Here is a 185,942-nt window from a genome sequence, read left to right on the forward strand (position 1 = left end):
CTATATCCAAAATGTTAAAAAAGTAGAATATTTCTTCCTGTATCAACATATAAAATTATTGTCCATATAAACCTTCACTTTTACTGCATTAATAACAGTTAAGCCGCAGCAGGATTATCAGAAGAGCCTGAGGGAATCTATATAAAACCGTAAAGCAGAGGCGAAAAAAATCAGAATAGGATTCCTTAGTGGTTCATGGTTTCTTTTCCCTTAGCGCCCTCTCCAAGTCAGAGTTTTCATAAAAAAACTGCACCCGGAACACAATCCGGCTGCAGTTTTTGATAATTTGGATTTTGAACAGAAAGATAGTCATGAAGCTCCAGGGTCTATGTAGCACGAACTACTATCACGCAGCGATTATCTCAAGCTGTAGACACCCTCCCCATCCTACACAAGAGAATCCTTATCATACTATCCGCCATAACTTAATCTTTTCATACTCTATATACTCAGGACTACATACCCATCTCGATCGTAGCAGTTGACTTCTCTACCTTTGCAACTTCCTTTATATACTCCTCAGCACCATTGGTGAGGATCCTTCGTAAATCATAGTCGCAAGGCCGGATATAACTCTCATATAGTTCATCTGCGCTTGCATCGTGGTTAAGCTGGATAAATGTCTCCAGCCCGACATCACCATTTTTCACCCTCATAATATGAAAATATCTGGCACTTCCTTCACCCGCTTCAAGCAATGCCTTATTGGTTGTCCTGAGTTCATAATCATAGGACTTTCTTTTGGCAATCCTGTCGAGGTATTTGGAAAACTCCGCAAGAGTATTAACATTAACGAAAGGTGATCTGTGTTCGTTATTCATTTGCCACAAAAAAGCTGCAATGATGTTTTGTTCAGCTATCTTCATCACCATGCCCTCCGAGCATGCAAAAACTCATCCCTGTTCAAATCCAAATCCACTTAGTTGACCAGCCGGTGTATCCTTGAAATACTCCGCTCATCATCTTTTCTATAGTAAATGATACTCAGATACACATCACAGAACTGTCACACAGAAGTATTTTTTTTATTACATTTTTTGACAAAAATCGTACATCCATATCTCACAACATACCCTTCCTTTAATATGTTTTTCAGGTCATGAATCCGATATGGGATTCACCGATAAACCGGTTTTTTCATATATAGTTCCCGTTCCACGTCTATTCTCCTCTATAAACGCATGTTTTTTGTTGTTTATTTCTGACATGCATATGCAGATTTGATTGGTTCCATTGATACATCTCTACACATTTTTCCCGAGTTCAAAACTTTAGTGCACGAAAATACCCTCCTTTCCGGATGTCCGGTAAAGAGGGTACATATCAAACTCAGCGCTTCCTGCATTCTTATCCTATATGAAGTATATGCGTCGCCAGCATGAAATAGATAACCAGCGCCAGTGTATCGATAATAGTAGTAAGCATAGGTGATGCCATAACCGCAGGGTCAAAATTGAACTTCTTTGCAGTCATAGGCAGAACAGCACCTACGATATTGGCAGCGATAACAACCGCTATCATGGTAAGGCATATCACAGATGCAACCAAAGGATCGATCTTGTCCACTACAAGAAGCTTCACAAAATTGGCTGCAGCAAGGGTAACTCCACATACCATAGCCGCTCCGAACTCCTTTCGAAGCACCTTAAATATATCCTTAAACTCGATATCCTTTAGTGAAAGTGCACGGATGATCATGGTAGATGACTGGGATCCTGTATTTCCGCCTGTATCCATGAGCTGCGGGATATATGCGGCAAGAACTATATAAGCCCCCAAAGCATCCTGATAGCTGTTAATGATTCTTCCTGTAAATGTGGCTGAAACCATGAGGAGAAGCAGCCATCCAACTCTCTTTTTCCAGAGATCCATAATGGACATCTTCATGTACGGCACATCTGACGGCACGATAGCTGCCATCTTCTGGATATCCTCAGTTGCCTCTTCCTGAATGATGTCCACGATATCATCCACTGTTATGATACCGACCAGAAGATTCTCCGAGTCAACTACCGGAATCGAGTTGAAATCGTACTTGGATATCACTCTCGCAACATCCTCCTGGTCCATCATTGTATCCACGGAGATAACATTATCCTCCATGATATCTTCGATGAGTTTGTCTTTGGATGAGAGAATAAGTGCTCTCAGTGTCACGATACCTATGAGTCGGCGGCCGTTATCCAGAACATAGCAGGTGTTGATGGTCTCCTTGTCGATACCGGTGCTTCTGATCCTGTCTATAGCTTCCTGCACCGTGAGATTCTTCTTGAGATCAACAAACTCCACGGTCATGATGGATCCTGCAGAATCCTCCGGAAACTTGAGAAGCAGGTTAATGTCTCTTCGTGCATCAGCGCTGACATTGGACAAAAGCTTCTTGACAACCGATGCCGGCATCTCTTCCATCAGATCTGCTGCATCATCGGACATCATGTTGTTGATAATGTTTGTGGCCTCAATGTCAGTCAGCGCGGTAATAATCTCCTGCTCCACATCTCTCGGCAGATATGCAAATACATCCGCCGCCATATCCTTTGGTAAAATCCTGAACACTCTGATACGTGTCTCAGAATCAATCTCTTCAAGAATCGAAGCGATATCAGCCTCATTGAGCTCAGAAAGTCTGTCCCGAAGCTCAAGATACTTCTTCTCCTCGATCAACTCCTTTATATCCATAAGGTTCATAATCAGTCCTCCTTAAGAAATATGCTGTGGTTTTCGAGTTACAATATAAAATTTGATCAATACTTATATCACACCTTTGTCCCGGTATGTCAGACACAAAAACCACCACCTTTCTTAAAAATCATTCAACATATGAACCATCTGCAACTCACGTATGTTAACAGAAAACAAAACATCTTTCAAGTAAGTGCCTACCAAAAAGGCAGAAACCCGTTTTTATAAAAAAATGAGTTAGACCCCATAAAAGAATCTAACTCATGATGTTAACTATAATAGGCAAAATAAAACGGCTAAATACCTAGTGTTTTCTAAGGAACTAAGGTATTTAGCCGTTTCTTTTATTTATGGGGTCGAAGGGACTTGAACCCTCACGTCATGGACACAGGAACCTAAATCCTGCGCGTCTGCCAATTCCGCCACAACCCCTTATGTGGAAAATCCGACACCACTATATGATAGCAAATGCCGGTACAATAATCCACTCAAAATTTCACAATATAAGAAGCAAATACTTTTGATACTTACATTGTCGTATAAGAAAACACTGATTAAAGCATTTCCCTGGCCTGATTTCCAAGGAGAAACACCTATTTTCTTTGATACTCCGTACACCGGCTCCAAGACTAATGAACCTCTGATTTAATCGGTGTTTCACTATAATCCATTATGTACTTCTAAGGATAAAACAGTTCCTTCAATGAATAACCTTTACATTCAATGAAGGAACTGTCTTTTTCAGATGATCTCAACACTCTTATATATATCGCAGTACTTCTTCTCAAAATCCATAACAGGTAACGGTTTTGAGAACAGATATCCCTGATATACATCGCAGCCCATAGAACTGAGTACTTCAAGCTGTTTCATCGTCTCTACACCTTCTGTCACAGTTCCCATACCGAGACGCTTGGCCATGTAGATGACAGAATCAAGTATGATCCTGCTGCGATCCTCATTGGCCGACTTACGAAGGAATCCCATATCTATCTTCACTACGTCAGCCTTTATGTCTTTAAGCATATTGAGGGATGAATAGCCGCTTCCGAAGTCATCGATCTCTACAATGAATCCGGCTTCCTTTAATCTCATGATAAGATCGCTTACTGTAGCCGGATTACGCATTATAACCGTCTCTGTTATCTCCAGATGAAGTTTTGTAGGGTCAATCTCATACTTAGTCACAAGACCGGTTATGACCTCATAAACATCCATAAACTCCATATCTCTCGGAGAGATATTAACAGATATATACAGGTCACGGAATTCGGTATGCCTCCACTCTCTAAGCTTTATGGCTGCAAGTTCCCAGACATACACATCGAGTCTGCTGATGAGATTGGACTTCTCAAGCACAGGAATAAATGCATTGGGCGGAATGACTGTATTGTCATCCTTCTTCCATCTGACAAGTGCTTCACACCCTATAAGCTCCTCACGCTGATTCATCTGAGGCTGAAGATATATCCTGAACTCTCCGTTCTTAAGTGCCTTGTCAAACTGTGTTACTACAGTTTTTTCCATCATGGCCTTTTCCATCATGACCGGATCATAAAATGTATATGCCACAGGTTCCTCGGATATGATGGACTTAAGTGCGATCATAGCCTTGTCACACATAGTATTGACATCATCCGACAGGGAATTCATCTTATAAATTCCTGCCTGAAGTCTAAGTGAATGCTTATCCGATGTGATCTGACTTCTCACAAGGGCTACCATATTGCGATACATGGTCTTGTCAAAATTCTTCTCAGAAACGAAAATGGCAAACTTATCGGCATAAAGACGTCCGTAAATGTCATCAGCATACATAAGAGATCTGATGATACGGCCTGACGTCTTAAGAATAGAATCTCCCACTTTATCTCCCATCATCTGATTAACAAGCTTAAAATCACGAATATTGGTTATGATGAGATAATGGGGTTCGGTATCGTTCTTATGAAGCTTACGGTACTCTTCAACCACATGATAGAAGCCTTCCCTGTTGAGAAGACCGGTCAGCGGGTCATGCATCTGTCTGTATCTGATACCCGCCTTGTTCTTGGAACTAGGAATACAGTCATCTATGATGTATATGGAATTTCTCAATTTATGTTCAGATGTATACAGTTTCTGGCAGATAATGTCATAAACTCTTTCGCCCTCAAGTGATTCATGTGCCTGGCACCAGTTTGAATACTCAAGCTTCTGAGAATATGGATCGATCCAGGCGAGAAACTCCTTTTCAAGTTCCTCACTGCTGGTGACATTAAACATCTCAAAAGCCTTGGAGTTTGCATATGTCAGCCTGTCCTTATCATCGAAACATACAAGGATGAGATTGATAGATCTCATGGCCTGCTGTAATAATGTAACAAGTTTTTCATTTGTTAATGCAGTATCCGTAAATGAATCTCTATATCCTATTAGATTTCCAAAGCGAAAATAAGCATCATCGTTGAACATATATTTCTTCCTTAGTTTAAAAGTTACGGCTTATTAATATAACATAGGTGCGTAATTCTATCCATTATTAATAAAACCGAACTTTAAGTAATTAACGTGTAATTGTATAGATAAATATACTACATAAATGAAAAAAATTAAATCTCTGCTATTTGTTTAATAATTTAATTTTTTTATTACTATCATAACTAATTATTTATCAAATAATTAAAAGCAGATATGCAGCACCAATTATTTCAAAAAAGTTAAGGGATTCGGCAAATCAGAATAATCGCCGTTTGAGTATAAAAAAACACACAATGTGTAATCACATCATGTGTAAAATTCAAATCAAAAGATGAGGCTGACGGGATTCGAACTCGCGACAACTTGATTAAAAGTCAAGTGCTCTACCGACTGAGCTACAGCCTCATGTCCAGGGCCAGTTGGATTCGAACCAACGAATGCAGGCGTCAAAGGCCTGTGCCTTACCGCTTGGCGATAGCCCCACTTTAGCCTGCTGGCTAAGGGTGGGTACCGGAACTCGAATCCGGGATCTCCAGAACCACAATCTGGCGCGATAACCAACTACGCTATACCCACCATATTACGGCCGCTCTCGCGAACCTTTATTGTTGTCTCTCTTAAGAGAGAAATGAGCCAGAAGGGATTCGAACCCCCGACCCACGGCTTAGAAGGCCGTTGCTCTATCCAGCTGAGCTACTGACTCATTCGCTTTTTGTGTGTTGCTCTCTTCAAGCGACTCAGTTATTCTAGCGAATACCCAAGGGAATGTCAACAACAAATTTGAAATTTTTGATTTATTTTTTCAAAAGACTCAGAAACCGCATAAAACCGTGGTTTTTGCCATATAAAAAATAGCTTCCTCCTGAAATAATCTTATTCAACGACACCGAAAGTCATCTGTAACACACAATGTGTAAAAACCCCGATGTTAAATATCTTATTATCTATCCTGGTTTCTACTGAAGTATAACACTGCCAACACTTTCTACTTCGACAATAAGATAAAAATAATAAGTGGAAGCCATACTGACTTCCACTTAATTATACGAAAACTGTTATTCAGTGACTCCATAGTCATACTGACATAGGAAATAATCGCATTTATGAATAAAACTTCTATATCAGTGTGTAAGATCGTATGCTTCCTGGCAAAGCTTTGTGATGCCATCCCAATCCTTGGCAGCAACCATATCCTTCTTACATACCCATGTTCCGCCAACGCTGATGATCTTGTCAAATCCAAGATACTCGTTAACATTGTCGACATTTACTCCACCTGTAGGCATGAACTTAATCTGTGGGAATACGCTTGCAAGAGACTTGATAGTCTTCAGTCCACCGTAGTTTCCTGCAGGGAAGAACTTAACCATTGGAAGGTTATATCTTAATGCATTGGTGATATCTGTTGGTGTACATGTTCCCGGGCAATATGCTACTCCATGTCCGATAGCGCACTGTGCTACTTCATCTGAGAATGATGGTGCTACGATAAACTGCGCGCCTGCCTTGATGGCACGTGTGCACTGCTCACGGTCGATAACTGTTCCTGCACCTACAACTACATTAGGGCACTCCTTAGCGATACGTGCAATAGCATCAGCTGCTGCAGGTGTTCTGAATGTAACCTCAGCCATAGGAAGCTTACCTGCCTCGAGAGCTCTTGCAAGAGGAACCGCATCCTCAACATCATCGATAACTACTACAGGACAAACCTTTACTTCAGCGAGCTTCGCCATAAATTCTTCTTGTGTCATAACATATCTCCTTTATAAATGTTGTGCCGTAAGTTACGGCAACAAAGTCTGTATAAATCATACAAGTGGCAGAAATCCCCACTTACATGTGGCACACAACAATACAGATATTAAGTGCGTCACATACCGCAAACGCTTTTGTGTAACCGCTTACAGAAATCAATTATATATGATTATCATTGTTGTTACAAGAGCAAATTAGCTTTGTATTGTATTTTATTTAACCGGTTTACATATTCTAAAAACAGCCCTTCCGTTTTTCGAAGAAGGGCTAAACCATAAACATTATATAACGTGAGTGTCAACAGTATTTGCCACTCACCGATTAGCGCCAACGTACACATTCGTTTGCTACGTGCAAGCACGTGATTTGGTACTTTTGACCCTTAAATCATTAAATCAATGCATCATCTTTCCAGATATACCTGATGATAGGTGAATTCACCATCCTCACTTATATCTATCACCATATATGAAGGGCGGCGATCCATCTGTCTCGGATAGCTGATAGACCCCGGATTCAGGCATGTGACGCCATTCACAATCTTAAGGAAAGGCCTGTGAGTATGTCCGAACATGGCAATATCACAGCCCCTTGACTTTGCTTCCTCAGAAAGATTGTTGAGATCCATATTCACGCCATAGTAGTGACCGTGAGTCATGAAGCACTTGTGCTTTCCAAACTCCGCCACTATATCCCTCGGCAGTTCCGTAAAGAAGTCATTATTACCCTGAACAAAGTAGCACTTCACTCCATCTCCGGCATACTGCTGTATCATACCCTCTGTTCCCTCGGAATCTCCAAGGTGAATAAGATAATCTATCATCCCGAGACGACTGAGGACCTTTTTCAGATTTTTGTCGTCACGATGAGAATCACTTACGACGAGGATGGTCTGAAAGGGGCGGACAAGTCCGCTTACCTCCTCATTCTCGGGGAATGCTGCCTGATTTATTCCCCTTTTCTTATCATCTGCAAAGACTTTTTTGAGAAGATCTCTCATGGCTCTGAGAGCCTTGCCTCTATGGGACATGCTGTTCTTCTCCTCCGGAGTTAGTTCTGCCGATGTTCTGCCAAGCTCCGGCAGATAAAGGATAGGATCATATCCGAATCCGTTCTCACCCTTTGGCTCATCCGCAATAAGCCCCTCGAATATGCCTTCCGTATGGAAAACACGTCCGTCTGCAAAAACAGCGCAGATATTGCATGTAAAATGCGCCGCTCTCTCATCTCCCTCAGCGAATCTGAGTTCATGGATGATACGGGCATTCTTGACATCATAGGAAGTATCTTCTCCCAGATATCTCGCACTGTAGATGCCGGGAAGTCCAAACATATAGTTTACGCAGAGTCCCGAGTCATCAGACATGATAATGTCATCATCCCTTAGCATACCGTGTGCCAGCATATAGCTTCTGATCCCGGCCGCCTTAAGCTCAGCATTGTCTGCAAATGTCTTGCCCGTTTCCACAGGTTCAAAATCTATGCCCAGTTCACTCTTCGCAACTATATCGTTAGCGACTTCTCCGAGGATCTGTCTTACCTCGATGATCTTGTTTTTATTATGTGTGGCAAAAATAATTCGCATAATTTTGTCTCTTTCTGAATGTATATTCGGGGCATGTATTCTTACATTCCGGTGCTTTTCTTCAGCTGTAATACATATGTACTAATGCAAGTCTCTTCGGCCGAACGACATAAGCGTTCAATCATACTATACCCCCGCATCATTTAATGATACCGCAGAAACAGCAATTCATAAAAGACAAAATCAGAAATTTTTTCAAATATTGATAGGTGAGTGTCAAAACATTTACCACTCACCTATCAGCGCCAATGCACACATTCGTGTGTGATGTGCCGCTGACATCATATCGTGCTCTTTACATCAGCCGAGATACTTTACAAGTGTGGCTCTCACTGCGCCGGCACCTGCGATTTCTTCCTTGAAAAGCTCTTCTATTCTCTCACCGAGACCGACCTGATAGAGATCTGATCCGAAAATGTTTGCATTGGAAAGAACAGGTTTTAACTTATCACCAACAGTCTCAGGTTTTCCAAATTCGATGCCGCTGAGAGCCTCTGTAAGCGAATCAAGCATAGGATCTGATGAGCGCTCAAATGCTTCGCCATTGTCATTTATGCCAAGAAGGTATCTGAGCCAGCCTGCGATGGCAAGAGGGATAGCCTCAAGCTTCTTTGCATCGCCGTACTTTGCAACATAGCTCTTGATGGTCTCGCCGTAACGGATTCCAACCTTCTGCGATGTGTCTGTTGCAATACGCTGAGGTGTATCCGGCATAAACGGGTTAGGAATACGCTCGTTGATGACTTCATTAACGAAAGCCTCAGGTGAGAGGATGCCCGGATCTGTAACTACCGGCATGCCCTCTACAGGTCCGATACGGTGTACCAGTTCCTTTAACTCCTTGTCCTTCATCTCGTCAGCGATAAGGTCATAGCCGAGTACACATCCGTAAACAGCAAGCGCTGTGTGAAGAGGGTTAAGGCAGGTTGTTACCTTCATTCTCTCTACCTTATTGACAGTGTCACGATCTGTCATGTAAACGCCGGCCTTCTCAAGTGCAGGACGTCCGTTAGGGAACTTGTCCTCGATAACGAGATACTGAGGGCCTTCTGCATTAACGAAAGGTGCAATGTAGGTGCGCTTTGATGTGATAACCGGAGCCATATCCTCGATTCCAAGCTTCTCAAGCTCTGCTTCAACGGACTCAGCCGGTCTCGGTGTGATCTTGTCAATCATTGACCATGGGAATGCCACAAACTTCTCATCCTTAAGATATGAAATGAAATCAGCCGGAACAAAGCCCTTTTTCTCCCATTCCTCTGCCATGGTAACGATAGAACTCATAAGCTTCTCGCCGTTATGTGAGCAGTTATCGCAGCTTACGATGGCAACAGGATACTTTCCTGCCTTGAAACGTTCGAAAAGAAGTGCTGTTACGATAGCCATGGCAGCCCCCGGTTTCTCGGGACCGTTGTCGATATCTGCCTGAACGAATGGAAAATACTCGCCGGAAGCATTCTTAAGCGCATAGCCCTTTTCTGTAATGGTAAAGCTTGCCATCTGGAAGTCAGGGTTTGTGAAGATTTCCTTGAGACGGTTCCAGTCAGCCGGAACCTGAGACTGAGCCTTGATGGCTTCAGTAAGGGAACCGATAACCTGCTTCTCTGTTGAACCGTCTGCTTTTAATGTTACGCCCAGTACGAGATTGTCATATGGAGTATATATCTTGTCCACTACATCGAAGTCAAATGTCTCTACACATGTGATTCCCTTATCAAGAGCACCTTCCTCGATAAGTCTGTCAGCAATTCCGCCGATAAAGATACGGAAAATGTTTCCGATTCCGAAGTGTACCCATACAGGTGATTTCTTTGTATTCTCAGCTACCTTTTCAATGTCGTAGGCAGGAAGCTTTACTCCTGCCTTCTGCCATGCTTCTTTGTCCTTTAATCCATCAAGAGTTAAATGCATTTTAGTTTCCTCCAAGTCTCTTCTCACTCTTCTCGATTGCTTCCCAGAGTCCCTGAATGTATGTAGCACCGAGGGCTCTGTCATAGAGGCCGTATCCCGGCATAACACCCGGCTTGCCAACCTCATCCCAGATGTTTCTTCCGTGGTCAGGTCTGATAGGACCATCGAAGCCTGTCTCGTAAAGTGCACGAACGATTTCATACATGTCGAAGTTTCCGTCGCTTGAGATATGGCATGCCTCCTGGAAGTCGTAGTTCTCACGTGATGTATCATTGAATCTTAAGTTTCTTACATGAGCAAAATGTATACGTCCCTTAAGTACACGGATCATGTGAGGAAGATCATTCTCAAGGTTGGTACCGTATGAGCCCGAGCAGAATGTAACACCGTTATGAACATCATCAACTGCCTTCATGAGACGAAGGATGTTTTCCTCAGAGTTAATGATTCTTGTAAGACCGAATACTGACCATGCAGGATCATCAGGATGAATAGCCATCTTGATATCGTACTTGTTACATACAGGCATGATTGCTTTAAGGAAGTATACAAGGTTCTCAAAAAGCTTTTCGCCGTCAACATCCTTGTACATATCGAAGAGGTCCTTGAGCTTGGCCATACGCTCAGGCTCCCATCCGGGAAGAACTGTGCCCTGAGACATCTTCTCCATCGATGAAGCAAGGTCTGAAGGGTCGATGGCATCGATAGCCTTCTGGCTGTATGCAAGAACTGTAGACCCGTCAGGATTCTTACGGGCAAGTTCTGTTCTTGTCCAGTCAAATACAGGCATGAAGTTGTAGCATACAAGATGAATGTCTTCCTTACCAAGATTCTCAAGAGTCTCGATGTAGTTTGCGATGTACATGTCACGATCCTTATCGCCAACTTTTATGGAATCACAAACGTTAACTGACTCGATACCGCTGATGTGAAGACCTGCAGCCTCAACCTCTTCCTTTAAAGCGTGGATTCTCTCCTGTGACCAGACCTCACCGGGAGTTGTATCATAAAGTGTTGTGATAACACCGGTCACTCCGGGAATCTGTCTGATCTGCTGTAAGCTGATGGAATCAAACTTTGAACCATACCAACGAAATGTCATTTCCATAACGAAAATCTCCTTTTTGTATAATGCTTTTTCATTTGAGGGCAGTCGGCGTTGTATTCATCTTCTGTACTTAATTCACATATAAGAAATACCTGCATTGCATTCGCAAAAAACGGTCTTTCATACATGACACAATGCAGAATCAGCTCAATTCATATAGAGCGGATAATACAATGATGTAATACAGGGAAACTTATATCCCGCAGTTCACCGGGGTACATCTCGTAATGAATGACGATATCCTCTGCCTCTCAAAGTGTATACCAGTTTTTACTGTTTCATGGTAATTCGATTTCAGAACATTGTCAACATTGTTTTAATATTTCCACCATATATTTTTTGCTATTCCTGATTTACAATAGCATTGTTTTTATGTATACCACATCGGCTCATTGGAGAAGTCACTTGATTTCAGCTCTTTTTTACTTTATTTTAGATATATATTTGTATACCAGATCGTGAGGTTTCTTATGGACAAGTTGAGCACAAATAAAAGTGATACCAGAAATGATTCCATCGAAGCGCCAAAGCTTCCGGATGAGATTCATTACTATCTATGGAATAAAATCGCAACACTGGAATTAAAACCCGGTGTGAAGCTTAGCGAGTTAGGTCTTGCCGAACAGTTCAAATGCAGCCGTATCCCTGTTCGCGAAGCAGTTCGTCGTCTGAATGTGGAAGGAGCACTTGACTCTCAGCCCCAGAGAGGAAGCTTTGTCAGCAAGATTAACTTTGAGGAAGTCAGAAAGGTTCGTTATCTCAGAGAAGTCCTGGAAACAAGAGTGGTTCTGGACGCCTACGATGCCGGACTTTTAACTCCTCTCATCCCTCTGCTCCGCGGTATGGTGAGGGATCAGAAAAATCTGATTTCCTTTAATGAGCTTGAAAAGCTTACGGAACTTGATACACAGTTCCATGATTTCTTCTATCATTTACAGAATAAGGAATTTGTTCAGTCCCATACGGGAAGACACGACATCCATTACATCAGAGCAAGACGTTTTGCACTGGGAATAGAGCGAAGCGACAAACAGCGCTATGATGACAGCATTAACATAGTTCTTCAGCACGAACGGATGATAGATGCCATAGAGAAGAAAGACAGAACCGCCCTTTCGGATGAGCTGATACTCCACTTCAGGAACATTAACCATACATTGGAAAATATTGTGAATAACGAAGAGTTCAGCGAGTATTTCGAGTGATATGATGGTATGAGTGTCCAAAAGACCGCGGCAAAACAAAATATTGCACATATGTATGCGTGCAACAGCCCTCATGTATTGGTACTTTTTTCTTAGTTAAACGTTTTCGTGACTATAATGTTCACTAATTGACGTTTTCAAATGTTAAAGAATTAATAAATTTGACTAAATTTACAAAAAAGGTATAATTGTATACATCGAATAAAAACTAGATCATTGACAGATGTTGTGTCAGGTTTTCAGCAGCCTGGCATGCAAAGTCAGCCCATTCGCGAAGCGAAAATCCAATGGACTGATGTTCCGGAAAGAGGTACGAAGATGAAGGAGTATTTTGACTTAAAAGGTCAGGTAGCAATTGTTACAGGATGTTCTACAGGTCTTGGTGTTCAGATGGCCAAAGCACTTGCAAATCAGGGTGCATCCATTGTCCCTGTAGCCCGTCGCCAGGATAAGATCGAGGAAGTTGCCCAGGAACTCACCAAAGAATTCGGCGTTGAGACATTACCTATACGTTGTGATATTACAAGCACAGAGATGGTTGAAGAGCTTATAGACAAGGTTCTTGAGAAGTTCGGAAAGATAGATATTCTCATCAACAATGCAGGTACCGGCGCAGTTGCTCCGGCTGAAGATATCACTGACGATCAGTTCTATAACGAAATCAATATCGACCTTTTCGGTTCATTCAGAGTTGCCCGTGCAGTTGCCAAGAAAGCTATGATTCCTGCAGGATACGGTCGTATCATCAACATAGCTTCCATGTACGGTCTTGTCGGAAACAAGATTGCTCCTGCAAGTCCATATCACGCAGCAAAGGGCGGTGTTGTAAACCTTACAAGAGCACTTGCTGCTGAATGGGGCAAGAACGGTATCACTGTAAATGCTATCTGTCCCGGTTATTTCTGGACTCCGCTCACAAAGGAAACTCTTGATTCAGAGTGGTTCAAAGAGTATGCAAAGGGCGCCATCCCTATGGAGCGTTACGGCAAGGAAGGCGAGCTTGATACTACTGCCATCTTCCTTTCATCAAAGGCATCAGCTTATGTAAATGGTGTTATGATTCCGGTTGACGGCGGATACACAGCTATTTAAGAGAATTTTTCATTATTCAAAGGCGGTTCTTCTCGACGAGATGAACCGTCTTTTTAGTTCGAGAAAAGCTTTAATTGCGTTCCCTTAGTATTTTACATAAAACCCTTTCAGATCCGGATATGGTGACACATAAGTCCGGACCAGCATATAATTTTGTGTATTTTCATTGTCTTAAATTATTCAAATAGTATAATAAAGTTGATAAATAATGGCATGATTGTTAACTAATTATGGAGATTTGATCAGAAATGAATAAACCGCGAGGACCATACATTTCTATACAGACAAAGTTTGCTGTTCTGATTCTGGCATGCACTTTGTTCACAACAACGATCATTGGAAGCGTTGGATTAAATGCTTCTGTCAAGCTTGTTGACTCTTCTTCCGTAAAAATCCTGAATCTTACAGCTTCGGATTCTGCCAATTATCTCAATAACAAGATGCACAACATGGAGCAGTTTGTCCAAAGAAATTCAAGATATGCGGCAGCACGGATAGACCAGTGGCAAAGCCTGAAAAAGCCTCTATACAGAAGAAAGTACCTTTCCGATATGGAGGTTGCTTTGGCCTACATGACCAGCTATGATGACAGTATTTTTTCATATTATTTTCAGCTTGATCCTGATATTTCTTCCGGTGTTTCCGGCTTCAGCTATTTCCGTACGGCCAATGAAGACGATTTTATCAAATATCATACTGTCGACTTTACCAATTACGACGAAGAATCTCCGGAAGTCAGTTGGTTCTATCAGGCAAAGTATGCAGGAACCGACCTTTGGATCAGGCCCCACTATGATGAGAACTACGATAATTTCATGATTTCCTACGTTAAACCGGTATACAAAGACGGTGTGTTCATAGGTGTTATGGGAATGGATCTTAATTTCACAAGCATCATTGACTATCTTGACAGTATTGAACCTTATACCGGAAGTGTAGCCGGTCTTGTCGATACAAAAGGGCATGTAGTTCATCACAGATATCTCAAAACAGGAATGAATCTCGGTTCTGTCTCTCCTGAAACCACCAGGATCACCCAGCGTATCAGGACTGAGAATAAGAGTGAAGAGCCGGTTGATTTTCAGTATACCGGAACATCATACAAGGTTATCTGGAGAACTCTTGAAAACAATATGAAGCTGGTGATAACCGCTCCCTCAGATTCCATTAATGCCGAAAAAAGCGCTTTTATAACAAGAATGATATCCGCATCGATCATGATAACACTTGCCTTCTTTCTTCTAACCATGGTCATGGTGCAGCATATCATCAATCCAATAAAGAAGCTCAGGGCTTTCGCCTCCGGAATCTCAGAGGGCAAGCTTGATCTTCAGATGACACCGGAGTCCAACGATGAGATAGGTGATCTCACCGCAAGTGTTTCAAAGAATGCGAAGGAACTTAAGCAATATATCGAACAGGTCAAGGTTCTTGCCTACAGAGATGCTCTTACAGGAGCAAAGAGCAAAATCGCCTATCAGGAGTATGTGAATAATGCTTCCATAATGATGAAAAGTCGCACAAAGCCTTTCTCCATCATTGTTTTCGATATCAACAATCTCAAGAAGGTTAATGATCTTTACGGGCACACTTTGGGTGACCGGTATATCATTAACTGCTGTTACTGTTTCAGGAAGAATTTTATTCACAGTCCGTTTTTCAGAATCGGCGGCGATGAGTTTGTGGTTTTTCTGTACGATACCAATGATTATGATGAGCGTTACGCTATTTTGGAAAATATAGAGCAGGAGATGTTTGCAAAGGATGATCCTGATAATCCGATTGAGAACAGAATCTCTGCGGCTTATGGTATCGCGGATTTTGATCCGGAGACTTCGCCGATGAATATGACTTTTGATGAGCTGTTCGATATCGCGGATGAAAGGATGTACGAAAAGAAGCGTGCGATGAAGGGCGAACTGTAAACCTTGTTCAAGTTTATTTTGAAATGGTACGAAAAATGCAAGTGGCGCGCACCGGCCCACTCGATTGAAAGAACAAACTTTCTTCCATAGTTCGTACTGTTCGCACTAAAGTGCGTACTGTACGAACATGTCAGTCAGTCTGTTCTTTCAACTCGCAAGCCTTGGCGCACATCCCCTTGCTTTTTTCTCACATATATTCCGATGATGCATAACACGCACACCTTCACCGGAGATGAAGAATAAAGTAGGATAACGCCGATGGCATCCTTTTATAAAACGTTAGCTGAGGACACGAAAAATCATAATAGAACCCCTTAGATAAATTTAGTGAATTTTCCTTGACACCCTCGTCAATGCCGGAGTTTTCATCAGGAAAACCCGGCAATTGGCGAGGGCTTAATTTATCTTAGGGGTTCTGTTATAGATTTTTCTTCCGCAAGCTTCCCGTTTTTTAAAGGATGCCTCTGGCGCTATCCTCACAAACAGTTCAACTGCTTAATTTCAATATTTATCAGAAAACAGAATTTCCTTTACGCTTTTGTGACAGTGATCACAATCTTGCCTGTGTAGGTTCCTGCCTTGATGTCTGTCTTCTTACCGTCTACTGTCATCTCCAGCTTATATCCTGAAGGTGCTGTTATGGAAGCATTGTCCTCAATGGTGAGACTTCCAAGGTATGAATCGTGTGTCACTGTCCATACTGAGTCTCCCGAGAATGTTGCACTGATGCCGAAGTTTCCTTCTGCTCCATAATAGTTTCCGTTAAGGCTTGTGGTCTCGCCCTTTGAATTTGTGTAGCTGAGGCCATCAACATCCCAAAGACCGTTTGAACCGTCTGCGAATGAACCTGTAAAGTCAGAGTTCTTAAATGTTACTGTAAGTGATGATGAACGGCTGCCGCTCATGCCTTCAACTACTCTTTCGATGTCACCTTCGTTCCAGATGATGCCTGATGCGTCAGAATCCTCGAAGGTGATTACAGGTGCCGAACCCGCTTCCGATGCTATAAGGTAGTTGTAATCATCGCCGTTTGTATTTTCAAACTTTGAATTTGTAAAAAGAAGGTTTTCACCTGCTGCCTCAAATTCCATCACAGAACTTACAGTTCCGCCGTATGCGCTGCCCACAACAAGGTACGGAACATCTGAATAGTCTGTGGTTCCTGTATAAGCCCCGGCTGAGTAGTTATAATAGGTGTTATCAAGTACAGAGCTTCTTAACTTTGTATCCTCTGTGTATGTCTCACCTGCAATTTCGCTTAATGTCTCAAGAAGTTCCTTCTTTGCAGAATCCGATACATCGTAATTCTCACAAAGCTGTCCGATGGTCATGTCTGCATCACTCATCATATAGTGCATGAGTTCTGTGCTTCCGGATGCCTTCTCCCAGGCGTCTGCAGCGGCCCTGGCCTTTGCACCTGTGATGTAGTTTGACATGCTCTTTGCTGCGCGGACTGTAACATTATCAAAGATTGAAGTTGAATCGGTGTTGATACCTCCGCGGTTCTTGATACCCATGACACCTTCAAGTATCGTGTTCTTCATCTTATAGGTTCCGCCTGATGCGATAACCGCTGCGGCATCAGCCTTTGAAATGAAGCTTGAGTCCTCTGCTGTTATTACGCCGCCTCCGATAACATAAGCGCCGGCTGAACGATTACCGTAAACTGTTGCAGAGAAGTTCTTTACGTCTACAACACCGTTACCGAAGTCATTGGCAAGAGCTGAGGCCTGGCCTACCGAATAGCTGCCGTCGATACCTGTTGTACCGGTAACATCCTCCAGGTAAGCGTATCCGCCGTAAACAACGTCTGCCACGTGATTGTTCCAGCCTTCGAGAGTAAAGTCAGCATTATATACATAAACCGATGCTGTGTCTGACTTCGCATCACTTTCGCCGGTCTTTGTGCCGGAGCCGCCTGCGATGACACCGTTTGCTCCGTCTCCGTTGGCATAGAATGTGCTGGTTTCGCCGTCAGTGCTGCCTACTGTCACGATACCACCGTTTGTTGCATAAAGAAGTGCATTCATGCCCCACTCCATGGCGATCTCAACATTGTAGCTTGAGAGGCCTGTAAGGTAAGACATCTTCGCCCAGTTGGCACTTGCTGTTGAAGTTCCGTTAATGTGTGAAACCGTAATGCTTGCGTAGTCGTCGGCCCAGACAAGAGAACGCTCTTCGTTAGCTTCTGCTCCGATGGCATCGCCGTCCTTTGATGTATCTATGGTAAGGTCATCCTCTTTCACATCCTCGGACTCTCCGCTTGCCTTCACAACACTGTCTGCAAAGCTCAGATATATCGGATTCAGAGTGTCTCTTGCAGTGAGACCGTCAAGATTCTCATTGTCACTCTTTATGACTGTGGAATCATATGAGTAGTTTACTGAGTATGGAGAGTAGTAGATAATGTCTACGTCGCCGTCATTATCAGTATCCTCATAGCTCATGTAACGGTAATTTCCGGAGCCTGTTGCCGGAAATGCTCCGGTTATGGCATCCTTTTCAACCTCTTCACCGGTCTTTACATCGTATGCCTTGACATTCTTGTCAAGAGTCACCTTATCACCGTTAATATAGTAGCCTTCCTCGAACTTGAGCACTGACTTAAGTTTACTGTAGGACTCATCTGACTCAATCTTCTCTTTCAGTTCCTTTGCGTCATCATTTGACAGATACCAGAGAGTCTTTGTAAGGTCTGCCGCCTTAACTTTGTCCTTGAAATCATCAAAGATCTCCACCTTCTCCTCTTCCGCAACATATGCGTCTCCGGAGAATGTTACAGTTGAGCCGGAAACATTAACATCAGTTGCTTCACCGCTGGCACTTACTGCAATTGCAGTGATGTCGTCTGTGCCGATCGAGTAATTCTTGTCAGATGAAACATTAAGGTAGGTTCCACCGGCAATGGCTGCCGATTCTGAATTCTCAAGCTCCACAGTGATAAGCTCTGTACCGCTTGTGACTACGTCCTTGCCACCTGCACGAGTCTTCGTGGTGCTTTCAGGGAGATAAAGGACAGCATTACCGCTTGACTGGAAAGCCGCGTCATCAATGTTTACATCAGGGTTAGCAAATGAAATGATGGTTGCTGTGTTAAGGTCATAGAATGCCCACTCGGAAACCGTTTCCACCGTATCCGGAACGTAAACCGCCATGATCTCACTGTGGTGGCCGAATGCCTGGGCCGAAATCTCTGTCACGGGCGCACCGCCGAGAACTGACGGGATGATGACAACGGCCGAATCCTTACCTGCATAGTAGGTGATGGTACTTGTCACCTTTTTGTTCTCACCCTCTCCCGTTGTGATGACATCAAAGGACCAGTCGCCCTCGGTTACGGAAACCTTTGTACTTGTCTCCTGTGCTCCCGGCATTCCTCCTGGGCCTCCAGGACCGCCCGGGCCTCCGCCAGGCATTCCGTCAGGGGCCTCCCCCGGTGCTCCATCAGGGGCATTTGAGTTTTCCTCCTGTATGCCCGTTCCGGCTTCAGAAGATGTATTATCTTCAGCGGAAGCTGTTGTCGCCTCAGGGATAGAAGTCACGCCGCAGGCAGTAAGACCGGAAGTGCTTAATGCCACAGCCATTACATATGGAAGTACCTTGATATTTTTTCTCTTCATATATGATGTCCTTTCCGAACGCTTTAAAATCATGTGGGTGTCAAAAGCAGTTGCACTCACTGATCATACCTCAGTGCACAGATTAGTGTGAAATGAGCTGCACCGATTAATGTTTTGCAACAAGTTCTCACGTAATCTAACAATTCAATCTGAAAGGAAACTGAAAAAACAATTAAAATAATGAACACATGACGTGAATGTCAAAAGCATTTGCCACTCACCGATTAGCGCCGGTGCACACAAAGTATCATATTCCCAGCCAATAACTTCATGTTATAGCCAGAAGTGCAAAACGCATACAGGCATATCATAAATTTATATCATAACTTATTTTATATGGATTACTTGACGCTTTAAAGTGTTAATGTTACGATAATCGGGCAATCAAATATACGTAGAAGTTATTAGAAAAGTGGTTTCTATTACCGTAGGTTTCATACGGAACCTGCAAAACAGCAAACCTGCCGAAGGAGTAAAACTCTCAGGAGTCTGTAAAGACGGAGACTAATAACGGAGTGAACTCTGGAGAAACTCTTTAAAGAGTGCCGAAGGTGCAAAGGCACAGGACTTGTTCCTGCCCCAATCTCTCAGGCAAAAGGACAGAGATATTCAATGATGTAAAAACTGATCGTATTTGAATTTTATGATACAGCATATCAAGCGCGATAGTACACATAGCGCAGATTAGTGAGTGACCTGACTGTTGACACTCTTATCATTTTATTCTTAATCGACATAGCATTTCGCTCATTATCATTACACCATGATCAATCCCCATAACACTTGTTTTGTGAGGATTCAGTTTCAGGAAAAGCTTTTACAGATCCTTGAGACCATGTTTTCCTGACAGGAGCTGCCGTCATTTTACATCTCAGAAGTGGCAGGTTTATAGTTCAGAACCGGTCATACATATCACCCGCTTATGCGGTATCTCAACACTTTCTCATTTTTCTGTTTATTCCGTATTTTATCATTACTCCTTATATTCTTTTAGCTTCATCATTTTAAAGGGGAGTATGTAATGATGGACGCACTTAACAACATCGTATCGATTCTGGATGACAAAGTATGGTTTATCCTTCTTTTTCTGCTTGTAGGAAGCGGAGTTTATTTTTCCATCCGTACTAATTTCGTTCAGATTCGCAGATTTCCGCATGCGTGGAACAGAGTATTCGGAAATTTTTCCATGAAGGGTGAAGCTTCCGGAAATGACGGAATGAGTTCTTTCCAGGCACTTGCTACAGCAATCGCCGCTCAGGTAGGTACCGGTAATATCGCAGGTTGCGCAACAGCACTTGTTGGCGGTGGTCCGGGCGCAATCTTCTGGATGTGGGTTGCAGCATTCTTCGGCATGGCTACAATTTACGGCGAGGCTGTTCTTGCTCAGAAAACCAAAACCAAGGACGAGCACGGTGAAGTTATCGGCGGTCCGGTCTACTACATTACCAAAGCATTCACAGGCGGGTTCGGAAAGTTCCTTGCAGGATTCTTTGCCGTTATGATCATTCTTTCACTCGGCATCATGGGAAACATGGTTCAGTCAAACTCCATCAGTGATGCATTTTTCAATGCTTTCGGCGCGCCAAAGTGGATCATCGGTGTGTTTGTGGCTATCGTTTCTGCATTTATCTTCGTTGGCGGAATCGGTCGTATCGCTTCTTTCACTGAGAAGGTTGTTCCATTCATGGCAGGTCTTTACATTATTGCAGCAATCGTGATCATTGCCATCAATCATGCCAATATCATCCCCGCTGTGGTTTCTATCTTCACCGGAGCATTTACTCCACAGGCTGTTGCAGGTGCAGGCACAGGTATCACAGTACGTCAGGCACTCCGTCTCGGTGTTGCCCGTGGTCTTTTCTCCAACGAAGCAGGTATGGGTTCAACTCCTCACGCACATGCTCTCGCCAAAGTAAAGAATCCTCAGGAGCAGGGTGAGGTCGCTATGGTAGGTGTATTCGTAGATACTTTCATCGTACTTACACTTACAGCTCTTGTAATCCTCTCATCAGGCGTTCTCGGTTCATCAGTACCTTATGCAGGTGAGATCACCGGTACTCCAGTCGCACAGCTTGCATTCTCAACAGGTTTCGGCGGTTTCGGACCTATGTTCGTAGCCATCTGTCTTCTGTTCTTTGCATTCTCAACCATCATTGGATGGTTCCTTTTTGCAAGACAGAATGTGACATATCTCTTCGGAAAGAAAGCTGTTATTCCTTTCGCTGTTGTTGATGTGGTTTTCATTTTCATCGGATCACTTTTAAAGGTTGAATTCGTTTGGAACCTTCAGGATCTTTTCAACGGAGTCATGGTTATCCCTAACCTTCTCGCACTTATCGTTCTTTCAGGTGCGGTTGCGACACTGTCTCACGGAAAAGACGTGGATCTTGATTCAAAGGAAGAGCGTAAAAGCGCTTAATAAGAAATGATGAAGAACCTGTGGGGCATCCCCTCGCAGGTTCTGTTTTTTTATGTTCAGATATGAAATATGCTTTTTACTTTAATCATTGCAAAAGCCGGTGTCCATCCGTTAAAAAGCGGGGCGCTTGTGGCGGAAAAATTAAAAATTGAACCCTAAGAGGCAGTAGGCCCTCGCCAATATTTGAGTTTTCCCGATGAAAACTCAAACTTGTCGAGGGTGTCAAGGTAAATTACACCAACTGCCTCTAAGGGTTCGATTTATATTTTTCACGTCCTCAGCTTAACGCTTTTAAACAGACGGACACCGGCTTTGTTCTGCCTGTCCCAAACAAAAGAGTCATCTAAGTTACTACGATATGATTATTTTCCATTAGAGCTGTCAACGTCAGGGTACGAATTTTCATATTGATTGATGCTTCACATGGAAAATTCGATACGAGAAATGCCACAATCAGTACCTTTTAAATTCTCATTTTATTCCGGCGTGCCACTCCTGAAGTGACTTTATCTTGTTCTCTCCGTGCTCCTTCACATACTTTATTCCCTCAGCCGCAGCCTTTGCTGCCGCAACTGTAGTGATATAAGGGATCTTCGCCTTGATGGCAGATTTACGAAGATAACTGTCATCATGGATACTATCCTTTCCTATCGGCGAGTTGATGACGAGATCGATCTTTCCGTTGGTTATCAGATCCATGATATTTGGACGTCCTTCATAAAGCTTCTTTACTTTCTCAGCAGGTACTCCGGCTTCTGTAATAAGCTTATGAGTATTATCCGTAGCTACGATGCTGAAACCTGCCGCATGGTACATTTCCGCAACCTCTGCTGCATACTTATGATCTCTTGTATTCAATGAGATAAGGACTGTTCCTTCAAGCGGAAGCTCAGCTCTTGCACCCTCTTCTGCCTTGAAGAAAGCTTCACCTGTGGTTTCCGCAAGTCCCAGAACCTCTCCTGTAGAACGCATCTCAGGTCCAAGTATCGGGTCAACCTCCGGGAACATATTGAACGGGAATACCGCTTCCTTCACACCGTAATACGGTATATTCTTATCTGCAAGTGTCGGAACAGGAGATGGCCTTCCGGTAAGTTCCCCTGTGATAATGTCTACTGCAAGAGGCACCATGCTGATACCGCAAACCTTTGAAACCAGAGGTACGGTACGTGAAGCCCTCGGGTTTGCTTCGATGACATAAACCTTTCCGTCTTCTATCGCATACTGCATGTTCATAAGTCCCACAACATGCATTTCCTCAGCTATCTTTCTTGTGTACTCCTTGATGGTCTCAAGGTTCTCCTTCGGAATATGCCTTGAAGGAATGATGCAGGCAGAGTCGCCTGAGTGTATACCCGCAAGCTCAATATGCTCCATAACTGCCGGCACGTAAGCATGGGTTCCGTCGCTGATGGCATCAGCCTCACACTCCATTGCATTGTTGAGGAAACGATCAATAAGTATAGGTCTGTCAGGTGTTACTCCGATGGCAGCATTCATATAGTCTGTGAGAGTATCGTCATCATAAACCACTTCCATACCTCGACCGCCAAGGACGAAGGATGGACGAACCATAACAGGATATCCAATCTTATGAGCCACATCCAGTGCTTCCGATACCGTGGTTGCCATACCGGCTTCAGGCATAGGGATTCCCAGCTTATCCATCATCTTACGGAAGAGATCACGATCTTCTGCCAATGCTATAACCTCCGGACTGGTGCCGAGAATCTTTACACCGTTCTTCTCGAGACTTTCTGCAAGATTAAGCGGAGTCTGACCACCAAACTGAGCGATGACACCAACGGGCTTTTCCTTCTTATAAATACTCAAAACATCTTCAAGAGTGAGTGGTTCAAAATAAAGTTTATCTGATGTATCGTAATCTGTAGAAACTGTCTCAGGATTACAGTTAACGATTATTGTCTCGAAACCAAGCTTCTTAAGAGACTGAGCGGCATGTACACAACAGTAGTCGAATTCGATACCCTGACCGATACGGTTAGGACCTCCGCCAAGAATCATTACCTTCGGACGGGCAGCACTGGTATCGGTCTCACAATATCCTATCTTGGAGACGTCCTTTGAGCATCCACATCCCGTTGATTCAGCGCTTATAGAAACTGTATCACTGTCATCATTCAGCGAAATCACAGCATTATCATATGTGCTGTAATAATATGAGCTGTCTTCGGTTCCGCTGACATGCACGCTGTCCCAGCTTTCGGTAATTCCCAGAGTTTCGCGTCTGTTTCTGATATCATCCTCAGAAACCTCAAGTATCTTTGCAAGGTACTTGTCTGAGAAGCCATCCTGCTTTGCCTGAATGAGCATTTCATCCGAAGGAACCGCACCTTTGTTTTTGAGGAGTTCTTCCTCTTCCTCCACCAGTTCTTTCATTTCTTCAAGGAAATACTTCTTCACCTTTGTAAGTTCAAAGATCTCATCAACGGTTGCTCCCTTTCTGAGTGCTTCGTACATGATGAAATGTCTTTCACTTGATGGTGTGATAAGAAGTTTCAAAAGCTCTTCCTTTGAAAGTTCATTGAAATGCTTAACAAACCCCAGACCGAAACGATCCTTTTCAAGGGATCTGACAGCCTTCTGAAATGCTTCCTTATAGCTCTTTCCGATACTCATGACTTCGCCGACTGCACGCATCTGTGTGCCAAGCTTATCCTCGACACCCTTAAACTTCTCGAACGCCCAGCGTGCAAACTTGACTACCACATAATCTCCGTCCGGAACGTATTTATCAAGTGTTCCGTATTTACCACATGGCAGATCCTTTAATGTAAGTCCTGTCGCAAGCTTTGCTGATACAAGGGCAATAGGGAAACCGGTAGCCTTTGATGCAAGAGCCGAAGATCTCGATGTACGAGGATTTATTTCGATAACAACTATACGGTCTGAAACCGGATCATGGGCGAACTGAACATTGGTGCCTCCGATAACTCCGATATGCTCAACGATCTTGTACGCCTGTCTCTGAAGCTCATCCTGAAGTTCCTTTGAGATGGTAAGGAATGGCGCGGTACAGAAGGAATCCCCTGTGTGTATACCTACGGGATCAACATTTTCGATGAAACAGATGGTGATCATGTTGTTGTCCTTGTCGCGGACAACCTCAAGCTCCAGCTCTTCCCATCCGAGGATTGATTCTTCAACAAGTACCTGATGGATGAGGCTTGCCTGCAGGCCTCTGGCACATACAGTCTTAAGCTCATCTCTGTTGTAAACAAGACCGCCGCCGGCACCGCCCATTGTGTAGGCAGGACGGAGCACTACAGGATAAGAAAGCTGGTCCGCTATCGCCAATGCTTCGTCCACACTGTAGGCAACTTCACTTCTCGCCATCTGAACACCAAGGCTGTTCATTGTCTCCTTGAACTCGATACGGTCTTCTCCACGCTCGATGGCATCAACCTGAACGCCGATGACCTTGACACCGTACTTATCAAGAATGCCTTCCTTATAAAGTTCTGAGCAAAGATTGAGACCTGACTGACCACCAAGGTTCGGCAGCAATGCATCAGGGCGTTCCTTTGCGATAATCTGCTCCAAACGCCTTACATTCAGAGGCTCTATGTATGTGATATCCGCCATCTCGGGATCCGTCATGATGGTAGCAGGATTGGAATTAACCAGAACTATCTCATAGCCCAGGCTTCTCAGCGCCTTACAGGCCTGTGTTCCGGAATAGTCAAACTCACAGGCCTGGCCGATAACTATCGGGCCGGAACCTATGATTAGTATCTTATGAATATCTGTTCTCTGTGACATGCATAGTCCTCCGTATAAATAAACATTTATAAATGATTATAACATCATTTTGCATAAATATACTATTAATTTGAATTTTTATCAAAAAAGCATCGATGATAGGCCTCGCTCCTTATCATCGATGCTTACACTATTTCTTGTTTTCAATTCAGAAGACATTGTATACACCTTCCATACGATTGATAAACATATCAGTCAACTACAGGATATACTTTAATCCCAAAACATATCTGTTTCTGCTGTCACTTTTCCGCCACACTTTGGACATATAAGTTTTGTGAGATTCTCATCCTGCGGCACAACCTCCATTTTACAATCAGGGCATGGTTCATAAAATTGTATTTCCCCTCTTACTATGGAGGGAACACTTACAAATTTTTCACAGGAATTACATTTGCAAACGCGATATGCGAAACCATAGGGCGGAACAGGTGCGTCCTTAATCAAAGATTTGACCTTAGATGTGTATTGGGACTTGAAGCTTTTAATGACAACTTTTCGGTCAGAGGCCATCATCCCATACCCCTGATCCACTGTCCACTTCTCTCCACACTCATTGCATTTCAACGTATATCTGACGCCCATTTAGATTTATCATCTCCTTTATTGAAATATGTAGCAAGTGTCATAAAACCCGCCACTTTCTTTTTATGTTCTAACCAATTCTCTAATATGCTGCAATACAGGAATTCTGACGAACTCCAAGTATATTTTCTTCTATTTACCCGGGTTAATGAATTCACAGTGTATTAGAGTCACTGAGCCATAATAAAGTCCGGCTAATTAGCGACCATTTCCTCGGCCAAACCATCAAGTACAGACATTTAAACTGACTTCACATCATCCGAGTAATGACAAAACTCCCTGTGGTGACTGATTTGCCTGTGCAAGCATTGACTGTGCTGCCTGCATCATAATGTTGGACTTTGTATGTTTTGAAATGGACTTCGCCATGTCTGTATCACGGATCCTTGACTCAGCTGAAACCGTATTTTCATTTGAAACTTCAAGGTTATTCAAAGTATGCTCCAGGCGATTCTGCTTTGCGCCAAAATAGGCTCTTGTAAGAGATGTACTGTTTACGGCCTCCTGGAGTTTACCCATAGCATCATTGGCTCCCTGACGACTCAGGACATCCACATCCGACAGCCCAAGACCTTCACTTGACATATCAAACTTGAATATCTCTATGGTTTCCTCCGCCGAAGGCCCTATCTGCAATGTAACACTACTGTTTACATTTCCAAAAGCTGATGCATCCACACCAAGGACATTGAACGTAGAACCTGAATAATTGTTATAATAACTGTTGTTGCTAAGTGAAGAATTTAATCCTGATACAACACTTCCGCATCCGGTGCTGCCTGCTTCCTTCGAAACATTAACAAGGAAATTCACCAGATTATCACTTGAATTCCTGCCCGAAAAGTCGCTCATTATATCCGATTCGGTTCTACCGGTTGTGTCATAGATAGCCTGTTCCAATGTTTTTCCATTGTTAATGATCTCACCGAGAATATTGTTTATACCTGTTGCAATTTTCGAGGCATTTCCGGTGACACCAAGCGCTATGGAGCCATCCGATGCCGCGGAACCACTGGCAAGATAGCCGATATAGGCAGTCATCAATGCTCCGGTTCCGTAAACTTCACTTGTGGGTCCTCCATGGTTTCCCAAGGCATTCTTCACAGAGGCAACACGGGCTTCATCTGTTGATGCACTGTTCGCAGCAGATCTTACATCCAGATTCCATCCGGCGCTAAAAATTCCTCCTACCGCTTGAGCTGTGCCTTCTACAAACCACTGGTTATCGCCTTCTTTTAATTGAGCCATTCCACTTCCTGCATTTCTCAATGCAACACCCATGACTCCATGCATCATCTCATGAGCAAGAGTTGATTCATAGGTCGCGGTACTGTAGGAATCAATTTTTTGAAGATCCGCATTAACAACTATGTATCCCTTGCCGCCGGACATAGTTCCCCCGGCATTGGCGAGAGTAGTACCCGGCAGACTTTTTAATGTGATATTCACATCAGTATTTGGATATCCATTCCTTAGGGAACTGAATGTATTTAATATCGACTGACCTGTGTTACAAACTATATTTTTTACATCTTTCTTGGCCTGTTCGATTTCTTCATCACTTAGCACGGATGCCGTACTGTCAATATTGCCGGCTGCATGAAGTCCTTTCAGCATATGTACGCCGTTAAATTCCGTGGTTTCAGATATTCGGTCAATTTCTTTTTTCAGCTCCTGAAACTCCGCATCTATGTTCTTCCTGACATCATCTGTATAAGTATCATTAGCTGCCTGAGTGGCCAATGTTGTCCCTCGTTCAAGCATGGCATGAACTTCAGTTAGAGCACCATCTGCGATTTGAATCATGGAAATGCCGTCCTGTGCATTATTTTTGGCCTGATCAAGTCCATTGATCTTGTTTCTCATTGACTCAGAGATAGCAAGCCCTGCCGCATCATCTGCTGCACGGTTTATCTTATATCCGGATGAAAGTTCTCTTAGACTTTTGTCTAAGTCACTCTGATTCCGTCCGAAATTCCTGTATGCGTTTAAAGCCGATATGTTGTGCTGTATAATCATTACTACTCCTTGTAATCTGTAAATAGAACTTCCCTGTTCTATCGATACCGGTTAACCGATATCAAAAAAGTGCAAAATACCCCCTATTCTGTTTAGAGTGTTTATCGGCAAAGAATCTGAAATCCATAAGAGGTTTTTATTTTTTTCATTCCGAACGTTCTGCTTTCATTTCCTTCTTTCTCTGATACATAGCCTCATCTGCACGACGGAACACATCTTCTACGCTTTTATCTTTTTTCCTGTCAAAGTATGCTACACCGAATGCTGCAGAAAGTGCTTCCCACGGTTCAGCATTGTCTCCGGCCGCACATTCACTTAATGCCTTTTCAAAATTTTTAATGAGACAATCGGCATTAGCCAGATCTTTTTTCTGAAGGATGATGACGAACTCATCACCGCCTATCCTGTAAACCGGGGAATGAACAAATATATCACATACTACAGAACAGAAATTTTGTATGAGAATGTCCCCATATCTGTGACCATAGGTATCGTTAATCTTCTTAAGAAAATTAACATCCATCATGATAATTCCGAATTCATTGATAAGCTGTCCTTCTATCAGTTTATTTATCTGTTTTACTTTCTCATCGTAAGCGCGCTTATTTCTTAAACCTGTTAGAGAATCTGTGCTTGCCACTTCTTTCATATGGACAGTTTCTTTCTCTGCAGAGATAATCCTGAACATGTAGTCCTTCATATCTTCTGTCATCTGATTAATGGTATTGCTCAGGGATTCGACCTCATTGTGTATATTAAGGTCAGGTTTCTCAAATATAAGCTTGTCCGGAGAACTTACCTCCCTGCTTTTTTTAATATATCCGATAGCACTCTTTTCCAGCATCTCTATAGGATCCGTAATGTTTTTGGATGCCCAGGTGATGAAACCGACTATAAAGACAGCACCGGTAAGAATGATAAGGATAAGGTTGGTTAAAGTCCTATACAATATATCCTGAGACATCTGCGTCAGATCTATATCAACACCAAGAAGTGCATACAGCACCCCTGAGGAATCCCTAAGCGCATAATATCCGCAATAGGAATGCCCCCAGTATGTTTTACTTTCCATGAATACAATTTCTTTTTCGCCCATTATTCTATGGAGATCATCCACTTCCTCTTTAGTGTATTCGTCCTCTGTTATATCTCCAAGATATATATTTCCTTCTGTATCCTCATAACGGTCATAGTTGTTTTCCGCTGACACAACAATCAGAACATGGTTTCCACCATTCTCTCTTAAAGGTTTTATGACATAGAGATACTGCGGATCCAGATCTTCTTTGACATCATCCAGAAATACCATCATATCTTTATACTTTTGGCTTTCTGTTTTTGTTTCCATACATCTTTTCAAGTCATCATTATCAATATACCCGATGACATAATTGATGATTTGTCTTATATGATCCTGACTTTCTTTAATGAACAGATTTTTATAATTGAAATATATATTGATACCCAGTAAAAGGCAAAGTACAACCACAAAAGATATACATCCATACTGGATACTCCTTTTTAAAGGCCTGTTAATCCTTTTCTTTTCCATAAACATTCCCTTTTGCACAGAAATATTTATACGTCTAAAAGAATACCGTCATAAAATATCATTAATATAAATTTTCACGTTCCCTTTATCATAAAATTCGTTAGTGCATAACCTGTGGTCATAAGTTTAGAAACAATAAAAGAGACCGGCAAAATGTCGATCTCTCTGCTAAACAGGTATTTAAATCGTATTCATCACCACTTCATCGCATCAACAGCAGCTTTTTCAACCGCGATACCGTCTCTGTAATGCTTTGTAAATGTCTCAAAACCTTCCACATCCTCAGGATCCGGAGCCACTGTTGTTCCGGACTGGTCGGCAAATATCTCCTTTGCAAGGAAATCTCCCAATGTTCCTGCATCCTTTCCACGATGCATATAAAGAGCAAGAAGTGCCTCGCCCCATGGTCCGCCTTCGCTTGCAGTATCCATCACAGTAACAGGAGCATTAACCGCTGCTGCAAGATACTTCTGGGCAACGCCCTTTGTCTTGAAGAGTCCGCCATGACCGGTAATACTCTTAACCTCTACCTTCTCATCCTTCAGAAGGATATCGAGTCCAAGCTTTACAGCTCCAAGTGAAGTGTAGAGATGGGCTTTCATGAAGTTTGCAAGATTAAACTTACTGTCCGGTGTACGCGCAAACAGCGGTCTTCCTTCATTGAGATGTGTGATACCCTCTCCCGAGTAATATCCGTATGGCAGAAGTCCGCCGCAGTCCTTATCTCCATTTAAGGAATTGGTGTAAAGCTTTCCGTAAAGTTCACCCATGTCTACCGGATGACCCATAAGCTCAGAAAATTCCTTAAAGAGATTCACCCATGCATTAAGATCTGATGTTCCGTTATTGGCATGAGACATGGCAACAGGGTAACCGTCCGGTGTTGTAACCATGTCAATCTCGCGATAAAGTTTTGACAGCTTCTTATCCTGAGAAAGCACAAGCATGGCAAAGGTACTTGTTCCGGCTGAGACATTACCGGTACCGGGAGCTACTGAATTGGTAGCAACCATACCGGTTCCCGCATCGCCTTCAGGCGGACACAGAGGTACTCCAGCCTTTAAAGTTCCGGTTTTGTCAAGAAGCTTTGCGCCTTCTTCTGTTAATGTTCCAGCCTTTTCACCTGCCACAAGAACCTTTGGAAGAATATCCCGAAGTGTCCATGGATATCCCTTGTCCCTGATGAGAGCATCAAACTTCTCTGCCATCTCTTCATCGTAGTCAAGTTTCTCTGAATCTATAGGGAAGATTCCCGCTGCATCACCTATGCCGGTAACCTTCTCTCCTGTCAGCTCCCAATGTATAAAAGAATCAAGTGTTGTCACAAAAGAAAAATCCTTAACGAAATCTCTGTCTTCCAAAACCATCTGATAAATGTGAGCTATGGTCCAGCGTAGAGGGATGTTAAACTGAAATTCCTTTGTTAGCACATCTGCAGCCTTTTCGGTATTGCTGTTTCTCCAGGTCTCAAACGGGCTAAGAAGCCTGCCATCCTTATCAAAAGCAAGGATTCCGTGCATCATGGCACTGATACCAAGCGCACCATAGGTTTCGGGGACTATACCATACTGCTCTTTTACGCTCTTTACCAGGGAACTGTAGCATCCCCTTAGTCCTCCATGAATATCTTCCATTGTATAGGTCCAGATATCATTCACCAGCCGGTTCTCCCAATCATGGAAACCTGTGGCAAGTACATGTCCCTTATCATCTGTAAGAACCGCTTTAATTCTGGTGGAGCCAAACTCGATTCCCAGGGCGGTCTTACCCTCCTGTATATTTTCTTTTGCACCCATACTGTTGCCTTTCTTATGTCTCTTTTACTTGAATTGATCTGATCACAAAACAAAACTGTCCTTCATCAATATGAGTCTTTCCTCAGCTCTTCTGTCCGTAGTAGGCATTGGGTCCGTGCTTTCTCAGGAAATGTTTGTCGAGTATGTTCTGCGGTCCTCGCTGTACATTTGGATCAACGATTCTCGTGTATAAATCCATCTTGGCTACTTCTTCAAGAACCTTTGCATGGTAAACAGCTTCATTTACATCCTTACCAAATGCAAAAGGACCATGATTTCTGCACACAACTCCCGGTACATATACAGGATTCAGGTGACGCTCCGTAAAAGTCTCAATGATGACCTTTCCGGTATTGCCTTCATAGTCTTCCTGAATCTCTTCTGTGGTGAGAGCTCTTGTACACGGAACATCGCCATAGAAATAATCCGCATGTGTTGTTCCATAGAATGGTACATCCTGTCCTGCCTGTGCAAATGCAACAGCGTGTGGTGAATGTGTATGAACCACTCCACCGATCTCCGGAAATGCCTTATAAAGTTCAAGATGAGTTTTTGTATCTGAAGAAGGACTCAGCTCTCCCTCGATTTTATTGCCCTCAAGGTCCATGACAACCATGTCCTCCGGGCGAAGCTTTTCATAGGATACTCCGGATGGTTTGATGACAAAGAGCCCCTTCTCTCTGTCAATTCCGGAAACATTGCCCCAGGTGAATATCACAAGGCCAAGTTCCGGAAGCCTCATATTGGCCTGATATACTGATTCTTTTAATTCCTCTAACATTATCTCCCCTTCTCTCTATATCCCGGTTACCTGTTGACGAATGGCACGGATTTTCAAAGAAAGTTGATGCTTCGCTCGAAAATCCGGCCAGAGAAATGCTATCATCAGCGTTTCCCTATGATTAATTCCTTTCCCCCGCCGCATCAACACTGTTCCGCATCAGATCTTATTAATATCAGTGCTGTCGCACCGGAAAAACTGACGGTACGCGGATTAATCTTTGTTTCTTTTATCTTCTGTCTCCCAAATAAAGAAGATCTGCCTCGGTTGTATCTTCTCCGATAGTCACAAGCTCTGTTCCTGTGAGCTTTGCAAAAAGGGCAATGTCTTCTCTTGTAAGTGCTGTTGAGATAACGCTGTGATGTGCTCCTCCTGCATAGCACCATCCTTCGGTTCCTATACGGAAGTTTGGCTTATGACGGAACATAATTCGGGCAACAGGAAGCTTCGGCATAGGCTCTGCCTGCTTGACAAGCTCGATATCCGCACAAATGATACGGAAACGGTCTCCCATATCAACCATTGTCACCTGAATAGCATCTCCGGTAACTCCGTCAAATACAAGACGAGCCGGATCCTCCTTACCGCCTATACCAAGAGGATGTACCTGAATCTCCGGCTTTGTTGCTGCAAATGCAGGCGGTACCTCAAGCATATGAGATGCCAGTTCTACTTCCTGTCCCTCTGTAAGATCATAGGTGTAGTCCTCGATGAAGCCTGTTGCGCCTTTTCTGCTTTCCGACATCTTCATTAGAACAGCGGATAATGCCGAGATCTTGTAATCTCCCTCCGGTCCGAAACCAACACCCTTAGCCATGAGATTCTGTGCCGCGATACCAGGAAGCTGCTTAAGATTATGAAGATCCTGGAAGGTGTCTGCAAAAGCTCCGATTCCATTCTTATCAAGGAACTTATCGAGAGCCACTTCCATCTTTGCCTGCTCACGAACGGCCGAAACATTGTCTGTCTTCATGGTGTAGAGTTTTTCGTACTCTGCCATCTTCTCATCTACTTCACCGTCAGAAACATTTGCCATGATATCCACCAGGTCACCGATACCAAAGTAGTTACACTCCCAGCCGTAACGGATCTGTGACTCTACACGATCACCGTCTGTAACCGCTACTTCACGCATGTTGTTACCAAAGGAGGCAACACGGAGATGATGTGAATAGTCGATAGCCTTAGCAACCTCTGCAAACTGACGAATCTTTTTGAGTACGCTCTCATTCTTATAGTAGCCGGCCACAACCTCATGTGCGATTCCGAGACGGGCTACGATGAAACCATATTCACGATCGCCGTGAGCAGACTGGTTGAGGTTCATGAAGTCCATGTCGATACTGTCATAAGGAAGCTTTTCATTGTATTGTGTATGAAGATGCAACAGCGGCTTGCGAAGCTCCTGAAGTCCCTTGATCCACATCTTTGCAGGCGAAAAAGTATGCATCCATGTGATGACACCGATACAGTCATCGTCAGTTGAAGCTTTTCTCAAATCTTTGATACAGGTTTCTGAATCCACAACTGTGGGAAGAAGTTCAACCGAAACAAGCTCCTGTAATTTATCATCTAAAAATGCCGCCATCTCTGCTGCGTCCGCTGCAACCTGACGGAGACACTCCTCTCCGTAAAGGTCCTGGCTTCCTACTACAAAATATAATTTCTTCATAATTATTCCTTTCTTTCATTGATTACTTACTGCGGTTCTTTAGATAAGCAAACACACTCTGCAGGATGATAAAGAAGCAAAGAAGTGCTGCTGTTGCGATATTGGCCCAGCTTGAAAGAAGCTTACCGTTGGTATTTACAAGTGTTGTGATTGTTCCTGTGATCATCACACCAAAGAAGGATCCGATGACATTACCGACACCACCTGTGAGAAGGGTTCCACCGATAACCGATGAAGCGATGGCATCCATCTCAAATCCTGTAGCCTGCTGTACTGACCCTGACATTGTGTTCAGACAGTAGCAGATACCACCGATGGAGCAAAGGAATGATGAAAGAATATAAGCCTTCATCTTGATCTTACGTGTATCCAGTCCCATCATGGCTGCGGAAGTCTGGTTACCGCCAACTGCGTAGAGGGAACGTCCGAACTTGGTATACTTCAGCAGGAAGAATGTTGCTGCAACAACAAGAAGGGCTATGACTACTGAAATACGGATAAAAGGAACCTGAAGCTTTCCTTTTTTATTGATATATCCGAGAAATGCCGGAAGCTGTATCTTGAAATTTGCCCAGGTATAAAAAAGCTTATTTGTAGTTTCTGTAATAGAAATCTGATCAGTACAGATAACTGCGGTCATACCTCTCGCAAAGAACATTCCCGCCATGGTAATGATAAACGGCTGAATCTTCATATAACCGATGAGATATCCCTGAATCGCGCCGAATACAAGACCAATGATAAGAATCAGAATGATGAGCGGAATACACGGAAGATTCAGCTTCCCCATTCCGTATGCAAGGATCATACAGTCCATAGCCACAAGTGAACCTACGGAAATGTCAATGCCTCCACACAGCATGACACAGGTCATTCCGCTTGCCACACATATAAGTCCGGCATTTGTGATAAGCAGATTCAAAAATGTCTGAAGATGAGTAAATCCTTTGGCGCTGTAAACCATACAGCCGATGAGATACATTACGAAGAACAGGCAGATAGTGATCACCAAAAGCAGGGTATTGCCGTTCAGTCTGTCCAGTATTTTCTTATTCATTATGCGGCCTCCTTATTCTGAGTGATCTTTTCCTGTACGAGTTTTTTCGCTCTGCGTTCTGAAATGTATGCCTTAAATGCCGGTGCCTGAGCTGTTACGATGAGAATAACTATGACAGCTTTAACTACCGGTGCCTGATCAGTGGATACACCCATTGCCAGAAGTGTTACGGTGATTGCCTGAATTGTATAGGCGCCGATGATTGAACCTGCCATGTTGAAGCGTCCGCCGCCAAGTGAATTTCCACCGAGGGCAACTGCAAGAATAGAATCAAGTTCGTAGTTGAGACCGATGTTGTTGGAATCGGCTGAATAGATACGTGATGAAGCGACTATTCCCGCGATACCTGCACAGAGTCCGCAGATCAGGTAGCAGAAAAAGCAGATTCGGCTTGAACTGAGACCGGAGATTCTTGCAGCTCTCTTATTGATTCCGACTGACTGAATGTAAAGTCCCATCGCAGTTTTCTTCAGAAACAGCATTACGATGGAAACCACTATGACTGTAATGAATATCGCGGTAGGAACCGGACATCCCGGGATGAAATTACCGAAATACTTGTACGGCTCATAACGGATGTATGTGATCTGATTGTTGCAGAGAAGAAGTCCGATGGCTCTTGCTGCCGTAAAAAGAATCAGCGTTGCAACCATTGGCTGGATATTCAGCTTTGATACGAGGAAACCATTGAAAGCTCCGCAGCACATTGAAAGAGCAAGGCCAAAGAGGATACCGACTGCAAGCGGTACTGCAAGGGTTGTGGTACTGTTTACACCATATCCCGCAAGCATCATACAGGTTCCGCAGGCCGTAAGACTCATTACTGATCCGACAGAAATATCTGTTCCTGCCGATACCGCAACAACCAGTGTCTGTCCAACCGCAAGTATTGCGATCTCAGAACCACGGTTCAGGATGTCTATGATACGTCCATAAAGGACTCCATTCTGAATATTTATCGCAAAGAAATCCGGGCTCTTGACCAGATTGATCAAGAGTACCAGCATCATCATTGCAAACGGAAGGAAAAGCTGATTTTTTGTTAATGTCTTTGCTTTACCCATCATGATTTTTCACCTCCTGCAATCGCTCCCATGACAGCCTGCTGGGTCATTGCACCCTCTTCCGAAGAGATCTCTCCAACCTTCTGACCGTCACGCATTACGCACATTCTTGTACATGTACGGATCATTTCTTCGATTTCCGAGGAAATAAATACTACACTCATTCCCTGCTTCGCAAACTCAAGCACAAGTTTCTGGAATTCGGTTTTTGTTCCGATATCGATTCCTCTTGTAGGCTCATCAAGTATCAGGAAATCAGGATGTGTACACAGCCACCGTGCGAGGATCACCTTCTGCTGATTTCCACCGGACAGCTGATTGATCGGTGTCTCTCTCGAAGCAGTCTTGATCTGAAGCATCTTTATATATTCGTCAGCTATTCGAATCTGTTCCTTCAAAGGAATCGCCTTGAATACACCATATCTCGCCTGCAATGCAAGTATGATATTTTCACGTACACTGAGTTCTCCTATACATCCGTCAGCCTTTCTGTCGTCAGGAAGATATCCCATGCCTGCGCGGATAGAATCAATCGGGGATTTAGCCTTGAGTTCCTTTCCATGCATACTGAGCTTTCCACCTGTCGGCTTATCTGCTCCGTAAATGCAGCGAACCATTTCTGAACGTCCGGAACCGAGAAGTCCGGTAATACCTACAACCTCTCCCTTATGGATTTCAAAGTTAAATGGTTTGATGGTTCCCTTATGGCTGAGATTTTCTGCCTTTACCACAACCTCATCAGAGAAGTTGCTGTGACCTTCTGCCTTGATGGCGGCAAGATCGTCGAAATCCTTACCAAGCATGGCAGCTACAAGCTTTACACGAGGAAGTTCCTGTACGGAATAATCACCTACAAAAGTACCGTTTCTCATTACAGTTATACGGTCACAGACCGCATATACCTGCTCCAGGAAATGTGTTACAAAAAGGATTCCGACGCCTTTTTTCTTGAGATCTGTCATAAGCTTAAACAGCTTCTCAACTTCATTATCATCAAGAGAACTTGTAGGCTCATCAAGAATCAGAACCCGGCAATCCATATCTACAGCACGGGCAATTGCTATCATCTGCTGAATTGCCAGTGAATAATTTTCAAGTGTTTTGGTTACATCGATAGGAATCTGAAGATCATCCATGATCTTCTTCGCTTTCCTGTTCATTGTCTTCCAGTCTACTGTCCCAAGCTTTGTTTTCGGTTCACGACCTATGAAAAGATTTTCGGCAACGCTCAGATTCGGACAAAGGTTAACTTCCTGATATACAGTTGCAATGCCTATCTCCTGAGCATCCAGAGTTGAATGGTTGTAGATATTCCCCTCTACACCCTCCATATAAACTTCACCGGAATCACGCTCATAGACACCGGTAAGACATTTGATGATCGTTGATTTACCGGCACCGTTTTCTCCCATGAGTGCGTGAATTTCTCCCTTACGAAGAGTAAGCTGAGCATGATCCAGAGCCACAACACCCGGGAAGGTCTTGGTGATATTCCGCATTTCTATCAGTACGTTCTTATCCATTTTCCCATCCTCATTAACTTCATATTTAGCGAAATCTTTGTCTTATCTATAAAAGGGATGGCTCTTTCGAACCACCCCCGTCTGGCTTTCCCCGCACTTATGTGCGCAGCCTGTGAGCCGCACTGAGGCTGAAGTATTTAGATTGTATGATTTGAAAAATGCTTTGTAGAGCATTTTCTCACCCGAAGGTATTTGGAAACGCTGAGTTAATCAATGTTTCTTCAGATCCGATCAGTAAGCTGCATCAACTACTGCCTGATCAACTACTACAAGCGGCTCTGTAACTTCCTTACCGGAGTTGTTTGTATATGTGATATCTGTAAGCTTATCCTCAGCTACATACCAAGGCTCTGCCATGAATGTCTTCTGGTCTACAGTCTCACCTGCTTCAAGCTTCTTGATGATGTTGAGACAGTCAGGTCCCTGAAGAGGATTGCACTGGAAGTCTGCATTGATCTCACCTGCAAGAACCTTCTGAAGTCCTGCTGTACAAGCATCAAATGAAATAACGATTACATCACCGTCTACGCCGTAGGAAACGCCTGCTGCCTTCATTGCATCGATGGCACCGAATGCCTCATTATCGTTCTGGCATACAACTACGTTGAACTGTCCGTTGTAAGACTTAAGGTAAGACTCCATAACCTTCTGGCCGCCTTCCTGTGTGAAGTCACCGGTCTGCTCATCGATCTTGTTCCACTTCTCAGCTTCAACATACTTGTCAAATCCATCTGAACGTCCGATCTGTGCTGAAGAACCTGTTGTTCCCGAAATAACAAGAGCATTAACCTCTGAGATACCCTTATCAGCTACATAAGCCTTAAGCCATGCACCTGCTGCAAGTCCTTCGTTTGTAAACTCGGAACCAACCCATGATACATACTTGTCTGAATCATCGATGGTACGATCGATAACGATAACAGGGATACCTGCATCATCAGCTTCTGTAAGAACTGTGTCCCAACCTGTAGATACGATAGGATCGATAACGATGTAATCAACACCCTGCTGTATGAAGTTACGTACTGCTTCAAGCTGTGCGGCAGAATCATTGTCACAATCCACAAACTGAAGATCGATTCCGTTTTCCTTGCTGAGTGCGCTCTGTACGGAATTTGTTGATGCTGTACGCCAGTCTGACTCATGTCCAACCTGAGCGAATCCGACTGTTATTGTTTCTCCGTCGGCTGCTGCATCCTTTGCTGCCTCTGTAACCTCAGCTACTGCCTCAGCAGCTGTTGTCGCCTGTGTTTCTGCTGCCTTTGTCTCAGCAGGAGCCTGAGTTGCGGTAGGTGTTGATGATCCACATGCTGCAAGCATGGATGTTGCCATAGCGGCTGTTAACAGAATAGATAATGCTTTTCTCATAAAATCCTCCTAAAAATGTTTTCGTTCTCTCGGAACTCTCAGTTCCTTTTGTTGTATTTATTATCCTATTTTAAGATTGCATTATCAATTTTATTGGTGCATAGTGCATAACTTTCATCATTATCACAGTACATATTTATGTTTTTGATGTATAATTAAAATACAAATTGTGATTGATTTCATATAAACAGGGTGAAATTTTAAGATGATCCTGCGTAAACGGTTAAAAATTTTCGATTTTCTCTTCGGATTTGCATTAATTTTCACTTGAAAAATGCATAATTTTATTTTTTAGCGAATGTTTTTTAAGCAGGTTTAAAGCTCATTTTGAAAAAAACGACTGAAATTTTTCACTTTTTTTGTTTTATTTAAGGAGTCTTCCATGATCAATGAAAATACTCATCCAAAAAAAATCGAAAAAATTCCGGGTATCAGTAAATCCGAACAATTAAAAAAGCATTTGCTCATGGAGATAGAGCAAATGCTTCTTAAAAAAGAACAAACTCTTGATACAGAACAGGAACTGATGCTTCGTTATAGTGTAAGTCGTCAGACAGTTCGTAAAGTTCTGAAAGAACTGATATCCGAGGGATATCTTTACTCCCGTCAGGGAAGTGGTACATATCTTACAGGGAAATCGCCTGATGAGGGTAAAAATGTGGTTGAGATTCTGATGGCCACCCCTGACGATTACATTTTCCCTGAACTCATCGCTACTCTTCGTCAAAAGCTTGGGACCATGGGTTTCCGGATCTCACTTACAGAAACCGGAGGAGACTTCTATTCAGAAAGAAAATGCCTGGAGAGTTTCATCAAAAACCCACCTCGTGCGATTATTTCAGAATGTTTCTCATCTTTTAGAAGCCCGAATCTTGATCTCTATTCAAAACTTCAGCGAAGCGGGACTTCACTGCTTTTTCTGTATGGAATCTACCCAAACTTTCCGGCATGGTCTACCGTTAAGGATGATAATTACAGTGGCGCATACAGTCTTGTTCAGAATCTTGTCCGGCGGGGACACAGCTCATTCGCCGGAATTTTTGTTTCTGACAGTATCCAGGGGCAGGAACGTTTCGCAGGATATATTGACGCCCTCCGGGATCTTGATCTGAACTTTTCAAGGTCACACATTCTGATGCTCAACAAAAAAGACTTTAATGATCTGCTTAACCCGTCTCTTAAGATCAGACTTATGGACTTCACAAAGGATGTACTGTATGAGTCTTCTGCCCTGGTGTGCTTCAATGATGAGGTCGCTTACCGCCTGCTTCCTATCCTGACAAAACTGCAAATACGTGTTCCGGACGATCTCAGCATCGTAAGCTTCGACGACAGCTATCTCAGTCAGATTGAACATATCCGCATCACTTCACTGTCCCACGAAAAGCACAGTTTCTCTGATGCAGTTGCAGCTTCTTTGACCGGACTTTTATCAGATACAAGAGCAGAAACAGTGGTAGTGCCCTGGACATTGACAGAAGGCAACAGTGTTGAGGAGAAGTATTGAAATGTGTGTCAACACATGTATAACAATTCATCCGGGTTTTGAATTTTGATGATAACCAAAGAGCATCCCGTTTTCCAATGGATGCTCTTTGGCTCGAACTAATTCAATACCCGGCTAAACTGTTACAAACATATTTCTATGACTACTCATATACTAAGCAGTTGTCCTGGTACGGTATTCCTTCGGCGACATGCCCTGAGTCTTTCGGAAGACAAAACTGAAATAATGCGCATCCTTATATCCAATGGCCTGCGCCACCTCCGCAGTATGAAGCTTCTTTGTACTCAAAAGTTCCTTCGCCTTATTCATACGCAGCTCTGTCAGATACTCAGTAAAGGTCCTGCCCATTTCCTGCGAGAACATTGAACTGAAATATGTGCTGGAGATGCCAGCCACAGTAGCCACAGAATTCAGCGATATGTCTTCATCCATATAGTGCTTCCCGATATATGGCAATGCCTCCTGCACCACAGTATGACTCTTGTTTTCAGATTCCTGATCCCTGAGAGAGAATGCAAGTCTGAGCATGCTGATAACATAATCCGGAATCTTATCACTGCCTCCTTCCAGTTCATGAATATCAAAAGGAAGCTTCTTTAAAAACTCATCCTGATCCATGCCATAGTTCTCTACAAAACGGATAACCGTAAAACGAATACTGAGTATAAGATAGCTTCGGAAGATCTTCGATTTAAGTACATCCTTAAGGCTCTCAAGATAACCGTTCACAAATTCTGCAACATCACTCACATCCCCGTCTCTGAGGAAACCGGTAATGATGGAAGGATCCACATTCTCAGCATTAACACTATCAATACTTCGTTTTTCATCAGAAGGCAAAAGAGCTGCATCTTCCGGCAATAGAATATTTCGTTCAGGCCGCCAGAAACGTTCGGCAAATCTATGATTGGTCTTTTCAAAGCATTCCGCCAGCTGACTAAATCGATCTACAGGTTCACCTGCGGCAACGTACCATTGCATGGGAATACGCTGATCGGAAGCAAGGCGTTTTATTTCAGAAACTCCTCTCTCCGTATAATCACGAACAGTGTCAGCATCTCCTCGAACTATCACGCAATAGGAATTGAGACTCCATTTTGAAAGAATATATGCCGGAAAGCGGAGAAAAAATGCAAGAATGGAATTCTGTCTGATGCGAAAATCTTCACTTTCGTCCTTTTTCTTATCACTCAGGCTGAAAAGCAGAATATTGTAGCAGGCTGAGTTCACACTGAACTGAAGTCTCGCTGCCTCTTCATACATCTTTTCAACAGTCAGTCTGCCCTCAAACAGTGCTTCAAGAAATGCCCTTCTCTGATACTGCTCATACTCCCTTGACTCCAGCTGATACTTCTCCTGATAGTCCTTCTGCTCTCTTTCATAATCTATCTTATGCTTTACTTCATCCAATGCATTCTTTATGGTTCGACGTGTGATCGGCTTACTGAGATACTGATCGACACCTTCCTGAATGGCACGTCTGGCGTATTCAAAATCATCGAAACCACTCATTATGATCATTTTCATTTTTGGAAATTCCTGACCTACTATATGACAAAGAGTCAGTCCATCCATAAATGGCATACGTATATCCGTGATAAGCACATCCGGAACTATCCTCCTTATCATCGGAAGCGCCATCTCTCCGTCAGACGCCTCTCCGGCAAACTGAAAACCATATTCCTCCCAGGGGATATTGTCACGGAGTCCCTCCCTTACTGTCACTTCATCCTCTACCAAGAAAAGCTTTAACATGTTATCTCCTCGATTTAAAACTATGGCAATGCACATTGCACACGAATATTTGTGCCTTGTTATCACCTGTGAGTGCCTGAGCCATTGCCACTCACAGATTAATATGATCTCTCGTCTACATACTTGAGAGCATTATCTATCGTAAATACTTCTTCATCCATGTAGTATTCCTTAGCCACCTGATTCCCGCGTTCCAGTTCATGAATCACTTCCGCAAGTTTCTCTCCGCTTGAAGGTTTACACTCCACGTCCACATCAATGATCCCCTGCATTACCATCTCAAGTCCCTGCCGGCTTGCATCAAATGAAACAATGATCGGTTTTTCATCCCCGTAAAGATCCATTCCCGCATCCTTCATCGCCTGTAAAGCACCGATAGCCATATCATCATTCTGGCACACCACAACATCTATATCATCGTACTTCTGAAGAAAACCGGACATAACCTCCTGTCCTTTTGCCGTGGTAAACTCCCCGTCCTCTCTGTCAAGCATCACCCAGTTCTTATGTTTCTCACAAACAGTGTCAAATCCCATGCTTCTGCCAAGCTGACTGGATGATCCACGGGTGCCGATGAGCTCGATAATGTTTATCTTGTCATGATTTTTTCCACGTTCTTCAAGTATCTTTTCAAGCCACAGTCCTGCATTCTCACCTTCCTTACGCATATTCTCTCCGATCCATGTGGTATATAAAGATGAGTCGGCGGAAACCTGACGATCCACGAGAATCACCGGAATATTCGCATCTTTAGCCTCTTTCAGCACTGTATCCCACCCGTCCTCCGTTACCGGACAAAAAGCAATATAGTCCACCTGCTGCGAGATAAATCCGCGGATCGCCTTGATCTGATTCTCCTGTTTCTGCCGGGCATTATTGAACTGAAGAAAGAAGCCATCGTCCACCGTCAGTGCGTCCCGGATGCTAATGCTGTTGGCGCGGCGCCATTTAGACTCTGATCCAAGCTGTGAAAATCCGACTCTTATGAGATTTTCCGCCGGTTCGGTTTCTGCAGGCCTCACATTCTGACTTGTTTCATCAACATTAAATGGTGAACAGGATGAAACCGAAACAGCAAACAATAATAAAAGTAATGAAAACACTACTTTATGAGTAATCTTATAACCGTTATATATCATGAGTATCTATCATCCATATACGCTTTGACAAAATGTCTTTTAGCGTAAATAAACCTTATTGTACCAATTCTTCTACTTTACTTTTTTCTGCAGTTTCCCTGGGAATACGTACCGTGACTTTCGTTCCGCCACCCGGTTCAGAATCGAGAGTTAACCCGTATTCCGGACCAAAGTTCATACGTATGCGCTCATTTACATTGGCCATACCGAAACCGGAATCCGTATCCTTACAAGGCTTTGTGATGGCAACGCGAAGCTTTTCAAGTGTTTCGCTATCCATGCCTATGCCATCGTCTGAAACTGTGAATACTATATCTTTATCCCCAAGCTCCCCTGTGATGCGAATCATACCCTTGTCACGTTTATTCTTAATTCCATGATACAAAGCATTTTCCACAAGGGGCTGCAAAGTCATCTTAAGGATCCTGTACTCATAGAGCAGCGGATCCATACTGATCTCATACTCGAGAATGTCATGATATCTGAACTGCTGGATTTCAAGATAACTCCTGATGTGCTGTTCCTCCTCACGAATACTTATATACTCGTGACCGTGGCTCAGTACGAGACGGAAGAAATTACTTAGAGATACCAGCATATCTTCAGCCTCATCAAGCTTACGCCCTTCTATGAGCCATATAATGGTATCCATAGTATTATAGAGAAAATGCGGATTGATCTGTTCCTGCAGAAGTCTTAGTTCTGCATTCCTCATCTTCTTTTCATCATCACGGATCTGCTGCATCATCTTTTCCAGACTTTCAGCCATATCGTTGATTCGCTCACCAAGTTGAGAGATTTCATCTCCGGACGTACAGTCTGCCCTTGCCTGAAGATTTCCATGGGAAATCTCCTGGGCAACATACCCAAGCCGCTCCACAGGGACAGTAATGCTTCTTGAAATATGAATAACAATCAGGAGAAGTACTCCTACTATAAAAACCAGAAGTAAAGCTATAAATACAACAAAATATCTGACCCGCACACGAAGTTCTGTCTTCATATGCTGCATGATCATCGTCTGATAATAAAGATAATACTGGATATCGTCCTGAATCAGTTCAGTGAGAATATAGACATTGTCATTTAACATCTGAATATTCGCATCATAATGACTTCCATCTGACAGATTTCTCTCGATGTCTCCGATACGCAGTTCCAGTGTATTGACATTTCTGAGCAGATTGTTTAACCAGTTACGACTTTCGATGTCCTGGGTTTTTTCCTCCAATGCAGAGAAGCTTTCCCTGATTTCCCGAAGAGAATCATAAGGATCACTTAGTTCCGGATCATCACCTATGGTTTCAAATGAAGCTCCACTGACTACGATCTTATAGAGATTCTCATCCACTGCTTCTTTAAACTTAAGATTGTACTGATTTGCTACTTCCATGTTACTTACGATCGCATCATAGTCATTGCTATAGCTTCGCAATGCAAATATCAGATATGCAGCTACAAGAACCAGGGGTATCATGGAGACAGAAGCCAAAAGAGCCAGTCTCTTACGCAGCGACAGATTATCCAAGACAAAAACCATCCTTTGTGCAAAATGTACATAATTCCGCAAAGATGAACTAATTTTAGCACAAATGATAAAAAAAAGACAGGCAAAAGCCCGCCGGTATCCATTGAAAATGTCTGATTTGTACAGTTCAGCAGATGATTGGTTAAATACAAACCAGATCTAATCATTTTAAAACGGGTCGCTTCGACGGAATAAGCTAAAACATATCCCCCTCTGATTCTGATTAAACTCATATTATCTGAATGAACTGTTATTATGATTATAAATATTTCAGATGGATAAAAAACTTGAGCAGAGCCGGAGGGTATCTGTTGAAATGCGTAGAGGCGAGGTGTGAAAAAATCAAAATCGGACCTCTTAGTGGCAGTTGGTTTTCTTTTCCTTAGCCCCCTCGCCAAGTTTTAGTTTTCATCAGGAAAACTAAAACATTGGCGAGGGCCTACTGCCACTTAGAGGTCCGATTATAGATTTTTCCGCCGAGGCGACCCGTATTTCAACAGATACCCTCCGGCTCTGACCAAACGCCACACCACCGAATTGTCACCTTATATCTTTCACGGAATTACCGGAATTGAACGTAACCGGAAAACGGTATGCGTAATTATGATGTGGCCATTCACGGTCATTCATCATACGAAGAAGATTATGAGCCGCCAGCTTTCCCAGTTCAAATTTCGGATGCACCACCGATAAGATATTGATATCCCCGGTTTCCTGCATTTTCGCATCATCAAAGGAAACAAGAGAGACATCATCAGGAACTTTCACACCACGTTCTGTCAGAAAATCCATATATCGATATGCGATCTCATCATTGTACAAAACAAGTGCTGTACACTCCTTTGTCCTTCGATAGAACTCCATCAGACTTTTCCTGCTGAATTTTTCCTCCATATCCTTTGTGGTATACCATCGCACCCAATCATCATCATAACGAAGTCCAAAATCCGACAGACACTCCGTAAATCCGCGATACCGCTCCATACCCTGCATATCATCAGACTTAAACATGGCACCGATCTTTCTGTGACCGTTTTCTATCAGATGTTTAGTCAGCTCATAACTGCTCTTCGAATCAGACATTTCAACACTGTCAAAAGAAATGTTTGAATAATGATTATGAATAAATATAGTAGGGATATTTTTTCGTCTGATTTCTTTATACAGACGAAGATTCGGATTGGGAAAACTGGTACGTGTACCCTCTATGATAAGTCCGGATACACCTGCCTTGAGAAAATTCTCAAGGTACATGGTTTCCTCATTCAAATGATTTCTCGTAATTGCGACATCGATTTGAAATCCCTGTTCCTTCATAACCGATTCGATACCGGCATATACTTCCGGAAACAAATAATCGGCAAAATAGCTCAGGATCAAACCTATATGCGGCTTGTTATCACCATCATCTCCTGCCTCTGTATGGTAGGAGACATAAGTCCCGCTGCCACGGACTCTCCGGATCATCCCTTCCTGTTCCAGTTTTTCAAGGGCAGCACGCACCGTTTGTCTGGAGTAACCAAACTTCTTTTCCAGTACATGCTCGGACATGAACTTGTCACCGTCCTTCAACACTCCACTCATGATAAGTGTCCGGCCCCATTTATACAGTTTCTGATATTTCAAACTTTCATTAATATGTTTGTGGATTTCCTTTGCCATATCACTCACTCTTTTTTTCGGGCAAGAGGCATTTACATGCGATTTACATCATCATATCTTACTTGATAACCTGTAATGACTTCCGATCGGCAAAAACCGCCACAAATACCAGGAATACTATTCCCTGAATAAGCTGCATCATCTGTGTTGAAAATCCCATCATAGTCAAACCACTGTTCAGAACGATATACAGAAGTGAACCTACGATAATATTTTCAAAACGCACTTTGGCACCACCCGAAATAGGCATTCCTCCAAGTACCAGAGCGATCAGAATCTGCGTCTCCAGCTGGCTGCCGCCCGATGATGTAACCGATCCTACCTTGATTACATTGATGAATGCAGCAAAACCCGTGATGGCTCCGGACAATACATAAACAAAGAACTTCATCTTATCCGTACGGATACCTGAAAACATAGCGGCTTTTTCCCCTGCCCCTATTGCCTTAAGATAGGTTCCGAATTTTGTAAATCTGAAAAGCACGAAACCAACAACAAGTATAAGTAATGTAAGAAACACTTTCAATCCTGTACTGTCATAGTTGATGAGAGCCGCAGATCCTGCAACCGGAGCATTGGTTGTCATATACTTTATAAATCCACGAAACAAAAACATGGTACAGATAGTAACGATAAATGATTTGATCTTACGGTATACATAGAAATATCCGTTAAATGCTCCTATCAGAGCACCTGTCAGAATTCCACATATTATACTTAACGGAATGTTGATTTTCGATACCATACACACCACTATGGATGCAATTCCAAGTATGGATCCCTGTGAAAAATCAAGGCCTCCCATGGTCATGATGAAAAACACACCTGTGGTGGCGATCATAGTCACATAGATCTGTGAAAGAACCAGAGACATATTTTTGATCATTCTGAAATTTGTCAGTATATTAAAAATCAAAAATACTATGATCAAACCAACGATGGGCAGAAATGTTTTCACCATGGATATCATGGATACATTACTCTTTTCCTTCATTTCTTTAGCTGTTGTTATCTCAGTTTTACCTACTGCAACCATAATCCCTCCTTAAACCATCATCGTGATCAGATTGTTTTCATCGAGAGTTTCATGTCTTTCAATCTCTCCGCTGATCATTCCGTCTTTCATAATGATGATACGATCACACATTCCGATGAGTTCCATCAGCTCTTCAGATATCATGATGATAGACTTCCCTGCCTTTCTCATTCTGTCCATAAGCTGATATATATCCTGCTTTACCTTAATGTCGATACCTCTTGTGGGACTGTCCAGAACGACTATATCAGAGTCCTTTCCGATCCATCTTGCCAGAACAACCTTTTGCTTGTTTCCACCCGAAAGATCCGATACAAACTGATCAACATTAACCATTTTTACAGACATTTCCTTCGCGAATTTATCAGCAAAACTTCGAAGTTTTTTGTCACTCAGCATATGTCTCTTATCTGAAAGTTCGTCCAATGAAGGAAGGCATATATTATCCATGATACTTTGATTCAATACGACAGATTCATTGTCTCTGTCCTTTGATGTATATGCGATACTGTGCTGTATAGCTGTGGGGATATCGTTGATCTCTGTTCCATCCTGAAGTGTAACTGAACCCTTTCTGTCATAGGATGCACCGAAAATAGCCTTTCCTACTTCATGCATACCTGATTCTGATAATCCGCCAAAACCTAAAATCTCACCCTTATGTAGTTCAAAGTCAAGATTGCTGATAAGTCCGGGAACCGAAACATCCTTAACCGAAAGAACGACTTCCGGAGATACGACGCTGCCGTAATCAGATCGATAGTAGTCTCCTGTTACTTCACGACCAACCATAAGACGTTTCAGGTCCTCTTCTCTGACATCCCTGCTCTTTACGGTGTCAATGTAAACTCCGTCACGTAATATGGTTATGGTATCAGAATGATCCAGTACTTCCTGAAGATCGTGGGATATGAAGATGATCGTATTCCCCTTGTCCCTTATCCTGTCCATCACCTTATAAAGCTCATTTCTTCCCTCCTGGGAAAGAGCCGTTGTCGTTTCATCAACAACCACAATCTTAGGATCAAAATAAGTTGCCTTTACGATCTCTACAAGCTTACGGTCCTCAAAATTATAATCATCAATCATTCGCTGTGCTTTGATACGGTCAAAACCATAGTTATGAAGAAGCTCATTAGCCTCTTTGATCATCTGTTTTGTATTTTTGATTCCATACTTTACAAAGCGATCTTCATGCCCCAAAAATATATTTTCAGCTACAGTAAGACCGGATAATGTTCCAAGCTCCTGCACTATGATGGAAACTCCGTGATCATTGGCATCAACCTGATTTTTGGGATGTATCTCCTCCCCATCCAGCACAAAGATACCGCTGTCGATACTGTATATACCCGTCAGCATATTGGTAAGTGTGGATTTCCCGGATCCGTTTTCTCCGATAAGAGCATGAACTTCTCCCTTATTGACTGAAAATGAAACATCCTTAACTGCCTTCGTAATACCGAAGGACTTGCAAAGATTTTTTACCTGTAAACGAACTTCACTCATTGCCCCCTCCTTCGTCACTTTACAATTTCACCCTTATTGATCTTTGTGGTTACCGTGATAATGATCAGGAGTGCAAAACCTGTGATTACATCCTGAATGGCAGTCGGGGCACCCAAAGCAATAAATCCGAAAAATATGATGTTGATGATGAACTCACCGATGATGATAGCCTGTAAAGGTATGCCGTATTTTTTGAAAGCAACTCCAAAGAAACATCCCATCGTAGGGATAAAGTTACGGCTCATGGATGCCATACCGGTAACAGCCACCATTGAGGAACCGTAACTGATAGTCAGAACTGCCATGATGCCTAAAAAGCCGCCGCTTAAAATAAATGCGAGAACTTTATATTTGTTGACATTGATTCCCATATTCTTTGCTACAAATTCATTGCTTCCGATGGCGTACGTATATGTACCGATCTTTGTATAATTCAGGAATACATAAGCCACTAAAAAGGCAGCAATCGCAAGAACTATATCTCCCGGCATCTGACCGAACATACGAAGTCCTGCAGGTAATGTCTGCTCCACACCTCCTGCGATGTAGTTTGCAACAGCTTCATAAATAAGAGCGAGACCCGTGGTAACTATCATAGACGGGATACGGAGTTTTACATAAAAGCTTCCGTTAAATAATCCTACAAGACATCCGCAGCATAAAGCTCCAAGAACAAGACCGATATATCCAAGTCCGAATTTTGTTGCAAAAACACAACCTACTATTGCTGAAAGCATTATGTTTGCGCCGATTGAAAAGTCAAACATGCCCATGACCATGACAAAATAAAATCCTACAGCGCCTACGCTGGCGATCAGACTGGCCTGAAAATAACTGAGCATATTGTTTAATGATCCGAAATTATGTGGTGTGAGTATCTTAAAAATACTCCATGAAAGCACAACCAGGAAAAGTAAAATCAAATACCCTCGAAGGCTTCCTTCGATCTTTTTTTGATCCATTGTCACAGTGGCAGAATTCATTTCATTACCTCTTCTTTATTTTTAAAAACCGAGCCGGTATCTGTGCCTATGCTCGATACCGGCTCATTTTCTGTTTCGTAACAGATTTATAATTTATTTTCCTGCACGAGAGGCTGCATCCTCGATAGAGATCTTTGCAGCTGCCTCCTTCAATCCTTCAAAATCAAGCTTTGACATCTCAACAAGCTCATCATCAGTGTATGGAAGCTGATCTACGAAATACTTCTCATATGCCTTGTAGTCATCTGCGGATGAAACAAAAAGATAAGGGAACGGAACATCATTGAACTTTCCTTCGAATCCTGTGTAGTTGCCCTTGATTGCATTGTAAACCATCATAAATGCGATCAAAGGATCACAGTAATGTCCACCGGATTCACCTGCCATGGAACCGTTTGCAAGTCTCTCTCCAAGATCCGGAAGGAAGTCTGTTGACACGATATCGATATCATTTGTCTTTCCTGCACGCTCAACTGCTGCGATAGCACCCTGAAGAGGATCTCCGCCACCGCCGGCCGGAATCAATGCATCGAGAGACGGATCAGCGGACATCAAAGCTTCAGCAGCCTTGGAACCGCCTTCAGAAGTAGTTCCTGCGTACTGCGGCTCAGAAAGCTTTGCCTGATCATCAGGATGCTCACTGTTCCACTTCTCTACTCCTGCCTTATAGCCTTCCCATCTGCCGAGCCATGTAGCATCACCCTGCTCCCATCCGATGAGACCGATGTTTCTATCTCCCTTTTCAAGGAGAATGTTTACAAGCTTCTCACCATTCTCAGGCTCGTTCTCATGAACAGCGCCTACGAAATACGGAGAATCTGTAGCGGCTTTATAGATATCTGCGCTATTGTCCTTTGAGATAACACGGAAGAACTGCGCGAGATAAACCTTATTGTCATTACATGTCTTAATCGCAGAAGTCATCTCCGTATCTGAAGAGTTACAAATAACAATGCCCTGACATCCTGCTGCAGCAAGCTGCTCAACAGAAGCAGTTACCTTCTCGGAAACATGTCCCTGGTCAACATACTGAACCTGAACTCCCAATGACTTTGCAGCTTCATCCAGAATCTGCTTACACTGGGATCCGAGAACATCTGTTGAAGACCAGATGGATACACCGATCTTTATGTCCTTATTGTCAATTGTCTGTCCTCCACCTGCTGCAGATGCAGATGCTGAAGAACCACCACAAGCTACAAGTCCGGTAACCATAGCTACGGACGCTGCAACGGCCGCAACCTTTTTGAGAATTTTTCTCATCACAAAACCTCCGTTATTCAATTAATCACGATCCTGGTTGTTTTCCACAACGCTTTAACCGTAGTTTAACAGCGGCCTTGTGCAATCGCAATACAATACAAGACATTAGATATAAATAGTTGTATTGTTATTACATCATTTTCACCATCGAATAAGTGCTGTTTTTATTAAAGATATATATATTGCACAAACCATCGCCTTTTTACGTCACTTTTGATAGACATAAAATAGTGGTGTTTTATAAATTAATTAATTTTCGCTATCTTTCTATAGAAATACAATACAACTTCGTATTTGTATTATTTGCTAAATCTGTTTACCTCAACTGATAGGATACACAGTTAACAACTCCCTTATCCTAGACTATTCATTTGCATTATCCTAAAACAGATATTTCATAGAATTAATACACCACAAAATTTTTTGATTATTTCTTGTGACCTCTCCACTTTGAATTCTGTGTATATAGTTAGAACTATTAAAAACCAAAGAAAAGGAGACAATCATGAGAAATATCAAAAAAACAACTCTTGGCATAGGAATCACAGTATTAATCTTATCTTCAGCCATTTTAACCGCCTGCGGAACCAATGAGATTCCTACTATTTCGCCACAGACGCAGAGCATCGCATCAGATCCGGCAGCATCCAACACCATAACCGTATCGTCATCAGGTAAAGTCACTGCAATCCCCGATATGGCGGAGATAACATTTTCCATAAATACAGAGGACAAGGATGCAAAGTCAGCTCAGGAAAAGAACAGCCGTGAATCGCAGCAGGTAGTTGATAAACTTAAAGAACTTGGTGTTGATGAAAAAAGCATTAAGACTTCAAATTATGACATCTATCCTCAGTATGACTATGATGCCGAAGGCGGAAACCGCATCGCAGGATATACCGTGGATACCACCCTTACTGTTAGTGATCTCAAGATCGAAGAGGCCGGTAATGTCATATCTCAATGCGTAGATGCCGGAATCAACAGCATGAATAACATCACCTATTCCTGCTCGGGATATGATGACGCCTATAATGAAGCTTTGAAGGAGGCCGTCGCAAATGCTGATATAAAGGCCAGGGCTCTGGCTGAAGCTTCAGGAAATAAAATCATTGAACTAAAGAACATCACAGAAGGATATCAGGATTATTCCCTTCAGTATCGATCTCAATCAGTCGTGAAGAACTCTCCGGAAGCCGCTTCCGATGCTGTCATCATGCCGGGAGAATCAGACATTGAAGCAAATGTAACCGTAACCTACAGTATCGGCTGATAAAAAGCAGTGATTCCTTAAACCATAATAAGCGGTTGGCTACAATGCCAACCGCTTATAACATTAATCCCACCAGTAACTTCCGTAATATGATGTGATTTTGCCGCCTTCCAGACTCACCTCAAATACTCCCGACAATGCAGGCCCGTACCTGAGATACTGATCCGTATCTTCACTCATAAGCTTATAGTTTCTTATGATCCATTCATAAGGCGTGTCACCCTTTTCATAGTTTCCAAAGCTTCCGGTTTCGGCAGATCCGTCAAATACCGCGTCACCAAAAACGAGAAGATTGCATGTAACCGGATCACCATCAGCAGGATATGGTATCGAAAGCATTACATCCTGAAGCAACACACCATCCTTCAGTACTGAAATATTTTCACCGTTATACATGGTATACCAGTATTTATCTCCCATGTATGTTCCGGCATGTTTCACGTAGGCATCCGAAAAGCCGGTCGCCTTAAGCTTAGAAAGTACCTCTTTGGCATCACCTTCCGTTGTGTACAATCCGGTTGTGGCAGCATAGTAAGGTTCCTTGTTAAGGCCTGAAAAATCAGGCGTATATACAACGAAGCTTCCTGCAAAACCAGCCTCTTCAAGTTTCTCTACAGCACCCGCGCACTCATCCTTATCTTTTGACGCCGATACAAATACACCGTAATAATCCTGTGATTTTAGTTCATCGTAATTCTGATAACCACCATACATACCGAACGATGATGAGTCAAATTCAAGCTCATCCATGGTAGTCACATGAACATTACCATCACTTACCCGCTTGTATTTTCCGGCCGCCGGGATTTCCAAAGCCTCATCAGCATTTGAAGTATTCAAACTAAGGTCATCACCGCTCACTTTATAATCGCACGACATTTCCAGAGGCATTCCTCCATATCCCAGGCGGTTTGCCGTGTATGTAAATGTCCCATTCCTTAAATCACATCCTCCCGCAATATAGAATACTTCTTTGGAGGAATCCTTCCTGTACATATAAAGATCCGAGCCTGTAAATTCAAGATAAAGGTTCGAACCTTTACTATCATCAAGAAGCCATAGTCCCTGTAACTCTTTATCTCCTGCCTTATCATCCCGATTCAGATATACGAATGCATCCTCTACCCTGTCATCCTTCAGAAAAAGTCTGCTGTCATCATATTCCGGCACAAGGAAATCATCATTTTTAAATCCCTCAAAAACAATCCCGTCGTCCGTTACAGTGATAGTACCTTTATGCCCCGGATCCCAGTACTTTCCGGCATTTGACATCACTGAGAATCTGAGTTCATTTACATTCACCGCATCTCCATCTTCGCTTGTCATCTCATCCGGATCATAAGGAATAAACTCACAGCCCCAAAAGCTGTATGCTTCAAGACGTTCATAATCCCCCGGCATTGCCCGTCCGCAATAAGCATACAGATTATTGCCAAATGGAATAACTTCCATGATATAGAATTCTTCATTACCATTTTCATCGCTGCTGTGATAGCTGTATTTACCGGCCAAACGCTTAGCCAGCGATTTCTTTCCGGAATCTGCAGCAGCTTTCATACTCTTTGTCTTCTGTACAGATTTTTTGTCTTCAGTCCCGTTTCCGGACCCGTTTTCCTTAACAACATCTCCTGTCCAGTCGATGATGCCGCCAAATTCATAGACATTTTTATATCCCATGTCTGCAAGTTTCTGCGCAGCTTCCTTACTTCTCCTGCCGCTGCGACAGTATACAAGGATGATCTGGTCAGAATCGGATAATTCTTCCGGAGGGTCATTTTCTATGCTTTCGTTTGGTATAAGTATGGCTCCGGGTATATGTCCTTCGTCATACTCATCCTGTCTCCGCACGTCCACTATCACATGCCCGTCATCCTGTTCCATCATGCGTTTTGCTTCATCCTGAGATATCTGGTTATACGGAAAAGTCTGAAACATGCCGTCTCCGTCCATCACCTGATCTTTTGCTTCACATCCCGAAAGTAATATCACTGCAGTTCCCGCAACAGCTATAAAGTATTTACTGAGTATTCTGTTCATAACAAATTCTCCATCCACATAACACTTCACGCACCATTCTTATAGAAATATTATAACCCATTTTATGAAAAGAAGTTTTGAATAAAATCATGTTTATAGTAAAGGTCCTACTGTCCGATGTTTCAAATAGGTAATCCGGGAGTCGGTGTTAAGTCATGTCGGGGAGGATACATAAATGAAGAAGAAAAGAAATGGCTCTTCAGCAGTAGTTAAGATGAAAAACGGATGGTTCAGGAGGATTGCGGTGTTGCTCTGCACTGTCCTGATTTTGGATGCATCGCCCGTAGATTCCATGGCAGCTCTCCGGGCATGGCAGCCTGAAAACAACGGTCCGTCGTTCGGCATTCAGAATGAAAATGAAAGTGAAACCGGAATGGACACGACCGGAACTTCAGTTGTGAAGGAATTCGGGCCTACCGGCGCAGATGAGGAACCGACCAAAACAAGTGAGCCCTGTAAGCTGACACTGATAGCAGCCGGCGATAATCTGATTCACAAAACCATAGTAGACAAGGCATGGCGTCCTGCATTAGGAACACATGATTTTCATTTCCTGTATACGCCTATTCTCGACACTATACAGTCCCGGGATCTGGCTGTCATAAACCAGGAAACCATATTCATTTCCGACAATTCTCTGATCAGTGATTATCCCACTTTCGGAACCCCACAGATCATGGGTGAGGCGCTTGTGGACAGTGGATTTGACATTGTACTTTCGGCCACGAATCACACTTGGGATAAGGGAGTCCGGGGTGTGACCGACACTCTGAATTACTGGAAGATATTCCATCCGGAGATAACACTTCTGGGAATCCATGACTCACCGCAAGCCTTCAACACCATCGACTACGTGGAAAAGAACGGCATACGTCTCGCGATGTTCAACTACACCTATGGGCTCAACGGTTTCAGAGTGCCCGGTTCCCTATACTACATGGTGAACCTGCTGGGACAGTCAGACAAGTTCCTGAATGACGTAAGGATCGCAGAAAATGAAGCAGACTTGACAGTCTGTTTCCTTCATATAGGAGAAGAATACCGGTATCAGCCCACGGCCTTTCAACAGGCTTACGTTCAATCCCTTATAGATGCTGGAGCAGACCTGATCATCTGCTCGCATCCCCATGTGGTTGAACCGGCAGCTTACATTAATACAATGTCAGGAAACAACGGTCTGGTATTCTGGTCCTGCGGAAATCTGATTTCAGCGCAGTCAAAGATTCCGCGAATTCTCGGCGGGCTTGCGGATGTAACAATCGAAAAAGATGATTCCGGCACCAAAATCACTTCCTGGAGTTTCATCCCAACGGTCACTCATTTCTCCGGAATGGACGTGCGGGTCTTTCTCCTTAAGGACTATAACGATGCGTTGGCCTCAGTTAATCACGCAAACTTCAACGACGGCCCGCTCACCACGGATAAACTGTGGAATCTGTGGACTTCCATTACGGGCTTCAGCAGAGAATCGTACACTCCCTGACCTTTTAAGTACTTTCGGAAAGCCTGTCAGCGGCTCCACCTGTTTGCTTTTTTCCTTTAGTTAATATACAAAAAAGCTGCTGATACAAATATCCGTATCAGCAGCTTTTTCACATATTCTATTATACAGCTTCTTTAGCAGCTGTCTCAGGCTGTTTTGAAATCGATCTTACAACAAATCCAAAAATATTTCTCACAAGCGGACCTGCAAAAAAGATCTGCCAGCAGAGTGCCATAGGGAAATTCATGGCTGTAGTCTGAAGCCACACTGCTACAAACTGTGTACCTGCATTCTTGAAAAGAATTGTGGCAGCAAGGCTCATCAATGGACACATCAGACACACTGACATTGCAGATATTGCAAGAATGATCATTATCATCGGATCCTTACCCGGTGTAACAAATCTGAAGGCAAGAATCTGTGCAAGCTTTCCTACAAACAAAAGCTCAAGTACGACGGCTATCGGCCACATGATGATCATTTCTTTAAATGCAGCAATAAATACGAAATTCTGCATTCCGCCGACATTAAGAGAAATGTTATAGCAGATCATCGCATAAACCATGACAAAAGCCATAAAAACAGTAAAAACAACATCCTGAAACTTATTCTGTGGTAACACGCTAAGGTTCTCCTTTCGAAAAACAGAAGACTTCAGTGTGTTGTTCGTTATCACCCTGTCATGGGTGTGCGTTTCCAATGATACCTGACCTGCATCTTCATTTACTTTAATCAACGAGTTGGCATTATATCAGAAAAAAATCCGGTATGTAATACCTGTTTTTAATTTTTTATTTTAGACCATTCCAAATAGCAACAACTCAATCGGGATAGGAGTTTAGAAATAGTCAGAGGGGAGGCCATGCAAGACCAGCCCCTCTGACTATTCCGGGTTCATGTCCCGGATGAACTGTTACACCTGAAAAGCAATCTTTTGAATCATCAAAAGAGGTCAAGTGAACTGTCAAGATATATCTCTTCCCTGACTTTAAGCTGATACTCCGGTTTTGTCATGTAGTAAAGCAAAAATTCAAGAATAATGGCACTGCCAAGGCTGCGCCCTTCTATTTTGAATTCAGAGAAGCCCATCGGTATATAAACACTCCTGATATCCTCTATACCTATGAATCCGGGATTTTTCATTGCCTCTGAAAATCTGTATCCATACCTTGCATCCGGCGAAACACAGATATGATCATCACAATCTTCACCCAGACTCTTTCTGCTGACATTTTCATAACAGTTTTTTCTGTCGAAACATCCAAACCAACAACATTCATTGCACAGGAACTCTATCTTTTGTTTCTGTGGAACAGTAAGTGTATTCAGCTTATCGAACTCTTTGTTAAGTCTGAAATCAGGAACGACATAACGAAATTCCTTTCTGTCCAGTTCATTCCTGAAATCCTCAAAATCAGTCAGGACTTTGGTGGTTGATGAAACAAAATAGAATCCCGGATGATTCCTTTTTATATGATCAAGAAGCAGATCAGAATGAATGATTATTCCATTCATAACACCGCTTGTATCCTCAAACATGTCGCACAAACGATTACATTTCCTGTCATAGAGATGCTTTTCACTTATCAATGAATTGCTGAAAGTCAACCGGGCCGATATTTCATATTCCTTCATCAGTGAAAGAACATTATCAGGATTTTCTTCACCGAACCCGACTCTTCCGCCGCCCCAGAGACAATCCCCCGGAGCTCCGTATATTGATCCTATTTCACACCAGTCATAGAAGTATTCCCGATGCTCTCTGAAAAGAGGAAGGAAAACTTTGTATAATTCATAAAACTCAAAAAGCCCGGGCAAATGATAATGAATAGTATTTTCCATATTTTTCTAAACTCTCCTTTGAATAGCACCGAAAAAATCTGCATGTGATTATACATTTAGAACACATCACTGACAAACCTCTTTTTACATTCATATTTGTATCCATCATCAAAAGCAAATACTTAACTTTAATGTGATAAAACGCTATTTGAATGATAAAATAATGTAAGGGTGAATATTATCAAAGAACGGGTTTGCACAATGCTTGTTACTTTAATAACCAATCCGAGTACGAATACCATAGTCGTTTTTCATAGCAAAAGAATGGGATTTATGATTGTTAATCAGTATCAGTGAGCGGCAGGTCTTTTTGACACTCTCGTTATGAAATGAATAATCGGAACGCAGTATAGAGGGAGGATATATGAAATCAACGAAGTTTTCCGCAAAAGTTCTTGCGACTTTTATTCTGACAGGAGCATTGGCTGTTCCGGCTTTTGCCGGAGCCACACTCAGGGGCGTGGATTATATCAATAATCCATCAGGTGCCTCGCCATCCATCGACGCAAAGAATCTCCGAAACGAACAGGATGCGGATTCTCAGAGTCAAACAGCAGAGACAATAAATGATGACGTCGAAAAAACAGAAACAGGAAAAGTAACAATAATAGACGGTATTCGTGTGCCAACAAACATAAAGTCGGATGAAGCCATTCTTGCAGACTTTGCACAGCTTTCCGGAGGCGGCGCAAACATGGACTGGGGAAATTATTATCCTTCTGCAAATTCAATACCTGTCGGCAATGCGGATGAAACCTGGTTGAGGAATTTTGGCGCATATTCAAGAGAAAACACTACCGATAAGGTATGCTACCTGACATTTGATCTCGGGTACGAGAATGGTCATACTATATCCATCATGGAGACACTAAAGAAGCACAATGCTCCGGCAACTTTCTTTGTCACAGGTGCCTGCATTAAGTCAAATCCGGAAATCGTGCTTGCCATAGCGAAGAATGGTTTTACAGTCGGAAATCACACATTGAACCATAAGAATATGTCCAATGTCACCACAAAAGAACTGTTTTATACAGAAGTAAATACTGTTGAAGAACAATACGAAACACTTACCGGTCATCCGATGAACCGATACTATCGTCCGCCTGAGGGAAAGAGCTCGCAGGCCCAGCTGCTGCTTGCGAGAGCCATGGGATACAAAACCATGCTCTGGTCTGTTGCCTACAAGGATTATGACGAAAAGGCACAACCCGGCAGAAGCAGCGCATTGGCAACACTTAATAAACGAATCCATCCGGGCGCAATCGTACTTTTGCATGCCACATCCAGCACCAATGCATCGATTCTGGATGAACTTCTTACAGGATGGGAAAGCGCAGGATATACTTTCAAGTCTTTGGATGAACTTCCGGAAAATGAGTTTTCAGGAGTGTGAGTGATATATTTATTTGACACTCACTGATTAGCGCCAACGCACACATTCGTGTACGTGCTGCATATCATCATAATTTTATAAAGCCTTTTGATTCAAATCAGGCAGTATCTTTCTTCGCTTCTTGAGCATTCCGAGAATCAGGGCAGTAAACATGGCTCCGGTCCCGATGGCTGCACAATACAGCAAAGGATGTCCCACTACAGGAAGTACAAATATACCCCCATGCGGAGCAGGCAGGGTACATCCAAATACAGAAGACAGCAATCCCGCCAATGCTGAACCCGCGATACAGGACGGAATAACTCTCGTGACATCAATTATCACATAGGGGAGTGCCCCTTCAGTGATAAACGAGAGTCCCATAAAAAGGGAAAATACTCCGTTATTTTTTTCCTCTTTACTGAACCTGTCTTTAAATATAAATCCGGATATAGCTATACCTATAGGCGGTACCATACCACCGGCCATGACTGCTGCCATGATCACTGTGTCTTTAGCAGCAATTGAAGCCAAACCATAATTATATGCTATCTTGTTAATGATTCCTCCCATGTCAACAGACATCATCCCTGCTGCCAGAGTACAAACCAAAGCCGGGCTCTGACCCCTGGCACTGTTCAATATCATATTAAACAAGGAACCAAGAGCTGATGCCGCAGGGGTTATGAGGAAAAACGATATAGCCTGCACGATAGTCAGATTGAAAACGGGATATATAACTATAGGCGCCGCTCCTCTGATGAATCTTGGAAGTCTTTCCGTAAACAGACTTATCTCTCTGCTTATGATGCCTGCAGCAAGTCCCGCTATGGTGGCTCCTATGAATCCCGAATTGGAATCAATCACCATATATCCCCCTACAAAGCCAGCCATGAAGGCCGACTCTCCTGCCAGGCTATATGCCATAAATGCCGAAAAAACAGGCAGCATAAAATTGAAAGTGGTATCTCCCAGAAACTTAAGGTACGTTGCCACCGATGTAATGGATCCAAGTTCGGAGCGTTCGTCTACAGACAATGTAGAGAGATCAATGCTGGCGGCATCAAAGAGAAATGCCGTTGCTATAAGTATTCCTCCTGCCGCCACAAAGGGTGTCATCCACTTTACCGCAAATACTATACTTATCAGAAACCTTTCGCGAAGCATGCGTATGAGATCTCTGTCCTGATTTCTCAAATCAGTCTTTTCTGACTTTTCGGAATTCAATGACATACCTTCTGTTGTTTTAAACTCTTTAAGGATTTTTTCTCTGCGACTGCCGCTCTCTTCAACCACGGAAAGGAGGGATTCAGTAAACACCGTTACAGTATTACGTCCCTTCTTTTTAGAATCATAGAGGGCAACATCCGCATATTCGCACACCTCTGCCAATGTCTTTTCTCCATCCACAGGAGTAAGGCCCACACTAATAGTAAAAGCCGGCTCATCTTTTTGTGAATCCTCACGGATTGTTTTGCACAGTTCAAAAAGACCGGTTCTTGCATCCTCCACCGAAAGATTAATGAGACCTATAAATTCATCTCCGCCCCATCTGCCAGCTATTCCGCCGGTTTCTTCCACAAACTTCTTTATATGATCCGCCAGAAGAACAAGGGCTGCATCACCCACAGAATGACCGTTCTGATCATTTATCTGTTTAAAATAGTCTATATCAAGCAGAAACAGGGATTTATCTGTTCTTTCATCATAAGCTCTCAGAACTCTTCTTTTATATTCGGCAGTGAAGGATTTTCTGTTTGCAAGCCCCGTCAGTTCATCCATGGTAGCCAGTCGTATGATCTTAACCTTATATCTCGAAATGATGTTTGATATAAGAACTATAAGAATGATGGCAAGAATCACGCCTATGGAAAAAAACACCACATACTGCATTCGCTGAATCTGTCTTTCTTTGGAACCGTCATTTGCTACCACAAGACGGTATTCTCCATCAGAAAAGCTACGTATGATACAGATTTCCATATCCGCAAGAAACAGAGGTGTCTTACCGTTCTGTATCTTAAAGACAGATTTGCCGTCCTTCAACCCCTCAAGATAAGAAGCTTTAAATTCAGAGGCATTGTCAACTCCCTCTGCCAGAACATTGCCTTCAGCATCTGTAAGCCACATAGAGATACCTTCATCTGCATAATCCGCAGCATGGACGGTAAAGTACTCTGAAAGAATCTCCCCTCTGTTCTCACCGGTCGTATTCTTTGCTTCCTCATCCATCAGATAGAACAGTTCAACAGACAGCATCTTTGTTTCAGATTCCTGATACCTTAATGTGAGGCTGGTACTGAGATAGGCAAACGAAAGCAAAATAAGTGCAAAAGCCCCTGCTATAAACAGGAAAATGATGCTAAGTTGTCTCTCATTTGTTTTATCCTTCACGGCTTTCTCCTTTTCAAAAAGCTATGTCAGGTGATAAATGTCAAAAGTCAGAATTGAATCGTTACTCGCCGGGCGCTTAAGCACACTTACCCACTCTTCACTGCATGGGATTCGGATACTTACCTGCGACTCATTATCTTAGTATATATCGACAACTAAGCAGTTTTTCATCAGTGTTTCCTCAATGCCCACATAGGATATTCCTTTGCATTTCAGGTTTTAGGTTATCTCACTTGGAACAATAACGTTAACTATAAAACCATTTTGCAGGAGTACAAACAGTATCTTGACGAGTATGTTTACGAGAAAATATGGTCTGAGCTATCTCCGACTGATAAGCGGTCAAGAAAGCTATATTCAAATCCCTAAATAAAAAAAATGCCCTCGGGGTAGAGAGGGCACAGTTGTGGGTATATATCTTAAAGAGAGGAGAGATTCTCTTTAAAACCGGATTTAATTATGATGCGGAAGAAATAGCTGAATTGCATGCAGCGTAATTTTTACATGCTTCGCGTACCCAGTTAAAACGATCCTCATCTATATCATTGGGAACGGTGCAGTCGGCACCAAGAATGATACCGGTCTGTCCGCATTCTGAAAGAAGTGCATATGTAGCCTTTTCAAGCTCTTCTCTGGAGCCTTTATATATGATGCCATCCTGTGAGAAGCCTCCAATGATGCATCTACCTTTAAACAGCTTCTTGGCTTCCTTGAGACTTGTACCTTCTGCGACAACTGCTACACTGTATGCCGCAGCATCATAGCCTTTGTAAAGCTTTAAATCATTTCCATGACCATGATATCCGCAAATATGTAAAATATTTGTATTTCTTATTTTTTTTGCTTCATCAAGTATCTTCTTCTCAGTAGGTGCAACATATTTCTTATGGAAAACTTCATTGAAGAAACCGCCCTGATTGTTGCAGCTTAAATAGATACCGTCAGCACCACATTCTTCAAGTAGAACTCTGTTAAGATCGATGATACCTTCAGTTAAAATATCCAAAGCATATTTTACAGCAACAGGATCTTCTATGATAAACTGCTGCATGATATCTTCCTGTGCTCCAAATACAGGAAGTCCCTGAGTAAAAGCATTTCTAAGAACCCAGGCAGCAGAGAAACAGGTCACGTATACAGGAGAGTCAACTCCCTCATAAATCTGCATAACCCTTTTCGTCAGCTCTATCTGAGCCTTCGCATAAGGTGTATCAAGCATCGGCTTTTTGATTTTGTATAAATCAGAAGCCTTTTCTATTCCGCTGACATCCAGGGGCATCATCATGAGAGTATCATTCATTATCTTGATGATATCAGGAACAAACTTTTCCAAAGATGGCTTATGAAGGTTAATATTGGCTTCAAATGCATCCGGGTTAGACAAACCCATATTCCATACATTTGGTGAAGTAAAATGATGAAAAAAAGCTACCGGAACTCTGTCTACCGGCTGATTTGAAAATGCCCTCTTGATTCTTTCCCTGTTTGTCATGATTTTCTATTCCTCCTTGATAAGAACAGATCTCATGATCATATACCGAAAATGTATCGCAAGGATTTGCGGCAGGATTTTGTCGAAAGCTTGTGATTTATCGTCTGCAAAGTATATGATTCATACACTTTGGGATGCTGATATCATCATGAACTGTTTGTTCCTTCAAAATTTTTAAACTCTACATGTTAAATAATATACTCTCAGTATAATTCCTTGTATAATATATAAAAATCTTTAACATATGAAAAAAAGCTATAACATATTACTGTCAGGTAATAAATATATTTACTAAATTGGTCGACATAGTTTAGTAGTTGATAAATATAGAATGACTTGAGTGTCAATGAACCGATGTTTACAAACCCGGGAGAATGCCATGAAGATAAGTTCTCTTAAATATTTTATCGCAATAGCCGAAACAGGTTCCATTAATAAAGCCGCCAAAAAACTGTTTGTTGCTCAACCCAGTTTGACAAAATCCATCAAACTGATGGAAAGCGAACTTGGTGTTACCCTTTTCGAAAGAAACAAATCAGGAATACAACTGACCAGTGAAGGCGAAAAAATATACAAAGAAGCACAAATTGTGCTGGATTACTATAACGGATGGAAGCAGCTTTCCAAGGAAAATGATCCCATGACTATCTATGCATACACCCATATTTCACTTGTAGGTTTCCTTATTCCAAAACTGCATATTCCTTTCCAGAGGAATCACACTAATGTGCTTTTGAAATATCAGGGAGATGCGGCTCCTGAAAAAATGGTATCTTTGAAAAATACGAATCCTGCTTTGGCAATCTGTCTCAACCGTATAGGTGACCATGAAGATTCATTCAATACAAACGGGATAAAAAGAGTAACTCTGATGGAGGGATATTACGGATGCCTTGTCAGTACAGACAGTCCGCTTTCCAGGTTCAAAACCGTACATTTCTCCGATCTCAAAGGCTATTGTCTGGCATTTCCCAGTCATTCATCTACTCTTGATGAAAATGTTTCAGAGGTACGGGCATATTCCATGCTTTCAGGTTTTGTTCCTGATCTGGTCAAGGAAATCACTATCGGTAATGTTATCACCGTTGATTCTGTCCAGACAGTTATTAAAATGGCCAGCGAACAGCCGGAAGTTTTCGCGGTCAGCTTCTTTCCTGCCAACACACGTTATGCCGATTATCAAAATGGCCATATGGTATGTATACCTTTCTACGAAAAGGAAACCAAAGGTGAAATCAGTCTGGTTTATTCGGACAAACATTATAAGAGCATTTCCGCATACAGGGATTTGGTAGAACTGATAAAATCCGAGGCGGAATCATTCATAAAAAAATCAATTGAAGCTTGATGGTATTCATTGTTCAGGATAGGGTTTAATCCATTTCCCCGGTACGGTTTATCCAAAAACATTCAGGGATCAGACGTTCATGTCTGACCCCTTTTTTATCTTCTTATCGCTGATGAATTAAGTTCATCCACATATTTACTATATAACCAAGGCATGCTATGAAGACTCAAATCTGCATAACCGTGCATAATTTGAATTATCATAACCTCACATCATCTTCTTATATTTTTCCACAGTATCTTTTATCCTTAGGGCGGGTTTAGTCAGATTATGTAAGGATTCACCCTTGTTCATGGTATCAATGATAGCTGCTATATATCTATCCATATTGATGCTGAAATAGTATTCCTTCGAAAGCATCTCCTCTTTCTGATAGATAAGATTGGTTGTGAATATCTTGGTGAAATCCCCATTTTCGTATGCTCTATCGAACTTTTCAAATCCCCTTGAGAACAGCCCGAATGTGGCAAATACAAAGATCCTTTTGGCTCCCCGGTCTTTGAGCTTAAGTGCTGCATCCAGAATGCTTCCGCCGGAATCTATCATATCGTCTATGACGATAACATCCATGCCTTCGACATTTCCACCGCAAAAATCATGTGCAATTATAGGATTGCTGCCATTCACTATAGTCGTATAATCACGTCTTTTATAAAACATTCCGATGTTTACCCCGAAAAGAGAGGCTAAAAAAACCACTCTTTCCGTTGCACCTTCATCCGGAGCTACAAACATGAGATGTTCCCCGTCTATAATTAAATCTTCGTACTCGGTCAGCAGTCCCTGTGTGAACTGAAGTGCAGGTGAAACATTTTCGATTCCCTTTAACGGTACCACGTTCTGCATTCTCGGGTCATGAGCATCAAATGTCACAATATCATGTACTCCCATGGCTTCCAGTTCCTGGAGCATAACTGCACAGTCAAGAGATTCGCGCATAGTCTTCCTATGCTGCCTGCTTTCATACAAAAACGGCATAATAACGGTTATCCTGGACGCCTTTCCGTTACAGGCCGCAATGATACGTTTCAGATCCTGATAATTATCGTCCGGAGACATTCTGTTAAGACTGCCATCCATCTTATAAGTCAAAGAATTGTTACATACATCTACCATAATGTATATATCTTTATCTCTGACAGACTCTCTTATTATTCCCTTGGCTTCGCCACTGTTAAATCTTGGACATTCACAGGGAATAAAAAAACTTTCTCCACGCCAGCTCTCCAGAATCTTATCAACTTTCTTTCCTGATTTTATAGCTGATTCAAGGGCTATGATACCCAGTTTCCCTGTATTTCTCACCATTTCCAACCCTCCTCGCAGGATTTCAATACAAATTCAAAAGCTTCTCTATATCCTTATTTCGTCAGATTTATTTTAAGAAATAAGGATATAGAGAAGCTATCATGTTGAAGGATATGGTATAGCTTATGGTCCATGTCCACAGAAATACGCAAATACAGGCTGTCAGGAGTCCCTTGTTTTTGCGCCCATAGCTTTTAGCTCCTGCTTGCGCACATACATCATTTTATCGGCTCTTTCAAATATATCCCGAACATGGTGGTCTCCCTCTTCCAGCACGGCATAACCAATCGATACAACGACACCGTTTTCGTGAATATTGGCTTCTACCTTCCTGTTCATGGTACTTATGGTCTCATTCATGGAATCATAGCCTTTATCCTGAAGTAATACCACAAACTCATCTCCACCTACTCTGAAGACTGCGCCATGTATGAATATTTCGCATATCAATGCACAGGCATCTTTGATAAGCTTATCCCCCGCAGCATGTCCTAATGTATCATTGATATGTTTAAGACCGTTTATATCACAAACAACAACTGCCAGATGTTTGAGTTCATTATTATGAATTTTCCGGTTCAAATCATTTTCATACTCTAAATACGCGTGCTTATTTCTTACACCGGTCATAGAGTCTTTGGTTGCCATATTCTGAAAAGCTATTCTCGTTTCTTTCTCTGCGTTGAGCTTCTCTTTGGATAATTCCCTTAATTCCAGAAAAAGAATAGCAGCCAGAATCAGTTCTGCAAAAAACGTGAAAGTAATCTGTTTCCTGTTGGCTAAAAGATTGTTCTCGCTAATGTCACGAATCTGATCCAAAATAACGTTTTCATGGATCAAAACAGTAAACTCCCATCCTGTATTCAGAAGAGGAACGTAACACAACGTTTCAGTGACACCGCCATATATAAACGTCATGCTTCCCCCTACATCGTTAGCAAAATGATCCATATTTTCTTTCCATACATCCTCAGAAACAAGACCCTTTGTTGCGTCAAATATATTATGATATGAAATAGCCGGACCAAGTTCCGTGCCGGACAGATTACTTCCGTTTTTTGAATATAAAGCGAAATATGTACTGCTCTTATTATCAACCGAAAGGAGGTCAATGATATCCTTAATGTCTATCTGAATGAAGCAGGCTTTGAAGGGTTTACCCATGATAGTAAGATCCGGTGTCGGAATAGCGAGGCACAACTGTTTGTAAGAACCATAAATGGAAACTGTACTGATAGTACGATCAGTCATTGTTTCTTCCGATAAGAATTCATGTCTGCTTTTTCCGGTATATGTAGTATATTGCGTGTACACAACATTATCCTGATCTACCAGTGCGAATCGGTTAAGAGATAATAGGTTTTTGATTTTTCCCAGGGTTTGTCGTAATTCTTCCTGTGATTCGATGTCTTCATGCTGAATATAGTCCAAAGCCGTTTCCATCTGAATGAATTCGCTTTCAATTTGATTGGCAACAGTATGAGAACGACGATCTGCTATTGATTCAAGATAAAATCGGCTTACTGTAAAAATAGCTTCTTCTGTCTTAAGAATCGTATTATGCGACGAGTGAATTGAATTGGCAGTCACCATTGCAATTATCAGCAAACTGCCTATGATTGCTGTAAGCAAAAATGTTCTATTCGTTATCTGTTTCATTTTCATCTTCAAATATCACCATAAAGCAGTTCAAGCATCAATGCAGCGTCTCTCTGATAGATAATGGTAGTTATCTCATTAGTTTTATCCGGAAATAACTCTCCTGGCATATTTCCATCAGCAATTTTCACTGCTACCTGAATCGTATCAAATCCGATTGAATAGCAATCCTGCACTCCGAGACAATAAATCACTCCCTCATCCAGATAGCTTAATGCTTCCTGATCATGATCCATGCCGACAATAACTGCTTTGCTGCCTGTTTCTTTAACAGCTCTGGCTGCACCTACGGGGTTACTCATATTACAACAGATAATTCCATCCAGATCCGGGTTTTTTTTCAGGATATTCAGGGTAAGTCCGTATGCCAGATCAACAGAGTCCATATCATATTCCGTGGCTACGATCTCCATGTCACCATACTTTGCAATAGTGTCTCTGGCCCCTCTTGCCCTGTCTTCATGACATGGGGCACCTCTGCTCCCCACAAGTATAGCTACCTTTCCTTTGTACGAAAGCTTTTCGCAAAGGGCTTCCGTTAAGTCTGCACCATCCGCATAATTATGTGTATTTCCAACGTATGCGATCCTTTTACAACCTGCGGCTGCGTCTGAACTTGAAAATGTCATTACTTTTGATCCTGAGTCAACCATTCTGTCAATTATCGGAGATATAACAGACTCGTCTGCAACATCGACGCCGATCACATCATAGTTTTTTTGTTCTGCCTGAAGAAGCCGTTTTGTCTGATCTTCAGCAGAAGCGCCTTCAGGTGCCATATACTCATAAGTAACAGTAATTCCTTTATCCAGAAACTGTCTCTGGGCTTCTTCCATTCCCAGAGCTACGGCATCCCACCACGGATGGACAGTTTTATATGTGAAATAGAAATTATAATGATCCTTCTCTGGAATATACGAATCAAGCTCATGATCAAAATCAACCGCGCTACTTACAGGCTCTGCTCCTATTGATGTGTCTTTATCTGAAGATACTGTTGAATCAACAGGAGGTAAAGTCTCATTTAAACCCTTCTCAGGATTTGCGGTAGAGCAAGCCCCAAAGGCAAGCACAATCGTCAATACCGTAATCACTGAATATAACTTCCGAAATTTATTTCTTTGCATTTAAGTTGCCTCGTTTCCATACTTTACAGCAGAAACCTTTAGGTTTTTCAGAATGACTCAAATTGATATCCTCTTTCTGCCTGTTGTTATTTGTTTTATCGACTCGAATTCAACTTTAATCAGTGATTTTTCTGCACAAGAAAATGCCCTTTGAAAAGCAAGGGCATTTTCTTATTATCTAATCTTTGAATTGTACAACCAATCAGAGGTACAAGAATAACCGTAAATATCTCACGTACATATGTATAATCTATGATTCGGATATTTATCAAGCTCCGTAACAAAGCTCCGTTACCACTCCATTTGCAACTGTTATATAGAGAACTGGTCCGGTGCTGGATATAAATTCTGATTTACTCATATATAAAAGCCCTTCATCAGTACCTTCCCCATACGTGGTCTGACTGGTAAGTTTAAACTGATATGTACCATTACTCATACGGGTCGCGTCTTCCCAGTTATTACCCTGATAATAATCCAGGGAACCTTTAACTGTCAGAACATCACCACTGATCGAAACAGAGGACAGATGTGAAATACCGTAGCCACTGTCATATAAATTACCATAATAAGTTCCGGATGTGGTTACATATGAGGAACTGCTGCTTGAACTACCGTAACCGCTCGAGTAACGTGACGGCTTTCCGTCCCACGCTCCATCGGAACCAACATAATATCCGTCAGGTGTCCATGAGTTTACAAGCATAGCACCGTCACTTCCGAGATAATAATTGCCAACCCATCTGTTAGTCGCAACATTCCCATAATCGTCTATATAGTACCAGTCGCCGAAGTCGAAGGTCCAATATCCGGCAAAAGCTGTGATAGAGAAAAGAGAAATGATAAGAGCCAGAACTACCGAAAATCTAAATGCTTTTAAATATTTACCCAGCATGTTTACCTCCAAAATTTGATATGCCAAAAAACACGAACTACTTGCCTCTAAAGGATTATGTCGACGATGTTCAGGTGTTATATAAGCTCTGAAATGATGTGCAACTGTCTTTAAGATACTTACTATTTCTCCACGGTCATAGTCACCTAAAAATATCTGGTTAATATGTTGCTTTCCCAATATGGTAAGGCTCCCTCTTACCTGGCATACTAGTATATAGAATAATAACTATCTGACTCATTATGTACTGTTTTATTACAGAAATACTTGTCCAACATAACAGTCAGGATGTATCAGAAACTTAATTTATGCTGTACTATGTTTTGTTTTTGAGAGTTTCATATAGAAATCCCTCCATATTTCCTTTTGAAGGCAATATGTTGTGAAATTCCAAAAAATAAAAAAAATATATAAAAATTTTTCCGGCCAATTATTTCTGACTATCCGGCCAATTTTGGAATTCACAACAAATTGTCTTTTTTCGTATTTCTCTGAAACTGAATATATCAGACATTACGCAACATTACTCAGACATTACTCAACATTACTTTTCTTTATCAGAAGTTCCTTTCCTTCAAAAGCAAACGCAAGCTTTATTATCCTGTCTTTGCTATATCCCGCTTCAAGAAGCTCGGTTTCATACTTCTTATCTTCGATCTGTTTCAGCGCTATATCGCAAAGCTCATCAAGGGTCCTGCCATTATCGCTCCGACGCTTGGACTTAAACTCGATGATAACAGCATTATCCTTTTTATCCTTCGGACGGAGCATGACATCATAACGGCCCAGTCCGCTTTCGCGGTTTGACTTTATCTCGTATCTGCCACGAAGTTCCACAAGAAGCCCGATCACAAGACCGTGATAGAAGTTTTCCGGAGCTGCTTTACCACTTCCGTCAAAAGTACTGATCATACTTTCGCAGATTTCTGATAAGGTATCTGTCATGTCATCTATGTTGCCTTCCAGGAGTGCTTTAACAAAATAACTGTAATTTTCTCCTGCATTCTCAAACCATCTCTCTACAAGCAGACTAAAGCTGTCTTTGACTTCGTGATTTGTGAGTTTAAGGCTATACACCGCCATGTTTCCTTCGCCTTCTATAGAAACCGGCTTTAGATATCCGGCTGAGAACAAAAGACTCCATATAGCGTTCTTATTACCGGTTATCTCTCCGTAGACAAGCTGTTCATCAATCTTTGTTTGTATCACGCCATCATTAAGCAGATCCTCAAAAGCCTTCTTTATCTCAACGCTCCCTTCTCTTACGAGCTTTGACACAAGTGAATTAGAGCTTGTATTAGCCCAATACGGTTCATATTTACCTTCTTGAAGGAAAGAAATGATGGACCATGGATTATAGATATCTTCAGTATTTCCAAACTTAAACCCATCGTACCATTCTTTTACCTTTTTCTTTTCAGAACTGTATCCGTAAGCTTCCAATGCCTCGAATACTTCCTTCTCAGTAAATCCAAAACAGTCAGCATACTTATCAGATGAAATAGTTACAATTTTCAAATTGTTAAGATCTGAAAACAATGACTCCCTGCTTACGCGTGTAATACCGGTCAAAAGGGCTTTCTGAAGGTTTGGATTGGTTTTTAAAGTGGAATTAAACATATTCCGCATGTAACCTGAGATTTCATCCCAATAGCCATTTACATAAGCCTCCTGCATAGGAGTGTCATATTCATCTATCAGAATAATGACTTTCTTATTATAGAAATCCGAGAGCCATCTGCAAAAAGTATTGAGACATTGGCACGCTGTTCTCTCATCCATGTCGTAACTGACTTTTTGGTAGAATTCCAGGTCTTTATCACCCATTTTATCTGTGAGCCAGGTATTCTGTGCGATCCACTCAGTGAAAAGCCAGTTAAACTGTTGCAAAGCACCTTTATATGTCTCTGCTTTTACACTGGCAAAGGAAACAAAGAGTACCGGCCACTTTCCACACTCTTTCATCATTTCAGTATCCTGTGAAATACTTAATCCATCAAAGAGCTCCTCATTGTTTCCCTGTCTTTCAGAAAAGAATTTCTCAACAGTGCTCAGCATCAGAGTTTTTCCGAAACGACGCGGACGGGTGATCAATGTAATATCATCCTTACTTTGCCACCATTCATTTATAAAATAAGTTTTATCTACGTAAAAAGCATTTTCTGTTATAACCTTTTCGTAATCTTGTAAACCCAGTCCAACCGTCTTTAGCATGTGAACACACCTCTTTCCACTACGTCCATATATGCCTAATAGTAGCATAATTCCGGCTGTCTCTCAAATAAGATGGACTCGATAGTTTTCAGGTGAAATCATAATACTCCAAAAAAAAGACCGTGAATATCTCCACGGTCATGATCAACTAAAAGTATCTGGTTAATATGTTGCTATCCCAACATGGTAAGCCTTTCACTTACCTGGCATATACGACCACCGATAGTTCGATGTCCGTCGGGTGCTTCCGTTAGTGATAGTTGTTCTCGATGCCAGAGCACCGCCATACCGCTCCTTAGTATGGATGTCCATCATACGACGGGAAAGAGAATACTCTTTCAGCGATTAAATTATTATCATATTATCCCTCTCTCAGCTGTTTATTTTTTTCATAGACCGCGTCTCCTCAGCGGCCATGATAACATCTTCGATTTTGTCGCCTGAAACTGCTGAAACTGCAGCCGCAACTGTCCCTTCTACTATAGGTGCATCAGCAAGCTTAACGATAATGTCCTCATCTTCCATGAGTTCTATAGCTGTCTCTGCGCTCATGATACCGCTGCCGAGATCTGCCAGTACAACAACTCCATCACCGTCATCAGCAGCCTTAATTGCTTCGGAAATACGAACAGCATCTGTTCCTATCTCCTTATCTTCCATACCGCCGGCACAGATAATGCCTTTGTGTCCGACTGCAATCTGATCTGTAAGATCCTTTATACCCTCAGCAATTTTCCAGCTGTGTGAAACAATTACCAAACCAACCATCTAACATTACTCCTTTATAAAGTCTCTGATAACTTCAAGGGTCATGGTAGCGGACGTGGCTCCCGGATCCTGATGACCTATGCTTCTGTCACCAAGATAACTTGCTCTGCCCTTTGTAGCCGCAATAGTCTTTGTGAATTTTATTCCTTCATTTGCTGCAGCGCATGCGGCGTCAAGACCGTCACCAAAGCTACCGCCGGCATCTACCTTCTCTTTGAAGGCATCAAGGGCAGGGATAAGAGAATCCAACATTGTCTTTTCACCCTTACTGGCCTTTCCTCTCTTCTGAATACCGGCTATTGCAGCTTCCAGAGATAGTTTAAAATCTTCGGCATTCACAGACTCTTTTCCTGCAAGAACCTTGGCAGCTTCCATATAAGCCGTTCCGTAAAGAGGACCTGACGCACCCCCGACAGTTGATAAAAGAGTCATTCCGGTCTTTTTGAGAACAGCACCGATATCGTGTTCTTCCGAAGGAACCTTTTCAATTACAGCTCGGAAGCCTCTTGCCATGTTAACGCCATGGTCGGCATCACCGATTTCCCGATCAAGCTCGGTCAGAAAGTCCTTGTTCTCGATGATCTTTTCTCCTATACATTTTAAGCAGCTATATATTCTTGTAGACATACGTAATCACCCTCCCCAAAAATAGTTTTATGCTCAAGACACGTTTTTTAAGCTGTGCGGATTTCATGAGCCTCTGTTTCATAATTAAATCCTCAATATATAAAAAAACTTGAACTCTCACATTTACTTACAATAAAGAATCATCGACAGTAAGATAAACACCTATAAGAATTTTAGAATTGATGATAAGTTATTGTCAGTTCATGTTTTCAAATTACCGACAATTTTTTTGCCTGAATCCGGCCAAAATAAAAGTACTTCTAAGATACCTGATAGATACCTTTGAAGTACTTTTAGTTCACTTTATAGTCTCAAAACCCACGCAATTTCAAGCTTTTTTCTCGAAATCATGAGGTTTATTCTGGTTCTGCATCCTGCCTGTGTATGAATAGAAATAGGTTTTCATCAGACTTACACAATTCTCAAGAAAGTCTTATTTTATGCGGTTTCTAAGGGTGTCTCTGCATATTTACCCCACTTTTTTTCGATTTTACCCCATTTTGAAACTGAAGTCACGTAGTTTATAAATTCGTGAAAAAAACATCGATCATGCTCAAACTGGGGTAAAAAAGTGTGCTTTCGCCCAACATAAAAAGTAGCCCAAGCCTATGAATCCTGAGCCATTTTTTTATTTACCCAAAGTTTCAGTTGAATAAAAACAATCAACAAAAAAGAGGCGACGTATAGCCACCTCTTCATAAAAATTTTAAATCATGAATACCATAATAGCAAAGCTTGTACAGCGTAAGGACATAATCCATATTGCAAAAGTGTACAAAAAATATTACAAGGTGAATATTTGGAATAAATCTCAACACGATTTAAAGGACTATTTTCCTCCATGAGTGGCCCAATATGGTACAGATCGACAGCTAAACGCATAAATGCCAAATCTACCGGAGATAGCCTTGCTGAAAATTTTTCGGCGCCATATAAGAGGCGTTTCTCGTCTTGGTCAAATATTTCCGCATAATACTCTCGGCATTTTTTAGTACTACCCATGAGATAGATAAAACTACGTAATCTCTTATCACAGGTTTTATCCTTATCATTTTTGAACAAGTGTTTATGAGACTTGTAAAATTTTTTGTGTTTGCCATCGATAAAGATAGGTTTATGCTTCATTTTGTTTACTCCTTTTCTGCAGTTATTAATGTTACGTATCTAATGTGTGCTTTTACTTCTGCTGATAATGATGAAACACAAAAAGAAAATGCAATAAAAAGAGGCAACTCATTATGAGTCACCTCTTAAATATTTTATTTGTCTAACTATTCTAATTCTATTTTTTTATTTATATCGTAATTGCCTTGCTGATTTTAGTTAAGGCCGTTAAACTATGGGTCTTCACGGTATCTTAGTAGTTCTTCATATGCTTCCTCCGCATCTGCCATCGCTTCATCGAACATTTTGCTAAGTTCTTTATCATAATCGTCCTCATCCTCATCTATTTGGTTTTCTTCATTCCGCGTGCGTCTGAGACAAGTGGCTTCTACGGCCATTGATGCCATACGCTCGTATGATATTTGCAGCGTATTTGAGATCTCTGCCGCTGATATGCCACTATCTAAAAGATCTGCTATAATATAACAATTTTGGGCGTGAGTATCCAAACCAAATGTATCCTATATATGTTTGCTTGGTTGTAAGTCGTAAAGCTTATATAACTGTCCTTCTCTTACCCATTCTTTTGCAGTCATTATGCTGATGTCAAATTCACCGGCTATTTCTTGTTCTGTTTTTCCTGTCTCTGTCATTGTTGCGGCAAGGTGTCTCGCTCTACGTCTAAGTCCAGTATCATCAAATGTGTTTTTTAATATTTTGTATCCTGGTTCATACCATTTTTTTAAATATCTGAGTACTGCTAATTTTGTTTCAGTCGTCATTTTTTCTTGCCTCCTTCTCAAAACTATTGCATCTTACTCAAAACCATATCGTAATTTCAGGGCTTGTACACCATATTGAGCTAGTCCATGGTAAGCGAGAGTGCCAAATACATTTGCAGTTGAATATTTTCTAAACATATCAACCTGCTTGTCTTTATTATCAGTTAACACAACAGGATCATCGTGGAACAGATCAAATGCAAGTCTTATTATTGCCAATGATGAGGCTGTCACCCATTCTCCAAGGTTTTCTAATCCGCATACAATTTTCTCATCCTCGCTAAATAAAGACTTATAATGTTTACGGCAATCCACGTCTATACCCAAGGTATAGATTAATGCAGCAAGGTTATAATCAAGTTCGCTTGTTTTTGTGTAAATGTTCTTGTGAGCCTCATAAAATTCTTTATGCTCATTATCTCTAAAAATCATTATGTTATACTCCTATTCATTCTAATAATATGTTGTCATTCGAAGGGATTGCGCATTCTAAGTTCTTTTGAAATTTTTTCAATCCATTTTTTCATCCGCTTCCCAGTCACACCATATTTTGCTGCAAGGACATCAAGTGGGACATGGTCATATGTATACTCTTCAAAAGCGGCTTCTCTTGCAATTTTTCTGACCGCCTTGCCTTTTAACTTATTGATATTGTTGCGAGATGTCGTGACATCTACATTAACATCCTTTTTTGCAGCCCAGCGTGAGGCATTTTTTTTGATTTGTTTCAGATTGTTCATTTTGCTAATCTCCTATGTACTACGGGTTACGACATTAATATGTGTGGGATGCAAAAAAACAAAAAAAGAAAATAAAGATAATGCATAAATATATTTTATAGAAATATTCGTACCTATAAATATTCTTAATTCACATTATTGATAATAAAATGCATTTACTTCTCACCGCCTCACATCTTATCTATATACAACTTAATCCAACCGGATATCCGGTGATGGTATATAGACGCCATTAAGTCTTTGAGGCCGTATGGACCGCGGCTTAACAAAAAAGAGTCTCGGCGAGACAAAGACATGCACTCCTACGTCTTGTCGTCAGTGGGTAAAGGACAGCAAGCCCACGTAAAAAACCTAAGCGTCAAAAAAAGCCATCTCAGAGTAAGATGACTTGATGTATGGTTAAGAGCTGTGGGGGCCTACCGTCATAACTGACGATGGAGCATTTTATGGAAATCACACTAGTCCGAAAGGACAGCGGTAGGGGCGCAAAAGGACGCCGTGGTGTGCCGGACTATGTTCGGGTCTGTGAGTGCAGCGGGTTTAGCTACTTCAGCCGATGTCTTCGACGGAAGAAATACTTGGGGGCAGATTTTTTCTCCGTTTCCACGGGAAAAGTCTGTCCCAAGCTCTTTTCGAAGCATAGCTCCGAAATTCGGCATTCGCCTCGTCGTCTCCGGAAGAAGATATGATCTTTGAGATACATTGAGTGATAAAGTACTAAATAGCGCTTCACTTAGCGGAGTGCTATTTTCCTGTAAAGCCTTTGATAGTACTTGAACTAAAGAACTCCGACTATGAGGAGTTCTTTTCCTACAGCTGAAGTTGTAAAGAAATCATGTTCGTAAGAGAAGTAAATAATATTTAGTGAACAAATAAAGTTCCATAAACTGACATCTGTTTATGTGAATAGGTCTAGTCACAAGGTTTCTCCAACAAATAATTCGGCACAAATACCCTGTATTATAAAAATAAGAGCTTCCTGTCCGGATTCAGCAAGCTCTTATCTAATCACTTATTCATTTGGCTCTGTCACAATAAACGGTTGATAATCGCCGTTTTTATAAAAGTATCGTCCTCATTTTTATTATTACTGAAAAAGTCATAATATATGTGTAATGATTAAATTGGAAAGTTTTAAAACAAAGGAGAACTACCAAATAGTTAGACAGCCGTTCAGGTGGGCTGTCGGAAAGAAAATGAGGTAAGATATGAATGATTATTTAGACATCACAGTGGTTGATGATGAAGTTAATATGAATATTGTCAAGGCATATTCAAATGAATGAAGAAGCACACCGGAATATCTCTTTTCTTTTAGTTTTGCCATTTGATCTGTCTGAAAATAAAAATCTCCAAGTACATGTCCAAGAAAAAACAAAAGAAGATATTTAGTCTTACAATTCCATAAGCCTTTCCATTTCTTTTTTTATTAGTTCAAGTGTATCAAGATATACAAGATAATTTGCATCCGAAAGTCTGCGGGCTATGGTTGGCTGAGTTGTGTTCATTTTTTTTGCACACACTTCCTGGGTCTCTCCGGTATCCATCATTTCCCATACAGTTCTTCTCTGGTTTTCATTCCACCCATATTCTATGATTTTGGTAAGTGAAAGCAATGCATTAACACTCTCTTTCAGAAGGAATCTGTCATCCATGTTGTAAAATTCTATCTTTACATCCGATGAACGAGCCTTTAATTTTCGTTCACTGTCATGAAGAAAATTTATAGCATTCCTTGCTGCATAAAAAGCAGGTCCATCTGCCCCAATCGCTGCATCCATATTTATATCTGTTGATATATCTCCAAAACCTATACCAAACCTTATTGATACAGGATACATATGTTTTTTTATGTAATGAATAATTTCCATGATGTGGTTGGGAAGAGACAATATGCCTTGAAATTCATCCCCCAACGTGATCAGGAAATTTGCAGCGATATCATTTTGGTAAATTATATTTATCTCCTCAAGAATAGATTTGAGTGTTTTCTGAACAGTAAAACGATCCTGTATTTTTTTTGAATCCCTGATATCTCCAATGATAGCAATGTACATATAAATACCTCTCACTCAAACAATTATACCTATATAGCGTATAAATGTCGATAATACCTAATTAATGTATAGCAACAATATATACACTATAAACGTATGCTGTTGATAAAAAAAGAAGCCGCTTCTTTTAGATTTGGCTCTGTCGCAATAAAAGGTTGAATTTTGCGAATATCAACCCCTTATTGTGACAGAGCCATTCATTTTATACAATCAGGTCTTTGTTCATTAGCACTCCTCTAGATACCTTACTTCCTTCCCGTGGACTCCGGCATATTCTATTTCCGAACGTGTGCTGTCTCCGATATAGCCTCCAACATTAATTACATATATAGAGTCTGCCATATCGATTTTCCTCTTATGCATGTCATCAAGCATTTCCTTTGTCTGGGAAACTGTTCCTTCGTCCATCCCATCCCAGACTTCATCATCACCGGAGTGTCCAAACATGCCAACACTGATGACTATGTTTCCTTCCAATGTCAGCCTCTTCTGAGCTTCTATAAATTCATCTTTAAATCGTGTACTACCACAAAGAGTGATAACAGGATATTTACCAACCATTACTTTCCACCTCATACGTTATTGGATGTTTTTTTACATGAATACCTGCCTGACAGAAGCAAATCCACCAGGCTTATTCAACCCCCAACGCCTTAAACACCGCATCAACCGGGTCACTATAAGGAACAAGCTGGAATGCAGCAAAAAGATCAGGCGGTACTGTCGCGAGGTCCATCATAGTTGCTGCAGGAAGAAGTACCTTCTTTGTACCACTATCCAGGCATACCTGTAATGTGCTAGCAAGATTCTCAACCTTCAGTACTGTTCCTCCGATGCTGAAATCTCCAAGAACTACCATAGAACTCTGTACCGGTCTCTGAAGAGCAATCGAACACAAAGCAACAAGTGTTGGTAATGCCAGGGTCTTCGTCATTCCAAGTCCCTGCAGATCCTGATAATTGATGATAAAATCTTTGTTCTGCGCTCCAAGAGAACCACTGATTCTGTTACCGTTTGCCTTTAAATAGCTGTATGCCGTGTCAACGGCTTCTTTACATTCACGATCCGCCCCAAGACCAGTTCTGTCAAACTTTCCGCTTCCCGGAAGCATCTGTGACTCCAGCCTGAACACACCTATCATTCCCGACTTTCCGGGAGAAACGGTATAGATCTGTCCGGGATTCATCATGCCTTCCGGAATCAGTTTTCCACCGCCTTGCTCAGGTACAGAAACATAGTGCTCTTCAAATGTCTCGTTATCTATGTATGAGAAATTAACATCATAGAACTCCATGCCGCCAAGCTTTTTAAGCTGCTCTTTTACTCTTCGGCGCATCTCCAGCGCAATCTGTATGATCTCTTCCAATTCTTCTTTAGTAAACTCGCCATTTGGATATACAATCTTCACCAGACCATCTACTATCCTTCGTACAGCTATAGTATCTCTCTGATTAAGATTCTTTCCTAAACGGAAATACCTTTCGATAGCGTCTCCATACTGCTCCTTACGAAGTTCTCTCACAAACTCTGCAAGATAATCGGTGATGAAGCCATAATCATTGGTAAAATGCTCCGGTCTGAACTTCGGAATCTCCCACCCGGGAATATAGCAGTGCATTCTGTCAAGGAAAGCCGTATCCGTCCCCATGACAGGTGGAAATGGATCAAATAAGCTGCTTGTCTTTAAAAGCACATCAACACTTTGGTTAATGTTTCCGACAAAAACCATAGATGCAGAAGCAGCCTTTTCCTCTTTCCCTCGTGCAAAAGACCCCGATGCCATGTAGTCTTTCATGATCTGTACGCCATCTTTGTCCTTGAAGTTGATGCCTGCAACTTCATCAAATGCGACACAGTCCCACATTCCTACAAGTCCCATTGCATGGCTGCCCATATTGTAGAAAAGATTAGCAACAGTGGTCTGTCCGCCCGAGACAAGGATGCTGTTTGGTGATACTTCCTTATAGATATGAGATTTACCTGTACTACGAGGACCAAGCTCGCAAAGATTAAAATTGTTCTCAACAAGCGGAACAATTCTAAGAAGCAACAGCCACTTTTCTCTTTCCGTCAGTCTGTCAGGCTCCATTCCAATAGAACGAAGCATGATATCTATCCATTCTTCCTTGGTGAAAGCCTTACGCCCTTCCTTGAGTTCATTTATGTCCACTGACGGCATCTGAATAGGCTTCAGTCTGCTTATAGTGATTACCGGAGCATCCTTCTTCTTTTTCTTCTTAGGCTCTTCCAAAGAAAAACCTATAGGATTGGATTCCTCCATAGCGGCATTGTATTCAAGCTGGATTATGCACCAAATTCCGCCGCAAAGAAGGCGGTCGTATTTTTCCGGATACTCCTCGGAAATCGGAACACCACCTAAACCAAGATTTGAGAACTGAGCTTCGTACTGATCATACTTAAGATTCAGACTCACAGTTACCCTGTCAATGATGCTCATGGTGCCGCGCTGGCGAAGCCTGGACAGGATCTTCTCAGATTCATCCGGACGAACATAGTTATCCGCTAAAATGTGTTTTACACTTTCAACACCGGAAGCTATGATCTCTTCATCATCAGAATTGCAGTACTGCCCCAAAAGATATTCCAAAACATATACAGGAACATTGGCACCTTCCTTTATATGTTTGGTGAGATCTTTACGGACTATCTTCCCATCGAATTTTTCTCGCAATTTCAGGTTGATAGCTGCATTCTTATCCGCTATGAAGTCCTTATTCTCATTTGTAAGCTCTAAACTCATAAATACATCCCTCACCAGTTAAAGTCATCCGCAAAAGTAAGATCCATTATCACCGAATGTCTGAAAAGCTCAAGTCCGGTGTTGTCATCTGTCACCACAAGATAATACTGCTTATTCTTATCATACTTCTGATTCTTGAAGTTGAATCTCATACGGAATATTCTCTTTGCCGAATCAGGCTCCCTGCTGTCCGCCACGTAAATATTTTCATTGGAAATACGCTCACCATCCTCGGACTCAAATAACAGGCGGTAAGTAGTTTCCTTCACTGTATCACTTACAGGCTCTGACTGAATGAAATCCATGCCTGTGATCAGATTCGTTATCTTCTGGATCATGCTCACTAGACTTATGGAAACAGGCTTTGTTTCCATATGCCCACGTTCCATCTTTAACTCAAGCACCGGAATGATCATTTCCTGAGGCGATGAACCTCCATGAACGTAATTCTGTCCGCCCCCGGAAACCTTGAACACATTGCTGCTGGATGGGAATGACACAACCTTGTCGTCATCATTACCCATCAGATATCCTAAGCCGATATTTGAAATACCATCCTCCTGAATCGGGGTTTTTGATACGATATATCTCCTGTTGATCCAGGCGTCTTTACCGCTCATACCGCCGATCTTATCACTCTCGCTCAGCTTGTCACGTTTATAGATAAACCCATGATCTGATGTAACTATGAACTTATAAGTATTGGCATTTATCGTGATCTTATGCATCAGATCCACGATCTCTCTGATTGCCTCATCACATGCCACGAACACCTCATCTTCAGTGTTAGGCTTATCTCCTCTCGCATCGATCTGATTGTGATAAACATAGACTATTTGCTTTCCGGTAAAGATATTTCTTAGTTCAGTCTTCTTGAGATTCTTAATGTCATCGAACTGAACGCAGACACTGTCCTTACAATGTCTCTGCAGAACGGTCTGTCTTCCTGCGAGGTCATTACAGAGGATACCGTCAGCATAAACCTCATAGTCATCTCTCATCTCCAAAGTGTCATGAGGCAGTAATGCAGCCATTCCAAGCCTTGTATACGAAGGAAGCGAACTCATCATAGGAGAAAGCTTTGCCGTACATCTCGGGTCATCCTTCATCTTCATCAAAAGCTCGTAACCCACTTCATATCTCATAGCATCAGATATGATTACAACAGTTCTTTCTTTAGATTGGTTCACGTATCTGCTATAGAAGTTTCTCTGCAAAGGAAGTACCTTCAGCCCATCTTCACTTGTAAGAGCAGAGTTCCATCTTGGAATCAGATCATTCAGATACTCATTGGTATAAATGTTTTCAACAAGACTCTGCAGCTTCTCATATGGAGCCGTGTCTTCAAGCTTGTCATGATAGAAATAGAACTTCCTGTATGTCCTGTCTATCAAGTGATCCTCTGATTCGTATTTCTTTACAATGTCTCTCATATCATCACTGCCGCCATAGTTCGCAGCATTGACAACCGAAAGAGCATTTTCCAGCATCGCATACTGATCTCTGTAAAGCTCACCGAAATGCATCTTTGAACGCATGTCACAAATCTGGAGCAAGCTAAGCTCATCAAGCTTTGCACCCACATCTTCAGACAGGATTCTTTCAGTCATCCATCTGAGAATAAGTTCATCTACAAATGAAAAGCTTTCCAGATGTATGATATCTTCAGCACTATACTGTGAAAGATTTTCCTTTACCTTAAGCCCTGTGGCCACATGCTGAGACAGCCTGTCAAAATCAGCACTAAAAAGGATACTGTTCATCATATTATCGAGGAACGCGATAACATTGCCCTGCTTCATGGAAACAAAGTTTCTCCAGGACACAGGAACTTCTCCTCGGATATATCTATCAGCATATGTCACAAAAAGAGTGACAATTAATCTTTCAAGAGTGGGCTCCGGATCGATGTAGCCGAATTGCTGTTCACAAAGCCGCCAGAAAGCTCCCAGGAGCTCATATTTATCCATCTCCTCAAGATATTTATTATCTTCTATATCTCCCTGGGTGATGACTATCCTTACTACCTCTTCAAAAGAGCAGGTCTTGGTTTTACATACAGCGCTGAGAAGTCCGACCAGAATATTTTCCTCATTGAAGTTCTCGATTTCCAGATCATAGAAACGCTGAGTTCTATCCTTGTTCCCAAAGAACTTGATATGCTTCTCTATGACATGTTTATACTTTTCCTCAATGCCCAGATCCACAGACAAAAGCGAAGCTCTATCTGCAAAAAATCTCTTTGAATAAAGCAAAGTATCTTCTAGATGATTGTCTTTCACATCAGGCTTAGGAAACGGTGCATATATCAGATAATTAGTTGTGGTATCCTCTCTTTCAAGGAAATACTTCGTATAAAACTGATTATCTTTTTTGAGCTTATAGACCTTTGCATTTTCCAGTTCAACCGAATCTATATCTTCCTCAAATTCAGCCTTATCATCGTACCAAAATACGAGCTTACGGACATCGCCCGTAAACTCTGTATTCAGCCTGTCTATTATCTGTTTTAAGTTTAATTCAGCCATTTTAATGTCCTTTTTTCCTAGTCAGCTTATACTCTTCTTCTGCAAGTTCTATCTGTTTCTGAATCTCCTCTGCAGACGGTAAATGTTCCTGGATTTCTTTAACCTTGATATTGTCATATGTTGCAACACCCATTGGCGTGGTTATTCCTTCGAACGCCATCTGTACTTCAGTTTTGTCCATATCTTTGCAAATCAAAAGTCCTATGGAAGGATTATCGCCTTCTCTCCGTATCAGCTCATTCACAGCATTTACATAAAAATTTAATTTTCCGGCAAATTCAGGTTCAAATGGCTTTACTTTAAGTTCGATTACCACATAACAACGCAAATAAATATGATAAAACAACAAATCTATTTTTCTTGTCTTTCCAGCAATGACCATTTCCTTTTGCCGACCAACAAAGGCCCATCCAGCGCCAAGTTCCAGCAAAAATCTTGTCATACGCTGCTCAATGGCATCTTCTAATTCGGTTTCATCATATTCTTCAGGTAGAGCAATAAATCCAAGGTCATACTTTTCCTTTAGAAGCTCCTTAGCAAGTTTTCCCTGTGGTACCGGAAGTTTTTCATCGAAGTTCGTAATAGCTCCACCCATACTGTGAAACATATCAGCCCTAATGCTGTTATCCAATGCATTACGACTCAACCCTTCCTCAACTGTCCTTTTTATGTAAAAAAGTGCTTCTTCAATTGTTTTGCATTTCTGAATGATAAGAACATGATGCATCCATGGGACATAGGAAAAAATTTCTGGAAAATACATTTCTGAAGCAGGTTGCTTCAGTGTTGGTTCTTGAATTACTGAAGCAACTTGCTTCAGTGTTTTTTCTTTAACAATGATACTGTCTTCTAAGTCCTTGATGAGTTCAGAGGTCTCACTTTTTAATGCATAAAATGAATACCACTGTTTCATGAACCAAAGGTTTCTGGCAGAAAACCCCCTTGCATTTGGAAATGCATTCTGTAAGTCAAGACTTATTTGCTCAACAATGCCATTTCCCCATTTTTCCTCCGGATGCATTGCAACCAAATCTCGCCCTAACTGCCAATTAAACAATAATTGTTCAGAATTGACCTTCATTGCCGCCTTGATTTGCGAATTCTTGAAACGTTGTTTGATATCACACATCCAAGAAATGTAATCATCATCCAACAGCACATCATGAGAATGTACTATAAAAGGTTTATTTGTAAATTCAGCCATCAGAATGGCACCTCCTGCTTATTGAATAAGCCATGTTTTATGCGTTAAGCATTTTAATCAAATTTTCGAGATTTGCTCTCTTATCAGGATTCTCATCCATCATTTCCATCAGAATAAGATAGCATAAATCCTACTTGAAAACCGATTTGAAAAACTCTTCATTTCTAAGCAACATAGGAACATACAGTTTTAATGTTTTATAATACTGATATTCATAATTCTTCATTTTTAAATACTGACTAGCGGAGTTATCTCCATTGGTCCCTATTGACCTTGTTTCATATGCTATAGTATTAATATCTCCCATCATTGTATTATAAATACCTGAATTCTTTTGATCATCAAACAGCACTGCTAGGTGTTTATTCACTTCGTAAATCAAGTCCGGATTACTTTCACTTGAATTATTAACTACAAAAGGAATACCAACTTCAGAATCATGAATCATATCTGCAAGTTCATTTTCACCTGATGCATAATTAATATTTATTCCAGGCTGAACATTATAAAAATATACATTGAAGCAAATACCATTTCCTGCATCTTCGATGGAAAATGCTTCAATCTGAACGCCTGATACAACTTTATTATCACCATCAAATATAGGTGTTGCTCGATAAAGAACATGATTTCCTGTGCTTTTAATATACTTAGCAACGTCATCTTCAAATGGCTTCATTCCCTGATTATTCATATAGTTTGTTCCTGTGACAAGATTTGTTTCTTGCTCTTCACCGCCTAATGAATGAGCCAAAAGATGACATCTATAATAAACATATGCAGGTTGAGAGTTTACAATGCCGTCATAATTATCTTTATTCAAATTGAAACCTGATGGTCTTAATTTGACCATGTTTTTTCTTTCACCAACGTTTGAAATTGTATCCGCTCCTATGCAAGCAAACACAACACCAGCTCTGCCAAATTTATCCAGCGAACTATAGTTAATAAATGTAGCCTTTGTATTCTTCTGATCTATCGTAAAGTTTGGTTTATTGTTATTCAATTCTATATACGGTTGACCACAATAAGCCGAAACTGATTTTCCTTTTACCTGTGTTTCTGTATCCTCAGGATCATCAGCTAAATAATCTGCCAAAATGTGTGAGTAATATAATAACGCAGCAAAACTATTACATTTTCCGGTTTCACTCCCAAACCAGTTGTTAAATAGTCCGAAGTCAAAAACTTTGTTGACAGCATTCTGTAATAATCTTTTTCTGTTTTTACGAGCCTTTTTATTCGTCAGATATTCAGAATCCCATGCTATGTGTGAACAATCAATCAATTCACCGTTTTTTATGTTTATATCGCTTATAGAAGGAACACTATCTACTTTTTTTAATTTCAACTGATCAACTTTATTCTGACCTTGATTATCAGCCTGTTCGCAGCACAAATACATTGCATCCAATAACAATTTTACATTTTCATCAGAGGAATACCTTAGTGCATCATCTCCAAAAAGAATTTCTCTGACACGTATGTTGCTTTGATTTTCGTCACATGCATATGCTGTAATTATATTAGTAAATAGTAATATAACTGCTACAACTACTGTAAAATAGCGTTTCATCTATCATTTCCTTTCAAAATCAGTCCAATCGATTATGAATGCTATTTTGGTAGGAATTACTTCATATGAAAAATTGATAGCATCATTAGGTGAATCCACGACAGGAACTACTGTAATCTTTATCTTCTCACCAACCTGATATTTATGATCTTTTCCTTTTTTACTGGTCAAAGTGACAATATAATCTGAATAATTGGAATTCTTTGGTCTTTCAACCTCAGATATCTCCCAATCATCAAGTGTTTCATTTGTCGCGCCACCGGTTATTGTCGCCGTTACCTTTGATCTATCAGAAATACAGGTAACCGGAATAGTCATCTCCTTTCCATCAAATGAAATATTTATATCCTTTTCGTTTATAGCTTTAACATCGCCGCTGATTCTAAACTTATTGTCAAGCGTTTTTGTAAGGAAAAGATCCTCGTTATTCTCATGTAGTAAACCATTAATTTTATTCTTTTCCTTTGCATCAATACCCAGTTTATCGGCAATTGCAAATAATAAATCGCAATTTAAATACAAAGCTTCGCTAACAGGCGGAACAGCCACCTTTCGCTCGTCTTTAATTAAGGTATTATATTGTTTTACTTCCTCTTTTTCTCTCTTCGTAGCATCCTTTTTTGCTTCTGCTTTAACTATCGGAGCCAAATATGTAGCATTAAGAGTCCTCTGCTCATCTACCAGTGTATTAACATTGTAGTAAACAATATCATAAGCCTTCTTTAAATCAGCCTTCTCTTTGCTTTGTGCATAAACATCCAAATAAATCTGAGCAACAAAATATCTTAAAGCCCAATCTTCATCTTTTGTGTTATCCACTATTGCTTTGCAATATTTTCTGGCTGTATCGATGTAATCCTTTTTAGTCTTCGTTTCTTTTGCCGCGATAATAACCATCGGAAGTGCTTCTGCGTAATCATTGTCTTTTCTTGTTATCTTCGCAGAAATTTCTTCATACTTAGCAATGGCTTTCAAACAGCTCTGATAATCTTCAGACTTATAGTAATCTTTAACTAACTCTAACCAATATGGGCCGAACTTCTGATATGTCTTCTCATTAGCCTTAAGCCAGTCTATTTTCGAAACCAAGTTTGTTTTATTAGACCAATCCACAAATGATTTAACGTCTGTATCCCTTACAACATATTCATCAGGAAGATCGTAATCTCTTACCATGTTACACATATAGTCAAATTGTGCAGTTGTGCTGTTTTGCAGTATCGCAGTCTCCGTATCATCAAGTTCCCATCCTTCTTTAATAAATTGGAGTTCAGCCTGATTCTGAGCTGCTTTATAACTTGTTGCTGAATCAACTGCCATATAAACAACAGAAGCAGCTGCCTTCAAAAGACTTCCTGATTGCACAGCACTTAAAAGACCCATAGGATTAGGTATAGCCTGCCTAAGTGCCTGAGCCTGATTCTGTTCATATATGAACTGTAATCTTTTTCTTTTAACATCAACCATTCTGTACTGATCTATTATTCCAACTAGTTGCTTTATTTGAGCCTGTGTCTTTGTATCAACAGCTTTTAAGTTTGTATCGTTATATAAAGAAGTCCTGGCTGATTCTAAGAATAACTGATTACCTTTTGAGGCATTTATTTCCTGTGTAAGAACTGTCATATAATTCAGCATATTAATTGAAGTCAGCTGGGTAGGAGTTAACGCATTATCTGCTTCCTGTTGAGCCTTAAGTCTTTGCGCCTCTTCAGCTTCTTCAGCTTTTTTCCGTTCTTCCTCAGCCTTTTTAGCTTCAGCTTCGGCTTTAAGTCTATCTTCTTCAGCCTTTTTAGCTTCAGCTTCGGCTTTTAGACGTTCCCCTTCGACTTTTGCTTGTTCTTCAGCTTTTTTAGCTTCTTCCTCGGCTTTTCTAGCCTCCTCAGCAACCTTTTTAGCTTCTTCTTCAGCTTTCTTAGCTTCCTCCTCTGCCTTTCGTGCTGCTTCAAGATCTACACTGGTCTCTTCTGTATTTGTTTCTGAACTTGTTTCCTCTATAGTTTCAACCGGTGCACTAGTTTTGGTACTATTTCCACATCCACTAATACTTGAACATAAAATACCTGTTGAAAGAATTACTGCTAAGCCTCTATAGCCTAAATGCTTACTCATACTACAAATTCTCCTTTTCAAGCTTTGAACTACATAACAAACAATTCTACTTCTTGAAAGCCCTAAACTTCTCCGCATCCATCATGATCGCCTTACTATCAGCAAGCACCTCATAGAACTTACCGTCACTACCAAGCTGAACCTTTCTGTAGTTGTACTTCACGCCATCATCGAGATCCAGTTCTGTTCTGGCTAATGCCAAATGACCGATCTTCTCATCATACTCCCGGCACTCTTTAAGCTGCTTCTGAAGCTTTTCCTTTCGCTTTGTTGCAGCCCCCACTTCACGGCTGTTGGTGCTGTGGTCTATCATGTCCTGCATACGTCCAATCTCCGACTCATAAACACGCTGCATCCTGTGAAGATAATCAACTCTCAGGTTTCCGATGGTATCAGCATTATATCTATGGAGATAGATCAACGCCTTAAATCCGTTCTGTTTACCACTGTCAAAGAGCCAGTAGATTGGTCTCTTTCCGGATCCTGTCACAGAATAGGTCTGACAATGATCCTTGAAGAAGTCATTCAGGAAATAATTTCTGATGATCTCTCTTGAAGAATTGCCCTTATTTCCAAGTGCCTTGGCTATGAAATCAAGATTCTGTTCCAATGTCTCAGCACCATATACCTTCTTTAACCATGCAATGAGAAGACCTACGATGTCATCTTCAAGATACTCCTCATCGGTGATAGGAAGAATATTGTCAGCATCTGGAATAAATGTCGAATACTTACTTGCATCCCATTCACCACCGGCATAAGCAAGTCCTTCAACATCTAATGAATAACGTCCGAACATACAACCAACAGCATAGGAAATCAGGCTCTTAATGTCTCTCTGAAGATCTGCCTTGCGAACGGTTATATCCTTGTCATCAACATCAGGCCTAAGCTCATCCTGCAGTCCATAGATGTTAATAAAGATGCGATTCAGTTCTTCTTCATTCTCCTTGAGTTTTTTAAAACGTTCGTTACATTCTCCCTGCCATAGCATGAAGCAAAGTTCAAGGGGACAACTTACTTTCGTATGCCATCCGTAGTAATATTGCATAGAAGCAGCAATTGATGTGGCATCCCATAGTTCCTTCGACAATCTAACAAGAGGGTGTTCTTCATAATCCCATGACGTTTCAAATGAATTCCAATCATTTCTTGAATACTCTATGCAGTTCTCTATGGTGTAATTGCAATTCATTTCTGTTGATATCACCGGTAGTTTTAATATAGCCCCTTCGGAATAGTCTAATGTGGGTGCTATAATTTTCAAATAATACATGCATACATTAGAGTTCAAAAAAGCAAATATAGGCATTGTATCCTTTTTGTTTTTAATAAAGCACATAGATCCCTTTGATTCAAACATCATATTTTCATCGCTGAATCTAAAAGAAACTGGTCCAGAGGAAATAGTTGACCACGATAAGCCCTCTCGAAAGTTAAAAGCAATATTCTGTGGTCTAGAAAGAAGCCTTCCATTCTCGTCCTTATATCCTTTTAGTTTCGAACCATCATTCTCCCAATCCACTACATACGACTTATTTCCATACCATTTTCTATAGTCTCCACCCTTATTACATGGATACCATTTTTTTCCATTTTCTTTTTTGAGAGCTGTTTTATTCTTGCCCACCTCGAACCACAATTTCAAAAACAAGTCATTATTTCCCGTCTTGAATCCCTGTTTAGTTTCTGCATAAAAATCAATTCTTTTTCCCTTAAAAGCTTCAAGTGCAAATCGAGGCACCCAATATCCCACTGGTTTTCCTGGGATATTTTCAAAAGTAGAACTATCCGCTTCAAAATAAAACCCACAGTCATGATTCCTAATAGCTTCAAGCGCTTTTATTCTCTGAACCTCCATTCCTCCAATATAATCTGTCAGTCTGATATAGCATCCATTTTTATTTATATTTCTATTTCTAACAACAAAAGTACATATAGGAACTGTTGCTTCCTCAAAAGCTGAATACTCAAACTGTATTAGCGTTTGAATGGTATGCCCATGATATAAATATTCACGAAGTTTTTCATAACTCTGAATGAACATCCAAACATACGGAGAGAGGAATCCAGAAAAACCATCTTTTTTACATAGCGATGTACATTTGATAATAAACGTTGAAAACAAATCAGATTTATAATCAAAGTAATTGGTTTTTAGATACTCTGCCATATTTGTATTCATACCCTTAAAACCCATATAAGGCGGGTTAGTCGTGCACACCTCATATTTTCGTGCCATAGTCTCACCAATATTAGTCAACTCTCGAATCTTCTCCTGAGTCTCATCGATGCCCATGACATCAAAGGTCATCTGACCATTAACATCTATATTATCTGCAAATCTTCTTAGTAGGTTCCAGTCATAGTTTTCAACATTAATAATAGAACCATATTCCTTGGCATCCTTGAAAGTATCAAGTAAGCCCTGGACCTGATTTATGGCTTCTTTTTTTTCTTCGTCACTAAGACCAGCTCCGAAGTATGTGAGCTGATCTCTGTTTATACCGTTAGATTCCTGAATTGAATATACATGGCAGGCTGCATTCGCAAGCTGATTCCAGCGGATATACTGACGAGCCTTCATCATTACCGCAAAGTACGCCATCTGATAGGCTCTGTCATCGATATCAAGTCCATAGAGATTATGTTCAAGGATACTCTTCGCTGCATCTCTTTTGCTGTATCCTGCAGATTCATAAATCTGCATAAATACTTCGAATGCATAGACCAGGATATGGCCACTTCCCATACATGGATCTATGAAATGAATGTCTTCCGGATTCAGCTTTGCATATTCACTATGTATTTCAGCAAGTTTCTCCTTTACCTCCGGCTCCTGCTCCGCTTCTTCAAGATAATATTTCCAGTTTTTCTTGAGACTATCGTTTGGATGCCCCTCCACCCACATACGACCGAGACTGTTCTCCACCATATAACGGACAATCCAGTCCGGAGTAAAAAGCTGGGTAACTGCAGGAATCTCTTCCTTTGTGATCTTTGTCTTTTTTGCAAATGCTTCATTCTTTGGCTCAGTATTGTAGTATTGATAAAGCCATCCTATGATCTCGACCTGTCCGCCCTGCTCTATGTTGAAGTCTTCCTCAGGGATATCGTTCACCAAATGATAGACTACCCCTTCCTTATCTATGGCAGATACATTGAGCAGTACCTCTGTATAATCAGAAGTCTTTTCGAAAAGAGCCGGAAGAACTTCATTCAAAGCATTGCACTGCTTGATGAAGAGCATCCTGAAGCATTCATCGAGCTTATTGTCATTTTTGAAGCTTACTATCTTCTCTTTCTCTTCTTCCGACAGAGGTAGTTCTGCGTCAAAAGGATTGGTGACGAGGTCAGGTTCCATCTTTCCGCTTTCAGAAGAAAGTACCCTGATATGTGAAGGAAGATAGTCGTTGACCTCCATGAAACGAACCGCTATAAGTCTGTTGAACCAAGTGTAGGCAACCCCTTCAACGACATACTTGTATGCAGTGGCATAGTCTGTCTCTTCTGCCTTCTTGGTTATTACCTTGGCAAGGCTTTCCCTCTGCTTTATTTCTTCACCTGAAATGGCATAGGGTTCTGCAGTTCCGATATCAAAGAACTGAGTCTCCCTTGTAGACTGTGGGAGAGGACTCTTTATCCCATCCATTGTTACTCCCATAAGTCCTGCCTTGTACTGTATGTCTGCAATCAGCTTGTTTCTTGCCCAAATCGCGAAGTTTTTTATAGCGGTTTTATTCATCAATTACTCCAATCTCAAAACTCGACATTAACGATGTCGTTCTGATTAAGTTCCCCAAGAAGTGATTTCCTGAGTTCTTCTATATATCTGTCTACATCCTCTGCCTTTTCGATCCTCCAGGAGGATGTATGCGCCACATTCTTAATGGTGACATTCTTTGTTTTTTTCTTTTTCGGTACTTCGATAACAAGATCAGTGTTAGGTTCGTCCGGCTTCTGCTTTTTAAGCTGTTCTTCTCTTGCATTTTTAGCCGCAAGTTCAGCATCGAGATCATTCATCTCATCCAGAAGTCTTATCTTAAGTGCGCTCGCCTTGTCTGCATACGCTCTCAGTCTCGATACATTGTTACAGGTGTCTGCACCGTCCCATATCTCGCTGAACAGATGGAGATATCCCGCTTTCTTTTCATCCTTATATTCTTTAGTATCTATAACTTCTATTACCCTGTCCTTGTCATCTTCAATGGATTTTTTAACAGGGATAGCTGCATTTTCAAGAACTGTCGTGTAGGCGTTCATGAATTTATCTCTGAGGTCAGGAAGCTTCGGAATCTCTCTGTAAGGAGACTCCAGCTTCACTATCCGTTGCATCTCGGAAACGATATTCTCAAGATTCTTATCCACGATATAAGTCTTACTGTCCTCATATATATCCAGCATATCCAGGGCTCTTGCGAAGATCTTCTGCTGTTCACCGCTGAAGAAAGACTTTACAGGATCGTAATCTTCTGCATAATCCAGAAGATCGTCCTGATTATTTGAGATGTACTCGAAGAACTCCTTAGGGTCCGTGTACTGAACTAAATCCTGCATGAGTTTCTTACCGGAATCTATGACCTTCTTTCCCGGGAATGCATACTGGTTGTAATTTATCGCAAGCGCATTCATCTCATTCAGTCTGTTCTCTGAATACTTCTGGAATGTACGCATCACACTGTCTTCATCTTCTGTCACAAAAGCGCTTCCGAACAGTTCCTTTGCAACTGTCTGTACCACCTTCTTGTACTTCTCATAAACGTGTCCTCTAACTCCCATAAGAAGGGAATCAACGTACTGTTTCCTGATGATGTAGTTTACGATTTCATCAGGAGTCTTGTTAAGAAGATTTACAACAGTACCGTTCACTGTAAGGGAAATATCACTTCTCTTGAAAAGTCTCGCTATCAGCCAGTGAACATCATCCTCCACAAATCCGTAAGGAGCACTCATGAATCTGTCCTTGATGGTCTTCATGGAAGTCTTGATGTGTATCTGAGCATTTCCGGAAATGAAACTGAGAACATCATCAAGTGCGTGAGCATTGGCCTCACCTGTATTTCCAAGCTCAAGCTTTATCTGGTTTGTGTCACTGAACATCTTTCTGATACTTGCTTCATCAAAAGCGGTATCTATGTAGGAAAGCTTATGATATACAGTCTGGACCAGTTTGCCTATGGCTTCATTTATTCTCTGTGTGACTTCTTTTGATGAAAGGTTCGCCACATCCCCGTTCACATATATGGTGGCAGCCTTCAGGGACTCTGTGAGATAAAGCTTCGCGTTGGAGTTACGCTCTCTCATTTCCACACGCTTTGCTTCCTTGATGGTCTCATACTTTGTGAGCTGTGATGATGTATTGAGACGAAGGAACTTCTCTATCTTCAGATACGTCATAAGCTCCTCAAGGAATGCTGAGTCGTTAGGTAACAGAACGACAACTTCCCTGCTCGTGCCTGACATCATACGAAGTGTGGCATCATCGTTTCCACCGTCATACCATGGTGTTAGGATACGTAAGCCAATGTCATAGTTCTGATTGGACTTATATGGTCTGTCATCCACGGTCTGATTGAATGAGAATGCATATCTTCCGCTGAAAGCCGGGTATCTGTATCTCTTATCAGAGAATATGTCCTCAAAGATCATCTCTGAGACCTTGTTGATGACTTCAGCCATTTCTACATTCTGACTTTCAATCTCACGATTGATTTCCTGCTCTTCATCGGTAAGGAAAACATACAGACTGCCATTCTTCTGTACCAGCATCTGCTGTTGAAGGATTTTTAGCGATTCTTCAACTCTGTCCTTAAGTTCTATACGGTCGTTGTCAATGTTATCAATCATGAGGCTTGTGATGTTCTCAACATTGGCCTCTATCTCAAGGATATACTTGATCATGAAGAGGGTCTTCAGAACATTGATAGTGAAGACATCATCTGTTTTCTTTTCCGGATTGATCTTTGAATTATCAAAGGCTCTGATGATCACACTTCTGTGACTATGGTCAAGGAAGTTCTCAAGTGCATCATAGAATCTGTGGAAAGGCACAATGGCACCTTCTGTCTCATTCATGATCTTCACTGCGGACTCTTTGAAAAGGGCGAGCATGGAACGCTCACCTTCTGAAAGGTGCTTTCCGGAAGCTCCATGGGTTCTTATGGATGTAAGGACACTTGCCAGGAGATTGAACTGGTAAGGTACAAAAGGATATACTCCGGCAAAGTCGTTCTCATCAAAATACAGTTTTTTTCTCTACGCCATCATTAAATACGATAAGGTTCTTTATAAGTGTTGCCTTCTGTTCGTAGAGAAGTCTCAGAGTCTCTGCACCGGTCTCGTTCTTTGCCAGGATTCTCTTTTTGATTACTTCGTCAACATTGGCAGAAGAAAGAGCAAGTCTTGTGGCAAAACGTCCCTGAATCTTTGAGAAGTCATTGCCCTTTACCTTCATGATAGAGTCAACGTCCTGCTGACTGGTGACAACTACCCATGCCTTGCCCTTACATTCTTTGCTGAGCTCTTCTCTTACTGTCTGGAGATTCAGCATGAGGTTAGAGTCGTCACCGATATACTGACCGACTTCATCAACCATGAATACAACATGGCGGTTCTCGCCCTTCTTATCGATATACTCTTTTACACGCTTTGCGAAGTCTTCAATGCTGATGCGATAAGTCTCTGACGCTTTTTCACACCAGTTACGCGCTGCCGCCTCGCTCATGAACCCAATGTTCACAAGAGCTTCGACTACATCGTCCTGTATGAAATCAAATTTATGTCTTGATGATTCCCAGGCAGAGCCATATTCATCTTCAAAGGCTTCTTTGAACTGTTCATATTTTCCTTCGTCTGTGAGCTGGCTTTCCAGATCAGCAAGGTGCGGCAGGCTTCCGCAGAATCCCTGCATCTCGTTGAAGACCTTGAGGAAAACATTTACGATTGCATCCTTGTTCTGCTTACTGTTGCTGTCACTCTTCGAATCAATGTTGAAAAGGATGACATCATTCGGAGTCTGGGCAGCAAGCTTCATATCTGAGAGCACCATGGCGTCTGAGATCTTCTTGTCATCGATAAAATAATCAATGGCCCTTTTACCATCGATTTCCTTGTTCGCAAGGATGTATGAAAGGATCTTCAGGAAGTGAGATTTACCACTTCCGAAGAAACCGGAGATCCATACACCGATTTCGTTAGTATTTCCGTTAATTCCTTTTTTATATGCTTCAAAAAAATCGGCAAAATGCTTCTGTAATTCTCTTGTAACTACATACTCTTCAAGTTCCTGCGATACATTTGTTTCTTCGCCCTGACCCACGATGATGACACCCTGGATTTCACGATCTATAGGCTTCTGAAACATATCTTTTATTTGCATGACTTCTCCATTCCGCTGCATAGATAAGCAGCAAAGATTCCATCTGTTAGGTTAAAAAATAGTGGTACAAAGAACCTGCCTGGCATAGATGAGTGGCATATACCTGCTCACTTTCCATAACGTGCTTCGTGCAGATCCTTTGAATGTATTAGTTATTTCACCAGTTTGAATGCCCGATAATAGTTATCATCTTTTATCTCATCAAACAGGACCAGCTCCTGCTCGTCATAAGTACCTGGGAAGAACATCACAACCGGTGCCTTTACAAATGCCTGATGCAGGTTATTAAGCACTTTATGTGAACGCAAGATAGGAAAACATTTTCCTACACCGGTCAAAAATACTACTGCATTATCCGGAGTATGATCCTTAATATACTGAACGATCAAACTGTCATCATCATTTATCTTCATGGAGTTGGTGACAGCCTTTGTGATCCTTTCAAGTCCTTTTTTTTCTTCGAATCTATAGCAGTTTTCCATAAAGTCGTTTTCTTTCAGGAAATCTATGATAATGTCATAAAGGTCAAATACTACGAGTTCAAAATCCTCTCCGCCCTTTGAGTTTCTGTTCTTCATATATTTAATACGCTCTCTAACTTCGAGTTCAAACTGAGGAGGATAATCAAAAACCCAATAATTTACTTCATTAGCTCTTCCGCTATTCTCTCTGAATGAAGGTTTCTTTATAGCCTCCTCCATCTTATCGAGACGTTCCAAAAAATCTGCCATTATCTGATACCCTCCATTGCCTTTGCTATAGGAGCATAACCGTAATCATCGAGCCAATGCTTAAGTACCGGATCTAATACCGGCTTTAGGATCTTCCTCTCTGATGCCCTGCTGTACTCATCCAGTAGTCCTGCCTCAAAGAGCATAGTCTTGTAGCTTCTTGCAAGTCTTTTTACGGTCATTTCTGTAAGCTTTTCTATTTCAGGATGCTGTTCCTGCTTATTTTTGAAGAATATACTTATGTCTGCATCAGTAAGTACATTACTTCCGATTATCAGTTTTTCTCTTATGACCTCGTACATAAAATCAAAGAATAAGGTGTCATGAGCAAGAACCGCAGCCAAGGCAAATAGTTTCTGTGTTGAAATATCACTGTCCGTAAACAGTGGATAAAAGCTTTCATCCAGAGATTTGATCCTAGTAGTGACTGTCGAAAGAACCATCTTTGCTCTTGCAGGCGTGCTCGCTCCAAATATATTTTCTTCTTCATTTAACTTCTTAATATCGTCAAATGATTTTCCTGATGACAGCAGCTGGACTTCTTTTCTGAATTCCATAAACCAGAAGGAGAACTTCACAGCTCCGGCGCTATACTTATTTCTCTTCACTTGAGCTGCCTCCATCCTCAGGAATCATTTCCATCATGTCACCTACGTCGCAATTAAGGTATTCACAGATTCTGGTTATGACATCCATGGAGATATTTTCATTTTTGCCCATTTTGGCTATAGTATTAGGACTGGTCCTGACTGCCTCGATCAAATCGGACCTTTTCATGTTCTTATCTATGAGCAATTTCCATAATTTATTGTAACTAACCCTCATCTTTGATTACCTCTTAACATAAAATCAACAACATAATGATTTTAGCATAGATAATCTTGGAAATATATAATCTATAGGTTGTTATAGTTATAGTCTCGTAAGTTTCTTAATCTATTAAAATAATCTCGAAAACATAAAAAACACCTCCTCATATATGTACATTCAGTTTTTATTCTGAATATACAATACACGATGAGGTGTACGTTAAAAACCGCAGTTCATATGTTTGGGTATTACGCTGTAGCATTAGATTCTAATAGCCACATAAAGCAACAATACTCATTATCTGTACTACTGTTTTATGATCACTTTCAAACTTATTTTGTTCGTAGAATCACATTGACCGAATGTGTAAGATAGACAGTACCATCGGCAGCCTTGATCTGAATCATATCCGAATTTTCGTAATCCGTCCAGGAAGATACCTCCACAGTACCTATACCATTGATGTCAGCATATTTATACGCCCATGTTGTGTCTACTATTGTTCTGTTGCATCCTGCAAGAATTAATCCTAATAAAGCTGTAACTACAAACATTTTCTTCATTTTAACATTACCTCATATAAAAACTATGATCAATCTTCATAAAATAACATTATTAAATCTCATCTGAGTGCATCCTCATTGCTCCACGGATCAAAAAATATAAACACCAGAACCATATGTTTTCATCGTCTGAATCATCGAGCATTCGCTCAAAAACACCATTTATAACCTGTTTAAATCCGGGACCGGCCATAAGCATCAAATAAGCCCCGCCTACACGCGTATAAGTTGTTATCTCCTCAACTAACTCTTCAAGATTATCGGTTTTATAATCATTATATAATGAGGTAATATGATTGAGCTGTTGAATACAGTCATTCGTCTTTCCATTCATTTCTGCTTTAAAAGCATTAAACCTATCACTTGTATATCCGTTATCATTAATGGATATAATCTCTTTTATAACAGCTATACATGTTTTGATGATACCTCTCATCTCATCATCTGTATAAGCACATCTAAATGTAATATCTTGTATAGGTACCTCATAACATCGACCATCCGTTGTTTTTCTCCGGTTGCAAAATCATCTATTATCCGTTCTGCCAGAGCATCTGTATAGTCATCCTGCAAAAGATCAAATTTTGATATTTTAAGCATGTTGTGCTTCTCCTTCTCTTTTCATAGTTTTTGCTTCTTTACTGCACGCACTTTTTGGTTCGGAATCCTTTGCAAAGTTTTCCATTTTTAACTGCACTATCTTCTGGCAGGCACCCCCAACAACCCATGTCACTTGTAAGATTCTCGCAATCCCCGCACTTTAGTTCTTTGTTCTGGGATAATGCATCATATCGTGGCTCTACATCTGGTGTTTTTGATAAAACATCCAGGCAGTTCCCCTTTGACCTTTGTATGGTAAGATCTTGTTCTGCCATATTCGCCCACTGCTCTTCCTTTGCTTAACTACTTCTTTACATTATCTTACTCTCAACGAATCAGCAAAACAAGGCACGGCTTTAAGGCACATCAATGATAATTATTTGAATAAATGGTACGATTCTTACACCCTCTTCTACAGGATTAATTTTAGACAGACTCTCCTTCCCAATTTTGGGTATAAAAAATGCCGAAATATGGGTTTTTTTAAATATCCCATATTTCAGCATCTTTATTATTGTGGTGGATTATTAACCTTAGCAGGAAATACAATGCATTTATAATCACCCATATCCTGGGTTAATCCCCTATCCGATAGGGTTTTGGATGATTTGATATCTCCTATAATCGCACAATAGATCACAACATTAACCTCTTCTTTTTAATATCTTAATCTGTATTATGTCATTGTTGCCTTATAATGGCAACATTAGTAATGTTGCCATTGTGTCGGATGAGGAAAACAGTCACCCGTCTAGTAATATCTCTTTTTATCATTCAATCTCTTAAAATGTAGAATTCTACATTTTTTTGTGTTCATATTTATCATCGGCAACATTTGTAATCAATAATTTTGTAGAATTCTACATTTTTTCGGAATATGGCTATAACTGCAGGTATGTGCGAAAGCGCCATTATCACTAGTGATGTACTGAAGCATCGTATAAATCCTCTATTGACATTTTGTGGGCTTTGTACCTCTTTTTGTCATTCGTTATAGACCTGATTCTTTATTTTTTATTTCACACACAAAAAAAGAAGCGGAAAATCGCTTCTTTTAGTCTTATGTTCTGCTCTTATTACAGAAAAATAGATTTCTTTTGTTCTCGTCATGGAAGTCATAGAACCTTACTCTTTTGAACGCTGCGAGCGTTGACTTGCCACAGCCATTATCTTTAAATATATATAATTTACCAACAGCCACACTATGACAAGGTTAACTCTCAGCCACGTAAGCCTGTCTGCGAACTATACAAGCGGCGCCAAACTTAGAAGAGCCACAGTCATACTCCCTATATCCTGTGCTATATCACGCTACAGAGTTACGCTCCTACGCGCTATCTAATATATTAAACCATACCCTATTGCCACTGTGGCAACAAATGTAAATACTGTCAGCAATCCGGCAATAATAATATTTATATTTACGTACTGGATCATCTGTTTAATTTTGTATACCGTTTTACTCATTTTGACTGCAATATCAAACGGTATTTTTAAAATCGTGAATGCATACTATAATGCATCCGCAAAATCTCTTGAAAATCTAACAGAATTAATTCCGGTAAGTAACGTTACAAATATACTATATAACAAAGCTGTTATTGTTATTCCATAGACAGCATTAATCTTTTGCCTGTACTCTCTTTGACATAGGTCACGATTCTTTTCCGTTAGTTTTTTTGCTTTCTAGGATAGAACCCGATCATATTGCTTTTGCATTTTTGAGGCTTGATTTTTAAAGTTTTCGGCTTCAGCAAGACGTTTCTCTAGTTCTAATTCTTTTTTACGGTAGTCTTCATTAGCGAATGAAATCATCGTCTTGATCTTGGCTTTCATATCGGTGATTACATTCTTTAATTTCACATTCTCGGTCAGTAATCGCTGATTCTCCATCAACAAACTCTCTATCGTCTCGGACTCTTCGTTCGATTTTATCAATCTGTCGTTCTTTTTTGCGTTTTCGTTCTCGTTCTTTTCTGAGTTCATTCTGTCTCTTAAATTCATTAAGCAGCCCCTCTTTAGAAATATCCATATTAAATGATTTACTTAAGTTGGTATCGCGCACCTTATCACCCTTGTCATTTTCAAAGGTAATATGTTTTCTATTATCTGTCCAAGTGGTATGCCACCCTCGTTCCTCCATTTCTTCAATAAAACAATCTCTGCTACAACAATCAGCCTTTGCTTCAAACACCGCACTACCACAATCAACGACATAACTCTTTTTTGACACATCCGCCAAAAGCTTGTATTTATCTTTACTCCATGCACCAACCGCTCCATCCTCCATGACAGTGCCATCATAATGCATGCCCTTTGCTGGTACAGACAGTCCTTTTTCAATGCACATTTTATTTGTTAAGTCTTTCATTCTTTGCAGATCAGCTCTGCTATTTTGGAGTTTTAAGCCGTTTACCCATGACACGGTATTAGTCACAAGATGTATATGCAAATGCTTCCTATCCTGATGTACTGCTATTAAAGTCTGATGATCTGGAAACTATTTTTCAGCAAATTCTTTGCCAAAATCTAAAGCCTGGACCGGAGTAATTGGATCATCAGGTGCAAAGGATATGACATTATGGTTATACATACGACCACTATCCTTATCCTAAATCTTTTTTTCAGTCACAAAGCTTTGATAAACTGTATCCTAGTTTATTTCATCCGGGGCTGGTCCGGTCATATATACAAGGTAGTCTGTGGTCTTTTGTTCCCTCAGTACATATTCAATGCAATTTCGAAGTGCACCGTGGCTCATGGTTTTGCTGTTGATTGTCTTGTTAATTGCCATTCCACATCTACCTCCTGCTTTATGCTCTTAACCTCATCTGCAATCTGTAATAATGTTTTTACTGTAGGTATCCGTCCTTGCCCATTGGCCACATGTGCCATTTGATTAAGGTTTGTCCCCATGCCTCTTAATTGCCTATCGATGTCAGCTAGGATTATATTTTTATTTTTCAACTCTTCTATTACCTCCGCTGATGTAATCTGACTGTTTAAACAAGCCTCGATTATATACATTTGCTAAGTCAGTCCAGATTGAGTGACTTTTTCCTTCAGCTGTTCGTATTCTTCAGTCGAAAGACGTAATAATATTGCCTTATTTCTTTTACGCATAATATGTTCCTCGCAAAAATATGATTGAGTTCTGAAAATATAATTTTTATTTCAAAAGCCTCCTTCCTATATCCAGCACCAAAAGAATATCGCCTTTAATCCAAAGCAGGATCCAAGGGTGCAACCCTGGCAAGTTTAGTTAGCAGCCCTAAAGGCTGCTAACGATGGCCGGTGTATATACACCGGACGAAACTTGCCTGACAGCTTAAGGCTGTCTGTGGTCTTTAGATTGAAGGAAGAGGAAGCAGGAAGAATTAGCTTTTTTTAGGAGTGATAATCTTTGCAAAGTGCGTCTCCCTTGCCGGAGAGGAGCTTTGCAAAGATTATCGATGCTAAAAAAAGCTTTTGGGGGTGAAAAGATAAGAGGAGAATTGAATCATTATTTTGGAATCTTATCCATCACGTCAGTGGTATTAATGGATTCTTCCTGTATCACGATTGTGGTATTTACATATCATTCCATTATCTTGCTTTAATAATCTACCCACAAATGTATCTCCGTCTTCAATTTCAAGGATCACTTACTTTGTACAGATAAGTTTTTATAGCTATATAAGTGTGACCGGAATACTGATTATTATGCCCATCACAATAGCCTTTGTGCATCTACCGGACGATAACTCAGCTGGAATCGTCCATCTTCCTTGGCTTTGATTAGCTTGCTAAGGGCTTCTGCAAGAATTATATCAATTACTTTTGATCGCTCGATATTTGATAGTTTATCGCCTAGCAACTGGTCCATCATTCCGATAGTTGTTATGGATAATGTTAGCTTTTTCACAGCAGTACCTTCTTGTCTTTTACCGTGATCAATCCAAATAATCATTAGAGGTTTATCTTTATTTAATTCTTCCGGATTACCATCCATGGTATCAACAATCCCTTTTCTAAAACCAAGTTTTTGGCAAATAGAAGCAAATTGAGAATATGAAAATTGGAAGGTTCCATCATCATAGTCCGCGACCGGGCCATTCTAATACTTTTCTGCCAGATTTTTCTGTATTTCTCTCGGCATATTCAAAAAATCATCCTTTGAGTACTTTGCACTAAGTCTGTTTATTTTTGCTGCACGCTGCTTATGTTCTTTGTTATTTTCAATATCCATATAATTAGCTCCTTAAAAATATTTTGGTCTTACTCACTAGGCACAAAACTTTTTTATGTCCTATTTAATAAGGTCCAAGAACAATATGTCTATCAAATTATAAGGATAACTGTTTTTTTAGTCATAAACGTCAGTGATCTCCTAAACTCAAGCAATAACTTTATGACATAATGGCATGTTATCAAATGCAGAAAGAATATTTGCTATACGCTTTTCTTTTTCTGTACGTGTCAGTACATAGTAATATTTCTTAACTGTGTCAACATCATTACGGAGGAGACAGGCTGCAGCTTCAACAGAGCCGCCATTGTCCATAAGATTAATCGCCATGGAGCCTCTCATAGAATGAGGCTTTAGATTTTTGTCAATTCCCGCCTGCTTAATCCATTTTTTAAATGTGTTGCTAATATTCCCTGCGCTGATCATATTACCATGAATGGTTTCAAATACTAAAGCATCTCCGCTCTTGCCGGCACATCTATCCTTAAGTATATCTATGATAGAATCAGCAATTGGTACGTAATCAACAGAATTGTCGGTTTTCATAATGTATTTTTCGTTGGAACGGTTTCTTCTGAAAAATACACGCTTGTTATCAAAATCTATATCTTCTACGTGAAGAGCCGCACACTCTCCGTCTCTGGATGAAGTTAATAAGGCAGTCTTAAGGAAATCTGCCATTAACGCAGACTTTTTCTCTTTACGCTTATCATCACAAACATCTACAAAGGACTGTATTTCAGATTCGGTCATAAAATCCTCTTCTGTTTTCTTTTTGCGTGCCTGTTTAAACGGTTTAAGAATATATGCAGGATTACGATCAAGATTATTTACAGCACAGTACTCATCGATAACTGCTTTAAGGACTTTGATAGCTCGGTTTCTGTGAGCGATTGAATAGTTCACACGCTCTTCTGCATGCTCTTTTTTACTGTTATGATGCTTATCATAAGTTGCTGCCTTTAAATCCTCCAGCCAATCATGTAAACTTCTAACGTTTATTTGAGATATGGGCATACTTCCGATGTTGTGCTGCTTGATAAAAGTAACACAGCTATTTTTTATAGGAGTAATGGTTACCTGACTGATCTTTTTACCTTCTCTTTTCTGGCTATCCTGGTTTTTAAGGGCGGAAATATATACATCTACATAGTCATTAAGAGGGAGTTCACCATTTTCTGCATCGTATTCATTCTTTAGTTCTTTAGCTCTTTTTTCGGCGTTGCGTATAAGTGCATGTTTAGCCTCAACATCAGTACTACCATATCCATCTAATCTCTTTGACTTACTTATATCATTAAAAAAAACAGATGCTCTAGCATTTCTTCTTCCGTTCTTATCTCTGTAATGTATTTCCTTAATAATAAAACCTTTTCCAGCATATACCTTCATTTATTTAGCACACTCGCTTTCATAATTTTGAAGATAAAATGTGAGAAAAATAAAAAATGGATGAAAAATAAGATTTTTCATCCATTCCAATTAGTTATGTATTGTTTTATTATTATTCTTTGCACGATTCCATCAATGATAAAGCATCAACAAGTACCGTTCTTCTCTTTTCTCTGGCCTGCTCTGTCAACGTATAATAATATTTCATCACGGTCTCTAGCGTATCTCTTAAGTAATCTGCTACAGCCTGAGGTGGCACTCCGTTGTCCATTAGGTGAATTGCCATGGATCCACGTAATGCATGCGGTTTAAGCTTCTTTTCAATTCCTGCTTCCTTTATCCATTTTGACATGACATTGTAAATGTTACCGGGGCTAAGTAAATTACCATGCATTGTGGCAAATATCCTATCCGATGGCTCCTTGTTTGCGCATCTCTTCTTTATTATAGATAACGCAGGTTCTATGAGAGGGATGCTGTTTATCGAATTGATTGTTTTCATATCGTACGTTTCTTCGGTCCAGTTGCGACGGAAATATAGTTCATTTGTTTCGGGGAGATAATCTTCTGCATGCAATGATGCACATTCTCCTTCTCGGGACGCGGTAAATAACAAAGTCATGAAATAGTCTGCCATAAGTTCTGTTTTTTTATGTTTCTGCTTTTCTTTACAATAATCTACAAATAAATCAAATTCTTTTCCAATAAGGAAATTGTCAGGAGTCTTGTGCACATTGGGCTGCGGAAACAGTTCCAAATTATCGGCAGGATTCTTTTCGTTTACACCTTTATAGTAGTTATGCATTACGAGTTTAATTATTTTTACGGCACGATTAAGATGTGTTGAAGAATAATACTTAAGTTCCATCTTATGTTTTCCTTTTTTTAACCTATGTATGTCATATCTTGCTGTCGATAGACGATTACGCCAGTTAACAAGGTCTTTATAAGTGATTTCTGATACCTTTTTCTTGCCGATGATATCTTCATAAATAAATGTCTGACAACTTCGCTCTATTGGTTGGATAGTCGAGTCCTTAACAGCAGTACGTCTTTTTTTAAAGTCAAATTCATCTTTTTTTTGCTTTAACAGTTCCTGTACACTATCTTTAAGAGCTAATGCCCCGGCTTTATAGTCATAACCGTACCTTATCTCTTTCAAAACGATATCTGCCTTTTCCATCAATTTTCGATAAGCGTCTTTTTCAGTAGCCCCACTTGCTTCAAGACGCTTGCTGGTATCATTTAAAAAGCAGAACGTAGCTCTGGCATACACTATGTTATATTTATCACAATGTTTCCTGTATTTGATCTCTGTGTGCTTGAAAAATTCATTTTCTCTAGCCATAAAAAAAGAACCTCTCTTTCTGAATCTAGGGGACATCCTGTGCCGCTTAAATTCTTTAAAAGGTTCTTTTCGAATTATGTTTTACCCCACTTTTTTGACCATTTTACCCCACTTTTTTATACAAAAAAGTGTTTATACCATGAACTTACTGCATAAACATGCATTAACCTGCATATAGATGCACTCAATTTAAAACGGTCAAAAAGCCTCCGGAGCCTTGATTTTCCTTACTTTTTCTCGAAATCATGAGGTTTATTCTGGTTTGTCATACGTCCTGTGTATGAATAGAAGTAGGTCTTCATCATACCATTATAGATCTTACGGTTCTTATCGGCCTTACCAAGATACTTCTGTGAATCCTCCCAGGCTGTAATGATATGCATAGCCCAGCTGTCAAGACTCTGATAAGCTTCCTTAAGCTCTGTGTAAAGCATAGGAAGATTTCTCTTATCTTCGATACGCTCACCGTAAGGAGGGTTACTAATGATGTACCCGGCCTTTCCGCTGTGTGAGAAGTTTGCAACATCTCTAACCTGAAGGTGAATGATCTTGTCTACGCCTGCACGTTCAGCATTCTCCCTTGCCACAGGTATAACATCAGGATTAATGTCGTATCCCTGAATGTCTATCTTCTTTCCTTCCTTTGTCATACCGGTTTCGAGAAGCTCTGTATCCACCATCTCATTTGCCTCATCAAAAGCATTGTACCAGATCTTCTTGTCAATGAAGTTAGTCCAGGTCTCAGAGATAAATGCTCTGTCCATACCCGGAGCGATATTGGCAGCGATCATTGCAGCCTCTATGACAAATGTTCCTGAACCACACATCGGGTCAACCAGCGCATGATTCTTATTCCAGCCAGACTGCATGATGAGTGCTGCAGCGAGAGTCTCTGTGATCGGAGCGAGACCCTGTTTCAGACGATAGCCTCTCTTATGAAGTGACTCTCCTGATGTATCAAGACATACTGTAAACTCATCCTTGTATGCAAATACTCTCACCGGATACTTTGCACCATGCTCCTCAAACTGAGAGATACCGAAATACTCACCAAGTCTTGAGACCATAGCCTTCTTCATGATTGACTGAATGTCTCTTGTTGAGAAAAGCTTTGATTTAACCGAGCTTGCCTTGGTTACCCAGAAGCTTCCGTCCTTCGGTATATACTCTTCCCATGGAAGCTTCTTTGTTGCCTGGAACAGTTCCTCCCAGGTCTCAGCCTTGAAAGAACCAACCTTAAGGAGAATTCTCTCAGGTGTTCGCATAAAGATATTGGCACGTGCGATGGCATCGGCATCACCGATAAATCCTACACGTCCGTCTGTTACTGTAGTAATGTCATATCCGAGATCAATGACCTCTTTTTTTGTTACTGCTTCAAGACCAAAATGACATGGAGCAACAAGTTCAAATGTCTTCATATTATTCTCCATTCTGCCGCACTAATCGCGACTGTAAAACATCTATATATAAAAAAGGCGGACTTGAATGCATGGAATATTCTCTCAGCATATCAAATCCGCCATCCATTGCTTAGTGATAAATATCTATATATACTCTGACCGGTTTGAGTGGTTATTTTAAAAATTTGGATATCATCCAGACTACCAGTCCTGCAATCATCATCGGAACCAGAATCGGTGAAAGCAATTCCAGTATTCCGCCTAAAAGCATGATCAATAATTCCAAAATAAGGAAGAAAATGATCATAAATACGAGACATCCCCAACTTCCGGTATTAAAGACATGTCCGTAATAATGGCTGCCATTCTGAGATGATTCATTTCTATCACCGAAAAAGCTTCCGAATGATGAACGTCCGTTATCATTTCTTACACCATCCTCAGAGTAGCTCTGCTGCTCACCTCTGCTTTCATTCTCATAATTCTGCGTTGGTTCAGCATTATCATCCTGACTGCTGTAAGGCTCATTCTGACCACTTCCGTACGCATGAGACCTCTCATAGTCAAATGCATCTGAATACGGTTCTGTATCAATAGTGCCTCTGATTTCTTCATCCTGAGATGCTACAGGGTCACCTGCTGCCTCTGCTGTTTCAATGATGGTTTTGGCAAGAAGTCTAGGTGAACCAAGTTCCTGAACCACTTCGGCCTCGCTGCGACCATTACGTACCTCTCCTGAGATATAGTTATCATAATATGCAAGCTGCTCATGAATGACCTGATCGGAAACATTGAGATTAAGCTGTACTGTCAAATCGTGAAGGAACTGTTCCTTTGTCACTTTTATGTCCTCTCTTGGATGTATAGTAAACGTTTCGGTCCAAACCGTGCTGATATTTTCCCGAAACCTGTAAAGCTCTCTTAAATCTGAAGACAGATGAGAACTCTATCACTAGAATAGAATAAACCGAGACCTGCACCTGATGCAAGCCTCGGTGGTAAATTTAACAAAAAAATAAGTGTATAGGCCGGAAGACACATATCATGCAGCCTCTTCCCCGGTCTTTTAAATCATTATCAGTAATCTTATTCCGCAGCTTCCTCTTCGTCAGGAACAACGGCGATACCAAGATCTACAAGCTGCTGCTCATCAAATACAGGAGCCGGAGCTTCCATCATAGGATCTGAACCATCCTTAACCTTCGGGAAGGCGATAACATCACGGATAGTATCTGAACCAACCATCCACATCGCAAGACGATCAAGACCGTAAGCAAGACCTGCGTGAGGAGGAACTCCATACTTGAATGCCTGCATAAGGAATCCAAACTGCTCGTTTGCCTTCTCAGGAGTAAATCCAAGCTTCTCAAGCATCTTCTCCTGAACGTCTGCCTGATGTATACGAACAGAACCGCCTCCAAGCTCAGTACCATTGAGAACGATATCGTAAGCCTTGGCACGAACTGCACCCTGATCTGAATCAACGAGAGGAAGATCCTCGTCCATAGGCATTGTAAACGGATGGTGCATAGCCTGGAATCTGTCAAGCTCCTCAGACCACTCGAACATAGGGAACTCTGTAACCCAAAGGAACTTCCATGCCTTTCTGTCAATGAGGTCAAGATCAGCACCAAGTTCAAGACGAAGCGCACCAAGTGAATTCCAAACAGTTGTCTTCTTTGTGTCTGATACGAACATAAGAAGATCGCCTGCCTCACCGCCCATAGCTGAAACCAGAGCTTTAAGCTCATCTTCTGTCATGAACTTTGCAAATGATGACTTGTAAGTGCCATCCTCATTGATAGCGAGATAAGCAAGACCCTTTGCTCCATAGCCCTTAACAAACTCTGTGTACTTGTCAATGTGCTTACGTGGCATCTTTGCCTGTCCCTTAACATTGAGACCCTTGATCATGCCGCCCTCTTTTGCACAGTTTGCAAAAACCGAGAAACCGCAATCCTTAACAACCTCTGTCACATCCTGAAGAAGCATCTCAAAACGCATATCAGGCTTATCTGAACCATAGTTGTTCATGGCATCTATCCACTTCATACGACGGATAGGAAGCTCAATGTCTACATCACAGATCTCCTTAAATACATACTTAAGAAGTCTCTCATTTACTTCGATAACATCATCAACGTCTACGAAAGAAAGCTCCATATCAACCTGTGTAAACTCAGGCTGACGGTCTGCACGGAGATCCTCGTCACGATAGCATCGTGCAAGCTGGAAGTAACGGTCAAAACCGGATACCATAAGAAGCTGCTTAAGAAGCTGAGGTGACTGTGGAAGCGCATAGAATGAACCATGGTGCATACGTGATGGTACAAGGAAATCTCTTGCTCCCTCAGGTGTTGACTTAATAAGTGTAGGAGTCTCGATCTCAAGGAATCCGTTATCCATCATGAACTTACGGATAAGGAATGCAAGTTTTGCACGGGTCATGATACGCTGAGCAAGCTCAGGACGACGAAGGTCAAGGTATCTGTACTTAAGACGAACATTCTCATTGGTTGCGATTCCGTCCTCAATAGGGAATGGCGGAGTCTCTGACTCAGAAAGGATACGGAGTGATCTTGCTGAAATCTCGATAGCACCGGTCTTCATGTCCTTGTTGGCATCCTTACCACGGGAACGAACGATACCTGTTACTGCTATAACAAACTCTGAACGAAGCTTTGCTGCCTTCTCGAAAACTTCTGTTCCGCAGTCAGCCTCTTCAAATATTATCTGTAAGATTCCGGAACGATCACGAAGATCTGTAAAGATAAGCCCACCCTTGTTTCTGGACTTCTGTACCCAGCCCATCATGGTTACTTCTTTTCCGATAAATGATTCATCAAGTTCTGTACATCTGCACGTTCTGTGCAGACCTTTCATTGACTCTGCCATAAGAATACCTCTATATTTAAAATTAACGATGAGTTGTCCAATGTTTAGATATCTCACCTATGTAAAAGCCGTCATGTTTAGACGACGGTATTATAATAATTCCCTTAGGGAAACGCTGATCAAAGCGTTTCCCTGGCCGGATTTCGATGCGAAGCATAAACTTCCTTTAAAAATCCGTGCCTCGACGCCGGAAGCTCCGGGGAAACACTGATATAATCAGTGTTTCCTCAGTTCAGTGAATCCTGATAGAACTCCTTAAACTCTGTATAACCTTCCTGTGTAAGCTGCTCTTTCTGGAACTTCTTGTTCTTGTTCATACGTGAAACGAGCACCGTTTCGCCATTCAAGCGAAGCTCCATAGCTTCATTAAGAGCCTCTGAAGTCTTTTCAGCATCCAGATTCTTATCAAGAAGGAATGCTATCCTCTTTCCTTCACCCGGAACCTTCTCGTCAGCATCAAGCATGATGGTGATGATACGCTCGAAACCAATGGAGAATCCAACAGCAGGTGTATCCTGTCCTGTGAACTTTCCTACCATCTTATCGTATCTTCCACCGCCGCCAACTGAACCGCCGAAGCCTTCAGCACGGATTTCAAAGATAGGTCCTGTATAGTAGCCCATGCCTCGAACAAGAGTGGGATCGAACTCTACATTAACCTTAACACTCTTAACTCTGGCCACAGCCTCTACTATCTCGGCAAGATTGGTTGTTACTGTCTCAGGAAGAACCTCCTTAAGCTTCTCTCCGAGTGAACGGATATCCTGAGCTTCAGTACCGATGCTTCCAAGAAGCGTCTGATATCTGTCTATAACTTCTTCTGCATATCCTAGAGAAAGAAGTTCTTCCTTAACCCCTTCGTTTCCGATCTTGTCTGCCTTATCAAGGCTTATGCATACCTTCTCGAAATCCTCTTCAGGGAATCCTGCGTAGGCCTGCATGCCGCGAAGAATCTCACGGTCATTGATAACGATCTTGAAGTTATACTTATCACCGAAACCTATGCGGTTAAGAAGAGTTGAGATAGCAAGTATAAGCTCAATCTCGGAAACATTGGAACCATCACCGAAGATGTCTATATCGCACTGTACAAACTCACGGAAGCGTCCCTTCTGAGGACGGTCTGCTCTGAATACAGGTCCAATCTGAAGTGCCTTAAAAGGACTTGGGAGCTGTGCCTGATTCTGGGAATAAAAACGGCTTAAAGGTAATGTGAGGTCATATCTCAGTCCTGAATCACTGAGGTCATCAAGGCTACCGTTCTGATATGCAGATTCCAGCTTATCACCGCGCTTCATAACCTTGAATATAAGCTTCTCATTGTCACCGCCCTGCTTGCTGAGGAGGTTCTCGATATGCTCCACAACCGGGGTTTCGATCTCTGTAAATCCAAATTCCTTATATGTTCTTCTGATCTCTGAGAGAACATACTGGCGAAGCTCCATCTCACGTGGAAGGATATCCTTCATGCCTGTAACAGGCTTTTTCTTTAATGCCATTTCCATACCTCAATATCAATAAATTTCACGGTCAATAATTATAACAATATTCCATAACTACCGCAAGACCTCCGCGGATATTATGAGGCCACGTTATTCTAAAAACAGAACAGTTCAGCCTGGTCAGAGATTTCAGAAGAGCCAGATGAGCCCCATATAAGGCCGTAAAGCCGAAGCGAGAAAAATCAGAATCGGGTCCTTTAGTGGCTCTTGGTTACATTTTCCTTAGATCCCTCGCCAAGTCAGAGTTTTCATAAAGAAAACTCTGATATTGTCGAGGGCCTAGAACTGCCCACGATTTGTTTTTTTATCGTGGGAGCCACGCGGCTTTGAGCGGTTCAGATGAATCCACAAGGATTCATTCTCTGACCACTTAGAGACCCGATTCTTGATTTTTCCGCTTCGGCACCTCGGTCTTATATGGAGCCCATCTGGCTCGTCACGGTTCTTTAAAGATATTTCTTCATTGTGTCGTCTATATCAAGTGTTGCAAAGTAGTCTGCCGGAGTCTGGGCACGACGGATAAGCTTAACTGAGCCGTCCTCTCTCAAGAGAAGTTCACTGGACCATAGCTTTCCGTTGTAGTTGTAACCCATGGCAAATCCATGTGCGCCGGCATCATGAATAAAAAGATAATCTCCCTTTTCAAGTTCCGGAAGCTCACGATCTATGGCAAACTTATCATTATTTTCGCAAAGAGATCCTACTACATCATAAGTCTTTGTTGCTTCCGCATCTTCCTTGCCAAGAACCGTAATGTGATGGTATGCACCGTACATAGCCGGTCTCATAAGGTTTACAGCGCAGGCATCTACACCTGCATACTCCTTATAAGTATGCTTGAAGTGGATGACCTTTGTGATGAGTGCGCCGTAAGGTCCGGTCATAAATCTGCCCATTTCTGTGAAAATGCTTATGTCTCCGAGTCCGTTGGGAACCAGCACCTCATCAAACACCTTATGTACACCTTCACCGATCTCTAGAATATCATTTCCCTCCTGGTCAGGCTTGTAAGGAATGCCGACACCACCGGAAAGATTGATAAAGTCAAGTTCTACACCCGTTTCATTCCTGATTCTTACTGCAAGTTCAAAAAGCTGTTTTGCAAGTGTAGGATAATAATCATTGGTAACAGTATTGGACGCAAGGAAAGAATGCATTCCAAAACGCTTTACACCCTTGTCCTTCAGAATCTTATATGCCTCAATGATCTGTTCTGTAGTCATACCGTACTTGGCATCCTGAGGATTATCCATGATGGTATTTGCAATCTTGAAGTATCCGCCCGGATTGAAACGAAGTGACATGGTCTCAGGTAAATATCCGAGAGTTTCCTCCAGTTCCTCAATGTTTGTAAAGTCATCAAGGTTTATGATTCCACCGAGTTTCTCACAAAACTTATATTCACTGAGGGGTGTTTCATTTGAGGAGAACATGATCTCATGTCCTGAAAAGCCACATGCATCAGACATCTGAAGTTCGGTAAGGGAACTGCAGTCAGTTCCGCATCCTTCCTCCCTGAGTATCTTCAGAATAGTCGGGTTAGGGCAGGCCTTTACTGCAAAATACTCTTTAAATCCCTTATTCCAGCCAAAGGCTTTATAAACTTTTCTTGCATTCTCCCTGATACCTTTCTCGTCATAGAGATAAAAAGGAGTGTCATAGGTTTCGTTTATTTTCTGAACCTGCTCAAGTGTTGCATATGGTGTTTTCATTGTTTTCCTCCTCTGCATTTTAAATAAGACCCCACAAATAATAATATTTGTGAGGCCCTTATCCTCATCATGATGAAATACATCTGTAAATATGCGTGCGTATAAAATCGTCACTCAATGATGATACATCGCACTCTCATTGTGTGCAATGAATTTTCATCTTTACATGATATAACATCCCGATGAATTTGAGAAATAATTTTTAGTTTATGCTCCCATTACTCGCATGATATTTGTTGCTGTAACAGGCTGATTACGTGTAAGTCTGGAAAGAATTCCGGCTGTGATTACACAAAGGTCTCCCTTCTCTACGATTCCGCGGTTACGAAGCTCATCCATGGAGTTCTCGAAAAGCTCATCTGTTGTATCAGATCTTCTTGCCCAGATAGGTGTAACACCCCAAAGGAGCATCATCTGACGAACAGTTGCCTGGCTTGGAGACATTGCATAGATAGGTGTTGCAGGACGATACTTTGAAATAAGTCTTGCAGTTGAACCTGTAAGTGACGGAACGATAAGTGCCTTTGCCTGAAGCTCTGATGCTGTTGTAACTGAAGCGGCACAAACAGCATTTGAGATATTGGCATAAGTATTCTCATCAACCTTACGCTTCTTGTACATATTGTAATCAAGGAACTGCTCTGTATACTCAACGATAGAAGCCATCATCTCGAGCGCCTCTACAGGATACTTACCGGCAGCTGTCTCTCCTGAAAGCATAACAGCATCTGTTCCGTTGTAAACAGCATTGGCAACGTCAGTAACCTCGGCTCTTGTAGGACGTGGATTTCGGATCATTGAGTCAAGCATCTGTGTTGCTGTGATAACAAGCTTACCGGCGAAGTTTGCCTTCTTGATCATCTCCTTCTGAAGCTGTGGAAGACGCTTTGCCTCGATCTCAACACCAAGGTCACCACGAGCAACCATGATACCATCAGCAGCATCAATGATCTCCTCAAGGTTATCAAGACCTTCCTGAGACTCGATCTTTGCGATGATCTTCATGGAAGAACCTGCATTGTCGATGATCTCACGGATCTGACGGATAGTTTCAGCATTACGTACAAATGAAGCTGCCACAAAATCAAAACCAACTTCAAGACCGAACTTGATATCATCGATATCCTTCTCTGTAAGGCCCGGAAGTCTGATGCTTACATTAGGAACATTTACGCCCTTCTTCTCGCCAAGCTCACCACCGTTTGTGATCTCACAACGGATCTCTGCTCCTTCTACGCTCTTAACCTTGAGACCGATGAGACCGTCATCGATAAGGATAACGCTTCCCTCGGAAACATCCTGATTAAGTCCGTCATAATTGATATAAACCTTATCCTTGTTTCCGATGCACTCTTCTGTTGTAAGAATGATCTCAGATCCTGCCTCAAGAGTTACCTTCTTGTGGTCCTCAAGCTCACCTGTACGAATCTCAGGTCCCTTTGTATCAAGGAGTGCTGCGATCTCACGACCGCTGTCCTTACGTGCTTCCTTAAGAAGTGCGTATCTCTCAAGATGCTCCTGATGACTTCCGTGAGAGAAGTTGAAACGGGCAACATCCATATTGTCTGCAAGTTTTCTTAATATAGTATAGTCATTCTCATTTGGTCCAAGTGTACATACAATCTTAGTTTTTCTCATTAAAAAGCCTCCTGTAATAATTGTGTTTAAGTCAGTTTCATGTCATATGACCGGCATCCGGTAAGGACTGCTTCCGGAAGTCCCGTCATATAATGATGTGTTTTTCACATCATCTAAAATCATTAATATGGAAAACATTGCGATTCTTAGGTCTCTGATTTGAGAGGTAGAAAAACAATGCCACATTCAAAATAGATAACGCTATCGCCACTTTTGTTCCAATGTCCGGTATAGTCAAAAACATGAAGATATATAAAACCACTTCTGCTATAGCCAGCCATTTGGCCTTGATAGGTATGATAAAGTAAAGCATAAATGTTGCATCCGGAAACGAAAGCGCATATGCCAGAAAAATGCTGAAAGTCATATACGTCGGATACATCTGAAGAGAAATTCCTGTAACTATATAAAACAGGAGTGCGGTAACCACCAGCATCAGCGCACCTGTGAAGAAAAAGAAATTATACTTGAATGTCCCCCAAAGGCTCTCCAGTGTGGTTCCCAGACTGTAGTAAACAAATGTTGCGATAATCATCCATACCACACTAGTGGATGGCGGATAAAACAGAAATGTCACTATACGCCATATGTGGCCATGCAAAATAGCTTCGGGATCAAGATCCAGATAGTAATAATACAGTAATGGATTAAACATCTGAATAAGAAAACCCACCACATAAATAACACATATGTACTTCATAAGGTCTGGGATGGCGTAGCGTCCCAGTTTACGTTCCAGCTTCTGAAATATTGTCAATTCAATTCTCCTTAAGTTAGTTTTTGTGTTGCACTGAATATAAATGTAATCATTTAAAAAAGGACCAAAGTGCCCCTTTATAAAAAATTTTCATAAAGTATATATTCTGTTATTGTGTTTTTCAAGGAAAAATGTGCTTAAAAAAATACATTTAAGGACTTTTTTATTTTTTTATAATGTATACACAGTGAAAGTTACTCATATTTTTTTCATACCACTTTATTTATCGTCGATTTTATAAGGGATATATTCAATTTTCTCAGGTTTTTCAAAAAATTTTCTTGATTCTCCCCGACTTTTGTTCACAAAACTTTTACATTATTACAGTTGAACGGTATCTGACTAAATGTTAAGATAGCATCTTGGTTCATACTCTATAAATATAAGAAAGATTATTCTTACACATATATCTTTCTTCTTATTTATGATTATGAGCTCGTCTTTTGAACTCACCTGGCAAGTGATGAGATCTTTTCTCAAGAATGCCATCATGTAACCTTCCGATAACTTAGGGGCTTATTTTTTATGGGCTTATCGGATGGCAAGTTTATAGAAGATGGGGTTAATTTATGCAGCAATACAGACTTGGAATTGATATCGGATCAACTACTGTTAAGATTGCAATTCTTGATCAGAACAAAAAGCTGCTGTTCTCAGACTACCGACGTCATCATGCCGATATTCAGGGAACACTGGCTACTATTCTTGAAGAAGCAAGGATACAGCTTGGAGATATCAATCTTTCTACCGTTATCACCGGCTCCGGCGGACTTACTCTCAGTAAGCACATCGAAGCCTTTTTCTGTCAGGAAGTCGTAGCGGTAGCAACAGCTTTAAAAGACTATCGTCCGGATACAGACGTGGCTATAGAACTTGGTGGTGAGGATGCCAAGATCATTTATTTCAAAGGCGGTATCGACCAGCGCATGAACGGAATCTGCGCAGGCGGCACCGGTTCTTTCATTGATCAGATGGCATCTCTTCTTCATACCGACGCATCAGGACTCAATATTCTTGCAAAGGACTATCAGATGATCTATCCGATAGCTGCAAGGTGTGGTGTATTTGCCAAAACAGACATACAGCCTTTGATAAATGAAGGAGCGGCACGTGAGGACCTTGCGGCATCCATATTCCAGGCTGTTGTAAATCAGACTATATCGGGACTGGCTCAGGGCAAGCCTATCAGAGGTCATGTTGCCTTCCTTGGCGGTCCTTTACATTTTATGCCGGAGCTTCGCAAGGCTTTCATACGTACTCTGAACCTTCAGGGTCCTGAGATCATTGAACCTGAGAACAGCCACCTTTTCGCAGCTATCGGCTCATGTCTCAATACTCCTGAAGATGCTAAGTCAGTTTCCATTGATCATCTCATCAATCTTCTTCGTAATGGAATCAGGATGGATGCAGAATTAAAACGAATGGATCCTCTCTTCAGGAATGCGGATGAATATGAGGCTTTCACAGAACGTCACAACAAGGCGAGGGTGAAAAGCAGTGATATACGTAATTATCACGGTAATGTTTATCTCGGAATCGATGCCGGTTCTACCACAACAAAACTGGCCCTTGTCTCAGAAGAGGGTGAACTTCTGTACAAGTTCTACAGGAATAACAACGGTTCGCCTATCGCTACAGCGATAGATTCCATGAAAGAGATACGCGATCTTCTTCCGGAGGATGCACGTATCGCCTATGGATGCTCTACCGGATATGGTGAAGCACTTCTTAAGTCAGCATTTCAGCTTGACGAGGGCGAAGTTGAAACCATATCTCATTACTACGCAGCATCTTTCTTTGATCCTGATGTAGACTGTATTCTTGATATAGGCGGTCAGGACATGAAGTGCATCCGCATAAAGGACGGCACTGTAGATTCCGTACAGCTCAACGAAGCCTGCTCCAGTGGATGCGGTTCTTTCCTTGAGACATTCGCGAAGTCTCTCGACTACTCCGTCATTGACTTTGCAAAGGAAGCTCTTTACGCCGAGAACCCTACAGACCTCGGATCCCGTTGCACAGTTTTCATGAATTCCAATGTTAAACAGGCGCAAAAAGAAGGTGCTACCGTTTCAGATATTTCTGCCGGACTTGCCTACTCTGTAATCAAGAATGCTCTGTTCAAGGTAATCAAGGTTACAGATGCCAAAGACCTCGGAAAACACATCGTTGTTCAGGGTGGAACCTTCTATAACGATGCGGTTCTTCGTGCTTTCGAGAATCTTTTGGGTGCCCATGTTGTCAGACCTGACATAGCCGGAATCATGGGTGCTTTCGGAGCTGCACTCATTGCCCGTGAAAGATATCATCTCGCAAACAAAAAACTTAAGGCTATGAAGCCGACCGAGGAAATAAAGGTCCCTCTCACTGCCTATAAGCGTGTGCAGACCTCCATGCTTCCTCTGGATGAGATCATCAATCTTAAGTACACCACCAAGATGACCAGATGCCAGGGCTGCAACAACCATTGTGTTCTGACTATCAACCAGTTTGGTGCAGGCAGAAACTTCATTTCCGGAAACCGCTGTGAACGTGGTCTCGGAAAATCAAAGATAAAGAGAGATATTCCCAATCTTTTTGCATACAAGCTGAAGAGAATGTTCGACTATGAGCCATTGCCTCAGGACATCGCCGAGCGTGGAGAGATCGGTATTCCAAGAGTTCTCAATATGTATGAGAACTATCCTTTCTGGGCTACCTTTTTCCGTGAGCTGAAGTTCAGAACCATCCTTTCTCCGGCAAGTACCAGAAAGATATATGAGCTTGGTATCGAGACCATACCTTCAGAGTCAGAGTGTTATCCTGCAAAGATAGTTCACGGACATATCGAGTGGCTCATAAGAAACGGCCAGAAGTTTATCTTCTACCCATGTATACCTTATGAGCGTAATGAAACACCTGATGCAGGCAACCATTACAACTGTCCTATGGTTACCTCCTACGCCGAAAACATCAAGAATAATGTTGAAGGCCTCGAGGACAATTCGGTAATGTTTATGAAGCCTTTCCTGGCTTTCACTAACGAAAAGATCTGTACCGATCAGCTTGTCAGAATATTTGTTCATCCTGACGGAATTGAAAACTCTATTCGACCTGTCGGAGAACTCACTCTTGAAAAGATCGGGCAGCAGTTCAAAGAATGGAACTTCACTGAAGCGGAGATCCGTTCTGCGGCACACGAAGCATGGATAGAGCTCGAGCAGGCCCACCGTGACATGCAAAAAAAGGGTGAAGAAACTCTCCGCTGGATGAAGGAAACTGATCATCGTGGCATAGTTCTCGCAGGACGTCCATACCACGTTGACCCTGAGATAAACCACGGTATACCCGAACTTATCACAAACTATGATTTCGCAGTTCTTACCGAGGATTCTGTTTCGCACCTTGGTCAGGTTGAAAGACCGATCATTGTAACTGACCAGTGGATGTACCACACAAGACTCTACCGTGCAGCCGAATTTGTCAAAACCCGGGAAGATCTGGATCTCATCCAGCTTAATTCCTTCGGATGCGGACTGGATGCAGTCACCGTAGATCAGGTCAGAGATATTCTTACAGGTTCGGACAAGATTTATACCGTACTCAAGATTGATGAGGTTAATAACCTGGGCGCTGCACGTATTCGTGTGCGTTCGCTCATAGCAGCCATACGCGTACGTGATGAGAAGCATTATGTACGCACCATGAGACCCGCAAGCTACGAACGCAAACTCTTTACCAAGGATATGAAGGCAGAGGGCTATACCATTCTTTGTCCTCAATTGTCTCCTATCCATTTTGATATGATAGAACCGGCCATCCGTGCTTCAGGCTACAATCTGGTTGTTTTGGACAATGCAAACCGCAATGCCATAGACACCGGACTGAAGTACGTAAACAACGATGCATGCTATCCGTCCATCATAGTTATCGGACAGATCATGGATGCTCTCAACTCCGGTAAATACGACCTCAACCACACAGCTGTCATCATGTCACAGACCGGTGGCGGTTGTCGTGCTTCAAACTACATCGGTTTTGTCCGACGTGCTCTGGAGCATGCAGGCATGTCTCAGATTCCTGTTATTTCGCTCAATGCCAACGGCATGGAATCAACACCGGGCTTTAAACTGACTCTTCCTCTGCTCACACGAGCAATGCAGGGTGTGGTTTACGGTGATGTTTTCATGAGAGCCCTTTATGCCACAAGACCTTACGAGAAGGTTCCCGGTTCAGCAGAGGCGCTGTATCAGAAGTGGCGTCAGGTTTGTATCAAGGCATTGTCGAAAAGAACTACTTCCATGTATCTCTTCTCAAAGAATGTACGTGGAATAATCAGAGATTTTGATGCGCTTCCTATAAAGGAAGGGCTTGTCAAGCCTAAGGTGGGTATAGTAGGTGAGATTCTTGTAAAGTTCTCACCTCTCGCCAACAATCATATAGTTGAGCTTCTTGAGAATGAAGGTGCCGAAGCTGTTATGCCGGATCTTATGGATTTCCTGCTGTACTGTTTCTACAACCAGAACTTCAAATACGAGAATCTCGGTGCAGGCTGGAAGGGTAAAACACTTTGCAACTGCGCAATCAATCTTTTGGAGTATTTCCGTAAGACTGCACGAAAGGAGTTTGCGAAGTCTAAGCGCTTCACGGCCCCCGGTGATATCAAGGAGCTTGCAAAGATGGCAAAGGAATATGTTTCAATCGGCAATCAGACCGGCGAGGGCTGGTTCCTGACCGGTGAGATGCTGGAACTCATGGAGGAAGGTGTCAACAACATTGTTTGTACCCAGCCTTTCGGATGTCTGCCTAACCATATCGTCGGTAAGGGTGTCATCAAGGAGTTGAAGCGTCACAATCCTGATGCCAATATCATCGCTGTTGACTATGATGCCGGTGCATCTGAAGTCAACCAGCTTAATCGTATCAAGTTGATGCTTTCTGTCGCGCAGAATAAACTGAAGGAGCAGGCATAAATCATATCCCGCCCATCCGGAATCCGGCGTTCGTTGCGACCGGCTCACGGTGTTGATTATCCCATCCGGAATTCGATGCTCGGCGCGGTCGGCTCACGGTGTTGAAAGTACATCTCATACAAAAATCCTCTCGGCTCGGACGCTTATATGCGTTCGTTCCGAGAGGATTTTTCTATTCAAAGTTCTTTCAAACAGCAAGCCTGGCCGCATCCAATCATCGAATTCTTTACATTGATACATGCTTTATGTTGATTAAAAAAATAGATCTGGAATCATCAGGCAGGTAAAAATCAGCACATATGTTAGCGTTAACTTCTCTCTATCAACTGCATTATTATTTTAAATAAAGTAGTATATTGATAACAAACGCTCTCAGTGAAATCGAAGCTTTAATGGAGACTAAGCTTGCTGCTTGAAAGAACATGTACTGAAAAAAGTCCATCAGAGATGAACATATAAATGTTCAATCGCTGACGGACTTTTTGATTGGAATGTACTTTCAACGCCGTGAGCTGGCACCATGAAGTTCGATTTCACGTCCGTTTGGGATGAAGTGAGCCGACCGCGCCGGGCATCGAATTCTGAACTCAAAACACAGATGTCATTGGTACGTCATTTTTATATTCAACCCTCGTAAATCGGATACTTCTTCGTAAGTTCAGCAACCTTAGCCTTGATTTCGTCCTTTGAATTCTCAAAATCAGTTGCTGCCTTCCAGATGCACTCTGCGATAGGTGCCATATCCTCTTCCTTGAAGCCACGAGTTGTAACCGCTGCTGTACCGATACGAACACCGGAGGTAACGAATGGTGAACGAGGATCATTCGGAATAGCATTACGATTGAGAGTGATATTAACCTCATCACAGTTATTCTGAAGAACTTTACCTGTAAGCTCCGGAATATTTGTAAGGTCAACAAGCATGAGATGATTGTCAGTACCGCCTGATACAAGCTTAAATCCCTGAGCAACCATAGCTTCCGCAAGAGCCTTACAGTTCTTTACAAGCTGTGTCTGATACTCCTTGAATTCCGGCTTAAGAGCCTCACCGAAACATACAGCCTTTCCTGCGATGACATGCTCAAGCGGTCCGCCCTGACATCCCGGAAATACAGCCTTGTTGAAATTGTACTTCCTGGCAATTTCTTCGCTTGAAAGAATAAGACCGCCTCTTGGTCCGCGTAACGTCTTATGTGTTGTGGTGGTAACTACATGTGCGTATGGAATAGGTGACGGATGAATACCTGCTGCAACAAGACCGGCAATATGTGCCATATCTACCCAAAGAACAGCTCCCACCTTGTCTGCTATCTCACGGAAACGCTTGAAATCAATGATCCTTGGATATGCAGAAGCACCTGCTATGATCATCTTTGGCTTTTCCCTTACTGCCAGAGCCTCTACCTCATCATAATCAATGTAGCCATCAGCATTGACACCGTAAGGCACTATGTTGAAATATTCGCCTGAGAAATTGGCAGCAGAACCGTGTGTGAGATGTCCGCCGGCATCAAGTGACATACCAAGTATCGTATCTCCCGGCTTACATATAGCCATGGTAACAGCCATATTTGCCTGCGCTCCGGAATGAGGCTGAACATTGGCATACTCACAATTAAAGAGCTTCTTGGCACGCTCAATGGCTATAGTTTCGATATCATCTACGTTAACGCATCCACCATAATAACGCTTACCAGGGTAGCCTTCAGCATACTTGTTGGTGAGTACAGTTCCCATAGAAAGCATCGACACATCAGACAGGATGTTTTCGGATGCGATAAGCTCAATATTGTTCTGCTGGCGCTCGTACTCTTTGATGATGAGATTCCCAACCTCTGGATCGGCTGCTGCAATGTAATCCATCACTTCCTTGATCATAGTTACCTCCACTTATAAACATTAATTTGGTTAAGTGATGACATAAATCATGTCTCACCTGAACCGGATTAAGGCTTCAGCTGATAATCATCGATTATGATCTGAAGACTTTGATTCCCATTATATTCATTAATCTGAGGATAGTAAACCACATCTATTTTGGCATTTCTGCCCTTTTCTCTTAAAAATTCATCTCCATTTGTAAATATTAACCCGTCCATTAAGCAACCGGATTCCGAAAGAAGACGCATTTTAACTACATTTCTGTTTTTACCAAATACCTTACAGTCTGCAATGCCAAGATTTTTGGTGGCAAAACAGGGTTTTTCATTTCCCTTGCCAAACGGCTCCAGCTTTTCAAAATCATGGATGAGGTTATCCGAAATATAATCAATCGGCATAGGAACATCTATCCAAAGCTTATCAACAAGCTGTTCCTTTCCAAGCGTGCATCTACGGTTAAGTTCTGCTCTGAAACTTTCCACATTCCTCTCAAGAAGAGTGAATCCTGCAGCCATGGGATGACCTCCCCACTTAAGCAGCAGATCACTAACCTCCTGCAGATGCCCGGACATGGAATACCCTTCTATACTTCTTCCGGATCCCTTAACCAAAGGTTCTCCTGCCTCATCACCCTCTGCTCTTGTTATAACAAATGACGGCTTATAGAACCTTTCACGAAGCCTGCCTGCGATGATACCTGCAAGACTCTCATGGAGCCCTGGGATATAAACAACAAGCACCATGTCTCTCATATAGTACTTCTCCACCATCTCAATCGCCTGATTGGTAGCCGCAATAGTCATGGTCTTACGGGAATCATTGAGTTCCTTAAGCCTTACAGCCTTATCAAATGCCTCGCTGACATCATCAGTCAGGAAAAGATCCAATGCTATCTCTGCGGAACGGAGTCTGCCGCCGGCATTGATGCAGGGACCTATAATGTATCCGATATGATATGAAGTGATATGCTCCTGAGTAAGCAGCTCCTGAACCTGAAGCAAAGCCCTGAGTCCCGGATTTGTGGTCTGCTTAAGCTGCTGCAGCCCAAACTTGACTATGGTTCTGTTCTCATCCTTTAGCTCCATAACATCACAGATGGTTGCAATTGCAGCAAATTCAAGGAATTCATAGTACTCCTCCTCAGGAATTGCATGATTCTGATACATCATTATGATGATCTTCCATGCCACAACGGCTCCGCATATCTCCGGATAAGGATACCTGTTGTCTTCTCTTTTCGGGTCAACCACCGCACTAGCCGGTGGAAGAATATCTCTGGATTCGCAGCCGTAGTCCTCATCCTGATTCTGTCGTACGTCATGATGATCCGTAACAAGCACCGTAATTCCAAGTTCTCTTGCATGCTTAAGTTCATCTATAGCTGCAATTCCGTTATCACAGGTAAGTATGACCTGAACCCCGTCTTCCTTTGCTTTGTTTATAATGTCTACATTAATGCCGTATCCATCCCTGATGCGGTCAGGCAGAACATAATCCACCTGAGCCCCAAGTCTTCTTAAGCCCCTGACCAGAATATAAGTGGCACAAACACCGTCCACATCATAGTCTCCGACTACTCTGATATGCTTTTTCTCAGCGATAGCTCTGTTTAACTGATTCATACATTTGATGGCATCCGGAAGATACAACGGTGAATGAAGATCCTCCTCCAGAGAACCATGCAGAAACTGATTTATCTGACTGTCAGAGTTAATATCCCTATTTCTCAATATTCTCGCAGTCACCTGATCGATACCGTATTTGTCGGCTATTGCCTTGAAATCAGCTTTTTTATTATATAAAAACCATTTTTTCATATATATTCCTTATTTATTACCGATAATCTTATGAGAGAGATCCGGGGAAGCGATATAATCAACATTTCCCTTAATAAATATTACATCTCTGTCCCTTATGGAATTATGACACTTACATCAAAATGATGTATAATACTTTCTTGGCACACACTAAATATATGCAAACAGTGTTGAGTATATCACAATTCTCAATCATAGTGGTTGTTTTATACTTTGTAATCCCAAAAAAGTTTACACTCATTATTTGACCATTCTTTGGAGATATAAGATTATATGAAAAATACTACAAAATCAGCCTTTTCAAAGATTGCCATCGCACTTCTTCTGTTTGAAATCATGTTTCAGTACGGTGGTTTACTATTGACAGAATATGGTTCTGATATTTACAGGATTGAGGAGTTTTCACTGATGGTTTCAGGCATTGTTTCAACTATAGTTATTCTTCTCATCTTCGGAACCGCAGACCTGAATCTCAGATATAAGAAGTTCAATCCTTTGATATTTCTATGGCTTATCCTTATGGTTTACGGTGTGCAGGGTATCGGCAATTTCGTCACCATGCCTCTTATTGACTGGCTATCAACTATAGGATATGACATGCAGTATTCCAAAGATGTTGCATCAGGCTATGGCATGACCGGGTTCTGGGCATTTTTTTACACCTTTGCTGCAGCCCCTGTTCTTGAAGAATGTTTCTTCCGTGGTCTTATCTTTGGTTACCTCAGAAAATACGGAAAAATTTTTGCCATCATCATCACATCCTTCTTTTTCGGGCTCATGCACTTAAATATCGTGCAGTTCCCTACAGCAGTGTTGATCGGGCTCATTTTTGCATGGACAAGGGATACCTATGGCCTTCCTTTCTCTATCTTTATACACGCAAGCAACAATATTCTTGCTACTGTAATGAACAATTATATCGAAGAACACATTTCAGTACAGGTCATTTATTTCGTTATGATCTATGGAGGCATGCTTGCAATCCTTGTCAGCCTGATCTTCAATTTCAAGCAGATTATCGCCGCATTCAAAAATGAATCCAATCTCCTAGGTATCTGCAGACAGTGGTTCACCACCATCCCTGTCATCCTGGTGACAGCATTTTTCCTTATCATAACAGTGCTGAGCATTCTTATATAATGCTCCACCACATAAGCGCACCTGTCAGGGAGTAATTCCCACTGGCAATTATCCTTTTATATCACAAAAGACTTTGTTCCGGGCTTTTACAGCCTTAAACAAAGTCTTTTTTACTATCATACAAGTATCTCATGACGTGAGTGTCAAAAGCATTTTCCAATCACTGATGATAAGCAACACATCATTTATTGAACAAAGTATCAAGGATGCCTCTTCCAAGTGCCGCGCCGATATTTCCGCCAACGCGCTTGCCAAAGCTTCCAAGGAAAGTCTTTCCGATGGCGCCTCCGGCTTCACGCCCCAAAGTTCCCGCTGTAGATCTTCCTACAGATTTCACTGCATTTGTTTTTGTTCTGTCAAGCTTAGCCTGTGCCTTTGCCCTCTCAGCCGCCTCCTTTTCAGCCTGCTTTTCCGCTTCCATTCTCGCAGCTTCCGCAGTTGCTTCATCAGTAAGCCTCTTAAAGAACTCATATGCCGAGTCTCTGTCTATGGTTTCATCATATTTACCGCAAAGATCAGATCTGTTTATGACAGCAAGCCTGGAAGTATCATCCACGGGTCCCATCATGGATCTCGGCGGAAGCACCTTACAGTTCCTCACCATCTCAGGTTTTCCTTCATTATCAAGGAAAGAAATGAGCGCTTCGCCTGTTCCCAGGTTTTGAAGTACCGTTGCAGTATCAAAGTTCTTATTAACCCGGAACGATGACGCAGCCGCTTTAACCTTCTTCTCTTCAGCAGGGGTATACGCATGAAGTGCATGCTGAACCTTATTCCCAAGCTGTGCAAGTACACCATCGGGGATATCTGAAGGATTCTGAGTTATGAAATAAACGCCTATTCCTTTTGACCGAATCAGCTTGACAACCTGCTCGATCTTATCTACCAGCACCTTTGGAGCACCATTAAACAGAAGATGTGCTTCGTCAAAGAAAAATACCATCTTAGGCTTTTCCGGATCTCCCATCTCAGGCATCTGTTCAAAAAGCTCAGAAAGCATATAGAGCATAAATGTGGAATAAATCACAGGGTTCTGTATGGTACTCTCGGCATCAAGAATGTTGATCATTCCCTTGCCGGCACCGTCAGTTTTGAAGAAGTCATGAATGTCTATCGCAGGTTCTCCGAAGAAACTGTCACCTCCGGCTGTCTCCAACGCTACTACAGAACGAAGTATCGCATTCAGAGAAGCTGTAGTCATGTTTCCATACTCTGCACTGTACTTCTTGTTATTCTGGGCAACATACTGAACCATGGCGCGCAGATCCTTTGAATCCAGCAGGAGCAGATTCTCCTCATCAGCTATTCTGAAAATGATGGTCAGTATATTCGCCTGAAGATCAGTCAAACCAAGAATACGTGAAAGTAAAGTAGGGCCGAATTCACTGACGGTGGTACGCAGAGGGAGTCCTTTTCTGCCACTGATATCCCAAAACTGTGTAGGATATGCCTGATATGAAAATCCTGCATCGGAGAGTCCGAATTTCTCAATTCGTTTTCTCATATCATCGCTATCAACTCCGGGAGCAATCATTCCTGCGAGATCCCCCTTTACATCAGAGAGAAATACAGGAACTCCCATATCACTGAATGACTCTGCCATAACTTTCAGTGTCACTGTCTTTCCTGTTCCGGTAGCACCCGCGATAAGTCCGTGTCTGTTTGCCATACCGGGCAATATACATACCTTTTCGGATGTATCAACATCAAGCCCCATCCAAACCTTATTTTCAAATACCATAAATGAATGCCTCCTCACCTATCACCGCTGATTTTAAGCCGTTATTCTGACATACAGTCATATCAGTAGGACTCTGTAAATGAATTTTTCGTATTATCCTATTATTTACAGATGTCTTTTTGATCTCTTTATTATTAACCTGCGTAACCATCAGGTATTAAGTACACAAAACATACCTTCTCTGCATCTATTTTAACACAAGCAAAAGGCAAATTTATACTATGAGAGTATCTTTTCACATAACAGCAAAACCAGCGCTTCAGGCTATTCCGAGAAGTTCCTCTGCATGCTTTACAAGTGCATTGTCAGGAGCCTTAACATCACCCAATGTATACTTGATTCCAAGCTTCTCATACTTGAAAACACCGAGACTGTGATATGGCAGTACCTCAACCTTCTTCACTGTCTTAAGAGTATCTATGAACTTCCTGGTCGCAATGAGCTCTTCATCGGAATCAGTAAGTCCCGGAACCAGCACATGACGTATCCACATATCTACGCCCTGCTCGCTAAGATATGAGCAACAATCAAGTATGTTCCTGTTGGTATGTCCGGTAAGCTTCTTATGCTTTTCATCATCGATTTCCTTGATATCAAAAAGCACTGTATCGGTAACTTTGATAAGACGATTGAACTTACTGAAGAATGGCTCCTCCCTTGTAAAAGGCTGCGCAGAAGTATCGAGACATGTGTTGATACCCATAGCCTTAGCCTTTTCAAAGAGATCAATGACGAAATCTATCTGGATGAGCGGATCACCACCGCTTACAGTTATTCCTCCATCTTCGCCCCAATAATCACGGTATCTGACTGCGTGTTCGAGAATATCGTCTGCTGTACGCATATCTTCACTATGAAAGTCCCAGGTATCAGGATTATGGCAATAGCGGCAGCGCATATTGCATCCCTTAAGAAATACTATGTATCTCACTCCGGGACCATCTACAGATCCAAATGTTTCAATGCTGTGGATTGCTCCTTTAATTGCTTCAGCCATAATCGTTCCTCCTGAATAAATAACTTTGTGTTCAATCATGTTCCGTCACGATCCAACACATTTGAGATAAAACAAACCGCCACTCTCAAAAGAAAGCGGCGGCCTGTTTTCAAAGTTCTTTTGTATTATCTTATTTCCTGAGCCATTATCATAAAACGATACCAGAGTCAAATACATGACAACTCATTAATGACACTCAATGAATAAATAAACGGAACTTATGTCCCTGAATCATTGAATGACTCAGTATTTCAGAATTTGTAAAATCAGAGTGCCTTATGCTCAGTTCTTGAAATTACATCAAGCTGCTGCTCTCTTGTAAGATCGATGAACTTAACTGCATAACCTGATACACGGATTGTAAAGTTAGCGTACTCTGGCTTCTCTGGGTGCTCCATAGCATCCTTAAGCTTCTCAACACCAAACACATTTACATTTACGTGATGAGCGCCCTTTGAGAAGTAACCGTCCATAACTCTTACGAGTGTTGTAGCCTGCTCATCCTCGTTATGTCCGAGTGCTGAAGGGTTGATTGTCTGAGTATTTGAAATACCGTCAAGTGCATACTCATAAGGAAGCTTTGCAACCGAGTTAAGAGATGCAAGAAGTCCTGAGTTCTCTGCACCGTAGCTTGGGTTTGCTCCAGGTGAAAGTGGAGCACCTGCCGGACGTCCGTCAGGCATAGCACCTGTTGCCTTACCGTATACTACGTTTGATGTGATAGTAAGGATAGATGTTGTAGGCTCTGAATCTCTGTAGGTGTGGTGCTTCTTGATCTTGTTAAGGAATGTCTTAAGAAGATCAACAGCGATCTCATCTGCACGGTCATCATCATTACCATACTTAGGGAAATCACCCTCAACCTCATAATCTACTACAAGGCCATCCTCATCACGAACAGTCTTAACCTTAGCATACTTGATAGCTGAAAGTGAATCTACTACGTGTGAGAAGCCTGCGATACCTGTAGCGAATGTGCGGCGTACATCTGTATCGATAAGAGCCATCTCAGCTGCCTCATAGAAGTACTTGTCGTGCATGTACTGGATAAGATTAAGAACGTTTACATAAACGCCTGCAAGCCAATCCATCATCTGATCATACTTGTGGCAAACCTCATCATAGTCAAGGTACTCTGATGTGATAGGCTTGTACTCAGGTCCGATCTGCTCCTTAAGCTTCTCATCAACACCGCCGTTGATAGCGTAAAGGAGGCACTTTGCAAGGTTTGCACGAGCTCCGAAGAACTGCATCTCCTTACCTGTCTGTGTAGCAGATACACAGCAGCAGATTGAGTAATCATCGCCCCATACAGGTCTCATAACATCATCATTCTCATACTGGATAGAAGATGTTGTTACAGAGATCTTTGCAGCATACTTCTTGAATGTCTCAGGAAGTCTCTTTGTATAAAGAACTGTAAGGTTTGGCTCCGGTGCAGGTCCCATGTTCTCAAGTGTGTGAAGGAAACGGTAATCGTTCTTTGTAACCATTGAACGACCATCCTGACCCATACCTGCAACCTCAAGTGTAGCCCATACAGGGTCACCTGAGAAAAGCTGATTGTATGAAGGAATTCTTGCGAACTTAACCATACGAAGCTTCATAACGAAATGATCGATAAGCTCCTGAGCTTCCTTCTCTGTAAGAGTACCCTCTTTAAGGTCTCTTGTGATATAGATATCAAGGAATGTAGATACACGACCTACTGACATTGCGGCACCGTTCTGTGTCTTGATGGCAGCAAGGTATCCAAAGTAAAGCCACTGAACAGCTTCCTTTGCATTCTTGGCAGGAACAGAAATGTCATAGCCGTAAGATGCAGCCATCTCCTTCATCTGACGGAGTGCTCTCATCTGATCAGCGATTTCTTCTCTCTGACGAACGATCGCATCTGTCATTGTTCCATCGCCACAGTTGTCGAAATCCTTCTTCTTCTCTTCGATAAGGAAGTCGATACCGTAAAGGGCGATTCTTCTATAGTCGCCAACGATACGTCCACGGCCGTATGTATCAGGAAGACCTGTGAGGATATGAGCGTGACGAACCTTCTTCATCTCCGGTGTGTAAGCATCAAATACTCCCTGATTGTGTGTCTTGTGATACTCTGTGAAAATCTTGTGAAGAAGCGGATCCGGTGTATAACCGTATGTTGTACAAGCCTGCTCTGCCATCTTGATTCCGCCGTATGGCATGAATGCTCTCTTAAGAGGCTTATCAGTCTGAAGACCCACTACCTGCTCCTTATCCTTGGAATCGGCAGTAATGTAAGCAGCATCGTATGCTGTGATACCGGAAACAACCTTTGTCTCCATATCAAGAACTCCGCCCTTAGCTCTCTCTTCCTTCTGTAATCCCTGAACCTCATCCCAGAGCTCCTTTGTAGCATCTGTAGGTCCCTCAAGGAAACTATCATCACCATCATATGGTGTGTAGTTGTTCTGAATGAATGAACGTACGTTTACGTCACTTGTCCAATGTCCGGCATTAAAGCCTCTCCATTCCTCTCTCATGTCTTTTCCTCCAATATAACCTTTGTCTTATCTTAAGTATCAGTCCCTAATATCTACATCGGTCTTCCCCGTCACCTCTGTAGCTCTCCTCCTCTGATACATAAAGAATAAACCTGTAAGCCCGAATTGTATGTTGCCTATGCAACATTAATTAAATTTATGTATACAGAATACCAATCAATTCAAGCATCGAAAGTATATTATTTTGATAATAATTAGTCAATATAGCAAAGGTCTTAATTTTGCATGTTTTCATATAAAAACACTAAGCTTTATAAGTTTTGTTTTTGACATAAAACATGTATTTCTACATCCTTGAACAATCTCTAGTCCTATGGTAGGATTAATCCAAAGTCATTATCGGAGGTTATTTATCATGATGATTTCAACAAAGGGGCGCTATGCCCTTTCAACCCTTATAGACATCGCTCAAAACTATGACGGAGTCACTCCTGTCAGTATCAAGGAAATATCCGATCGACAGGGTTTTTCCACCAAGTATCTTGAACAGATCATTTCCCTTATGGTAAAAGGCGGCTTTTTGAAGTCCATCAGAGGTGCAAAGGGTGGTTACCTTTTCACACGCCCTATCTCAGAGATAAAAGTCGGAGACATACTTGAAGCTGCTGAAGGCAGTCTGTCCCCGGTTGAATGCATAAACGGCTCATCTGTCTGTGAGAAGTCCACTCATTGTCCTTCCTATCCTCTATATAAGGAAATAGATGAAGCGATATATAATGTCGTAAACAAATACACTCTGGATGATCTTGTGAATAACAAAATCTGAGGAAACGCTGCTTATTTCAGTGCTTTCAAATATTCCATCAAAAAAATTTTAAATTTGTTCTTGACTTTCACTTTGTAATTGAGTATTATTACACACGTCTTGAGGGACACAAAACAAATGCGTGCGTAGCTCAGCTGGATAGAGCGTCTGGCTACGGACCAGAAGGTCGTGGGTTCGAATCCTGTCGCACGCATATTTAACCTGAATCACTTCTGTGATTCAGGTTTTTTGTTTTCTCAAGATTTTTTAACTTATCAGCAGAGAATCCCGGCCGCATATAACGACCGGGATCCTTTAAAAACCATCATGTTCTCTTTTACGCCTGGCTACTTCTGACTTCAGATACTCAAAAGTCTTTTCTTCGCCTTCATTCTTCAGCATCAGAAGAAGTTCTTCAAGCTCCTGCTTGGTTTTGGCTTCAATAAGTTTTGTCTCCTTTGCCGGAAGATAATACTCCCACGGGCATCCGTCATCATATTCTTTGCCCTTGTATATCTTTGAAGCAGCAACTCTGTCGCAAAACATCTCAGCAACATATCTATATGGCATACGACATCCGATCAATTCACCCTTATGATCAATATCATAATCACACCAGTACTCATAATGATGCTTATTACGGCCCTTATGATGAAGCCACGCAACAGAAACACCCGTTTCCAGCCTCTCCGCCGTATTGGGGCTTCTGTTGCCCTGAAAATACATTATCCCAGTCTTAAATTCCGTCCATGAATATTTGGAAAGATCATGCAGTATCCCCTGTTTATACAAGCCTATCCGGAAGCAATTCTTCATCACCTCCCATTTATGTCTGTTCACTGTCATGAAATGTCTCCATGCATTTCCGAGATAATTCATACAAAAACTTCCTTCCTGCTGTACACCGGTCCAAAACTTCACTTCAACGATTACGGTCTTAACCGGAAATAAGTATGATACAAACTCTTTTTGCAAAATGTGTGTTGCGCATCATTGATTTACATTAATGTTAATCAATAATTCAGTTTTTTCAACCAAAACAAAAACGGAGAGGCATAAAACCCCTCCGCCATTAAACGTATATTTCAGAATTCATCAACCAGCATGTGATTGGCTTTCTTATGATCGCCGAGCTTAATGAAATAATCATACAGAAAATCTCTTTGCCTGGACGTCAGCGGCCGGATATGCGTCGCTGATATATTATCCCTTCCGGGATCATGCAAAAGGCAATATCCCTTATCACACAGAAAATCACGCTCATTTGCACAGTAACGCTCACAAAACTCATGGTACCAACCGTTTTTGTTGATTATCTCAACGGCTCCCTCTGTATGCTCTCCCCAGTCATACGGAGTAAAGGTACCATTAGGTGAAACCCATCCAAGAACAGCTCTCGTCTCATCCATAAATGACCTCCTTAGGCTGCGCCCACATCTGCCATGTCTGTCCAAACAAATGAACAGATATACAATTGTCTATTTCATCATAACAGATTAATATAAAGGTCATTTATTAAATTTAAATAAATTTATTTAGAAACCTCTGACCATACGCCCTTCATGCCGATGCTTCCGAACTTACAAGGATTAACCTTTGAATAGAAGTGCTGCTCACCGCTATCATCGATAACAGATACACAAAACTGATTCATGTCCTCAACCTCATACATCTTGCCGTTTGTAAGACCACCGGCGAAGCTTGTACCCTTGTACAATAACTTAGTCATTATTCTTTACTCTCCTTACTTAAAATACCCACTATGTTTTGTTTTTCACAAAAACATGCTTGATTATAGCATTTATATTAATTAATGCAACTATAAATTTAATTTATTTTTATGTATGCAATATACAAAAATACAATCATCATATTCCGCCAAAAAAGCGGCTAATGTAGATATTTTTTCTACATTACCCGCTTTTTTATCCATTGATTTTGCACCACCAAAAGCCAAACCGGACGAACAACGTCTCAGCTTTTGCCACTCACTAAGCTTCAGCTTTTTCATCATCACAAACGTCGCATATAACGAAGCATGTTCCGGGCTCATCCGCCGGAGATGCAGCGAACCTGAGCCAATGATGTGTTGCCCCGTCATAGAGTTTCGAATGAACGACATCTCCTTTGACCGCTTTGTAAGTCATATCGATCCAGTTTTTATCGGTTTGAGGGAATACCTCAAGATACCCGTGTCCCAACAGATCTTCTCTGCTCTTACCGGTCATATCACAGTATGCCTTGTTCACGAATACAAAGATCATATCCTTCGGAGCCTTATCGCCTTTACCCATGTGCGGTCTCACCATGACTGCCGGAAGAGGCATATCCTTATAGAGATCAGGCAGCACCTCTCCTTCCAAAAGATTATCAGCATTCTTCAGGCGTCTGGCTTTTCTCAGTCTGTTAGTAGCCACTTCAGCTATACCGTTAAAACCCTCGGTCTCGAGTCCGTTTGCTGTTCCGCAATGAACGCTAAGCCGGCATTTTCGTGAATCAATCTCAGTTATAGAATTGATAAGTGTCATACATTCACTTATGCAATTCAATATCAGATCTATGGATTTGTTTCTCTCACAGATGCCGAATCGGGCGCCCTCATTTCTGGAGATAGCCGCATTATCACTGAAGGACTTTTTGATAACTGCAGCGATTTCCTTAAGAAGCTTCATGGCAACTTCGCCTCCATAATCCACAAGCACGTCGCTGTAACCGTCTACATGCAATGCGATATAGGTATAGGTCTCACCATTTGTGCGATAGTTGTTATCAAGTTCAGCCAAAGTATTCATTAGCCCCTGAGCATTCATAAAGCCCGTTACAGGATCAACAAACCTTAAGTCTCTCTTCGGGCCATCGGCGATAACGTCATAGTCCGCATCCACCATATAACCTACCAGTCCCACGATGTGATTATCACTGTATATAGGTATCTTTGACGCAATGATATGATGAGATACACCATCAACAACATTTATGGTAGAAGCATTGTAAATCGCCTCTCCTTTTGTGAGCACATCATATTCATCCGACGCAAAGGGCGCATCATTCAAGTGCCATCCCATCTCCTCATCGGTCTTGCCTATAAAATCCTCATCAGATGTAAATCCATAATACTTACGGAACGATCTGCTGGCTCCGAGGAATCTCCTGTCCTTATCCTTCCAGAACAGCCTCAAATTACTTTCATCCACCAGGGATTTCCATATATCCGATTCCAGCGCATCTTCCTTATCCAGCGTCAGATATCCATACTTTAGTATCCTCTTAACATAGTCTCTCTTGCCTTCCGCCGTAAGGCTCTCTATAGGTGCCGGCCTTATACACAGAAGAATCTTGTCATCCCTTTTTTCGTTCACAGATAAAAGAAGCATTTCCATCCATACATAATTACCGTCATCTTTTTTCACAAGGAAAAAATCAGAAAAATATCCCTCTCCCGATTGCTCTATCCTGTCGAGAATATATTCTTTATTCGAAAATATATTCCACTTAAGTTCTTCATCACAATACAGCCTTCCTTTCAGAACCCCTTTTGTGAAAATGTCGGTGCTTGGGATTACATCCCCCTCAGATTCACCTTCAACATTACTCACTATAACTGTTCTTGTTTTGTTCTCAAGATCAAGCAGATATATACATTCATAAATCGAAGCCACGTTCCGCAGTATCTTATCAACATACTCAGAAATCCTGATCCTGTTATAAACCTTGCCATCCAGCTCCGCAGACAGAACAACGCCCTTTCTGGCCTTTCCGGCCAATACAAAAGAAAAGTGAAAATACTTATCAAAGTACACAAATGTCATAACTTCTTTTTTGCCGCTTTTTGAGGCATTATCCGCCAGATCTCTGAATTTACGGCTTAAAGGCGTATCCAAAGAGTTCATACCGATGTCTATTGTTTTCAACGTATCATACCTGTACGCCGGCACCTCATTCATATAAGCATCATTAATGAACAAGTTTTCAAATCTGTGACCATCATAGAAAAACAAAGCCAACGGGGTGTCTGTCATAACATCAATCAGCCCTACCTTCTGATACAGCGTGTATGATTCTCTGCTTTCAATGCATATATTCTTTGCCTCAAGATTAGCAATGGCATCATTCAATGCCTTTGGCGCGCCGTAATAATAGCCCTGTATACGTTCACACCCTATACCTCGAAGAAAATCCAGATGTTCCTTTGTTTCAACGCCCTCCGCAAGAGTATGTATACCGAGATTTTTTGCCATCCTTACCGCCATAGTGACGATGGTTTTGGATTTCTCATTAAAATCTCTGAGAAATCCCATATCTATCTTTATTTCATCAAAATCAAAATCTTTAAGAACATTCAATGAAGAATAACCGCTTCCAAAATCGTCCATCAAAACTTCAAATCCGGCTTTATGAAAACGTTCAATAGCACTTTTTATCAATCCATTATCAGATATGATTGCAGTTTCAGTGATTTCAATCGCGATCATATCATGTCTGACCCCATGCTTATCACAGGCATCAGCTATGATTCTTGCAGGATCACAATGTTCAAAGTCCGAACGGGAAATGTTTATCGACACAGGAACAGTACTAAGTCCATGACGAAGTCTGTACTGAAGAGTCGTTATAGCTCTTGTTGCGATATAAAGATCAAGCTTATAAGAAATGCCGTTTTCCTCAAGAACCGGAATAAACAAAGCAGGAGAAATCATTCCGCGTTCAGGATCAATCCATCTTGCCAGAATCTCAACACTGCATAGTTCACCTGTATAGGATCTTATGATCGGCTGAAAATAAGGTTCTATCCATCCTTCGGATATAGCCTTATCTATATTTGACAATATATAGTCCTTAGTGAATTCATCCAACTGCATACTGAAGCTCCAATAGATTGGTTATTTTCTTGTCATACCATCTCTATTCACTTATCGGCACGAAGTTATATTTTGATAAAGAAAAAGAGTTTGCACAATGTGCAAACTCTCATCAAACGCAGAGGGTGGGGTTCGAACCCACGTGCCCTTGCGGACAAACGGTTTTCAAGACCGCCTCGTTATGACCACTTCGATACCTCTGCATATTCTTTTGTATCGCGCTTTTTGCGACTTGCATATAATATAATATTTCCGGTTCAGAGTCAAGGACTTTTATGATTTTTTGCCCTCTGCAAAAACAATAAGTAATAGCTTATCCAGGGGGCAGAATTTTCAGAAAAAAAGGGACATCGTTTCCGATGTCCCTTGAGCCCTTAAAATAGCGAGAGGGGGACTTGAACCCTCGACACCGCGGGTATGAACCGCGTGCTCTAGCCAACTGAGCTATCTCGCCATATTTAATTTTCTCGACCCAGGCCGCGCATAAAGCGCAGTCCAGACCGAAGACGTGGGGCCTACAGGGCTCGAACCTGTGACCCCCTGCTTGTAAGGCAGATGCTCTCCCAGCTGAGCTAAGACCCCGTCTATCGCTTTCTTTCAGAAGTTTTTGTTTCTGTCTCTCGGCGACTCGTATATATTAGCAACTGAGCAGCTTTATGTCAACAATGTTTTGAAAATTTTTAAAAAAGTTTTTTGATCACCCTTATCAATTAAATCCGTAGAACTTCTGAGCAATCTTATAGCACATTATAGTGAACTTATTGCCGGCCTTTGTATTGAAGTTCATACCCTGACCAAGGAAAGAACAACGCATCCTGAGCCATATAGGGAAGTTGGTCTCTTTGATATGGTTCCAAAGTTCCTTTTTCTTCCGCATATTCTCATCCAGGCCTGACTTGATCGCAAGAACAGACGATACCGTAGTAATGATCTGGAGATAACTGAACATATAGTTACGAAGCTTACGGCTCTGAAGTCTCGTGATATCACAGCACTCAAGCATTATGCGATTAACCTTGAGCTGTTGGTCGATACGGCCTATCATCACTGTTTCATTTACAGACTGATCATCTCTTCCTATAAAGTAGTGATAGAGATTCTCATTCATGTAGTACATGGTCTTAACAGACGGAAGCGGCTGATATACGAAGATATTGTCCACGTAGAATGTATGTTTTGGAAGCTCCAGCCTGCAGTCTCTAAGCATCTGTGTACGATAAATAACCGAATGCATCAGTATATACTGTCCGATATGAAAATGCTTTACATCCTTCCAGGTAAATACCTTATCCTGAGGAAGCGCTGTTGTATAACGCATGACTTTCTTATGTGTCTGCCCCACCTTATCGTAAATAAAATTGCAGACAAACATATCTACAGGATTGCCCTCCATAACAAGTTCACGAAGCTTTGTGAGTACCTTTGGAAGTGCATCCTCATCAAGCCAGTCATCAGAATCAACCACCTTGAAGAACAGACCTGTGGCATTCTTGAGACCTGTGTTTACAGCCTCACCGTGTCCGCCGTTCTCCTGATGAACAGCCTTTACGATACCGGGATACTTTGCTTCATATTCCTTTGCTATTTCAAAGGTGTTATCCTTCTGAGATCCGTCATCAACAACTATGATTTCAACCTCATCTCCTCCCACAAGGATAGACTCAATACACTTTCCCATATATGCTGCAGAATTGTAGCATGGAATAGCGAAACTAACTAATTTCATGATATTTCCTCAAAACAAAAGCAGTTCAGCTCATTCTCATGGATATTCGGGAAGGGTAAACTGCTTTCTCATATACATATTTTGTGATAATGCCCTCATCTGCAGACACTCACAAATCATAAAAACAAAAGGCTACGTGGAAATTTTAACCCCACACAGCCTTTTATTCAAGTAGATAAATATTTTAACGAACCACTACGACATCCTCGCACATCAAGTTATGCAATGGTTGTTCCTGCAAGTCCTGCCACAGCCTTCTCAGCAAATTCCATCGAAGTTATGATGGCACGGCGTCCGTTTCCGGCCTCAACAAAGTCTATGCCCGCCTCAACCTTTGGCTGCATTGACTTAAACTCAAAATGACCATCCTTGATATACTGCTTTGCTTCCCCGATAGACATCTTGTCAAGGGCTTTTTCATCAGGCTGACCGAAGTTAAGTGATACATGATCTACAGCTGTTGTGATGAGGAGAATGTCTGCATCTATCTCCTTGGCAAGAAGTCCTGCAGTTCTGTCCTTCTCGATAACGGCTGCTGCTCCCTTCAGATTATTACCCTGTCTGAGAACAGGAATTCCTCCGCCGCCACAGGCGATAACAACCTGATCTGCATCAAGAAGAGTCTTTATTGCGTCGATCTCAACGATTGACTTCGGAACCGGTGCGGAAACTATACGCTGGAACCTTCCTTCAGAGATCATGGTAACGTGGTTTCCGTTATCCTCTTCCCTCTTTGCCTCTTCGGCATTCATTATCTTTCCGACCTTCTTGATAGGATTATAGAAGCTTTCATCATAAGGATCCACGAGAACCTGGGTAAGAACCGTTGAAGCAGTTTTGTAAATGCCTCTCTTCACAAGTTCAGCTCTCACTGAATTCTGTAGATCATATCCTATCATTCCCTGGCTCATGGCCGAGCAAACACTCAGAGGTGTATTAACATACTGCTCAGGATGCTCATCCGCAAGGTTCTTCATTGCAGTATGAATCATGCCAACCTGAGGTGCATTGGAAAATACCAATGCCACCTGATATCCATTTTCTACAAAATCTGCTATCATAACGGCCGTCTTCCCAGTTGCCGCCTTAAGCTCGGGAAGTGTGAAGCCCAGGTCCTTATGACCAAGAGCGATAACCATACGCTTTTTACTCATGAATATCCTCCTTCTCATCCAGCTTTGCAATGTCCACAAGGGTAAGCTCCGATGATTTATTTTCAAGTGAAGTTGCAAGAGCCTTTGCGGTATCAATTGCGGTCAAAACATTTACACCGGTCTCAACAGCATTTCTTCTGATGACGAAACCGTCTTTTCCGGCCTCTGCACCTTCCTTAGGAATATCGATAACAATATCAAGTTCATGACCAAGAACCAGATCCAGGATGTTAGGAGACTCCTGCTCCACCTTACGTACCTGATAGCACTTTACACCGCCGTCAGAAAGAGCCCTGAATGTTCCGTGAGTTGCAAAGATGCGGTATCCGAGAGCCTCAAAACGCTTTGCGATAGGAATGATTTCTTCCTTATCCTCATCCTTAACGGTGATAACCATGTTCTTGTACTTCGGAAGCTGGATTCCCGCACCCTGGAAGGCCTTGTAAAGAGCCTCGTTAAAGGATCTTGCTATACCGAGACACTCACCTGTTGACTTCATTTCCGGTCCGAGGCTGATGTCGGCACCCTTTATCTTCTCGAATGAGAATACAGGCATCTTTATAGCATAGTATGCGGCTTCCTTCTGAAGACCCGGCTCGTATCCAAGCTCTCTGATAGTATGTCCGCAGATGATCTTTGTTGCAAGAGGCACGATAGGAATTCCCGTAACCTTGCTGATGTAAGGCACTGTTCTTGAGGAACGAGGGTTAACTTCGATAATGTAAACCTCGTCACCGTCTGCAATGAACTGAACATTGACCATACCGATAACATGAAGGGCCTTCGCAAGACGCTCTGTGTAATCGATAACCCTCTGCTTTGCTGTAGCTGTAAGGCTTCTCTGCGGGTAAATAGATATGGAGTCACCTGAATGGATTCCGGTACGTTCAATATGCTCCATGATTCCCGGTATAAGAATATCTTTGCCGTCACAAATTGCATCTACTTCAAGTTCTGTTCCGCGGATGTACTTATCTACAAGGATCGGGTGCTCCTGGGCGATCTGGTTGATCTCCCCGATGTACTCGTCTATATCCTCGTCGCATATTGCAATTCGCATTCCTGCACCGCCAAGTACGTAGGAAGGACGTACAAGAACAGGGTAACCAAGCTCATTGGCAGCCTCCTTCGCTTCCTCAGCAGTGAATACGGTCTTACCTGCGGCGCGCTGGCAGCCTGTTTCCTGAAGAATGGCATCAAATCTCTCACGATCCTCAGCAGCATCAACATCATCCTGCTGTGTTCCAAGGATAGGCACGCCCATCTTTTCAAGTGCATCAGCAAGCTTTATGGCTGTCTGACCACCGAACTGAACTACAGCTCCATCAGGTTTCTCGATATCAACAACATTCTTAACATCCTCAGGTGTCAGAGGTTCAAAATAAAGCTTATCTGCGATATCGAAGTCAGTTGAAACAGTCTCAGGATTGTTATTTATAATTATAGTTTCATAACCCTCTTTTTTGAACTGCCATGTGCAGTGTACTGAACAGAAGTCGAACTCGATACCCTGGCCGATACGGATTGGACCTGATCCGAGAACCAAAACCTTTTTCTTCTTTTCAGGATCACGGAAAGCACCGGTTGATTCATTTTCAGAGCCGAAAACGCTGTAGTAGTAAGGAGTTTCAGCCTCAAACTCTGCGGCACAGGTATCAACCATCTTGAAAGCAGCCTTGATATCCCACTTGTCGCGCATCTCAGCGATCTCTGACTCATCGTAGCCCGTGAGACGGGCGATAACATTATCCGGGAACTCGATTCTCTTAGCTTCTCTGAGTAATGTTTCGTTCATTGACTCGCTCTTTAAGCGGTTCTCCATGTCTACCAGAATCTTGATCTTGTCTATAAACCACTCATCGATCCTGGTGATGTTATGTATCTCCTCATAGCTGTAGCCTCTTCTCAGAGCCTCAGCGATAACCCAGATACGACGGTCGTCAACCCTGTGGAGAAGCTTGTGAAGGTCATGATCATCAAGATCAGAGAAATCGTATGAAAGAAGTGAATCCACATGCTGCTCAAGTGAACGGATGGCCTTCATGAGACCTCCCTCGAAGTTATTGGCTATGGCCATAACCTCACCTGTAGCTTTCATCTGGGTTCCGAGGGTATGCTCGGCAGTTATAAACTTGTCAAAAGGAAGACGAGGCATCTTAACTACAACATAATCAAGCATAGGCTCGAAGGATGCGTAGGTCTTTCCTGTTACGGCATTCTTTATCTCATCAAGAGTGTAGCCGAGAGCGATCTTTGCAGCAACCTTTGCGATAGGGTATCCTGTCGCCTTTGAAGCAAGAGCTGATGAACGTGATACTCTCGGATTAACCTCTATTACACAGTACTCCATGCTCTCCGGGTGAAGGGCATACTGAACGTTACATCCACCGGTGATTCCAAGTTCTGTGATAATATTAAGAGCCGATGTTCTGAGCATCTGATACTCTTTGTCACCGAGAGTCTGTGAAGGCGCAACTACGATAGAGTCACCTGTGTGAACACCGACAGGGTCAATGTTTTCCATATTACATACGGTGATAACATTACCCGCAGAATCACGGATTACCTCGTACTCAACTTCCTTCCATCCCGCGATGCACTTCTCAACAAGAACCTCGTGAACTCTTGAAAGTCTAAGACCGTTCTCGAGGATCTCTGTGCACTGCTCGCGGTTCTCAGCGATACCTCCGCCTGAGCCTCCAAGTGTGTAGGCAGGACGCAATACTACAGGATAGCCGATCTCTTCCGCCACTCTCAATCCATCTTCAACCGAGTGAACTACCTCTGAAGGTGCCACAGGCTCATTGATCTTCTCCATGGTTTCCTTGAACATGAGACGATCTTCCGCCTTCTTGATGGTAAGAGCAGTGGTTCCGATAAGTCTTACATTATGTGACTCAAGGAAGCCTGACTCGTCGAGTGCCATGGCAAGGTTGAGTCCGGCCTGTCCGCCAAGAGTCGGCAGGATGGAATCCGGCTTTTCCTTCTCGATAAGTCTCTCCAGAACTTCTATAGTCAGCGGCTCAATGTATACATGATCCGCGATATCCTTGTCTGTCATGATGGTTGCAGGGTTTGAGTTGAGAAGAACCACCTCAATGCCCTCTTCCTTAAGAGAACGGCAGGCCTGAGTTCCCGCATAGTCAAACTCTGCAGCCTGACCGATAACTATAGGTCCTGAACCGATCATCAATACTTTCTTAATGCTGTTATCCTTCATTCTCTCATGCCTCCATCATCTTCATAAAACGCTCGAACAGATATGCACTGTCTTTCGGCCCCGGACATGCCTCCGGGTGGTACTGTACCGTAACGATGTTCTTGCCTACATACTTGAGTCCTTCATTGGTACCGTCATTAACATTGACAAATGCTTCCTCACATACCTTAGGATCCAGTGACTTAGGGTCTACTGCGTATCCATGGTTCTGAGATGTGATGTAAACACGACCGTTTGAAAGATCCTTTACAGGATGGTTTCCGCCACGGTGGCCGTACTTAAGCTTGAAGGTATCTGCGCCTGTAGCGAGTGCCATGAGCTGATGTCCGAGACAGATGGCAAAGATAGGAACATTCGAATCGTAAAGCTTTTTGATTTCCTTTATAATGGAAACATTTTCCTTCGGGTCTCCCGGTCCGTTTGAAATCATGATACCATCTGGATTCTGGCTCAGGATAGTCGATGCTTCCGTATCCGCAGGATATACAGTTACATCACATCCCTGTCTCTGAAGAGAACGGATAATGTTTCTCTTGGCTCCAACATCGATGAATGCAACTCTCTTAGGATCCTTGTCACCTGTATATCTTGAACCGTCCGGATTCTGAGCCTTGGCAACATAAACTCCCTTTGTTGTTGTTTTGGCGACAACACCTGTAACGGAGTAAGCCTTGATTTTCTCAAGAATCGCACTAAGTTCCTCTCCCTTGTAACGCTTTGTTGTAACCATACCGTTCATGGTTCCCTTGTCACGAAGGATCTTTGTCAGGGCTCTTGTATCGATTCCAGCAATTCCCGGTATATCATTCTTTTTTAAAAAGTTCTGGATTGTATTTTCAGATCTGAAATTGGACGGCATACGTGAAAGTTCACGAACTATAAATGCGTCCAGCCATGGGCGTTCCGACTCCATATCGTCGTAACAGATACCATAATTTCCAATCAAAGGATAAGTCATGACAGTTGCCTGTCCTGCGTAAGAAGGGTCAGTTAAAACCTCAAGATAACCGGTCATGGAAGTGTTGAATACTACTTCGGAAATGACCTCTTTCTCAGCGCCGATTGACGTACCTTTGAAAACAGTTCCATCTTCTAGAATCAGAAATGCGTCCATTGTTTCTCCTTTTTGATGTAAAAACTTGTTGTCATGCCAAATTGATACAGACTGTACATAAAACGGAATGTTCCGGCACTCTCAAAAAAATAGAGATGTATGAATGCATCTCCATTTTTTGTCTTTTATCAAAGCCCCATAAGCTACTACCGTAAGGTCACTCGCGATAATAGCAGAAGCAGCATGACGTATATCTTAATTTCAAAGAAATAAAATCCATGAAATTAAAAGCTGCAACTATGACATCCACGCCATTCCTTCCGGTACGAATGCTGCCGGTGATTTAAAAACCTCTTTTAGGAAATCTAATAAATCACCTTGATTAGTACCAGGCACCTGAATATTGCTTTTGTCACTCAAACTATACCGGGAAATCTCCGCTGAAGACCTCCACCGCAGGTCCTGTCATGAAGCAGCGGCCTGTGGCGGATTCATATTTAATTTTTAAATCGCCACCTATAAGGTGAACCGTAACTTCTGTATCAGGCTGAAGCTTCTTCGCCAAGCATCCCGCCGCAACAGCTGCTGTTGCTCCGGTTCCGCAGGCAAGAGTCTCGCCCGAACCTCTCTCCCAAACCCTGAAATCAATTTCCGTAGGAGAAATGATCCTGATAAACTCTGAATTCACCTTCTCAGGGAAACGCTCATGAGTCTCAAAATCATGTCCATATAAAAGAAAATCCAAATCAGAGACTAAAGAAACATTAAGCTCAGGATTATCAGACAGGAAATAAACTGCATGAGGATTACCGACATCAATGCCGATGAAATGTAAATGCATCCCATGAACAGTGATATCTTCGGGAAGCTCTGAAGTTAATTTCGCAATTCCCATATCAACCGTTGCGTGGGTCATTTTTCCATTGTCTGTATAAAGCTTAATTTTCTTAAGTCCCGATTTGGTATCGATGACTGCTTCATCACGGTCACTTTCGATAATGCCGTGATCATATATGAATTTTGCTACGCAACGTATGCCGTTGCCGCACATATTACCTTCGGATCCGTCCAGATTGAACATATGCATGTATGCATCTGCCTTATCGGATGGCTCGATGAGGATAAGTCCGTCGCCGCCTACACCATAGTGTCTGTCGGCGATCTTCACCGCAAGGGATGATGGATCCTGAACCTTCTCCGAAAAGCAATTTACATATACATAGTCGTTTCCGCAACCCTGCATCTTTGTAAATCTCATAGGTTTTCCTTTTTAATTCAAATTTTCAATATAATATCAAATATTGCTTTCCGGGACAATATAAATAATTTACATAATATGATTTTTTGTTCAAACAAGATTTATATAATTTAGCGAAGCAAAGTGATGAAGTCCATTTCACAAGCAAAATCCGGCGGGACCCATAGCACTTGCCCCACCGGATAATCGGGTTAAAAATCATTCACTTTTTCTTGCCAAGATAAGCCGCCTTAATCTCGTCGTTTGCAAGCAGCTCTGCTCCGGTGCCGGAAAGAGTGATACGCCCTGTCTCCATGACGTAGGCCTTATCGGCAACCTTAAGTGCCATATTTGCATTCTGCTCGATCAGAAGGATGGTAGTACCCCTCTCCTTATTGATCTTCTTGATGATGGAGAATATCTCCTGCACAACGATAGGTGCAAGACCAAGCGAAGGCTCATCAAGCATCATGATCTCAGGATTGGACATAAGCGCACGGGCTACGGCAAGCATCTGCTGCTCACCACCCGAAAGAGTACCGGCAAGCTGCCAGTTACGCTCCTTAAGTCTCGGAAACAGATTGTAAACATTTTCGATATCTTCAGTGAGATCGTCGTTTCTGAGATAAGCACCAATCTTTATGTTCTCAAGCACAGTCATGTCCGGAAAAACTCTTCTTCCCTCAGGACAGAGCACGATGCCCTTTCCCACTCTCTTTGCAGACGGCATATTGGTAATGTCTTCGCCGTCAAGACTTATAGTTCCCTCACTCGCCTTCACGAGACCGGCAATTGTACGAAGCGTCGAAGACTTGCCCGCACCGTTTGCACCGATCAGTGTAACGATGGAATGATCCGGAACCTCAAAACTTATTCCCTTTACAGCCTCGATTCCACCATAATTTATTTTAAGATTATTAACTTTAAGCATCCTCGGAACCTCCCAGATAAGCCTCGATTACTTCAGGATTGCTCTGAATCTCATCAGGTGTTCCCTGTGCGATGAGCTTTCCGAAATTAAGAACATATATGCGTTCTGAAATCTGCATTACCAGATCCATATGATGCTCTATCATGAAGATACTGAGCTTGTACTGATCACGGATCTTAACGATGAAATCTGTGAGTTCCTGTGTCTCCTGCGGGTTCATACCTGCAGCCGGCTCATCCAAAAGCAGAAGTTCAGGCTGTGTTGCAAGTGCTCTCGCAATCTCAAGATGTCTCTGAAGGCCATAGGGAAGCGAAGATGCAATCTCGTCCTTAAGCTCATATAATCCCTGCTCCTTGAGAAGCTGGGCAGTCTCCTCTCTCATCCGCTTTTCTTCTGCACGATTAAGTCGCAGTGTTGCGGTGAAGACATTATCCTTTGCCCGAAGATGCTTGGCAATCAAAACATTATCAAAAACAGTAAGATTTGAAAAAAGTCTGATGTTCTGGAAAGTTCTCGCGATACCAAGCTTTGTTATCTCATCCGGCGAATTGCCCTTTAAGTTCTTTCCGTTGAAAGAAACCTCACCGGAGGTCGGTGTATAAATACCTGTAATACAGTTAAATGCAGTAGTCTTTCCTGCACCGTTAGGACCGATAAGTGCTACGATCTCACCCTTGTTCACATCAAGCGAAAGCTCATCTATGGCTCTGACTCCGCCGAACTGCATGACAACATTCTGCATGCTGAGGACATTCTGTCTGTTTTCACTCATTATGCCTTGCCCTCCATCTTTTTACTTTTCTTTTTGCCGGGATTCTTGAAAAAGGCAAATATTCCGTTCCAGCTGAATTCATTTGTACCCATAAGTCCCTTTCTGTAGAAAAGAACAACAATCATGAGAAGTATGGAGAAAATGACCATACGGAATCCCGGTCTGAACAAAGGTACTTCAAAGCTTCCGATAAAAAGCGGCTCATCAAAGAATCTGAGTATCTCTCTTCCTGCTGTAACGATAAATGCTCCGATAACAGAACCCGTCACTGAACCTATACCTCCGATAACAACGATAAGAAGTATGTCGTAGGTAAGGGCAACCTGGAAAGTTTTGCTGTCAATCGATCTCATGAACATTGCCAGCATTCCGCCGCTGACTCCTGCAAAAAATGATGAGATAACAAAAGAAAGCTCCTTGGTCTTGAAAAGGTTTATTCCCATGGCCTCTGCCGCAATTTCATCCTCACGTACCGCCTTGAACATGCGGCCGTATGATGAATTGATCAGAAGCACCATAAGCCCTATACAGATTGCAGATAATGCCAAAGGCTGAAAAATATTGGTGAATCCCGGAATTGACTTAAGACCATATGATCCGTTTGTGATGGTATCAAACTGAGGAGCAGCGATACATGCACGGATGATCTCAGCAAATCCAAGTGTCGCGATGGCCAGATAGTCAGACTTAAGTCTCAGAACCGGGAATCCGATAAGGGCGGCAACACCTGCGGCCACAAGACCTCCAAGTATCAGCGCCACGATAACAGGGAGCTGAGCATTGGCAATAGCAGGATGAATTCCCGAAATATAATATACGGAGGCTCTCTGATTTACCGGAATAGTAAATATGGCCGTAACATAAGCTCCCAATGCCATAAAGCCTGCCTGTCCGAGAGAAAACAACCCAGTGAAACCATTTACGAGGTTCATGGAAACTGCAACCACTGCATAAACCATTGATCTTTCAATGATAGATATTGCATAGCTGTAGCTGTATTTATTTGCTTCAAGATAACCGCATATACCAAGCACCAGCGCTATCAGTATAAGGGTGCATATGCAGTTCCTTCTTTTTTCTGTATTAATCATTCTATTAGCACTCATCCCTTTCCTCCTTAGACCTTGTTTGTGGTCTTCTCACCAAAAAGTCCGGTAGGACGAACGAGAAGAATTACAATCAGGATAACAAAGGTAAAAGCATCAGAAAAAGTAGAGTGACCTGCTGCAACAAGCGCTGTTTCACCTATTCCGATGAGGAAACCTCCCACAACTGCACCGGGGATGGAACCAATGCCTCCGAAAACCGCTGCAACGAAGCACTTCATTCCCGGAAGTGAACCTGAGAACGGGAACACTGTCATTCGGTCTGTAAAATAAAGAATAGAACCTACAGCAGCGAGAAGTGATCCGATGGCAAATGTCATGGATATTGTACGGTTAATATCAATTCCCATAAGAGAAGCTGTCTCATAGTCCTTTGATACCGCTCTCATGGCCATACCCATCTTTGTGTGCTGGATAAGTGTCATGAGAAGATATACAAGTATGATGGTAAGGACCGGTGTAAGAAAAGTAACAAAGGATGCAGAAAGTCCTCCAAGCTTGAAAACCTTCTTAAGTACAGGTATCTCCGGATATCCCATAGGAAGGGCAGTAAACAGGTATGTCGCAAGATTTTGGAGCAGATATGATACGCCGATGGCCGAGATCATAACGGACATTCTTGGTGCAGAACGAAGAGGCTTATACGCAACTCTCTCGATACCCACGCCAAGAACAGTTGTTACGATAAGAACAACCGGAAGGGCGATGAACCATGGAAGTGATGCCATAGCAAAGATCATGAAGTATCCTGCCATCATGAAGATATCGCCATGTGCAAAGTTGATAAGTCTGAGTATACCGTAAACCATGGTATATCCGATGGCTATGAGTGCATAAGCACCACCCAGTGAAATACCTGTCAGACACTGCTGCAGGAATGTGGTAAGAGACATAAGACATTTCCCCTTGTTGAAAGAATAAAATAGATTTTTCGGATGAACTCATAAAACACGAAGGGACATCTTATAAGGATGCCCCTTCAAACAATACCGCTTTTGATCCATTACTTTCTTATCCATGTCCCCGTGGACCGACAAGACTTTAACAGATACGATTAAACGGCAAATAATGATCAACCGTCGATTGTTGTAGTTGTAAGGAACTGGAATCCGCCATCCTTAATGGTCTTGATGAATGCCATATCCTTGTTGGCATCACCCTCTTCATTGAATGAAACAGCGCCTGTTACACCATCATAAGAAACACCCTTAAGAGCTTCCTTAATAGCCTCGCCGTCTGTTGACTGAGCCTTCTCGATAGCATTGTAAGCTGCAAGGTAAGCGTCATATCCAAGAGCTGACACTGCAGGAATGATATCTGACTGGTCATTCTTCTTTAAGTACTCTTTGAATCCCTTGATGAATGACTCGGCCTCAGCATTTGCAGGCTCAGCCTCATCAAAGAATGTTGAAAGAACTACGCCTTCAGCATCAGCGCCTGCGTTGTCAATGATGGTTGAGTTCTCCCATGTATCACCTGCAGCGATAAGAGACTCGATTCCAAGCTCTCTTGCCTGCTTAATGATAAGAGGTGCTGTTGTGATGGATGAAGGAGCAAATATTACGTCAGGATTTGCAGCCTTGATATTGGTAAGTACCGCCTTGAAATCTGTCTGGTTTGTCTGGAACTGCTCTTCATCTACAACAGTTCCGCCAAGCTCTGAGAATGCTGTCTTAAAGTAAGAGCCAAGTCCTGATGAATAGTCATCTCCAAGCTGTGTAAGGATAGCTGCGCTCTTGTAACCATTCTGCATAGCATAGTTTGCCATAACAGTTCCCTGGAAAGGATCAAGGAAACATACTCTGAAGTAATACTCATTACCCTGTGTTACCTGAGGGTTTGTGCATGAGCAGCCGATGGCAGGAACTTTCGCATCGGCAAAAATCTGACCTGCCGCAATAGAAACACCTGAACCATATGAACCGAGAACTACAGAAACCTTCTCACCCATAAGCTTGTTTGCCGCATTAACCGCCTCTGTCTTATCTGACTTGTTGTCTACCTCTACAAGCTCGATGGTGTAATCCTTGTCTCCGATCTTAACTGTCTTGTGTGTCTCGTTCGCATAACGGATTCCAAGAACCTCCTGATATCCGCCACCGCCGTTCTCGCCGGTTGTCGGCTCAAATACACCGATCTTAATCACATCACCACCGGCGCTTGCGCCGCTTCCCGAATTTCCGCCTGATGATGATCCTCCGCAGGCAGCAAGCGATACAGCCATGGTCGTTGCAAGACCGAGAGATAAGATTTTCTTCAGTTTCATAAGTCCCTCCTCGTTTTTTGAGTGTCAGCCTGTTGATATTTCGTGAAACGAAAGGCTGAATTTATATTTCAAGTTTTCATGGAAAACCCGATATATCAGATATATTTTTGTTTATACACTTTTAATAAAATGTCCGTCGCAGTAGAACAACTGTATTTGATACACATACATTTTGCTTTATTCTATCACTTTTAAGGATTATTTCAACATATTTAAGGGCAAATCATTACCAAATATCAGAGATAAATTTTTTATGAGAACGCCCGGTTATACCTTATATAATTCGGCGTTTATTAAAATATAATAACTGTTTATATATTTTTATTCGGATGGGTCAAAATCCCATATCAAGCCATTCCACCCGTGGCACTTGTATCTTTCTGATAAACAGAAAAAGAGGCCACCGCATAACGGCAGCCTCTTTGCTGTTCATGTTTTGAAATATATAAAAACCAATAATCGTTGTCAACAGAATAACGGATTCCCATAATAACGATTATTCATATCAGCGATTACTATTGACGCTGTTCTCTCCGTCCCCTACTGACATTTCTTCTATTTTGCACACGCTTCCCCGGATGATCATGTCCGTTTTCATGTTGAGTAAAAACAAACGGAGAATTCTGTGAATGTGTCTTTACCGCACGTCTCTTTTCAAGCATCTCTCTGAATTCATCCTCTGATACATTCAGATCCTTAAGTCTCTCAGAACGTCTTTCTCTCATATGACGTTCAAGTCTGTGCTGATCCTTAACTCTCCTCATTATGAGAAATGTCCCGGTTCCGACTATAGCGGCCGCCACCACACCGGCGATAACAGCCATATTAACAGATGTTGTTCCAACCGTCTCCTTTATTTCCTCAGGCACAGTTTCTTCTGCAGTAGTTGCTATCTCAACAGACTGCTCTTTCTCCACATTGTATCTTCCAACAGTAAGTCCATCAGCCAGGTACTCTATTTCCGCCACGGTATTGGCGGTTTTTTTCGTCGGAAGATTGTAGTTAAGCCTGTATGTGAGTCCATCCTGAGTAGACCCTACAGGAAGTGAAACATACATATCCTCCTTAACGGAAATGTCTGAAGCCTGGCACTTATCATCCACCACTGTATCTGCAATAAGACGGTTTTTAATGTCCTCAGTGTTGAATATTCCGTCATTCAACAACTGCTTTTCAGTACTGTAAAATCCAAGATCAAGAAGCGCCTTGGTATCAGTATAGTGAGCCGGATTCTTATCCTTAAGAACCACTGCAACAAGATTCCTTCCGTTTTCACTTGCCATGGTTATAAGAGTGTTCCCGGAATCCTTTGTATATCCTGTTTTTCCCGCAACAACTCTTTTATCGGAATACTGAGTATCATTTCTCAGCATCTTATGTTCCATGTAGACTGTATGTCCGTCAGGATTTCGCACAGTACCGGCGAGCTTGTATGAAAGATGAGAATCTATCTCCATGAACTTCTCATTCTTCATGGCAGCTATACCAATAAGCGCCATATCTGCCGCACTTGTATAATGATTTTCATTGAACAATCCCGATGGATTGGTGAAATTACTGTCCGTGCAACCGAGACTCCGTGCCTTTTCGTTCATCATTTCAGCAAATGCTTCTCTGGAACCTGCAACATGACAGGCAAGAGCATTGGCCGCCTCATTGGCAGACTTAAGAAGGAGCGCATTAAGGCAATCTTCAACCGTAAGCACATCTCCCTCATCTATTTGGGCATTGGATGATCCCACATCAACATTGTATACATCGTCATGAGAAAATGTCACGAGATCTCCAAGTTCACAATTGTCCAGTACAACAAGAGCCGTAAGCACCTTGGTTATGGATGCAGGATATTCCCTCTGATGAGGATTCTTCTGAAACAGGATGGCTCCCGTATCAGCATCCATAACTATTCCTGCCTCCGCTGTCAGCTCTACTGTAGGAAAATTCCATGCAGCATATGCTGTAGTCGCCATAAAGGGACAAAGCATACTTACTATTAAAATTGTCATCGCAACAACTGTCGTCAAAAAGCGCAGCTGTCCATGATTCTTTTCAGTCATCTGTTCTCTCTTTTGGTTCGTTTAATTTTGTCTTTTTCGTGCTCAAGCCTTGCATAATAGAACATATACTGCTGAAGCACTCCCAGTGCTGGTCTGTATTCTTCCGGCCATTCACCACCGTAAAACTGTTCCTTCACTCTCTTCATCCACACATCCTCAGGGCAAAGAGCCAGTCTGTGAAAACCGAATAATGCTGTACAGCTTGCAACCTTTATACCCACACCCTGAATCTTGAGAAGTTCTTCCAAAAGAACTTCATCCTGTGCTTTCGTCATACCCGTAAGATCAAGCTCTCCGGTACTTACTTTTCTTGCCGCCTCCATGATGTATCCGCTTCTGTAGCCGGCACCCGTGGAATTGATTTCCTCGATGCTGTACCCTGCCAGTGTTTCAGCGTCAGGAAACGGATGATAGCTTATCCTTTCCGGAATATCCGGATTCATTTCATGCCACGGAGTCGCGTCAACATATGATGTCTTCCCCGATAATGCACACAGTCTCTCAACTGTTGTACGTATCGCCGGCACAGATTTTCTCTGAGAAATGATAAAGCTTATGAGCATCTCCCATGAATCCTGATTAAGAATCCTGATTCCCATGCCATAGCCCATACATTCATTCAAAAAGTCATCATCCGGAGAAGCATAGTTTCTGTACTTCTGATAATCTGTGTCCAGATCGAAATAATGTTTATAAAACGATTTCCATTCATCTTCTGCACAGCCTGCGAGAAAATCGCATTCTCCGCCTTCCGGATCTCTCGATATCAGAAGGCACTTATCTGAAGCTACCACTTTATATAAAGGAAAGCCTCCTACAATCCCCGGTGAAGTCATGCGGAAACATTGCCCCGACTCTGCAATGGCAGTAAGGTCAAAATCATCAATCGTCAAGTGGAGCATTTAAAACCTCCGTGCCCTCAAGCACAAAACGTCCATCCCTTATAATGCTTATCTCTTCTCCCTCTGAGGTTACCGCAATGATGGTATCAAGCTCATTATAAGGAATGGTGATATCCGTATGAACCGCAAAATAAGCCTTATCAGGCTCCTCATCCCTCAATACAGAACACTCATTATCCTTGGCAATGATTTCCTTGCCGTCAGGATTGTAAAGCTTCATGTCCTCCATGAAGGAATAGCATGTATCTCCAACAGCAAAATGAGGTCCTGTCTTCTCCGCAATGAGAATAGGCATCCTTGCACCTATGGAATATCTCTCAATCATCCTGTAAGCCAGCGTATTGGTTCCGATTGCGAATTCTCCGATAGGAAGATTCTCTTTCTCTCCGAAGATAACTCTTCTGATAAGTGCCTTTGATGCTTCTGCATCAGAAAAATTGTCACAGGAATAGTCTGTAACTCTTCCATTCTTAAACTCTATCCTAAGATTCTTGAACTGTATGCCCTCTATAAATACAGACTTCACATTGAGCACTCCGGTTGTTCCCGTAAGCACCGGCGATGTAAAGACTTCTCCCAGAGGAATGTTCACGTCAGAAAGACAATTCTCAAAATTAGTCTGCTTTTCAGGTTCAGTCAGCTTATGGAGGACAACGTGCATATCTGTATCGTTGCCCCGTCCCTTTACCTTCACATACTCCGCCTGATCAAGTGCCGCTATAATTTTCTCCTGCACAGGCATATATGTTTCTGAGGACATGGTATTGATCGCGACAGTTTCATGGAATATCTTATCGAAATCATCTCCTATGGTAGGCAAAGGCCATGCAATGATAGTAAAAGATCTCTCTTCTTCCTTTATATATCTATGTACCAGAAGCTGAAGATCATTTCTGTACTTACCGTAAACTGTCTTCTGATGATCAGTGAATCTAAGGTTCTCTTCCTTATCAAACGGCTCAAATACAGGTTCACCGAAACAATCCATGACTACCGGGCCGGCATATCTGTTGATCTCCTGCCCATATGAGCGGAATATCTGATTGGTCTCCTCTATCATGCGGGCAGCTATACGATCTCCCATAACAAGAGACAGATCGTAGCTATGATCATAGTCCATCTGTCTGTTTGGACTTTCATACAAAGCTCCTGCTCCCTTTGGACTTCTGGTAATAAAGTGGCCTGACTTTCTCGGAATCGTGAAATCAAATCCGTCTTCTCTGAAATACTCTGCGGTTCTCTTCACTACACGCTCAAATCCAACCTGGTATCTAAACTCGATAAGAGACTTTTTCTCATAAGGTTTACCCTGTATCCTGAAACCGTCTTTAAATCCCTTATACCAGGTGTACGCCATTCTGTCGACTTCTTCCTGAGGAAGTGAAGCGATGAACTCCGCTGTCTTTTCAGCAGCTTCAGAAACATATGTTCCAAGGAGATATAAATCCGAAGCAGTTTTAAAGTCATGATTCAGCACCACACTTCTTGTATATGAATCTCCTGCGATATACCGCCCATCCAGATCACGCTGCAAAAAATCAAAGGAGTAATCAAACGCATATGAATAGAGGACATCTTTTATAGCCTGTACATCCGGAAGCTCATTTAATGATGAATCTTCAACATGTGCAGAATAATCAGATACAAACATGCAGTAAATCTGTATAAATGTTTCGAGAACTGCAGTTATATCCGAAAGATCCTTCTCATAGGCCGAAGGAATCAGTCCGGTGATCTCCATATAAAGAACAGACAATACCCCACCGAATGGAGACAACTTCTTTTCTGCAAATGAAGGATTAAGATACGACTTCTCATATCCGTCCGCCATTTCCCCATAGAACACTGTGTTCCATGTACGAAGCTTTCGGAGAAGTTCCTTTCCCCTGTCATCTTCCGTGGATACGTCTGAAAGATCTACGTCCTCAGTATCTCTCAGAAAATCATCAATTTTTATAATAAAATCAGCGCATGTCATAAAATAATCCCGGAAAGTTTCCGGCACAGCCTTTTCTTCCGGGATTTGTCTTATACGCTCTATTGCATCATCGTAACGTTCCATAATACCTCAGGAAATAACAGTTAACCCAATACCTATCAGGAATAACCATATGATAATAATAATCAGGGATGTTACACCGGCAATACGAACCGGTATATAGTTCATTTCAGGATCCTTGATCCGGGAAAACATGTCCAGAATGGTATACACTGCCATGATTATCGAACTGAGTCCCAGTGCTCCGACAATCATAGGACCGTTTCCCTGTTTAAGGGTTGATATAACTATGCATGCAACCAAAAGCAGATATGAAAGAACAGTCGTAAATATCCTGAACCAGGTGCCAGGTGCAAGCTTTTTTCTTATATAATTGTATCTTTTCTTCTTTGCCACAGCTAACCTCTGGATCTGTTTCTTTTCAAAGCAATACGCCTCATATATCTGCGCTTTCTTCTATAAAGTACATACCGGAATATAACATATCCCAATGCACCCCCGAGGGTATTGAGTATGATATCATCCACATCACAACTACCGGCGCGAAAAATAAGCTGAACCATCTCAATACCATAGCTGAGCAGATAGGCACAGATAACAGTATTGAACCAATGTTCTCTGCATCTTGTACTTATAACCGGTAAAATGAATCCGAATGGCATAAATCCAAGAATATTGCCATATATATTCAGCAAAACCCCTTTAAATCCTATCTGTCTTGCCGAAAAAATATATCTCTTTATCTCAACAAACGGCTTGAGATTGTATGTATACTCCGTTTTCGCACCTAATCCTCTCTGCTCCATATCCGAAAAGAACATGAGGTAGATCAGCGCAAGAAGATAAGCCGCAAATAAAATCCAGCCAATCTTTTGGTTTCTGGTTTTGTATTGTGCCATCTTAGAAAGTAAGTTCGTTTTTGCGCTTCAAAAGGATAGCCCCATTGATGATAGAAATGATACCAACAATGACTCCGGCTACAAGTATGATAACACCAATAGCAATAGAACCTGCTCCTGTATCACGCATAGTCTTATAAATCTTTTCCATATCTTCTCCTGCAACCTATATGTATAAAGTATCAGTCTTTGAATAAGCCGTCGTGGCGACTTATCGGTATATTTTAACATAATGGTATTTTCTTAGCAAGTTTGTTATAATCAGTCCCATGGAAGCAGAATTATTTAAAGAATTAACAGAAAATGATAGAAAATCCGTCTGTGAACTTGTAACAGAGTGCAATAATGCCGATCACACAAACTATGATCCTGAACTTGACGGAGACTTTTATTACATTATCAGAAATGACGACAACGAAGAAAGTGGTCTGGACGCAGATCTTTTCGCTGTTCTTTCAGGCTATCTCCTGGGAGAAACCATGGACGGAGAACAGGTCATAGAGGTAGAAGCCTTCACCCATCCGGCCATGAGATGTATTGGTTTTTTTACCACTTGCTATAACAGTCTGAGAGATGACTTCAGGGGATATCGTATCAAGTTTATGATAAAAGCGCCTCTTGCAGGGCATGACGACACAGCTCATACACATATCAGCTTTTCTGAATCAAACGACAGCACAGTTGATTTTTCAAAGGAAGATGGCATCACATATTCAGGTGGCGAAGGGATTCTTCACTCAGCCGTTCCTTTCATTTCCCCTGATACCTTTGAAACACTTCATTCTATAGGCGCAGCACATCTCTATGATGAACTTTTTATGAAGAAAACTCTGAAAAGCCCCATAAAAGATCCCGGAGACAACCTTTCCAATCAATACGGAGAAGTCCATCTCACCGCTTACGGGGATGACACTCTGTATTTATATGGTTTACTTGTCTATGATAAGTTTCTCGGGCAGGGACACGGACGTGCATTGATGGAGGCCGTGGAACACTATGAAAACGGTAATTACAAAAATATTTTACTTCAGGTTTCAAGCACCAATACCATCGCGTTGAATCTTTATCATTCTATGGGCTACGAAGAAACTGAAAGAATTATTTATTTCACAGTATGAAATAATGTGAGTACCATCGCCTTACTCTTTATCACTGCCTGATGCATCATCCTTTCATACCGGCATTTTTCTAATCATTCCTTTAATTAAAAATCCCTTCGAACAGTCAGTTCTGACTGCTCGAAGGGATTTTCTTTTGACAAGCTGTTTAGCTTATATCATACCTTAACTTTTATTCTGTCAAGTTTCCAGATTTCCTTAACATACTCCTCGATAGTACGATCAGATGAGAACTTGCCGGCATGAGCAGTATTCAGGATACATGCCTTAGCCCACCATGCTTCATCCTCATATCTTTCGCAGGCTCTCCTCTGTGCTTCATCATAGGAAGCAAAATCCTTAAGTATGAAGTAGCGGTCTGCCACATCAGACTCATTTGTATTGAGCAATGAATTGTACAGAGGTCTGAATAATTCAGGATTCTCAGGAGAGTAGAAGCCGTTTACAAGTTGCATCAATACTCGACGGATTTCCTGATTATTGTTGAATATCTCCATCGGATTGTACTGATGATTATGTTCAAGAGCGATAACCTCGTCTGAAGTCATACCGAAGATAAATGCATTCTCCGTTCCAACTTCCTTAACGATTTCAACATTGGCTCCATCAAGTGATCCAAGTGTAAGTGCACCGTTAAGCATTAGCTTCATATTGGAAGTTCCCGAAGCCTCCTTTGATGCTGTTGAAATCTGTTCTGAGATATCAGCAGCCGGGATGATGGCTTCAGCATTGGATACTCTGTAATCCTCGATGAAAACAACTTTGATCTTTCCGTTGATTGACTCATCATTGTTGATGACATTGGCAACGTTATTGATAAGCTTGATAGTAAGCTTTGCAGTCTTATATCCGGCTGCAGCCTTTGCACCAAAGATGTACACATGAGGATGGAAATCCATATCCGGATGATCTTTCAGCTGATTATAAACATACATAACGTGAAGTATGTTCATAAGCTGACGCTTATACTCATGAAGTCTCTTTACCATAACATCGAAGATTGCATCGGTTGAAACTTCAATACCATTATGCTCAAAGATATACTTTGCAAGACGCTCCTTGTTATGACGCTTGATAGCCATAAACTCTGCCTGGCACTTTTCATCATCAGCATAAACAGCCAGTTTCTTAATCTTGGAAAGATCTGTGATCCAACCGTCACCAATCTTGTCAGATATCCATGCGGCAAGTTCAGGATTTGCATGAAGCAGCCATCTACGCTGTGTGATACCGTTTGTCTTGCTTGAAAACTTATCAGGATACATCTCATAGAAGTCCTTAAGTGTTTCCTTCTTGAGGATCTCTGTATGAAGCTGCGCTACACCGTTAACCGCATGACCGCCAACGATGGCAAGGTGTGCCATCTTAACCTGTCCGTCATAGATGATCGCCATCTTGGAAATCTTGTACTCGGCATTGTCAGGATACTTGCTGCGGATTTCTTCACAGAATCTGCGGTTGATTTCCTCAACGATCTGATAGATACGAGGAAGCAGTTTAGAGAAGAGCTCGATAGGCCACTTCTCAAGAGCCTCAGCCATGATAGTATGGTTAGTGTATGCGCAGGTCTTTACAGTGATATCCCATGCCTCATCCCATGAAAGATCATAGTCATCCATAAGGACTCTCATAAGCTCTGCAACAGCCACAGTAGGATGTGTATCGTTAAGCTGGAATGCTACTTTCTCATACAGATGCTTGACATCACCGTCATGCTTATCTACATATTCTTTAACTGCTGTCTGTACAGATGCAGAGATAAAGAAATACTGCTGGCGAAGACGAAGCTCCTTACCTGCATAGTGATTATCGTTAGGATAAAGAACTTCAACTATATTACGGGCCATGTTTTCATTTTCAACAGCGGCCTCATAGTTTCCCTTGTCAAACTCATCCAAACGGAATGTATCCTTCGCCTTTGCATCCCATACACGTAATGTATCTACCACATGGTTGTTGTAGCCCACTACAGGTGTATCATAAGGAATAGCGATAACAGACTGATATCCCTTCTGAACGAATCTGAGTCTTCCGTTTTCGTTTACAGACTCAACCCATCCGCCAAACTTTACCTCTTTGGAAAGCTCTGCACGGCGAAGTTCAAAAGGATTGCCGTCCTTCAGCCAGTCATCAGGAACCTCCTTCTGATAACCGTCAACGATCTGCTGCTTGAACATACCGTACTTGTAGCGAATACCGCATCCACATGCCCAATATCCGAGAGTCGCAAGTGAATCAAGGAAACATGCGGCAAGTCGTCCAAGACCGCCGTTTCCAAGTGCCCAGTCAGGCTCCTCATCTTCGATGGAATCAAGATCCAGGTTCAGTTCCTTAAGTGCCTCTTTTATTCCATCACGACATGTCAGGTTGATGATGTTGTTGCCCAATGCTCTACCCATCAGGAATTCCATTGAGAGATAATAAACTCTCTTTGTGTCCTTCTTTTCTGTTATCTTCTGTGTAGCCATCCAGTCATCAATGACTGTATCCTGCACAGCATAGGCAACCGCATGGAACGCTTCCTTTGTACTGAGATCCTTTAATGATCTACGGTAAAGCTTACGGGCACTGTTTTCAACTTCTTTTTTGAATAACTCCTTATCGAACTTCTCCACTATCCTATCCTTCCCCTTTCTTTAAATACCCCATTCACCATGCTGATACAGACATACCCAAACAGTTTTTCCCGAAAGTATACTGTGAACAGTACTTATCTTTGAAAGAAGTTCATGTTTCTATACTTCTCAGCGAAAAGCCTGCGGGGTAACTGCTCCGGTCAGCATTTTCCTTTATATAAGATGAAAAGGTCATAAAGCCCCAAGTCATGATATAAGGTCATGGCTTGGGACTCATGGCCCTTTGCATCAAAAAACTAGAATGAATCTTTTAAAGATTAAATTTTCTCAACGGCGAGTGTCATGTTCTCCCCATTGATATCCCAGGCCTTCTCATATCCCTGAGACATATTGTAAACAATGGTATCTGCCATAACGATACGCATGATTTCTTCCTCATTCTTACGCATGAGGTCAGCCATCTTATCGTTATCCTTTACATATACCCTGATGTGATCCATAACTTCGAAACCTGCTTCCTTACGCATGGTCTGGATCTTTGAAATAATTTCTCTTACAAAGCCCTCTTCGATGAGTTCATCTGTAAGATTGGTATCCAGAACAACTGTAAGTGCATTATCCTCTTCAGTTACAAATCCGCCCTTTTCTGCCACATCGATAAGCAGGTCATCCTTTGTAAGCTGAACCTCTGTATCTCCGTCAACAGTGAACCTGATATAACCGTCTTTCTCAAGATCATCCATGGCAGCTGATCCATCAATCTCTGAAAGGTATGTGCGAATAGCATTAAGATGCTTTCCGTACTTAGGACCAACGGTCTTAAGCTGAGGCTTAAATGTATATGATGTAAACTTTCGAAGATCATCCTGGAAATTTACATTCTTGACATTAAGCTCATCCTCGATGATATCAATATAGAACTGATCAAGTGCAGTCTCTGACTTCACATACATGTTACCGATAGGCTGACGATTCTTAACTGCAGCTGTATTTCTGGCAGCACGGCCAAGAATAACGATCTTCAGAACCTTATCCATGTTCTCCTCGAGATCCTTGTCAATCATAGACTCATCTGCCACAGGGAAGCTGCAGAGATGTACAGACTTCTTGGCTGACTGATCTACTGAACATACAAGATTACGATAGATGGACTCTGTGATGAACGGAACCATCGGAGCTGCTGCCTTGGCAAATGTAACAAGTGTTGTATAAAGAGTCATGTAAGCATTGATCTTATCCTGCTCCATACCCTTAGCCCAGAAACGCTCTCTTGAACGACGAACGTACCAGTTAGACATATCATCGGCGAAATCCTGTAATGCATTAGCCGCCTCAGGAATTCTGAAGTTTGAGAGATTGTCATCTACAGACTTCACTACCGAATTCAGCTTACTGAGAAGCCACTTGTCCATAACAGGAAGCTTGTCATAGGAAAGCTCGTACTTTGTAGGATCAAAGTTATCAATATTTGCATAAAGCACGAAGAATGCATATGTATTCCAAAGTGTAGAAAGGAACTTACGCTGTCCCTCAACTACTGCCTTGTCATGGAATCTGTTAGGAAGCCATGGAGCAGAGTTTGTATAGAAGAACCAGCGGATTGCATCAGCACCGTGCTTCTTGAGTGCATCCATAGGATCAACAGCATTGCCCTTGGACTTACTCATCTTCTGTCCGTTCTCATCCTGTACGTGGCCCAGAACAAGTACATTCTCATAAGGTGCCTTGTTGAAAAGGATAGTACTCTCTGCAAGAAGTGAGTAGAACCAGCCTCTGGTCTGATCTACAGCTTCACAGATAAACTGTGCAGGGAACTGTGCCTCGAAAAGCTCCTTGTTCTCAAACGGATAATGATGCTGTGCATATGGCATAGCACCTGAATCGAACCAGCAGTCGATAACTTCAGGAACTCTCTTCATATCGCCGCCACACTTAGGACACTTGCAGGTGAGCTTATCTACATATGGCTTATGGAGCTCTATGTGCTCATAACCTACATAGTCCGAGCTGTAGCCCTCCTTACCGGAAGCCTTTAACTCTGCAAGAACATCATCGTAGTTATACGCTCTTTCTCTGAGTTCCTGAATAGATCCGATGGCATCCTTCTCGCCACAGTCCTTACATACCCAGATATTAAGCGGTGTTCCCCAATAACGGTTACGTGAGAGACCCCAATCCTGAACATTTTCAATCCATGCGCCAAAACGGCCTGAACCGATAGTCTCCGGATACCACTTGACAGTGTTGTTGTTCCTTACCAGATCATCTTTAACTGCGCTCATCTTGATGAACCATGACTCTCTTGCATAGTAGATAAGCGGAGTATCACATCTCCAGCAGTGTGGATATGAGTGGGTAAACTTAGGTGCATCGAACAGAAGCTTTCTCGCTGAAAGATCCTTTAATACTTCAGGATCACAACTGATAGCGCCTTCAGCGATCTCCTTCTCTGTCGGCTTACATCTCATACCGGCAAAAGGAGTCTCCTTTGTCATGCATCCGCTCTCATCTACGAACTTAACGAGCGGCATATCATGTTCACGTCCAACACGTGCATCATCCTCACCGAATGCAGGAGCCTGATGAACGATACCTGTACCATCTTCAGCAGTAACATATGCATCCGAAACCACATAGTGGGCTCTCTTGTGCTGCTTTGCAGCAACATCCGCAGCGCACTGATAAAGCGGCTCATAGTCGATACCCTCAAGATCTGTTCCCTTATAAGTCTCAAGAACCTCATAAGCCTTCTCGCCTTCTGCGGCAAGCGGTGAAAGAACCTTGTCAAGAAGCGCTGTTGCAAGAATATATGTATAACCGTCTGCTGCCTTAACCTTTGAATACTCAAGATCAGGATTTACGCAGAGTGCGGTATTGGACGGAAGAGTCCATGGTGTTGTTGTCCATGCAAGGAAATAGAAATCCTTATCCTTTGCCTTGAAGCGAACGATAGCTGAGCGCTCATTGAGTTCCTTGTAACCCTGAGCTACTTCGTGGCTTGAAAGAGGAGTTCCGCAACGAGGGCAGTATGGAACTACCTTGAATCCCTCATAGAGAAGACCTTTCTTCCAGATCTCCTTAAGTGCCCACCACTCAGACTCGATAAAGTCATCGTGATACGTAACGTAAGGCTGATCCATATCTGCCCAGAAGCCTACCTTGTAGGAAAAGTCTTCCCACATTCCCTTGTACTTCCAGACATTTTCTTTACATAAATCAATAAAAGGCGCAACCCCGTACTTCTCAATCTGTTCCTTACCATTGATTCCGATCTGTTTCTCAACTTCAAGTTCTACAGGAAGACCGTGTGTATCCCAACCGGCCTTTCTAGGAACCATGGCACCTTTCATAGCATGAAATCTTGGAATCATGTCCTTGAAAGCTCGAGTTTCTACATGTCCGATATGAGGCTTTCCATTTGCGGTTGGAGGACCGTCGTAGAATACGTAAGAAGGATCTCCCTCATGTTCTTTGATAGAATCCTCGAAGATATGATTCTGTCTCCAGAACTCCTCTACCTCATTCTCGCGCTCTACGAAGTTCATGTTTGTATCTACTTTTTTAAACATCAGCGCCTTTTCTCCTTAAAAATCAATTATTAAAGCGTACTAATTATATAAAACTCACCCTATAAAATCAAGCAACCACGGGCATTAAATGACCGTGGTATAACCCGAGGGCATGTCTCATACACCTCTGAATAATGCTGTTTTAGGCTACGGGATCAATGAGCTTCTTAAGCTCTGTCTCCACAGGTTCCGCAAGGGAACCAACGATGATATGAACCGCCGTCTTACTGGGTCTCAGAACACCTCCGACCTTGGCCGTCCTTATCTTCTTTTCATCAACTGCGCCGTACTCTCTGATCCGGGCTTTAAGTCTCGCACCATCATGTGAAACATCAAGCACATTGCCGCATCCCCCCAGACCTTCAAGTATGATCCGGGCCACTTCTTCGGTATCTGCCTTATTATCAAGGGTTATATGGAGTTTCTCATCCTCTTCTATCTTCATAGAAAGTTTGTCTGCATTCTTACGTTTAACAGACTTGTAGATGTTATAGCCGATTATGATAGCCAGTACCGCTACCACAGCAATGATTATCAATATAGTATTTCTATCCATAATGTCTCCTTGGATATCAGACAGCCTGATTTTCGTATTTCTTAAGTTCGGCAACATATCGTTCGCCAAGTTCACTGAGTGGTATCTTCTTTTTCTTTATATACCCGATAGTCATCTTCTCATTTGTATCAAGCTTTACGGTAGTATAGTCATCACCGTTCAGTTCCTGACAGATGATACCTGAGCAGAGAGTATAGCCGTTCAGTCCCACCATAAGATTCAGAGCAGTAGCTCTGTCATCACACTTTATGATCTGCTTGTAATCATATGTACTCAGCACCTCTTCTGCGAAATAGAAGGAATTATGTTCCCCCTGATAGAAACTCAGGCATGGATACGCCTTTAAATCGTCCATGCTTATAAGATCCTTTTTCGCCATAGGATTGTTCTTACTCATAAATACATATATATTACAGTCAAAAAGAGGAATAAACTCAAGCGAATCTTCTCTCAGAATCTTTCCAATGACTTTACTGTTAAAATCATTCAGATATATAACTCCAACCTCTGAGGTCTGATTTTTAACATCATTTATAACTTCAATAGTCTTCGTTTCCTTAACAGCGAATTCATAGGTATCCATACCAAACTCTCTGGCAAGATGAATGAATGCTTCAACGGCAAATGTATAATGCTGCATAGAGACCGCAAATTTCTTTTTACGTGTCCCTACATTTACATATTTATCCTCCATGAGCTGATACTGCTCGACTATTTGTCTTGCATATCCAAGGAACTCTTCGCCCTCTGCGGTTATAACAATTCCGCGGTTGGAACGAAGAAATATCTCTAAACCGATTTCCTTTTCAAGTTCCTTTATAGCCGCAGACAATGATGGCTGAGTGATAAACAAGTGCTTTGCAGCTTCATTCATAGAGCCACAGTCAGCAACAGCGATAACCTGTTTTAACTGCTGTAATGTCATATATTTTCCTCTTGAACATTCACATTATTTTCTGATAGTTGAATAGGTGATAAATCCTGCAGGATCAATCTGAATATTTTCCGCTATCCATATCTCATGTCCGGAGCCAATCAGGTCAGACGGCTTCATAGTCTTAACAGAACCATCAGTGTCGATATATTCGATCACAGCATCCTTGCTGAAACATCCGTCACCGTTATAAACCCTGTCCCCAAAAGATCCATCTTCATTGCGTACATAAAGCTTCATAGTCGCATATGTATACCATGAAAAACCGTTTTCACTTTCAGGCATAATCTGATAACTTCCTGATGATCTTTCAGAAAACTCTGCGAACATATCCGGTCTCTTTACAAGCGCTTCGCGATACAGATATGTTTTATCATCAAGTTTCTCAACAGCTTCATCAGAAGTTTTCTTTGAAACTATACGTGAACCGTTATACGCAAGCTTTGTTCCGTCAGGCGCTGTCGTATCAGCAAGAGCCGCACCGTCTTCCCCGACATAAAAATTGCCCACATGGCTGTCTTTCGCCATGATACCTGTTGTTGTATCAAGATAATAGAACTTGCCGTTATCTATGATCCATCCTGTGGCAATTGCTCCCTTCCTGAAATAATACCATTCTCCTGAATCAGCGCGATACCAGCCGTTATAGGTCTCTATAACCTGTCCGGTAAGTGCATCAGTCTTGCAATAAAGTGCTGTTCCGTCTTCCTGTGTGACCCACTCATCTACGGTTCCGTACTGTCCGGCCTCATAGTTGTAGTCATAGCCATTCAGCGATCCCGTCGATAATTCTTCAGCTCCGGCAGGGAACACAGCCCCTGCGGAAGCCGCCAAAACTGCTGCAGTCATGATTGCCGCAGTCATAAAACCGTTGATAATCTTCATATTTAGCCTCATCAAAGAAGAGTATGTCTCTGCTCCTCTTCGGATTTTGGATTAAGATACTTTGGAGCAACATCAAAGACAGTGATACAACCTGTTTCACCCTTCTTTGACATACGGTCTACAGCTCTTGCGTAAGCAGCAAGAACAGAACCTGTGAACTCAGGGTTTGAATCCAGCTTCAGACTGTACTCGATAAACTCATGCTGCTGTCCGTTGCCGGTAACTCCTGAACGCATAACGAAACCACCGTGTGGAAGAGCTGCATGCTCTTTCTTCATCTCTTCCTCAGAAATAAAGTGGATTGTAACATCATAGTCAGCATAGTAATCCGGCATGGTCTTGATGGTTTCCTCAACCTTTGCAGCATCTGCGCCATCTTCAAGAACCACAAATACCTCTCTCTTGTGCATCTGTCTTGCTGTAAACTCAGGCTGCTGTCCGTTTCTTACAGCATCCATAGCCTCCTCAACAGGTAAAGTGTAAGAACGTGCATCCTTTACACCCGGAACGCGGCGTGCCGCATCACTGTGTCCCTGTGAAACGCCCTTGCCCCAGAATGTATAATGCTTTCCTTCAGGAAGCACAGACTCGGCATATATTCTTGCTATAGAAAACATTCCCGGATCCCAGCCGCATGAAATCATCGCAAGCTTTCCGCCGTTCTTTGCAGACTCATCAACTGCAGCAAAATGCTGTGGAATCCTGGCATGAGTATCAAAACTGTCAATGACATTGAAATACTTTGCGTACTCCGGTGTCTGCTTTGGAAGATCTGTTGCTGAACCTCCGCAGATCATCAGAACATCAATCTGATCCTTGTAGTTTAAAATATTGTCAACTGTATCAACCTTCACACCCTCTGTATTGATCTTTACAGAAGAAGGATCACGTCTTGTAAATACTGCAACAAGCTCCTCATCTTCATTACGCTTGATAGCGCTCTCGATACCACGTGAAAGATTACCGTAACCAAGTAAACCAATTCTAATCATGTTTTTTCTCCTATTGAGTTAATCTATAACACCACGTTACAAAACACGCGAACATTATAACACACAGCCCATCTGTAGCAATATAAAAAAATTTAATGATTTAAGCATCAAAAGTTCGTGCCAATCACCGGTCAGCACCGGCATTCATATACTCAAAGACTGTTTTCTTATTGAGTCTCGCGTCCTGCCTAAGTACACGGCTCAGGCGATCACATTACAGGAGGCATTTTTATCATGAAAAAACCTCGTTCATCGCTCTCCTGAGCTCTTCTTCCGTACATGACGCACTGCCCTGTATCATTTCCTTCTGTCCGCCTCCGCGTCCGTTTACTTCCGCATTAAACGTCTTTGCCATATTTCGGACATCCACAGTCTCAGAGCCAATGACATAATTCCATTCAGAAGCAGTATCTCCCTTGACTTTCACACTGTCTTTCTGCCCGAAGACTCCTATGACGGAAGCTTTGGTGTTCTTCATGAAATAGTCACAGCACTTCCGGAGTTCGACATTATTCATGCCTTCCTCCACATCCACCAGAACTCCGGTAAAATCCTTCATCATCTCCGCCTTCAGGGCATAATACTTCTGATTTATCTCCGCTATACGTCTGTCCTTCTGAAAGCTCTGATCCATTGTCTGTTTTACCGCATCCTTAACCTCTGACGGTGCAACAGAAAGCATATGGGAAAGCTCCAGGAGCTGTTCATGTTTGCCGGCATAGTCAGAAAGGGCATCGGTACCGCAGAAGAGTTCAACACGAACGCCTCCCTTATGCCCGAGAACAGACAGGATCTTGATAGCACCGATCTCACCGGTAGTCATCACATGAGTCCCGCAGCATGCACAGAGATCTGCGCCTCCAAGATCAACCAGTCTCACGTCACCGCTTAATGCCTTTTTCGACCGATAGTCAATATCCTGAAGTTCAGCCTCGTCCGGCCACAGTTCTCTGACCGGTCTGTTTTCAAGTACTACAGCATTGGCTTCCTTTTCTATCTCCATGAGCTGTTCCCATGTGAGTGCACCGTCAAAATCTATGGTCATGACATCGCTCATATGAAAACCGACATTGTTATATCCGTAATGCCTGTGAACAAGTCCTGATACGATATGTTCACCACTGTGATTTCTGGAATTGCGCATTCGCCTTTCCCAGTCTATAACGCAATGATACGTCTTTCCTGTCTCCAGAGCCCTGTCTACGGTATGAAGAATACGAACTATAGCATTACCCTTTTCGTCACAAAGCTTTTCACCGGATTCAGGATCCTTGACAGCTTTTTCCTGAACATCTGTCAACACGGCATCTCCGATAGTACCCTTGTCCGCTTCCTGTCCGCCGCCTTCAGGATAGAATCCGTGAACACTGAGCTCAACAAGATACTTATCGCCGCTTGCTTCACAGGATAAAACTTCAGCATCAAACTCTTTCACGTAAGGTGTCTGATAATATAATGCTTCTTTTTCCAAAACGCTCTCCTTATATCAAACTTCACGGGTTACATACTTCAGCCACTCAAGTTTCTCGCCGCTGAAATAAGGTGAAAGCTTTTCATACACATCCTTATGATAAGCATTTAAAAGTCTGATATCCCGTTCCTCCATGATTGAGAAATCAATGGCATCAAGGTCTATCGGTGCCATTGTTACAATTTCAAATCTGTAGAAGGTTCCGTACTCATTCTCCTGCCATTTTTTTACAAGTGTCAGATTCTCTGTTCTGATTCCATGCTTTCCTTCGATATAAAGTCCCGGCTCGTCAGAAGTCAGATTGCCCTCACAAAGAGGTTCATCCTCCATTCGTCCCTGAAGCTTGCGGAAACGTATTGCATTGGGTCTCTCATGAACATTCAGACAGAAACCGACACCGTGTCCGGTTCCATGATTGAAGTTCATACCTTCCTGCCAAAAAACCTCTCTTGCGGCGAGATCAACCGTTATACCCGAAGAACCTTGAAGGAATTTAACATCAGAAAGTCTCAGGTGCGCCTTAAGCACCATTGTAAAATGCTTACGCTCCTCATCTGTCACAGGCCCCATAGCCATGGTTCTTGTGATATCCGTTGTACCCTCCGGGAACTGTGCTCCGGAATCAACAAGATAAAGTCCGCGTGGCTCAATTTCGGCAAAGCTTTCTGCTGTAGGCGCATAATGAGGCAGTGCCGCATTCGGACCATATGCAGATATCGTAGTGAAGCTTGGCTCAATGTAGCCTTCCTGTGCTTTTCTGAAGTTCTCAAGCACTGCTGCCACATTCCATTCGTTGATTTCTTCGGAACCAAGAAGAGTTTTTGCATCCCCGGTAAGCTTTCCGTTTTCATCGAAAGCATGCTTCATGAAATAAATAAACTCCGTTACAGCAACTCCATCCTTGATATGAGCCTTTTTAATATTTTCAATCTCTACAGGATTCTTTCTTGACTTCCATCTTGAGCTGGGAAGCATATCAGAAACAACACTTACAGACTCATCAAGATTGGAGATTGTTCTGTAATTTGTCTTTGCCTTTTCAAGAAGAACCGTAACATTTTTTAAATACTTCACGTCTTCATAAAAACTGTCATAGTCCTTCACATCAACCTTTAAAGAAGAAAGATATGCAGAAACTTCATCATTCAAAGAAGCTTTATTCATGTAGAGTACAGCTCCATCCTCGCATACCATAAGATATGAGAGAAAAACAGGATTGCATGGTATATCATCGCCACGAAGATTTAGTATCCATGCGATATCGTCAAGACTTGTGACGATATGAACCTGTGCATTCTTATCTTTCATGTATTTTCTAAGCTCTGAAAGCTTTTCTTCAGCACTCTTTCCTGTATATTTTTCAGAGAGAATCCAAACCCCTGACGAAGCAAGAGGAGGTCTGTTTTCCCAGATCTTTCCTACCAGATCCTCTTCCGCATATACAAGAGCCTCCTTTTCGTCAAGTCTTCTTCTCAGTGCAGTACCTGTTTCATTATCCACACAGCGCCCGTCAAATCCGAGTCTGCCTGCTGCCGGAGTCTTATCCACAAGATAATCTCTAAGCTCCGGAACTCCCGGCTCTCCCATCTTCATCAGAGTAATGTCTCTTCCTTCAAGCTCCTTCTCGGCCTGAATAAAATATCTGCCATCTGTAAAAAGAGCCGCCGAATCCATAGTCACTACAAGATTACCTTCTCCGGTAAATCCTGAAAGATAACGTATGGCACGGAAGTATTCCCCTACATACTCACTCTGATGAAAATCATCTGTGGGAATCAGATATGTATCTATACCTGCCTGCTTCATCTCTTCACGAAGCATTGAAAGTTGTTTATTCATAAAAATATCCTCCAAAATATGACGTGAGTGTCAAGAATATTTGCCACTCACTGATTAGTGCCAACGCACACATTCGTGCACATGGAGCAGGAATCCTTACAGATTCCTCTGAAACACTCAAAGCCACATGGCTCATTCGATTAAAAAATAAAGGCAGTTGTGCTGCTGAACACCCAAAACTCGGGTACTTTTGCGCCTTGCATCATCATATCAATCCAAAATGTTTCAGTGCCTTGCTTATACCGTCCTTATCTATATCATCGGTGACATAATCCGCAGACTTTTTGGTCTCCTCCACGGCATTACCCATTGCAATACCGACTTTGACCTTCTCCAGCATCTCAAGATCATTCAGACTGTCTCCAAATGCATAAGTATCTTCGAGACTGATTCCGAAATGAACACATAAGCGCTTTATTCCTTCTGCCTTGCTGTACTCAGCTTCAACCACGTCAGCCCCGAAATTCTTTGAAAACATCATGACTTTAAGTTCAGGGAACTCATACTGCAGTTCTCTGCCGCCATCTCTGTCTCCATAGTAGGCCAATGCTCTTGTGGGAAGTTTGAGGAGCTTCTCAGGATCATCAAAATGTCTTTTGAAGTCAACTCCATAGTATCCTGCGTCAAAAGAAAGCACTTTGTCAGGATGACAAAAATAATCTATTTCGTCTATGCGTGCCCCTATAGGCAGCTGTTCCTTCTCACAGAAATCAAGAACTCTTTTCAAAAGCTCTTTATCCATGCATCTGTCCATCAGAACTCTGTCCCTAAGTTCAACCATGGTTCCGTTCATATGAATCAATGCATCGGGGTTCACTTCCCTGAGATACTTTATGGACATCAGATTTTTCATATCCCGCCCGGAGGCAATAGCCACCAGATACCCGTTCTGCTTGAGCATTTCTATGCCGTCCATGGCAGATGGAGTTATCTTCCAGGTATTGTGATCGAGAAGTGTATGATCAAGGTCAAATGCTACCAGCCCTTTATATTTTTTATTATTATCCATAGTCGCTCTTTCTTTGATGTCATAAATGCTCCGCACCAGGTAAATGTCACCATCAGCATTCTCCCGGTTCACGTACGGTATTTACATAAAACACTAATTATCTGTCTGTTTTATTTACAGCTTTTTAAGTTTAGTTTGAATAGAAGTTAATGTCAATTAACTATGGAAACACCGATTAAATCATTGTTTCCATAGAGCCTCCGGCGTCGGAGCACGGATTTCCAGGAAAACCGATGCTCCACATCAAAAATCCGGCAGCCCAAAGGACCACCGGATAATAAAACAACTCACGTATATTCATACTATTTTGCACGTCTCAATACTTCAACACAGCCATTCTGAGACTGCAAAACCCACAGTCCCGGTTTTCTCAGTTCAGCTCTTCGCCTTTCACTACTGTGTCACAGTAAATGCAGCGGTACTGTGCTTTGGAACGATCCACTATCTTAAACACCTGTGGAAGCTCCTGCTCTATAGAAGTAATGCAGCGTGGATTCTTGCACTTAAGCACATTGGTAAGTGTCTCCGGAAGTGATAATGTCTTCTTCTCCACTCTCTTACCGTTTTTTATATAGTTGACCGTTATACCAGGATCAATGTACCCAAGAACATCCAGATCGATATCCAGATCTTCTGATATCTTGACGATATCCTTCTTCCCCATCACATGTGAAGTACAGTTCTGAATGAGAGCCACCTGTGAACCAAGCTTGTTTAAATGAAGATATTTATATACCATCATCGCCTTTCCGGCTGTTATATGATCAAGTACTATACCATTCTCGATTCCATCTACGTTCATCCTGTACCTCCTTACTTATCAAGACCTAAAAGATATAAAATCAGAGCCATTCGCATCTGTTTCCCGCACAATGTCTGATAGAAATATTTAGCTCTCGGATCCTTATCCACAGCAACAGAGATCTCATTTACTCTTGGAAGCGGATGAAGAACAGCCATGTCACTCCTTGCCTTCTGAAGCTTATCCGGTGTAAGAATGTATATGTCTTTCAATCTCAGATAATCCTCTTCATTGAAGAATCTCTCCTTCTGAACACGGGTCATATAGAGTATATCAAGCTTCGGAATGGCATCCTCCAGGGATTTGGTCTCCTCAAACTCAACGCCTGCTTCTTTTAATTTTTCAAGCTCATATTCAGGAATACGAAGTTCCTCCGGAGAAATAAGGATATACTTGTTATCCGGATAACGAAGCATTGCATCTATAAGAGAATGTACAGTACGTCCAAACTTCAGATCACCGCAAAGTCCCAGTGTGAGACCGCTAAGTGAACCTCTTGTTCTTCTTATGGTGAGAAGATCGGCAAGAGTCTGTGTCGGATGGAAATGTCCACCGTCACCGGCATTGATGAAGGGAACAGTTGTGTGCATAGATGCAACAACCGGAGCACCCTCTTTGGGATGACGCATGGCGATAATGTCTACATAGTTAGACATTACGGAAATGGTATCTGCAACAGATTCTCCCTTTGATGCACTTGAACTTGATGCGCCTGCAAACCCGAGAACCTGACCGCCGAGAGCAAGCATTGCAGATTCAAAGCTGAGTCTTGTTCTTGTTGACGGCTCATAAAAAAGTGTAGCAAGCTGCTTATGTGCACATCTGTCCTGATATTTCTCAGGATTCTGCTCTATATCATCTGCGAGATCCATAAGATGATCCAGTTCCTCAACAGAAAGATCCAGAATGTTTATGATACTTCTTGCATTGGTCTGCATGATTTATCTCCTTTCAGTTTCTCCATGACTCGTCTGACGGATTGTCTCTGAACTTAAGAAGCTTTGCCTCATCCTCAGGTTTAATGTAGTTTTCCTGTACGGCAACTTTTACGAGAGTATCAAGATCGCAGAGAGATGTATTTGTAACATTGGCATCCTTGAGTCTGTCGATGCCCTTCTGCATTCCATAAGTGAAGATTGATACGATTCCGAGAACCTCTGCCCCCGCCTCACGAAGAGGGTTTACACAATCAAGTACAGATCCTCCTGTAGAGATAAGATCTTCAATCACAACGACCTTCTCACCCTTTTCAAGACGGCCCTCAATCTGATTCTTACGACCATGATCCTTTGCAGAGCCTCTAACGTACCCCATAGGAAGTCCGAGAATGTCTGCTGCAATTGCGGCATGTGCGATGCCGGCTGTACTTGTTCCCTCAAGGGCTTCAACTTCAGGATAGAGTTCCTTTACCTTATCTGCGATGGCATGTTCGATAAGAGTACGAACTTCCGGATAGCTGAGAACAAGTCTGTTATCACAGTAAATTGGTGACTTGATTCCGGATGCCCATGTAAACGGATCGTCCGGTTTTAAGAATACTGCCTTGATTGACAGAAGTGCCTTTGCGATTTCTTCTTTAGTTGCCATGTTTTTCTCCTTATCAGTGTTTCCTTAGTTTACAAAATCTCTCATCGCTCTTTCATATGCTTCCACAGGGTCTGCCGCAGCTGTGATAGAGCGTCCAACTACAATGTAGTCCGATCCTATTTCCTTTGCCTTTTCAGGTGTGGTAACTCTTGACTGATCGCCCTTTGCATCTCCCGCAAATCTGATTCCCGGAGTTACAGTCATAAATGAAGCCCCTATTTCCTCATGTATGCGTCCTGCCTCAAGAGGTGAACAGACTACGCCATCAAGACCTGCGGCTTTGGCATTGGCAGCATACTTTACAACCACATCAGCGATCGGACGCTCAATGAGAAGTTCATCAGTCATCATTTCCTGGGAAGTAGAAGTGAGCTGTGTGACCGCGATAAGGATAGGTCTTGTTCCATCTTCTCTTGTGAGTCCTTCTACGGCTGCCTGCATCATTTTGATACCTCCGGAAGCATGGACATTGGTCATATCAACTCCAAGATCACGGAGAGACTGCATTCCGCCCTTTACGGTGTTTGGAATGTCGTGAAGCTTCAGGTCAAGGAAAACCTTATGTCCTCTCTTCTTGATCTCTCTAACGATACCCGGTCCCTCTGCATAGAAGAGTTCCATACCGATCTTCACAAAAGGCTTTCTGCCTGTAAACTTATCAAGAAACTCATATGTTTTTTCTGCACTTGGAAAATCCAGCGCGATGATAACATCTTTACCCATCCTCTTATCCTTCCTTCGCACTTATATATTGATTAAAATATTTATGATGTAAGGGTCAAAAACATCAAAACATGCGCTTGAACGATGGTTTGATGCTTTATGTCCTGCCCGAACATTGTCATTCTATACATCCGATGATGTCACTTATTTTCTCTATCTTCAGTTCCGAAAGAACCTCCGGAAGTTCTTCGATGATTTTTTGACATGCAAACGGATCAACGAGATTGGCAGCTCCGACTTCTACCGCACTTGCTCCTGCCATCATCATTTCCACAACATCCTTCGCGCTGGAAACTCCACCCATTCCGATAACAGGTATGTTTACAGCTTTACTTACCTGGTAAACCATTCTGACTGCCACAGGGAAGATTGCAGGGCCGGAAAAACCTCCCATTTTGTTGTGTATCACAGGCTGACGACGCTTGATGTCTATCCTCATACCAAGCAGTGTATTGATAAGCGCAAGTCCGTCTGCCCCTGCCTCCTCTGCCGCTTTGGCTATAGAAACTATATCTGTAACATTGGGACTGAGTTTTATATAGACAGGCTTTTTTGAAACCTTTTTGACTTCTCTTGTAACTTCCGCCACATTCTCGCTGCTGGTTCCGAAAGCCATCCCGCCTCCGTGAACATTCGGGCAGGAAACATTAACCTCAAGTATACCCACTTCCTTAACTTCGCTCATGGCCTCGGCAAGTTTAACGTATTCAGGAATACTGAAACCGGAAATATTGGCGATGAGAGGCTTATGGAAATGCTTTGCAAGCTGAGGTATTTCATCTTTGATGACTACATCCATTCCCGGATTCTGAAGTCCAACCGAGTTGATCATTCCCTGATAGCACTCGGCGATACGTGGAAGTTCATTTCCGTATCTCTCCTCCACAGTAGTTCCCTTAAAGGATATAGACCCCAGCATATCAAGGTCATACAGATCCCAATACTCTTTTCCGAATCCGAAGGTTCCTGAGGCAGGGATCACAGGATTGCTTAATTTGATTCCGGAAAGCTCCGTTGTGATATCTACCATACTATCTCCTCCATCATAAATACCGGTCCATCTTTGCAGACACGCTTAAATCCGTTTTTGGTCTTCTTACTACAGCCCATGCATGCGCCAAATCCGCAGCCCATGCGTGCTTCAAAGCTGAACTGACCATCCTTTACCACATTATAAACTGCCTTGAGCATCGGCTCCGGTCCACAGCAAAGAGCATAATCATGATCTCCGATGATGTCGGTTACAAAGCCTTTGGCACCGTAGCTTCCGTCAACGGTCGCAACATTTACAGGCACACCAAGTTCCTTAAACTCCGCTTCATAGAAAACGTCAGACTTTGTATTGAATCCCAATGCCACATATGGTGTGATTCCCGTCTTCTTTAGTTCCTTTGCAAGAGCATACATCGGAGGGACTCCAACTCCACCTCCTGCAATGACCGGATTCTTTGGTATTCTTCTGAGATCATAGCCATTTCCGAGGCCTGTGAGAGCTTTAATGTAATCTCCCGGCTCCATATAACTCATATCTTCAGTTCCTTCACCCACCACCTTATAGATAAGTGTAAGTCTGTCCTGAGACCAGTCACATACAGATATAGGGCGTCTCAGATAGCGTCCGGGAATTTCAATGTTCACAAACTGTCCCGGTCTTTTGATATCACTTGTATCACCGTCCAATGTCATCCTGAAGATGTCCCCTGTGAGAGGTTCATTGGTCAGTATCTTGAACTCAACATCTTTCATCTAAATCTCCTGACTGTGTTGCTATATCATAAAGTCTGATTTCAGGCATAAAAAAACCAGGCTCAAATAAATGTAAACAATACATTTATCAAGTCTGGAATATTAAACAAACCGTTCATGTCATAAACGGCATTCTTACAATCACTCTTTATGATATTTTTTAAATAAATGAAAAGAACTCGAAATCCGGAAATGAAAATACCAAGGCCTCTCAAGCCACTTCCTTTCATATCCAATGCATTTCCAAGAAGAGTTATCATAGTTCCTCCGTAAAGTGCCGTCCTCAAGTTCCGAAATAATATAGCATAGGAGAAAGTGTTTCGCAAGGATAAATTAGATCCCCATACCACATATCTGTTAAGTAAAAATACATTTCAAACCGGGGAAAAAACAGAGCGGGATGTTGCCCATTTAATAACGTTAAGCTGAGGTTTTAAAAAAACAAAATAGCCCCCTTAGAACCACTTGGAATATTTTTCCTTAACACCTTCGGCAATTCTGAGTTTTTTATCAGAAAAAACTCAGAATTGCCGAGACCTAGTGGTTCTTAGGAGGGCTGTTTTAGATTTTTACCGGAGCGCCCTGCTCGGGCCATATCGTTCCGGTGTTCGCTCCGGCGAACACCTTTTACTTGGCCATCCCCGCCTGCGCTCCGCCGGTCAGGTTCGGCTCTGTATGCCTCACCTGATTCCTTCGGAACCCGAGCTTTGCTCGGGCCATATCGTTCCGGTGTTCGCTGATGCGAACACCTTCACTCATCCCACCCCTCACGAGGCATAATTATCATCATTTCAACAAATCTTTCATCCGGAGCGAGAACTATATCATCTCTGTGTGTCACTCCCGGAAGATCATTTGTATCGGCCAGTTCAAGCTGAATCCAATCAATGGCATTGGCTCTTGCATCTGCCAGAGCCTCTTCCTCTGTTGCGCCTTCACCATAGCACTGGTCAAGATCAAAATACTCTACTCTATAACTTCCATCAGCCTTCTTTCCAAGCTTTGCAGGATAGTAAAATGTCATACCTGTTAATCCTCCTTACCGAACTGCTTACGGAATTTGTGTGGTGTCTCTCCTGTCACTGAGCGGAATATCTTTATGAAGTTTCCGATATTGTGGAAACCGCAGTCCTCTGCGATCTCATATACATGTGTATCAGTATCCCTGAGAAGTCTAGAAGCCTGTTCAACCCTGTAACGATTGATATAATCAAGAGGTGAAACTCCCGTAACACTTCCGAAGAATCTGATAAAATACTGTTCATTCAGCCCTGTAAGCTCTGACAGATGACGTATGTACAGCTTTTCCTTATAGTGGTCACGGATATAATTGATTGAATCCTTAATAGCCCTTACCTGCTTCTCGGCATCCAAATCCTCTTTATCCTGAACCATACCGAAGGATTCAATCAGCGCAATGATATGCAGAAGATCTGCCTTAACCATAAGCTGATCAGAAACCGAACTAAGCTCATACTTTCTCACACTTACCGTATCAGTTGTACCTTTGGTTCCAAACTCGCGATATCTACGCACCATATCATTAAACGATCTCAATATCTGCAGAAAACCGAAATCAGATACAGTTATAAATTCCGAGAATTTTATAGTACCGTCCTTTAATGGATATAGCAAGGATTCATTTACAGGATCGGTTTCTTTTTTAAAACATAGTTCATTCAGATCAACCTTTATGGAATACTCAACTCCCTTATCATCAAGAGATTCAAGCTTTCGAATGACCCCTGCATTGACAATGCAGAAACACTCGTCAGTTATCTCATATTCCTTCAGGTTCAGCATCAGCTTATAATGTCCGTTTTTAAAATATATAATTTCAGGTTCATCGTGCCAATCCAACCCGACGTCAAGCTTCTCGTCCCCGCTGTTGATTGACTCATAGAGTATTGCCGCCATTATTTCCCCATTTCATTAATGTTTTGAGTGTAATGCTACTTTCCCTCACCGATGGCACAAAAAGCCACACGTATGTTTACAATTACACTCATCATTCTATCCCGTCTAATACTATTAATGTCATGATAACATAATTTTTTTCTGTGTTCAAACCTAATTCCGTGCTCTAATTCTTACGAAAATCATTTTTTCACAAATTTCTATATTTTTTTGCAATGTCGCAGCTGTTGCGTTATATTCTTATTATTAAAGTATTGGAGGCCTTATGATTTTAGCTGTTGATTGTGGCAATACACACACAAAGATAGGATGTATAGATGAAGGTATAGTCATTGAACCCGTTGTACGTCTTGAGACCAATAGAAAAAAGACCATGTACGAATATGCATCCGACATTGACCGCATCCTGAGTCTGACCCATTTAAAAGAGAAGAATATCGACGGAGTAATTATCTCCTGCGTTGTTCCCCCTCTTATGGATGTTCTTTACGATGCTTTAAAGCTTGTTACCGGCAAGAATGCTCTTATGGTGGGAGCCGGCGTAAAATCAGGCATACGCATTCAAATTGATGATCCGGGTACAATAGCCGCAAATCTTGTTTCTGCCGCTGTCGGAGCCAAAAATCTTTACTCTCTTCCTGCTATCATAGTAAACATGGGGACCGCAACAACTGTAACTGTTGTCAATGCAGAAGGCGCTTACATAGGTGGCATCATCATGCCGGGTGTGACATTATCAATGGATGCACTCACCAGTGGCACATCCCTTCTTCCCTCAGTCGATCTGGCACCGCCCAAAAAGACCATAAGCACTCAGACCATGGATGCAATGAAGGCCGGAATCATATATGGTTCTGCCGGAGCTTTAGATGGAATCATTGACAGATTCACAGCTGAACTTAAGATCGAGAATCCCAGCATCATAGCCACAGGAGGCATCGCCCATGTCATTACCAAATATACAAAACACAAGATGATACTTGACGAAAACCTTTTGCTCAAGGGACTATGGTATATTTGGTGTCTTAATCAGAACAAACGAAAAAAATAAAACATATTTTGTGCTTAAAACAACTTGGGGGAACGCTGATCTAATCAACGTTCCCCCAAAGGTTTTATGAAGTTATTCCTCTCCCCTGTCATAGGTTCCGAGCTTATCAAGCGCTTCATTCTTCCAACTGTCCCAATTATCATTTCTGATAGCATCACGAATTTCTTCTGTAAGATGATTGTAGAAATACAGATTATGAAGAACGCACATACGCATGCCAAGCATTTCCTTTGCCTTCATAAGATGTCTGATATAAGCTCTTGAATATCCGCCTGTATATGTTCCGTCCGCTCTCTTGCTTCCGGCACATACAGGACACTTACATCCTTCTTCGATAGGTCTTTCGTCGAGCTCATACTTCTGATTGAACAGATTCATCTTACCCTTATGTGTATATACATGACCGTGTCTTCCATTTCTTGAAGGATATACACAGTCAAAGAAATCAATGCCTCTGTCCACAGCCTCAATGATATTGGCAGGTGTTCCTACTCCCATAAGATATGTAGGCTTGTTCTTTGGAAGATGCGGAACAACAACATCAAGAATATGATACATCTGCTCATGTGTTTCTCCAACAGCAAGGCCTCCCACAGCATACCCGTCAAGATCCATCTTACTGATGATATCTGCATGCTGTACTCGAATGTCATCAATAACTCCGCCCTGATTGATTCCAAAAAGAAGCTGTTCTTTGTTAACTGTATCAGGAAGGCTGTTAAGTCTCGCCATTTCTTTCTTACATCTCTCAAGCCATCTGGTTGTTCTTTCAACAGATGGAAGAATATAGTCTCTGTCTGCGAGCGCAGGAGGGCATTCATCAAAGGCCATTGCTATTGTTGACCCGAGATTTGACTGAATCTGCATAGACTCCTCAGGTCCCATAAATATCTTCCGACCGTCGATGTGGCTGCTGAAATACACACCCTCTTCTTTTATCTTACGTCCTGTTCCTGCAAGTGAAAAAACCTGGAATCCGCCTGAGTCTGTAAGTATAGGACGATCCCACTTCATAAACTTGTGAAGTCCGCCAAACTTCTTTATAAGAGTATCACCGGTACGAACATGAAGATGGTAGGTATTGGACAGCTCAACCTGAGTTCCTATGGTATGAAGATCATCTGTTGAAACACCGCCCTTGATGGCGGCAACTGTACCTACATTCATGAACACAGGTGTCTCGATGGAGCCGTGTACCGTCTCCATGTGCGCCGACTTTGCACGGCCGCTGGTTTTTACGATTTCATATTTCATTTTTGAACCTCTATTTCTTAGTTCTGCGAAAGGCACTCCGGGAAAGCAGCCCGGCGCCATGGTAATAAGTACTGCTACTTATACATAATGATGTGAGTGTCAAAAGTATTCGTCACTCACTGATGATGCACAGCACATAATAAAAGACCGACTCCTGAGAGTCGGTCTCTAATTTATAAAAATATTCCAATTACGTCAAGTCCATAGCTTGCTCTGTAATTATTAAAGTTTATTAATTGTTTGCTGCCTTCTTGGCTGCCTTGGCCTGAAGCTTGTCGGCTTTATCTTTTGCGGTCTTATCAGCCTTCCTCTTCTTAGCCCAGTTTGTAAGGTCAAACCAAAGCGGACCTGCAATAGTGATAGATGACCATGCACCGGCTACGATACCAACCATAAGCGGCATAGTAAAATCACGAATGGATGAAACGCCAAAGATGAAAAGTACAATAACCATGATAAAGGTTGTAAGTGATGTATTGATAGAACGTGTAAGTGTCTGTGAAATAGCAGTATTAACACAGGCAGCAACATCCTTCTTCATAGCAGGATCAGCAAGATTCTCTCTGATACGGTCAAATACAACGATGGTAGCGTTGATAGAATAACCTACGATTGTGAGAATACATGCGATAAATGTTGAACCTACCGCCCATTTAAGTCCGGCATAGAAAGCAACTGTAATCAGAACATCGTGTGTAAGCGCAAGAACTGATGCGGATGCAAATTTGATATCCTTAAATCTGATCCAAATGTAGATCAGCATGCAGATGATGGCAATGATAAATGCCCAAACCGCGTCTGCCTTCATCTCATTTGAAACAGCTCCGGAGATATTCTCTGTTGTTATCTTCTCCTCATCAACCGAGAACTCATCAACAAGCTTCTGATACAGTTCCTTACGCTCCTCTGTTGTAAGAGTACGTGTCTTGATAATCACTTCGTTTGTTCCTGAAACCTTAGATGCCTGTACTGATGCATCTCCGCCTGTAACATCCTTAAATATAGGAGATACCTTGGCATCAATATCATCAAGTGAAAGATCTTCATTGAAGGTTACATTTGTCGAAGAACCACCCTGGAAATCGAGATCATAGTTGAAGAGATTTCCGATAGTAGCCTTGTTAGTACCAAGGAATACAAATCCTGCAATGATTACAACTGCTGATACAGTATATGCAATCTTACGGAACTTGATGAAATCAATGATCTTGATCTCTTTACGTATGCCGTAAAGTTTAGGGCTTGTAGCGCCAAACTGTACAAAGCTCCAAAGAAGTGAACGTGTCACAAAAAGAGCTGTGATAAGTGAGATAACGATACCGATGGCAAGTGTTGAAGCAAATCCCTTAACAGTACCTGAACCTCTGAGATAAAGAACCGCTGCAGCGATAAGTGTTGTAACATTACCATCGATGATAGCTGAAAGAGCCTTGCTGTATCCAGCCTTGATAGCCTTCTCTACACTGTTTCCGAGGCCAAGCTCTTCCTTGATACGTGTGAAGATGATGACATTGGCATCAACCGCCATACCGATAGAAAGAATGATACCTGCAATACCGGGAAGTGTAAGAGTAACCTCAAACGCCTGGAGGATAACAAGCTCAAGGCCTGTATACATAACAAGTGCAAGTGATGCTGTAAATCCCGGAAGAAGATACAGTGCTATCATAAACAGCATAACAAGGCCAAGACCTATAGCACCTGCCTTAAGTGATGTTGAAATAGCCTCCTGTCCGAGTGTAGCACCGATAACATTGGAACGAAGCTCAGTGAGCTGAACCGGAAGTGCACCTATACGTATGGTTGACGCAATACGTGTTGCCTCATCATAGTCTGTAAGGCCTGTGATAGACGCCTGTCCGCCGGAAATAGCCTCCTGTACTGTAGGAGCTGAGATAACATTATCATTGTAGATAATGAAAATAGGCTTTCCTACATTGGCTGCAGTAGCTTCTGCGAACTTGGTTGCACCGGACTCGTTGAATATGAGTTCGATAACATATTCATTTGTACCATTGTTGTTTACCATGCCGGCAGTAGCATTCTTTACATCATCTCCTGTGAGAAGGATGTTTCCGTTACTGTCTGCGAACTGCAGTGTACCCGGCTCACCGAGCTCTGCAAGAATCTCATTGGCATCAGTTGCACCGGGAATATCGATATTTATACGATTACTTCCCTCCTGATATACCTGCGCTTCTGTTGAATAGCCCTGCGCCTTTAACTGAAGCTTATAGATTGTATCGGACATCTGTTCCGATGTAGGGTTTGGATCCACTGTCTGATATGTGATGGAAACACCACCGTTCAGATCAAGACCCAGCTTAATGTCTTTGGCACCGTTCACACCCAAAAAACAGAAACCGGCTGTGATAGCCAGCACTAAGAGCAGTGTGAGTGCGCCCTTCAGCTTGTTGTTCATTGGAATATCTTCCTTTGTGTAAATATTTACTGCTTATCACGTCTTATTCTTTATGCTTTACAATTCTGCAAGTGATGAAAACAGCAAACGATATTATAACAAATACGGCTCTTTCTGACAACCGATAAAGGCGCCCCTTCCTGTAGGAAAAGGCGCCGAAACATCAATAAAAACCCTGTTTTGAACGAATCAATCTTCTTTTTTTATAAAAGCGGAAATAATATAGATTATTCCACCAACATATATGGCGATGTCACCGATATTAACTATGAGTGATTTAAGCCCACTTACTCTTATATTAAGGTAATCCGTTACTTTTCCGTTAACTATACGATCAAGAACATTGGATAATGCTCCTCCTATTACGATGGCCATCCCCAGCTTCTTCAACTTATACTGTTTAGGATAAAAGCTTGTCAGATACTGAAGTCCGCCTGCGAGAAATCCAACCGCTGCTATGGAACTGTTCTTCACAAGCTCCGGATATTCTCCCAAACGACCTCTGGAAAATCCCGGATTATGAGCACGCATTATCTTTATATACCCTTTCGTATGCGGCATATCTCTCGGAAAATTGTCCTCAGGTTCTGTATCTATAGCGCTCTTAACCATCTGATCCACTGCACAAATAAGGCCTGCAATTCCAAGTAAATGCAGAAATTCATTACTTAAGTCCCAGAAAAAATGTGTTGTTTTAATATTTCTAAGAATCCCCATAACCCCTCCTTAATCATTGCCGCTTAAAGCCTGACGTCTTCTCCTTCGTACCCTGTTCACATGCCTTTCAAAATCACCACTGTTCAAAAGCTCAGCCAATACATATTGATCAAACATAGGCACAGTGCATGAATAAAAATCAATCTTTCTCTTCAGTTCATCTGCCAGCTCCCCGGGAAGCAGCATATAGCCTATCCTGACTGCAGGTGAAAGCGTCTTTGTGAATGTATTAAGATAAATCACCGTCCGTTCCGGTTCGAGAGAGAATAATGTATCCTCCGATTTTGAAGATGTCGAAAACTCCGAAGCATAGTCATCTTCTATTATAATAGCTCCACGCTTCTCTGCCCAGGCTATATACTCTCTTCTCTTTCCTGCTGTAGCCGTAACACCGCTTGGATAACTGTCAAAGGGGGTAACATGCAGTACATCGGCGGTTGTATTTCTGAGTTCACTTGAATGTATACCCTTAGTACCAAGTTTTAATGCTTCGCAGGTAACGCCATTAGCCTCATAGACCTTTCTTATTTTCTCATATGAAGGGTCTTCCAATGCATACAGCCTTTCTCTTCCAAGCATCTGTACAATCAGGCCGTAAAGATATTCCGAACCAGCGCCAATTATTATCTGATCATTCTTCACATGAATCCCACGGCTTCTCTGCAGATACCTCGAAATACTGTCACGCAAAAATAATGAACCGTCATTTGGTGATTTTTCAAGTATCTTATCACCATGTGTCGACAAAACACGACGCATGGTTCTCGCGAACCCCGAAAACGGAAATGAATCAAGACTTTCTTCATACTTGTCCGTAACTGCATTTTCCGAAAATGCTTCAATATTTCTTTCCTCACCTACAGGAAATGAATCCTCAGACATATAACTTACATAATATCCGCTTCGCTCTTTTGCCTCAATATATCCTTCATCTGCAAGAAGGTCATACGCATGCTCAACAGTTATAACGCTGGTATCGGAGTCCTCCGCCATCATCCTTTTTGAAGGAAGCTTATCTCCGAATTTGTAATCGCCATTAGTGATATGTTCCCTAATATCAGTATATATCCTAAGATATGCAGCAATCTTCCCCTTCATTTCAACCCTTCATATTTGTGATTTGGAGATTTAATGCAACCAGAATCCATCAAAAGAATGCTTCATTAAGCTTTACCAACAGACGAATGTTTTTTGCCATTATCACTTCATAAACATCCCGGTATCAGTCCTGGCTTTCAGCCTCATCGCACTTTTTGTACAATGCTCTGAAATCCGTTGGCGTTATCCCCTTAGCTTCTCTGAATGATTTTGCAAAATAACTCATATCCTGAAAACCACACTCGATAGCGATATCTACTATTTTATCATCCGAAACCTTAAGCAGTTCCGCTGCCTTACGGATACGATAATTCTTAACATATTGAATCGGAGTGGTTCCAAGCATATTGTGAAAACAACGCATGACCTCAGACTCACTTATCTCAGCACTGTCGGCTAAGATCTTTACATTGATATCTTCCCGATAAAACTCATCTATATACGAAAGCATCATTCGGATGCGCTCAGCATCTTTAGCTTCCTTACCTGATATAAGTCTCATATCAGATGTGCTGTGTGATGCAAGCAAAAAAAGCATTTGCGGCAATGTATTTCTGATTTTATTTTCTATATCTTCATCAGAAGAAATACAGTATTCAATACAGCACTCGGCAAGTCTTATGATTTCCTTCTGCCATGGTTCGTCTTTAGAAAGGAAAAGTCCTTTAAGTGCATTGTTTTTTATAATCGGGTCTACGTAACTGTCGTAAAATACATTATTATCACTCCCACCGATTATAGCAGGGTCAAATATCAAAATCCTGATACTGCATTTTCCGGGGGTATCCGTAATTTGTCTGCATGAGTTTAATGCATCACAATTCACAAAATACCCATCGCCTTCACTTAATGTATATCTTTCAGCTTCAACTGATACTTCAACAGATCCTTGAAGCACTATTCCTACTTCAATTTTATCCTGCCAATGCCAGGGAATCTCTACCTGTTCAAGATCATCCTCACAACAAATAAAGGGGAAGTCCTCATTCCCCGTCCAAAGCATCCTCCTGCCTGCACTCAGTTCTTGAACCTGCCCGTGCCAACTATCTCCTGTATCCCCGGATTTGTTAGACATCGCCATGCTATACTCCATATCACTCATGCATAATAGCCGTTTTCTTATATTCCTATCATTAGGGAAACAATAATCAAAGAGTTTCCCTGGATGGATTTTCGATGCGAAGCATCAATTTCCTTTGAGAATCCGTGCCCCGACGCCGGAAGATCTAATAAAGCACTGATATAATCAGTATTTTATTAGTATTTATATCTATACATCTTAACGGCTCATCCATAAATCCATCGTAATGAAATAAAAATGTCAGAATTCAAAGAATTGCTGACAGTATTATCATATCAATTAATTCATAGTAATACAATTGAATATAACAAACCTTTGATTTTATTATCTCTATCGTCTTAGCTCTGTTAACCCTTTGAATTGGATTTCGATATTTAGGGAAACGCTGATTAAAGCGTTTCCCTAGCCGGATTTTCGATGCGCAGCATCAACTTCCTTTGAAAATCCGTGTCCCAATGCCGGAGGCTCTAATAAAGCACTGATATAATCAGTGTTTCCTCAGTATTATTATCAAAAGTCGCCATCCATAATAATCCGATTTTACCGGTGTTTACAAATTAGTCAGAACATATTGCTTACAAATATTTCTATCCCGATTCCTATAAGTATTAGCCCGCCTAAGATGTTAGCCTTACCACTAAGCTTTGTCCCCGCAATTCTGCCTATCTTAAGTCCAAACATACAAATGATGAATGTTGTAACAGCAATAAGACATGAAGTAACAAATGCTTCAGGAGCATGATAATCTGCAATAGTAAAACCAACAGACAATGCATCTATAGAAGTAGCAATCCCCTGCATGATCAGTGTCCCTATAGCAATGTTTGTATTTAAATCTGTTTTATTCTCCTCTGAATCATCCTTCCATGAAAAACCTTCCCAAAGCATTTTACCGCCGATATAGGAAAGTAACAGCAGTGCTATCCACGGTATATATTTTTGAAATGATTGAAAATACAGAACAATAGAATGTATACACCCCCATCCAATAATCGGCATAAGAAACTGAAAAAGTGCAAAACAACCTGCTATACGGGTCATTTCCCGTCTGTTCATACCTGTATTTCTAAGTCCATTTGCCAGTGAAACCGAAAAAGCATCCATAGCAAGACCTATACCAAGAAGCACACCATTTACAATAAAACCAAATATATAAGTCATATAATCTCCATAAAATATTCTTCGAAAGTACAAAAAAAGAGCAGCTATTCATGCCACTCGTTTGTCTGCGATATTATCATGCCTCACTTATCAGTTAGTCAACTATAATCAACATTTATTAATATGTATTCCATTTTATATTTATTGATCTATATTCCATTTAGACTTATTAAACTATGTTATGAACAAAAAAACAACCAGATACAAATCTGATTGTTTAAAAAGCTTCGATATAAAGTTTATGATCATAGATCAAATATCGTGCCTTGAAAACTGCGTACCGAATGCAAATAACTTATTCTCAGTAATCCATCTGTTATCCAGCAACCAAACCACATTGGTCAAACCCTCGACCTATTAGTAACTATCACCTGAATGCTTTACAGCACTTACAGCTTAGCCCTATCTACCTCGTAGTCTTCAAGGGGTCTTACTCTT

General features: G+C 41.9%; 135 protein-coding genes, 9 tRNA genes, 1 rRNA gene, 3 pseudogenes and 1 riboswitch. Of the genes and pseudogenes, 15 read left to right on the plus strand and 133 right to left on the minus strand.

Annotated features, from left to right (window positions below):
• Positions 1-455: 455 nt before the first annotated feature.
• The 12 genes from BM294_RS05080 to uxuA all read right to left on the minus strand — a co-directional run bounded on the left by BM294_RS05080 (position 456) and on the right by uxuA (position 11,504).
• The gene (locus BM294_RS05080) at positions 456-866 is read right to left on the minus strand and encodes a hypothetical protein (protein WP_091205443.1); all 411 of its coding nucleotides are present in this window, start codon (positions 864-866) and stop codon (positions 456-458) included.
• Between the two features lie 481 nt (positions 867-1,347).
• Positions 1,348-2,688, minus strand: coding sequence for a magnesium transporter (mgtE, locus tag BM294_RS05085; protein WP_091205444.1), 1,341 nt, complete (start codon positions 2,686-2,688; stop codon positions 1,348-1,350).
• Between the two features lie 345 nt (positions 2,689-3,033).
• Positions 3,034-3,114 (minus strand) — tRNA-Leu (locus tag BM294_RS05090).
• A gap of 309 nt (positions 3,115-3,423) precedes the next feature.
• A complete protein-coding gene (locus BM294_RS05095) occupies positions 3,424-5,136 on the minus strand; it encodes a GGDEF domain-containing protein (RefSeq protein ID WP_091205446.1) in 1,713 nt (570 codons plus the stop codon).
• A 338-nt stretch (positions 5,137-5,474) separates the two neighbouring features.
• Positions 5,475-5,547: transfer RNA gene (locus tag BM294_RS05100), tRNA-Lys, on the minus strand.
• Between the two features lie 5 nt (positions 5,548-5,552).
• Positions 5,553-5,624, minus strand: a tRNA-Gln gene (locus BM294_RS05105).
• 20 nt (positions 5,625-5,644) lie between these two features.
• Positions 5,645-5,718: transfer RNA gene (locus BM294_RS05110), tRNA-His, on the minus strand.
• Positions 5,719-5,771: 53 nt separating this feature from the next.
• Positions 5,772-5,845, minus strand: a tRNA-Arg gene (locus BM294_RS05115).
• A 418-nt stretch (positions 5,846-6,263) separates the two neighbouring features.
• On the minus strand, positions 6,264-6,896 hold the full coding sequence (locus BM294_RS05120; RefSeq protein WP_091205448.1) for a bifunctional 4-hydroxy-2-oxoglutarate aldolase/2-dehydro-3-deoxy-phosphogluconate aldolase: 633 nt from the start codon (positions 6,894-6,896) through the stop codon (positions 6,264-6,266).
• 407 nt (positions 6,897-7,303) lie between these two features.
• Complete coding sequence (rdgB, locus tag BM294_RS05125) at positions 7,304-8,485, minus strand: RdgB/HAM1 family non-canonical purine NTP pyrophosphatase (RefSeq protein ID WP_091205449.1); 1,182 nt, start codon at positions 8,483-8,485, stop codon at positions 7,304-7,306.
• Between the two features lie 300 nt (positions 8,486-8,785).
• Positions 8,786-10,396 (minus strand): mannitol dehydrogenase family protein, encoded by a 1,611-nt coding sequence (locus tag BM294_RS05130; RefSeq protein WP_091205450.1) that lies wholly within the window; start codon positions 10,394-10,396, stop codon positions 8,786-8,788.
• A 1-nt stretch (position 10,397) separates the two neighbouring features.
• The gene (gene uxuA, locus BM294_RS05135; protein WP_091205452.1) at positions 10,398-11,504 is read right to left on the minus strand and encodes a mannonate dehydratase; all 1,107 of its coding nucleotides are present in this window, start codon (positions 11,502-11,504) and stop codon (positions 10,398-10,400) included.
• 470 nt (positions 11,505-11,974) lie between these two features.
• Between uxuA and BM294_RS05140 the strand changes: the two genes are divergently transcribed.
• The 3 genes from BM294_RS05140 (at position 11,975) to BM294_RS05150 (ending at position 15,726) form a co-directional block, all read left to right on the plus strand.
• Positions 11,975-12,709 (plus strand): GntR family transcriptional regulator, encoded by a 735-nt coding sequence (locus tag BM294_RS05140; protein WP_091205454.1) that lies wholly within the window; start codon positions 11,975-11,977, stop codon positions 12,707-12,709.
• Between the two features lie 318 nt (positions 12,710-13,027).
• Complete coding sequence (locus tag BM294_RS05145; protein WP_091205456.1) at positions 13,028-13,801, plus strand: SDR family oxidoreductase; 774 nt, start codon at positions 13,028-13,030, stop codon at positions 13,799-13,801.
• 248 nt (positions 13,802-14,049) lie between these two features.
• Positions 14,050-15,726 carry a diguanylate cyclase gene (locus BM294_RS05150; RefSeq protein ID WP_091205457.1) on the plus strand — a complete coding sequence of 559 codons (1,677 nt, stop codon included), beginning with the start codon at positions 14,050-14,052 and terminating at the stop codon, positions 15,724-15,726.
• A 530-nt stretch (positions 15,727-16,256) separates the two neighbouring features.
• Here BM294_RS05150 and BM294_RS05155 read toward each other — a convergent pair.
• The gene (locus BM294_RS05155) at positions 16,257-19,346 is read right to left on the minus strand and encodes an autotransporter outer membrane beta-barrel domain-containing protein (RefSeq protein ID WP_175494520.1); all 3,090 of its coding nucleotides are present in this window, start codon (positions 19,344-19,346) and stop codon (positions 16,257-16,259) included.
• A 512-nt stretch (positions 19,347-19,858) separates the two neighbouring features.
• A riboswitch (glycine riboswitch) is annotated at positions 19,859-19,959 on the plus strand.
• 411 nt (positions 19,960-20,370) lie between these two features.
• Between BM294_RS05155 and BM294_RS05160 the strand changes: the two genes are divergently transcribed.
• A complete protein-coding gene (locus tag BM294_RS05160) occupies positions 20,371-21,765 on the plus strand; it encodes an alanine/glycine:cation symporter family protein (protein ID WP_091205678.1) in 1,395 nt (464 codons plus the stop codon).
• A gap of 471 nt (positions 21,766-22,236) precedes the next feature.
• Here BM294_RS05160 and carB (BM294_RS05165) read toward each other — a convergent pair whose 3' ends face one another.
• From carB (BM294_RS05165) to BM294_RS05215, 11 genes are all read right to left on the minus strand, one after another.
• The gene (gene carB, locus BM294_RS05165; RefSeq protein WP_091205461.1) at positions 22,237-25,548 is read right to left on the minus strand and encodes a carbamoyl-phosphate synthase large subunit; all 3,312 of its coding nucleotides are present in this window, start codon (positions 25,546-25,548) and stop codon (positions 22,237-22,239) included.
• A gap of 213 nt (positions 25,549-25,761) precedes the next feature.
• Positions 25,762-26,133 carry a hypothetical protein gene (locus tag BM294_RS05170; RefSeq protein ID WP_091205463.1) on the minus strand — a complete coding sequence of 124 codons (372 nt, stop codon included), beginning with the start codon at positions 26,131-26,133 and terminating at the stop codon, positions 25,762-25,764.
• A 255-nt stretch (positions 26,134-26,388) separates the two neighbouring features.
• Entirely contained in the window at positions 26,389-28,152 is a 1,764-nt protein-coding gene (locus tag BM294_RS16220; protein ID WP_091205465.1) for a flagellinolysin, read from the minus strand.
• A 145-nt stretch (positions 28,153-28,297) separates the two neighbouring features.
• Positions 28,298-29,704 (minus strand): GGDEF domain-containing protein, encoded by a 1,407-nt coding sequence (locus tag BM294_RS05180; RefSeq protein WP_207648045.1) that lies wholly within the window; start codon positions 29,702-29,704, stop codon positions 28,298-28,300.
• A gap of 194 nt (positions 29,705-29,898) precedes the next feature.
• Positions 29,899-31,500 (minus strand): xylulokinase, encoded by a 1,602-nt coding sequence (locus BM294_RS05185; protein WP_091205468.1) that lies wholly within the window; start codon positions 31,498-31,500, stop codon positions 29,899-29,901.
• Positions 31,501-31,582: 82 nt separating this feature from the next.
• Positions 31,583-32,281 (minus strand): L-ribulose-5-phosphate 4-epimerase, encoded by a 699-nt coding sequence (locus BM294_RS05190; RefSeq protein ID WP_091205469.1) that lies wholly within the window; start codon positions 32,279-32,281, stop codon positions 31,583-31,585.
• A 229-nt stretch (positions 32,282-32,510) separates the two neighbouring features.
• The gene (gene araA / locus BM294_RS05195; RefSeq protein ID WP_091205471.1) at positions 32,511-33,953 is read right to left on the minus strand and encodes an L-arabinose isomerase; all 1,443 of its coding nucleotides are present in this window, start codon (positions 33,951-33,953) and stop codon (positions 32,511-32,513) included.
• A gap of 22 nt (positions 33,954-33,975) precedes the next feature.
• On the minus strand, positions 33,976-35,013 hold the full coding sequence (locus BM294_RS05200; RefSeq protein ID WP_442950774.1) for an ABC transporter permease subunit: 1,038 nt from the start codon (positions 35,011-35,013) through the stop codon (positions 33,976-33,978).
• Positions 35,010-36,077, minus strand: a complete 1,068-nt coding sequence (locus tag BM294_RS05205; RefSeq protein WP_175494522.1) for an ABC transporter permease — start codon at positions 36,075-36,077, stop codon at positions 35,010-35,012. The genes BM294_RS05200 and BM294_RS05205 overlap by 4 nt, the downstream gene beginning before the upstream one ends.
• Positions 36,074-37,597, minus strand: coding sequence for a sugar ABC transporter ATP-binding protein (locus BM294_RS05210; RefSeq protein WP_091205474.1), 1,524 nt, complete (start codon positions 37,595-37,597; stop codon positions 36,074-36,076). The genes BM294_RS05205 and BM294_RS05210 overlap by 4 nt, the downstream gene beginning before the upstream one ends.
• Before the next feature lie 231 nt (positions 37,598-37,828).
• On the minus strand, positions 37,829-38,965 hold the full coding sequence (locus BM294_RS05215) for an ABC transporter substrate-binding protein (RefSeq protein ID WP_091205476.1): 1,137 nt from the start codon (positions 38,963-38,965) through the stop codon (positions 37,829-37,831).
• Between the two features lie 382 nt (positions 38,966-39,347).
• On the opposite strand from BM294_RS05215, the gene BM294_RS05220 reads away from it, so the two are divergent.
• Entirely contained in the window at positions 39,348-40,472 is a 1,125-nt protein-coding gene (locus tag BM294_RS05220) for a GntR family transcriptional regulator (RefSeq protein ID WP_091205478.1), read from the plus strand.
• Positions 40,473-40,625: 153 nt separating this feature from the next.
• Here BM294_RS05220 and BM294_RS05225 read toward each other — a convergent pair whose 3' ends face one another.
• The 8 genes from BM294_RS05225 to BM294_RS05260 form a co-directional block, all read right to left on the minus strand.
• Positions 40,626-42,227 (minus strand): response regulator, encoded by a 1,602-nt coding sequence (locus BM294_RS05225; protein WP_091205479.1) that lies wholly within the window; start codon positions 42,225-42,227, stop codon positions 40,626-40,628.
• Between the two features lie 98 nt (positions 42,228-42,325).
• The gene (locus BM294_RS05230) at positions 42,326-43,366 is read right to left on the minus strand and encodes an ABC transporter substrate-binding protein (RefSeq protein ID WP_091205481.1); all 1,041 of its coding nucleotides are present in this window, start codon (positions 43,364-43,366) and stop codon (positions 42,326-42,328) included.
• A gap of 55 nt (positions 43,367-43,421) precedes the next feature.
• Positions 43,422-44,894 (minus strand): sensor histidine kinase, encoded by a 1,473-nt coding sequence (locus BM294_RS05235; RefSeq protein ID WP_242944426.1) that lies wholly within the window; start codon positions 44,892-44,894, stop codon positions 43,422-43,424.
• 540 nt (positions 44,895-45,434) lie between these two features.
• Entirely contained in the window at positions 45,435-46,556 is a 1,122-nt protein-coding gene (locus BM294_RS05240; RefSeq protein ID WP_091205484.1) for a GntR family transcriptional regulator, read from the minus strand.
• A 58-nt stretch (positions 46,557-46,614) separates the two neighbouring features.
• Positions 46,615-47,550 (minus strand): ABC transporter permease, encoded by a 936-nt coding sequence (locus BM294_RS05245; RefSeq protein WP_091205682.1) that lies wholly within the window; start codon positions 47,548-47,550, stop codon positions 46,615-46,617.
• A gap of 51 nt (positions 47,551-47,601) precedes the next feature.
• Positions 47,602-49,101, minus strand: coding sequence for a sugar ABC transporter ATP-binding protein (locus tag BM294_RS05250; RefSeq protein ID WP_091205486.1), 1,500 nt, complete (start codon positions 49,099-49,101; stop codon positions 47,602-47,604).
• 14 nt (positions 49,102-49,115) lie between these two features.
• Entirely contained in the window at positions 49,116-50,084 is a 969-nt protein-coding gene (locus BM294_RS05255; RefSeq protein ID WP_091205488.1) for an ABC transporter permease, read from the minus strand.
• Positions 50,085-50,177: 93 nt separating this feature from the next.
• The gene (locus tag BM294_RS05260) at positions 50,178-51,347 is read right to left on the minus strand and encodes a sugar ABC transporter substrate-binding protein (RefSeq protein ID WP_091205490.1); all 1,170 of its coding nucleotides are present in this window, start codon (positions 51,345-51,347) and stop codon (positions 50,178-50,180) included.
• A gap of 505 nt (positions 51,348-51,852) precedes the next feature.
• Between BM294_RS05260 and BM294_RS05265 the strand changes: the two genes are divergently transcribed.
• Positions 51,853-52,620 (plus strand): SIMPL domain-containing protein, encoded by a 768-nt coding sequence (locus tag BM294_RS05265; protein WP_091205491.1) that lies wholly within the window; start codon positions 51,853-51,855, stop codon positions 52,618-52,620.
• Positions 52,621-54,261: 1,641 nt separating this feature from the next.
• Here the strand turns inward: BM294_RS05265 and BM294_RS16795 are convergent.
• A pseudogene (locus tag BM294_RS16795) lies at positions 54,262-54,657 on the minus strand (rhodanese-like domain-containing protein); the annotation flags it as partial.
• A 175-nt stretch (positions 54,658-54,832) separates the two neighbouring features.
• Between BM294_RS16795 and BM294_RS05275 the strand changes: the two are divergent.
• Complete coding sequence (locus BM294_RS05275; protein ID WP_091205495.1) at positions 54,833-56,140, plus strand: CapA family protein; 1,308 nt, start codon at positions 54,833-54,835, stop codon at positions 56,138-56,140.
• 121 nt (positions 56,141-56,261) lie between these two features.
• On the opposite strand, the gene BM294_RS05280 is transcribed toward BM294_RS05275, so the two are convergent.
• Both BM294_RS05280 and BM294_RS05285 read right to left on the minus strand, forming a co-directional pair.
• Positions 56,262-56,717 carry a DUF2798 domain-containing protein gene (locus BM294_RS05280; protein WP_091205684.1) on the minus strand — a complete coding sequence of 152 codons (456 nt, stop codon included), beginning with the start codon at positions 56,715-56,717 and terminating at the stop codon, positions 56,262-56,264.
• Between the two features lie 365 nt (positions 56,718-57,082).
• A complete protein-coding gene (locus BM294_RS05285; RefSeq protein ID WP_091205497.1) occupies positions 57,083-57,982 on the minus strand; it encodes a hypothetical protein in 900 nt (299 codons plus the stop codon).
• Positions 57,983-58,346: 364 nt separating this feature from the next.
• On the opposite strand from BM294_RS05285, the gene BM294_RS05290 reads away from it, so the two are divergent.
• Positions 58,347-59,375, plus strand: coding sequence for a polysaccharide deacetylase family protein (locus BM294_RS05290; RefSeq protein WP_091205499.1), 1,029 nt, complete (start codon positions 58,347-58,349; stop codon positions 59,373-59,375).
• A 75-nt stretch (positions 59,376-59,450) separates the two neighbouring features.
• Here BM294_RS05290 and BM294_RS05295 read toward each other — a convergent pair whose 3' ends face one another.
• Positions 59,451-61,748 carry a fructose-specific PTS transporter subunit EIIC gene (locus BM294_RS05295; RefSeq protein ID WP_091205501.1) on the minus strand — a complete coding sequence of 766 codons (2,298 nt, stop codon included), beginning with the start codon at positions 61,746-61,748 and terminating at the stop codon, positions 59,451-59,453.
• A 457-nt stretch (positions 61,749-62,205) separates the two neighbouring features.
• The gene (locus tag BM294_RS05300) at positions 62,206-63,240 is read right to left on the minus strand and encodes a uroporphyrinogen decarboxylase family protein (RefSeq protein ID WP_091205503.1); all 1,035 of its coding nucleotides are present in this window, start codon (positions 63,238-63,240) and stop codon (positions 62,206-62,208) included.
• 379 nt (positions 63,241-63,619) lie between these two features.
• On the opposite strand from BM294_RS05300, the gene BM294_RS05305 reads away from it, so the two are divergent.
• Positions 63,620-64,588: a LysR family transcriptional regulator gene (locus tag BM294_RS05305; protein ID WP_175494524.1), complete on the plus strand. Its 969-nt coding sequence runs from the start codon at positions 63,620-63,622 to the stop codon at positions 64,586-64,588.
• 207 nt (positions 64,589-64,795) lie between these two features.
• On the opposite strand, the gene BM294_RS05310 is transcribed toward BM294_RS05305, so the two are convergent.
• The 43 genes and pseudogenes from BM294_RS05310 to BM294_RS05510 form a co-directional block, all read right to left on the minus strand.
• Positions 64,796-65,896, minus strand: coding sequence for a ribose-phosphate pyrophosphokinase (locus BM294_RS05310; RefSeq protein WP_091205507.1), 1,101 nt, complete (start codon positions 65,894-65,896; stop codon positions 64,796-64,798).
• 162 nt (positions 65,897-66,058) lie between these two features.
• The gene (locus tag BM294_RS05315) at positions 66,059-67,555 is read right to left on the minus strand and encodes a GGDEF domain-containing protein (protein WP_175494526.1); all 1,497 of its coding nucleotides are present in this window, start codon (positions 67,553-67,555) and stop codon (positions 66,059-66,061) included.
• Positions 67,556-67,563: 8 nt separating this feature from the next.
• A complete protein-coding gene (locus BM294_RS05320) occupies positions 67,564-68,682 on the minus strand; it encodes a substrate-binding domain-containing protein (protein WP_091205511.1) in 1,119 nt (372 codons plus the stop codon).
• 268 nt (positions 68,683-68,950) lie between these two features.
• Positions 68,951-69,577: a hypothetical protein gene (locus tag BM294_RS16545; protein WP_091205513.1), complete on the minus strand. Its 627-nt coding sequence runs from the start codon at positions 69,575-69,577 to the stop codon at positions 68,951-68,953.
• A 534-nt stretch (positions 69,578-70,111) separates the two neighbouring features.
• Positions 70,112-71,791 (minus strand): AAA family ATPase, encoded by a 1,680-nt coding sequence (locus tag BM294_RS05330; RefSeq protein ID WP_091205514.1) that lies wholly within the window; start codon positions 71,789-71,791, stop codon positions 70,112-70,114.
• A gap of 372 nt (positions 71,792-72,163) precedes the next feature.
• Entirely contained in the window at positions 72,164-72,559 is a 396-nt protein-coding gene (gene dhaM, locus BM294_RS05335) for a dihydroxyacetone kinase phosphoryl donor subunit DhaM (RefSeq protein ID WP_091205516.1), read from the minus strand.
• A gap of 6 nt (positions 72,560-72,565) precedes the next feature.
• On the minus strand, positions 72,566-73,186 hold the full coding sequence (dhaL, locus tag BM294_RS05340; RefSeq protein ID WP_091205517.1) for a dihydroxyacetone kinase subunit DhaL: 621 nt from the start codon (positions 73,184-73,186) through the stop codon (positions 72,566-72,568).
• Between the two features lie 711 nt (positions 73,187-73,897).
• Positions 73,898-74,311, minus strand: coding sequence for a DUF6075 family protein (locus tag BM294_RS05345; RefSeq protein WP_091205519.1), 414 nt, complete (start codon positions 74,309-74,311; stop codon positions 73,898-73,900).
• 212 nt (positions 74,312-74,523) lie between these two features.
• Entirely contained in the window at positions 74,524-74,688 is a 165-nt protein-coding gene (locus BM294_RS15820) for a hypothetical protein (RefSeq protein WP_175494528.1), read from the minus strand.
• 123 nt (positions 74,689-74,811) lie between these two features.
• Positions 74,812-75,072, minus strand: coding sequence for a hypothetical protein (locus tag BM294_RS05355; protein ID WP_091205522.1), 261 nt, complete (start codon positions 75,070-75,072; stop codon positions 74,812-74,814).
• A 33-nt stretch (positions 75,073-75,105) separates the two neighbouring features.
• The gene (locus BM294_RS05360) at positions 75,106-75,504 is read right to left on the minus strand and encodes a DUF6075 family protein (protein ID WP_091205524.1); all 399 of its coding nucleotides are present in this window, start codon (positions 75,502-75,504) and stop codon (positions 75,106-75,108) included.
• Positions 75,505-75,539: 35 nt separating this feature from the next.
• Positions 75,540-75,812, minus strand: coding sequence for a hypothetical protein (locus tag BM294_RS05365; protein ID WP_091205525.1), 273 nt, complete (start codon positions 75,810-75,812; stop codon positions 75,540-75,542).
• Positions 75,813-77,028: 1,216 nt separating this feature from the next.
• Positions 77,029-77,190, minus strand: coding sequence for a DUF3307 domain-containing protein (locus BM294_RS16800; protein WP_091205529.1), 162 nt, complete (start codon positions 77,188-77,190; stop codon positions 77,029-77,031).
• 16 nt (positions 77,191-77,206) lie between these two features.
• Entirely contained in the window at positions 77,207-77,869 is a 663-nt protein-coding gene (locus BM294_RS05380) for a SatD family protein (RefSeq protein WP_091205531.1), read from the minus strand.
• A 225-nt stretch (positions 77,870-78,094) separates the two neighbouring features.
• On the minus strand, positions 78,095-78,430 hold the full coding sequence (locus BM294_RS05385; RefSeq protein WP_091205533.1) for a hypothetical protein: 336 nt from the start codon (positions 78,428-78,430) through the stop codon (positions 78,095-78,097).
• Between the two features lie 73 nt (positions 78,431-78,503).
• A complete protein-coding gene (gene brxL / locus BM294_RS05390) occupies positions 78,504-80,630 on the minus strand; it encodes a protease Lon-related BREX system protein BrxL (RefSeq protein ID WP_091205534.1) in 2,127 nt (708 codons plus the stop codon).
• A gap of 11 nt (positions 80,631-80,641) precedes the next feature.
• The gene (gene pglZ / locus BM294_RS05395) at positions 80,642-83,158 is read right to left on the minus strand and encodes a BREX-1 system phosphatase PglZ type A (RefSeq protein WP_091205536.1); all 2,517 of its coding nucleotides are present in this window, start codon (positions 83,156-83,158) and stop codon (positions 80,642-80,644) included.
• A 1-nt stretch (position 83,159) separates the two neighbouring features.
• The gene (locus BM294_RS05400) at positions 83,160-84,362 is read right to left on the minus strand and encodes a PDDEXK nuclease domain-containing protein (RefSeq protein WP_091205538.1); all 1,203 of its coding nucleotides are present in this window, start codon (positions 84,360-84,362) and stop codon (positions 83,160-83,162) included.
• A gap of 130 nt (positions 84,363-84,492) precedes the next feature.
• Positions 84,493-85,938: a DNA/RNA non-specific endonuclease gene (locus BM294_RS05405; RefSeq protein WP_091205540.1), complete on the minus strand. Its 1,446-nt coding sequence runs from the start codon at positions 85,936-85,938 to the stop codon at positions 84,493-84,495.
• A 3-nt stretch (positions 85,939-85,941) separates the two neighbouring features.
• Positions 85,942-88,050 (minus strand): hypothetical protein, encoded by a 2,109-nt coding sequence (locus tag BM294_RS15825; protein ID WP_175494530.1) that lies wholly within the window; start codon positions 88,048-88,050, stop codon positions 85,942-85,944.
• Positions 88,051-88,096: 46 nt separating this feature from the next.
• Positions 88,097-91,795 (minus strand): BREX-1 system adenine-specific DNA-methyltransferase PglX, encoded by a 3,699-nt coding sequence (gene pglX / locus BM294_RS05415; RefSeq protein WP_091205542.1) that lies wholly within the window; start codon positions 91,793-91,795, stop codon positions 88,097-88,099.
• 14 nt (positions 91,796-91,809) lie between these two features.
• A pseudogene (gene brxC / locus BM294_RS05420) lies at positions 91,810-95,428 on the minus strand (BREX system P-loop protein BrxC).
• Between the two features lie 152 nt (positions 95,429-95,580).
• Positions 95,581-96,159 (minus strand): DUF1788 domain-containing protein, encoded by a 579-nt coding sequence (locus BM294_RS05425; protein WP_091205544.1) that lies wholly within the window; start codon positions 96,157-96,159, stop codon positions 95,581-95,583.
• Entirely contained in the window at positions 96,159-96,767 is a 609-nt protein-coding gene (locus BM294_RS05430) for a DUF1819 family protein (protein ID WP_091205545.1), read from the minus strand. The genes BM294_RS05425 and BM294_RS05430 overlap by 1 nt, the downstream gene beginning before the upstream one ends.
• Positions 96,754-96,984: a helix-turn-helix domain-containing protein gene (locus BM294_RS05435; RefSeq protein ID WP_091205547.1), complete on the minus strand. Its 231-nt coding sequence runs from the start codon at positions 96,982-96,984 to the stop codon at positions 96,754-96,756. The genes BM294_RS05430 and BM294_RS05435 overlap by 14 nt, the downstream gene beginning before the upstream one ends.
• A 317-nt stretch (positions 96,985-97,301) precedes the next feature.
• Positions 97,302-97,532 (minus strand): hypothetical protein, encoded by a 231-nt coding sequence (locus BM294_RS05440; RefSeq protein WP_091205549.1) that lies wholly within the window; start codon positions 97,530-97,532, stop codon positions 97,302-97,304.
• 52 nt (positions 97,533-97,584) lie between these two features.
• On the minus strand, positions 97,585-97,968 hold the full coding sequence (locus BM294_RS05445) for a hypothetical protein (protein ID WP_091205551.1): 384 nt from the start codon (positions 97,966-97,968) through the stop codon (positions 97,585-97,587).
• Positions 97,965-98,132, minus strand: coding sequence for a hypothetical protein (locus BM294_RS15830; protein ID WP_175494532.1), 168 nt, complete (start codon positions 98,130-98,132; stop codon positions 97,965-97,967). The genes BM294_RS05445 and BM294_RS15830 overlap by 4 nt, the downstream gene beginning before the upstream one ends.
• Positions 98,133-98,170: 38 nt before the next feature.
• Positions 98,171-98,407, minus strand: a complete 237-nt coding sequence (locus BM294_RS05450; protein WP_091205552.1) for a hypothetical protein — start codon at positions 98,405-98,407, stop codon at positions 98,171-98,173.
• Positions 98,408-99,930: 1,523 nt separating this feature from the next.
• Positions 99,931-100,614, minus strand: a pseudogene (locus BM294_RS05455) (relaxase/mobilization nuclease domain-containing protein); the annotation flags it as partial.
• A gap of 171 nt (positions 100,615-100,785) precedes the next feature.
• Entirely contained in the window at positions 100,786-100,926 is a 141-nt protein-coding gene (locus BM294_RS15835) for a hypothetical protein (protein ID WP_175494534.1), read from the minus strand.
• The gene (gene mobC / locus BM294_RS16805; protein WP_091205556.1) at positions 100,890-101,159 is read right to left on the minus strand and encodes a plasmid mobilization relaxosome protein MobC; all 270 of its coding nucleotides are present in this window, start codon (positions 101,157-101,159) and stop codon (positions 100,890-100,892) included. Before mobC ends, BM294_RS15835 begins: the two co-directional genes overlap by 37 nt.
• A 682-nt stretch (positions 101,160-101,841) precedes the next feature.
• Positions 101,842-102,123: a hypothetical protein gene (locus BM294_RS05465; protein WP_091205558.1), complete on the minus strand. Its 282-nt coding sequence runs from the start codon at positions 102,121-102,123 to the stop codon at positions 101,842-101,844.
• 105 nt (positions 102,124-102,228) lie between these two features.
• Positions 102,229-102,360, minus strand: coding sequence for a hypothetical protein (locus BM294_RS16435; protein ID WP_255407182.1), 132 nt, complete (start codon positions 102,358-102,360; stop codon positions 102,229-102,231).
• Positions 102,361-102,507: 147 nt separating this feature from the next.
• Complete coding sequence (locus BM294_RS05470; RefSeq protein ID WP_091205560.1) at positions 102,508-103,752, minus strand: tyrosine-type recombinase/integrase; 1,245 nt, start codon at positions 103,750-103,752, stop codon at positions 102,508-102,510.
• 112 nt (positions 103,753-103,864) lie between these two features.
• Positions 103,865-105,100, minus strand: coding sequence for a tyrosine-type recombinase/integrase (locus tag BM294_RS05475; protein WP_175494538.1), 1,236 nt, complete (start codon positions 105,098-105,100; stop codon positions 103,865-103,867).
• 227 nt (positions 105,101-105,327) lie between these two features.
• Positions 105,328-106,521 (minus strand): THUMP domain-containing class I SAM-dependent RNA methyltransferase, encoded by a 1,194-nt coding sequence (locus BM294_RS05480; protein WP_091205565.1) that lies wholly within the window; start codon positions 106,519-106,521, stop codon positions 105,328-105,330.
• A gap of 154 nt (positions 106,522-106,675) precedes the next feature.
• Positions 106,676-107,344: a DUF1700 domain-containing protein gene (locus BM294_RS05485; RefSeq protein ID WP_091205567.1), complete on the minus strand. Its 669-nt coding sequence runs from the start codon at positions 107,342-107,344 to the stop codon at positions 106,676-106,678.
• A gap of 245 nt (positions 107,345-107,589) precedes the next feature.
• Positions 107,590-109,398, minus strand: a complete 1,809-nt coding sequence (gene aspS / locus BM294_RS05490; RefSeq protein ID WP_091205569.1) for an aspartate--tRNA ligase — start codon at positions 109,396-109,398, stop codon at positions 107,590-107,592.
• A gap of 227 nt (positions 109,399-109,625) precedes the next feature.
• A complete protein-coding gene (gene hisS, locus BM294_RS05495; protein WP_091205571.1) occupies positions 109,626-110,897 on the minus strand; it encodes a histidine--tRNA ligase in 1,272 nt (423 codons plus the stop codon).
• Between the two features lie 449 nt (positions 110,898-111,346).
• Positions 111,347-112,612: a diaminopimelate decarboxylase gene (locus BM294_RS05500; protein ID WP_091205573.1), complete on the minus strand. Its 1,266-nt coding sequence runs from the start codon at positions 112,610-112,612 to the stop codon at positions 111,347-111,349.
• A 207-nt stretch (positions 112,613-112,819) separates the two neighbouring features.
• Positions 112,820-114,250: a pyruvate kinase gene (gene pyk, locus BM294_RS05505; protein WP_091205574.1), complete on the minus strand. Its 1,431-nt coding sequence runs from the start codon at positions 114,248-114,250 to the stop codon at positions 112,820-112,822.
• Positions 114,251-114,359: 109 nt separating this feature from the next.
• The gene (locus tag BM294_RS05510) at positions 114,360-115,007 is read right to left on the minus strand and encodes a hypothetical protein (RefSeq protein WP_091205576.1); all 648 of its coding nucleotides are present in this window, start codon (positions 115,005-115,007) and stop codon (positions 114,360-114,362) included.
• A 569-nt stretch (positions 115,008-115,576) separates the two neighbouring features.
• On the opposite strand from BM294_RS05510, the gene BM294_RS05515 reads away from it, so the two are divergent.
• On the plus strand, positions 115,577-119,959 hold the full coding sequence (locus BM294_RS05515; protein WP_091205579.1) for a 2-hydroxyacyl-CoA dehydratase: 4,383 nt from the start codon (positions 115,577-115,579) through the stop codon (positions 119,957-119,959).
• A gap of 624 nt (positions 119,960-120,583) precedes the next feature.
• Here the strand turns inward: BM294_RS05515 and glyA are convergent.
• Together glyA and recJ are read right to left on the minus strand one after the other, a co-directional pair.
• Positions 120,584-121,837 carry a serine hydroxymethyltransferase gene (gene glyA / locus BM294_RS05520; protein WP_091205581.1) on the minus strand — a complete coding sequence of 418 codons (1,254 nt, stop codon included), beginning with the start codon at positions 121,835-121,837 and terminating at the stop codon, positions 120,584-120,586.
• Positions 121,838-121,905: 68 nt separating this feature from the next.
• Positions 121,906-123,657: a single-stranded-DNA-specific exonuclease RecJ gene (recJ, locus tag BM294_RS05525; RefSeq protein ID WP_330389815.1), complete on the minus strand. Its 1,752-nt coding sequence runs from the start codon at positions 123,655-123,657 to the stop codon at positions 121,906-121,908.
• 273 nt (positions 123,658-123,930) lie between these two features.
• On the opposite strand from recJ, the gene BM294_RS05530 reads away from it, so the two are divergent.
• Positions 123,931-124,797: a CPBP family intramembrane glutamic endopeptidase gene (locus tag BM294_RS05530; protein WP_091205585.1), complete on the plus strand. Its 867-nt coding sequence runs from the start codon at positions 123,931-123,933 to the stop codon at positions 124,795-124,797.
• A 181-nt stretch (positions 124,798-124,978) separates the two neighbouring features.
• Here the strand turns inward: BM294_RS05530 and BM294_RS05535 are convergent, their stop codons facing one another.
• The 3 genes from BM294_RS05535 to pflB all read right to left on the minus strand — a co-directional run bounded on the left by BM294_RS05535 (position 124,979) and on the right by pflB (position 130,048).
• The gene (locus BM294_RS05535) at positions 124,979-126,538 is read right to left on the minus strand and encodes a helicase HerA-like domain-containing protein (RefSeq protein WP_091205587.1); all 1,560 of its coding nucleotides are present in this window, start codon (positions 126,536-126,538) and stop codon (positions 124,979-124,981) included.
• 259 nt (positions 126,539-126,797) lie between these two features.
• Complete coding sequence (gene pflA / locus BM294_RS05540; RefSeq protein ID WP_207648046.1) at positions 126,798-127,535, minus strand: pyruvate formate-lyase-activating protein; 738 nt, start codon at positions 127,533-127,535, stop codon at positions 126,798-126,800.
• A gap of 266 nt (positions 127,536-127,801) precedes the next feature.
• A complete protein-coding gene (gene pflB / locus BM294_RS05545; RefSeq protein WP_091205591.1) occupies positions 127,802-130,048 on the minus strand; it encodes a formate C-acetyltransferase in 2,247 nt (748 codons plus the stop codon).
• Between the two features lie 376 nt (positions 130,049-130,424).
• On the opposite strand from pflB, the gene BM294_RS05550 reads away from it, so the two are divergent.
• Positions 130,425-130,835, plus strand: a complete 411-nt coding sequence (locus BM294_RS05550; RefSeq protein ID WP_091205593.1) for an RrF2 family transcriptional regulator — start codon at positions 130,425-130,427, stop codon at positions 130,833-130,835.
• A gap of 119 nt (positions 130,836-130,954) precedes the next feature.
• Positions 130,955-131,028: transfer RNA gene (locus BM294_RS05555), tRNA-Arg, on the plus strand.
• 101 nt (positions 131,029-131,129) lie between these two features.
• Here BM294_RS05555 and BM294_RS05560 read toward each other — a convergent pair.
• From BM294_RS05560 to BM294_RS15840, 23 genes are all read right to left on the minus strand, one after another.
• The gene (locus BM294_RS05560) at positions 131,130-131,693 is read right to left on the minus strand and encodes a DUF5662 family protein (RefSeq protein WP_091205594.1); all 564 of its coding nucleotides are present in this window, start codon (positions 131,691-131,693) and stop codon (positions 131,130-131,132) included.
• Between the two features lie 206 nt (positions 131,694-131,899).
• Positions 131,900-132,223, minus strand: a complete 324-nt coding sequence (locus BM294_RS05565) for a hypothetical protein (protein WP_091205596.1) — start codon at positions 132,221-132,223, stop codon at positions 131,900-131,902.
• Positions 132,224-132,345: 122 nt separating this feature from the next.
• A complete protein-coding gene (locus BM294_RS05570) occupies positions 132,346-132,543 on the minus strand; it encodes a hypothetical protein (RefSeq protein ID WP_091205597.1) in 198 nt (65 codons plus the stop codon).
• Positions 132,544-132,805: 262 nt separating this feature from the next.
• The gene (locus BM294_RS05580) at positions 132,806-135,673 is read right to left on the minus strand and encodes an EAL domain-containing protein (RefSeq protein ID WP_091205602.1); all 2,868 of its coding nucleotides are present in this window, start codon (positions 135,671-135,673) and stop codon (positions 132,806-132,808) included.
• 117 nt (positions 135,674-135,790) lie between these two features.
• Positions 135,791-135,876: transfer RNA gene (locus tag BM294_RS05585), tRNA-Ser, on the minus strand.
• Positions 135,877-136,053: 177 nt separating this feature from the next.
• A tRNA-Met gene (locus BM294_RS05590) sits at positions 136,054-136,127 on the minus strand.
• Positions 136,128-136,182: 55 nt separating this feature from the next.
• Positions 136,183-136,255: transfer RNA gene (locus BM294_RS05595), tRNA-Val, on the minus strand.
• Positions 136,256-136,379: 124 nt separating this feature from the next.
• Positions 136,380-137,399, minus strand: coding sequence for a glycosyltransferase family 2 protein (locus tag BM294_RS05600; RefSeq protein ID WP_091205603.1), 1,020 nt, complete (start codon positions 137,397-137,399; stop codon positions 136,380-136,382).
• 218 nt (positions 137,400-137,617) lie between these two features.
• A complete protein-coding gene (arcC, locus tag BM294_RS05605) occupies positions 137,618-138,553 on the minus strand; it encodes a carbamate kinase (protein ID WP_091205605.1) in 936 nt (311 codons plus the stop codon).
• Positions 138,546-141,773 (minus strand): carbamoyl-phosphate synthase large subunit, encoded by a 3,228-nt coding sequence (gene carB / locus BM294_RS05610; protein WP_091205607.1) that lies wholly within the window; start codon positions 141,771-141,773, stop codon positions 138,546-138,548. The genes arcC and carB (BM294_RS05610) overlap by 8 nt, the downstream gene beginning before the upstream one ends.
• Before the next feature lie 4 nt (positions 141,774-141,777).
• Positions 141,778-142,887, minus strand: coding sequence for a carbamoyl phosphate synthase small subunit (locus tag BM294_RS05615; protein WP_091205609.1), 1,110 nt, complete (start codon positions 142,885-142,887; stop codon positions 141,778-141,780).
• A gap of 361 nt (positions 142,888-143,248) precedes the next feature.
• The gene (dapF, locus tag BM294_RS05620) at positions 143,249-144,085 is read right to left on the minus strand and encodes a diaminopimelate epimerase (RefSeq protein WP_091205610.1); all 837 of its coding nucleotides are present in this window, start codon (positions 144,083-144,085) and stop codon (positions 143,249-143,251) included.
• 202 nt (positions 144,086-144,287) lie between these two features.
• Positions 144,288-144,995 carry an ABC transporter ATP-binding protein gene (locus BM294_RS05625; RefSeq protein ID WP_091205612.1) on the minus strand — a complete coding sequence of 236 codons (708 nt, stop codon included), beginning with the start codon at positions 144,993-144,995 and terminating at the stop codon, positions 144,288-144,290.
• Positions 144,988-145,767: an ABC transporter ATP-binding protein gene (locus BM294_RS05630; RefSeq protein WP_091205614.1), complete on the minus strand. Its 780-nt coding sequence runs from the start codon at positions 145,765-145,767 to the stop codon at positions 144,988-144,990. Before BM294_RS05630 ends, BM294_RS05625 begins: the two co-directional genes overlap by 8 nt.
• Entirely contained in the window at positions 145,767-146,873 is a 1,107-nt protein-coding gene (locus BM294_RS05635; RefSeq protein WP_330389817.1) for a branched-chain amino acid ABC transporter permease, read from the minus strand. The genes BM294_RS05630 and BM294_RS05635 overlap by 1 nt, the downstream gene beginning before the upstream one ends.
• Positions 146,874-146,884: 11 nt before the next feature.
• Positions 146,885-147,766: a branched-chain amino acid ABC transporter permease gene (locus BM294_RS05640; protein WP_091205616.1), complete on the minus strand. Its 882-nt coding sequence runs from the start codon at positions 147,764-147,766 to the stop codon at positions 146,885-146,887.
• A gap of 179 nt (positions 147,767-147,945) precedes the next feature.
• Positions 147,946-149,139 (minus strand): ABC transporter substrate-binding protein, encoded by a 1,194-nt coding sequence (locus BM294_RS05645; protein ID WP_091205618.1) that lies wholly within the window; start codon positions 149,137-149,139, stop codon positions 147,946-147,948.
• Positions 149,140-149,654: 515 nt separating this feature from the next.
• Positions 149,655-151,196, minus strand: a complete 1,542-nt coding sequence (locus BM294_RS05650; protein WP_091205619.1) for a D-alanyl-D-alanine carboxypeptidase family protein — start codon at positions 151,194-151,196, stop codon at positions 149,655-149,657.
• Complete coding sequence (locus BM294_RS05655) at positions 151,193-152,098, minus strand: DNA-3-methyladenine glycosylase family protein (RefSeq protein ID WP_091205621.1); 906 nt, start codon at positions 152,096-152,098, stop codon at positions 151,193-151,195. The genes BM294_RS05650 and BM294_RS05655 overlap by 4 nt, the downstream gene beginning before the upstream one ends.
• Positions 152,079-154,160: an aminopeptidase gene (locus tag BM294_RS05660; protein WP_091205622.1), complete on the minus strand. Its 2,082-nt coding sequence runs from the start codon at positions 154,158-154,160 to the stop codon at positions 152,079-152,081. Before BM294_RS05660 ends, BM294_RS05655 begins: the two co-directional genes overlap by 20 nt.
• Before the next feature lie 6 nt (positions 154,161-154,166).
• Positions 154,167-154,493, minus strand: a complete 327-nt coding sequence (locus tag BM294_RS05665) for a hypothetical protein (protein WP_091205624.1) — start codon at positions 154,491-154,493, stop codon at positions 154,167-154,169.
• 2 nt (positions 154,494-154,495) lie between these two features.
• Positions 154,496-154,996, minus strand: coding sequence for a VanZ family protein (locus BM294_RS05670; RefSeq protein WP_091205625.1), 501 nt, complete (start codon positions 154,994-154,996; stop codon positions 154,496-154,498).
• 1 nt (position 154,997) lies between these two features.
• Complete coding sequence (locus BM294_RS15840) at positions 154,998-155,147, minus strand: hypothetical protein (RefSeq protein ID WP_175494540.1); 150 nt, start codon at positions 155,145-155,147, stop codon at positions 154,998-155,000.
• Between the two features lie 118 nt (positions 155,148-155,265).
• Here BM294_RS15840 and BM294_RS05675 point away from each other — a divergent pair, with 118 nt between their 5' ends.
• A complete protein-coding gene (locus tag BM294_RS05675) occupies positions 155,266-156,114 on the plus strand; it encodes a GNAT family N-acetyltransferase (RefSeq protein ID WP_091205627.1) in 849 nt (282 codons plus the stop codon).
• Between the two features lie 158 nt (positions 156,115-156,272).
• Here BM294_RS05675 and BM294_RS05680 read toward each other — a convergent pair whose 3' ends face one another.
• The 18 genes from BM294_RS05680 to BM294_RS05765 form a co-directional block, all read right to left on the minus strand.
• Positions 156,273-158,732, minus strand: coding sequence for a glycogen/starch/alpha-glucan phosphorylase (locus BM294_RS05680; RefSeq protein WP_175494546.1), 2,460 nt, complete (start codon positions 158,730-158,732; stop codon positions 156,273-156,275).
• A 275-nt stretch (positions 158,733-159,007) separates the two neighbouring features.
• On the minus strand, positions 159,008-162,259 hold the full coding sequence (gene ileS, locus BM294_RS05685; protein ID WP_091205631.1) for an isoleucine--tRNA ligase: 3,252 nt from the start codon (positions 162,257-162,259) through the stop codon (positions 159,008-159,010).
• A 142-nt stretch (positions 162,260-162,401) separates the two neighbouring features.
• Positions 162,402-162,815 carry a PTS sugar transporter subunit IIB gene (locus BM294_RS05690; RefSeq protein ID WP_091205632.1) on the minus strand — a complete coding sequence of 138 codons (414 nt, stop codon included), beginning with the start codon at positions 162,813-162,815 and terminating at the stop codon, positions 162,402-162,404.
• Positions 162,816-162,831: 16 nt separating this feature from the next.
• The gene (locus BM294_RS05695) at positions 162,832-163,740 is read right to left on the minus strand and encodes a LysR family transcriptional regulator (protein WP_091205634.1); all 909 of its coding nucleotides are present in this window, start codon (positions 163,738-163,740) and stop codon (positions 162,832-162,834) included.
• Between the two features lie 24 nt (positions 163,741-163,764).
• Entirely contained in the window at positions 163,765-164,634 is an 870-nt protein-coding gene (locus tag BM294_RS05700; RefSeq protein WP_091205636.1) for a hypothetical protein, read from the minus strand.
• A gap of 11 nt (positions 164,635-164,645) precedes the next feature.
• Entirely contained in the window at positions 164,646-165,626 is a 981-nt protein-coding gene (locus tag BM294_RS05705; RefSeq protein WP_091205638.1) for a diaminopimelate dehydrogenase, read from the minus strand.
• A 232-nt stretch (positions 165,627-165,858) separates the two neighbouring features.
• Positions 165,859-167,097 carry an alanyl-tRNA editing protein gene (locus BM294_RS05710; RefSeq protein WP_091205639.1) on the minus strand — a complete coding sequence of 413 codons (1,239 nt, stop codon included), beginning with the start codon at positions 167,095-167,097 and terminating at the stop codon, positions 165,859-165,861.
• Between the two features lie 15 nt (positions 167,098-167,112).
• On the minus strand, positions 167,113-168,936 hold the full coding sequence (locus BM294_RS05715) for an aminopeptidase P family protein (RefSeq protein WP_091205641.1): 1,824 nt from the start codon (positions 168,934-168,936) through the stop codon (positions 167,113-167,115).
• A 205-nt stretch (positions 168,937-169,141) separates the two neighbouring features.
• Positions 169,142-169,945 (minus strand): Cof-type HAD-IIB family hydrolase, encoded by an 804-nt coding sequence (locus tag BM294_RS05720; protein ID WP_091205642.1) that lies wholly within the window; start codon positions 169,943-169,945, stop codon positions 169,142-169,144.
• A gap of 370 nt (positions 169,946-170,315) precedes the next feature.
• Positions 170,316-170,747: an aspartate carbamoyltransferase regulatory subunit gene (locus BM294_RS05725; RefSeq protein WP_091205644.1), complete on the minus strand. Its 432-nt coding sequence runs from the start codon at positions 170,745-170,747 to the stop codon at positions 170,316-170,318.
• Between the two features lie 11 nt (positions 170,748-170,758).
• Entirely contained in the window at positions 170,759-171,685 is a 927-nt protein-coding gene (pyrB, locus tag BM294_RS05730; RefSeq protein WP_091205646.1) for an aspartate carbamoyltransferase, read from the minus strand.
• 13 nt (positions 171,686-171,698) lie between these two features.
• Positions 171,699-172,334: an orotate phosphoribosyltransferase gene (gene pyrE, locus BM294_RS05735; RefSeq protein ID WP_091205648.1), complete on the minus strand. Its 636-nt coding sequence runs from the start codon at positions 172,332-172,334 to the stop codon at positions 171,699-171,701.
• A gap of 24 nt (positions 172,335-172,358) precedes the next feature.
• Complete coding sequence (gene pyrF, locus BM294_RS05740; protein ID WP_091205649.1) at positions 172,359-173,057, minus strand: orotidine-5'-phosphate decarboxylase; 699 nt, start codon at positions 173,055-173,057, stop codon at positions 172,359-172,361.
• A 118-nt stretch (positions 173,058-173,175) separates the two neighbouring features.
• The gene (locus tag BM294_RS05745) at positions 173,176-174,087 is read right to left on the minus strand and encodes a dihydroorotate dehydrogenase (RefSeq protein ID WP_091205651.1); all 912 of its coding nucleotides are present in this window, start codon (positions 174,085-174,087) and stop codon (positions 173,176-173,178) included.
• Positions 174,081-174,803 (minus strand): dihydroorotate dehydrogenase electron transfer subunit, encoded by a 723-nt coding sequence (locus BM294_RS05750; protein ID WP_091205653.1) that lies wholly within the window; start codon positions 174,801-174,803, stop codon positions 174,081-174,083. Before BM294_RS05750 ends, BM294_RS05745 begins: the two co-directional genes overlap by 7 nt.
• A 62-nt stretch (positions 174,804-174,865) precedes the next feature.
• Positions 174,866-175,063 (minus strand): hypothetical protein, encoded by a 198-nt coding sequence (locus tag BM294_RS05755; protein ID WP_091205654.1) that lies wholly within the window; start codon positions 175,061-175,063, stop codon positions 174,866-174,868.
• Positions 175,064-175,554: 491 nt separating this feature from the next.
• The gene (locus tag BM294_RS05760; protein ID WP_091205656.1) at positions 175,555-175,827 is read right to left on the minus strand and encodes a type II toxin-antitoxin system HicB family antitoxin; all 273 of its coding nucleotides are present in this window, start codon (positions 175,825-175,827) and stop codon (positions 175,555-175,557) included.
• Between the two features lie 5 nt (positions 175,828-175,832).
• Positions 175,833-176,720: a helix-turn-helix domain-containing protein gene (locus BM294_RS05765; RefSeq protein ID WP_091205657.1), complete on the minus strand. Its 888-nt coding sequence runs from the start codon at positions 176,718-176,720 to the stop codon at positions 175,833-175,835.
• Positions 176,721-176,985: 265 nt separating this feature from the next.
• Here BM294_RS05765 and BM294_RS05770 point away from each other — a divergent pair, with 265 nt between their 5' ends.
• Complete coding sequence (locus BM294_RS05770; RefSeq protein WP_091205659.1) at positions 176,986-177,771, plus strand: type III pantothenate kinase; 786 nt, start codon at positions 176,986-176,988, stop codon at positions 177,769-177,771.
• Between the two features lie 72 nt (positions 177,772-177,843).
• Here BM294_RS05770 and tgt read toward each other — a convergent pair whose 3' ends face one another.
• From tgt to BM294_RS05805, 7 genes are all read right to left on the minus strand, one after another.
• Entirely contained in the window at positions 177,844-179,025 is a 1,182-nt protein-coding gene (tgt, locus tag BM294_RS05775; RefSeq protein WP_091205660.1) for a tRNA guanosine(34) transglycosylase Tgt, read from the minus strand.
• Between the two features lie 232 nt (positions 179,026-179,257).
• A complete protein-coding gene (gene secD, locus BM294_RS05780; RefSeq protein WP_091205662.1) occupies positions 179,258-181,447 on the minus strand; it encodes a protein translocase subunit SecD in 2,190 nt (729 codons plus the stop codon).
• A 189-nt stretch (positions 181,448-181,636) separates the two neighbouring features.
• Positions 181,637-182,164: a signal peptidase II gene (locus BM294_RS05785; protein WP_091205663.1), complete on the minus strand. Its 528-nt coding sequence runs from the start codon at positions 182,162-182,164 to the stop codon at positions 181,637-181,639.
• Between the two features lie 9 nt (positions 182,165-182,173).
• Positions 182,174-183,262 carry a MocR-like pyridoxine biosynthesis transcription factor PdxR gene (pdxR, locus tag BM294_RS05790; RefSeq protein WP_091205665.1) on the minus strand — a complete coding sequence of 363 codons (1,089 nt, stop codon included), beginning with the start codon at positions 183,260-183,262 and terminating at the stop codon, positions 182,174-182,176.
• A gap of 124 nt (positions 183,263-183,386) precedes the next feature.
• Positions 183,387-184,343, minus strand: a complete 957-nt coding sequence (locus tag BM294_RS05795; RefSeq protein ID WP_175494542.1) for an AraC family transcriptional regulator — start codon at positions 184,341-184,343, stop codon at positions 183,387-183,389.
• Between the two features lie 561 nt (positions 184,344-184,904).
• A complete protein-coding gene (locus BM294_RS05800; protein WP_091205668.1) occupies positions 184,905-185,504 on the minus strand; it encodes a manganese efflux pump MntP in 600 nt (199 codons plus the stop codon).
• Positions 185,505-185,841: 337 nt separating this feature from the next.
• Positions 185,842-185,942 (minus strand): 23S ribosomal RNA (locus BM294_RS05805); the annotation flags it as partial.

Source organism: Oribacterium sp. WCC10 (genome assembly GCF_900113415.1).
GTDB lineage: Bacteria > Bacillota > Clostridia > Lachnospirales > Lachnospiraceae > Oribacterium.

Coding starts and splice junctions, on each gene's coding strand:
- BM294_RS05380 (WP_091205531.1), bottom strand. CDS start 77,869: ATGTACATTGCTATCATTGGAGATATCAGGGATTCAAAAAAAATACAG.
- BM294_RS05315 (WP_175494526.1), bottom strand. CDS start 67,555: ATGAAACAGATAACGAATAGAACATTTTTGCTTACAGCAATCATAGGC.
- BM294_RS05305 (WP_175494524.1), top strand. CDS start 63,620: ATGAAGATAAGTTCTCTTAAATATTTTATCGCAATAGCCGAAACAGGT.
- BM294_RS05405 (WP_091205540.1), bottom strand. CDS start 85,938: ATGAAACGCTATTTTACAGTAGTTGTAGCAGTTATATTACTATTTACT.
- BM294_RS05145 (WP_091205456.1), top strand. CDS start 13,028: ATGAAGGAGTATTTTGACTTAAAAGGTCAGGTAGCAATTGTTACAGGA.
- mobC (WP_091205556.1), bottom strand. CDS start 101,159: ATGTATATAATCGAGGCTTGTTTAAACAGTCAGATTACATCAGCGGAG.
- BM294_RS05140 (WP_091205454.1), top strand. CDS start 11,975: ATGGACAAGTTGAGCACAAATAAAAGTGATACCAGAAATGATTCCATC.
- BM294_RS05655 (WP_091205621.1), bottom strand. CDS start 152,098: ATGCTCCACTTGACGATTGATGATTTTGACCTTACTGCCATTGCAGAG.
- BM294_RS05300 (WP_091205503.1), bottom strand. CDS start 63,240: ATGACAAACAGGGAAAGAATCAAGAGGGCATTTTCAAATCAGCCGGTA.
- BM294_RS05625 (WP_091205612.1), bottom strand. CDS start 144,995: ATGCTTAAAGTTAATAATCTTAAAATAAATTATGGTGGAATCGAGGCT.
- BM294_RS05385 (WP_091205533.1), bottom strand. CDS start 78,430: ATGGTTGGTAAATATCCTGTTATCACTCTTTGTGGTAGTACACGATTT.
- BM294_RS05310 (WP_091205507.1), bottom strand. CDS start 65,896: ATGGTGAGAAATACAGGGAAACTGGGTATCATAGCCCTTGAATCAGCT.
- BM294_RS05230 (WP_091205481.1), bottom strand. CDS start 43,366: ATGATATATAACGGTTATAAGATTACTCATAAAGTAGTGTTTTCATTA.
- BM294_RS05580 (WP_091205602.1), bottom strand. CDS start 135,673: ATGCAGTTGGATGAATTCACTAAGGACTATATATTGTCAAATATAGAT.
- secD (WP_091205662.1), bottom strand. CDS start 181,447: ATGAACAACAAGCTGAAGGGCGCACTCACACTGCTCTTAGTGCTGGCT.
- BM294_RS05635 (WP_330389817.1), bottom strand. CDS start 146,873: ATGAGTGCTAATAGAATGATTAATACAGAAAAAAGAAGGAACTGCATA.
- BM294_RS05245 (WP_091205682.1), bottom strand. CDS start 47,550: ATGAAGGAAAAGAGTAATGTATCCATGATATCCATGGTGAAAACATTT.
- BM294_RS05700 (WP_091205636.1), bottom strand. CDS start 164,634: ATGAAGATTATCAACGGTTTTATGACTGCGGCAATCATGACTGCAGCA.
- aspS (WP_091205569.1), bottom strand. CDS start 109,398: ATGGCAGAGTCAATGAAAGGTCTGCACAGAACGTGCAGATGTACAGAA.
- BM294_RS05695 (WP_091205634.1), bottom strand. CDS start 163,740: ATGACATTACAGCAGTTAAAACAGGTTATCGCTGTTGCTGACTGTGGC.
- hisS (WP_091205571.1), bottom strand. CDS start 110,897: ATGGCATTAAAGAAAAAGCCTGTTACAGGCATGAAGGATATCCTTCCA.
- BM294_RS05185 (WP_091205468.1), bottom strand. CDS start 31,500: ATGGGTGCAAAAGAAAATATACAGGAGGGTAAGACCGCCCTGGGAATC.
- BM294_RS05440 (WP_091205549.1), bottom strand. CDS start 97,532: ATGAAGAAAATGTTTGTAGTTACAGCTTTATTAGGATTAATTCTTGCA.
- BM294_RS05765 (WP_091205657.1), bottom strand. CDS start 176,720: ATGGCGGCAATACTCTATGAGTCAATCAACAGCGGGGACGAGAAGCTT.
- BM294_RS05795 (WP_175494542.1), bottom strand. CDS start 184,343: ATGGCGATGTCTAACAAATCCGGGGATACAGGAGATAGTTGGCACGGG.
- BM294_RS15830 (WP_175494532.1), bottom strand. CDS start 98,132: ATGCTTAAAATATCAAAATTTGATCTTTTGCAGGATGACTATACAGAT.
- BM294_RS05570 (WP_091205597.1), bottom strand. CDS start 132,543: ATGACTAAGTTATTGTACAAGGGTACAAGCTTCGCCGGTGGTCTTACA.
- pyk (WP_091205574.1), bottom strand. CDS start 114,250: ATGAGAAAAACTAAGATTGTATGTACACTTGGACCAAATGAGAATGAC.
- BM294_RS16435 (WP_255407182.1), bottom strand. CDS start 102,360: ATGGATATTGAAAATAACAAAGAACATAAGCAGCGTGCAGCAAAAATA.
- BM294_RS05360 (WP_091205524.1), bottom strand. CDS start 75,504: ATGATTTTTAGAGATAATGAGCATAAAGAATTTTATGAGGCTCACAAG.
- BM294_RS05095 (WP_091205446.1), bottom strand. CDS start 5,136: ATGTTCAACGATGATGCTTATTTTCGCTTTGGAAATCTAATAGGATAT.
- BM294_RS05170 (WP_091205463.1), bottom strand. CDS start 26,133: ATGGGCGTCAGATATACGTTGAAATGCAATGAGTGTGGAGAGAAGTGG.
- BM294_RS05755 (WP_091205654.1), bottom strand. CDS start 175,063: ATGATAACTCTTCTTGGAAATGCATTGGATATGAAAGGAAGTGGCTTG.
- BM294_RS05400 (WP_091205538.1), bottom strand. CDS start 84,362: ATGGCTGAATTTACAAATAAACCTTTTATAGTACATTCTCATGATGTG.
- BM294_RS05770 (WP_091205659.1), top strand. CDS start 176,986: ATGATTTTAGCTGTTGATTGTGGCAATACACACACAAAGATAGGATGT.
- BM294_RS05515 (WP_091205579.1), top strand. CDS start 115,577: ATGCAGCAATACAGACTTGGAATTGATATCGGATCAACTACTGTTAAG.
- rdgB (WP_091205449.1), bottom strand. CDS start 8,485: ATGCGAATTATTTTTGCCACACATAATAAAAACAAGATCATCGAGGTA.
- BM294_RS05705 (WP_091205638.1), bottom strand. CDS start 165,626: ATGATTAGAATTGGTTTACTTGGTTACGGTAATCTTTCACGTGGTATC.
- BM294_RS05715 (WP_091205641.1), bottom strand. CDS start 168,936: ATGAATAAACAACTTTCAATGCTTCGTGAAGAGATGAAGCAGGCAGGT.
- BM294_RS05210 (WP_091205474.1), bottom strand. CDS start 37,597: ATGGATAAGAACGTACTGATAGAAATGCGGAATATCACCAAGACCTTC.
- BM294_RS05285 (WP_091205497.1), bottom strand. CDS start 57,982: ATGGAAAATACTATTCATTATCATTTGCCCGGGCTTTTTGAGTTTTAT.
- BM294_RS05745 (WP_091205651.1), bottom strand. CDS start 174,087: ATGGTAGATATCACAACGGAGCTTTCCGGAATCAAATTAAGCAATCCT.
- BM294_RS05535 (WP_091205587.1), bottom strand. CDS start 126,538: ATGGTATTTGAAAATAAGGTTTGGATGGGGCTTGATGTTGATACATCC.
- BM294_RS05225 (WP_091205479.1), bottom strand. CDS start 42,227: ATGTTAAAGCTTTTCTTGGTAGAGGATGAAGTGACAGTAAGGGAGGGA.
- BM294_RS05650 (WP_091205619.1), bottom strand. CDS start 151,196: ATGACTGAAAAGAATCATGGACAGCTGCGCTTTTTGACGACAGTTGTT.
- ileS (WP_091205631.1), bottom strand. CDS start 162,259: ATGTTTAAAAAAGTAGATACAAACATGAACTTCGTAGAGCGCGAGAAT.
- BM294_RS05600 (WP_091205603.1), bottom strand. CDS start 137,399: ATGAAATTAGTTAGTTTCGCTATTCCATGCTACAATTCTGCAGCATAT.
- BM294_RS05275 (WP_091205495.1), top strand. CDS start 54,833: ATGAAGAAGAAAAGAAATGGCTCTTCAGCAGTAGTTAAGATGAAAAAC.
- BM294_RS05290 (WP_091205499.1), top strand. CDS start 58,347: ATGAAATCAACGAAGTTTTCCGCAAAAGTTCTTGCGACTTTTATTCTG.
- dhaM (WP_091205516.1), bottom strand. CDS start 72,559: ATGGTTGGTTTGGTAATTGTTTCACACAGCTGGAAAATTGCTGAGGGT.
- BM294_RS05240 (WP_091205484.1), bottom strand. CDS start 46,556: ATGGCAAAGGAAATCCACAAACATATTAATGAAAGTTTGAAATATCAG.
- BM294_RS05150 (WP_091205457.1), top strand. CDS start 14,050: ATGAATAAACCGCGAGGACCATACATTTCTATACAGACAAAGTTTGCT.
- BM294_RS05160 (WP_091205678.1), top strand. CDS start 20,371: ATGGACGCACTTAACAACATCGTATCGATTCTGGATGACAAAGTATGG.
- BM294_RS05675 (WP_091205627.1), top strand. CDS start 155,266: ATGGAAGCAGAATTATTTAAAGAATTAACAGAAAATGATAGAAAATCC.
- carB (WP_091205461.1), bottom strand. CDS start 25,548: ATGTCACAGAGAACAGATATTCATAAGATACTAATCATAGGTTCCGGC.
- glyA (WP_091205581.1), bottom strand. CDS start 121,837: ATGATCAAGGAAGTGATGGATTACATTGCAGCAGCCGATCCAGAGGTT.
- BM294_RS05720 (WP_091205642.1), bottom strand. CDS start 169,945: ATGGATAATAATAAAAAATATAAAGGGCTGGTAGCATTTGACCTTGAT.
- BM294_RS15835 (WP_175494534.1), bottom strand. CDS start 100,926: ATGGCAATTAACAAGACAATCAACAGCAAAACCATGAGCCACGGTGCA.
- pyrB (WP_091205646.1), bottom strand. CDS start 171,685: ATGCAGACCAATGCAAGAAGTATCATAAACATTCTGGATCTTTCTGTT.
- BM294_RS05565 (WP_091205596.1), bottom strand. CDS start 132,223: ATGGATGAGACGAGAGCTGTTCTTGGATGGGTTTCACCTAATGGTACC.
- BM294_RS05660 (WP_091205622.1), bottom strand. CDS start 154,160: ATGGAACGTTACGATGATGCAATAGAGCGTATAAGACAAATCCCGGAA.
- BM294_RS05500 (WP_091205573.1), bottom strand. CDS start 112,612: ATGAAAACACCATATGCAACACTTGAGCAGGTTCAGAAAATAAACGAA.
- BM294_RS05475 (WP_175494538.1), bottom strand. CDS start 105,100: ATGGCTAGAGAAAATGAATTTTTCAAGCACACAGAGATCAAATACAGG.
- BM294_RS16220 (WP_091205465.1), bottom strand. CDS start 28,152: ATGATTATACAGCACAACATATCGGCTTTAAACGCATACAGGAATTTC.
- pyrE (WP_091205648.1), bottom strand. CDS start 172,334: ATGGCAACTAAAGAAGAAATCGCAAAGGCACTTCTGTCAATCAAGGCA.
- BM294_RS05760 (WP_091205656.1), bottom strand. CDS start 175,827: ATGACATTTTACTATCCTGCAAAGCTTGGAAAGAAGGCTGATGGAAGT.
- pdxR (WP_091205665.1), bottom strand. CDS start 183,262: ATGAAGGGGAAGATTGCTGCATATCTTAGGATATATACTGATATTAGG.
- BM294_RS05220 (WP_091205478.1), top strand. CDS start 39,348: ATGATCAATGAAAATACTCATCCAAAAAAAATCGAAAAAATTCCGGGT.
- BM294_RS05130 (WP_091205450.1), bottom strand. CDS start 10,396: ATGCATTTAACTCTTGATGGATTAAAGGACAAAGAAGCATGGCAGAAG.
- BM294_RS05215 (WP_091205476.1), bottom strand. CDS start 38,965: ATGAGAAAAGCATTATCTATTCTGTTAACAGCCGCTATGGCAACATCC.
- dhaL (WP_091205517.1), bottom strand. CDS start 73,186: ATGTCTACAAGAATATATAGCTGCTTAAAATGTATAGGAGAAAAGATC.
- BM294_RS05255 (WP_091205488.1), bottom strand. CDS start 50,084: ATGAATTCTGCCACTGTGACAATGGATCAAAAAAAGATCGAAGGAAGC.
- BM294_RS05690 (WP_091205632.1), bottom strand. CDS start 162,815: ATGGATAGAAATACTATATTGATAATCATTGCTGTGGTAGCGGTACTG.
- BM294_RS05630 (WP_091205614.1), bottom strand. CDS start 145,767: ATGAGTGAAAACAGACAGAATGTCCTCAGCATGCAGAATGTTGTCATG.
- BM294_RS05365 (WP_091205525.1), bottom strand. CDS start 75,812: ATGAACAATCTGAAACAAATCAAAAAAAATGCCTCACGCTGGGCTGCA.
- pyrF (WP_091205649.1), bottom strand. CDS start 173,057: ATGGGTAAAGATGTTATCATCGCGCTGGATTTTCCAAGTGCAGAAAAA.
- dapF (WP_091205610.1), bottom strand. CDS start 144,085: ATGAGATTTACAAAGATGCAGGGTTGCGGAAACGACTATGTATATGTA.
- BM294_RS05645 (WP_091205618.1), bottom strand. CDS start 149,139: ATGAAACTGAAGAAAATCTTATCTCTCGGTCTTGCAACGACCATGGCT.
- BM294_RS05785 (WP_091205663.1), bottom strand. CDS start 182,164: ATGGGGATTCTTAGAAATATTAAAACAACACATTTTTTCTGGGACTTA.
- BM294_RS05615 (WP_091205609.1), bottom strand. CDS start 142,887: ATGGACGCATTTCTGATTCTAGAAGATGGAACTGTTTTCAAAGGTACG.
- BM294_RS05435 (WP_091205547.1), bottom strand. CDS start 96,984: ATGAGGGTTAGTTACAATAAATTATGGAAATTGCTCATAGATAAGAAC.
- BM294_RS05260 (WP_091205490.1), bottom strand. CDS start 51,347: ATGAGAAAAATTCTCAAAAAGGTTGCGGCCGTTGCAGCGTCCGTAGCT.
- BM294_RS16545 (WP_091205513.1), bottom strand. CDS start 69,577: ATGCTGGGTAAATATTTAAAAGCATTTAGATTTTCGGTAGTTCTGGCT.
- mgtE (WP_091205444.1), bottom strand. CDS start 2,688: ATGAACCTTATGGATATAAAGGAGTTGATCGAGGAGAAGAAGTATCTT.
- BM294_RS15840 (WP_175494540.1), bottom strand. CDS start 155,147: ATGGAAAAGATTTATAAGACTATGCGTGATACAGGAGCAGGTTCTATT.
- BM294_RS05345 (WP_091205519.1), bottom strand. CDS start 74,311: ATGAAGCATAAACCTATCTTTATCGATGGCAAACACAAAAAATTTTAC.
- BM294_RS05640 (WP_091205616.1), bottom strand. CDS start 147,766: ATGTCTCTTACCACATTCCTGCAGCAGTGTCTGACAGGTATTTCACTG.
- arcC (WP_091205605.1), bottom strand. CDS start 138,553: ATGAGTAAAAAGCGTATGGTTATCGCTCTTGGTCATAAGGACCTGGGC.
- recJ (WP_330389815.1), bottom strand. CDS start 123,657: ATGAAAAAATGGTTTTTATATAATAAAAAAGCTGATTTCAAGGCAATA.
- BM294_RS05550 (WP_091205593.1), top strand. CDS start 130,425: ATGATGATTTCAACAAAGGGGCGCTATGCCCTTTCAACCCTTATAGAC.
- araA (WP_091205471.1), bottom strand. CDS start 33,953: ATGAAGAAATTATATTTTGTAGTAGGAAGCCAGGACCTTTACGGAGAG.
- BM294_RS15825 (WP_175494530.1), bottom strand. CDS start 88,050: ATGAGTAAGCATTTAGGCTATAGAGGCTTAGCAGTAATTCTTTCAACA.
- BM294_RS05465 (WP_091205558.1), bottom strand. CDS start 102,123: ATGGATGGTAATCCGGAAGAATTAAATAAAGATAAACCTCTAATGATT.
- brxL (WP_091205534.1), bottom strand. CDS start 80,630: ATGAGTTTAGAGCTTACAAATGAGAATAAGGACTTCATAGCGGATAAG.
- BM294_RS05265 (WP_091205491.1), top strand. CDS start 51,853: ATGAGAAATATCAAAAAAACAACTCTTGGCATAGGAATCACAGTATTA.
- BM294_RS05470 (WP_091205560.1), bottom strand. CDS start 103,752: ATGAAGGTATATGCTGGAAAAGGTTTTATTATTAAGGAAATACATTAC.
- BM294_RS05425 (WP_091205544.1), bottom strand. CDS start 96,159: ATGGCAGATTTTTTGGAACGTCTCGATAAGATGGAGGAGGCTATAAAG.
- BM294_RS05450 (WP_091205552.1), bottom strand. CDS start 98,407: ATGGCAGAACAAGATCTTACCATACAAAGGTCAAAGGGGAACTGCCTG.
- BM294_RS05280 (WP_091205684.1), bottom strand. CDS start 56,717: ATGGCTTTTGTCATGGTTTATGCGATGATCTGCTATAACATTTCTCTT.
- BM294_RS05560 (WP_091205594.1), bottom strand. CDS start 131,693: ATGAATTATCTCGGAAATGCATGGAGACATTTCATGACAGTGAACAGA.
- BM294_RS05155 (WP_175494520.1), bottom strand. CDS start 19,346: ATGAAGAGAAAAAATATCAAGGTACTTCCATATGTAATGGCTGTGGCA.
- BM294_RS05480 (WP_091205565.1), bottom strand. CDS start 106,521: ATGAAGACATTTGAACTTGTTGCTCCATGTCATTTTGGTCTTGAAGCA.
- BM294_RS05205 (WP_175494522.1), bottom strand. CDS start 36,077: ATGATGGGTAAAGCAAAGACATTAACAAAAAATCAGCTTTTCCTTCCG.
- BM294_RS05180 (WP_207648045.1), bottom strand. CDS start 29,704: ATGGAAAAGAAAAGGATTAACAGGCCTTTAAAAAGGAGTATCCAGTAT.
- BM294_RS05670 (WP_091205625.1), bottom strand. CDS start 154,996: ATGGCACAATACAAAACCAGAAACCAAAAGATTGGCTGGATTTTATTT.
- uxuA (WP_091205452.1), bottom strand. CDS start 11,504: ATGGAAATGACATTTCGTTGGTATGGTTCAAAGTTTGATTCCATCAGC.
- BM294_RS05530 (WP_091205585.1), top strand. CDS start 123,931: ATGAAAAATACTACAAAATCAGCCTTTTCAAAGATTGCCATCGCACTT.
- carB (WP_091205607.1), bottom strand. CDS start 141,773: ATGAAGGATAACAGCATTAAGAAAGTATTGATGATCGGTTCAGGACCT.
- pglZ (WP_091205536.1), bottom strand. CDS start 83,158: ATGGCTGAATTAAACTTAAAACAGATAATAGACAGGCTGAATACAGAG.
- BM294_RS05330 (WP_091205514.1), bottom strand. CDS start 71,791: ATGCTAAAGACGGTTGGACTGGGTTTACAAGATTACGAAAAGGTTATA.
- BM294_RS05355 (WP_091205522.1), bottom strand. CDS start 75,072: ATGACGACTGAAACAAAATTAGCAGTACTCAGATATTTAAAAAAATGG.
- BM294_RS15820 (WP_175494528.1), bottom strand. CDS start 74,688: ATGGCCGTAGAAGCCACTTGTCTCAGACGCACGCGGAATGAAGAAAAC.
- BM294_RS05445 (WP_091205551.1), bottom strand. CDS start 97,968: ATGAGAGGTATCATCAAAACATGTATAGCTGTTATAAAAGAGATTATA.
- BM294_RS05120 (WP_091205448.1), bottom strand. CDS start 6,896: ATGACACAAGAAGAATTTATGGCGAAGCTCGCTGAAGTAAAGGTTTGT.
- BM294_RS05750 (WP_091205653.1), bottom strand. CDS start 174,803: ATGAAAGATGTTGAGTTCAAGATACTGACCAATGAACCTCTCACAGGG.
- pflB (WP_091205591.1), bottom strand. CDS start 130,048: ATGAGAGAGGAATGGAGAGGCTTTAATGCCGGACATTGGACAAGTGAC.
- BM294_RS05080 (WP_091205443.1), bottom strand. CDS start 866: ATGAAGATAGCTGAACAAAACATCATTGCAGCTTTTTTGTGGCAAATG.
- pflA (WP_207648046.1), bottom strand. CDS start 127,535: ATGGCTGAAGCAATTAAAGGAGCAATCCACAGCATTGAAACATTTGGA.
- BM294_RS05250 (WP_091205486.1), bottom strand. CDS start 49,101: ATGAGTGAAGTTCGTTTACAGGTAAAAAATCTTTGCAAGTCCTTCGGT.
- BM294_RS05190 (WP_091205469.1), bottom strand. CDS start 32,281: ATGTTAGAGGAATTAAAAGAATCAGTATATCAGGCCAATATGAGGCTT.
- BM294_RS05800 (WP_091205668.1), bottom strand. CDS start 185,504: ATGACTTATATATTTGGTTTTATTGTAAATGGTGTGCTTCTTGGTATA.
- pglX (WP_091205542.1), bottom strand. CDS start 91,795: ATGAATAAAACCGCTATAAAAAACTTCGCGATTTGGGCAAGAAACAAG.
- BM294_RS05725 (WP_091205644.1), bottom strand. CDS start 170,747: ATGAACGTAGATGGAATCGAGAATGGTATAGTACTTGATCATATAACA.
- BM294_RS05320 (WP_091205511.1), bottom strand. CDS start 68,682: ATGCAAAGAAATAAATTTCGGAAGTTATATTCAGTGATTACGGTATTG.
- tgt (WP_091205660.1), bottom strand. CDS start 179,025: ATGAAATATGAAATCGTAAAAACCAGCGGCCGTGCAAAGTCGGCGCAC.